The organism is Yersinia rochesterensis, from assembly GCF_003600645.1.
GTDB lineage: Bacteria > Pseudomonadota > Gammaproteobacteria > Enterobacterales > Enterobacteriaceae > Yersinia > Yersinia rochesterensis.
Map to the genome: position 1 here is coordinate 1 of NZ_CP032482.1, position 230,686 is coordinate 230,686.

A 230,686-nucleotide genomic window follows, 5' to 3' on the forward strand; every position below is an offset into this window, starting at 1 on the left:
GGTACTGCACCTCGCCGTTATGCGAATTTCTGTATTTGCCCTGGGGTGGGGGATTCTACTCAAGTTTAGACGATCGACCAAGCAGCTTAGGATCGCCTTTAATTAAAAGAAGATCTTTTTATTTAAAGATCTCTTTATTAGATCTCTTATTAGGATCATGATCCTCTGTGGATAAGTGATAATTCACATTAGATATCATAAGATTAAGGAGGATCTTTTGCTGTTAATGATCGGTGATCCTATTGCGTATAAGCTGGGATCTAAATGGCATGTTATACACAGGCACTTTCAGACACTAAGGTTGTTATGTGGATATGTACTGCTTATGCCCTGCTTTTAAGCTTACTTATCCACATTTGATCGCGTGATCTTTAAGCAAATTAGAGCAAATTAATCCAATTTTTAACCCAAATCTCTGCTGGGTCCTCAGGAATTTCATGTTGGATGACGTCAATTTCTAAAATATCACCCACACGCAATGCTCCCTGAGTGATCAATTGCTGATCCAATTTTCTGACTGCTCCACAGAAAGTGTCATATTCTGAACTGCCCAAACCGACGGCACCAAAGCGAACCTGCGAGAGATCCGGTTGCTGTTCTTCGATTTGTTCTAATAAAGGTTGAAGATTGTCTGGTAGATCGCCGGCACCATGGGTGGAAGTGATAATTAGCCACAAACCATCCAGAGTCAGCTCGTCTAATTCAGGGCCATGCAGTGTTTCTGTCGAGAAACCCGCCTCTTCTAATTTCTCAGCTAAATGTTCAGCAACGTATTCAGCACTGCCAAGCGTACTGCCACTGATCAAGGTAATGTCAGCCATAAAGAACCCAACCGAAGTAATGAACCGGTATTGTACGCTGTGAATCAGCTGGGATCTACCTGTGGATAATGTGGGTATAGTTATTTAGTGCTCAGGGCACGATGGTACGCATAATGGGGTTCTGCAGGGAAATAAGTGTCTCTGTCGACTGGATCTCATCAATCGTCTGGATCTTGTTGATAAGTACCTGTTGCAGTGCATCTATCGATTTACACATGACCTTAATAAAGATGCTGTAATGACCGGTGGTGTAATAGGCTTCAACAACTTCTTCTAAACTCTCCAGTTTTTTCAGTGCCGACGGGTAATCCTTGGCACTTTTCAAAATGATGCCGATAAAGCAGCACACGTCATAACCCAGCTGTTTTGGATTAACGTGAACACAGGCTGCGGTGATAATCCCCGCCTGTCGCATTTTCTCCACTCGGACATGAATTGTTCCTGGGCTGACACCAAAATTTTTTGCCAATTCTGCATAAGGTGTGCGCGCGTTTTCCATTAATGCGTTCAAGATGCCGCGATCGAGATTATCGATTTGATAAATTTCACTCATATTAACCCCGTTTTTTTATCGATTATATAATTATAGACCTATAAAAATGAATTATTAAAAGTGAAAAGGCAATATTTGTTGTTGTATATTGAATTTAACCCTCATTCTGTTGCTTAATCAATGACAAGCCAAACGGCATAATCAAACAATTTGCATAATCGACAGCAACGAATTGAGAAAACGACAATGAAAAAACAATTTATCCAAAAACAACAACAGATCAGCTTTGTAAAATCTTTCTTTTCCCGTCAATTAGAACAGCAACTGGGCCTGATTGAAGTTCAAGCCCCTATCCTGAGCCGTGTTGGCGATGGAACTCAAGATAACCTTTCTGGTTCCGAGAAAGCTGTTCAGGTAAAAGTAAAAGCTTTGCCAGATGCGACCTTTGAAGTTGTTCATTCATTAGCTAAATGGAAACGTAAGACTTTAGGCCGCTTTGATTTTGGTGCTGATCAAGGGATTTACACCCATATGAAAGCATTGCGCCCTGATGAAGATCGCCTGAGTGCTATTCATTCAGTGTATGTTGATCAGTGGGATTGGGAGCGCGTAATGGGTGATGGCGAGCGCAACCTGGCTTACCTGAAATCTACGGTTAACAAAATCTACACCGCGATTAAAGAAACTGAAGCGGCGATCAGTGCTGAATTTGGTATAAAACCTTTCTTGCCAGAACAGATTCATTTTATCCACAGTGAAAGCTTGCGTGCTAAATTCCCTGATCTGGATGCTAAAGGCCGCGAACGCGCCATTGCTAAAGAGTTGGGTGCGGTGTTCTTGATTGGTATTGGCGGAAAATTGGCTGATGGTCAATCTCATGATGTTCGTGCACCAGATTATGATGACTGGACCTCTCCAAGCGCGGAAGGTTTTGCTGGTCTGAACGGCGATATTATTGTTTGGAACCCAGTGCTGGAAGATGCTTTTGAAATTTCATCCATGGGAATCCGTGTAGATGCAGAAGCGTTGAAACGCCAGTTGGCACTGACATCAGATGAAGATCGTTTGAAATTGGAATGGCACCAATCACTGCTACAAGGCGAAATGCCGCAGACTATCGGCGGAGGTATTGGCCAGTCCCGTTTAGTGATGTTATTGCTACAACAACAACATATTGGTCAGGTTCAGTGCGGTGTGTGGGGGACAGAAATCAGCGAGAAAGTTGAAGGCCTGCTTTAATTCCCCCCTGATTATCTCTTTATTATTTCAACCCGTTATGGCTTATGCAGCTATAGCGGGTTCTTTCATCTATGCTGTAGGTGGCATAATACTAAGGTATCCACCTATAAGGTTGTTAACGTTATGGCCCGATTTAATCCCCTTAGACATTACTCACATGCTCGTCCAAGATTATTATTATCCGTTGGCGCTGGAATAATCACTTACTTTCTGTTGCCACCACATTTCACTGTATTACTGCGTCTGATGGTGAGTTGGAATATATTTGCGTGGCTCTATTTGTTGTTTTTATGGCTGCAATTATTGCGAAATGACCCGAAAAAAATCAGATTAATAGCCCGTGTGCAGGATGAAAGTGCCAGTATGGTGCTGAGTATTGTCAGCATGGCGTGTTTGGCAAGTATTCTGGTTATTCTGTTTGAGTTAAGCACGGCGAATCAGTTATCTGGGTCGGCTAAAGCATTCCATTTAGTGCTTACGGGAATGACGTTATTGGTATCGTGGTTATTATTGCCAACTGCTTTTACGATGCATTACGCCCATTTATTTTATCAGTCCCGTGATGAATCTGATGCTGTCCTGCCATTAATTTTCCCCAAAGAGGTTACTGAACCTTCCTATTGGGATTTTCTTTATTTTTCATTCACTATTGGTGTGGCTTCGCAAACTGCGGATGTCTCGACCGGCACCTCAGATATCCGCCGCGTAGTATTATTGCAGTCAGTATTGTCCTTTATTTTTAATATGACGATTTTAGGGCTGTCGATTAACGTTGGGGCGGGGTTGCTTAACTAAAGCTATTAATTAGCGCTTCCAGCGGCGCATTAAACGGCTTTTTAACCCTGTATCAAAGCGCCAGATATGATCGAAAATCCGCATGATACCGGGCTTGCCATAGGCGGACATCGCCACGGCATGGAACCTATGTTGATGGGCTTGCTGCTGGATTTTAATTTTTCTGATCAATTCCTCGGGTAAACGCTGGGCAATGAAATCGGAAATAATCACGGCATCCGCGTCATACCAGTCTCTCTCTTCCATTTTATTGAGGGTGCTGGCTAAGCAGGCCGCCAGATCGGTGCCGCCACGAAAATGTTGGCTAAGAAAACGTATTGCTTGCTCAATACCATTAGCTGATGAGAGTTCGTAGTGAATGATTTCCGTGGCGAATAGCATGATGTAGCAGCGGCGATTATCCGCTAGCGCAATACGCAGCAAAGCCAGACAAAATGCCTTGGCGCATTGCTCGTTAAATCCTCCCATCGAACCAGAAGTATCGACACAGACAATAAAGGGGCCACGAGGTTGTTCGTCATGGTTTTTAAGGCTTACCGGGCGCTGTAAAGTTTTTTCCTGCCAGTTATCCCCCTGTAAGCGATAAGTGAGCAAGCGCCTTTCCAATAAGCGGCGATAAAATTCAAATTCCAGCTCGCTCATCCCCAGCATTACTAACTCGGTCGGCAACAATCGCAAAATATCATTGCTCTGATGAATGCCACTGACTTCCTCTGGCACGGTATCAGGTTGGCGCACCATCACGGTGTAAGGTTCAAAGCGGGCATCGGGGGTGGGTTGTGCTTTAGCACTGCGGCTGCGGCCCAGTTGCTCTGCAAGCTGCTGTAATTCGGGCTGCTGTTGCAGAAAATCGCCATATTGCAGCAATAACTGATAATCACCGCGCTGCAAATGGCCCTGACTCATATCCCAAAGCCGCCCTGCTGCACTATCATTCGTCGCCAGGATCGGTTCCAAAGCACCACTGAGCGCCAGCCGCTGTTGTAACTCAGCTAAAAGCTGCTCCCGCTCTTGCTCAAGTAACTGATGATGGATAGTGATGGTTTGTAAGGTCAGGCTGATGCGCCAGCGCTGTAAAAAGAGAGTTTGAAAACTATCGCCGGTTTGGGGGTTTTTCTCTAAATCTGCAGTTTGTAGCAATGTTTTAGCTTGTGTGGCGAAAGGCGAATGCCACTGTTGCAATTGCGCCACAATCTCTGGGAGATGGTCATAAAATAGTGGGCTGGCCTCCAACAGACTCTGTTGATACAGGGCAAACTCATTTGCCAGCCCTGCGGGGACTTTTGCCTCCCGAATACGCTGTTGTAAGTTTTGCTTCCAGCCGGGGATATCCTTCATTAATGCCCGTTTAATGCGCGGGAATTTTTCAAAGAATAACGCTAACTGCGGTGATACCAATAACCCCACCACCATCTCTTCGATAAGCTCACTTTCGCTTATCGATAGCAGCAAATCCAATGTTGCCAGGCTGAGCATTGATTAATGACCGCGTAGTTTTTGTTGCAGCAGTTTCACTTGCTCTGCCACATTCAGCAAGCTGGCTTCTATTTTCGCCAACCAAGAGGACGGCGTGAATAAGCAAGGTTGATGCTGACTGAATAACCGCCGTTGTTCAGCCAGGCTATTTTCCAGCTCTGCCAACTCCAGCAGCAACTCAGGTGGCACAGTGGCGGTGGAAGCCCCAGGTTGTGACAATATTGATGGCTGGCGGCTTACATCCAGAAGCGTGATATGTAGCTGATCGTCAATCTCTGCATCAATAGATTGGGCATAACCGACACCATTTAATTTGGCGCGTAAAATCCCCCCTTATTAAGCCATTGAGTTAGCGCCTCTTTTTCTATTTGCAGATGATTGACCTGCATATCATGCAAACTGAGCGGTTTTTGCAGAAACAGGGTTAGGGTGCTGTCTGTGAGATGGTCCGGCAGAGAATATTGCGGTTTACGGCTGAACATTCCGCTTTGCTTGGTCACTGTCAGTGCTTGATGGTCACTTTGCTGTTGCTGGTGCTTCAACCATTGGCTATTAATATGCTGGAGCTTCATTAATAAGTTTTGCTGCTGGTATCCTTGCTCCGTTAGCAATTGTTCAAGTTGTTGTTGCAGCAATTTTAGCGAACTCAGGTCATGCCATAAGCAATCTTTCAGCAAGATTAAGTCGATGGGGGTTACTTCATCCCGACCACTGAAAAAGGCGCTGGCTTGCAGTAAGCGCAGGGCTTTTTTCCAACGTCGGTCAGAGACATACGGCGCTTTTTCTTGCGCACTGAGTTGTTGACGTAACTGAAAAATAAGCTCAAAACAGTTATCTGGTAGGGCCATTTTGTCTATCAATGGCTGCCACTGATAAAATTCTTCATCACTGATACTAAGATTTTCAGCCACCGGATTATGATTTTCATTCTGGCGGCTGAGTAGCAAAGAACGGAAGTTTTGTTTTTCTTGTACGCGATCCAGCCATAGGCGGATCAGCATTCGGTCATAAAGCGCTTCCAGACTGCTGTCTGCATCCGGCAACTCATTTGAAGCCGTCACCAACAAGCGCATAGGAATACTGTCTTCCCGATCACCATTACGAAAGCGCCGTTCATTAATGGCGGTCAGTAAAGTATTCAGAATAGCCGGGCCGGCTTTCCAAATTTCATCCAGAAAAACGATTTCAGCTTCCGGCAGATAACCTCCGGTCATGCGCTGATAGCGCCCTTCTTCTTTTAGCGCTTGAATAGACAGTGGGCCAAACACTTCTTCCGGCGTAGAAAAACGAGTCATCAGATATTCAAATGCCCGGGCATTGCGGAAAGCAAATTTTAGGCGGCGGGCAATCAGGCTTTTGGCTATCCCCGGTGGGCCAAGTAGGAATACACTCTCGCCACTGAGGGCGGCTAATAAACACAAGCGAATAGCCTCCTGTCTTTCATACAGGCCACTCTCAAGGGCACTGCTTAAACGGGAGATTCTTTCAGCTAATTGTGATGATTGCGCCATAATTGCTCTATATGTTCCGTTAGTTGATGAATTTTTACCTGATCAGTAGGAATAAATCCTCTTTTTCTTCATAAGATAGCTCATTGATTAGTAATATTTTTATATCATCGGCTATTTGTAGTCGATCTATTTCCGCTCTTTTCGTTGCTTGATTTAAGAGTAGGCAATCTATTGAAATGGTGCATACTGTGCGCCTTTTGGTGGGCGTCAAGGGACACAGAACCGATTATTTCGGTTCTCAAACGTACACATCAGGTTATGGATGTTCTAGCAAAAAGAAATCAATTATGAGCACAGAACATAAACAGTCTTTATCGGCGGTAACCCTGGCAGCAATAGGGGTCGTTTATGGTGATATTGGTACCAGCCCACTCTATACCTTGAGAGAGTGTTTTTCTGGTCATTACGGTTTTGATGTGCGTCCGGATGTGGTATTTGGTTTTTTATCACTGATTTTCTGGATGTTAATTCTGATTGTCTCGGTTAAATATCTGACCTATGTCATGCGCGCGGATAACGCCGGTGAGGGGGGTATTTTAACCTTGATGTCTTTGGCTGGGCGTAATACCTCTTCCAGAGCCACTTCAATTTTGGTGATCCTCGGTTTAATTGGCGGCAGTTTCTTTTATGGTGAGGTGGTCATCACCCCGGCAATATCGGTTATGTCAGCCATTGAAGGGCTGGAAATAGCCGCACCTGCACTTGATCCTTATATTGTCCCCTGCTCTATTGCCGTGTTAACCCTGTTATTTGTGATTCAAAAACACGGGACTGGTAGCGTCGGTAAATTGTTTGCCCCAGTGATGTTGGTTTGGTTCTTGACCTTGGCGTTGCTGGGTTTACGCAGCATTATCGCCAATCCGGAAGTGCTGGCTGCACTGAATCCTAAATGGGCAATAAGCTTCTTTACTGAGTATAAATCTGTTTCGTTCTTTGCTCTTGGCGCGGTAGTGCTGGCAATTACCGGGGTGGAAGCCTTATATGCGGATATGGGGCACTTTGGTAAATTTCCTATTCGGTTGGCTTGGTTTACCGTGGTGCTACCCTCATTGGTGCTGAATTATTTTGGCCAGGGCGCGTTATTACTGAAAAATCCAGAAGCCATCAAAAACCCCTTTTTCCTGCTCGCCCCTGACTGGGCATTGATTCCATTATTAATACTGGCAACATTGGCGACCGTCATTGCCTCGCAGGCTGTCATCTCTGGCGTATTTTCTCTGACCCGGCAAGCCGTTCGTTTAGGTTATTTACCGCCGATGCGCATTATTCATACCTCAGAAATGGAATCTGGTCAGATATATATCCCGGTGATTAACTGGACACTGTATCTGGCGGTGGTATTAGTGATTGTTGGCTTCGAGCGTTCCAGTAATTTGGCTGCCGCTTACGGCATCGCCGTGACCGGTACCATGGTCATCACCAGTATTCTATTCTGTATCGTGGCGCTGAAAAACTGGCACTGGAACCGCGTCTTTGTCGGCTGCTTGCTGGTGGTCTTATTGATTATTGATATTCCAATGTTTTCCGCCAATGCCCTGAAATTGTTCTCCGGCGGTTGGTTGCCACTGTTATTGGGCTTAGTGATGTTTATCATCATGACCACCTGGAAAAGTGAGCGTTTCAGTTTGTTGCGCCGTATGCATGAACACGGTAATTCACTGGAAGCGATGATTGCTTCATTGGAGAAGTCACCACCGGTACGTGTTCCCGGTACGGCGGTGTATATGTCGCGGGCGATGAATGTTATTCCATTCGCGTTGCTGCATAATCTTAAGCATAACAAAGTATTACATGATCGGGTGGTGTTGCTGACACTGCGAACTGAAGATGCGCCGTATGTCCATAATGTTAATCGCGTGACCATCGAGCAGCTCTCACCGACTTTTTGGCGCGTTGTCGCCAGCTATGGTTGGCGCGAAACCCCGAATGTGGAAGAGATTTTCCATCGCTGCGGTTTGGAAGGCTTACCTTGCCAAATGATGGAGACTTCATTCTTTATGTCGCACGAGTCGCTTATCCTAACCAAGCGGCCATGGTATCTGTTCTTGCGCGGCAAGCTGTTTATTGCCCTCAGCCGCAACGCGCTACGCGCCGCTGATCAGTTTGAAATCCCGCCGAATCGGGTGATTGAATTGGGCACACAGGTAGAGATTTAACGTAGAAGGCCGTTAATCATAACGGCCTGAAGTTAATGATAAAGTTTCTGATAGCTCAGTGATTGAAGGGGTGACCGCACCTAGGGGCACTTCGGTGGCTCACGCCACTACGACCCCAACGGCACGATTCCCCTTCATTTTATTTTGTCAGCCGTTTGGGCCGTTAAACATAACGGCCTTTTTCACATTCATCATTCCCGCTTTTCATTTGTTCAGCGAAACGTTTCGATGGCGATCACAATTTCACAAAATTGGGTTTGCCTTCTGCTGCCATTTTTCTAAACTCAGTATCAGCGAAACGTTTCGCTGCTGGAGTCGAAAATGAAAAAAGGCGCATTACTGAATTCTGATATTTCTGCTGTTATCTCCCGCCTGGGCCATACCGATCAGATTGTGATAGGTGATGCGGGGCTGCCAATACCGGCAACCACCACACGTATCGATTTGGCACTGACTCGAGGCGTTCCTGGGTTCCTCCAGGTTTTTGAGGTGGTAACACAAGAAATGCAGGTTGAGAGTGCCGTCTTGGCGGAGGAGATTATTAAAAATAACCCGCAACTCCATGAAACGTTGCTCGCACAACTATCACAACTTGAGCAACACCAGGGAAACCAAATTGTTTTGCACTATATCAGCCATGAGGCTTTTAAAGAGCAAACCAAACAAAGTCGGGCAGTGATTCGTAGCGGGGAATGTTCCCCCTTTGCTAACATCATTCTCTGCTCCGGCGTAACTTTCTGAGGCGTTTATGCAACCTTTGCTGCAACTGAAAGGGATTGATAAAGCCTTTCCCGGCGTCAAAGCACTTTCGGGTGCTGCGCTGAGTGTCTATCCCGGCAGGGTGATGGCATTGGTAGGCGAAAATGGGGCCGGAAAATCGACCATGATGAAAGTGTTGACGGGTATCTACCATAAAGATGCCGGCAGTCAGCATTTCTTGGGTAAAGAAGTGGTGTTTAATGGCCCGAAAGAGTCGCAGGAAGCGGGAATCGGCATTATTCATCAGGAACTTAACCTGATCCCACAATTAACTATCGCCGAAAATATCTTTTTAGGGCGCGAGTTTGTTAATCGTTTTGGCGGCATTGATTGGAAAAAAATGTATGCCGAAGCCGATTTACTGCTGGCGCGTCTGAATATCAGCTATAGCAGCCATCGGCTGGTGGGTGAGCTTTCCATTGGTGACCAGCAAATGGTGGAAATCGCCAAAGTGCTAAGCTTTGAATCCAAAGTTATCATCATGGATGAGCCAACCGATGCCCTGACTGACACCGAAACGGCCTCTTTATTTAATGTTATTAAAGAGTTGAAAGCAGAAGGCCGCGGTATTGTTTATATCTCCCATCGGCTAAAAGAAATCTTTGAGATTTGCGATGACGTCACGGTGTTCCGTGATGGGCAGTTTATTGCCGAAAAACCGGTTAACACGCTGACTGAAAACTCACTGATTGAAATGATGGTGGGCCGTAAGTTGGAAGAACAATATCCGCGCCTGAATTTACCTCGTGGTGAAAAACGCTTACAGGTCAAACAGCTATGTGGCCCCGGAGTGAAAAATGTCAATTTCACCCTCTACAGTGGTGAAATTCTGGGAGTGGCGGGTTTGATGGGCGCAGGCCGCACTGAGCTGATGAAAATCATCTATGGTGCGCTGCCGCGTAAATCCGGCTTTGTCATGTTGGATGGCCGTGAAGTCGTGACTCATTCACCGCAGGACGGTTTAGCCAACGGCATTGTTTATATTTCTGAAGACCGTAAACGCGACGGATTAGTGCTCGGTATGTCAGTTAAAGAAAATATGTCTTTGACTGCATTGCGTTATTTCAGCCGTTCAGGTGGCTCGCTCAAGCATGCGGATGAGCAGCTGGCGGTGGCGGATTTCATTCGTTTATTTAATATCAAAACGCCTTCCATGGAGCAGCCGATTGGTTTGTTATCCGGCGGTAACCAGCAAAAAGTAGCTATTGCCCGCGGTCTGATGACTCGGCCAAAAGTGTTGATTCTTGATGAACCTACCCGTGGGGTGGACGTCGGGGCCAAAAAAGAAATTTATCAGTTAATTAACCAATTCAAACAAGAAGGGCTGAGCATCATTCTGGTTTCCTCGGAAATGCCGGAAGTGCTGGGCATGAGCGACCGCATCATTGTGATGCATGAAGGCCAGTTAAGCGGCGAGTTCTCTATTGAACAGGCTACCCAAGAAGTGTTGATGGCCGCGGCCGTCGGCAAGCGCGATTTATTGGAAAAATAATTTATTTATACTCTAAATAATTCGAGTTGCAGGAAGCCAACGCACATGCGGCTTGAAATATGACGAGTAGAGCAGGAGAAATCAGATATGAGTTCCCAAACTATCAATACCAAGCGCTGGTTCAGTAAAGAATGGTTATTAGAACAAAAATCACTGATTGCGCTGCTGGTGCTGATTGCTGTGGTTTCGTCACTAAGCCCGAACTTTTTTACCCTTAATAATATGTTTAACATTCTCCAGCAGACTTCCGTCAACGCCATTATGGCTGTTGGGATGACGCTGGTTATCCTGACCTCAGGTATTGACCTGTCGGTGGGGTCATTATTGGCGCTGACTGGCGCGGTGGCGGCCTCCATTGTCGGGTTGGAAGTCAATGCGCTGGTTGCCGTGGGAGCCGCACTGGCTCTGGGGGCGTTTATCGGCGGCATCACTGGGGTGATTGTCGCTAAGGGCAAAGTACAGGCCTTTATTGCCACTTTGGTCATGATGCTGTTATTACGCGGTGTCACCATGGTTTATACCAATGGTAGCCCGATAAATACCGGATTTACTGATGTTGGCGATACTTTTGGTTGGTTCGGTATTGGCCGTCCATTTGGTGTGCCGACCCCTATCTGGTTAATGGCGATTGTCTTTATCGCGGCTTGGTACATGCTGCATCACACACGTCTGGGCCGCTATATCTATGCGCTGGGGGGGAATGAATCTGCAACTCGCCTCTCTGGTATCAGTGTTGATAAAGTTAAAATTATTGTTTATTCACTTTGTGGATTGTTAGCGGCATTGGCAGGAATTATCGAAGTTGCCCGCTTATCATCAGCACAACCTACCGCCGGTACCGGCTATGAACTGGATGCAATAGCAGCCGTAGTTCTGGGGGGGACTAGTCTCGCTGGGGGTAAAGGGCGGATTGTTGGCACCCTGATCGGTGCATTAATCCTCGGCTTTTTAAATAACGGTTTGAATTTATTGGGTGTCTCCTCTTACTACCAAATGATCGTCAAAGCAGTAGTTATCCTGCTTGCGGTGTTGGTAGACAATAAAAGCAGCAAATAACCTCTCTCCCTACAGGAATTGCGACCATGAAAATGAAGAAACTGGCTACTTTGATCTCTGTTGTTGCATTGAGCGCTACCGTAAGTGCTAACGCGCTGGCAAAAGACACCATTGCGTTGGTGGTTTCCACGCTGAATAACCCGTTCTTTGTTTCAATGAAAGACGGCGCACAAAAAGAAGCGGATAAACTGGGCTACAACTTAGTGATTTTGGATTCCCAAAACAACCCGGCTAAAGAATTGGCTAACGTGCAGGACTTAACTGTGCGCGGCACTAAATTGCTGTTGATCAACCCAACAGATTCCGATGCAGTGGGCAACGCGGTTAAAATGGCTAACCAGGCAAATATTCCCGTCATTACTCTCGACCGTTTGGCTAATGCCGGTACCGTGGTGAGTCACGTGGCTTCTGATAACCGTTTTGGCGGCAAAATGGCCGGTGACTTTATTGCGAAGAAAGTCGGTAGCGATGCCAAAGTGATTCAATTGGAAGGGATTGCTGGTGCATCTGCTGCTCGTGAGCGCGGCGAAGGCTTCAAGCAATCAATGGAAAAAAACAAATTCCAATTGTTGGCTAGCCAACCGGCTGATTTTGACCGGACGAAAGGTTTGAACGTCATGCAAAACTTGCTGACGGCTCACCCAGATGTTCAGGCGGTGTTTGCTCAGAATGACGAGATGGCGCTGGGCGCATTGCGTGCCTTGCAGACTGCGGGCAAAACTGATGTTCTAGTGGTTGGTTTTGATGGCACTGACGATGGTATTAAAGCTGTCGAGAGTGGCAAAATGGGCGCAACTATTGCTCAACGCCCAGACCAGATTGGTGTTATTGGTGTACAAACCGCGGATAAAGTATTGAAAGGCGAGAAAATACAGGCCGTTATCCCGGTTGACTTGAAGTTAGTCACCAAACAATAAAAAAGAAAAGCAGGGCACTACGCCACCGTCGCGGTAATCTGGGCGGTGGCGTCATCTACAAAGGAATAAATACGATGGAAACAGGTAAACTGGTGGTCTTGGGCAGCATCAATGCCGACCATATTCTGAATATTGAGCAGTTTCCACGTCCGGGTGAAACGGTGGTAGGGGAGCAGTATAAAGTTGCTTTCGGTGGCAAAGGGGCTAATCAGGCCGTTGCTGCTGGCCGTAGTGGGGCGAATATCGCGTTTATTGCCTGTGTGGGTGAAGATGATATTGGTGACCGGGTGCGCCAGCAGTTAGCCAGTGATAATATTGATACCAAACCCATCGAAGCTGTCGCGGGCAGCACTACCGGTGTGGCGCTGATCTTTGTGAATGGTGAGGGCGAGAATGTCATTGGTATTCATGCTGGTGCAAACTCGGCGGTAACTCCTGAATATCTTGGCCGCTACCAGCAGCAGGTTATCGGCGCAGATGCATTATTGATGCAACTGGAATCCCCACTTGAGACAGTTATCGCCGCCGCCAAATTGGCGAAACAGCATCAAACTCAGGTTATCCTCAATCCCGCCCCCGCCCGTGAACTGCCCGATGAGCTGTTAACGCTGGTGGATATGATTACCCCAAATGAAACTGAAGCTGAGCGCTTAACCGGTGTTCATATTGAGCAGGATGATGACGCAGCGAAAGCCGCGCAAATTTTGCATGATAAAGGTATCGCGACCGTCATTATTACTTTGGGCAGCCGTGGTGTGTGGCTCAGTGAGCGCGGTCAGGGTAAATTAGTTGCTGGGTTCAAAGTGAATGCCGTAGATACTATTGCCGCCGGTGATACATTCAATGGCGCATTACTGACAGCTTTATTGGAAGGCCAATCGATGGACGTAGCCGTCCGATTTGCGCATGCTGCGGCCGCTATTGCAGTGACGCGCCCTGGCGCACAACCTTCCATTCCATGGCGGGCCGAGATCGACAGTTTCTTACAAGACCGGGTATAACTTTGGCCACCATGAAAGATGTCGCCCGTTTAGCGGGCGTATCAACCTCAACTGTCTCGCATGTTATTAATAAAAATCGTTTTGTTAGCGATCCTATTCGCGACAAAGTGCTGGCTGTCATCAAGCAACTCAACTATGCCCCGTCTGCATTGGCGCGTAGTTTAAAACTCAATGAAACCCGGACTATCGGCATGTTGGTCACGGCCAGTAGCAACCCATTTTACGCCGAAGTGGTTCGTGGTGTGGAGCGCAGTTGCTATGAGCGCGGTTACAGTTTGATTTTGTGTAATACCGAGGGCGATATTGATCGCATGAGCCGCAGTATTGAAACTTTGATGCAAAAACGTGTCGATGGTTTGCTACTGATGTGCACCGAAAGTCACCGCCCGTCACAAGATATTCTGCGTTGTTATCCTTCCCTGCCAATCATTATGATGGACTGGGCCCCTTTCGAAGGGGTAAATGACGTCATTCAGGATAACTCTTTATTAGGCGGGGAAATGGCAACCTCGTATTTGATTGCCAGAGGATATGCTCGCATCGCCTGTATTGCTGGCCCACAAGATAAAACCCCCGCTAAAGAACGTTTGGAAGGATACCGCCAAGCTATGGAACGCGCGGGTCTGCCGGTGCTTCCAGGTTATGAAGTGGCGAGTGATTTTGAATTTGGCGGTGGTTTGGTGGCCATGAAACAGCTACTTGCATTACCGCAGCCCCCTGAAGCCGTTTTTACCAGTAATGATGCTATGGCGGTGGGGGTTTATCAGGCTTTGCATCAAGCCGGATTATCAATTCCGCAAGATATGGCGGTCATTGGTTATGATGATATTGAAATCGCACAATATATGACGCCACCTTTGACGACTATTCATCAGCCGAAAGATTCCCTCGGCGAGCTGGCCATTGATACACTTATTTATCGACTGAATAACCCGGAAACGGAACCACAAGTTCTGATTCTCACTCCCGAGCTGATAGAGCGCGGGTCAGTTGTAACCCACTAAACTTCACTCTCTGCGGGCTGCGTGACTTTTTTCACATTACGGCCCTGAATTAAATTATCGCCATCTTTAGGTTTGAGTAATAAGAACACCACGGATGACAGCAATGTCACCGCACCCATGGTAATAAAGGTGTAGTGGAAGTGATCAATATTATTCCCAACCGACAACCCATCATAAAACCGCAAAACAACTGCACTGATGGCAACGCCAAAGCTAATCGCCAGTTGCTGGGTTACCGCCAAAACACTGTTACCCGAGCTAGCATTGTTATCCGTTAAATCAGCCAAAGTAATCGTGTTCATCGCGGTGAATTGTGTCGACATCGCCATACCCAATACAAACAAGGGCAATATCATCATCCAAGGCGACATGCCCGGTGATTGAAATGCAAATAAAGCAATCAACACACCGATAATGGCTGTGACACCGACCAAAACCGTGCGGTAACCCAATGAACGTAAAACTTGAGTCACGGCTGATTTTGCCATCATCGAGCCAATGGCGGTTGGTGCCATCATGCAACCGGCAATAATAGCGGAATAACCAAATCCGACTTGCAACATCAGCGGCACCAAGAACGGAACACAGCCAGTCCCTAAACGTGAGGCTACGTTACCGGCAATCCCAACGGAGAAAGTTCGGGTTTTAAACAGTGGCAAACCAATCAGTGGATTTGGATGGCCTTTGGCATGGAATATATAGAAGAGCAGCATTAATAACCCACCCAATAGCGCCATGGCGGGTAGGTAGCTGGCAATATCGGGCCGCCCCATGATTTCCAAACTCACGGATATCAAGACTAAACTGCTACCGAACAGCAAGAAACCGATAATATCAAAGGCGCGTTTGGGCATGGTGAAGTCCGGCATATATTTACGGGCATAAAAGATACCCAACAAGCCGATAGGAATATTAAGAATAAAAATCCAATGCCATGTGGCGTAGGTCACCAGCAAACCACCTAATAATGGCCCTATTACCGGGCCAATTAATCCTGGGATAGTGACAAAGTTTAATACCGGTAGTAACTCACTGCGCGGATAAGCCCGAATAAGTGCCAACCGGGCGACGGGCATCATCATCGCGCCACCCACCCCTTGAATCACACGGGACGCCACTAAAAATGGCAAAGAGCCGGAAAGCGCGCACAGTAATGAACCCAGCGTAAATAATGAAACGGCCAAAATGAAAACTCGCCGAGTTCCGAAGCGATCTGCCAGCCAGCCACTCACCGGAATCAACATCGCTACTGTCAGGGTATAACTGATAATAGCCGACTGCATGGTGAGAGGTGAGCGGTTAAGGCTTTCAGCGATTGAAGGGAGTGCCGTATTCAGTATGGTGGCATCCAAAGCCTGCATAAAGAAAGCCATGGCGGCTATCCAAGGGAGGCCAGCCATGCTGCGCGCAGATTTTATCATTGTCCGTCCTGATTATATTGGGTGGGGGTAGCTACCCTCTCTATATATAGATATAAACAACATTTGGCCGTTAGTCTTTCTCTTTTAATAACACCTGACAAGCCAGTAACGCGCCTTGGCTATTTCCTGCCAGAATGGTATCGACAATATCTTGATGGTGTTGCAGCTTAATCACTTCATCGCCGGTAATCGAACGAAAGTAACTGTGATAAACCGAGCTAAACAAATTAGCGAAAGAGGTTAAAAATGGATTGCCACTGGCTTCATAAATAAGTTGATGAAACTGGGCATCCACTTGAATCCATCTCTCACGATTAAAATGGGCATGCAGCTCTCGCATTTCTGTCATTAATGATGCTAACAGGGCTTTTTGTTTTTCGCTGGCATTGATAGCAGCCAGAGAGCAAGCTTGAGGTTCGAGTGACCGCCTTAATATAAGGAAGTGTTGCATGACTTGATCGAAGTTCTCTTTGGTCATCCACCAGGTCAGTAATTCTTGGTCAAGGAAGTTCCAATTAGTTTGCGGCATAACTCTGGTGCCAATACGGGGGCGCGGTAATAGCATCCCTTTTGCGGCAAGCATCTTTACAGCTTCGCGGACTGCGGTACGGCTAACACCAAATTGCTCCCCCAACTCTATCTCGCCAGGCAATATACTGCCGGCTTCATATTCCCCAGCAAGAATACGCTGGCCAATTTTTTCAGCCAGCAGATACGAGAGATTGCGCTGAGCGGCCTGTTGTTGGGTATTTAGTTGCATGGTGTTTTGTCCTATTTGTCTTCTTATACTTCTATTTTACTCTACTGTTTAACTCGGGTACTGAATGTTTAGCTTAATAATTGTTTAAATTGTGGCCTTTTACCCCATTTTTGCTGAAAAAAAACACGGTTGAAAAGTTTTTTCAAATTAGGGGTTGCAGCCTGTCAGGAACTCCCTATAATGCGCCTCCACTGACCGGGAACAACGAAACACACTTCGCCGGGTCAGGAAGAGAAAAGAATGATTTTGACTTCGAAAGAAAACAAATAAATCCTTGACTCTTCAGCGGGAAAGCGTATTATCTGCCTCCCGCGTTACCGTAAGATTCGCCGAAAGGCAAACGGGTAACGAACGCTCTTTAACAATTTATCAGACAATCTGTGTGGGCACTCGCAAGACGATATCGAAGCCTGTTTCGGCAGGCAGAAGAAATATCAAAGTCTTGAAGAGTGACCAAAGCAGTACACATTTGAACTTCGGTTCGAATGCATATTTGCAGAAAGTAATCTTTGAGCATCGCTATGTTAACTCATAGCAAATCAAACAAATCTTAAATTGAAGAGTTTGATCATGGCTCAGATTGAACGCTGGCGGCAGGCCTAACACATGCAAGTCGAGCGGCAGCGGGAAGTAGTTTACTACTTTGCCGGCGAGCGGCGGACGGGTGAGTAATGTCTGGGAAACTGCCTGATGGAGGGGGATAACTACTGGAAACGGTAGCTAATACCGCATGACCTCGCAAGAGCAAAGTGGGGGACCTTCGGGCCTCACGCCATCGGATGTGCCCAGATGGGATTAGCTAGTAGGTGGGGTAATGGCTCACCTAGGCGACGATCCCTAGCTGGTCTGAGAGGATGACCAGCCACACTGGAACTGAGACACGGTCCAGACTCCTACGGGAGGCAGCAGTGGGGAATATTGCACAATGGGCGCAAGCCTGATGCAGCCATGCCGCGTGTGTGAAGAAGGCCTTCGGGTTGTAAAGCACTTTCAGCGAGGAGGAAGGCAGTCGTGTTAATAGCACGGTTGATTGACGTTACTCGCAGAAGAAGCACCGGCTAACTCCGTGCCAGCAGCCGCGGTAATACGGAGGGTGCAAGCGTTAATCGGAATTACTGGGCGTAAAGCGCACGCAGGCGGTTTGTTAAGTCAGATGTGAAATCCCCGCGCTTAACGTGGGAACTGCATTTGAAACTGGCAAGCTAGAGTCTTGTAGAGGGGGGTAGAATTCCAGGTGTAGCGGTGAAATGCGTAGAGATCTGGAGGAATACCGGTGGCGAAGGCGGCCCCCTGGACAAAGACTGACGCTCAGGTGCGAAAGCGTGGGGAGCAAACAGGATTAGATACCCTGGTAGTCCACGCTGTAAACGATGTCGACTTGGAGGTTGTGCCCTTGAGGCGTGGCTTCCGGAGCTAACGCGTTAAGTCGACCGCCTGGGGAGTACGGCCGCAAGGTTAAAACTCAAATGAATTGACGGGGGCCCGCACAAGCGGTGGAGCATGTGGTTTAATTCGATGCAACGCGAAGAACCTTACCTACTCTTGACATCCACAGAACTTAGCAGAGATGCTTCGGTGCCTTCGGGAACTGTGAGACAGGTGCTGCATGGCTGTCGTCAGCTCGTGTTGTGAAATGTTGGGTTAAGTCCCGCAACGAGCGCAACCCTTATCCTTTGTTGCCAGCACGTAATGGTGGGAACTCAAGGGAGACTGCCGGTGACAAACCGGAGGAAGGTGGGGATGACGTCAAGTCATCATGGCCCTTACGAGTAGGGCTACACACGTGCTACAATGGCAGATACAAAGTGAAGCGAACTCGCGAGAGCAAGCGGACCACATAAAGTCTGTCGTAGTCCGGATTGGAGTCTGCAACTCGACTCCATGAAGTCGGAATCGCTAGTAATCGTAGATCAGAATGCTACGGTGAATACGTTCCCGGGCCTTGTACACACCGCCCGTCACACCATGGGAGTGGGTTGCAAAAGAAGTAGGTAGCTTAACCTTCGGGAGGGCGCTTACCACTTTGTGATTCATGACTGGGGTGAAGTCGTAACAAGGTAACCGTAGGGGAACCTGCGGTTGGATCACCTCCTTACCTAACGATACGCATTGCGTAGTGTCCACACAGATTGTCTGATGAATGTAAATGAGCAAGAGCACCTGTTGATGTCGTGAGTTTCGACTCATGCTGATACGAAACGGTTAGATTTCGGTTTAATCGGAACTTCGTGTCCCCATCGTCTAGAGGCCTAGGACACTGCCCTTTCACGGCTGTAACAGGGGTTCGAATCCCCTTGGGGACGCCAATCCGATAATGTGTGAAAGACATTATCAACTGAATATCTTAAAGATGACTTTACCAAGTCGTGTTTAAGATATTGCTCTTTAACAATCTGGAACAAGCTGAAAATTGAAACAATACAGCTGAAACTTATCTCTCCGTAGATGTACTGAGGTAAGGATTAACCTGTATTAGAGTCTCTCAAATAATCGCAACGCAAGTTGTCTGCAAAGACACCTTCGGGTTGTGAGGTTAAGCGACTAAGCGTACACGGTGGATGCCTAGGCAGTCAGAGGCGATGAAGGGCGTGCTAATCTGCGAAAAGCGTCGGTAAGGTGATATGAACCGTTATAACCGACGATACCCGAATGGGGAAACCCAGTGCAATTCGTTGCACTATTGCATGGTGAATACATAGCCATGCAAGGCGAACCGGGGGAACTGAAACATCTAAGTACCCCGAGGAAAAGAAATCAACCGAGATTCCCCTAGTAGCGGCGAGCGAACGGGGAGGAGCCCAGAGTCTGAATCAGTTTGTGTGTTAGTGGAAGCGTCTGGAAAGTCGCAGGGTACAGGGTGATACTCCCGTACACAAAAACACACTTGCTGTGAACTCGATGAGTAGGGCGGGACACGTGACATCCTGTCTGAATATGGGGGGACCATCCTCCAAGGCTAAATACTCCTGACTGACCGATAGTGAACCAGTACCGTGAGGGAAAGGCGAAAAGAACCCCGGCGAGGGGAGTGAAATAGAACCTGAAACCGTGTACGTACAAGCAGTGGGAGCACCTTCGTGGTGTGACTGCGTACCTTTTGTATAATGGGTCAGCGACTTATATTTTGTAGCAAGGTTAACCGAATAGGGGAGCCGTAGGGAAACCGAGTCTTAACTGGGCGTCTAGTTGCAAGGTATAGACCCGAAACCCGGTGATCTAGCCATGGGCAGGTTGAAGGTTGGGTAACACTAACTGGAGGACCGAACCGACTAATGTTGAAAAATTAGCGGATGACTTGTGGCTGGGGGTGAAAGGCCAATCAAACCGGGAGATAGCTGGTTCTCCCCGAAAGCTATTTAGGTAGCGCCTCGTGAACTCATCTTCGGGGGTAGAGCACTGTTTCGGCTAGGGGGCCATCCCGGCTTACCAAACCGATGCAAACTCCGAATACCGAAGAATGTTATCACGGGAGACACACGGCGGGTGCTAACGTCCGTCGTGAAGAGGGAAACAACCCAGACCGCCAGCTAAGGTCCCAAAGTCATGGTTAAGTGGGAAACGATGTGGGAAGGCATAGACAGCCAGGATGTTGGCTTAGAAGCAGCCATCATTTAAAGAAAGCGTAATAGCTCACTGGTCGAGTCGGCCTGCGCGGAAGATGTAACGGGGCTAAACCATGCACCGAAGCTGCGGCAGCGACACTTAGGTGTTGTTGGGTAGGGGAGCGTTCTGTAAGCCGTTGAAGGTGACCTGTGAGGGTTGCTGGAGGTATCAGAAGTGCGAATGCTGACATAAGTAACGATAATGCGGGTGAAAAACCCGCACGCCGGAAGACCAAGGGTTCCTGTCCAACGTTAATCGGGGCAGGGTGAGTCGACCCCTAAGGCGAGGCTGAAAAGCGTAGTCGATGGGAAACAGGTTAATATTCCTGTACTTGGTGTTACTGCGAAGGGGGGACGGAGAAGGCTAGGCTAGCCGGGCGACGGTTGTCCCGGTTTAAGCATGTAGGCGGAGCGACTTGGTAAATCCGGTTGCTTATCAACGCTGAGGTGTGATGACGAGTCACTACGGTGATGAAGTAGTTGATGCCAAGCTTCCAGGAAAAGCCTCTAAGCATCAGGTAACATTAAATCGTACCCCAAACCGACACAGGTGGTCAGGTAGAGAATACTCAGGCGCTTGAGAGAACTCGGGTGAAGGAACTAGGCAAAATGGTGCCGTAACTTCGGGAGAAGGCACGCTGGCATTAGGTAATGGGACTTGCTCCCGGCGCCGAAGCCAGTCGCAGATACCAGCTGGCTGCAACTGTTTAATAAAAACACAGCACTGTGCAAACACGAAAGTGGACGTATACGGTGTGACGCCTGCCCGGTGCTGGAAGGTTAATTGATGGGGTCAGCCGCAAGGCGAAGCTCTTGATCGAAGCCCCAGTAAACGGCGGCCGTAACTATAACGGTCCTAAGGTAGCGAAATTCCTTGTCGGGTAAGTTCCGACCTGCACGAATGGCGTAATGATGGCCAGGCTGTCTCCACCCGAGACTCAGTGAAATTGAACTCGCTGTGAAGATGCAGTGTACCCGCGGCAAGACGGAAAGACCCCGTGAACCTTTACTATAGCTTGACACTGAACATTGAGCCTTGATGTGTAGGATAGGTGGGAGGCATTGAAGTGTGGACGCCAGTCTGCATGGAGCCAACCTTGAAATACCACCCTTTAATGTTTGATGTTCTAACTCGGCCCCGTAATCCGGGGTGAGGACAGTGTCTGGTGGGTAGTTTGACTGGGGCGGTCTCCTCCCAAAGAGTAACGGAGGAGCACGAAGGTTAGCTAATCACGGTCGGACATCGTGAGGTTAGTGCAAAGGCATAAGCTAGCTTGACTGCGAGAGTGACGGCTCGAGCAGGTACGAAAGTAGGTCTTAGTGATCCGGTGGTTCTGAATGGAAGGGCCATCGCTCAACGGATAAAAGGTACTCCGGGGATAACAGGCTGATACCGCCCAAGAGTTCATATCGACGGCGGTGTTTGGCACCTCGATGTCGGCTCATCACATCCTGGGGCTGAAGTAGGTCCCAAGGGTATGGCTGTTCGCCATTTAAAGTGGTACGCGAGCTGGGTTTAGAACGTCGTGAGACAGTTCGGTCCCTATCTGCCGTGGGCGTTGGAAGATTGAGAGGGGCTGCTCCTAGTACGAGAGGACCGGAGTGGACGAATCACTGGTGTTCGGGTTGTCATGCCAATGGCATTGCCCGGTAGCTAAATTCGGAAGAGATAACCGCTGAAAGCATCTAAGCGGGAAACTTGCCTCGAGATGAGTCTTCCCTGGGGCTTTAAGCCCCCTGAAGGAACGTTAAAGACTATGACGTTGATAGGCTGGGTGTGTAAGTGCAGCGATGCATTGAGCTAACCAGTACTAATGATCCGTGAGGCTTAACCTTACAACACCGAAGGTGTTTTGGTGATTTGAGAGAAATTAAGATTTTCAGCGAAGTTCCGAGATTGGATTGGCTGGCTGTGTGATATTGCATAGCGGGTTAATTAAAACAGAATTTGCCTGGCGGCCATAGCGCGGTGGACCCACCTGACTCCATGCCGAACTCAGAAGTGAAACGCCGTAGCGCCGATGGTAGTGTGGGGTCTCCCCATGCGAGAGTAGGACACTGCCAGGCATCAAATAAAGCCGAGACCCCATGCCAAAAGCGTGGGGTTTTTGCTATGTGGAAAATATGAAAACTGCTAAAAGATATGGCTATTTTGCAATGGAATTTGGCGTAGATTTTGTATTTGAAGTACCCAATAGACGAAAAGGCTACCCTGATGGGTGGCCTTTTTGCGTTTAGTTCGGATGAAACTTAATATGAGTAATAGTGCTGATTAAATACTTTCTTCAGTCTTTCTGGTTTTTTCTAACCAGCTACAAATAAAGTCTGCAATCTGTTCTGGCTGATTAATATCCAGTTGTGCGACATCAGTGGCAATCGGCTTATCACTTGCTAAAGCAATGACATATTCATCAATCAGGCTTGAGAACGGCTTGCCTACCGCCTCTCTATATAGAGCGATTTTATTGATTGATTCATGTTTAAAGCCTTCAACTAAGATTAAATCGATAGTTGAAGCATCCAACCTGCTAGCAAGATAGTGCAGATCCAATAGTTTTTGTTCTGGTGTTTCTGTCATTAACGCCCAGCGGCAATCACTGGCAACTAAGGTCTGATGTGCACCGGCCTTACGCAATTCATAACTATCCTTACCCGGTGTATCAATTTCCATATTGTGATGTGTATGCTTGATCAGACCAACCCGGATTTGGCGCTGCTGTAATAAAGGAATTAGGCTTTTGAGTAATGTTGTTTTTCCTGTACCACTGTATGCAGCAATCCCTAATAGTGGTGGTGTTTTCCGGCTCATAATTCCCCTCTTTTACTCTGTTCCCATAAATCACAGTCTGTGGGAGTATTCAGGTTACTGAATTGGTCTCTTTGCCCACTAAATATTATGGATTTAGCATTAACACTTTCCATAAATATCATTAGCTTACGATCACCTTTTGCCAAATACTCCGCAAGCAGTGATTTCAGACTAACATGCATGAGCGCTAATGTTGGGTGTGCTCGCTCGCCATCGTGGACATAAGCCGCAAGTGCTTGCTGCTTTCCTTGCCAAAGTTGAGACACTAAATTGCTTGGAAGCGCTGGGACGTCACAAGGAGCAAATACAACCCATTCCGTAGCTGAATAGCTCAACCCTGTGTGCATACCCGCCAACGGCCCCACAAAGCCAGTAATGATATCGTTAATGACCGGAATTCCACTTTGTTGGTAGAGTTCTTGATTACGATTTGCATTAATAAGGAGATCATTAACTTGGGGTTTTAATCTATCAATGACATGTTGAAACAACGGCTTATTGTGAAGAAGAATAAGTCCTTTATCATTGCCTCCCATTCGGGAAGAACGGCCTCCGGCAAGAATAACACCTGTAATATTGGGATTCATTTTTATCACTCCGCTGCATTCAACCGACGGATGAATTGTATCTTTAAATAGCACGGCGGGTCAGGATTTACTTTTATTGACAATAGGCTCTCTTTCCCTATGTGAATATCCCTGCTACTTTGTCAGCATACTTTTGAATAGGATAAATTTGCTATGAAATGCCATCGTGTTAATGAACTGATTGAGCTTTTACATCCAGCCTGGCAGCAAGAACCCGATTTAAATCTGGTGCAGTTTTTACAAAAACTATCAGATGAGGCCGGTTTTAAAGGTGGGCTTTCAGAACTCACGGACGATATTCTTATTTATCATCTAAAAATGCGTGGTTCAGCATCAACGGAAGTCATTCCTGGTCTGAAAAAAGATTACGAGGAAGACTTTAAAACTGCCATATTGCGTGCCCGTGGCATCATTAAAGATTAGTCATGCTCCTGTCTGCGGAGATAGGGACTTTTGATGATACTATTTATTATTCTCAGCGCGCTGCTGTCACTTATAAAGACTGAATGTTGTTATGAACAGCTCTGCTTTTAATTTTCAGACCTTGTCGCCTGACCTGATTATGGATGCCCTTGAAGGGGTAGGATTACGGGTGGATTCAGGGTTAACCGCGCTTAACAGCTATGAGAACCGCGTTTATCAGTTTATGGATGAAGATCGTAAACGGTACGTGGTGAAGTTTTATCGCCCTGAGCGCTGGAGCAGTGAGCAAATCATAGAAGAGCATCAATTCTCGCTTGATTTGGCTGAAGCGGAAATCCCGGTGATAGCCCCATTGCAGCTCAACGGGCGCACCTTGCATACTCACGGTGGCTTTTTCTTTACTGTTTTTCCGAGTGTTGGCGGGCGGCAGTATGAAATAGATAATCTTGACCAATTAGAGTGGGTTGGGCGTTATTTAGGCCGAATTCATCAGGTGGGTAGTGATGCTCTTTTTGTCGCTCGCTCAACAATAGGCATTGAGGAGTATCTAACAGAACCGCGTCAGTTACTGGCCAGTAGCGAGTTAGTGCCAGCAAAGCAGCGAGATAGATTTCTGGCGGCAACTGACCTACTGATTAGCACCATCAAGCAGTATTGGCATACAGATTGGCGGCCATTGCGGTTACATGGCGATTGTCACCCAGGGAATATTTTGTGGCGTGATGGGCCGATGTTTGTTGATTTGGATGATGCCCGAAATGGCCCTGCAGTTCAGGATCTTTGGATGTTGTTACACGGTGAACGCAGTGAGCAATTAATCCAACTGGATATTTTGCTTGAAGCCTATGGTGAGTTTGCTGATTTTGATCAGCGCGAGCTTGCACTCATTGAACCGTTACGCGCGATGCGGATGGTTTATTACCTTGCATGGGTCGCCAGGCGTTGGCAAGACCCTGCATTTCCTAAAAGTTTTCCGTGGATGGCGGAGTCTGATTTCTGGTTACAACAGACTGCCTCATTTACAGAACAGGTTAAGCTGTTGCAGGCACCCCCTCTGCAGCTAATGCCAATGTACTAAAGCTAAGATAATGGAGATTGTTATAGTATGAAAAATGTATGGTTAGCACTTGTTGGCATAGTGATGGCATTCAGTGCATCGGCAGCACAATTTACTGATGGCACCCAGTATCAGACGTTAAACAAACCATTAACCGGTGAGCCTCAGGTTTTAGAGTTTTTCTCTTTCTATTGCCCGCACTGCTACCAGTTTGAAGAGGTTTATCATGTTCCTCAGGCAGTCAAAAAAGCATTGCCAGAAGGGACTAAAATGACCCGTTACCATGTTGATTTCCTCGGTCCATTGGGCAAGGAACTGACTCAAGCATGGGCTGTCGCTATGGCGTTGGGTGTTGAGGAAAAAGTCACTCCATTGATGTTTGAAGGTGTACAGAAAACACAAACTGTACAAACACCTGGTGACATCCGTAATGTATTCATCAAAGCAGGTGTGAGTGGTGAAGACTATGACGCCGCATTAAACAGCTTTGTGGTTAAATCACTGGTTGTTCAGCAGCAAAAAGCCGCTGAAGATTTGCAATTACGTGGTGTGCCAGCAATGTTTGTTAATGGCAAATATATGATTAAGAATGATGGCATGGATACCAGCTCAATGGATATCTATGTTAAACAGTATGCGGATGTTGTTAAGTTCCTACTGACTCAAAAGTAATCGTATAAAAAAAGGGGCTGGATTTTATTAGCCCCTTTTTCACTTATCTTATATCCGTATATTTCAAGTTTGTTTCTCTCTTTGCCATGAAAATATTACCTTCTCTAATGTGATATTCATGCGATTGAGTGATGATTTTTATTTGTTTTGGTGTTGTTTTTAGTTAACCCATCTATTCCAGTGATAGGTAATGGACCATATTCACAGTGAAAAAAAGATAGAATGAGTTTGCATTGTGTAATAAAAAAATGGCGTCGATAACTTTCTTATAAGTAAAATTTACTGACCTTATGATGGTAACTAAATAAGTAATATCCACAATTTAGATAAATAAATTATGACAGTAAAGAAAAAAACAATAACTATAACTTTATGATTTTAATCATATTAAAATATAGCCCTAAAGAAACTGGTCGATAACTATAATCTACTCATATTTTTATTCACAAACTTATCCACAAGTTAGATCTTTAAGATCACAATGTGAAAATGCTCTCTTTCGCACAAGAATGGACGCTAAGATTCGTCTCTTGCTGCCAGCTATGGCATTCTTAGCGTCAGACCTTGCTGAATAAAGATGAAGAAACTCTATGGCCCAGATTGCAGAAAATCCATTGATCCTCGTTGACGGTTCCTCTTACCTCTATCGTGCTTACCATGCTTTCCCGCCGCTGACCAACGGCAGCGGTGAGCCAACGGGCGCGATGTATGGCGTGTTGAACATGTTGCGCAGTTTGTTGCTGCAATATCGTCCAAGCCATGTCGCTGTAGTTTTTGATGCTAAAGGTAAAACATTCCGCGATGAGCTTTTCGCTGAATATAAGTCTCACCGACCCCCTATGCCGGATGATTTACGCGCTCAAATTGAGCCACTTCACCAAATGGTTAAGGCTATGGGATTACCTTTATTGGTCGTTTCCGGCGTTGAGGCTGACGATGTTATTGGCACTTTGGCACAAGAAGCTGAAAAAGCAGGTCATGCTGTATTAATTAGTACTGGTGATAAAGATATGGCGCAATTAGTTACGCCGAATATCACTCTCATCAATACAATGAATAACGCTATTTTAGGGCCACAGGAGGTATGTGAGAAATATGGCGTTCCCCCTGAGCTGATTATTGATTTTCTCGCCCTGATGGGGGATTCCTCAGATAATATTCCTGGAGTGCCGGGTGTTGGTGAGAAAACTGCACAGGCTTTATTACAAGGTCTGGGTGGTCTGGATGCGCTATTCAGTAATTTGGATAAAATATCCTCGCTGACATTTCGTGGTGCAAAAACGATGTCGGCCAAATTGGAGCAGAATAAAGATGTTGCCTATCTCTCCTATAAATTAGCCACGATTAAAACGGATGTTGAACTGGATGTGACTTGTGATGAGCTGAAAGTCACGGCTCCTGATGATGATCAGCTACATCAATTATTTAGCCGCTATGAATTTAAGCGCTGGCTGGCGGATGTTGAAGCAGGGAAATGGCTGGAGGGTAAAAAAGATCGGCCAACAGGGCAGAGCAGCAATAAAGTTTTTGTCGCAGCAGAATCAGCTCCTGCGGTTGAAGTTACCGCGGTGCTCTCACAAGAAAATTATCAAACTATCTTGGATGAGAAATCTTTAAGCGACTGGATTGAACGGCTTAGAAACTCGGAGGTTTTTGCGTTTGATACTGAAACTGACGGCCTTGATACCCTTAGCAGTAATTTAATTGGTTTTTCTTTTGCCGTGGCACCGGGTGAAGCCGCTTATTTGCCTGTAGCTCATGATTATCTGGACGCCCCTACCCAGCTTGATAGAAATTGGGTTCTGGCCCAGCTTAAACCTTTACTGGAAGATGAAAAGGCCCTGAAAGTCGGGCAGAATCTTAAGTTTGACCAAAGCATGCTGGCGCGTTATGACATTGATCTGCGTGGTATTGCTTTCGATACCATGTTGGAATCTTATGTTTTAGACAGTGTTGCTGGCCGACATGATATGGATAGCTTGGCGGAGCGCTATCTCAATCATAAGACCATTACCTTTGAAGAAATTGCTGGCAAAGGCAAAAATCAGCTCACTTTTAACCAAATTGCGTTAGAGCAAGCTGGGCCTTATGCGGCAGAAGATGCTGATGTCACCTTACAGTTGCATTTAGTCTTGTGGCCAAAATTGCAGCAAAGTGAGGGGCTTAAGCGAGTATTCCAAGAAATTGAGATGCCGCTGTTACCAATATTGTCCCGCATTGAGCGGACTGGTGTATTGATTGACCAAAATATATTGGCGGCACACTCCAAAGAACTGACTATTCGCCTTGATGAATTGGAAAAACAAGCACATGAATTGGCTGAAGAGCCATTCAATCTCGCCTCACCGAAGCAGCTTCAGGCCATTTTGTATGAAAAACAAAAATTGCCGATCTTGAAGAAAACACCAGGAGGCGCGGCTTCAACCAATGAAGAGGTGCTGGCTGAGTTGGCACTGGATTACCCTCTGCCGAAGGTGATTCTTGAGTATCGCGGCTTGGCGAAACTGAAAAGCACTTATACCGATAAATTGCCGTTGATGATTAACCCGGTTTCTGGGCGAGTTCATACTTCTTATCATCAGGCTGTCACGGCGACTGGGCGTTTATCTTCCCGTGATCCTAACCTGCAAAACATTCCGGTGCGAAATGAAGAAGGGCGTCGTATACGTCAGGCTTTTATTGCGCCAAAGGGTTACCGCATCATGGCGGCTGACTACTCACAGATTGAGTTGCGCATCATGGCCCATTTGTCGCAAGACCAAGGATTACTGACTGCATTTGCTGCTGGGAAGGATATCCACCGCGCGACTGCGGCTGAAGTCTTTGGTTTGCCATTGGAAAAAGTCACAAACGACCAACGCCGCAGTGCTAAAGCCATTAACTTTGGTCTGATTTATGGCATGAGCGCATTCGGTTTAGCGCGACAGCTGAATATTCCTCGTGGGGAAGCGCAGCGCTATATGGATCTCTATTTTGAGCGCTACCCTGGTGTGCTGGAATATATGGAACGCACGCGCAAGCAAGCCGCTGAACAAGGTTATGTTACGACGCTGGATGGCCGCCGCCTCTATCTACCTGATATTCACTCACGCAATGCCACGCGCCGTAAGGCGGCCGAGCGTGAAGCTATCAATGCGCCGATGCAAGGCACTGCCGCTGATATTATTAAGCGCGCAATGATTGCAGTGGATGCTTGGTTGCAGCAAGAACCTGAGCCTTTGGTGCGGGTTATCATGCAAGTACACGATGAATTGGTGTTTGAGGTGCATGAAAGTGTATTGGAAAGCGCTGAGCAGAAAATTCGTGAGCTGATGGAACAGAGTATGCAATTGGCCGTGCCATTAAAAGTGGATGTCGGTGTGGGTGATAACTGGGATCAAGCGCACTAACTATTTATCTATGAAAGTAATCTATGCGGGTAAGTGGCGATAAATAAAGCACTTTATGTAATTAAGCTACATTTAGTGGTGATAATGCGGGGATGATGCAAGCTGAATCGTGCCAATTTGTGTAACTATACAACAAAAAATTCTTTTGCCCTGCGAAAAAATGATGTAGAGTTACAGATGTAGGGTACAGAGGTAAGATGTTCTATCTTTCAGACCTTTTACTTCACGTAATCGGATTTGGCTGTATATTAGCCGCCCCAGTCATTTATTGACTGGGGCGTTTTTTATTGGGTCTTTGTCAGAAAATAGGCCAGAAAATGGGCCAGCCACTGGCGGATAGAAAAGGGCTGTTGGCGGTTTTTATCAGAGAAACCTGAAGCGGAGATCGGAGCATCATCCCCTGAAGTAACAGCCCTTACGGGCTGCTTTTACCATCAATTACTCGCCTTCGTCGTCATACTCGTCAACCATCACTTCCGGCGGGATCTCACTAAACCAGGTATCCAGTTTTTCGCGTAACTTATCGACACCAATCTTTTTCAATGATGAGAAAACTTCAACCTGAATATCACCCATAAATGGAATGATAGCTTCCCGCACCATGTTCAATTGGGCTTTACGAGCGCCAGATGCCAGCTTATCTGCTTTGGTCAGCAACAACATCACTGGGGTACCGACGGCGACAGCCCACGTAATCATCTGTTGGTCTAAATCTTTCAACGGATGGCGGATATCCATCAGAACAACCAACCCTTTCAGACAGTTACGCTTCTGTAAGTATTCGCCCAGTGCGCGTTGCCACTTGAGTTTCATCTCTTCCGGGACTTCGGCATAACCATACCCCGGCAAGTCGACCAGACGGATACCATCAACCACTTCAAATAAGTTAATCAGTTGAGTACGGCCCGGTGTTTTACTGGTTCGGGCCAGGCTTTTCTGGTTGGTCAATGTATTGAGAGCGCTCGACTTTCCTGCATTTGAGCGGCCAGCGAATGCCACCTCAATACCTTCATCACGCGGCAGATGGCGAATATCCGGAGCACTGATGACGAAGTGAGTCATGTGATAGTTATAATTTCTGATAGTCAAAATTTGTCGTCTCCGTGAGAGATAGCTTACATGGAGCGATTATAACTGCATCGGGCCAAAAAAAGGGGGTTTATCTCATATAGCTTTTGTGCAGGGATCCGTGATGTCCATTAATCTGTTTTTTTTGATGAAATAACAGTTTTGTGAGTAGGTGGCCATTGTAGGGGCAATTAATTGTTTATCATTGAATGATTGTTAAGAAAAATTTTATTAAAAGTAGGCTACAATTGTCAGCAGTTAGTTTGTTTTTATCATTATTTTATGAATAAAAACAAATGACTACTTTTTGTAAACCATGGTTTTGAACAGTGCGGGATGTGCTGGCAAGGAGCATAAACACTCAGGGAGAGTGGCCTATGCTTAAGGAATGTAATGGATATACGGTGAGCCAGGGATGATCAAGGAGCTTATATACCCTAAATAATTTGAGTCGAAGTGTGACGGGTATAAAGGGATGTTCAGGGACACAGGCTGGAGCGCCGGGTGAGTCTCCTTCAGGGTTGGAGGGATGGCAAGGATAGCGAATTGCAGGAGGGAGAAACCGGGACGTTATGTAAGTGCAGGGAGTGCGCTGTAAGGATATCCTTCCGCAGAAGGTGCGAAAAAAGGCGACAGGTTAATCTGCCGCCTTTTTTCTTTCTCTTCTTTCTGCTAGATTCCGCCCAATCCTATACCTAATAAATTTCAAGATGCAGGAAAACGGCAAGTGAGAGCATCTGCAACTTGAAAGGTGACGGGTATATACTCAATCCGATCCCATATTCATTTAAGAGCACAGGTTATGAAACAACCCAATAAAGCACCACGCGCTGACCGTGCGGCCCCGAAAGGCACCGCAACACCAAAGCGTCATAAAAAAACCCGTGTAGAGCTTGATATTGAAGCCCGCGAGCGTAAACGTCAGAAAAGACACAGTGGCAATCGCTCAGGTGCGAGAACTAATGTCGAGGGCAGCAATAAGAAAGGTCAAACCGAGACTCAAGAGAAAGATCCACGTATTGGCAGCAAAGTGCCTGTGCCTCTGGTGGTGGACAGTAAGATAAAAGCTAAGCCAACCACTAAGCCGGTGGCGAAAGTCGAAGCCAAGCCACGCCTGACGCCGGAAGAAGAGCTGACTAAGCTGGAAAACGATGAGCGTCTGGATGCATTGCTGGATAGACTCGATAACGACGAAGTATTGAGCAAAGAAGACCAAGCTTATGTTGATCTGACGTTGGACCGTATTGATGTCCTGATGGAAAAACTGGGTATTGAACTGGGTGACGACGAAGAAGAAGAGAAAGAAGAAAAGCAGGAAGACATTCTAAAATTACTGAAGAGCGGTAATCCAAAAGACACATTTTAAATTATGGCGTGGGTGATCCCGATAATAGCCCTACTACTTACATGTTATCTATTGTGGTTATTGGGTAAACTATGGCGGCTGTCGCAACGAAGAAAGCGGTTGCGCAGCGCTACTGCGGCCAGACAACGAAAACATCTGCCCCCTAACCGGCCCGGTAAGCGAAAATATCGGAAGGAATGAACATGTCTGAAAACGCCATAGTTTGGGATCTGTCCCTGATTCAAAAATATAATTATTCAGGGCCGCGCTATACCTCGTACCCCACAGCCCTTGAATTTAGTGAAGATTATGATGAATCTGCTTTTGAGCAGGCGGTGAAACGCTACCCGCAGCGGCCTTTGTCGCTGTATGTGCATATCCCGTTTTGTCATAAACTTTGCTATTTCTGTGGCTGTAATAAGCTGGTGACACGTCAACAACATAAAGCTGATGAATATTTGGCGGTCTTAGAAAAAGAGATCCGCCAGCGCGCCGCGTTGTTTGCCGGGCGTCAGGTTAGCCAGATGCACTGGGGCGGTGGGACACCCACTTATCTAAATAAAACACAAATCACTCATTTGATGAATCTGTTGCGTGAAAACTTTGATTTTCTGCCCGGTGCTGAGCAGTCAATTGAAGTCGATCCACGTGAAATTGAGCTGGATGTGCTCGATCACCTGCGGGCTGAGGGGTTTAACCGCCTGAGCATGGGGGTGCAGGATTTCAATAAGGAAGTTCAACGGTTGGTTAACCGTGAGCAAGATGAAGACTTTATCTTCGCGCTGATTGCTCGCGCTAAAGCTCTTGGTTTTAACTCAACCAATATTGATTTGATTTATGGTTTGCCAAAACAGACGCCAGAAAGCTTTGCGTTTACCCTCAAGCGGGTGGCTGAACTTAGCCCCGGCCGCCTGAGTGTCTTCAATTATGCCCATCTGCCGAGCTTGTTTGCCGCACAGCGCAAAATTAAAGATGCTGATTTACCCACCGCCGAGCAGCGGCTGGATATCTTGCAGCATACCATCAGTTTCTTAACCGAATCCGGCTATCAGTTTATCGGGATGGATCACTTCGCCCGGCCAGATGATGAGTTAGCCGTTGCCCAGCGGGAAGGGAAATTACATCGTAATTTCCAAGGTTATACCACCCAAGGTGAGAGTGATTTACTCGGATTGGGGGTTTCTGCCATCAGTATGTTAGGTGACAGTTACGCGCAAAACGAAAAAGATTTGAAGACTTACTATGCCGTTGTCGAGCAACGAGGCAATGCATTGTGGCGTGGCCTGACCATGACTGAAGATGATTGCTTGCGCCGTGATGTGATTAAAACGCTGATTTGTAATTTCCAAATCAGTTATCAGCCAATTGAGCAGCATTATGGTATTCGTTTCGCGGATTATTTTGCCGAAGATTTTGAGCTATTGGCCCCCTTTGAACAAGACGGGCTGGTGGAGCGGGATGATGATGGCATTCGTGTGACACCGCGCGGGCGCTTACTCATTCGTAATATTTGTATGTGCTTTGATATCTATTTACGCAAACAAGCACGTCGGCAACAGTTTTCCCGAGTGATCTGATGATGTCACCCTCAGTGATGAGGGTGACTTTCAAATAAAATTTATTCCATTCCCAACTCTTTCAACTTACGCGTTAAGGTATTACGGCCCCAGCCCAACAGGCGCGCAGCTTCCTGTTTATGCCCTTGAGTGTGACGTAGTGCCGTGGTTAACAACGTGCGCTCCATTTCTGGCTGTGCTTCTGACAACAAATCCTGATGACCAGAACGTAATGCGCGATCAGCCCATTGCGCCAGCAGTGTTGACCAATTGTCCGGTGTGCGTTGACCAGAAGCATCCGGGGTGCTGGTTTCAAATAGCTCGGAAGGTAAATCCTGCACCAGCACTTCTTGCCCAGCCGCCATCACAGTCAGCCAACGACAGGTATTTTCCAGTTGGCGAACGTTACCCTGCCAGGGGAGGCGAGTTAGCGCGACTTCAGTTTCAGGATGCAGAATCTTGGCTTCCACCCCAAGCTCTTTAGCGGCCACTTGCAAGAAGTAGCGTGCCAGGCGCGGAATATCTTCACGGCGCTCACGCAGCGGCGGTAAATGCACTCGAATCACATTCAGACGATGGAATAAATCCTCACGGAATTTCCCTTCCTGAACCCGCAGTTCCAGATTTTGATGGGTCGCGGCAATGATGCGCACATCCACTTTGACCGGCGCGTAACCGCCAACCCGATAAAACTGGCCATCAGCCAAAACGCGCAATAGGCGAGTTTGTACATCCAGCGGCATATCACCGATTTCATCTAAAAACAGTGTGCCTCCATCAGCTTGTTCAAAACGGCCCTGGCGCACCTGATTAGCACCGGTAAAGGCCCCTTTTTCGTGTCCAAACAGCTCGGACTCAATTAAGTCTTTCGGGATCGCCGCCATATTCAGCGCGATGAAAGGCGCTTTAGCCCGAGGGCTATGGCGATGTAGTGCATGGGCCACTAACTCTTTACCGGTTCCCGATTCGCCGTTAATCAGCACGCTGATAGAGGAGCGGGATAAGCGCCCAATGATGCGGAAAACGTCCTGCATCGCCGGCGCTTCACCAATGATATCTGCGGTTGGGCCGCTTGCAGGCTGGCTACGGGGCGGTTGTTGCTGTTCTTGATAATGGCTAATCGCCCGTTCAACCAGCGCGACAGCTTCATCAATATCAAAGGGCTTGGGCAGGTAATCAAAAGCCCCTTGCTGATAGGCGCTGACTGCCGCATCTAAATCAGAATGTGCCGTCATTATGATGACCGGGAGCATTGGGTGGCGCTGTTTAATTTGTTTCAGCAGTGCCAATCCATCCATGCCGGGCATACGAATATCTGATAACAACACGTCCGGAGTTTGTGTCGCCAATGCATCCAACACCTGATTACCGGAATCAAATGTTACACAGTTCAGACCCGCTCCAGTCAGTGCGCGCTCAAGCACCCAGCGGATGGAGCTATCGTCATCGACGATCCAGACTATCCCTCGTTGCATAGAAACCTCACTGGCGAATAGGCAGGTAAACCGAGAATTCGGTGTGTCCCGGCCAACTGTTAAATTCAATTTTACCCGAATGTTGATCAATTAGACTGCGGGCAATCGACAGGCCAAGGCCGGTTCCTCCCTCGCGGCCACTGACCATCGGGTAGAAGACGGTATCTTGTAATTGCGTTGGTACACCTGGGCCATCATCTTCAATATCAATTCGCGCGGCCAAGCGATAGCGCACACCGTGCAGTGTTATCTGAAATGCAGTGCGAGTGCGCAGTGTAATGGTACCGCCAGCTTCACCTAAAGCTTGTAATGCATTGCGGGTGATATTCAGCAGCATTTGTTCAATTTGGTCGGGATCATGCGCCAGCTCCGGCAAACTGGGGTCATAGTCACGGATTAACGTCACGTTATCCGGTTTTTCTAGTGATACGAGTTGGCAAACCCGTTCAGCAACCTGATGGATGCTTTGTGTCACATGTTGACCGGGCCGCTGAGGGCCTAATAAGCGGTCAACCAGATTGCGTAAGCGATCCGCTTGCTCAATGATGACTTTGGTGTATTCCAGCAACGCCGGATCGGGCAGAGCTTTTGACAATAACTGCGCCGCACCGCGCAAGCCACCCAGTGGATTTTTAATCTCGTGTGCCAACCCACGAACCAAATCGCGTGCAGCGATTTGTTGTGCATGCTGTAGTTGCTCTTGGCTTAGCCGACGTTGGTTATCCATCGGTGCCATTTCCAGCAATATAAAACCTTCCGGTAATGACTGCGCGGTCAGCGATAAAATATGCGCACGGCCATCAACCACTAATGTCACTTCATTATCGGTAAAACCTTGCCCCGTATGTAGGCTTTCCCGCATCAAGTCGATATTGAGGGAAAAATAGCCTAATAAATCTGGCAAAGGTGTACCAAAAAGTTTACGGGAGCTTTGCGCCAGAAGTTGCTGGGCAGCGGGATTGGCATAATGGATAGCCAAATCATCATCTAATAGCAGGATGCTATTAATGAGAGAATTAAGGATCTGCCCAGCATCGGGCAGCGTGCCTGTTGCCATTACGCAGACTCCTAACCCGTCATACTTCAAGCCGCATGTGCGTTGGCTGCGTTCGTTACTCGGCCCATCCCTGGCCCTCGCCTCTGCGAGGCCGCTGCACGCAGCGTTCAAACCTGCTCCTGGCAGATTTGTCACCCGAATCACTTACCTATGTAAGCTCATCAGGACTCTCTCGCTTGCCGCCTTCTTGCAACTCGAATTATTTTGGGTTGTATTTTACTCCAGTTCAGTCACCACTGAGCCAGAGGTATGAAAACGAAAAGTGGAGAAAAAAGCCCATTATGAAATGGGCCAAAAGTTTCCACGGCAACAAAAAACTAAAAACAATTAAACGCTGTAGTACAGTTCGAACTCAACTGGGTGCGGAGTCATACGAACGCGGTCCATTTCTTCTTTACGCAGTTCGATGTAAGCATCGATAGCGTCGTCAGTGAACACGCCACCACGGGTCAAGAACTCGCGGTCTTCGTTCAGTGCAGCCATTGCTTCGTCCAGTGAGCCTGCAACTTTTGGAATTTCAGCTTCTTCTTCCGGTGGCAAGTCATACAGGTTTTTGTCCATCGCATCACCAGGGTGAATTTTGTTGATGATGCCATCAAGGCCAGCCATCAGCAGCGCTGCGAAGCACAGGTACGGGTTAGCCGCTGGGTCTGGGAAACGCGCTTCAATACGACGCGCTTTCGGGCTGGCAACCACAGGGATACGGATAGAAGCTGAACGGTTACGGGCAGAGTATGCCAGCATTACCGGTGCTTCGTAGCCTGGGACCAAACGCTTGTAGGAGTTTGTCGTTGGGTTAGCCAAGGCATTAATTGCTTTTGCGTGCTTGATGATACCGCCGATATAGAACAGCGCCATTTCAGACAGGCCCGCGTATTTGTCACCTGCGAACAAGTTAGTGCCGTTCTTGGACAAAGACATATGGCAGTGCATGCCGGAACCGTTATCACCGAACATAGGTTTTGGCATGAAAGTCGCGGTTTTACCAAACGCGTGTGCCACGTTGTGCACAACGTATTTGTAAATCTGAATTTCGTCAGCTTTCTTGGTCATGGTATTGAAGCGAGTAGCCACTTCGTTTTGACCGGCTGTTGCCACTTCATGGTGGTGTGCTTCAACAACCAGGCCCATTTCTTCCATGGTCAAACACATGGTAGAACGCAGATCCTGTGAAGAATCGACCGGAGGGACAGGGAAGTAACCGCCTTTTACTGCTGGACGGTGGCCTTTGTTGCCGCCTTCGTATTTGGTGCTGGAGTTCCATGCGCCTTCGATATCATCGATAGCGACGTGGGAGCCACGGATGCTGCTACCAAAACGAACGTCATCGAACAGGAAGAATTCTGGCTCAGGCCCAAACAACACGGTATCCGCGATACCAGAAGATTTCAGGAATTCTTCTGCGCGTTTGGAGATAGAACGCGGGTCGCGGTCATAACCTTGCAGGGTGCCTGGCTCGAGAATGTCACAACGGATAATCAGTGTGGAATCTTCGAAGAACGGGTCCATAACAGCGGTGCTGGCGTCTGGCATCAGTACCATGTCGGATTCGTTAATGCCTTTCCAGCCACCAATCGAGGAGCCATCAAACATTTTGCCTTCTTCGAAGAAGTCAGCGTTGACCTGATGAGCTGGAATAGTGATGTGCTGTTCTTTCCCTTTAGTATCGGTGAAGCGCAAATCAACAAATTTCACTTCGTGCTCATTCAGCATCGTCAAAACATGTTCAGCGGACATACTTATATCTCCTGGATTTGTCATAGTCGTCGTCGTGGAACGATTACCGTTAGGGTGTTCAGTTATCTTTTTATGCAGGCTAACGTCCATGCTGATTTTTCATGACCGTTATTCATGCTAAAATACATTGCGAAATCTATGCCAACTTTCCAAACCCCCCGTTTATGCCATATCATAGGGGTCTGCTGATATTCAGTATGCACCAGGATAGTTATATTGCACTATTTTGGTGCTTCATTTGCGCCATTGGGCACCGTATTGGTGCAAAAGTGGGCCGAGAGGCTGTTTTTGCACCGTGAAAGGGATCACAAACACACCGTCGTTAGGTTGTTTATAAGAGAAGTTTGTGATCTTGTTTAGTCCCTCGCCTAATACGTGTACAATAGCGCGCTATTTCTAAATGCCTGAGGCAAAAAAGCTGTGATCGAGAATCTGCGTAACATCGCCATTATTGCGCACGTTGACCATGGGAAAACTACCCTGGTTGATAAGTTGCTACAACAATCTGGTACTTTCGGTGAACGTACTGAAGCAACTGAACGTGTAATGGACTCCAACGATTTGGAGAAAGAGCGTGGGATAACTATCCTCGCAAAAAATACTGCCATTAAATGGAAAGACTACCGCATCAACATCGTGGATACTCCAGGACACGCCGATTTCGGTGGTGAAGTTGAGCGCGTAATGTCTATGGTTGACTCTGTGCTGTTGGTCGTCGACGCAATGGATGGCCCGATGCCGCAGACCCGTTTCGTGACCAAAAAAGCTTTTGCTAATGGTCTGAAACCAATCGTGGTAATCAACAAAGTTGACCGTCCTGGCGCGCGTCCTGACTGGGTTGTGGATCAGGTGTTTGACCTGTTCGTCAACCTGGATGCAACTGACGAACAACTGGACTTCCCTATCATTTATGCATCTGCATTGATGGGTATCGCGGGTGAAGACCACAATGATATGGCGGCAGATATGACTCCGTTGTATCAAGCTATCGTTGACCATGTATCTGCGCCACAAGTTGAGCTTGAAGCGCCGTTCCAGATGCAGATCTCTCAGCTGGATTACAACAACTATGTTGGTGTTATCGGCATCGGTCGTATCAAACGCGGTAAAGTTAAGCCAAACCAGCAAGTCACTATCATTGATAGCGAAGGCAAGACGCGTAACGGTAAAGTCGGTAAAGTTCTGACTCACATGGGTCTGGAGCGTATCGAAGCGACCGAGGCTGAAGCTGGCGACATCGTGGCTATCACCGGTCTGGGTGAGTTGAATATCTCCGACACTATCTGTGACGTTAATGCTGTTGAAGCATTGCCAGCACTGTCTGTTGATGAACCAACCGTTACCATGTATTTCTGCGTTAACACCTCTCCGTTCTGTGGTAAAGAAGGTAAGTACGTGACTTCACGTCAAATTCTTGACCGCCTGAACAAAGAGCTGATTCATAACGTAGCATTGCGTGTTGAAGAAACTGAAGATTCTGATGCGTTCCGCGTATCTGGCCGTGGTGAACTTCACCTGTCGGTTCTGATCGAAAACATGCGTCGCGAAGGTTTCGAACTGGCTGTATCTCGTCCTAAAGTTATCAACCGTGTTATCGACGGCCGCAATCAAGAACCATTTGAAAGCGTAACTTTGGATATCGAAGAACAGCACCAGGGCTCAGTGATGCAAGCCATGGGTGAACGTAAAGGCGATGTGAAGGACATGGTTCCGGACGGCAAAGGTCGTATTCGTCTGGATTATATGATCCCAAGCCGTGGCCTGATTGGCTTCCGTACTGAATTCATGACCATGACTTCAGGTACTGGCCTGCTGTACTCCACATTCAGTCATTATGATGATGTGCGTCCAGGCGAGATCGGCCAACGTCAAAACGGCGTACTGATTTCTAATGGTCAGGGTAAAGCTGTTGCGTTTGCATTGTTCAAACTGCAAGACCGCGGCAAACTGTTCATCGGTCACGGTACAGAAGTGTATGAAGGCCAAATCATCGGTATTCACTCACGTTCTAACGACCTGACTGTAAACTGTTTGACGGGTAAGCAGTTGACCAACATGCGTGCATCGGGTACTGACGAAGCAACCACTCTGGTTCCTTTCCTGAAGAAAACTCTGGAACAGGCTCTGGAATTCATTGATGACGATGAATTGGTTGAAGTTACCCCGCAATCAATCCGTATCCGTAAGCGTCATTTAACGGAAAACGATCGTAAGCGTGCAGGTCGTGGTCCTAAAGAAGGTTAATTCTTCTTAGTTTCACTGATACTTAGGGCGCTAGCAGCGCCCTGAGTTCTATCATCTGCTTCCTTGAAGCTGCAACTCCAACTCCAATGCCTTTGACGATACTTTTTGTTTTTTGTCATAACGGTAAAAATATTATTTTTCCTGACTGACCCCTCCTTTTTGCCACTCTCTCTATTCAGTTTTCTTTTTTCCCGTTACAGTAAAACTCACCATCTAATTGGGAGAGCGCCATGCTGTATATCTTTGATCTAGGGAATGTGATTGTTGATATCGACTTCAAACGTGTGTTGGGCGTTTGGAGTAAATTAAGCAGTGTCCCGTTGGCGACACTGAGCGAGCGCTTTACGATGGGAGAGGTCTTCCAGCAGCATGAGCGCGGTGAAATCAGCGATGAGGATTTTGCCCGCCAGCTGAGTGACGAGATGGGGCTATCATTGAGTTTTGAACAGTTTGCTGAGGGTTGGCAGGCGGTATTTGTGGCCTTACGTCCTGAAGTCATCACGATTATGCAAAAGTTGCGGGCAGAAGGGCACCGGGTAGTGGTGCTATCTAATACTAATCGCCTGCATTGCAATTACTGGCCACAGCACTACCCTGAAGTTGCCGCTGCTGCCGATCATCTGTATTTGTCCCAAGACTTGGGGATGCGCAAACCTGAAGCCAGGATTTATCAACATGTATTGAGCGCGGAAAATATCCCTGCGGAACAAGCTGTGTTTTTTGATGATGTTGAGGCGAATATTGTTGCAGCCAGAATTGAGGGCATTACCGGTATTCATGTCACTGACCGAAAGGTTATTCCTGCTTATTTTTCCTGATAAGTTCTTACTCGAGTGATTAATGGGTTAGCCTTAAGCTAGCCCATAACCGAGCTTAACTGTGTTGACTGAGAGATAAACATGGCGAATTTTCCGCGTTTTCGCTTATCTGCATCTTTAAAACCCAGTATTACATTCGGGCGAATGCTTTACACCCGAATTGATAAAGACGGGTTAACAATACTGGCTGGGCATTTGGCCTATGTATCATTGCTTTCTCTGGTGCCCTTGATAACTGTGATTTTTGCCCTGTTTGCGGCTTTTCCGATGTTTGCCGATATCAGCATAAAATTGAAAGCCTTCATATTTGCTAATTTTATGCCTGCCACTGGCGATATCATCCAAAGTTATCTTGAGCAATTTGTGGCGAACTCAAATCGCATGACGGTGGTGGGCACTTGCGGCTTGATTGTGACCGCGCTACTGCTGATTTACTCTGTCGACAGTGTGCTCAACACTATCTGGCGCAGTAAAGTTCACCGGTCACTGGTTTTTTCATTTGCTATTTATTGGATGGTACTGACGTTAGGGCCGATTCTCGTCGGGGCCAGCATGGTGATCAGCTCGTATCTGCTGTCATTGCAATGGCTGGCAAATGCCCAGGTAGACAGCATGATCGACGAAACACTGCGGTTATTTCCATTGCTGATTTCTTGGGTTTCGTTTTGGTTATTGTACAGTGTGGTGCCAACGGTACGGGTGCCAGCCCGAGATGCTGTGATTGGCGCGCTGATTGCCGCATTGCTTTTCGAGTTAGGTAAGAAAGGATTCACAATGTACATCACTCTGTTTCCGTCTTATCAGCTGATTTACGGGGTGCTGGCCGTCATCCCTATTTTATTCCTCTGGGTTTACTGGAGCTGGTGCATTGTGTTGCTGGGGGCGGAAATTACCGTCACCTTGGGGGAATATCGTGCTCAGCGAGATAAAACGAATATCGAGGAAAGCCAGAGTCAGGAGATGTAAGGCATTATGATTGCGTTGATTCAACGGGCGCTCAGCGCCAATGTCGTGGTTGATGGGACGGTTGTGGGTGAAATTGGCCCTGGCTTGTTGATATTACTTGGTGTCGAACAAGAGGATACCGAGCAAAAAGCACGGCGCTTATGTGAAAAGGTATTGGGTTACCGGGTTTTCGGTGATGAAGACGACAAAATGAATCTGAATGTCCAGCAAGCTGGGGGCAGTGTGCTGGTGGTTTCACAATTTACGTTAGTGGCTGATACGCAAAAAGGTATGAGACCGAGCTTTTCACGAGGTGCAGTTCCTGCAGAAGCTGACCGGCTTTATCAGTATTTTGTTGCTCAGTGCCGCGAGCGTGGTGTAAAAACTGAAACGGGAATATTTGCAGCGGATATGAAAGTTAGCTTGGTCAACGATGGCCCAGTGACTTTCTGGTTGCAAGTATAGAGACAGGATTTCACCCAAGATTGAGGAATCTAATATAGATTTTATTGATAATTTTAAAGAGAGAATGCTCCTATGTATCACTTGCGTGTGCCCACAACAGAACAAGAACTTAAAGATTATTATCAATTCCGTTGGGAAATGTTACGCAAGCCGCTACATCAACCGATAGGCTCTGAAAAAGATGCTTATGACGCGATGGCCCATCATCAAATGGTGGTGGATGAGCAAGGGAAGCCTGTTGCTATTGGCCGTTTATATATAAATGCTGATAATGAGGCCGCTATTCGCTTTCTGGCTGTGGACCCTTCAGTTCGTGCTAAGGGGTTAGGGACGTTAGTCGCGATGACGTTGGAGTCTGTGGCGCGCCAAGAAGGGGTAAAGCGGGTAGTGTGTAGTGCTCGTGAAGATGCGGTCGATTTCTTTGCCAAGTTAGGTTTTGTCAGCCAAGGGGAAATAACGGCCCCGCAGACCACACCCGTTCGTCACTTTTTAATGATTAAACCGGTGGCAACCATGGATGATATCCTGCATCGCCCAGATTGGTGCGGCCAGTTGCAGCAGGCTTGGTACGACCATATCCCACTCAGCGAAAAAATGGGTGTGCGCATCAGCCAATATACTGGCCAGCGGTTTGTGACCACGATGCCAGAGGCGGGCAATCAGAACCCTCATCATACTTTATTTGCCGGCAGCCTTTTTTCGTTAGCGACGTTAACGGGCTGGGGGTTGATTTGGTTATTACTGCGAGAACGTCATTTGGGCGGCACAATTATTCTTGCTGATGCTCATATTCGCTACAGTTCCCCCGTCACTGGACGACCACGAGCGGTTGCAGAGCTGAGTTCACTCAGTGGGGATCTGGATAGATTGGCGCGTGGCCGCCGTGCCAGAGTGCAGCTAGATGTGAACTTATTTGGCGATGAAGATGCTGGTGCCGTATTCTCAGGAACTTACATGGTTCTACCCGTCGAAGCAGGGAGTGATGGGGTTAACTAATTATTATCTTACCCGTTCATTGATAACTGATGAGCGGGTTGCGCGATAAATGATGGCAGTGAAGTGTGATTTAATGTTCTAACCTTTCATAATATTATCAAATATATTCTAGTTTTTAGTTCTACACTGTTTGTTTTGATTAATACAGTGGTGATAATTTTTTATTCCTATCGCTAGAAAATTTCATATTTATTTCTTAACCATTTCTCAATATTACCTAGCAGTAAATAGAGTAACTAATACACTAGACGATGCGTGGTAATCGTTATTTAATTACTCATCACCCGACGTTTTATTTTATTTTTTAATTTTTACCCTATCTTAGGTTGTTATTAATAAGCTAATTTGATTGTCGGATTATTAAGTTTATTGATGTTTTTAATTTTTATTAAAGAGGGAATTAAGATGAATAAGGACTGGCATAGACAAGAGATATTAGCCGCTATACGCAAAAAGAAAGGCTCTCTCTCAGCATTATCACGAGAGAGCGGGCTTTCCCCCGGAACACTGGCTAACGCACTGACACGCCCATGGCCAAAGGGCGAGATGATTATTGCAAACGCTATTGGTATTACTCCGCAAGAAATATGGCCTAGTCGATTTATCGATTATCGCGGATGTAGCATTATTCGAAGAATAAGAAAAATCTAGGAGGGTAAGACGATGGATAAATCGTTATTAGATTCAGTTAAAATGTTAATCCCATTTTGGAAAAATAGCTCAGAGGCTTGGGGAGTAAAGGATTGTAAATCAATATTCATCTATGCTAATAATAGATTTTGTGAGTTATTAGGGTTACCTGATAAATTTAATGTGGAAGGGCGGTTAGATGGGGAACTTCCTGCTCCTACAGCAGACTTTCAAGCTGAATTTCAAGAGCATGACCGGCAGGCTATATTATCGCAAGAGCGAGCGACAACCATCGAAATTCATGCATTTGAACGGCAAACTTATTTTCAGCCTTATTTTTGTGATAAATATCCATTAATAGATGAACACGGCATCGCTCAGGGCCTTATTTTTCACGCAAGGTCAGTGCCAAATCTCATTCTGATGCATTTAAATAAAATAAAAGTCCCAACGTCGCTTATATTTACTCCTCCATCAGAATCATTTTCGAAAAGAGAATGGGAAGTGTTGTTTTATGTTTTGCATGCTTTTTCAAGTAAAGAGATTGCTAAAAAACTCCATTTATCACCTAGGTCAGTCTGCAATATAATCCAAAGCATCTATAGCAAAGCTGGAGTTACCAGTAAAAATCAGGTCATAGATTATTGTTATGAAAATAAGATCAATAATTATGTCCCGCAAAGCTTCTTTGAATACTCAGGTTCTTTCCCATTAACATAAGGAAAGTTAAAATATAACTGGAGGTTATAATGGATGAAAACTTAAAGAATTCACTGGATGTACTAATAAGATTTTGGGAGCGAAGCTCAGAACCTTGGGCAGTAAAAGATAGTCAATCACGATATATTTATGGAAATAATAGGTTGCGTAAGTTATTAACCTTACCTGGTGGGTTTACTCTGGAAGGACGAACGGATGGAGATATTCCTGCACCAATATCAGAGTTTGAGGTTGAATTTCAAAAACATGATCGTCAGGTGGAATTGTCACAGGATCGTATAACAGCGGTTGAAATACATGCGTGGGATGGGCTTTCATATTTCACTCCTTATTTCGTTGATAAATATCCATTAATAGATAGTAATGGCGTGTCTCAAGGGGTTATTTGTCATGGTAGGCCGGTAGAAGATATAATATTAACCCATTTAAATAAAATAAAAGTACCCACGTCACTGTTATTTACACCACCATCAGAGTTGTTCACCAAAAGAGAATGGGAAGTGTTGTTTTATGTTTTGCATGCTTTTTCAAGTAAAGAGATTGCTAAAAAACTCCATTTATCATCTAGGTCAGTCTGCAATATAATCCAAAGCATCTATAGCAAAGCTGGAGTTACCAGTAAAAATCAGGTCATAGATTATTGTTATGAAAATAAGATCAATAATTATGTCCCGCAAAGCTTCTTTGAATATTCAGGTTCTTTCCCATTAACATAAGGAAAGTTAAAATATAATTGGAGGTTATAATGGATGAAAACTTAAAGAATTCACTGGATGTACTAATAAGATTTTGGGAACACAGTTCAGAACCATGGGAGGTAAAAGATAATCAATCAAGATATATTTATGCAAATCCTAAATTCAATGAATTTTTAGATTTGCCTAAAAAATATAATGTGGAAGGGCGGTTTGATGGTGAACTTCCTACTCCAGTCTCAGAGTTTGAAGTCGAATTTCAGAGGCAAGATAGGCAGGTGGAGTTAATACAGGATCGTGTTACATCGGTTGAAATACATCTACTTAATGGACTTTCTTATTTCACAGCTTATTTTTGTGATAAATATCCTTTAATCGATGAAAACGGCATTTCACAAGGGGTTATTTGCCATGCCAGGCCGGTGCAGGATCTCATATTAACTCATTTAAATAAGATAAAAGTACCCACATCTCTTGTATTCACTCCGCCATCAGAATTATTTACCAAAAAGGAATGGGAGGTTTTATTTTATATTTTACACTCATTCTCCAGTAAAGATATTGCGAAAAAGCTCCATTTATCATCCAGAACTGTCAGTAATATTACTCAGAAAATATATGATAAGGCTGGTGTTTCCAGTCGGCGGCAGATAGTGGATTATTGCTATGAAAATAATATCAATAATTATGTCCCGCAAAGCTTCTTTGAATATTCAGGTTCTTTCCCGCTTATACAGGGATAAGCCGCTGCGCCGATTACATGGGGTATTTAGCGTAATCGGCGGTTGTTACTCAATGGCAATCCGGTAAGACAGTATTAACCGCCCTTATTGCCCTGCTATGCCATGCACCTCGCCGTGCTGCATTGTTTGGTTAACTTGCTGCCCGTGGCTATCAGTGGCTTGCAGAGAGCCATTAAGGGTTGGTTTCAATGGCTTATCTGCTGCCAAGTTACCTTTTATCTGCAATTTCAAATTACCCAGCCCTTGCAGCGGTAGTCCTTGTCGCGATAATATTGGCCAGCCCCAATTTTGTAAAATGTTAAGGTCGACAGAGCGGCTAGTCAGCGCGAGTGAGAAGGTTCTGGCGGGTGTTTGGTCAATCGTGGCGCTGGCTTCCAGCAATCCCTCTGTAGTGAAAGCACTTAAATCACTCACTGTAATTTGTTGTTCATTAGCGCTCAGAGCTAATGATGGGCGGCGGACATCGTTTTTATTAAAAGTGGCATTTCCGGCATTCAACATTAATGAGCCAGACCACACTCCCCACTGATGATTTTTGGCGAGCTGTAAATTAGTCCCCGCCGCATCCAGTGAAGTCATTTGGAATGGGAAGTCTGGGCTGATATCAATCAACAAGTTACGGTTAGCACTTAACTTGTTGATATAGACCTCAGACAACCAGTTTGGCAGTGTTTGCTGCCATTGCTGCTTCCAGTCAGTGGGGAGGGTATAAACCAGAGCCACCAGTGTCAGCTCATCGAGTTGTAGGCGGTGAGTATCCCGTTCCCAGTTCCCCTTGGTTCTTAATAGGCCATCTTGCCAACGAGTGGAAAGCTGGTTAATTGCTACCCCTGCTGGCGATAATGCTAATGTCGCGATAGGGTCAATCAGATGAATATTACCTTTAATAATGTCACCGGCATTGAGAGATAATTCCCCATCATCACTTTGCCAATCACCTTGCTTAAACGTGATATTTTTAAGGGTGAGATCTAAATCATTAAACGCCCAATTTTTCCCTTCAACCCGCGCATCAATTAAATCAAAGCGTTTCAGCGTAATGGGAGGAAATTGTAAAAATGTATTCCAGACATCTTCTAATGCTACCGAGGTTTGCAGGCGAATATTACTCAAGCGCAAGCGATCGACCAGCCAACTTCCGTCAGCGGATTGACTGGCATTGCCAGTCAGCTCCCCTTGTGCGATATCAGCCCCGAAATTATTCAAAGTGAGAGTGTTTTTCTGTATTGAACCTTGCAGATACAGTTTTTCAGCGGTGATGCCATTGATGGTCAAAGAACCCGCGCTGAACTGAAATTGGGCATTTTCACCCAGACTATTACCGGATAGTGGCTGCCAAGGAATCAGCCCGCCATTGATTTGTTGCCCAACCACTTTCCACTGACCAGCCGCATTTTGCGGCTCAATAGTGGTATTCAGCGCCATATTGGTCAGCCGCAAAGTATCAGCCTGCAAAGGTAGCGGTGATGTGCTGTTATTGAGGGTTAAACTACCATTTTGCAAATTAAGGCTGAGAAAATGGCGAGGCTCGGTCAGTTGTTGCCAGCCCAGACCAAATACGGCCTGCTGAGCAATAAGAAATGGAGGTTGCTTGGCCCGCCCTAGCGTGACATCAGTAAAGCTGATTTGCCCAGGTTGTGACCATGAGTGGTCTATTTTCCCCAGAGAGAGGCGATATTCACTGTTATCACTGACCCAACGGCTTAACCAACCAGCAGTCCAGCTAGTTTGAAGCAGTACATAGCACAGCACTATAGACAGTACTAATAGCAGTAATAACGTTAGCAGCACTTTCCCGAGAAATTTCATCCGGTATTTCCACGCCAGTCTGTATACGGAACTCTGTTTATGCCGCAAATTGTTCATTAGCTCAATAGACAATCAGTTATCGGGGCATAAAAAAATGGCCGGTGTCTTTTCCGACTGGCCATTTCAGTGACGTATTAGCGTAAAGATTATTTTTCTTCTGGGAAGAGTAAGTTAAGTACGATGGCAGTAATACCGCCAGCGGCAATTCCGGAAGAAAGCAGAGTTTTGATCCAGTCAGGTGCAAATTGCAGAATCAGTGGTTGCTGTGCCACACCCATACCGACCGCCAATGACAACGCCATAATCATAATCGCACGGCGGTTAAGGGTTTCGCGAGAGACGATCCGCACACCGGAAGCGGCAATCGTGCCGAACATGACGAGAGTTGCGCCGCCCAGCACGGGTTCTGGAATATGCTGCACAAACCCAGCCACCGCAGGGAATAGGCCCAGAACAATCAGCATCAGTGCAACCACAAAACCGACATAGCGGCTGGCAACCCCGGTCAACTGGATAACTCCATTGTTTTGGCCAAAGCAGGAGTTCGGGAAAGTGTTAAACACGGCGGAAAGCATGGAGTTCAAACCATTTGCTAACACACCGCCCTTCAGGCGTTTCATGTACAACGGGCCACGAACCGGTTGCTCTGATACATCTGAGGTTGCGGTGATATCCCCGATGGTTTCAAGTGAGGTCACCATGAAGATAAGCATCAGCGGCACCAGCAGGTTCCAGTCAAAAGACAAACCATAGTACAGCGGCGTTGGGATGGTAATCAGGGCGGTGTCTACGACTGGGCGGCTTTCAGGCAACATACCTAGCGCCCACGCCAACAGATAACCCACTGCCATGGCGATAACCAAAGAGGCCACTCGTAGATACGGATTGCGCTGGCGGTTCAGTAAAATAATGACTAACAGCACGGAGCCGGCTAATAAGAGATTTTTAGGTGAGCCAAAAGTATGGTCGCTCATCGCACCATAACCGCCACCAATAGATGTCAGCCCAACTTGAATCAATGACAGGCCGATAATCATCACCACAATACCGGATACCAGAGGGGTGATAATGCGGCGCGCCAGATGCAAGAAACGGGAAAGTATAATTTCGGTACAGGACGCAACCATCAAGGTACCGAACAAGGCCGCCATCATGGTCGGGATATCAGCCCCACCATTTTTCAGCGCCAAACCGCCCATAATCAGCGGAGAAACAAAGTTAAAACTGGTGCCCTGAATGGATAACAGGCCAGAGCCCACCGGCCCCCAAGTTTTAATTTGCAGCAGCGACGCCAGGCCGGAGGCAAACAGTGACATGCTGATAATGCGCTGGGTATCTTCCGCTGGCAGCCCTAGCGCCTGACAAATTAGCAGGCCGGGGGTTATCACCGCGACAAACATAGCCAATAAATGTTGGCATGCGGCAAACAAAGTTTGGGTGAGTGGCGGGCGGTCTTCTAAACGATAAATGAGTTCGCTGGGGCGAGTTGTTGTTTGCTGCGGTGCATCAAGTTCGGCGGATTGCGTAGACATGGAGTGGCATTCCCGGATCGGCAAAGAGGGCATTTTAATGATCCGCCTCACAAAAGCAATCGGTTGCGCTGTGTTTTCTTAAATATTCTTGTTTGCCGCTAGTTCATGTTTTTCTTTTACTAAACTTGTAATCGAGAGGATTTTTTTTTCTAATCCTCTTCTTACTGCTTTGGCGTTTATTAAGGAACTGTCTAACGTCATATTTTTATTCGATATTTTAATCGCATGGAGTACCAAGATGTTTCATCTCGATACCTACGGCACGCTAGTCGCGGCCTGTCTGGTTTTATTGTTAGGCCGAAAACTCGTACAAACAGTCCCTTTTCTAAAAAAGTACACTATTCCAGAACCTGTTGCCGGTGGCCTGCTGGTGGCTTTCATGATGCTGCTGATGCAAAAGACCCTCGGTTGGGAAATCAGTTTTGATATGTCGCTGAAAGACCCCTTGATGCTGGCATTCTTTGCAACAATTGGCCTGAATGCTAACTTGGCGAGTTTACGCGCCGGTGGCAAGGCCTTGAGTGTGTTTGTCTTTGTGGTCGTTGGCTTGCTACTGATGCAGAACGCAATTGGCATCGCTCTCGCGAAGCTGATGGGTTTAGATCCGCTCATGGGCTTATTGGCTGGCTCAATTACATTATCCGGTGGGCACGGTACCGGCGCAGCATGGAGCAAAGTGTTTGTTGAACGCTATGGCTTTGAAAATGCAACTGAAGTGGCCATGGCTTGTGCAACATTTGGCCTTGTTTTGGGCGGGTTGATTGGTGGCCCAGTGGCTCGCTATCTGGTCAAACACTCTTCCACACCAGATGGCACCCCAGAAGACAGCGAAGTACCCTCCGCTTTTGAAAAGCCTTCGGCGGGCCGCATGATAACTTCATTGGTCTTGGTCGAAACCATCGCCATGATTGCGATTTGCCTGATGGCTGGCCAAGTGATTTCTAGTGCGTTACAGGGCACGATGTTTGAGTTACCGACCTTTGTCTGCGTGTTATTCGTCGGGGTTATTCTCAGTAACACACTCGCGGTAATCGGCTTCTATAAAGTCTTTGATCGCGCGGTTTCGGTGTTGGGGAATGTCAGTTTGTCACTGTTTCTGGCAATGGCCTTGATGAGCCTGAAACTGTGGGAACTGGCTTCACTGGCATTGCCGATGTTGGTTATCTTGTCGGTACAAGCATTGGCGATGGCGCTGTACGCTATCTTTGTTACTTATCGGTTGATGGGTAAAAACTATGATGCGGCCGTGTTAGCGGCGGGCCATTGTGGTTTTGGTTTAGGTGCGACACCGACGGCCATTGCGAATATGCAGGCCATTACTGACCGTTTCGGTCCATCACATTTAGCTTTCTTGGTGGTGCCGATGGTCGGTGCGTTCTTTATTGATATCGTCAATGTGATCGTGATTAAGCTTTATCTGTTGCTGCCAATCTTCCCGGCGGTAGTGGGATAATTTTGTTGTAAGGATAGTCTTAAGGGGCGGACAAAACCGCTCCTTAATCATCAAGCATTGGTATAACGCGTTCGCTCTGGTAGCCAGCGTTCTATTAATGCCTGTGCATGTTCGGGATATTGTTGATGTAGGTGGCGAGCCACTCTTTGCACTTCTGGAATCATGGCCTGATCGCGCAGTAAATCAGCCACTTTAAACTCGGCACTGCCGGTTTGGCGCGTCCCTAATAATTCGCCGGGGCCGCGAATCTCTAAATCCCGCTGGGCGATAACAAAACCGTCATTACTGTCGCGCAGCACTTGCAAACGCATCTGAGCCGTTTTACTCAGCGGTGTTTTGTACAGCAGAACACAGTGTGAAGCGACGGCCCCACGGCCCACGCGGCCACGTAACTGGTGCAATTGCGCTAACCCTAACCGCTCCGGATTATCGATAATCATCAAACTGGCATTCGGTACATCAACCCCAACTTCAATCACGGTGGTAGCAACCAGTAATTGCAATTCACCTTGTTTGAAAGCCAGCATAACTGCTTGTTTTTCTGGCCCTTTCATCCGGCCATGTACCAAACCGACTTTAATCTCCGGCAAGGCAATTTTCAGCTCCTCGCAGGTAACTTCAGCGGCTTGGGCTTCCAGCAGCTCAGATTCTTCAATCAAGGTGCAGACCCAATAAGCTTGTCGGCCCTCTTCCAAACAGGCATTTTTAACCCGTTGAATCACATCACTGCGGCGAGTGTCTGGAATCGCGACTGTCGTGACTGGGGTTCTGCCAGGGGGCAGTTCGTCAATGACCGAGGTATCGAGATCAGCATAGGCCGTCATAGCCAGCGTTCGGGGAATGGGGGTTGCTGTCATAATCAACTGGTGTGGATGGAAGCCTTGCTCCTCACCCTTTTCCCATAACGCGAGCCGCTGGTGAACACCAAAACGATGCTGCTCATCAATAATAACTAGTGCTAATCCAGAAAACTGCACTTGTTCCTGAAACATGGCGTGAGTACCCACGACCATGGCGACCTGACCACTGGCGACAGCTTCTTGTTGTGCCAGCCGTGCTTTGCCTTTTTGTTTCCCAGCCAGCCAGCCCACTTGTAAACCTAACGGTTCCAGCCATTGGCGGAAAGTATTGGCATGCTGTTCAGCCAATAACTCAGTGGGAGCCATCAACGCGACCTGCTTACCATGGGTAATAGCACGCAGTGCGGCCAGTGCGGCAACCAGTGTTTTTCCCGAGCCAACGTCCCCTTGAATCAGCCGCATCATCGGGAAATTATGTGTCATATCTTGCTCGATTTCCGCCACAACCCGCTGTTGGGCTTGGGTTGGCGTGAAAGGCAGTGCCGCAAGAAAACGTTGTTTAAGTTGTTCTTCGGGCAATAAGGATAGCGCCCGATAACTTTGTGCTCCCGCCCTGACTGCCAGCATGCTGAGGTTATGGGCCAGCAGTTCTTCCATTATCAGCCGCCGTTGAGCAGGATGCTTGCCTTGTTCTAACTCGGCTAGTTGAATGTCTGCTGGTGGACGATGCAAAGTATGAATCGCTTCTGGCAGGCTGATCAGCGAGCGGCTTAATTCAATCGGCAACAATTCAGCAATGACGCTGGAATCCAGCATCGCCAGAGCTTGATCAATAAGTTTACGCAAAGTTGCTTGGCGAATACCTTCCGTTGTGGGGTAAACGGGGGTCAATGACTCTTGTAATTCAACACCGATATTTTCGCCATGCACCCGATATTCTGGGTGAATGATTTCAGGGCCAGTATTTCCCCGTTTAGCCTCACCATAGGCAATTACATGCTTACCCGGCGATAAGCTGTTTTTCATTGCGGCATTAAAATTGAAAAAGCGCAGGGTGAGCACACCGCTACCGTCGCTGATTTGGCAGGTCATCATGCGGCGGCGGCCAAAACTGATATCAGAGCGGAGAACTTCACCTTCAACAGTGACGGAAAGGCCGGGCAACAGATCGCCAATTCGGTATAGTCGTGTGCGATCTTCGTAACGTAGCGGAAGGTGAAGCAGTAGGTCTTGAATGGTTTCCAGACCCATCTTAGCCAGTTTTCCGGCCTGACTCGCGCCAACACCGGAAAGTGTACTGAGGGGTACGGCATCCAGTAGGCGGCCTTTCATTTAAGACTCCGTGGATTGCATGGCTGACCACCATTGCACATCAGCGATAACCTGGCCTTGCTCATCAATATGAGGCCGGGGAAGCCCTTTGCGTTTAGCCACTTGCGCCAGCACCGGGTAGCCACCTTCAAATAATAGCCGCTGTTGCTCATCTTCTGACAAAACACTTTGTGTTCGGTGATACATACCGGCATTTTGCCGCTGCCGCTGGGCTTCATATAAAAGGAGTGCTGAAGCGACTGATACATTCAGGGATTGCACCATTCCGATCATCGGAATAATGATGTCTTTATCAGCCATTGCCAAAGCTTCTTTAGATATCCCCGTTTTTTCCTGCCCCATTAAAATACAAGTTGGACGAGTATAATCAATTTCACGAAAATCAACTGCTTTATCAGATAGATGCGTCGCAAGTATTTGCATACCTTGCGATTTTAAATGAGTTATAGCATCGGTAATATCAGAGTGTGTTTTTACCTGAACCCAGCTGTTGCTACCGGCAGCCGAAGAGAGCCGCGTGTACATTTCAGGGGTAGGCCAAATCGCGTGAATCTGATGAATGCCGACGGCATCAGCAGTGCGAATAATCGCGGAGACATTATGAGGTTTATGTACTTGCTCCAGACAAACCGTCAAATCCGGCTGCCTGGTAGCAAGCATTTCACAAATCCGCGCATAGCGTTGAGGATTCATAGGCGTTAATTACGGTTACGGCTGACTTTGACCACATCTGGCATGATACGAATCTTACGCATAATGTTAGCCAGATGGACTCGGTCACGAGTAGTCAGGCGAATAAAGGCGCTGTATACCCGGCCATCTTTCTCTTCAGTATTCAGGCTTTGAATATTTGATTCGGCCGCATTAATTGCCGCAGTCAGATTTGCCAAGGCACCTTGCTGGTTGAACATATCGACTTTAATTTCAGCAATAAATTCTTGTTCAGTCTCTTGGTCCCATTCAACCGCCATAAACTTCTCTGGCTCTTTTTGGTAGCCACGGATATTACGGCAGGACTCATGATGGATAACCAAACCTTTGCCGGGGCTGATATGGGCGATAATTGGGTCACCCGGAATTGGGCGGCAGCACTTGGCAAAGGTAATCAGGACGCCATCGGCACCTTTAATTGCCAGGTTACGGGTACCAGAAGTTGCCAGCGTGGATGGGTCACCCAAGAGGTTTTTCGCCACCACCACACTCATTGCATTACCCAGCCCAATCTCCGCCAGCAAATCATCCAGCGTTGCTAACTTCATACGATCCAATTCATGTTTGATATTTTCTTCAGAAATATCAGACAGTTTTCGGCCATTTCCTAAAGCATGATTCAGTAATCGGCGACCAAGGCTTACCGATTCATCACGTTTAAGGTTTTTCAGCAATTGACGAATTTTGGCGCGAGCTTTCGAGCTGACAACAAAATTCAGCCAAGCGGCATTTGGTCGCGCACCCGGAGCGGTAATTATCTCAACAGTTTGGCCACTGCTGAGTGACTGAGAAAGTGGATAGGGCTGACGATCAACGCGCGCGCCGACACAAGCATGGCCAATATCAGTATGCACGGCATAAGCAAAATCGACAGGTGTTGCACCGGCAGGCAATTCAACAATGCGCCCTTCTGGGGTGAAAACGTAAATCTCATCAGGGAACAAATCAGATTTTACGCTTTCAATAAATTCAAATGAGCTGCCCGCGCTTTGCTGTAATTCCAGCAAGCTTTGCATCCAGCGCTGAGCGCGGATCTGTGCGGTGGTGCCGGACTCACCTTGCTCTTTATAAGCCCAGTGTGCTGCAACCCCCATTTCGGCCATCTGATCCATATCTTCAGTACGGATTTGTACCTCTACCGGAACTCCATGAGGGCCGATTAATGAGGTATGCAACGATTGATAGCCGTTAGCCTTAGGAATAGCAATATAGTCTTTTACTCGGCTAGGGCGGGGTTTATACAGGCTATGAGCTTGCCCCAGCACGCGATAGCAAGTATCGACTTCTTTAACGATAACCCGAAAAGCATAGATATCCATGATGGAGTGAAAACGCTGCTCCTTCAGGTTCATCTTGCAATAGATTGAGTAGAGATGCTTTTCTCGACCACTGACGCGGCAAGGTATCCCAGCTTCCGTCAGACGCCCTTCAATTTCCGCCAAGATTTTTTGGATCATTTCTTTGCGGTTACCACGTGCGGCTTTCACCACTTCTTTAATCACGCGGTAGCGATTGGGATAAAGCGCTTCAAAACCCAGCTCTTCCAGCTCGGTTTTTAAATGGTGAATACCCAACCGGTGAGCCAGTGGGCTATATATTTCAAGGGTTTCGCGGGCAATACGGCGACGTTTATCCGGGCGCAAAGAGCCCAGCGTTCGCATGTTATGGGTGCGGTCAGCCAGTTTGATCAAAATGACGCGGATATCCTGCACCATCGCCATGATCATTTTGCGGAAGTTCTCCGCCTGGGCTTCTTTCTTATCGCGGAAGTTCAGTTTATCGAGTTTAGAAACGCCCTCGACCAGCTCGGCTACGCTTTTCCCAAACAACTGCTCCATATCTTGATAAGTAGCAGGGGTATCTTCAATGACGTCATGTAACAGCGCCGCCATTAAGGTTTCGTAATCGAGCCGCATCTCCGCAAGAATACAGGCCACAGCAACCGGGTGAGTGATATAGGGCTCACCACTGGAGCGTGTCTGACCCTCGTGAGCATCACGTGCGACAAGGTATGCCTGTTTGAGGCGCTTAATCTGCTCCTCTGGCAGGTAACGTAGAATCAGCAGATTCAGGCTTTCAAACAGGTACAAAGTAGACTCGCTGTCTAATTAACGACGACCTTCAGCAATCGCGGTTACCGCTTGGATCTCTGCGGCTTCCTGCTCTTGCTGTTCTTGGCGTTCACGTACATCGAGAATCTGATTTGTAATCAGGCCTTCTTCGATTTCGCGCAGCGCAATCACAGTGACTTTATCGTTTTCTTCTGGAACCAGTGCGTCTTTACCGCCGGACTGGATTTGACGTGCCCGACGAGCAGCGACCAACACCAGGTCAAAACGGTTACCAATTTTCTCTACAGCGTCTTGAACAGTTACGCGTGCCATAATTCTGCTACTCCACAGGTGACGAAATGACTGGGCATGATACTGAAACTCTGTTCAGTCTGCCAATAATTTGGTGATTAAAGCGTCATGCCGCTGTTTCTGGCGGCCTAAACGCAGTCGTTCAGCGCGAATAATGGTTTTCAGATCAGACAATGCCAGATTGAAATCATCATTCACGATTAAATAATCATATTCTGCGTAGTGGGTCATCTCCGCGACAGCTTGCGCCATTCGCTTTGCAATAACCTCCTCGCTATCCTGCCCACGGCCACGCAAGCGGCGATCCAATTCTTCTTTGGATGGAGGCAAAATAAAAATACTGCGCGCGGTCGGCATTTTTGCGCGAATTTGCTGCGCGCCTTGCCAGTCTATATCTAAAAACACGTCGACACCGGTTGCGAGAATCTGCTCAATCGCCAGACGTGAGGTGCCATAGTAATTTTCAAAAACTTTGGCATGCTCAAGAAAAGCATCGTCATCAATCATTTGGCAAAATTCTTCTTTAGAAACAAAGAAGTAATGTTCGCCGTGATTTTCCCCTGGACGTATATCACGTGTGGTATGAGAAACAGAAACCTGCGTGTCGTACAAAGGTTGTGTTTTTAACAAAGCCTGAATCAGACTTGATTTCCCTGCCCCACTAGGTGCAGAAACTATGTATAGCGTGCCTTGAACCATGATGACGTTTCAGTTGATTAGGTTGATATGTAGAAAGCAGAAGTGTGAATCTCCGCACAGTATACACGGCTGTAACGCGTCATGCAGCGTTACAACACATTTCACCTCAATGTTTCGCCCATAAACAGCACGTTTTTATGATTTTGCGGGGAGCATTGCGTAATTTCAGCTTGTTGCAGCAAGTGCAAAAGTATTATTCGGTCACTTACGCATTTAAGTTTTTTCCCCTTCGACGGACGAGCCATTTCAGGTTTTACTGCCCGCCAGCAAAGGGAGGTACTGATGAATGCGCAAAAAATTGAAAATACTAAGCCTACTGATTCTTGGTTTTATAAATTGGGGGGCCAGAGCGGAGTCTGTGTGCCCTGAATGGTCAGAAGAAAGAATGTCAGGCGAAATTGATCTTTTGGCGAAGCAGCTCTTTCAGTGGGATTTGGCATATCACCAGCAAGGTATTAGCCTGCTTTCTGATAATATTTACGATCAATTGCAGGACAAACTGCATGGGTGGCGATTATGTCATGGGCTACCGGATACGAAGAATAGCACGTTGATAGCGGGTAACGGGAAGAGTCCTCATCCTGTTGCTCACACCGGCTTAAAAAAGCTTAAAGATGAAACTGCACTTATTGACTGGATGGCGGGGCGGAAGAATCTCTGGGTGCAGCCCAAAATAGATGGCGTTGCGGTCACACTGGTTTATCAGTCAGGAAACCTGACTCAAATTTTGAGTCGAGGAAATGGCTTGAAAGGTCAGGACTGGACGGATAAAGCACCGCTTATTTCTGCTATTCCTCAATATATTACCGCAGCGCCCCCTTCGTTAACTCTACAGGGGGAATTATTCTTACAAATGGAGGGGCATCAACAAGTGCAGTCGGGAGGTGTCAATGCCCGAGCTTCTGTTGCAGGTGCACTGATGCGCAAGTCTGCAACTCCATTCCTGACCAAATTGGGTATTTTTATTTGGGCATGGCCGGATGGGCCAAAAAGTATGAAGGAAAAAACTGCATTATTAAAAAAAATGGGATTTCCTTTAACTGCTTATTACAGCGAACCCGTCTTTTCCAGTAGCGATGTTGCTCATTGGCGAAAGCTCTGGTTTCAAATGCCGCTACCTTTTGTGACTGATGGCGTGGTTATCCGTCAAGAAGATGAGCCCGCAGGGCGTCATTGGCATGCAACACCAGGAAACTGGTCTGTAGCATGGAAATATCCACCTCCCCAGCAAATAACTGAAATAAAAGATATCCATTTTACCGTTGGTCGCACTGGTAAAGTTACCGCTATTTTACAGGTAGCTCCGGTAAAAATTGATGACAAATGGATTCGTCGAGTAAATATTGGATCTATTGCCCGCTGGAAACAGTGGGATATTGTGCCGGGTGATCAAGTCACTATCACATTGGCTGGGCAGGGTATTCCACGATTGGATAATGTTATCTGGCGAGTAAGCCAGCGGCACGAAATCACCCCGCCTGCTGCAAATAAGTTCCATCAGTTAAGTTGTTTTCACCTTTTACCTCTTGAGTGCAAACCCCAGTTTCTATCTCGCTTAGCATGGCTTAGTGGTGCTAACGGGTTAGATATGCAGGGTGTGGGAAGTGGGCTCTGGCGAGAACTTGTCCACCATGGGCTTATTAATAGCTTGGTCGATTGGTTGTCACTGTCTGTAGAGCAGATTGCGGCCGTTCCTGGTATTGGGCAAGGTCGAGCAGAGAAGATTTATCTGCAATTTCAACGCGCCAGACAACAGCCTTTTCCTCAATGGTTACAGGCTTTGGGATTCCCGCAGGCAATACCTATTGATTCTCAGTGGCACTCTTTACAACAATGGAGTATTGCCGAATGGCGCTTGATATCAGGTATTGGGGCAGTGCGGGCAAAACAAATTAATCATTTTTTACATCACCCAGAAATCCAAACGATGGCTGATTTCTTATCGCAACAGGGAATTACAGGGTTTCGGCCCGAAGAGTAATCATCCGGGATGAGCTTAATGTTCTGAATGTTCATATTTGAATACGGGCAGGCCAAGGCGGAATCTCAGAGCCAGCAATCGTGCGCTTAGCCCAGTGACCAGTGTAATAATAATAACCCAGTTATGGGATAGCGGCGTGTATTGCTGTAGCGCTATGTAGATCCATGCAGCAGCAAATGATATACCGGCATAAATTTCTTTCTGAAACACCAATGGAATGCAGTTACAGAACATATCGCGCAGAACACCGCCAAATACGCCGGTAATCACAGCGGCTATGGCAGCAATAATTGTGCTGTGGCCCATATCGAGGGCGATTTGTGCGCCAATAATAGAAAAAACAATTAGTCCGATGGCATCAAGCACTAAAAACAAATGGCGCAAATGCTTCATTAACGGAGCCATCCAGGTTGTGACGATCGCAGCAACAGCGACAATAACAATGTATTCAGGGTGCTTAACCCACCCAAGCGGATAGTGGCCCAGCAATATATCTCTAACTGAGCCGCCACCGATAGCAGTTGCAGATGCAATGATAATGACGCCAAACATATCCATCTGACGGCGGCCTGCGGCCAGTGCACCGGTCATGGCTTCAGCGGTGATACCGATAATATAAAGAACACTGAGTAGCATATTGAATGTAATTTCTTAAGGGCAGTAAAGGGGGGCAGCTTAGTCACTAAGCAAAAACGTCGCGACTGAGATTTTCTAAACCGTGCGTTTCAAATTATTTAATCTAATTGAAATATTAATTATCTTATTGATATTTTTATATAAAAAAATAACTATTGGTTTGTTATTCATTAGTTGTTTTAGGGTGAAAATCAATTATTAAGATAGTGTGGGAGAGCTTAAAGGTCATGTGATGATTATTCTACTTGATTGCAGAGTAACTCATCGAGTGGTGGTTTTTATCTCTATTTTATCTTTTGTTTCAGTGGAGTTTTTCATGGGTAAGTGTGTTAATTAGCGCCAATATCGGGCTGTATTCTTGGCTGGTATGGTAGCTATCGGAGCATTGCTGGATGGTTGATTGATAGAACAGGTCAAGCCAATACAGCAACGGTGAAAGTAACGTCTCCGGCTGTATTAAAGGTGAACCGATGACACAAACGACCCTCTTTTTCGGTTTGAGCCGCCCTCATGACCTAGCTATTTCCACCACTGAATGACAGTCTTTTGTTGATAATGATGTCACCAGCCGCTTCAAGGATTGCCTGACAGTTATTGATGCTAAAGGGCAATGGTTGGGAAATGATGGGAATGTGGCTAAAGAAAATAGTAAGGCGTTAGTGCTTATCCATAAAAGATGACAAAGAGAATACAATAGAAGCGCTGCGCTCCCAGTATAAACAGCAGTTTGCGCAAGAGTCTGTTATGCGTGTTGATACTATTGTATATGTTGATTTCTAAAGGTAAATATTGAGTTTGAGCTTTATGGTCTTTTACCTCCCGATTGGAAGTAAAAGGCCTGTAATATCATTAACTTTATATGGATAAACCGTATTTTTGTTACAAGACCAGTCCGGCAATAGCAGCAGAAAGTAAGCTAACCAAAGTTGAACCATATACTAGTTTTAATCCGAATCGTGAAACTACATTACCTTGCTGCTCATTTAGCCCTTTAATGGCACCAGTAACAATTTCAATAGAGGCTAATTTAGCAAAAGAGACTAAAAATACAGAAAGAATACCCAAATCTCTCGGCAACATTTCGGCGGCAACTTTTTTCAGCTCAATCATGCAACGAACTCATTTGCCACCAGTTTAGTCGCCATAATACTCCCTGCATACAAAGCATCTTGAGCGGGGATGCCAATTAGTAGAGCTAGCGGATAAAATAGATATCCCAGTATGCCTTGGAAACTGATGTTGAATAAGGTGCTAAATAAAGCATTAGTGGCTGAAGTTATAGCAACAAACCTATTAACATTGCGGCTATAGTCATCGCAATTTTAAAGCCAGCCAAAATATATTCTCCAAGCATTTCAAAAAAATTTGATCTTCATGAAGCTTATTTAGCTTTAATTCAGGTTCTTCCGTGACCGGATAAGAGTTAATAATTGAAAGTATAATAAAAGCACTAAACATATTTAGTTTGAGCGCTGTTACTACAAATTTTTGATCGAGCATGGTCATATAAACACTGAAAATCGACATGGAGACAGTCGACATTGCAGTGGCCGCCATGGTGTACATTCTGCGCGACGAGCTATCGGCAGATTATTTTCATCATTTATCCATTGGGTGACTCACTATTTATCTGCCCGCTTAAATTGCCACCATTAAGGCAAATGTAGCACTTCCTCAAGAAGGCCGAGGCGATAGCACCATCTGTGTTTAACTCACCCATAGGATAGAATATGAACATGATTAATCTCCCTAGTTGCCGCGCTTTTACTGAGGCCGGCCATTTATCTCAAATATCGGCTTATTACGAAGAAGGTCGCAATACCATGTGGATGTTGCTGCGTGCTCATCCCCGCCCCTGTTTTAATCTGGAGTTAATTGAAAATATTATGACATTGGTACAGGCCGCTAAAGAATCAAAATTACCTATCGATTTTTGGGTAACTGGTTCGATGGTGCCTAATATGTTTAATGTAGGAGGGGATTTAAACTTTTTTGCCCAAATGATCAGAAATCGTAAGCGGGAAGCGCTAATGGCTTATGCTCGTGCTTGCGTAGATTGTGTTCATGCGGCTTCTCGTGGGTTTGATACTGGTGCTATCTCTATTGCAATGATTGAAGGGAGTGCACTGGGTGGGGGATTTGAAGCGGCATTAGCTCATCACTTTGTATTAGCACAAACGACCGCCAGAATGGGATTTCCGGAAATTGCATTTAATTTATTTCCGGGTATGGGGGGATATTCACTAGTTGCCAGAAAAGCGGGTATGAAAGTGGCAGAACAACTGATTTGGACAGGTGAACCCCATGCTGCGGAATGGTATGAGAGCCGTGGATTAATAGATAAGTTATTTCAGCCGGGGGATGCTTATCTTGCGACACGCACATTTATAGACACTATCAAGCCTAAATTAAATGCCATACGAGCTATGATTCGAGTGCGGCAGCGTGTTCTACAATTAACGCGTTCTGAATTAATGGATATTACAGAAGACTGGGTTGATTCTGCATTGTCTATTGAACCGAAAGATATCGCCTATATTGAACGGCTGGTTATGTTGCAAGACAGACATGCTTCAGGAATACCAAAAGCTATATAGTTTTTGCACCTAATCCAGTGAAAGGTGAGGGTGTTGTGTTATCAGCCAATGCTCCAGTTCATCTGCGGGCATTGGTTTAGCATAAAGAAATCCCTGTTTTTCATCAATGCCAATAGAATCCAGAAATTCTTCTTCCTCTTTAGTTTCTACCCCTTCGGCGATCACTTGCATTTTAAGTGCTTCGGCGACAACGATAATGGCTCGTACCAGAGATTGTGAAATAGGATTAGTATCAATATGGCGAACAAAACTTTGATCCAGCTTAATGGCATCAATAGGGATGCGCGCTAACTGAGAGAGTGAAGAATAACCAGTACCAAAATCATCTAAGTGAACTTGAGCACCTAAGTAGCGTAGCTGTTTAATTATATTGATAGCGGCGTCTTCATTATCAATTAAGCAACTTTCCGTTAATTCAACATCGACCAAGCTAGATTCCAGTTCGCTGGCTTCGAGAGATTCAATAAAGCTGGTAACGATAGCCTCATCTATCAATTGTCGAGCAGAAACATTGACGGCAACTCGTAGGTTAATCCCGCGTTTTCTCCAATCGACGGCTTGTTGCATCGATGTTTGCAGTACCCATTTACCCAGGGGCCTGATAAGTCCGGATTCTTCGGCATAGGAGATAAATTCCAGAGGAGCAATCAAACCTCGTTCAGGCGATAACCATCTGACGAGTGCTTCTACACTGTGCACTTTTCCTGTTTTGGTTGATATTTTTGGCTGGTAATAGACATGTAATTGGTGCTGTTCTAAACCCTTGCGTAAATTGGTATCGAGCCAAACATATTCGGATACTTTTTTATTCATTTGCTGCGAGAAAATTGAATAGGTCTGTTTTCCATGTTCTTTTGCGGTATACATAGCGGTATCTGCGCTGCGAATAATATTTTCCAATGTGTCGCCATGCTCAGGGCATAGTGCAAGACCAATTGAACAGCCGGTATATACCTCGATCAATCCAATCCGGAAAGGCGATTTCATACGGTTGAGAATTCTCTGTGCAGTTGTTTCAAGCAAGTTTATCGTAGCGTTTTCGACCAAAACAATAAACTCATCACCTCCTAACCGGGCAAGCATTTCGTTGTCACCCAGGCAACTTAAAATAGCCTGAGAAACATCCTTCAGTAACCGATCACCAAACATATGGCCGTAATGGTCATTCACTTTTTTGAAGTTATCGAGATCGAGATAAATAATACCTACAGAGGTGTCAACACGGGTTTGGATTGCGCTGTTTATGCGTTCATGAATAGCATGGCGATTAGGTAAACCAGTAATCATATCGGTATTGGCCAGAATCCTAAGGCGTTCTTGAGCGCGTCTCTCTTTGGTAATATCAGTGCCAGAGCAGATGAGATAGCGCTCATTTTTACCGCTACCACTATGAACAAACTTATTGCGGAATAAAAATAGGCGCTTTCCTTTAACGGTGTTAACCCAACGCTCTGCTTCATAAGATGCACCACGCTGAAAGAATCCCTCAATATTTTTCCGTGACGACGCCCCTTCCTTGGCTGTCATAAATAAGTCATAGACGTTTTTACCAATAACATCTTGCTCTTTCTTACCGGTATATTCTTCGCTAAGGTGGTTAAATCGTTGTACGCACCCATCTTTATCAAGAATAACAATCACTGAATTAGCTTCAGAAACGACCTGCTCTGCAAAGGAAAGACCTATGACCAAGTCACGAGCTACAGATTCAGTATCAGCATAGGCTGAGGCAGTACCTCCCCATTCTTTCTTATTAATCTTGCGGCCGACAAGATGTAGATGAAGGGGGTGACCATAAATTTCAATTTCAATATCTAAACTTGCAGTAATTCCGGTTAAGCTCCGGATTCTCATTGTTTGGACTAAATTAAGGGATATTGCGATATTTGTTGTCCCTTTAACTGCAGATAACTCTAAAGCTTGGCTATCAAAAGCAAGCCGCCAAAATGGGCTATGAGTACCAAAGTAAGCATTGAGGATCGACGTGTCTTGGTTTTCGAACATATGCGACCCCCTAAAAGTGTATATGAGTCTTTTACTTACCTTAGCCGGAAACTCAGAAGGCCCTATTCCTAACCCTCCCAGTGATGAATAATCATCCTGACCTGTAGAACATGACTCTATCCAGATCACCTACCGAATAAAGTATATGTGTAATTTATTCATACCAGATCGTAGATAGTAGTGATAATCATATTAAATGCTTTTTTTACTTTAAGGTTGTGATGAAAGTTAAGCATGAAAAAATAAAAGACACTATTTTTTATATTGTTACGTTCATTTAGGCTAAATCCTAAAATGAGAAAAGAAAGATGAGACATGGTTTATTGGAGTGTAGTGGGGATAGTATGGTTTTTAGTGAGTTAATGATGGAAGTATGTCAGTGGTAAGCAATCTGGGTATTCCATTTCGAAACAAGATGAGAATACCCGAGGTAAATCACGATTATGGTTTTTCTGCGATTCTTTTCAGATACTCATTATTTTTGAATACAATCATGATCATCTCAAAACCAATACGTGAACTAATGCCACCGCCGATGATGATGGCAATCCCTATGAAGAAACTACCAAACATCGCCAGTACGCCGGATACAATGATGCCAAACAGTGAGAGCCAATATAAAATAGTAAGAATTTTTGGTGTCAGCATTGAATCAAAATAAAGTACATTCTTAAGCATTACATAATCCTTCATCTTTAAATGTTCAAATTTCGGTAGTGATTATGTATTAATTTTAAGTTCGTGACCACACATTACTTATTGTGAAATATATATAATCCCCTTTCCGGATAATATTTTTACTTAAAGTCAAGTACCATTCCAACCCCGACCTCTTCTATATCAACCGCACCGGCTAATGCTATTTTAGCTTTTAGGTCAGTACAGTGACAGGGATACAGTGCTTGTGCGCTGAGCTGCTTGAAATAGTCTGATGTTCTGGTGAGGATGGATTTCTCTGTATTTAATAGATGAAAACCACCAATAACAGCCCGAACGCGCTTATCACCGGTCACTTTAATAGCATAATCAATAATATTGCAGATCCCAGAGTGAGAGCAGCCAGTAATAATTACAATGCCCTCTGGGCTGGTATAAACTATCACACTGTCGTCTATGACAAAGTCGTCAACTTCATGGCCACAACAATTGATAGTTTTCCCTATAGGATGCAGCCCTTCAAAATCATTACTACGTTCTATCTCACCTAAAAAAAGTAAATTATCCGTAATGTAATAAACACCGGACTGATCAATTCGTTTGAAAAAGGTGGAATAGCCATCAGCCGGAAAATGAGCACCTATTGATTTATCTTCGTAGTATTTAGGGGTAAATGCATTGGGGTGAGCCACAAGTTTTATTTTCTGCTCACTATAGTGATTTGTTCGGTCTAGATATTGTGCAAGATGGGTTAAGCCCCCGCTATGGTCGTTATGACCATGGGAGAAAATCACACTATCGATATTGCTGATATTAATACCCAGAATTGCCGCATTACATAGAAAAACGTCAGAGTAACCAGTATCAAAAAGAAAATTTTTTCCATTAATTTCAATATGATAACAAACCCCGGTTCGGCTATAAGATATTTGTCTATTAGGGTGTTGTTATCAACCAGCACAGTTAACTGCATATCCTTTTCCTTGTTTACTCACATTATTCCGACACTAGTTTTATTTGCGGCTATCGAAAAGTAATTTACACGCTAATCCGGTAAAGACTACGCTTAGCAAATAGTTTGGCCAGCGAGCTGAAAACTCCCCGGTTTTAAAGCGGTTACTCATATTACTGACCACTAAAATCAGGCTACCATTAATAATCAAGCCAATAGCATTCAGGATGGTTGCCAATAACAGCATTTGCACAATCACTGAACCTGACTGGGGGTGATAAATTGTGGGAATAGCGCCAGTACAAATAGAGCCATCTTGGGATTCAGCAATTTGGTGAATAATCCTTTCCGGAAGGCCTTATATACGGGAGCGGGTGATAACGCTGCTTTTATCGGGACACCGTGGGCTGAGGTGAGTATTTTCCATGCCAAATAGAGTAAATAGCATGCACCGAGTATCCGCACTGCATCGTAAGCTAGTGGTACCACTATAAAAAGTTGTGAAAGCCCTAATGCTGCCGCCAACGTGTGGTAATAAGTTCCTAACTGAATACCTGCAAGTGCTACACAAGCACCGGAAAACAGCAGTAAAGTTGTTGTGGCGATCATAACCTCTCCGCAGGAATTACTCGAAAATATGGGCACCTAGTTTTGTTTGTTCAACATACTTCATATAACGGGGGAAAAACAACGAATGTCCTATGTTGTTTAAAATTAGGTGCAGGTTTGTTTAAGCTTTCAATGGCTAGTGATAATTATCCTATACAGATGAGAGTTTGAGAAACTAATGATAATAAGAGCGATATCTGAGGACATTCCGCGTTTAGTTGAGATTTGGGAAAAAGCAGTAAGGGAATCGTATTTGTTTCTAACTGAGGCTGATATTCAATTTTATTTGCTTGGGCTAGAAGTTTGGTTATTTGAAAATAGCAGATAGGCAGTAGGGCTTATTGGCCTCGATGGTAATAAAGTGGAGGTGTTATTCATTGATCCCATCTATCACGGTAAAGGTTTTGGGAAAACGCTGTTGGCGCATGCTCAGCATTTAAAGGGAAAGCTCAGTGTGAATGAACAAAATCCCGCTGCGTTAGCTTTTTACTTGAAATCTGGATTTGTAAAAACTGGTCAGTTCAGAACTGGGCGGCGAGGGAAAGGCTTTTTCACTGCTTCACTTGGCGCAGGTAGAGTAATAAAAGCCCAAATTTCTCCGGGCTTTAGTAAAACGGATGAATAAAAGAAGTTACTCAATATTCTGAATCTGCTCGCGCATTTGCTCGATAAGCACTTTCAGCTCAATAGCTGAATTGGTAACTTCGGCATTGATAGATTTTGATGCTAGCGTATTCGACTCGCGGTTGAATTCTTGCATCATAAAATCAAGGCGGCGGCCAACGGCTTCTTTCTTCTTCAGAATATTGTGTGTTTCTTTGACATGCGCTTCAAGTCGATCCAACTCTTCAGCTACATCGACACGTTGTGCCATCAGCACTAATTCCTGCTCCAGGCGAGTATTTTCCAACTGAACCTGTGCTTCTTCCAGTTTGTTGAGCAAACGCTCACGCTGCCATTGCAAGATATTTGGCATATGCGCACGGACTTTAACCACTTCCGCACTAACGCCATCCAGCCGCTGTTCAATAAGCGCTTTTAGTGCTGCACCTTCAGTTTCGCGGGAAACGATAAAGTCATCCAACACAATATCCAGTGCCTGCATCAGCTCAGTGCTGATGGCATCCAGATCCTGTTCTTCTGCGGCCATAACACCCGGCCAGCGCAGAATATCCACTGGATTAATTTCGCCTTCATCACTTTGCATCTTGACCCACTGACCAGCTTCAACCAGTTGCTTTGCCAGTTTCTCATTAAGGATCAAAGAGCTTTGTGAGTTAGCATCCAGCTCGAAGCGCAAGCTGCACTCAATTTTGCCACGGGTCAGGCGGCCGCGGATACGTTCGCGAATAACCGGTTCCAGGCTACGGAACTGTTCAGGTAAGCGAATGTAAGTTTCTAAATAGCGTTGGTTAACGGAACGCAGCTCCCAGGCTGCGCTACCCCATTCACCCTTAATGTCACGTCGAGCGTAAGCGGTCATGCTGCGGATCATTGTTGCGTACCCGTTTTCAAGAAAAGATGCAGGGATTATAGCCTCCGAGGCGCAGGCAGGATAGGCATTACATCACTAAGGCCGTATAATGCGCGACCAATATCGATTTAAAGCCGGAGAAAGCCCCATGCGCCCAGCAGGCCGAGCAGCACAACAAGTCCGCCCATTGACCCTGACCCGTAATTACACGAAACACGCTGAAGGTTCCGTGTTGGTTGAGTTTGGCGATACCAAAGTATTGTGCACCGCCACGGTCGAAGAGGGTGTTCCGCGCTTTCTGAAAGGCCAAGGTCAGGGCTGGATAACCGCTGAATATGGCATGTTGCCACGTTCGACCCACAGCCGTAATGCGCGTGAAGCCGCAAAAGGCAAACAAGGTGGTCGCACTTTAGAAATTCAGCGCCTAATTGCTCGTTCTTTGCGTGCGGCAGTTGATTTGAAGAAATTGGGTGAGTTCACCATTACGTTAGACTGCGATGTGTTGCAGGCTGATGGTGGCACCCGTACAGCCTCAATCAGTGGCGCTTGTGTCGCTCTGGCTGATGCATTAAATAACTTAGTTGCCGCCGGTAAATTGAAAGCTAACCCGATGAAAGGGCTGGTAGCTGCGGTTTCTGTTGGTATCGTGAAAGGTGAAGCCCTTTGCGATCTGGAATATATAGAAGATTCTGCAGCAGAAACTGATATGAATGTGGTGATGATGGAAGATGGCCGGATGATTGAGGTGCAAGGCACCGCAGAAGGCGAGCCGTTCAGTCACGAAGAGTTACTGGCGTTGTTGGAACTGGCTCGGGGAGGGATAGAAACTATCTTCCTGGCGCAGAAGGCGGCGTTAGAACAATAATTGATAAAGGCGACTTGCTAGTCGCCTTTTTTTTCCTGCAATTTAGGCACCGAATCATTCAACAAAGTAATTAATGACAGTAGCCACAATCTAGAGGAGACGTACCAATGAAAGCCTATCAGCGCGATTTTATCGAGTTTGCGCTTAACAAGCAGGTGTTGAAGTTTGGCGAATTTACCCTGAAGTCTGGGCGGATTAGCCCCTATTTCTTTAATGCAGGGTTGTTTAATACCGGGCTTGATCTGGCAAAACTCGGGCGTTTCTACGCCGCGGCGTTAATGGATTGTGGTGTGGAGTTTGACCTTTTATTCGGGCCAGCATACAAGGGCATTCCTATTGCCACCACCGCCGCCGTAGCCTTGGCTGAGCATCATGGTCGTGATGTTCCTTACTGCTTTAACCGTAAAGAAGCCAAAAATCACGGTGAAGGTGGCAGCTTGGTGGGGAGCCCGTTAAAAGGCCGAGTCATGCTGGTGGATGATGTGATAACCGCTGGTACTGCGATTCGTGAATCAATGGAAATTATCAATGCGCAGGGCGCCACCCTAGCTGGTGTGATGATTTCATTAGATCGTCAAGAGCGTGGTCGTGGTGAAATCTCTGCGATTCAGGAAGTTGAACATGATTATCACTGTAAAGTCATCGCGATTGTGACGTTGAATGATGTGATCCGTTATTTGGAGGAGAAACCGGAGATGGCGGCTCATCTGACGGCGGTGCGCCAATATCGTGAGCAATATGGTGTTTAAGATTTCCTCATTATGAAAATACAAAAAAGGGCCGTTTGGCCCTTTTTATATGACTATCACAGCGACTTTGTGGCTTATTGCAACTGAGCCACAATCAAAGGCCAGCGGGAATCAAACTCTTGCGTCGGTCGGTAGCGAAATTCTGAGCGAACAAAACGTGAAAGCATCCCTTCACAAAATGCTAATAGCTGTGTTGCCAATAGCGCTTCATCATGGATAAAACCTTGCCCATCACGCAGTTTTTTCTCGCGTAGCACCTGACGTAGCTGTACTTCAATTCGTTCAAACAGCTGGTTAATTCGCCCTTGTAAGCGGTCTTGCTCGAACATCAGTGCATGCCCGGTCATGATGCGAGTTAGCCCTGGATTGCGCTCCGCAAAGCCTAATATCAGCAATAGGATCAGCCGGAGGCGATTAAACGTCTCTTTTTCATCTTGCAGAATCAAATTAATGCGGGACATCAGACTGTCTTCAATAAACTCGATCAGGCTATCAAACATCCGCGTTTTGCTGGGGAAATGACGATAAAGCGCGGCTTCCGAAACTCCCACATTCGCGGCGAGTTTGGCGGTAGTAATGCGTTGGCTGCCATCGCTGGATTCCAGCATTTGCGCTAAAGCCTGCAAAATTTCCTCGCGCCTATTCCTTTTCGTATTTTCTTTTTCTGCCATGTCCGAGTAGACCCTTGCTAAAAATGACTTAATAACAAAAACCCCAATACCGGCCGCACTGGATACCAAGTCCCGGCGGCTTATGTGATAGCTTTTTTACGGTATTAGGGTCTAGGGTAGGTTATTGGCGCCCAGAATGACCAAAACCACCGGTACCACGTTCAGTAAGGTCAAAATCTTCAACCAAATTGAATTCTGCTTGTACTACGGGAACAAATACCATTTGTGCGATACGTTCGCCGGGTTCGATGATGAACGGTTGTTGACCACGGTTCCAGACTGACACCATCAACTGACCTTGATAATCGGAATCAATCAGCCCGACCAAATTACCCAATACCACCCCGTGTTTATGTCCCAAACCTGAGCGCGGCAGAATGACCGCCGCCAGAGTGTTATCACCGATATGTATCGCTAAACCAGTGGGTAACAATGTAGTTTGCCCCGGCAGTAAATCAACTGCTTCGTCCAGACAAGCACGTAAATCCAGCCCAGCAGAACCTTCTGTAGCATACGTTGGTAAAGGAAATTCCTTGCCAACACGTGGGTCCAGAATTTTAATGTCGATTTTTTTCATCATAACGGCTGACAATCTCGTCTATTAAACGCTGACTGAGGAGGTGCTTATCGCTGAGCGGTAAACGTTTCTCTCCAGTCGGCCAAAAAAGGTGCAAGGCATTGGTATCACTGTTAAAACCATGCTCTGCGAGCGATACATCATTAGCGCAAATAAGATCCAGATTCTTCCGCGCTAGTTTTTGTCGCGCGTATTCTTCCACATTCTGGGTTTCGGCAGCAAATCCAACAACAAATGGACGTTTTTTAACCATCGAAGCCACCCCGGCGACAATATCCGGGTTTTTCACTAACTTAAGGGTAATTTCGTCACCCTGTTTTTTTATTTTCTCGTCAGAAACTTGCTCGGCGCGGTAATCCGCTACCGCAGCGCAAGAAATAAAAATATTCTGCTGGGCGGCTAAGTTCTGAACTGTTTGTTGCATCTCCAGCGCACTGACAACATCAATGCGATTCACCGCAGCAGGTGTGGGAAGGTTTACTGGCCCGGCAATTAGAGTGACTTTCGCCCCTCTGGCAGCGGCCGCTTGAGCGATCGCGAAGCCCATTTTCCCCGAACTTTGATTGCTGATAAAGCGCACGGGATCAAGCGCTTCACGCGTTGGCCCGGCGGTAATCATGACACTCAAATGTTTCAGGTCTTGTTTTTCTGCAAAATGTTCATGCGCCAGCGCGACAATTTCCAGAGGGTCCAGCATTCTACCTGGGCCAACATCACCACAAGCTTGACTGCCGCTATCAGGCCCCCACAATAGCATTCCACGACTGGCTAGGGTCTGTAGATTGGCTTGAGTAGCAGCTGCGCGGTACATCTGTTGATTCATGGCGGGCACTGCAGCAACAGGAGATGCGGTTGCCAGGCAAACTGTTGTTAGCAAGTCATTCGCCATGCCAGCGGCCACTCGCGCCAGTAAATCTGCTGTGGCGGGGGCCATTATCACTAAATCAGCCCATTTACCCAGCTCAATATGCCCCATTGCTGCTTCTGCCGCAGGGTCGAGTAAATCATCAGAGACGGGATAGCCCGAGACTGCCTGCAACGTGAGTGGTGTAATGAATGCTTTGGCCGCGTGGGTCATCACCACACGTACCTCTGCACCTCTGTCGCGTAAGCGGCGTACCAGCTCAGGAGATTTATATGCGGCAATACCCCCGCTAATCCCTAGCACAATCTTTTTACCAGAAAGATGTTCGCCGGAAAGTCCCGTCATCATGATTGTCCGAATGAAAGTCATAAGAGGCGATATTTTAGCATAACCGCCGGGTAGATTAGCTATCAGGGCATCTCCTGATGCCATCAATCATCAAATTTGCGAGGCGTTACGCATGCTGCTCACCATGGAGTCGCGGCTCATAAAGCCTTCTGTCATGCTGTTTGTGCTGTTCAGGGATAAACAGGAGCCAAGGAATGGATGAGTGGTATGGGCATATGGCCCCAAGAGAAAAGCTGCTGAAATACGGTGCTGCGGTACTGACTGATGCCGAATTGCTCGCTATTTTTCTGCGCACGGGCATCCCAGGCATGCATGTAATGAGAATGGCTGAATATTTGATTGATGAGTTTGGCTCGTTGCATGAGCTTATCTCGGCGGATTATCAGGTGTTATGTGCAAAAAAGGGGATTGGTATTTCGAAATATAGTCAGATTCAGGCTATCGCAGAACTGGCTGGTCGCTGCTTTTCATCTCATCTAATGCGGGAAAGTGCCCTGCTTAATGCCGACATTACACAAAAATTTCTACAAAATATCCTTTCTCATCGTGAAAGAGAGGTTTTTTTAGTGATGTTTTTGGATAACCAGCATCGTGTTATTCGCCATGAGGAGATGTTTACTGGTACCATCAGCAGTGTTGAAGTCCATCCGAGGGAAATTGTGCGTGAAGCGTTGAAGGTTAATGCCGCCGCGCTGATTCTGGCGCATAATCACCCTTCGGGTAAGGCTGAACCGAGCCAAGCTGACCGTTTGATGACTACGCAGGTGATAAAAGCCTGTTCATTATTAGATATTCGAGTGCTCGATCATTTGGTGGTTGGACGGGGTGAATGTGTCTCATTTGCCGAACGCGGATGGCTTTAGAGAAATAATAATTGATCCTTTCGGGATCTTTAGCTGTTCGGGACTTGAGCACTTACGCTTCAGAGCGTATACTACGCCACCTTTGAGAATCTTGGGTTTGGCGTGAAGAGCCTATCTCAACAGGTTTATAGCCTGGTGACAGGGGTTTCTGACCTGATGACAGTGAGTCTTCTCAGTGAATTTGCTGAGATGGGCTCTAAAGCCTGACGAGGCGGCCAAATCCTATACGAAGCTCGAGCTGATTTGATTTTTGGAGAATAGACATGTCCCGAGTCTGCCAAGTTACTGGCAAGCGCCCGGTGAGCGGTAACAACCGTTCCCACGCAATGAACGCGACCAAACGCCGTTTTCTGCCGAACCTTCACTCTCACCGTTTTTGGGTTGAGGGCGAGAAGCGCTTTGTAACTCTGCGTGTATCTGCTAAAGGTATGCGTGTTATTGATAAGAAGGGTATTGAAACGGTCTTGGCCGAAATTCGTGCCCGCGGTGAGAAGTATTAAGGAACTGAATCATGGCTAAAGGTGTTCGCGAGAAGATCAAGCTGGTTTCTTCTGCTGGTACTGGTCACTTCTATACCACCACGAAGAACAAGCGTACTAAGCCGGAAAAATTGGAATTGAAGAAATTCGATCCAGTTGTCCGTCAACACGTGATCTATAAAGAAGCTAAAATTAAGTAATTTTAATTTTGGTGGATTAAGAAAACCCGGCCTCGGCCGGGTTTTTTATTATATAAAGTCTAGTGAGACACGCTAAGGGGGTCGCATGCCTGAATTACCAGAAGTTGAAACCAGCCGACGCGGGATCGAACCTTATCTTGTCGGCCAAACAATTCTTTATGCTGTGGTCAGAAATGCCCGCTTACGTTGGCCAGTATCTGATGAAATCTTGGCACTCAGTGACCAACCGGTACTCAGTGTCCAACGCCGAGCTAAATATTTACTGATAGAGCTGAAAACAGGCTGGATTATCGTCCATCTAGGGATGTCAGGTAGCCTGCGTATTTTGTCGGAAGAAACCGAAGCGCAGAAACATGATCATGTTGATTTGGTTATCAGCAATGGCAAAATCCTGCGTTATACCGACCCGCGCCGCTTTGGTGCCTGGCTATGGGCAAAAGACCTTGCAACCAGTAGCGTACTCGCACACTTAGGGCCAGAACCTCTGAGTGATGAATTTACCGCTGGGTATCTGTTTGAAAAGTCACGTAACAAACGCACTGTAGTTAAGCAGTGGCTAATGGATAATAAAGTGGTGGTCGGGGTGGGCAACATCTATGCCAGCGAATCACTATTTACTGCGGGTATTCTGCCGGAACGCGCCGCTGGTTCATTAACCGAAGCCGAGGTCACACTGTTGGTGGCAACAATTAAAGCCGTGTTATTGCACTCTATTGAGCAGGGTGGCACTACATTGCGCGACTTTTTACAGTCAGATGGCAAACCGGGTTATTTTGCACAAGAGTTACAGGTATATGGGCGAGCGGGTGAGTTATGTCGGCGCTGTGGGAATGTGATTGAAATTGCGAAGCACGGGCAGCGTAGCACGTTTTTTTGCCGCCACTGCCAGCATTAATCTATCTCTTTCGTATTTGAAGCCATAGGGAGTGATCGCCTGTCTGCAACTCCAATTACGTGGGTATTGGTGTCAATAAAGAATCACGCCAACTTAGCCATCAGCGCTGCGGTTACGGGCGCAGGAAGGAATGGCGAGATGTCTCCACCATGGCGCGCCACTTCCTTCACTAATGACGAAGAGATAAATGACCACTTTTCTGATGGCATCAGAAAGACACTTTCCAGCTTTGGCATTAGATGGCGGTTCATATTGGCCAGTTGCCATTCATATTCGAAATCTGATACCGAGCGTAAACCCCGCACCAAAATATTCGCGTTATTTTTTTTGGCAAATTCCGCCATTAGCTCACTGAAACCCAAAACTTCCACATTCTTCAGTGATGCAGTCACTTGTTTTGCCAAGGCGACCCGCTCGTCTAGGGTAAACATCGGTTTTTTACTGGAACTGTCGGCGATTGCCAAGATGACATGACTAAACATTGCTGAGGCGCGGGTGACTAAGTCTAAATGCCCATTGGTAATAGGATCAAAGGTCCCCGGATAGATGGCTTTGGTGGTCATGAATTCTCGCTTTTCTGATATTGATGGCTCAATGCCCACAGAGCCGCATATTTGTTAAAAGTATATTGCGCGTTGACCACCGCCAGCAATAGCCCTTGTTTACCATCGAGGAAACCGGCACGTAATAGCCATGTTTTGCAGAATGCCCCAAGAGTATGGCTGAGAATTGAAAAATAGCTGCAGCTTTTGCCTTCTTGATGGCGCTGATGCGCCCAAGCCTGCGCATAGTTGAGTTGTTTTTGCTGAAAGGTGAAAAAGTCACGGCAAGTCAGGTGCAGTAAATCCCCAGCTAGCGGGATAACTTTAGCGGAGCCGCTATCAAGTGATTCATGGACTAAATTATCGTTGTAATGGTATTGATCGCGCGGATATAAGCGGGTCACTCTATCAGGATACCAACCGCTATGGCGCATAAAGCGGCCTAAAAACAGGTTCCGCCGTGCACAGCTATAAACCGCGCCTTCTTCTGGTGCCAATAACACGGCTTCAATCGCAGTTTTTAGCTCGGGAGTCACTCGCTCATCAGCATCGAGCATTAGAATATAATCGCCAGTGGCATATTGCTGGGCTAATTGTCGCTGTTTACCATAACCCGGCCATTCTGTGTTGCTGTAGACTTTTGCGCCATATTGCTTGGCCAAAGCGACGGTTTCATCTTCACTGCCTGAATCTAATACCACTATTTCATCAGCCCAGATAACGGATGCCAAACAATCCGCCAGCAGTGCGGCTTCATTTTTAGCAATCATCACCACTGACAGGCGTTTTTTGACACTCATTTAGTGGCTCCGTTGCGGTAGATAAGGCTCCAGCAAGTGCAATAGCCGTTGTAGCGCGCCCTGATTTTCATGCAATACATCAACCGCATGGCGGCCATAATAGAGGCGGCAATCTTCATCAGTCAGCAGCATGGTAATTTCTTTCACCAGTGACAGGGTATCAGTGACAGTAATCAACCCTTCAGCCTGCTCCAGCTTGGCACAAATGTCTTTAAAATTAAACGTATGTGGCCCCATCAACACAGGGATGGCATGCGCTGCTGCTTCCAATGGATTATGGCCGCCGCGCTCAACCAGGCTACCGCCAACAAAAGCTAAATCAGCAATGCCATACAGCAGCATTAGCTCACCCATGGTATCGCCGATCACCACTTGTGTGCTACTCGAAGGCACTTCGCCTTTGCTACGCAATGTATAACTTAGCCCGGCTTTTTGTGTTAATTCAATGGCTTTCGGGAATCGCTCTGGATGGCGCGGTACCAGAATCAGCAACAATGTCGGGAAGTGTTGTAATAATTGGCGATGAGCTTCCAACAAGATAGTTTCTTCGCCGTCATGGGTACTGGTCGCTATCCAGACAGGGCGATGTGGTGCCCATTGGCGGCGTAAGGTGATGGCTCTGGCGGCTAATTCGGGGGTTACCGAAATATCAAATTTCAGACTGCCGGTGACTGTAAGCTGTGAGCGCCGAAGGCCCAATTCAATAAAACGGTCGCCATCTTCTTGATTTTGCGCGGCAATTAGAGTGATCCGCTGCAGCATATTACGGATAAAACTACCGATTTTTTTATAGCCAGCGGCAGAGCGTGCCGAAAGGCGCGCATTGGCAATGACCAGCGGTATCTTGCGGCGATGCAGCGCATTGATGAGGTTCGGCCACAGTTCAGTTTCCATGATGATGACCAGCTTGGGATTCACCTGATCAAGAAAACGGTTCACAGAACCGGGAAGGTCGTAGGGCAGATAAACGTGGTGGACATCTTTGCCAAAAGCGGATTGAACACGCTCGGAGCCGGTAGGTGTCATGGTGGTCACGGTAATGGGCAATGATGGATAACGGTGGCGTAATGCTCGGACTAAAGGGATAGCGGCCAGTGTTTCACCGACTGAAACTGAATGCAGCATAATACCGCCAGCAACAACTTTACCGGCACAAAAACCATAGCGCTCCCCCCAGCGTTTGCGGTAAGCGGGGGCTTTACGGCTGCGTAACAGCAAACGCAGCCAAATCAGAGGTTGAATAAGGTAGAGTAATACCTGATATAAACGCAGTAACATTCTATCAATTTCATTTATATGGATTATTAAGAATAATACCATATTTGAGCAAGAAAGGCTCTTTTCCACTGGGGCTGCTTGATAACCCGAGCAGGGTCAGGCTATTTATAAAAAAGAATATAAACTTTCAACAAATGAGAGGGGGGGAAATTGATTTTTCTTGTTTAAGAGTGAGAATAATTTTCATTACGATGAGGTGTAATTAATGAGGTAGCTGTAGATATCATCAGCTTATTCAATGATGCTATTTTCAGCTAATAATACCTTGTTATTTAGTGGTTTATCACGCACTCAGGAAAATTAAGTTTTATTGGGATGGTATTGAGCCATTAATTAAGAACATAGAGAAATCAATGAGCTGTTATTAGCAAAAAGTGAATTAATGAGCTTCGTTAATAGCTTGAATAACAGATTAACAATGTTTAACTATCAGAATACTGACAACTATTAGTTCTGATAACAGCCAGCTCTGATAATTACCAGCGCTGACTGTTATTACACAGTAAATGCGGGCTTACGGATCTTTTAAGCGGGCATAACTGGCTAGAAATAATTGCTTATGAAATAAGCGGTTCCAATTGCGTCATAATGGTTTCAGCCGTAATGGTATCCATACTTTTTTGCTCGGAGATTACCGCAATCTGGTTTTTGCCGTAGCCACCAATCAAACCAGGGTCGGTTGGGCCGAACAAGGTAATATTGGGGCGATCCAGAGCGGCGGTCAGATGGCTGAGACCGGTATCAACGGAAACCACTGCTTTTGCACCCGCCAGCACCTCGGCCACTTGCTGGAGACTGAGTTTAGGTAAGACCTCAACATGAGAAAAATGCTCCGCTAACCGCAAAGCACGTTGATACTCATGTTCCGCCCCCCAGGGTAATTTTATTTTTAAACCCGTCGGAGCAACCAATTCAATCAGTTTTAGCCAATGGCTCTCCGGCCAGTGTTTGCTGTCGCGGGTGGTTGCATGCAAGAAAACCAGATATTGGCCAGCATCGGCAGGTAAGTGGTTTAAAAAACGCGGTGCGATAGCATAGTCACCATAACTTTCCGGCTTATCGTAGCCGAGGCTCTCCGCAAACAACTGGCGGATGCGTTCGACAGCATGTTGTTTGATATCAATCTGATGGCGGCAGTTGTAAAACCAGCTAGCAAAGGGTTCACGGGCACTTTTGCTGTCCGGCCCATGTTTTATTCCTTTAGCGATGCGGGTAATCAATGCGGCACTTTTAATTAGCCCCTGAGCATCAATCACCACATCATAGCTGCGCTGCTGCACCACACGTTTAAAATCACAGCGCTCTTGCCGGGTATCACTGCCGAACCAATTTTTCCGCCAACGGCGGATGGCAACCTGAATAACTTTATCCACCGCCGGGTGCCAACTGGGGATTTGGCTGAAACCCTCTTCTACCACCCAATCAAAGCGAATGCCGGGAATGGCATTCATGGCATCAGTCAGCGCGGGTAATGTATGTAAAACATCGCCCATTGAAGAGGTTTTAACGATCAATACATGCATTAATCGGCCTCTTTCGCTGAACAGGTGGGTGCCGAGAGCTGCTTCTCAAGGGCAGCCATCACTTGTTCAGGTTGGATATCAATCAAACTCTGATGATAACCCTGCGCACTGTCGCCTTTACGCACTTTGTGATAGCCGGTAATCAGGCGAATAACTGTGGCTTTGTCAGACAGTGGCGGAGTGAAGTCCGGGCTGCTTGGGCCATATAAAGCGACTAACGGCTTATTTAATGCGGCTGCAACATGCATCAAACCGGAGTCATTACTGACCACGGCGTTACAGGCGGCAATCATGACCACGGCTTGATCCAGCGAGGTCTGGCCTGCGAAATTGAGGCAATACTCGCGGGCGGGTTCATCCAGCGCTTGGCGGATTTCTTCACCAGCTTCATTATCTTTGGCTGACCCCAACAAGATGACTTGATAGCCTGTATCAATCAGTTTCTGGGCCAGCGCGGCATAGTGATAATGTGGCCAGCGCTTTGCCGGGCCAAACTCTGCACCAGGGCAGAAGCCAATAATTGGGCGGTTATCCGTTAGGTTGAATGATGCCGTAATCTCGGCAATTTCTTCATCCTGAACCTCTAATTGAGGCCGTAGCAAAGGCTGTGGTAAATCATCGGCTGAGTGAATACGCTCTTTATCGTAGGCCAATGCAACATAGCGCTGAACCATCATCGGGAAAGCTTGTTTATCCAGAATGCGCATATCATTGAGTAAGAAATAGCGCATTTCGCCACGCCAGCCTGTTCGCTGTTTAATCCCTGAAAAATAAGGTATTAGGGCCGATTTAAATGAGTTCGGTAATACATAAGCGCGATCATAACCTGTTTCACGTAAGGCCAGACCCAAGCGGCGGCGCTCCTCAAAAGCAAAAATCCCATGGCCTAATGGCATCGGGACGGCATGGCGAACTTCTGGCATTCTAGCTAAAAGCGGACGGCACCATGCGGGCGCCATCACATCAATTTCTGCTGCCGGATATTCGGCCTTCAGGGTGCGGTAAAGACTTTGCGACATCATCATATCGCCAACCCAAGAAGGGCCGATGACCAGTATTTTCATACCGTTTATCAATTCCTTGCAGCAAGTTATTTAGACTGAGCTATTGAGCCAGGCGAGGTATTCTTTGACGCCTTCGGCGACGGTTTTGAACGGCTTGTCATAACCGGCAGCGCGCAAATTAGTTAAATCAGCTTGCGTGTATGCCTGATAGCGACCTTTCAGTTTTTCTGGGAATTCAATGTATTCCACAGGCCCGCTTTGATGGAAATCCACCACCGCATCGGCAACCGCCTGGAAAGATTCTGCACGACCTGTACCGCAGTTGAAAATGCCGGATACGCCGTTTTGCCAGAACCACAGGTTAACGTCAGCAACATCGCCGACATAAATAAAGTCGCGTTTGAAGTTTTCACTGCCGGAGAACAATTTAGGGTTTTCGCCCGCATTGATCTGGTTATTCAGATGGAAAGCTACACTCGCCATGCTGCCTTTATGACCTTCACGTGGGCCATAAACATTGAAATAACGGAACCCGCAAATTTGTGAATCAGCTTCAGGCAAAATTTCGCGCACATACTGATCGAACAAGAATTTGGAGTAGCCATAAACATTAAGCGGTTGTTCGTACTGACGATCTTCAATGAAATTATCAGTACGCCCGCCGTAGGTGGCAGCGGAAGAGGCATACAGGAACGGAATACTGCGATCCAGACAGAAGTGCAGGATATCTTTAGAATACTGATAGTTGTTATCCATCATGTACTTGCCATCCCACTCGGTGGTGGAAGAACAGGCACCCTCGTGGAAAATCGCGTCGATATCACCCATATCATCACCGGCAACAATGCTGGCAACAAAATCTTCTTTATCCATGTAATCGGCGATATCGAGATCAACCAGATTGACGAATTTAGTGCCGTCTTTCAGGTTATCCACAACCAAAATATCTTTATAACCGATATTATTCAGTGCCTTAACGATATTGCTGCCAATGAAACCGGCGCCGCCAGTGACGATAATCATCAGGTTCACCCTTGTTAATCTTCTTGGTCGGGCACAATGCCCCACACTCTATTTGCCGTTATCATAACATTTCATAGGATAGCGCACAGCCGGAAGGGGCTAATCTCTCTGTTTCTATGCGGCTTTAGGAATGTTCACCGTGATATGTGCTGCATTTTTTATAATATAAGACAAGGTTTCTCGTCAGTTCATCCATCAGGCAGTAAAATGTAGGGTGAAAATGCTCATTCTGGAGATAACTGCATGTCCCTGCCTTGTGATAGAAATGCCTTTTATCAGCAATTAGAACAACAACTCAAAACAACCCGTGCTGAAGGGCTGTATAAAAATGAGCGGATAATTACTTCCGCGCAGCAAGCTGATATTGCTGTGGCGGATGGCCGCCATGTCATTAATTTCTGTGCCAACAACTATTTAGGGCTGGCAAACCACCCCCGGCTGATCGCGGCGGCTAAAAAAGGCATGGATACTCATGGCTTTGGTATGGCCTCGGTGCGGTTTATTTGCGGCACTCAAGATACCCATAAAGAGCTGGAACAGAAACTGGCCAGCTTCCTCGGTATGGAAGATGCCATTCTTTATTCCTCCTGTTTCGATGCCAACGGCGGTTTGTTTGAAACTCTGTTGGGGCCAGAGGATGCCATTATTTCCGATGCACTGAATCACGCTTCAATCATTGATGGAGTGCGGTTATGTAAAGCCAAGCGCTACCGCTATGCCAATAATGATATGAGCGAATTGAAAGCCCAGCTAGAACAAGCCAAAGCAGGCGGCGCGCGGCATATCATGATTGCCACCGACGGCGTGTTTTCCATGGACGGCGTGATTGCCAACCTGAAAGGAGTTTGCGACCTAGCGGATGAGTATCAGGCGCTAGTGATGGTCGACGACTCCCACGCAGTGGGCTTTGTGGGTGAAAATGGCCGTGGTACTCATGAATACTGCGAAGTAATGGATCGCGTGGATATTATCACCGGCACATTAGGCAAGGCGCTGGGTGGGGCATCAGGCGGTTATACCGCGGGTCGTAAAGAAGTGGTTGAGTGGTTGCGCCAGCGCTCACGGCCTTATTTGTTCTCAAATTCATTGGCTCCAGCAATAGTCGCGGCTTCTATTGAAGTGTTATCGCTATTGGAAGACGGCGCTGAGCTACGTGATCGCCTATGGGCGAATGCCCGTTTATTCCGCGAGAAAATGAGTGCCGCCGGTTTCACCTTGGCCGGTGCCGATCACGCCATTATTCCGGTGATGCTGGGCGACGCGACACTCGCGCAAGAATTTGCCAATGCATTGCTGAAAGAGGGTATTTACGTCACTGGTTTCTTCTATCCGGTAGTGCCGAAAGGTCAGGCGCGCATCCGCACTCAGATGTCGGCAGATCATACGCCAGAGCAGGTGGAGCGGGCTGTTGAAGCCTTCATCTGTATTGGCAAGCAGCTTAACGTTATTGCGTAAGGGATTTTGATGAAAGCATTGTCTACGGAAACATTGTCTATGAAAGCACTATCCAAACTAAAAGCAGAAGAAGGTATTTGGATGACCGATGTGCCGCAGCCGGAGCTGGGCCACAATGACATCATGATCAAAATTCGTAAAACGGCTATTTGTGGCACTGATGTGCATATCTATAACTGGGATGAATGGTCACAAAAAACTATTCCTGTCCCTATGGTGGTTGGTCACGAATATGTCGGTGAAGTGGTGGCTATCGGTCAGGAAGTTAAAGGCTTTAATATTGGTGACCGGGTGTCTGGCGAGGGGCATATTACCTGTGGACATTGTCGCAATTGCCGGGGTGGGCGCACCCACCTTTGCCGCAATACCGTGGGTGTCGGCGTAAACCGCCCTGGTTCTTTTGCCGAATATCTGGTGATTCCGGCCTTTAATGCTTTCAAAATTCCCGACAATATTTCTGATGAACTCGCGGCTATTTTTGATCCGTTCGGTAATGCTGTGCATACCGCGTTATCCTTTGATTTAGTTGGGGAAGATGTGCTGGTTTCCGGCGCTGGCCCGATTGGTATCATGGCCGCTGCGGTCTGTAAGCATGTCGGCGCTCGCCATGTTGTTATCACTGATGTGAATGAATACCGCCTGGATCTGGCGCGAAAAATGGGGGTAACCCGCGCAGTTAATGTCAGCAAAGAGAACCTGAATGATGTGATGGCTGAACTGGGCATGACTGAAGGGTTTGATGTCGGTCTGGAAATGTCCGGTGCGCCGCCTGCCTTCCGCACATTGCTTAACTCAATGAATCACGGTGGCCGTATTGCGATGCTGGGGATACCGCCATCGGATATGTCTATCGACTGGAATCAGGTGATTTTCAAGGGGCTGTTTATCAAAGGGATTTATGGCCGTGAGATGTTCGAAACCTGGTACAAAATGGCAGCTCTGATTCAATCCGGTTTAGACTTAACCCCGATTATCACCCACCGTTTCTCCATTGATGAGTTCCAGCAAGGTTTTGATGCTATGCGCTCGGGGAAATCAGGTAAGGTAATATTAAACTGGGATTGATCAGACTGCTGACAAACTCTAACGGCTCGATCTTGCAAGGTGAGGACAGGGAGAAGAGTAAAGCGTCCGCGCCAGGGATGGCGCGGCTCGAGCCCCCAGGGAAGGGTTTACGGCGTCTTTACGATCTGCCTGTTTTCACCGATACGGGCACTTTGTCATTAACCTCGGCCATCAGATGATGATGGCTTCGTTTTTATTAAGCAAATTACGGATTTTTAGCTTTAGATTCATCGACTGCCGGTTTATCAACCGGAGTCACTGGCGCGACTGGCGGGAAATATTGCTGCCAATGCTTCTTAACAAAGGTCACTGCTGGGCTTTGCATCAAGCTCTCACCTAAGACAATAAACATCTTATCGGCGTAGATTTTCTCCGGAACATAACTGGCTTTCGCGTTGCATTGCTTGATAGCTTTCAGGCGCTCGCCTTTGGCCGGGTCACGCGGTTTTGATTTGCCCGGTGAGACAGTGCCACTGCCGCTATTATTATGTTCAGTAATATTGCGCACTGGTTCATTCAGCAGCGCGCTAGGTCTGACCAAAACAATATCCGCAGGTAATTGAGGCAACATTTGTTGCAGCACTTTAATAGTGGCTGGATGCGGGTGCCCAATTGCAATGGCCGAACCATTACGACGGGCTAATTCTACTGCGCGGTTAAATTGTTGGCGAATCGCGGCTTCATTTTGTGAATCATCCAAAAAAACTTTGCGCTTAATCACTTTGACGCCAGTACCTTCGGCCGCTTTACTGGCCTGGCTGTTGCCAATAGTCACGCTATCAAGGAAATAGAGCTGGTAGTGCTCCAGTGCCTGCATCACTTTTTGCATGCCCGGCAAGCTGGAAGTCATCGCGCTGCCCATATGATTATTCATGCCGGTGGCGTAAGGAACATTATTCACCGCCTGGCGAATGATCCGCTGGACTTCTTCACTGCTCATTGATGGCTGTAATGTATCGCGCTCCAGCGGTTGCTTGCTCAGCGGGGCCATCGGCAGGTGAATCAGAATTTCGCGCCCTTGATTATGGGCTTTGATGGCCATCTCTTTGGCATAAGGGGCATTAGGTAGAATCGCCACTGAGATCGGCAGCGGCATCTGTAATACCTTGTTTTCGTTCTGAGGGCGATAACCAAAGTCATCAATAACGATTGAAAGTTTGCCCGCCTGCGCGGCGTTAGCAATGAGTAGGGTGCTTACTATGATAAACCGACGTGTATTGAAATAGCGCAATAGGTGTTCCCTAATGTTGTTCTCTATCTTCCTAACCAAGGCTGTGGGTTAACCGCTTGTCCTTGACGGCGGATTTCGAAATAGAGTGATGGCTCACCTTGACCGCCACTGGTGCCAACGAGCGCAATTGGCTGGCCAGCTTTTACCTGAGCGCCGACATTGACCAGCGCGCTTTGGTTGTAGCCATATAAACTCATATCCCCTTTGCCGTGTTCAACGACGACGACCAGTCCATAGCCCTGCAACCAGTCTGCCAGTAGCACTCGGCCATCCGCAATCGCTTTGACTTCGCTGCCTTCTGGCGCGGAAATAACCATGCCTTTCCAACGGAGTTCACCTTGCAAGGCCTCGCCAAAGCGGTGAGTCACATTCCCCCTAACGGGCCACATAGCTTGGCCGCCCGGGCGACCCAGCCCGCCAGTTCGCGCCATTAATGAGCGCTCACTTTCACTTGGTTTATAGCTGGAACCGGTTTTCTTGGCTTGCTGTTCTTTGACTTTTACTTGTTCGCGTACGCGGGCCGCTTCTTTAGCCTCCCGCTCTGCACGGGCTTTGGCTTCGCGCTCAGCTTTGGCGATTTGGTCGCGCAAACGGGATTCGTTGAGTTTCAGCTCCGCCAGACCCTGCTGATCTTTCTCCAGCGAGGCTTCCAACGAAGTTAGCGTTTTCTTGCGGGCAGTTCGCGCTTCTTCCAGCTTTTGCTGCTGAGTTTTCTGCTCATCCAATAAAGCTTTTTGCTGGTTTTTCTTTTGCTCCAGCACTTTTTTCTCAGCAGACAGGTTGGTGCGGGTCTGCTCCAGTGTTTCAATGGATTTCTGACGAGCTTCATTGAGATAACTGAAATACGCCAAAATGCGCTCACTGCGCTGGCTCTCTTCACCACTTAAAACAAGTTGTAAGCCACTGTGCTGACCTTGTTTAAAGGCCGCATCAAGCTGTTTTGACAGGATATCTTGTTGCTGAGATTGTTTACTTTGTAGTTTGCCAATCGAGGCGGTAAGGCTGGAGATTTCTTTATCCAGTTCACTCAGGGTACCTTGGGTTTCACGCAAGCTGCGGCTCGCCTGAGCAATGGTATTTTCCTGTTGTTTCAACTGGTCGAGCAAGGAACTGCGTTGTTGTTTTTGTTGCTGAACACTTTTTTCTTTCTCAGCGATATCTTGCTGAAGTGTTTTCAACTGACTTTTGTTTTCTGCTGTTTTTATCGTTGAAGGGGCATCAGCGGCATGGCTGGATAATGGAAACAGCAATACGCCAGCGCAAAAAACGCTGGCGTACAGTGCTGACCACGGGCGAGGCACCAACCTATTCGGCAATGCAGAGAAGCCCTCTGTATCGCCGCTGATGCTATCTTCCGTAACCATTGATATCGCGAATGACGCCTTTTCCTTCATAACGAAGGATTATTCCACGATGAACAGCGGCTTACCAGTCATCTCTTGCGGGATTTCCATTTCCATCAGTGACAGCATGGTCGGTGCGATGTCTGAAAGTTTGCCACCGGAGACGGCTTTAACCTCTTTATTACCGACATAAATCAGGGGAACCGGCAGGCTAGTATGGGCGGTGTGTGCCTGGCCAGTTGCCGGGTCACTCATCTGCTCAGCGTTGCCGTGGTCGGCGGTGATAAGCAATTGCCCATCAACTGCTTTCACCGCAGCAACGACTTGTTCAATGCAATTATCCAGAGTTTCTACTGCTTTCACGGCGGCATCATAATCACCGGTATGGCCGACCATATCGCCATTCGGATAGTTACAAATGATCACATCATATTTGCCGCTGGCGATAGCGCCGACCAATTTTTCAGTCAGTTCTGCGGAACTCATTTCCGGTTGCAGGTCATAGGTTGCCACTTTCGGTGAGTTAATCAGAATGCGATCTTCGCCTTTGAATGGCTCTTCCACGCCGCCGTTATAGAAGAAAGTCACATGAGCATATTTTTCAGTTTCAGAAATGCGCAACTGTGTTTTGTCATGCTTCATCAGCCATTCACCGAAAGTATTGCTCAGTGATGCCGGTGGGTAAGCACAAGCCGCTTTAATATCAGCCGCATATTCCGTCAGCATGATGAAATCGCCGAAGTTAACCACTTTATCGCGTTTGAAGCCGTCAAAGTCGGCATTCACAAAGGTGCGGGTGATTTGGCGAGCACGGTCTGCACGGAAATTCATGAAGATTAATGCATCACCATCATTCATGGCAGCATCAGCTTCGCCCGCGGCTTTAATCACGGTGGGTTTAACAAATTCGTCATTTTCATTACGGGCATAGGCCGCTTGCAGGCCAGCAACCGCGTTATCTGCGGTGAATTCGCCTTTTGCCTGAGTCAGTAAATCGTAGGCCAGTTGTACTCGATCCCAGCGATTATCGCGGTCCATAGCATAATAACGGCCAATAATAGACGCGATGCGGCCTTTGCCCAGCTCAGCAAACTTTTCAGTGAATCGTTTCAGTGAAGGTTCAGCACTGCGCGGCGGGGTATCACGTCCATCGAGGAATGCATGCAGATAAATGGTCGTCGCCCCTCGTTTGGCCGCCAGCTCAACCATCGCCAGAATGTGGTCTTCGTGGCTGTGGACACCACCAGCAGACAGCAGGCCCATGATATGCACTGCTTTGCCCGCTTTAACCGCGTTATCAATAGCTGTGGTCAGGGTTGGGTTGGTGAAAAAGTCACCCTCTTTGATTTCTTTGTCGAGGCGGGTTAAATCCTGATAAACAATACGGCCAGCCCCCAGATTGACGTGACCGACTTCAGAGTTACCCATTTGCCCATCGGGCAAACCAACATCCAGACCTGAAGCGGCAATTAATGTATGAGGTTGTTGTTGCCATAAACGGTCCATCACCGGAGTATTGGCATTCAGAATGGCATTATCTTGCTGTTCTTCGCGGTAGCCATAGCCATCCAGAATAGTCAGAACCAGCGGTTTTTTAGTGCTCGACATTGCAGAACCTCTTTCTTATTAGAAAGGCGGTAATTTACTACAGAACCGGTTAAAAATAGCCCAAAGAGATCAACATTGGTGTGGGGTTTTGCGTAAAAATCATCAAAGAGACGACAAAACTTCCAGAGATTGTTCGCAGTTTCTGCAATGGCACTTGCATATTGGCTGTATTTGCCGCAACGCGCAGGTATACTCTGTGGCCTTGAATATTATCCCCTAACTAACGGGAGTTTTTACCCCCATGTTGCAAGAAATTATGCAATTCATTAGCCAGCATCCGGTTTTGAGTTTGGCTTGGGTGGCGTTGTTCGTCGCCGTAATTTTCACCACTTTTAAAAGTTCTCTGTCAAAAGTGAAAGAAATCACTCGTGGTGAAGCGACGCGTCTGATTAACAAAGAAGATGCGGTGGTGGTTGATCTCCGCACACGTGATGATTATCGCAAGGGCCATATCGCCAGCTCTATTAATTTACTGCCAAGTGATATCAAAAGTGGCAGCCTGGCTGAATTGGAAAAACACAAAGCACAGCCTATTATAGTAGTTTGTGCCACAGGGACGACCTCCCGTGCCTCCGCTGAGCTACTGAATAAAGCCGGTTTTGAGCGAGTGTTTACCTTGAAAGACGGTATCTCTGGCTGGAGTGGTGAGAATCTGCCACTGGCGCGCGGCAAGTAATTGCTATAAAAATCGCTATATCAATAAAGTGTAAATTTGAGGTGTTTCCATGGCGAAGATTGAGATTTATACCAAAGCAACATGCCCGTTCTGCCATCGTGCTAAAGCACTGCTGAACAGCAAAGGTGCCGTTTTTCATGAAATCGCAATTGATAATGACCCTGCCAAACGTGAAGAGATGATTGCTCGTTGCGGGCGGACAACGGTGCCTCAGGTATTTATTGATGGGCAGCATATCGGCGGCTGTGATGATTTACATGCCCTGGATGCGCGCGGTGGGCTTGACCCGCTGCTTTAACTCGCCAGTGGGCCCCATGATTGTAATGGAAAGAGCCCGCGGCGGAAGTGTTGTTTAATAAGGACGTCTAACTTTAGGGTATCTATACACATGTCAGAACAAAATAACACCGAGATGGCTTTCCAGATCCAACGTATCTACACCAAAGATATCTCCTTCGAAGCACCTAATGCTCCGCAGGTTTTCCAGCAGGATTGGCAGCCAGAAGTTAAACTTGATCTTGATACTGCTTCCAGTCAGCTGGCTGAAGATGTGTATGAAGTGGTACTGCGTGTGACTGTCACGGCTTCTTTGGGCGAAGAAACTGCATTCCTGTGTGAAGTACAGCAGGGCGGCATCTTCTCCATCGCTGGTATTGATGGCACCCAACTGGCGCATTGCTTAGGTGCATACTGCCCGAACATTCTGTTCCCGTATGCGCGTGAATGCATCACCAGCTTGGTATCTCGCGGTACTTTCCCACAGCTGAATTTGGCACCGGTTAACTTTGATGCCCTGTTCATGAACTATCTGCAACAGCAGGCTGAAGGTGAAGTTGAAGGTGCTGAACAACGTCAGGATGCCTGATGAACACCACCCATGCTTCAATGACTGTAATCGGTGCCGGATCTTACGGCACCGCATTAGCCATTACGCTGGCGCGTAATGGCCATCAAGTTGTGTTATGGGGCCACGACCCTAAGCATATTCAAACTCTGCAACAAGACCGTTGTAACCAAGCTTTCCTGCCCGATGTCCCTTTCCCCGACACTCTGTTACTGGAAACCGACTTGGCACGTGCGCTGGCAGCTAGCCGTGATGTGCTGGTGGTGGTGCCCAGTCATGTTTTCGGTGCGGTATTAAATCAGCTCAAACCACACTTACGCCCAGATGCGCGTATTGTTTGGGCGACTAAAGGGCTTGAGGCAGAAACAGGCCGCTTGCTGGCGGATGTGGCGCGGGAAGTGCTGGGCGAGAGTATTCCGCTAGCAGTGGTCTCCGGCCCGACGTTTGCCAAAGAGCTGGCTGCCGGTTTACCCACCGCGATTGCACTGGCATCGACCGATATGCAATTTAGTGAAGACCTGCAACAACTGTTGCACTGTGGCAAAAGTTTCCGCGTGTACAGCAATCCTGATTTTATCGGGGTCCAACTCGGTGGTGCGGTTAAAAACGTAATTGCGATTGGTGCCGGGATGTCCGATGGTATTGGTTTTGGTGCCAATGCGCGAACCGCATTGATAACCCGTGGTTTGGCGGAAATGACCCGTTTGGGCGCGGCATTAGGCGCTGATCCCTCCACCTTTATGGGCATGGCGGGGTTAGGTGATTTGGTGCTAACCTGCACAGATAACCAATCTCGTAATCGCCGGTTTGGCATCATGCTTGGGCAGGGGCTAGGCGTACAAGAAGCACAGGATAAAATTGGTCAAGTGGTCGAAGGTTACCGCAATACCAAGGAAGTTCTGGCGCTGGCACAACGCTACGGTGTTGAAATGCCAATTACTGAACAAATTTATCAGGTGCTATACAGCCACAAGAATGCGCGTGAAGCGGCGCTGACCTTATTGGGTCGGACCAGAAAAGATGAAAAAAGCGGCATTTAGCTTGTTCAGCAGTAATAAAATAATAAATATATAGTGCCAATCCTTGGCGTTGGCATTGCCGCGTCAAGGAATTAGGGTGTCAGTGGCTTCGGTCGTTCCCCGAAGCCGCTTGTTTATGGGCAGGAGTACGCAATGTCGTCAGAAGAGTTAGAGCTGGTTTGGAGTAGCATTAAATCAGAAGCAAGAGCACTGGCCGAGTGTGAACCCATGCTGGCAAGTTTTTTTCACGCGACATTACTGAAGCATGAAAATTTAGGCAGTGCGCTGAGCTATATTCTGGCGAATAAGTTGGCTAATCCTATCATGCCCGCCATTGCCATCCGTGAGGTGGTTGAAGATGCTTATCGTGCTGATGAACAGATGATTATCTCTGCTGCCCGCGATATTCTGGCGGTACGTTTGCGCGACCCCGCAGTGGATAAATACTCTACGCCATTGCTGTACTTGAAAGGTTTTCATGCTTTACAAGCTTATCGTATTGGCCACTGGCTATGGGCGCAGGATCGTAAAGCACTGGCTATTTACCTGCAAAATCAAGTGTCTGTCGCTTTTGGTGTGGATATCCACCCAGCGGCAACCATTGGTTGCGGCATCATGCTAGACCATGCCACCGGAATTGTCATTGGTGAAACCGCTGTGGTTGAGAATGATGTTTCCATCCTGCAATCCGTCACTCTGGGCGGTACCGGGAAAACCAGTGGCGACCGTCATCCGAAGATTCGTGAAGGTGTAATGATTGGCGCGGGTGCAAAAATTCTGGGCAATATTGAAGTCGGGCGTGGTGCTAAAATTGGTGCCGGGTCAGTGGTGTTGCAGGCCGTGCCTCCCCATACGACAGCCGCAGGTGTCCCCGCTCGAATTGTCGGCAAGCCAGAGAGTGATAAACCCTCATTGGATATGGATCAGCATTTCAATGGCGTTAGTCACGGGTTTGAGTACGGCGACGGCATCTGATCCCCTGCGTCCTTGAAGCCGCAGGGGTGTTGGCTACGTTCGCTCACCCGAATCACTTACCTTATGTAAGCTCATCGGGACTCGTTCACTTGCCGCCTACCTGCAACTCCAATGCCTTTGGGGATCTATTTTATATTGGTAGACCCCAATCCCGGGCTACTATCTTGCTATTCTTTCAGTAATGCTCCCGGATAACCTAATTGCCGCCAGGCTTCATACACCACCACGGACACGGCATTTGACAGGTTCATGCTGCGGCTAGCGGCTAGCATTGGAATTCTGATTTTTTGCTGCGCGGGTAATGCATCCAGAACATTGGGCGGTAAGCCGCGAGTTTCTGGGCCAAACAGCAGATAATCATTTAGCTGATAATTGACGGCGCTGTGGGCGGGTGTCCCTTTGGTGGTCAGAGCAAATAAGCGGGCAACATTTGTTCCGGCAGATGGTGCACCAGTAGATTGTGCGCCATCCAGCTTTTCGCTGTCGAGGAATGCTTGATAATCATGGTGATGTTTGATGTTGGCAAACTCATGGTAATCAAGACCCGCACGGCGTAAGCGTTTGTCATCCCAAGTGAAACCTAAAGGTTTTATCAGATGGAGTTGGCAACCTGTATTCGCGCATAACCGGATAATATTGCCGGTATTCGGCGGGATTTCGGGTTCAAATAAAACGATATTAAGCATATGTCCCCCAATAATAAGGGGCGCAGGATATCAGAAACCCCCGCTCAGTGCAGCGGTTACCCATTTTTGTCGACCACCCCATCAGTTTGTAAAATAAATAGGATTTGTAAAATAAATAGGGGCGATAAAATAAAAATTTGAAAGCAAGGAGCGGAGAGCGCCAAATGTGGTGATTTTATATGCTGGTCGCCACAGTCAGTATTAATGGAGTATTCATCATGACATCAGTTCGGGGCGTAATAGACAGTTTGTCAGACCCACGCTGGGCCGCTATTGTTAATCGCGATAAAACCGCCGATGGTCAGTTTGTTTATGCGGTGAAAACCACCGGTGTGTATTGCCGGCCCTCATGTTCTTCCCGTCAGGCGAAAGCAGAAAACATTGAATTCTTTGCTGATAATGATGCCGCTGAACTTGCCGGTTTCCGGCCCTGTAAACGCTGCCGACCCACTCAGTTATCTCAAGCGCAACTGCATGCAGAAAAAATTAGCCAGGCATGCCGTTTAATTGAGCAAGCTGAAATACCGCTTAAACTCAGTGAGTTGGCAGCCGAGCTGAATCTCAGCACTTTTTATTTCCATCGATTATTTAAATTCATGACCGGATTAACGCCCAAGGCGTATGCCACCGCGACCCGCAGTGCACGAGTCCGCAGCCAATTGGCGGGCGAAGGCTCGGTGACTGACGCAATATTTGATGCTGGATACAACTCCAATGGCCGTTTTTATGAGCAATCCAATCAGTTATTGGGCATGACGCCGACCCGCTACCGGCAAGGTGGCCGCGATGTCACACTGCATTTTGCTGTGGGGGAAAGTTCTCTCGGGGCTATCTTGATGGCGAAAAGTGAATTGGGAATATGCGCCATTTTGTTGGGTGACTCACCGGCCCTGCTGGTGCAACAATTGCAGGATAAATTTCCACAGGCGGAGTTAATTGGCGGGGATGCCGAGTTTGAACAATGGTTCGCGCGGGTGGTGGGCTTGGTTGAGGCCCCTAAGCTTGGGCTAGATTTGCCCTTGGATATCCGCGGCACGGCATTCCAGCAGCGGGTTTGGCAGGCATTGCGGGAAATTCCGGTAGGCGAGACCGCCAGTTATGCCGATATTGCCGCTAAAATTGGTTCACCAAAAGCGGTGCGCGCGGTGGCGGGCGCCTGTGCTGCCAATATGCTGGCGGTCGCCATTCCCTGCCATCGAGTCATTCGTCAGGATGGCGCATTATCAGGCTATCGCTGGGGGATTGAGCGCAAAAAATATTTGCTGGAGAAAGAACGCCAGAAATAGGCTGCCCGATCCAATATGGTCGGGCAGCCGGTTTTATCATTTCATTAAGATTTAAGTGGATGCAGCGGCAACCAGATAATCAGCCGCAGACCCCCTAATGGGCTGTCTTCGGCCCGAACCCAACCACGATGCTGATTAACCGCAGTTTCTACAATCGCCAGCCCCAAACCTGTCCCGCCGGATTCGCGATCTCGCGCTTCATCAGTGCGGTAGAATGGCCGGAAGATCTGTTCACGGTCTTCCTCGCTGACACCGGGTCCGTCATCATCGACAGTGATAGTTATTCCCTGATTATCCGAGCTGAACGCCACGGCAATGTGATGATGGGAATAACGCAGCGCATTACGCACGATATTCTCCAACGCACTGTCGAGGGCCGCCGGGTTGCCAAATAAGGTCCATGGCCCCGGAGGTGCGGTCACTTCCAGTGTTTTCCCCATCTGGTCAGCTTCGAACTGCGCATCTTCCAGCACTTCAGACCAAAGTTCATTAGCCTTGATTGGCTCGCGGTGTAGCTCGTTTTTATGCTGACTGCGGGATAACACCAGCAAATCATTGATCATGCTATCTAATCGTTGCGCTTCCATTTCAATACGCTCCAGTTCTTTCCCCTCGCCATGGCGGCGGCGCATTAGCGCAGTGGCCAGTTGCAAGCGGGTCAGTGGAGTGCGTAGCTCATGGGAGATATCAGAAATCAGCCGTTGTTGGGCCACAACCATCCGGTCGAGCGCACTGATCATCTGGTTGAAACTCGCGCCGGTTGCCAAAAACTCTTGTGGGCCAGACTCCAACTCAGGGTGCTGTTTCAGGTTGCCACGCGCCACGTCATCAGCGGCATTTTTCAACTTACGTGCCGGTTTCGCCAAACTCCATGCTAGCCATAACAGCAGTGGCGCACTGATCAACATAGTTGCAATCAAGAGCAGCAGCGGCCGGTCAAACATCAAATTGATAAAATCGGATTGCGGGCTACTTGCTGGGCGCAGCAAATAGAGCTGATAGTTATCTTCGCCATCACGGATGGAGAAGGGGCCGACCATCTCAACGCGACCATATTTTTTCTTTTTCGGCTGGTCTGAGTTATCTGACTGGCCGATAAAATTACGCACCATTTGCATTTCGTGGCGCTGGGCACCAATAACGCGGCCCTCAGTGGTCACTAACACTAAATGCTGGCCGGGTGGTGCCCACTTTTCGATGGCGCGATAAAGTCTGCGCCACCACATGAGATCATTGGCCGGGTCACTGGCCAATTCAGCTTCAATATGTTGCTCCAGCATCGTTCCCTGACGCTGTTCGCTGTCGAGCAAGGTGGTCATTTGACGCGAGTCGAGTTTCGGCAACATCAGCACCAGCATCAATACCAGCGCCAAGGTAAACCAAAAAATCGCAAAAATTCGCGTCGTTAAACTGTTAATCATGTTTCAGAGACCATCAGATACCCGCGGCCGCGCAGAGTTTTAAACCAAGGTAGCCCGTCTTTGCGATCCGGCAACTTACGGCGCAGGTTTGAAATATGCATATCAATGGCGCGGTCAAAAGGTGTTAATCGTTTCCCCAACACTTCCTGGCTGAGATGTTCGCGCGAGACCACTTGGCCGAGGTGCTGAGCCAACAGGTAGAGTAAGGTAAATTCCGTGCCGGTTAATTCCAGCGACTGGCCCTCAAAGCTAGCTTCCTGGCGGCCTGGATTCAATTGCAGGCAATCAACGTCCAGTATTGGCGCGCCCTGGTCGACATTTTGCTGCTGCTCACTCCAGTTAGATCGACGTAAAATGGCTCGGATGCGCGCTACCAGCTCACGGTCATTAAAGGGCTTCGCCAGATAATCGTCCGCACCTAGCTCCAGGCCGAGTACCCGATCCAGCTCACTCCCCCGAGCCGTCAGCATAATCACCGGAGTTTGGTGGTGCTGGCGTAACTCTTTCAAGGTTTCGATACCGTTTTTGCGCGGCATCATAATATCCAATAATAACAAATCGATAGAATTATCCAGCAGGTTTAATGCTTGTTCACCATCGTGAGCAACGACAACATTAAAACCTTCCATTTCCAGTAATTCTTTCAACAGTAACGTCAGTTCACGATCATCATCAACTAATAGGATTTTATGCATGATTGTTTCTCCTCTTGACGCAAAATACGTTATCAACTGCCGGTATTCCATGACTTTACTTAGCTTTACATGCCCTGACTCCAGTTTTACATCCACTGACGCTAGTTTGCAGCCGGGCCAGTAGACTGCTCCTTATTGAATCGCAGGGCAATAAACCGCTTAGCAGATAGAACTTAGGAGTTAAATAATGCGCAAAGTAAATAAAGTAGTAACGTTAATAATGGCGTCAATGTTAGTTATCGGTTCTCAAGCCGCCTTCGCTGCTGATAAGTCCGGAGCCACTGATGGCTGGTGCCACGGTGACGGTGCGATGATGAACAAGAAAGATGGACGTGGTCACCATAACATGTTTGATGGCGTCAATCTGACAGAACAGCAACGCCAGCAAATGCGTGACCTGATGCGCCAGTCTCGCCAAGAGAAGCCGCGTGCCGATTTGGCTGAGCGCGAAACCATGCACAAGTTGGTCACTGCGGATAAATTCGACGAAGCCGCTGTAAGAGCGCAGGCCGAGAAAATGTCCAAAGACCAGATTGAACGTCAGGTCGAAATGGCCAAAGTACGCAACCAAATGTTTAACTTGCTCACTCCAGAGCAAAAAGCTGTCTTGAACCAAAAGCACCAGCAGCGCATTGAGAAAATGCAGCAGGCGCCAGCAGCACAACCCTCTTCTGCCCAGAAGTAAGTAGTACCCTGTAATACCCTGTTTTCCTTGCTATAGACACCATCCCTGTCTTTCGCCCTCCATGATGGAGGGCTTTTTTTTGTCTCTTTTCCGTTATACTCATAACCCCTGAATATTATTCGGAATGAGTTATGGATCCGCAATATGCGCGCTTGGTGAAAGCTGCTGCGCTCAGCGCCACTGTGCTGGCATCAATCTTACTGATAATTAAAATTTTTGCCTGGTGGCATACTGGATCGGTGAGCTTGTTGGCTGCGTTAGTTGACTCACTGGTGGATCTGGCCGCCTCTTTAACCAATCTTTTTGTGGTGCGCTACTCGCTGCAACCGGCTGATGAAGAACATACTTTTGGCCATGGTAAAGCGGAATCGCTGGCTGCGCTGGCGCAAAGCATGTTTATTTCCGGCTCGGCGTTATTCCTGTTCCTGACTGGTTTCCAACATTTAGCATCACCAACACCGCTGCAAGATCCTGGTATAGGTATCTGGGTAACATTAATTGCATTATTCAGTACAATGATATTAGTCACATTTCAGCGCTGGGTGGTACGAAAAACTCAGAGTCAGGCCATTCGTGCCGATATGTTGCACTATCAATCTGACGTCATGATGAATGGTGCTATTCTTATTGCATTAGCATTAAGTTGGTATGGTTTTCATCGTGCGGATGCATTGTTTGCCTTGGGGATTGGGGTTTATATTCTCTATAGCGCACTGCGTATGGGTTATGACGCGGTGCAAGCTTTGCTGGATCGCGCCTTGCCAGATGATGAGCGGCAGGAAATTATCAATATTGTGACGTCATGGCCGGGCGTGATTGGCGCTCATGATTTGCGTACTCGCCAGTCGGGGCCAACACGCTTTATTCAACTCCATCTTGAAATGGAGGATATGCTGCCATTGATGGAGGCGCATATTTTAGCTGATCAAGTGGAGCGGGCATTATTGCACCGTTTTCCTGGCGCAGATGTCCTTATCCATCAAGATCCTACTGCTGTGGTACCCAAAGAACGCCATGCGCATTGGGAGTTATAATTTATTCATCCGTTATTGCTACATTAACTATTGCTACATTAACTACAGGTAAACTGTGGTTACATAATGGTTCAGTCATGAAGAAAATACCGCCAAATGGCATGACTTGAATCAATTCAGCTTGGTGTTTTTGCTATAATATTCAATATTAAGCTCATCAAGCTGATTTTCTGTACTGTTCGCCTGTGCAAGACATAATCGGCAAATAAATAATTTTAAAAAATCGCATCTACAAGTTCAGAGGTAGTCATGGTCAAGAAAATCGGTGTACTAACAAGCGGCGGTGATGCGCCAGGTATGAATGCAGCCATTCGTGGGGTTGTTCGTGCAGCTTTGTCAGCAGGATTAGAAGTTTACGGTATTGAAGATGGCTACCTTGGCTTGTTTGAGAATCGTATGAGGAAGCTGGATCGCTATAGCGTGTCCGATATGATTAACCGTGGTGGTACCTTCTTGGGTTCTGCGCGCTTCCCTGAGTTTCGAGATCCGGAAAAGCGCAAAGTCGCGCTACAGAATATGAAAGACCGCGGCATTGATGGCCTGGTGGTTATCGGTGGTGACGGTTCTTATGCAGGTGCAGACTTACTCACCAAAGAAGGTGGGATTCACTGTATCGGCTTGCCGGGCACTATCGATAACGATGTCGCCGGGACTGACTATACCATCGGTTTCTTCACCGCATTGGGTACGGTGGTGGAAGCTATTGACCGCTTGCGTGATACTTCCTCTTCGCATCAGCGTATTTCCATCGTTGAAGTGATGGGCCGTTATTGTGGCGATTTGACTCTGGCGGCTGCTATTGCCGGGGGCTGCGAGTTTATTGCTATCCCTGAAGTTGAATTCAAACGTGAAGATTTGGTTGCTGAAATTAAAGCGGGCATCGAGAAAGGTAAAAAGCACGCGATCGTGGCAATTACTGAAAAACTAGACAATATCGACGAGCTGGCTAAATACATTGAGAAAGAAACCGGTCGCGAAACCCGTGGTACTGTCTTGGGCCATATCCAGCGCGGTGGGGCACCGGTTCCCTATGACCGCATTCTAGCTTCTCGTATGGGCGCTTATGCTGTTGATCTGCTGTTGGAAAATCATGATTATTCGCGCGGCGGCTTCTGCGTTGGGGTACAAAACGAGAAGATGGTGCATGAATTAATCTCCGTTTGTATCGCGCCAGAAAATAAGAAAAGTAAATTTAAAGAAGATTGGTACGATACTGCGAAGAAATTGTTCTAAAACAGCCATTTGCTCGATCGCTAAGCCCTCGCAATTGCGGGGGTTTTTTATTTCCAGTCACTCATATATTCCGTATTGATATAATCAAAACTTTTTTATTCTTTAATTGACCAGAAAGTTTCTGGCACGCTCAGTATCAGGCCAACCAATTGGGTTGATTAAGATTTCAGTTAATAACAATTACAGTTAATAACAATTTCAATTAATAACAAATCTGGGGAGCGGGTCAATGCGTAAATGGGGTGTAGGTCTTTCATTACTGCTGCTGGCATCAGGTGCCATGGCAAAAGATATCCAATTGCTGAATGTGTCATATGATCCGACACGTGAATTTTATCAAGATTATAACCAAGCGTTTAGCAAATATTGGCAAGAGAAAACCGGTGATAAGGTGACGGTGCGCCAATCACATGGCGGTTCTGGTAAGCAGGCGACCTCGGTTATTAATGGTATTGAGGCTGATGTCGTGACCCTGGCTCTGGCTTACGACGTAGATGCTATTGCTGAACGTGGTCGTATTGATAAAGACTGGATCAAGCGCCTGCCTGATAACTCCGCGCCTTACACTTCAACTATCGTCTTCCTGGTGCGTAAAGGGAATCCAAAACAGATTCATGATTGGTCAGATTTAGTGAAGCCGGGCATCTCGGTCATTACGCCGAATCCGAAAACCTCCGGCGGTGCGCGCTGGAACTACTTGGCTGCATGGGGTTATGCGTTAGAGCACAACAATAATGATCAGGCCAAGGCGCAAGAATTTGTCAAACAGCTGTATAAAAATGTGGAAGTTCTGGATTCTGGTGCGCGTGGGGCGACTAATACCTTCGTCGAGCGTGGGATTGGCGATGTATTGATTGCCTGGGAAAATGAAGCTCTGCTGGCGGTGAATGAAGTGGGCAAAGACCAGTTTGATATCATCACGCCGAGCGTTTCTATTTTGGCTGAGCCGACAGTCTCGGTGGTGGATAAAGTGGTTGATAAGCGCGGTACCCGTGAAGTGGCCGATGCTTACTTAAAATACCTGTATTCACCGGAAGGCCAGACTATTGCCGCTAAGAATTACTATCGTCCGCGTGATCCGGCTGTCGCCGCTAAGTTTGCTAATGAGTTCCCGAAACTGCAGTTGTTTACCATTGATGACGTCTTCGGTGGCTGGACTAAAGCCCAACAGGTGCATTTTGCGACTGGCGGCGTATTTGACGAAATCAGTAAGCGATAAAGTCTGTAAACAATGAAATAAGAAAAAATAACATAATGATTTGATAGCAGTAGTTGACTCAGCGCCTGTAAGTTAATGCTTACGGGCGCTTTGTTTTATTAGCCATTTTAACCCTCTGATTATTTTTATAATTCTTCTCTTTCTTACAGATAAAAACCGCCTAATTCGCCAGCGCGTGTCAAATGCGTTATTGAATCGTGGCGGAATAATAAAACTTAGTGAGTCAGGGGAAAAGATTATGAATATTAGTAGCATTTCTGGTACGGATTCAGGGGGCGGGCAAGTTTCGGGGGATTCACACACTCCGCCATTAAGATCTTTATCGCGCAGTGGTAGTTTTGAATCACTGCATAGTAACGCGTCAATTATATATGAAAATGATGAATGGGATATCGGTTCAGCAGGTATTACTGAGAGCTATACACCACCTAAAATAATAAACAGGCAAGTTGAAGACGCTTTAAGACCGAAAAGTTATCCTGTTGATAAAAATGGAGAATCACCCCTAAGTCTGGAAAATTACTTATCAGACTATTTATTAGATAAAGTGAATTGTGATGGTAAAGCACCTTTATGGCTACGGCCATTGGCCGCTTTGCTGGCGTTATTTGGTATCCATGGTTTTGGTCAAACTAACTGTGCTTCTTGTGCTACAGCGGTTATCGATACATTAGAGCAAAATAAGCTACATCTAGCATTGCCATATCTAAGGGGGGCTGATGTTAAAGGAAATATGGACCGGCTTATTTATGAAAAAAAATCGGTTACTCAGTTGGTGACTCAGCTACATAGCTATCAGCGTGATGAAGCCTTATATGGTGTTCTTGTGATTAAACGTCCAGCTTTATGGAGCATATTGCCATGGGTGACAGAAGGTCACGCCTGTAATGTGATTAAATTTGAAGGCAGTAATTTTATCCATTTTCTCGATACTCAGAAGAAGACATATATAAAATACGATCTCAGTCTTTATAAGGAGGAAGAGATTGCAGATTGTGAAGAACAAATAAGGCTGTCTAGTCAGATACGCCAGAAAGCTCAGATAAGTAAATTCTTTGGTTCGGTAGGAACGGATGGAATCGATTTATATGAGAAAATTTTTAAACAGCCAGATAATAAAAAAGCCGGAGCATCATCTGCCCCAGCTTAATCAGTTGCTTAGAACCTGAATTAGGCTTTTTTAGCTTTTGCAGCGGCTTTCACGATAACGGCGAATGCGTCCGCTTTCAGTGATGCACCGCCAACCAGCGCACCATCGATGTCTGGCTGGGTGAACAGTTCTGCTGCATTTTTATCATTCACGGAACCGCCGTACTGGATGATAACTTGTGCTGCAACCGCGGCATCAAGCTTGGCAATATGGTCACGGATAAATTTGTGAACCGCTTGAGCCTGTGCTGGAGTGGCTGACTTGCCGGTGCCGATAGCCCAGATTGGCTCATAAGCGATAACCGCGCCTTCGAATGCTTTCACACCCAAGGTATTCAGCACTGCATCCAGTTGTTTAGCGCAGACTGCTTCAGTTTGACCCGCTTCGTTTTCTGCTTCAGTTTCACCAATGCACAATACGGGGATCAGGCCGATTTCTTTCAGTACGCCAAATTTCTTCGCAATGAATTCATCACTTTCGTTGTGATAAGTGCGGCGCTCAGAGTGACCGATAATGATGTATTGAGCACCAACATCTTTCAGCATTTCAGCAGAAGTTTCGCCGGTGAATGCGCCAGACAGATTCACATCAACGTTTTGTGCGCCCAGCGCGATGCGGCTACCTGACAGTTCATGCTTAGCTTGATTCAGATAGATAGCAGGTGGGGCAATAGCAACGCCACAGCCGTCAACAGTGCTCAATTCTTTACGCAGGCCAGCGATAAGCTCGTTAACCATGTGAGTGCTACCGTTCAGCTTCCAGTTACCCATAACTAATGGATGACGCATGTTTCTTCCTCCAACAAGGGGACGCGAGGGTCAATAATAATGACTGCCCGACAGGCAGTTTACCTGTCCAACAGTATAGAGATGATTAGCGGCAATGGCTTTGCTTTTCGTCATTAATTGCGGCGAGATTATGCTTCAGATAGTGAAAGCTTAATCGGTTCAACAGAGAAAGTAAGCCCTTTTTCGCCATTATCTGCCACAACATAGCGAATTGCTCCGACAGGATGGACGAAGAAAGGTGAGCCTTTGCCTTGCGTCAGCAATTGTTGCACGTTGCTGACACTTTGTTCGAGTGTGAGTGTGGGTTCAAACTGGCGCATCAGGGCCGCCATATAATTTACCGCGATCAGCCGGGCCGCTTTCTCTTCGCTCCCTTTGATTGGCAAATAGGTAATTTGTAAGGTTTTAATTTTACCTGTGCCTTTTTCCAATGCGGTTGAAGCATAGAGATTTTCGTTAATTTTACTGGCAGCACGGGTCAGCGGCGGCACATCATCTTTTACGATGATGGCGTGAAACTCACTGATAGGCAGCGTCGGGTTGGCGTGATTATAACTTTCACGGAATTTAACCAGCGTTAAATCAAAGGTTGGCGCGCCGGAAAGCAGATAGGGAGCTGTTGGCTGAGTGTCTTCAGCCGGCCGTTCATCGCCAGCTTCGGGAGCGGCATGAGCGCGGCTAACTGTTGCTATTAGCAGCAGTATTGTCAGCATTGCGATTATTTCTTTTCTCATGACTTATGCCGTTGTTTGCAGTTTGTGTAGGGGATTAAAGCGGTAATTGGGGGTGATTGTCAAAATTCACTGCAAAGAGTATAGGTTAGTTACAGCGTTGAGTTACTCTATTGTCCATACCAACTTCACATTATATCAGTTAAATGGATCAGGTTATTGATGACAATACAGCAATGGTGTTTCTCGCTAAAAGGCCGTATCGGGCGGCGTGATTTTTGGATTTGGATTGGGCTGTGGTTACTGGCAATGCTGGTTATCTTTACGTTGGCCGGGCAGAATTGGCTTTCCACTCAGACCGCTGCTTTTGCTGTTGTTTTTCTACTGTGGCCCACAGCCACGGTGATCGTCAAGCGGCTACATGACCGCAATAAAGCCGGTTGGTGGGCGCTATTGGTGGTGTTGGCCTGGATGCTAATGGCGGGTAACTGGCAGATGCTAGCGCCCATCTGGCAATGGGGGGTTGGGCGGTTTGTTCCCACGCTAATTATTGTCATGATGTTTATTGATTGTGGTGCATTTCTCGGTACCGAGGGTGACAATCGTTTTGGCCCAGAAGCGGTACCGGTGAAGTTTCTGGCTGAAAAAACACCGCAGTAAATAGGGTTTTATAAGGTAAAAAAGGGCCATATGGCCCTTTACCCATACGGTTTATTACCAATACTGCTCGCTGGTCATATGCCCCGGTTTACGGCGCAAATGTTTACGCATTTCCCGCTGTTCTTTCAACAATTGCTGGGTATCTCGCACCATTTGCGGGTTACCGCACAGCATGACATGGCTGTCTTGCGCATCAATTTTTAAGCCGACAGCGGCTTCCAGCGCACCATTTTCAATCAGTGCCGGAACCCTGCCCGTCAATGACCCCGGTGACTCTTCGCGGCTGACAACTGTCTGAATCCGCAGTTTGCCGTTATAACGTTGCTCAAGCTGCTGCATCAATGGCAGGTAGCTGAGGTCGCGGGCAAAGCGTGCAGCATGAACCAGCACCAGATTTTTAAAGCGCTCTAAATCGCGACCTTCCTGCAAAATAGAGAGATACGGGCCAATCGCGGTGCCCGTTGCCAGCATCCATAGCGTGTCGCAATCCGGAATTTCTTCCAGCACAAAGAAGCCCGCCGCTTGCTTGGTCACCATCACTTCGCCACCCACCGGCAGTTGGTCAAGTCGCGGGCTGAGTTTCCCCTCTGGCACGGTGACCAGATAGAACTCCAGATTATCGTCACTTGGCGCATTGACGTAGGAATAGGCCCGCTGTACCCGCTCGCCGTTGATATCTAATGCCAGCTTGGCAAATTGACCGGCGGTAAAGGGATCAATTGGCGCATTGACCCGAATGCTGAACAACGAGTCAGTCCAGTGTTCAATGTGAGTAATTTTGCCACTAACCCATGCAGCCATAATTCTGATTCCCTTTATTCAAATACTTATCGAAAGTAGTACCTAAAGCGCTGGCGGTATTTTAGGGGATATTAGTAGAAAATATTATCGATTAAATGTTATCTCCTTGCGCCATGAGTGCCACTGTATTCTTTGGCGGCCGGAAACAAATATATGGACAGTTAACTTTACGCCAATGGTGTTTTTATCTGCCAGTCGCCCCTTTAGCAATATGTCGTGCTGGCTCGCTAAAAAATCTGAATTTGTTAGCTTATGCGCTAAGTGAGTTGTGTCACAAAAATAGTGGGGTGCTCGCAAAAAATGGCTTTTTACGGCCAGATGGGTGCGGCACAAGGTCCGGCTAACAATTTGTTCATAGTTAAGATAATGAGAAAAATAGAGAATTTCCACCTGCTGGTGATGTTGATTCTGTTGGTAGCTGTCGGTCAGATGGCGCAAACCATTTACGTCCCTGTTATTGCGGATATCGCCCGCGACTTTTCAGTGCGTACTGGTACGGTGCAGCGCGTCATGGCGGCCTATCTGTTGACTTATGGCTTCTCGCAACTGATTTATGGCCCACTGTCTGACCGGGTTGGACGTCGGCCGGTCATTCTGGTGGGCATGATGATATTTATGCTGGGCGCATTGGGGGCTTGGCTGGCAAATAGTTTGTCTATGCTGGTCGCGGCCAGTGCTTTGCAGGGCATGGGGACAGGGGTTGCGGGAGTGATGGCGCGAACCATGCCGCGAGATTTATATGCCGGCACGGCGCTGCGCTACGCCAACAGTATGTTGAACATGGGGATTTTGGTCAGCCCGCTCTTGGCCCCGATTATTGGTGGAGTGCTGGCGAGTCTGTTTGGCTGGCGCGCAAGCTACGCATTTCTGCTTTTTTTATGTGGCGGAGTGGCATTTTGCATGTTTCGCTGGTTACCGGAAACTCGGCCACAACAAACTGAAAAACGACGGATGCTGGCCAGTTTCCGCTTATTGTTCTCTGACCGCGCTTTTAGCTGTTATCTGGTGATGTTGATTGGTGCATTAGCGGGTATTGCGGTATTTGAAGCCAGTGCGGGCGTGTTGATGGGGGGCGTGCTGGGGCTAAGTGGGATGACGGTCAGTATTTTATTTATTCTACCTATTCCGGCAGCGTTTTTTGGCGCGTGGTATGCCGGTCGCGACAGTAAAACTTTCCATAACCTGATGTGGCACTCGGTGATCAGCTGTCTGCTGGCGGGTTTGATGATGTGGATACCCGGTTGGTTTGGCATTATGAATATTTGGACGCTGATTATACCGGCAGCGCTATTCTTCTTTGGGGCTGGGATGCTGTTTCCGCTGGCCACCACCGGGGCAATGGAGCCTTTCCCTTATCTGGCGGGTGCTGCGGGGGCTTTGATTGGTGGGTTGCAGAATGTCGGGTCAGGTCTGGCGACTTGGTTGTCAGCCATGCTGCCACAAACCGGGCAATTTAGCTTAGGGTTGTTGATGTTTGCCATGGCGGTATTGATTTTGCTGTGCTGGTGGCCTTTATCTCACCGGATGCAGCCGCAAGAACACCGTGTGTAGTCGGTTGAAAATACTGAACTAAAATGGGCGCGACGTGAATGTTGCGCCCATTATTGTTTATCGCGAATATTATTATCGTTAATGCTCTTCGTGAGCCGAATTACAGCAAGAATTCATGCAATGTTGGGTCTTTGCGGTCAAGGAAATGAGTCGAGCGGATACGGCGAATCGTGCGGGATTTACCGCGAATCAGCAGTGTCTCGGTGGTCGCCATGTTTCCTTTGCGATAAATACCTTCCAGCAGGTCACCTTTGGTAATCCCAGTGGCAGAGAAAATCACATTGTCATTGCGGGCCATATCCCCCAGTAACAGCACTTTACCGGCTTCGATGCCCATTGACTTGCAGCGCACCAGCTCTTGTTCGCCAATGCGGCGGTTGTCTTCATTATCGCCTTTGACTTGATGGCGCGCTAATAAACGGCCTTGCATATCGCCGTCCAATGCACGGATTACCGCAGCAGAAATCACCCCTTCAGGTGCGCCGCCGATGCAATACATCACATCCACTTCACTTTCTGGCATGCAGGTTAAAATAGAGGCCGCGACATCGCCATCGGGAATAGCAAACACTTTGACACCAAGTTGCTGCATTTCGGCGATGATGCCGTCATGACGCGGTTTGGCTAGCGTGATAACAGTTAAGTCAGTCAGTGGTTTATTCAACTTGATGGCAACATTGCGCAAGTTGAGTTCCAGCGGCAGGTTCAGGTCGATTGCTCCTTTAGCGCCAGGGCCAACCACCAGTTTTTCCATATACATATCGGGCGCATGTAAAAATGTGCCTTTATCTCCCACCGCCAGCACGGCCAGTGCATTGGCCTGGCCCATGGCAGTCATACGGGTACCTTCAATAGGGTCAACGGCAATATCAACGGCATCGCCTTGGCCAGTACCGACGTGCTCACCAATAAACAGCATTGGGGCTTCATCGATTTCACCTTCGCCGATAACAATTTGCCCATCAATATTGACCTGATTGAGCATAATACGCATGGCTTGAACAGCAGCGCCGTCGGCAGCATTTTTATCGCCCCGACCCAGCCACTTATAGCCTGCCAGCGCAGCTGCTTCGGTGACACGGGAAAACTCGATGGCTAATTCACGTTTCATGGTTAGACCTGTATCCCCGTCATACTTCAAGCTGCATGTGCGTTGGCTACACTCATCACCTCAGTCACTTACTTAATGTAAGCTCTTGGAGCGTCTCTTGCTTGCCGCCTTCCTGCAACTCGAATTATTTAGGGTAATAGAAGAAGAATGTAAGCAGGAATTCTATCATCTTTGTGATGTGAAGCCGTAGGGTGTCTTTGGGGGGATGATATTTTTCACAATAAAAAACGCGCCATCGGGGAATGATGGCGCATTATAGAGAGCTTAAAACAGGCCATATTTTACCGGCGGGCCGTTATTCTTCGTGATCTTCCCAAGCTTGAGCACGGGCCACTGCTTTCTTCCAGCCTTTATAGCGGAAATCGCGCTCGGTGGTTTCGATTCCTGGACGGAATTCGCGCTCAATGGTGGCTTTACTCTTAACTTCATCCAAATCATTCCAGAAGCCCGTCGCCAGACCCGCGAGGAATGCGGCACCCAGTGCTGTGCTTTCACGCACTGCCGGGCGCTCAACACGTGTGCCCAGAATGTCGGCTTGGAATTGCATCAGGAAGTTGTTTGCGACTGCACCGCCATCAACACGCAATGACTTCAGGCGTTCACCAGAATCAGCTTGCATCGCATCCAGTACATCGCGAGTTTGATAAGCAATGGACTCGAGGGTTGCGCGGATGATGTGGTTGCTGTTAACACCACGGGTCAGGCCGAAGATCGCACCACGGGCATACGGGTCCCAATAAGGAGCACCTAACCCAGTGAAAGCAGGCACCACATATACACCGTTGCTGTCTTTCACTTTGGTGGCGAAATACTCGGAGTCGGTGGCATCGCTGATCAGTTTCAGCTCATCACGCAGCCATTGGATGGATGCGCCGCCAATAAATACCGCGCCTTCCAGCGCATAGTTAACTTCGCCGCGTGGGCCGCAGGCAATTGTGGTCAGTAGTCCATGATTGGATTGAACGGCTTCTGTGCCGGTGTTCATCAGCAGGAAGCAGCCTGTTCCGTAAGTATTTTTTGCCATGCCCGGTTGTACACAAAGCTGGCCGAACAGTGCGGCTTGTTGGTCACCGGCGATACCGGCGATAGGAATACGCGTCCCGCCTTTACCACCAATGTTGGTCTGGCCGTAAATTTCTGAGGATGGGCGAACTTCTGGCAGCATGGCGCGCGGGATATTCAGCGCTTTCAGCATGCGTTCGTCCCACTCTTTGGTGCGAATATTAAACATCATAGTGCGTGATGCGTTGGTGTAATCCGTTACGTGTACACGGCCCTGTGTCATGTTCCACACCAGCCAAGTGTCTACGGTACCAAACAGCAATTCGCCGCGCTCAGCGCGGTCACGAGCGCCTTCTACGTTATCAAGGATCCATTTCACTTTGGTGCCGGAGAAGTAAGGGTCAACCACCAGCCCAGTGTTGTGGCGGATGTACTCTTCCAGACCTTCTTTTTTCAGTTTCTCGCAGATTTCAGCGGTACGGCGGCATTGCCAAACAATGGCGTTATACACCGGCTTACCGGTCGCTTTGTCCCAAACAATGGTGGTTTCACGTTGGTTGGTAATACCGATACCGGCAATTTCGTCAGAACTGATGCCGGCTTTGGCCAGCACTTCGACCAATGTGGAGCTTTGCGTGGCCCAGATTTCCATTGGGTCATGCTCAACCCAACCCGCTTTCGGGTAGATTTGGGTAAATTCACGCTGAGAAACACTCACGATATTAGCATCGTGGTCTAACACCACTGCTCTGGAACTGGTGGTTCCTTGATCAAGCGCGACAATGTATTTCTTTTGAGTAGTATTTTCAGTTGTCATAGTTAGCCTACTTTTTAAGTGACAGTATCTAATATTTACGCTTTGCGTTCTGTGGTCGTAACCGTGGTTTCTTCATCTTCAATGGCACACACGTCGCATGGCAAATGGCGACCAATCAGAGCACGATAACCGAATGCACCCACTAATGCGCCGACGATTGGCCCTAAGATAGGGACTAAGAAGTAAGGAATATCACGCCCGCCAGTGAAGGCGATTTCGCCCCAACCTGCAAAATAAGCAAATAGTTTTGGACCAAAGTCACGTGCCGGGTTTAATGCGAACCCAGTCAGTGGCCCCATTGAGCCGCCGATAACGGCAATCAAAATACCAATCAGCAGCGGTGCCAGTGGGCCGCGTGGAATACCGTTACCATCGTCAGTCAATGCCAGGATAAGACACATCAAAATAGCGGTAATGACCATTTCAACCAAGAAAGCTTGGAAAACAGAAATATGTGGATTTGGATAAGTAGAGAAAATACCAGCCAGATTCAGACTTTCAACACTGCCGCGTGCTATTTGATGAGTCTGTTCAAAATCGATGAATAGGTTGTAGTAGAGGCCGAACACTAAGGCCGCAGCACAAAATGCACCGGCAATCTGTGCCAAAATGTAGGGAATAACTTTACTGCGATCAAAGCAGGCAAATAGCCATAAGGCAATAGTCACTGCTGGATTAAGATGAGCACCTGAAATTGCTGCTGTGAGATAAATGGCCATAGCAACGCCCAGGCCCCAAATGATACTAATTTCCCACTGCCCAAAACTGGCACCTGCCAATTTTAATGCAGCGACACAGCCCACACCAAAAAAGATAAGTAGAGCAGTACCGAGAAACTCAGCGATACATTGGCCCTTCAAGGTCGAACTAGCGGTTTGGCTCATAGTAGATGTCCTAGAGACAGAGATTTATAGGGTGTTTCTTATTTTTGCCCCCCAAAGTATGGAGGGAGTGATGTAAATTTATCGTTAACGAGCACAAACGAGAAATAGCGAAATCAAAATGTGTGTGGTGTGTCATAAAAATGAGCGATTTCGCGTTATTCGCAGATGTTAAGGGACTTTGAAAGTGTGATCAGACCAGTGCTTTCTTCCCCAGTTGTTAAAGCTGTGTATAACTTAGCAAGATGGATGGTAGGCATTTTTCGGTTTTTGCTGATGCTTTTTCGGCTTTCACTGATGTTTTTTCGGTTTTCACTGATAGTTACTGACACGAAATTGCTACAGAGTGTGGTTTGTACCGGTGTGGCGCTAGACAGGGGGGGACTGGCTACATACAATCGCTCTACAAGGGCATCGCCTTATAAGACTATTGTTTTTATCATATTGCGTCGCCTGTGCGATGGGACGCCAAAAACATAGCGCTTGTTACACTAGTTTGATGGATATATAGCGCGATAAGTATTCACAGCAGTTTCATTCGCCGATAGTTACTGTGGTTTGCGCGGCAACTGAAGTTAGAAATGATAACTGCGACCAAAAGATGTACGCCTTGCGACTCATAAGGGGACCGAAGAATGTCATTTGAAGTATTTGAGAAATTGGAAGTTAAAGTTCAGCAGGCGATTGATACCATCACTCTGTTACAGATGGAAATTGAAGAGCTGAAAGAGAAGAATAACACCTTGTCCCAAGAAGTTCAGGAAGCGGCAGGTGGCCGTGAAGCGCTAGTGCGCGAAAATGAGCAATTGAAACAAGAACAGCATGTTTGGCAGGATCGTCTGCGTGCTCTGTTGGGAAAGATGGAAGAAGTCTGAGTACCAGTTGGCTTAAAGCATCATCAATATATTGCTGAAAGCCGCTAGTTACGCAGCTTCTTCGAGTACGAAAGGCAACAAGGGCGATATTGATATCGCCCTTTTTAGTTGATAAACCAGAGAGATATTATTCAATATCCAAAGGTTCTTCTGACAAGATTATCCCGGTGTTGTCTGCGTACAAATGGTCACCGGAGAAGAATGTGACACCGCCAAAGTTAACGCGGATATCACTCTCACCAATACCCTCATCTGCGGCACCGACCGGAATAGCGGCCATCGCCTGGATACCAATATCCAATTCGGCTAGTTCATCAACCTGACGGACAGCGCCGTAAACAACAATGCCTTCCCACTCATTTTTCAAAGCCAGATCAGCTAGTTCAGCATTGATTAATGCCCGGCGCACTGAGCCACCGCCATCGACGACTAAAACACGGCCAAGACCATTTTCTTCGAGCAGGTCAAACAACAAGCCGTTATCTTCGAAACATTTTACAGTAGTAATCTTGCCACCAAATGAAGTGCGCCCGCCAAAATTGGAGAACAGAGGTTCTACCACATTGACCTCTTCATGATAGATGTCACAGAGTTCGGAAGTATCATATTTCATAGGATTAACGTCTGGTTGCGGCTGGGATGTTAAGTATATCCCTTTCTGGCCGCTGTTGGCAAAATCATCAATTGTTAAATTTCTCCGGACAGGTTTATCGACTGTTGCCCGGAGAAAGAAACAGGCGGGGTTAACTGAGCACCAGGCCGATAGCAAACAGAATATTGGTCAACAACGCGGCTTTGACCATATGCTCGAGCATGGGGCGCATCCCCGCGGCGGTGGGTTCACGCAGCACAAATAGCGCGTGTTTGGCCAGTAAGGGAACCGCCAAAATAAAGAGCCAACCCGCCCAGTTATGCAGATACAGAATATTGAATAATGCCAGGCAGAAGATGGCGGCGGCGATCAGCAGGGCATGATAATAACGTGCGACCACCGGGCCTAAACGCACTGCCAGTGTGTTTTTGCCATTGGTTTTGTCATTTTCGATATCACGCAAATTATTAATATTTAAAACGGCTGTCGCCAGTAAACCACAGGCAGTGGCGGGTAGCATGACGATACTGTCAAAGTGCCCGGCTTGAAGATAGTAAGTCCCGGCGACACTCAGCCAGCCGAAGAAAACCAATACTGAAATATCACCTAAGCCCATATAACCATAGGGTTTACTACCCACGGTGTAGGTGATTGCGGCCACAATGGCCATCAGCCCAAGCAGTAAAAAGCCTAAAATGTCGCTGGGTTTTTCGCAGGCCACGGCAATGAGCGCGATACCTGAAATAACAGTCATACTAACAGTGATGATAAGCGCGACTTTCATTTGCTGACGAGTAATCATCCCTTTTTGCATGCCGCGCAATGGCCCGATACGTTCTTCGGTATCACTGCCCTTGATAGCATCGCCGTAATCATTGGCGAGATTGGACAAAATTTGCAACAGGCCGGCGGTTAATAAGGCGAGCAAGGCGACGGCGGGTTTAAAACTATCGAGCCAGACAGCCAGTGCTGAACCGGTAACGATAGAGGCAAAGGCCAGGGGCAGTGTTCTTGGCCGCAGGCTTTCCAGCCAAGCCTGGGTCTGGCTGGTGCTAGTTAAGCGGGTATTAGGTGATAGGCTCATTTTCTGCTTCATTTTATAGGAGTCTGGTCCGCCCATATCGGCGAGTTAATAAAAATAAGAGTGGGAGGCATCGCCTCCCACTCAATATTAATTTGGCGAACCATTTTATCCAGCAACGGCTTATAAAGCGAATTATAGGATAAAACGACTCAAATCTTCATCCGCTACCAGCTCATCCAGATGTTTACCCACATATGCCGCGTCAATAGTGATGGATTGACCATTACTTTCGCTTGCGTCATAAGAGATATCTTCCATCAGACGTTCCAGCACAGTATGCAAGCGGCGTGCGCCGATATTCTCGGTGCGCTCGTTAACCTGCCATGCCGCTTCAGCGATTTTACGGATACCTTCACGGGTAAACTCAACAGTCACCCCTTCAGTAGCCATCAGAGCTTTATATTGCTCAGTCAGCGAAGCACTCGGTTCAGTCAGGATGCGCTCGAAATCATCGGTGGTCAGCGCCTGTAATTCTACACGGATTGGCAAGCGACCTTGCAATTCCGGGATAAGATCTGACGGGCTGGAGACCTGGAATGCGCCGGAGGCAATAAACAGAATATGGTCTGTTTTCACCATGCCGTGTTTGGTTGATACGGTGCAGCCCTCAACCAATGGCAGCAAGTCACGTTGTACCCCTTCACGGGACACATCCGGGCCTGAAGTCTGGCCGCGTTTACAGATTTTATCGATTTCGTCGATGAACACGATGCCGTGTTGTTCAACCGCATCAATCGCCTGTTGCTTCAGCTCTTCTGGATTGACTAACTTCGCGCCTTCTTCCTCAATCAGCAGTTTAAATGCTTCTTTGATTTTGATTTTGCGCGGTTTTTGTTTCTGGCCAGCAATGTTCTGGAACATCGATTGCAGTTGGTTAGTCATCTCTTCCATGCCCGGAGGAGCCATGATTTCAACACCTACTGGTGATGCAGCCAGATCAATTTCAATCTCTTTGTCATCCAGTTGACCTTCGCGCAGTTTTTTGCGGAAAGCCTGGCGGGTCGCGGATGGCTCTTGAGTTTCATCCTGTTGGCCCCAGTTATTTTTGGCTGGTGGGATCAGCACATCCAGAATACGTTCTTCGGCCAATTCTTCCGCCCGATAACGCATTTTTTCAATGGATTGATGACGAACCATTTTCACCGCTGCATCGGTTAGATCGCGGATAATAGAATCAACTTCTTTACCCACATAGCCAACTTCGGTGAACTTGGTGGCTTCTACTTTGATAAACGGCGCATTGGCTAGTTTTGCCAGGCGGCGGGCAATTTCTGTTTTACCCACGCCGGTCGGGCCGATCATCAGAATATTTTTAGGAGTAACTTCGTGGCGCAGCTCTTCGTTAAGCTGCATCCGACGCCAGCGGTTACGCAGGGCAATGGCCACTGCACGTTTAGCTTTATCCTGGCCGATAATATAGCTATCAAGTTCGCTGACAATCTCGCGTGGGGTCATTTCAGACATGTCACTCTATCCTTACGCTTTATGTGTTGATAACGTTTCGTACGTTAATTCTTCAATGGTTTGGAAGCGGTTGGTGTAGATACAAATATCCCCCGCAATGCTCAGTGATTTTTCCACGATATCCCGCGCACCCAATTCAGTATTTTCTAGCAGCGCGCGCGCGGCAGACTGGGCATAAGGCCCACCGGAACCAATAGCAATCAGGTCATCTTCAGGCTGAACCACATCGCCATTACCGGTGATGATGAGTGATGCGGTTTCATCAGCAACAGCCAAAAGTGCTTCGAGTTTGCGTAACATGCGGTCAGTGCGCCAATCTTTGGCTAACTCAACCGCTGCTTTAGTCAGGTGGCCCTGGTGCATCTCCAGTTTGCGTTCAAATAGCTCAAATAGCGTAAAGGCATCGGCAGTACCGCCAGCAAAACCAGCAATGACTTTATTGTTATAAAGGCGGCGTACTTTCTTGGCGTTGCCTTTCATTACGGTATTGCCCAGAGTGACCTGGCCATCACCACCGATAACTACATGACCATTACGGCGTACACTTACAATTGTTGTCACGAGCGGATCCTCGTTGCGGACTGAATGAGTCCCCGTATTGCCTTTCAGCAAAACAATACGGGGTATATTGAGATTATAAATGGGGGAGGATTACTACTTTTCAACCCCCAACTGCGAGGGGAATGCATCCTGATTGGCCCGCACCTTTCAAACGCTGTAAAGCTTTATCCGCTGCAGCTTTGGTGCTGTAAGGGCCGAGCACCACGCGATTCCAGCCACCACCGGCGGTAATACGGCTTTCGATACCCTCGAATGCCAATTGGGCGCGAATAGATTCCGCCTGATCTGCGGCTTTGAATGAACCACATTGCACCATCCAGCGTTGCGCTTTTTCTTTCTCTTTTTCCGGTTTCGGCGGTGTCACTGCTGGCGCTACTGGAGTCACCGGTTGCTGAGTGCGCGGTGGTGTCGTGACCTGCGGCGGCACTTGTGTCTGCGGTGCTGGTACTGGCGCAACCGTCTGACGCGGTGGCGTTAATGGCTGCTGCTGTATATTGGTGACCGGGGGTTTGATGGTCACCGCAGAACGTGGCACCTGCATCCCTTCGTTATACGGCACCTCTGAAAGCTGGGTCGGCTGCTGCCGCATATCCGCCTGCATCTGTTCAAGCAATTGGCGCTGCTCATTGGTCAGTTGCGTTTTAGAATTAACTTCGCCACCGGCAGAGGGTTCTGTCGGTGTTGGGACGCCAATCTGACGGTTTTCCAACTCTTTAATATAACGCCAGCGTTCTTCGGGTTTCGGCGGCAAGCCATTGCCCGTGCGCGGATCATGGCTAGGCAGTAACGGAAGCTCGCCCGGCTTATTGTGGGTAATGAAATAAAGGCCACCAACAAATACCACTAATAGCGCGACGGCCAGTGCCATCACGGTTTTGGATACTGCTGGAGCACTGCGTTTTTTCCGGCTGGTGCTTTTGCGCCGCGCTCCTGAGCGCCCTCGGCTTACATAATCTCTTTGTGCCACTATCGTTTCGCTGCGTCGTGATGATGGAATAAGCCCGTCATGTTACTGAACCCCTGAATATTTGCCTAGTGTTTAGGCGCAGCAGTACTTTCCCTGACAATTAATTCGGTATTTAACAAGCGGGAGCCACTCTGTACTGGATGCCCTTGTAACTGTTCGAGTAATAGTAACATGGCTTGCCGACCAATTTCATAACGTGGTTGTGCCACGGTGGTCAAGGGAGGATCGCAATACTGTGACAATTTCAAGTCGTCGAAGCCGACGACAGAGACATCCTGTGGGATACGCAGGCCCATTTTCTTCGCCTGCCACATCGCGCCGATCGCCATGACATCATTGTGACAGAATATTGCGGTCGGGGGTTCCGGCAGCTCCATCAGCTTGATAAAGGTGTCAGCGCCCGCTTCATAGCTAAAATCGCCGCGTATAATATAGTTGCTGTCGACCTCGATACCATTACGGCGTAGCGCCTGGATATAGCCCTGTAGCCGATATTGACACAGCGGAAAGTTTTCAGGCCCGGCAACACAGGCAATGCGCTTGTGACCCAATCTAATCAGATATTCTACCGCTTCATAGGCTGCGGTGAGGTTATCAATGTGGACGGTGGGTAGCTCTAGCTCCGGGGCAAACTCGTTTGCCATTACCATCGGCGGTAAATTACGTTGTTCTTCTTTGCTGGCATCGAAAGGTAGATTGGAGCCTAACAGCAACATGCCATCAATTTGCTTGGTGATGATTAGGTTAACGAAGCTGCGCTCTTGCTGGGGTTGTTGTGCGCAATCACCAATTAATATCAGATAGCCTTGTTGGGCGGCGGCATGTTCAATGCCCTGGATGATGTCAGCAAAAAAGGGGTCGCTGATATCCGGCACAATAACCAGAATAGTGCGCGATTCGTTACGTTTGATATTGCGAGATAAAGCATGGGGAGAATAACCGACAGCCAGAACAGCTTGTTCCACTTTTTGCCGAGTTATTGTTGAAACTTTTTCCGGGTTCATCAATGCGCGCGATACCGTCGCAGTCGAAACACCGGCCATTTCGGCCACATCCTTCATGGTGGCCATCGTGAATTCTTTCTTATGTTCCAACGCCTTTCTCCTTGCTCTGACTCCGAGTCAGCACTAATGCTTAATGCAGGCTTTCCGTCATTCTATACAGATCGTGGGGGCAATTTGTTACCTAATTTGCATAAAAAGTGTGACATAAGTAGGTTTTTTCGAACTGACTCGCAGAAAATGGGGTAATCGATTGCTTTATGATGCGGTTTTACTCCAAGAATCATTGGCATTACCGCTAACATCAAGGTGACATCAGTCAATTAGCTGTCTATTGGGTCAACATCTAATGTCCACTTCACTTTCCGTGCTTGCGGCAAAGTATTGATAAGTGGCTGAGAGGTTTTAATCAGCCGTTGCAGGAATTGCCGTGAGGGGTGCTGCAACAGTAATTGCCAGCGGAAGCGCCCGCCGCGCTTAGCCTGTAACGCCGGAACCGGCCCCATAATCCATAATGCCTCGTCTTTCAGTGGGCTGGCTTCCAACAAATTGCGTAATTGCTGCAAAAACAGCGCTGATTGCTGATTATCATGGTCTTCACTGCGCACAATGATATGGCTGGTATAGGGCGGTAAAAATACGCTTTTTCGCTCCGCCAATGCTTGTTTGGCAAAGGCGTCGTAGCCTTGCTGTAGCAGAATTTGCAGCAGCGGGTGCTCAGGGTGGTGAGTTTGTAAAATGACTTCGCCTTGTTTACCCGCACGGCCTGCGCGGCCTGATACTTGAGTGTAAAGCTGCGCAAAGCGCTCCGCAGAACGGAAGTCGGCCGAGAACAACGCGCCATCGACATCCAGCAATGTCACCAGAGTGACATCCGGGAAGTGGTGGCCTTTCGCCAACATTTGGGTACCAATCAATATCCGCGCCCCCCCTTGATGCACATCAGCCAGGTGTTGTTCCAGCGAACCTTTTCGGCTGGTGGTATCGCGGTCAATGCGGGTGATCGGGGTCTCTGGGAATAAAGGCGCTAATTCGTTTTCCAACTGTTCGGTACCGACACCCACGGAGACCATATGGGTCGAGCCGCATTTCGGACATTGTTGTGGCACTGGGCGTTGGCTATCGCAATGATGGCAGCGTAATTGGCGGTGATTCTGATGCAGGGTGTAATAGTGGTCACAGCGCTGGCATTCCGCAATCCAACCACACTCATGGCACAGCAAAGCAGGTGCATAACCGCGGCGGTTGAGAAACAAAATCACTTGGTTGTCGGCTTGCAAATGGGCTTTCATGCGTTTTAGCAGCGGCTGAGAAAGGCCAACTTTTAATGGCAGCCCCTTGAGATCCAGTAAGTGCTGCACTGCTGGCTTGGCATTACCCGCCCGTTTTGACAGTGTTAGCTGGCGATATTTACCCATTTGAACATTATGTAAAGTTTCCAGCGCGGGAGTGGCTGTCCCCATCACAATAGGAATGCCTTCTTCACGGGCGCGGAACACCGCTAAATCTCGGGCGTGGTAGCGCCAACCTTCCTGCTGTTTATAGGAACTATCATGCTCTTCATCAATAATGATAACGCCCAGCCGGGAGAACGGGGTAAACAGCGCAGAGCGAGTCCCAATCACAATCGCGGCTTCGCCGTTTCGCGCCCGTAGCCAGACAGATAAGCGCTCGCTGTCGTTTAAACTGGAATGGAGCACCTCAACCGGCGCATTAAAACGCTCGCGAAAACGGGCAATGGTCTGCGGGGTTAGGCCAATTTCAGGGACTAAAACTAGCGCCTGGCGGCCCTGTGCCAGAATATTTTCCAGCACGCTGAGATAAACTTCAGTCTTGCCGGAGCCGGTCACCCCAGCCAGTAGCCAGGCGGCAAACTGGGTATCTTCACTGCGAATCGCCCCGACGGCGGTAGCTTGCTCGGTATTGAGCCGCAGACGTTCGCCCAGCACCGAAAACCCATTACGCCAGTCCGTGGTCGCCACTTCTTGCGCTCGCAGGTCAATCAACCCTTTGCTACGCAATGTTTGCAGCGCGCTTTCAGTTAATGCCATTTCATTTACTTGATGGCGATAAACCGGTTTTTGTAATAACGCCGCAAGAGCTTGTTGTTGTTTGGGCGCGCGTTTTAAGCTTTCCGGCGGCGTAGCGCGGCCTTGTTCTGTGGCAAACCATTGCCACAAAGGGGCGGATTTCGCGGGCTTTCCTTGGCGCAATAAGATGGGCAAAGCATGGAACAGCACTTCGCCGATCGGATAATGATAATATTCGGTTGCCCAACACAGAATGCGCCACAAGCTGGGTGGGAATAAGCTGTCACTGTCCAAAACCGTATCAATGGCTTTGAGTTGTTCAAGAGGGAATGCGCTGGTATCACTGATACCCACTACGATTCCAATGGCATTACGTTTACCAAATGGCACACTGACGCGGGCCCCAACTACCGGGCAGGCCATAGCACTGTCGAGGCGGTAATCAAAGGTGCGAGTTAGCGGTACGGGTAATGCCACTTGAACAACGGACATGTATTTTTATCCTGCTAAATAAAAGGGTATAAATAAAATGGTCTAAATAAAGATTGAACAGTTTACACTGCGTACCTCACAATGTGCGGATTCGATTGCGCGGCTTGGTCAAATTCTGTATTATTTGCCGCCTTTGATATAATTCGATATCAAATTCTGCTAACAACCGTTGTTTGTTTTATCAGCGATTGTTCGTTAGCAATCAACTATTCGTTAACGATAAATGATTATTTAACGACAAATGGTTATTTATCAATCGTGTGGTGTCTGGCGGAGTAGGGCTGGATAGCGACGCGGCCTAAATATAGAGGTTTTTCCATGAAAAAAGGTATCCACCCTAAATACGATTTAGTTACTGCTTCTTGTTCTTGCGGTAACGTTATCAAGATCAACTCAACTGTTGGTCATGACCTGAATCTGGACGTGTGCGGCGAATGCCACCCGTTCTACACTGGCAAGCAGCGTGATGTTGCGACCGGTGGCCGTGTTGACCGCTTTAACAAGCGTTTCAGCGTGCCGGGTGCGACTAAAGCATAATTGCCCGTCAGACGAAAAAGGCGCCTTAGGCGCCTTTTTTCATTTCTACAACCCAGTTCACATTATGAATAGAACTGAACTGCTGCGAGAAATCAATATTCCCAGGTATCGGGATCAACACCCAACTCACGCATTAAAATCTTTGCAGCTTCCGGGATTTCATCACTGCGCTCTTTACGCAGATCTTCGTCATTCGGCAGCGGCTGGCCGGTAAATGCATGCAAAAAAGCCTCACACAACAATTCACTGTTGGTGGCGTGGCGCAGGTTATTCACCTGACGGCGGGTCCGTTCATCGGTGAGGATTTTTAACACCTTCAGCGGAATGGATACCGTAATTTTTTTGACCTGTTCGCTTTTCTTACCGTGTTCAGCGTAAGGGCTGACATACTCGCCGTTCCACTCAGCCATGGGACACCTTAAATTTGTCGGAAAAATACTAAATTCTGAAAACCGGCTAATTATGCCCGATCTTCACTGTTCTCACTAAATAAATGTCGATTTTACTAGACTAATATCACTTAAATAACCTTTTTTGCTATTTATTGATAGCTATTACCTTTCTCTATCATCTTTGCGGTTATACCCGTTATTCTGCAAGCTGCATGTGCGTTGGCTGCGCTCTATAACCCGAATCACTTACGAGAGTAAGCTCACTCGTTTGCCGCCTTCCTGCAACTCGAATTATTTAGGGTATATATAAGGCACCATTGAAACCTGACTGACATCATGAGGATATCTAAAACCTCTATAATTTTAGCGGTTATTATCCCATTGCTCAATCTATACGCAAAGAAGTTTAGATGTCCAGATGTATTGACGTCCGTAATTTGTGAGTCTACTCTGACGTAACATTTTCTCGATATCCGGCTGGTGGAAATCCATATGACGCGTAAACAGGCAACAATAGCAGTCCGTAGCGGGTTGAACGATGACGAGCAATACGGCTGCGTTGTCCCCCCGATTCACCTCTCCAGTACCTATAATTTTATCGATTTTAATCAGCCTCGCGCCCATGACTATTCACGTCGCGGCAACCCGACGCGTGATGTCGTGCAGCGCGCATTAGCTGAGCTGGAAGGTGGTGCGGGTGCGGTAATGACCAGCAGCGGGATGTCGGCGATTCATTTGGTTTGCACCACTTTTCTTAAACCGGGTGATTTACTGCTGGCCCCCCACGATTGTTACGGCGGCAGCTACCGTCTATTCGATAGTTTAAGCAAGCGCGGTGCCTATCGGGTGCTATTTGTTGACCAGGGCGATGAAGTGGCGCTGAGCAAGGCACTGGCGGAAAAGCCCAAGCTGGTGTTGATTGAAACTCCGAGTAACCCGCTGTTACGGGTGGTGGATATTGCCGCTATCTGTAAAGCCGCTCATGCCGTCGGCGCATTAACCCTGTGCGATAACACTTTCCTTAGCCCCGCGTTGCAGCAGCCGCTTGCTTTAGGCGCGGATCTGGTGGTTCATTCCTGTACCAAATATCTGAATGGCCATTCAGATGTGGTTGCTGGCGCGGTCATTGCCAAAGATCCTGAACTCGCTGTCGAATTGGCATGGTGGGCGAACAATATTGGCGTGACTGGCGCTGCATTCGATAGCTACTTGTTATTACGCGGGTTACGCACATTATCCCCACGTATGGCTCAACAGCAGCGCAACGCAGATGAAATTGTTCGCTATTTACAGCAGCAGCCTTTAGTGAAAAAGCTGTATCATCCTTCTCTGCCACAACATCCCGGCCACGAAATTGCTTGCCGTCAGCAGTCTGGTTTTGGTGCGATGCTCAGTTTTGAGCTGGATGGTGATGAACAGGTATTGCGCCGTTTCCTCTCTGCCCTTGAATTGTTTACCTTGGCAGAATCCTTGGGGGGCGTTGAAAGCCTGATTTCCCATGCCGCCACCATGACCCATGCCGGTATGGCGCCAGAAGCGCGCACTGCCGCAGGTATTACTGATAGTTTATTGCGAATTTCCGTGGGTATCGAAGACAGCGAAGATTTGATTGCCGATTTGGACAATGCTTTCCGGTTGGCGAGAGACTGAGGTAAGTATGAATGCAACAGCGGTAGCAGCGGCGGTGACTGGCCGTCAACTGCATAAATTTGGTGGCAGTAGTCTTGCGGATGTGAAGTGTTACCTGCGGGTGGCCAATATTATGGCCAACTATAGCCATCCCGGCGATCTCATGGTGGTATCTGCGGCAGGTAGCACTACTAACCAATTGATTAGTTGGTTGAAACTCAGCCAAAGTGATCGTCTTTCTGCCCATCAGGTGCAGCAGAATTTGCGTCGTTACCAACATGACCTGATTAGCGGCTTATTATCGCCAGAAATGGCTGAGCCGCTGATTAGTGAGTTTATCCATGATTTGGAGCGCTTGGCGGGCTTGTTGGATAACAAAATCGACGAGGCAATTTATGCCGAAGTGGTCGGCCATGGTGAGATTTGGTCTGCTCGCTTGATGTCTGCGGTATTGAACAAACTCGACATGAAAGCTACCTGGCTTGATGCTCGCAGCTTTCTGCGTGCTGAACGTGCAGCGCAGCCACAAATCGACGAAGGTCGTTCTTATCCGTTGTTGCAACAATTGATAGCGCAGCATCCACATCAACGTCTGGTGGTCACTGGATTTATCTCACGCAATAACACCGGCGAAACCGTGTTGTTGGGGCGTAACGGCAGTGACTACTCGGCTACTCAGGTCGGGGCGCTGGCGGGAGTCGAACGCGTTACCATCTGGAGTGACGTGGCGGGGGTATACAGTGCGGACCCGCGCAAAGTGAAAGATGCCTGTTTACTGCCATTATTGCGCTTGGATGAAGCCAGTGAATTGGCCCGTTTGGCGGCTCCGGTGTTGCATACCCGCACACTACAGCCGGTTTCGGGCAGTGATATCGATTTGCAGTTGCGCTGTAGCTATCAGCCAGAACAAGGTTCAACCCGCATTGAGCGGGTACTGGCTTCAGGTTCGGGTGCCAAAATTGTCACCAGCCACGATGATGTTTGCCTGATCGAATTACAGATTGCCAGTCACCATGATTTCTCGCTGGCACAGAAAGAAATTGATTTACTGCTCAAACGCGCGCAAATCAAGCCGCTGGCGACCGGTATTCACCCTGACCGTAACTTATTGCAGCTTTGCTATACCTCAGAAGTGGTCGATAGTGCGCTAAGAGTGCTGGAAGATGCCACGCTGCCGGGGAAATTATCTCTGCGCGAGGGGCTGGCATTGGTTGCTCTGGTGGGGGCGGGGGTCAGTAAGAACCCACTGCACAGCCATCGTTTCTACCAACAACTGAAAGACCAGCCGGTCGAGTTTATCTGGCAAGCTGAAGATGGTATCAGCATGGTCGCCGTGCTGCGTCTAGGGCCGACTGAGCACCTGATTCAAGGTTTACATCAATCACTATTCCGCGCCGAAAAACGGATTGGCTTGATGCTGTTCGGTAAAGGCAATATTGGCGCTCGCTGGTTGGAGCTTTTCGCCCGTGAGCAAAAGAATATCTCGGCGCGCAGTGGTTTTGAGTTCGTGCTGGCCGGTGTTGTGGATAGCCGCCGCAGTCTATTGAGTTATGATGGGCTGGATGCCAGCCGGACGTTAGCATTTTATGATGACGAAGCTCAAGAGCAGGATGAAGAATCCTTGTTCTTGTGGATGCGCGCGCATCCATTTGATGATTTGGTGGTGTTGGATGTGACCGCCAGCGAATCACTGGCCGAGCAATATTTGGACTTCGCCAGCTACGGTTTCCACGTTATCAGCGCCAATAAATTAGCCGGAGCTTCCAGCAGCAATAACTACCGCCAAATTCGCGATGCTTTCTCCAAAACAGGCCGCCACTGGCTGTATAATGCCACGGTGGGGGCAGGTTTGCCGGTGAACCACACGGTGCGCGACCTGCGTGATAGCGGCGACAGTATTCTGGCGATCAGCGGTATTTTCTCCGGTACTTTATCTTGGTTATTCCTGCAATTTGATGGCACGGTGCCCTTTACCGAGCTGGTGGATCAAGCTTGGCAGCAGGGCCTGACAGAACCGGATCCGCGCGTGGATCTCTCCGGGCAAGACGTGATGCGCAAGCTGGTGATTTTGGCCCGTGAAGCCGGTTACGACATTGAACCAAATCAGGTGCGGGTGGAGTCGCTGGTACCTGCCGGTGCTGATGTTGGTTCCGTGGATCAATTCTTTGAAAATGGCGAGGCATTGAATCAGCAAATGATTCAGCGCTTAGAAGCTGCGAATGAAATGGGTCTGGTGTTACGTTACGTTGCACGCTTTGATGCTAATGGTAAGGCGCGGGTGGGCGTTGAAGCAGTACGTGCTGACCATCCATTGGCTTCTTTATTGCCGTGCGATAACGTTTTTGCCATTGAAAGCCGTTGGTATCGCGACAACCCGTTGGTCATCCGTGGCCCTGGCGCTGGGCGTGATGTCACCGCTGGCGCTATTCAATCTGATTTAAACCGCCTTTCTCAACTGCTGTAATTTGCCTTTATTCACCTCCTCTGCCCGCCGCAGGGGAGGCGAAACCGCCACATTTTCCCCTATATGAATTTTCCGCACATTGCGTGTGAATATTAATCATCGTTCTAAACTTATTTAAAAGTTGACTCTTTAGCCAACTTCGGTCATTTTCTATTTAGACGTCTAAACGTATAGACGCTTATAAAAAATGACAGATAACATAAGTCATCAAAATGATGACAACAGGCAATGGGGTAACAGGGTATGAGTTTTTTCCACGCAAACCAGCGGGAAGCGCTGAATCAAAGTTTGGCAGAGCTGCAAGGCCAGATTAATGTTTCTTTTGAATTTTTCCCGCCGCGTACCAGCGAGATGGAAGACACCCTGTGGAGCTCTATTGACCGTCTGAGCACTCTGAAACCGAAGTTTGTCTCAGTGACTTATGGTGCAAACTCCGGTGAGCGCGATCGTACCCACAGCATCATTAAGGGTATTAAAGAACGCACTGGCCTTGAAGCCGCGCCGCATCTGACTTGCATTGATGCTTCTCCGACTCAGCTACGTGAGATTGCCACGGATTATTGGAATAGTGGCATTCGCCATATTGTCGCCCTGCGGGGTGATTTACCGCCGGACAGTGGCAAGCCAGAAATGTATGCCTCTGACTTGGTTGGCTTACTGAAAGACGTGGGTGACTTTGATATTTCGGTTGCCGCCTATCCAGAAGTGCATCCAGAAGCCAAAAGTGCGCAGGCTGATTTGATTAACCTGAAACGCAAGATTGATGCTGGCGCTAACCGTGCTATTACGCAGTTCTTTTTTGATGTAGAAAGCTACCTGCGTTTTCGCGACCGCTGTGTTGCGACCGGTATTGATGTTGAAATCGTGCCGGGTATCCTGCCGGTGTCTAACTTTAAGCAGCTCCAGCGCTTTGCCACTATGACCAATGTGCGAGTGCCTCATTGGATGACACGTATTTTTGATGGGCTGGATAACGACCCAGAGACGCGCAAGATGGTCGGGGCATCAGTGGCGATGGATATGGTGAAAATTCTCAGCCGCGAAGGGGTGAAAGATTTCCATTTCTATACTCTGAATCGGGCAGAATTGAGTTATGCGATTTGCCATACCCTCGGGGTGAGGCCATAGTTTTTTAAAAAGGGGCGGTGGCCCCTTTTAATCCCCATTGGCTTTGATTAGTCAGCCAGTTTGATCGGATCTGATTTCGGTTGATATTCGCAGAGTGAATAGTTCGGTTGTTAAAGCACCTAGTTAGCTTAGCCACCGACGAACCAACCGCCAAAGGGTGCGGGCGCGCACCCTTGTGGAATCCCGCGCTTCGCACGTATCGCCTGCCCACTGCGTGGGTTCCCTTACTCATCGTTTCGGCTGACGGAACGGGCCGATTCACTCCTGTTCAAGCGGCCCTCGCTCGGCGTCCATACCTCGCGTCCTACCTCCACTCTTCACTCGGCGGCTCAAATGTGCTTTTTAAGATCAAAACCTAAAAACAGGGTTTTGAATGGGCTTTTGACCTTGAGCGCAATCAGGAATATTGCCGACAAGGATGGAGGGTAGAGTGAGCGGCCATGGACGGCCGCGAAAAGCGCGCTTGAGCAGGAGCAAATCGCGCTGGCTCGTCAGCCCGAAAGACGTAGGAGGTTTACCCGCAGGGCAATATTTCGCGCAAGCCGCAGGTGCAGGAGGGCCGGCTAGCCCTCCTGCTCGGTTGAGGCTACTGGGATTAAGTGGTCACTGAAATTCTAACAACCGAAATAATGGTCCGGTGCTCTATCAACCAAAAAAAGATAATCAGGGGAATTTCTTCCCCTTAAAATCAATGGCTAACCTGTATTGCGCATCCCTGCCGCCACACCGGCAATAGTCACCATCAATGCTTGCTCAACGCGGGCATCTGGGTGTTCTTGCTGGCGCGAGCGGTGCAGTAGCTCGGCTTGCAGCACGTTTAATGGGTCGGTGTAGACATTACGCAGCGCGATAGACTCCGCAATCCACGGTAGATCCGCCATCAAATGGTCATCGTTGGCAATCGCCAGCACCACTTTAATATCGGCTTCCAGTTGGTCGCGTAGTTGCTGACCTAACGGCCACAGCGATTTATCTACCAGACGTTGGTCATAATATTCTGCCAGCCACAAATCTGCTTTGGCGAACACCATTTCCAGCATACCAATCCGGGTTGAGAAGAACGGCCAGTCACGGCACATAGTGGCTAACTCTTCCCGTTTCCCGGCGTCGATCGCTTTCTGCAAACCGGCACCGGCACCCAGCCAGGCGGGTAACATCAGGCGGTTTTGCGTCCAGGCGAAAATCCACGGAATAGCCCGCAGGCTTTCTACTCCGCCGTTCGGACGGCGCTTGGCTGGGCGTGAACCCAATGGTAATTTGCCTAATTCCAGTTCTGGCGTCGCGGCACGGAAGTAAGGCACAAACTCAGGATTTTCACGCACATAGCCACGATACATATCGCAGGAAGCATCAGATAGAATATCCATCACCTCCACCCACTCTTTTTTCGGCTCTGGCGGCGGCAACAAATTAGCTTCCAGAATCGCACCGGCATAAAGCGCCAAACTGCTGATAGTGACTTCCGGTAAACCAAACTTAAAGCGAATCATCTCGCCTTGTTCAGTGACACGTAAGCCGCCTTTCAGGCTGCCAGGAGGCTGAGAAAGCAGTGCAGCATGCGCTGGCGCGCCACCACGGCCGATAGAACCGCCACGGCCATGGAACAGTGTCAGAGAGATGCCAGCTTTCTCGCAGGTTTTGATGAGAGCATCCTGCGCGCGATATTGCGCCCAAGACGCAGCCATCACGCCGGCATCTTTCGCTGAGTCAGAATAGCCAATCATCACCATTTGCTTGCCTTGGATCAGGCCGCGATACCAGTCGATATTCAGTAACTGGGTCATCACATCGTCAGCATTATTCAGGTCATCGAGAGTTTCGAACAATGGCGCGACTGGCAGAGTGAACGGGCAACCGGCTTCTTTCAGCAGTAAATGCACTGCCAGCACGTCCGATGGCACTTTGGCCATGGAAATCACGTAAGCAGCAATGGAACCCTGCGGTGCTTCGGCAATGACTCGGCAGGTTTCCAGCACTTCTTGAGTCTCGGCACTTGGCTCCCATTTCAGTGGAACTAATGGGCGCTTGGAGTTCAACTCACGGATCAGAAAGGCTTGTTTGTCCGCTTCAGACCAGCTTTCATAATCACCCAGACCTAAATAGCGGGTCAGTTCAGCAATGGCATCGGTATGACGGGTACTTTCCTGACGCACATCAATACGCACCAGCGGCACACCGAAACAGCGCACGCGACGCAGGGTATCCAGTAATTGGCCGTTGGCGATGATTTCCATGCCACAGGTTTTTAGCGATTGATAACAGGCGTATAGCGGGTCCCACAATTGGTCATTACTGACCAGCAAATCAGTCGGTGGCAATACACGCTCGCCTTTCAGGCGGCCTTCCAGATAGGTCTGGGTGTTCGTCAACTGGGTGCGCATGCGCTTCATCAGTTCACGATAAGGTTCGAGCACCTCTTCGCCACCCGCCAATTCACGCAATTCTGGCGTACATTCCGACATGGAAAGCTCTGATACCAAGACCTGAATATCACGCAGGAACAAATCAGTGGCTTTCCAGCGGCTCAGTAGCAGCACATGGCGAGTAATTTCGGCAGTAACATTAGGGTTACCATCGCGGTCGCCACCCATCCATGAAGTGAAGCGGATCGGCACGGCTTCTACCGGCAAGCGGTAATCGAGGGAGTTTTGCAACTGCTCGTTAAACTCACGCAGGAAAGCGGGCACGCCTTCCCATAGGCTGTTTTCAACCACAGCAAAGCCCCATTTGGCTTCATCAACCGGGGAAGGGCGAATTTTACGAATTTCGTCGGTATGCCATGATTGTGCGACTAACTGCCGCAAACGACGCATGATCTTGTTGCGTTCGTAATCGGCTAAATCATTGTGATCCAGCTGGCTCAGGCAGGTATTCACTTCGACCAGTTTATGAATCAAGGTACGGCGAGTAATTTCGGTTGGGTGAGCCGTCAACACCAGCTCAATAGACAACTCATCAACCGCGCTGCGCATGTCTTTTTCGCTCAGCTTTTTGTCTTTCAAACGGGTGAATAGCTGGGCCAGGGCTTCCGGATTACTTGCGGCTTCACCATGTGGCGAAATGCTGTGATATTGCTCCGCTGTGTTGGTCAAATTGAGAAATTGACTAAAAGCGCGGGCTACCGGCAGCAGCTCGTCATTGGATAAATTTTGCAGCGTTGTCAGCAGTTCCTGACGGCTCGCTTCATTACCAGCACGCGAAGATTTAGATAATTTACGGATGGTTTCTACTTTTTCAAGGATGTGTTCGCCGAGCGCTTCCTTGATGGTGTCCCCGAGTAGCGTGCCGAGCATACTGACGTTACTTCGCATTGCGGAATATTGTTCGTTCATATGATTTCTTTTAGTACCCTTCGTAACTTGATGAGTATGTAAATTAATTTCACCCAAAAGACTGAGATGGACAAATCCACTCGCCGCGTTCAATTCCATACCCCAATTGACACTATTTCTAGCAAAAAAACATCATTTTTAGGGATATTGCTGAAATTTAATTACTACAGCCAGATTATCAGTCTGGCTAATCGGTAATATTGATCCGCCTACCCCATACGAGTTATTTCTGCTGACAGAAATGGTCAACTAATTGGCCAATCAGCTCGCGAGTGGGTTCGATAAAGGCCATATCGATAAATTCATCCGGCTGGTGGGCTTGATTGATGGAACCTGGCCCCAGCACTAATGTTGGGCAAATTTGCTGAATAAATGGCGCTTCGGTGCAGTAGTTCACCACCGCCGTGCGCTCACCCAGCAATTTTTCGATAACCCCGACCATATGATGATCTGTTGGGCATTCATAGCCTGGAATCGGCGGATGCAGTTCATCAATACTCAAGCGGCCCGGCCAGCGCGTACTGACGGGGGCCAGTGCTTCAGTCATCAACTCATTCAAATCACTTAGTGTCAGACCCGGCAATGGGCGGATATCCATATGTAATTCACAGCAAGCACAGATACGGTTTGCAGCATCACCACCATTAATATGACCGAAATTCATGGTCGGGTATGGGATAGCAAATGCCGGATTGTTGTAGCGCTCTTGTAAGCTGGTGCGCAGCTTCATTAGCTCAGTAATGGATTCATGCATCAAATCAATAGCATTCACACCACGAGCGGGATCACTGGAATGGCCGGACTGGCCAGTAATGCGGATAGCATTGGAAATATGCCCTTTGTGCGCCCGTACGGGTTGCAGTGATGTTGGCTCACCAATAATGGCAAAGTCAGGGCGCAACTGGGTGGAGGCGGCAAAATAGCGCGCGCCCGCCATGGTGGTTTCTTCATCGGCAGTCGCCAAAATATACAGCGGCTTGCTCAATGTGCTGGCATCAATATCGCGCACTGCATCAAGAATAAAGGCAAAGAAGCCTTTCATGTCGGCAGTACCCAAACCATACAATTTATTGTCATGCTCGGTCAGAGTGAACGGATCGCGCGTCCAGCGCCCCTCATCATAAGGAACGGTGTCGGTATGACCCGCCAATAGCAACCCGCCGCTACCCTCTCCGCTGCTTTTTTCACCAATAGAGGCAAGCAGGTTAAATTTGTGGCGTGTGTCAGGTACTGGCTGGATTTCGACGCGAAAACCCAAATCTGCAAACCATCCGGCCAACAAGTTGATTAACGCCTCATTGCTTTGGTCGAGGGCGCTATCGGTTGCGCTGATCGATGGCATCGCGATTAACGCCCGATACAGCTCAATAAATGGAGGTAATTTCATCTTCACTGTTGACAGCCTTTGGTTAGGATAGTATCAATATTCATGCATTAATTATGAATAAAAATACAGTAAGCTTGAGCGTAAGGGAACCTAAAGACACCCTTAAATTGACGAAAAAGTCAATACTCAATCACGTGGGGGAACAGTAAGACCTTGCTGATAACCCAAATGCCGGTTTTGACTACTTATGTCTTTATACCGAATAACATTTTTATATCCAAAGTCATTGGAGTTGCAGGTAGGCAGCAAGCGAACGAATCCCGATGAGCTGACACTGGTCAGTGATTCGGGTGAATAAGCGTAGCTAACAACCCCGCAGCTTCAAGTACGAAGGGCAAGGTGAACTGAACCCATGTTGAATACGCTAATTGTAGGTGCCAGTGGCTACGCCGGAGCAGAACTTACGGCTTACCTGAATCGTCACCCACATATGAACATAACCGGTTTAACGGTTTCAGCGCAAAGTGCAGATGCAGGGAAATTACTTTCTGATCTGCATCCGCAGCTAAAAGGCATTATTGATCTTCCGCTACAACCCTTGGTGGATGTGGCTCTGGCGGCAAAAGGCGTTGATGTTGTCTTCCTCGCCACCGCCCATGAAGTCAGCCATGATTTAGCGCCACAATTCCTGGCGGCGGGTTGTGTCGTATTCGATCTCTCCGGTGCATTCCGGGTTCAGGATGCGGAGTTTTACAGTCAATATTACGGTTTTGAGCATCAACATGCCGATTGGCTGGACAAAGCAGTCTATGGATTAGCTGAATGGCAGGCTGAAAAAATTAAGCAGGCCCAATTGATCGCGGTACCAGGCTGCTATCCCACCGCATCCCAACTGGCGCTTAAGCCGTTGGTCGATGGCGATTTACTCAATGAGGCGCAGTGGCCAGTGATTAACGCCGTCAGTGGTGTCAGTGGCGCGGGGCGTAAAGCCAGCATTAGCAACAGTTTCTGTGAAGTGAGTTTGCAGCCGTATGGTTTGTTTAATCATCGTCATCAGCCAGAAATTGTCGCCCACCTTGGCACTCCGGTCATTTTTACTCCGCATTTGGGGAATTTCGCCCGCGGTATTTTGGCAACCATTACCTGCCGCCTGAAAGCGGGTGTGACGGCACAAGATATCGCCGAGGCATACCACAATGCTTACCAAGATAAGCCCCTGGTTCGGCTTTATAAGCAAGGTGTGCCAGCACTGAAAGCGGTGGTCGGTTTACCTTTCTGTGATATCGGTTTTTCTGTGCAGGGCGAGCATTTAATTATTGTCGCGACAGAAGATAACCTGCTGAAAGGGGCTGCGGCGCAGGCCGTGCAATGCATGAATATACGTTTTGGTTTTGTGGAAACCCAATCCCTGTTGTAGGTAACTGGAGGGTTGTAACAGAGTCGAAACTGACATTTTTATCCAATTATATTGAGGCGAAACATGATGAATCCGTTGGTCATTAAATTAGGTGGCGTGTTGCTGGACAGCGAAGAAGCGCTGGAGCGCCTGTTTACTGCATTGGTGACCTATCGCGAGAAGCATGAGCGCCCGCTGGTGATTATGCACGGCGGTGGTTGTCTGGTTGATGATTTGATGAAAAAACTCGCGTTGCCGGTGGTGAAGAAAAACGGCCTGCGTGTGACTCCAGCTGATCAAATTGACATTATTACGGGTGCATTAGCGGGTACTGCCAACAAAACATTGCTGGCTTGGGCGGTGAAGCATGACATCAATGCTGTTGGCTTATGCTTGGGCGATGGCCATACCGTGTCGGTCACTCCGCTGGAGGCAGAACTCGGTCATGTGGGTAAAGCCGAAGCTGGCTCACCGGCTTTAGTGCAAACCTTACTGGCCGCGAATTACATGCCAATCATCAGCTCTATTGGTATTACTGCTGATGGCAAATTGATGAATGTCAATGCCGATCAAGCTGCAACAGCTTTGGCCGCGACACTGGGAGCCGATTTGATTTTGCTGTCGGATGTCAGCGGGATTTTAGATGGCAAAGGCCAGCGTATTGCTGAAATGACGGCACAAAAAGCTGAGCAATTGATTGCTCAGGGCATCATTACTGATGGTATGGTGGTTAAAGTGAATGCAGCGCTTGATGCGGCTCGCTCATTGGGTCGTCCGGTGGATATCGCCAGTTGGCGTCATGCCGACCAACTACCAGCATTGTTTAATGGGGTGCCGATTGGCACGCGTATTTTGGCCTAATACTGTTTATTTTATTATAAATTTTTATAACCCAAAGTCATTGGAGTTACAGGTAGGCAGCCAGCAAACTCATCCCGATGAACTTACTCAAGTAAGTGATTCGGGTGAGCGAGCGCAGCTAACAACCCTGTAGCTTCAAAGGCGAAGGGGAGAACTTAAGGAAGTAAGACGATGGCATTATGGGGCGGGCGGTTCAGTCAGGCGGCAGATCAGCGTTTTAAGCAATTTAATGACTCTCTGCGGTTTGATTACCGGCTGGCAGAGCAGGATATTATCGGTTCTGTTGCCTGGTCTAAAGCACTGGTCACGGTTGGCGTTTTAACGGCGGCTGAACAGCAACAACTTGAGCAGGCGCTCTCTGTTTTATTAGAGGAAGTTCAGGCCGATCCACAGGCCATTTTAGCCAGTGATGCTGAAGATATTCACAGCTGGGTAGAAACCAAGCTGATTGATAAAGTGGGCGATTTAGGTAAGAAACTGCACACCGGGCGCAGCCGTAACGACCAAGTGGCGACTGACCTGAAGTTGTGGTGCAAATTCCAGATAACCGAATTAAAAACGGCTGTGCAACAGTTGCAGCAAGCGCTGGTTATGACTGCCGAAGCCAATCAGGATGCAGTGATGCCGGGTTATACCCATTTACAGCGTGCTCAACCAGTCACCTTTGCCCACTGGTGCTTGGCTTATGCTGAAATGTTAGCCCGTGATGAAAGTCGGCTGCAAGATACCCTAAAACGCCTTGATGTCAGCCCGTTAGGCAGTGGCGCATTGGCGGGTACCGCCTATGCTATCGATCGCGAACAATTGGCGGGCTGGTTAGGTTTTGCCTCGGCGACTCGCAATAGTCTGGACAGTGTTTCTGACCGTGACCATGTGTTGGAATTACTGTCTGACGCCAGCATTGGTATGGTGCATTTGTCGCGTTTTGCCGAAGATTTGATCTTCTTCAACAGCGGCGAAGCGGCTTTTGTCGATTTATCTGACCGCGTAACCTCAGGTTCCTCTCTGATGCCGCAAAAGAAAAACCCCGATGCGCTGGAATTAATCCGTGGGAAATGTGGCCGAGTACAAGGCGCATTGACCGGGATGATGATGACGCTGAAAGGCTTGCCTCTGGCTTATAACAAAGACATGCAGGAAGACAAAGAAGGCCTGTTTGATGCACTCGATACTTGGCTCGACTGCTTGCATATGGCGGCGCTGGTGTTGGATGGCATTCAGGTAAAACGCCCGCGCTGTAAAGAAGCGGCTGAGCAAGGTTATGCCAATGCCACTGAATTAGCGGATTATCTGGTCGCCAAAGGTGTACCTTTCCGTGAAGCGCACCATATTGTCGGTGAGGCCGTGGTTGAGGCGATTCGTCAGGGGAAAGCATTAGAGGCTTTATCGCTGAGCGATTTGCAAAAATTCAGTGCCGTCATTGGCGATGATGTTTATCCGATTTTGTCATTGCAATCTTGTTTAGATAAGCGGGTTGCTAAAGGCGGTGTTTCACCGCAGCAAGTGGCTTCAGCCATTGCAGAGGCTAAAACGCGACTGTTTTAGTTCGCCAAGTATTAATATTAGCAATGGGCCACTTTTATAGTGGCCCATTTTACATTATAGAAACTTAAATATATTTATTGTTATTACAGTAATGATTATTTCGTTATTCCTTATTCTGCCAAGAGCCTTAATTTTTAACTCGATGCTGCATTATTTTTAATGTACCGTTGAGTTCACACTCACAAATGGGTATGATAATCATTATCAAATCGTGGCGTTGTAGTAAAACTTCTACTAGTATTAAAAAATATTAAAGGAATTTAATGTGGAAACATAAACGGAAGTATTGACTCGATATATTACCCTGTTCACTAAAGAATAATATTAAGTTTTTTTAACGATTTATTTTATTAACTCCATTAACTTATTTGTTTTATATCAAGCCATAACATATCAATACCTCGGAGATTTATATTATTCGGGGTGATTTTCTATTACCCTATATTGGTTTTTATATAATTAAAGTGATGCTAAATAATTAATATATATATTAGTTTGTATTAATAAGGATGGAATCTCATAAATGGAAAGTATAGTTAGAGATAAAAAAGTGACAATAAATGCAATGAATAAGATTGCATTTGGGATATTGTTAGCGATCGCGGCACAAGGTTATTCAGAGCATGTCAAAGCTGATGATACCGTGCCATCATCGAAAGAAAATGACATGGTATTGGATAAGCTCAAAGTAGAGGGAGCCAGTAATGCGCAGGAGGGGGACTGGGTTTATGATGAACTCCATTCGGTCAGTGAAATCTCCCGCGAGCAATTAGATAACCGGCCCGCGCGCCATGCGGCAGATATATTAGAACAAACGCCGGGAGTCTATTCCAGTGTGAGTCAGCAAGACCCGGCGTTATCAGTGAATATCCGTGGCATGCAGGATTATGGTCGCGTCAATATGAATATTGACGGCATGCGTCAGAATTTTATGAAAAGTGGTCATGGTCAACGCAATGGCGTGATGTATATTGATCCAGAAATATTAAGTAATGTAGTGATTGAAAAGGGCGCTCCCAGCGGTGTTGGCGGAGCGGGAGTTATTGGTGGGGTTGCCACTTTTAATACTATTAATGCCAGTGATTTCCTCGAGTCGGGTAAAGAGATAGGCGGAAAAATCCGCGCTATGCACGGTGATAATGGCACTAATCTTATTGGCAGTGCCGTGTTGGCAATGGGTAATGAATATGGCGATCTATTAATCGCTGCCAGCGAGCGAAATTTAAGCGATTATTGGCCGGGCAATAAAGGAATTCTGGGCGATATTCGTTTTGGCACAGCCACAGAAAAATTAAGTTATGATATTAAAAATAATAAAGTGCCATTCACTAATTATAAAATGCACTCACAACTGGCCAAGTTGGGTTGGAATTTATCCGCCGACCAACGGTTAACATTCAGTTATCTGCAAACCCAAATACATAGCCCTAATGCCGGCTTTATGACCATGGTAAAAGAAGGGCCAGGAATAGGAAAGCATGGCTGGGTAAGCAGCAGTGTGAGTAACGTGGCGAATCGCAATATTGGGCTGGATTATAGCCTCAAGCCCGAGCATATCGCCTGGCTAGATCTAACGGCGAAAATCTATTACGTTGATACTGATGATAAAACTAATACTCATAATGCCAATGTTGTTTTCCGCGATAAATTCTGGACTCAAACCCGGCTGAGTACCCGGGGTTTACAACTGCAAAACACCAGTTTTTTTACCCTTGCTGACCACCACCAATTCCGCCTCAATTATGGTCTTGAGTGGTTTAGTGACCGTTCCTCTGGCAACTCCACTCATGAGTCGATGCTAGGCATCACCCCTCCGGGTAAGCGCGCCATTACCAGCACTTTTGCTCAGTTGAATTATGATTATGATAATTGGCTGCGGTTGGAGGGGGGGTTGCGTCACGACCAATTTAGGTTACAAGGAAATACCTGGATGCAGAGCGAAGATTTCCGAGCAGCTTATACCCGTGAAAACCGCTGTAACAAAAAGGTACATGAGCAACATGTTACCAACGAATGGAAGCGGTGTGTAATTACACCGATGAAAATGGCCTGGGAGGTCGATCGCCGTGAACAGCAACTGTCACCCACGGCAGCCATTGGTATCAAACCTGGCGTGCAATGGCTGGAGTTTTTTGGCAATTACGGTAAGTCCTGGCGGCCACCGGCGATTACCGAAGTGCTGGCCACCGGCAGCGCCCATGGTCACGGCTGGATTTTGCCCAATCCGCTGCTGGCAGCAGAGCATTCCAAAGCCTGGGAAACCGGCATTAATATCCAGCACAGTAATCTGTTTATTGAAGAAGATCGTCTGGTGGCCAAACTGGCCTACTTTGATACCCGTGTGACTAATTATGTCAATCTTGAGCTATCCAAAGAAAAGCCCTTGCATGGAGGGGGTAGCTTTGCTAATGCCACCTATATTAATAATTTACTGGCAACCCAATTTCGTGGTCTGGAATATCAATTAAGTTATGATATGGGTTTATTTTATACCAACCTTAATTATACCAGAATGATTGGTGTCAATAGTATTTGTTCAAAAAGGGCTTGGTTAGGGGGGGTGAAAAATCTTGCCGGCAATAATAGGTATGGGCATTATAGTGTTAATAATGATTATATAAATAATATTATTGACTGTCGGGAAGCAAGAAACTTATTTGGATCTTCTGCTTATTTACCGGGTGATCGCGGTAGTTTAACTTTAGGTGGTAGAATATTTGATAAAAAGCTGGATCTCGGCACCGTTATTCGTTATAACAAAGGACACCAAGATAGTTCAGTCATTGGTAATGACGGTAATGTAAATACCGCTTATGTTGCGGATTGGCCAAAATATACCATATTTGATCTTTATGCCAGTTATAAGTTAACTAATAATTTAATTTTGCGCAGCTCAATAGAAAATATAACCAATCGCGCTTATCTTGTTAGTTATGGTGATTCAATTTCTTTTTCCCCGAATCGGGGTCGAACTATTCAGGGTGGTTTTGAATATAAGTTTTAGTTTTTAATATAAAATTAAAACACAGATGATAGATATAAATATTGAATGTAAAGTCTTCAGATGAAGTGTTATTTTCATTTGTGGGTCGAAGTGGCTCAATGATGAGTCATGTATATGTTGTTTAATATAAGGGAATTATTATGACAGTAACTATTCAATATAATAGCGAATTTAAAGATTACACTCTCTCTTCTTATGCTCAACAGTGGGCCACTAAACATGGCGATATCAAAGACACTGGGGCCGAAGGATACTCCAAAGATTTTGGCCAATTTGCCGGTGGCGGATGGATTGATGGGACCCAATATTCAGTGAGTAGCTCTCATGGTACAGGTACCGCAATGATTGTTGACGGCGATTTGAAGTACTCCTTTATGCCTCAGTATACCTTCTACGGCAAAATGGAAGGCTTGGAGTTAGGCGAAACATTGGCTAATAATCAAAATGGTATCGGTAAGCAGCTTAACGATCTGCAACTGAAATTGTGCGATGTAGATATTACCGGTGAGTTTGACCCTGCCAAAACCATGGCAGAGAACCATCAGGGCGAAATGCATAAAGCCACTTATGGTTTGATGCGCGGCAATGCGGAACCGCTGCTGGAAATACTCGCTGCTAAAGGTATTGATGTGAATACGCCACTGAAAGATATGGCTATCGCCAGCCAATTCGATACCACAAGTGAAATGATGGCTGACGCGCCAATTATTGATACTATCGGTTCATATGATGGTGCTGAAATATTGATGGCTGCGTAATAAAGGCCGTCATAACATCATTTTTTGAGTTGTACAAATAAAATAAAACCACCGCGAGCTACTCTGGTTGGTTTGGCATATATTGCTGGCGGTGGTTACTGTAATTTTATCCCGTAGATATATATGACTCATTGATGGGATATAGATTCATTGTCAATTAAAAGGATATTATTATGACAGTAACTATTAAATATCACAGTCAATTCGCAGACCACACCATATCTTCTTATACCCAGCAGTGGGCTACTGCTTACGGTGACTTAGTTCAGGCCAGTAATATTGATGAGCTATATTATTTCTTTAGCGATATCGACGCTAATGATAATAATGAAATCGTTCTTGCTGGTTTTAAAAGCCCTTATCAGAGCGAAGCAATAATTATTGGTGGGACGCTCTTGGGTGATAATGGAAGAATGGGGATTGATAATTATATTCAATCCTTGGAGTTTGGTGAGTCATTAATTTCTAATACTGATAATACCGCTAAACAACTTGAACAAGTGCAGTTGAGATTCGATGGCTTAGAAATTGAAGGTGATTTTTATCATTCAGCCTGTTCATTATCTCGTGCGATACACGCTGAACCAGGCAAACCTTACCAAGATGGGGCCGATCAAGGCACATACAATTTGCTGAGAGGCAATGCCGACTCAATGTTGGAACTCCTCAAAGCCCAAGGTGTTGATATCAATACTCCACTGAAAGATATGGCGATTGCCAGCCAGTTGGATACCACAAGTGAAATGATGGCTGATGCGCCAATTATTGATACTATCGGTTCATATGATAGTGCCGAAATATTGATGGCAGCATAATAGTAATAAAGATCATGATAATATCATTTTTAGATAAATAAAACAAAACCACCGCGAGCGACTCTGGTTGGTTTGGCGTATACCGCTTGCGGTAGACATTGTAACTTTATTTTATTCCGTAGAGATATATAACTCAATGGCGAGTTATATATTATTAATGGTCAAATGAAAGGATACTATTATGACTGTGGAAATAAAGTATCAACCAAAAATTAAAAATGAAACAATTTCTTCCTATCTTCATCAATGGGCAACTAAATTTGATGATATGGTTTTGATTAAACCAGATATAGAATACAGTATTATCTCCTCCACTAAACCCTCCCCTCCAGTTTCCGGTAGAAAAATTGCTGCGGCCAGCTCCCATCTTTACGATCAGAAAAAAGCAGCAATAGTGACAGAGTTTGTAGCAACGATTAATATAGATATAGAGGATTTACTCGATCAGCACTTAATTCCAGATATTAGCGGGAGTTTAGAGTTAGGTGAAAATTTATTCCCTACATCTGATCTGAAAGGTATAGGATTTGAACAGTTGCAACTTCAGGAAGTGCAATTGGAGTTCAGCGGATTAGATATTGCAGATGATATAACTAATTCTATTTATACTTTATCTTATGTACTGAATGAGGATAAAAACTATCAAGGTGGAGAGGATCTTGGAATATACAACTTACTAAGAGGTAATGCAGAACCCATATTAATGAAGCTGGAAGCACAAGGCATTGATGTGCACACTCGGCTTAAAGATATGGCTATCGCCAGTCAGTTTGATATTGCCAGCGATATTATGGTCGATACATTAGATATTGAAACTGTCGGTGTGCCACAAGAATTATTAGCCGCATAATTAAAAGGATATTATTATGGCCGTTACTATCACATATGATAAAAAAATCAGTCATGAGTCTATTTCTTCATATACACGTAAATGGGCTAATTATTTCGGCGATATGACGCTAGCACCGTCTGATAACTCAGATGAAGATTATATTTTTCAGTTAGGGTCATACAGCCCAGCCGATTCAGGGAGTCTCTATGCATATGGAAGAATCAATCCTCAGCAGAATAATGTAGCGATAACCACTGGGTATGTAGCAACCACATCAATGGTAGGTGATGATCTATTTAATCAGCAAGTCACTGCGGGCATCAACGGAAGCTTGTATTTTGGTGAGAAAATATCGCCTCTTTCTAATATTGAGTTAAGTAAAGGCCAGCTCGACCATGAAATATATTATCGACTTAAGAATGAGAAGTTAAAATTTGACGGACTAGATATTGCAGATGATATAGAAAGTTCATTTTATATGTTGCTCCATTCCTACATTCATCATGACTGCCTAAGTGGTAAAGATCTCGGCGTATACAGTTTATTAAGAGGCGATGCCGAACCGATACTGAAAAAGCTGAAAGCGCAAGGTATTGACGTAGATACACCGCTTAAAGATATGGCTATTGCCAGTCAGTTTGAGGCCGCCAGCGAAGTTATCAATGACGCGCCAGTAATTGATACTGTCGGGACCGCCGCTAATGTTGAAATATTATTAGCTGCTTAATAAAGATTGTAAAAATTATTTTTTTGGTGAGTTGATAATATTACCGTCATACCTTGGATGATACTGGTTATATTTGTATCACTAAGGGTTTAAATTATTGTATTTGAGAAATAAAACAGCGCTAACTCAGACAGTAATCCTACTTTTAGTATGGGAATGGACGCCATGGAATCATATAAAATCCCAGAGACTTCCTCGGAGTCTCTGACTATCCTTTCTGTTTTAGCCCATCATAAGAAGAGTCTCTGGGGAATAGGGCTATTTACCGCAGTAATTAATCTTTTAATGTTGGCCCCCGCTATTTATATGCTGCAGGTTTATGATCGCGTTTTGGCGTCAGCGAATACCATGACATTATTGATGCTCACTATTTTGGTACTGGGAATATTTGTATTTATTGGCTTACTTGAATGGATTCGCAGCGCGATAGTTATTCGGCTTGGGACTCGGATTGATATGCAACTTAATCAACGGGTCTTTAACGCCGCGTTTTCATCTCAACTTGTGGGCCATAAAACACCGGCAGCACAAGCTTTAAATGATCTGACCTCTCTACGTCAGTTTGCGACGGGAAATGCCCTATTTGCCTTTTTTGATGCTCCTTGGTTCCCACTTTACTTATTGGTCATTTTTGTCCTCCATCCCTGGTTAGGTGTATTAGCCGCATCCGGTGCTTGTGTGTTGATTTTTTTAGCTTGGCTCAACCAGTGGGTGTGTAAAAAGTCATTAAAAGAAGCTTCCACAATAACTTCACAAGCAACACAGCAAGCCAATGCGAATTTGCGCAATGCAGATGCTATTGAAGCCATGGGAATGTTGGATGCATTACGCAGACGTTGGTTAGTCCAGCATTCACATTTTCTTTATCAGCAAAATATTGCCAGTGACAAAAGCAGTCAGGTGACTGCGGCATCTAAATCCAGTCGCCATGCTTTGCAATCAATGATGCTAGGGCTAGGTGCATTACTGGTCATTGACGGCGCAATTACGGCGGGAGTCATGATTGCTGGTTCAATTTTAATCGGCCGGGTATTAGGGCCTATTGACCAGTTAATTGCAGTTTGGAAACAATGGAGCCAGGCGCGGTTGTCTTATCAGCGTCTGGCTCATTTATTAGCAGAGCATCCACCTGTACCCGCAGGTATGGTTTTGTCTGCGCCAATAGGAAAACTCAGCGTAATACAGCTCACTGTTTGTAAGCCGGGCACACATATCCCAATTTTATATTCCATCAACTTTGAATTGCATCCCGGTAATATTTTGGGTGTTTTGGGGCCATCCGGCAGTGGCAAATCGACCTTGGCGAAACTGTTGGTCGCATGTAAACCGGCTTTCAGCGGTTCGGTGCGATTAGATAGCGCGAATATCTCTCAATGGGATAAAGCCCACCTAGGGCAATTTATTGGTTACCTGCCACAGGATATTCAGCTATTTCGAGGTTCGATTGCTGAAAATATTGCGCGCTTTGGCACGATTGACACAGTAAAAGTTATCGCGGCGGCTCAGATGGCGGGGGTTCACGATTTAATCTTACATCTGCCGTGCGGATATGACTCTCAACTAGGCGAGGGCGGTGAGGCATTATCTGGCGGCCAGCGCCAGCGCATTGCTTTAGCACGGGCAATGTATGGTGTACCACGGCTTATTGTGTTGGATGAGCCAAATGCCAATTTGGATAAAGAAGGTGAAAAAGCTTTATTAGAAAGCATTATCCGGCTCAAACAGCAGGGTTGCACCATTGTGATGATCACCCATAAGCCAGAGTTATTGTCAGATAGCGACTACCTATTGCTGCTCAATAAAGGGCGGGTGGAATTGTTCGATCGTACTGCAACCGTTTTACAGCAGATTAAAGGGCAGGAGAAGCCGCCGGTTAAAGATGAAGTCAAAGCACCAGCGAGTAAAAAGTCTTGGAATAGCGGTATCTCATATGGTGCTGTCCCAGCTCGCACGGCATCACAAAAATCATGATATTAAATATATCCACGGAAGGAGAAGTCACCGATGTTACCTGAATCTAGTCGTAGCTCGGCTAAGAATATGCATCAAAACCCACCGCCGCTTCAGACCAATAGCGGGAGATATCTTAGCCTTGGCGGGTTATTGGTTATAGGCGGTTTCATCGGTTCTTTGCTTTGGGCGGGGTTGGCACCCTTGGATAAAGGTATTGCTGTTATGGGGCATATTGTTGTCGCGGAAAATCGTAAGTTGGTTCAACCGTTGCAAGGAGGGCGTATTCAACAATTGCATATTGCCGAGGGTGAGGACGTCACAGAAGGGCAGTTACTTATCACGCTGGATGATACTGCAATGCGTAGTCATCGGGATAACTTACAGCATCAGTATTTGAACGCCCTCGCTCAGGAAGCCCGTCTCACTGCGGAACAACATGAATTGCCGACAATTACTTTTCCCCCGATGTTGCTCCAGCACCCCGCGCAGCCTTTAGTTGAACGCAATATTGTTTTGCAACAACAGCTTTTTCGTCATCGCCGCCAAGCTCAACTGAGTGAAATTGCTCGGTTATCTGCACAAATTACTCGTCACGAGAGTCAGTTGGATGGATTACAAACGATGCGAGGCCATAACCAGCAACAATTTGACTTGTTCCAGCAGCAATTACAGGGGGTTCAGTTATTAGCGAGAAATGGTCATGTTTCTCAAAGCCAACTGTTAGAGATGGAGCGACAGGCGATTTCACTGCGTGCCAATATAGAGAAAAATACCAGCGAAATCTTGGAGCTTCACAAGCAAATTGGTGAAACAGAGCAGCATATCTTACAACGGCGTGAACAGTATAAAAGTGAGAATCGCGAGCAACTGGCCAAAGCGCAGCAAAGCACTCAAGAGTTAGAGTTGCGTTTGGGGGTTGCGGAATATGAGTTAGATAACACGCGTATTTACGCGCCAGTCAGTGGCACGGTTATCGCGCTTGCTCAGCATACTGTTGGCGGCGTGGTCAGTACCGGGCAAACATTAATGGAGCTGGTTCCCAGTGGGCAGCCATTATTAGCGGAGGCTCAACTACCCGTGTCCTTAATTGATAAGGTGGTGATTGGGCTACCCGTAGATCTGAATTTCTCTGCCTTTAATCAAAGTAATACCCCACGATTACAAGGTTCTGTATTGCATGTTGGTGCGGATCGGATACAGCATCCTCAGACTTTAGAGCCTTATTATCCCTTAACTGTCGCTATTGATATTGAGCAAACTGAGCTAGAAATCCGGCCCGGTATGTCAGTTGATATTTTTATCCGCACAGGGGAACGGTCATTACTTAATTATTTGTTTAAACCGCTCACAGACCGCCTGCATGTCGCCTTTGCTGAAGAGTAATTCTTGAGAGGTAACGGATTAAAAATAAAGGAATATAGTGATTCAATTTATGAAAAAACGACAGGATAGCGGCAGTATCATGCTTTGGTGGGGAAGTATCTTATTTACCAGCGGCATCCATATCTCTCTGATATGGCTATTGAGTCACACATTTATGCTCCCGCCCTCAACAGAGGTCTCTCCTGTGGCAATGATGCTCGCCTTGTCGACAGAACCGGAATTTACCCAAAACTTAGAGCAAGATTCGGTGGTGGGGATCACCCAAAACACCAATGAGCCAATAGTCGAGCAGTTGGAAAACCAACCAGAAGATGTCAGCCAAGTGCTGACCGCTCCCGAGCACTCTAATGCTGCGTTGGTTGTTGAAAGAAAGGTAGACACCGATAAAAAAGAGCCGACCAAGGTAAAACGACCACAACAAAAAGTCATAACATCGCGCCAACCTATCAGCGAGCAATTACCTGAAAATCAAAGTAAACCTTCTACGCCCGCAGTGACAACCAGCACACTATTGTCTGGCGAAAGTCACCAGGTTGCGGCGGCCGCGAACAGTGATTCGGCGCATAATCAAAAGAGTAAAATGAATTGGAAAAGCCGCTTACAAGGGCATTTGGCGGGGTTTAAACGTTATCCTCTCCGCGCCAAAAAACAGCGCCAACAAGGAGACGCGATTATCCGTTTTGTGGTCAATAAAGAGGGATATGTGCTCTCCGTTAAACTCATTAAAAGCAGTGGAACAGCGGCTTTAGATCAAGAAGCATTGGCCGTGATTAAACGCGCCCAACCATTGCCTCCGCCGCCGGCCGGGTTGTTATCGAATGGGCAGGTAACATTGGCTATGCCCATTGGTTTTGAGCTGAAAAGTAAAAAATGGTGAATGGTGGCGGCCGTTTGAAACCGTTTAGAGCAATAACAAAGTTGATAAGCGGGGAAATGTGCTGAATGGGTCGTAGCGGCGTGTGCCGCGGGAGCGCCCATCGGTGCAGTCGCCTCGTCAATCACCGAGCTATAAAAAAGGTTTGTCAGTAACCTAAACCGGGCATAAAGCCCGGTTTAGTTAGCGAGAAAAGATTAGGTGGAAATATTATTCACCAGGGCAGCGCAGACAACGCTCCGCCTCGTCAGTGCCCAGTTTTAACTTGGACTGCAAATCACGTAATGCTGTACGCAAACCTTCCTCAATAACGGGATGGTAGAACGGCATATCCAGCATTTGATTGATGGTCATTTGCTGTTGATGTGCCCACGCTAATAGATGTGCAATATGCTCGGCGCTCGGCCCCATCATTTCAGCACCCAGGAAGCGACCTGTTCCCTGTTCGCCATAAACCCGCAAAATACCTTTGTTTTTCAGCATGACACGCGAGCGACCTTGGTTCTCAAAAGAGACTTCGCCGATTTCAAAACAACCGCATGCACTGAATTTTTGCGACAGCTCGCGGAAAGTAGAGCCAACCATTGCGATTTGTGGATCAGAAAACACCACTGAAATTACGCTGCGGCGTAAACCCGGCACTACTTCAGGGAATCCGGCAGCATTCACCCCGGCAATGCGGGCCTGATCACTGGCTTCATGCAACAATGGCAATTGGTTACTGGCATCCCCGGCGATAAAGATATGTGGCACGCTGGTCTGCATTGTCAGCCGATCGGCGGACGGTACACCGCGCTCATCAAGCTCCAGTGAGGTATTTTCCAGCCCCAGTTTATCAACATTTGGACGGCGACCAGTGGCCGCTAAAACATAATCCACCATAATTTCTTGTGGTGAACCGGCTTCATCCAAATAGCGGATAAAGACTTTATCCCCTTCGCGCTGCATCACTTCAACTTTCACATCTGGATTGAGATAGAATTCCTCACCCAGCGTTTTTGCTGCGTAATTACGCACAATACTGTCTGTCAGGGGGCCGACACCACCACCCACGCCGAACATTTTAACTTGAACACCAAGCCGATGCAGCGCCTGACCCAGCTCCAGCCCGATAACCCCAGGGCCGAAAACTGCGACTGATTCGGGTAAGTCATCCCAGTTGAAAACGTCATCATTGACGATAAGCCGGTCACCCAGCTCATTCCAGGCGGCAGGCCAAGTTGGGCGAGAGCCGGTAGCAATCACGATACGCTGCGCAATGATTTTTTGTGAAGAAAGGCCAATGTGATCATCTACTTGCAGTGTATTGTCATCAATAAAACGGGCGTACCCCTGAATTTTATCCTCTGCTGGAATATTATCGACACCTTCCAGCACAAAACCAACAAAACGGTCGCGTTCGCGCTTCACGCGATCCATCACTTTGCGGCCATTAATCAAGATATTACCTTGCGGATGGATACCAAAACCGGGCGCTTTTTCAATCTGATGCACAGCTTCAGCCGCGGCAATCAGTAGTTTGGATGGCATGCAACCGACGCGGGCACAGGTGGTGCCGTATTCGCCACCTTCAATCATCACCACATTTGGGGTCGACAGTTTGGCAGCGCGATAAGCGCCAAGCCCGGCAGTACCGCCGCCAATAACGGCGACATCAACGTTTAAGGTTTTCATGTCTATTCCTAACAGAAAAAAAGGGTAGGCCGAAGCCTACCAAGTATACCCTTCGTATTTGAAGCTACAGGGTTGTTAGCTACGCTTACCCACCCGAATCACTTACTTGAGTAAGCTCAACGGGATGAGTTCACTTGCCGCCGACCTGCAACTTCAATGACTTTGGGTATTCACGATATCTTTATTTTTATTAATGTCATTAAGCAGACAGATAACTTTCTAAATCATCACTGCCACCAATGTGGCGACCGCCGATAAATACCTGTGGCACAGTTCCGCGGCCAGTTACAGCTCTCAGACTGACCGTCGTTGCATCTTTACCCAGCACGATTTCTTCATACTGAATACCATGGTCTTGCAGCATTTGTTTTGCTTTGGCGCAGAATGGGCAGCCCGGCTTGGTAAAGACAGAAACAGATTCCTGTACTTTAAAATCAGGGGCCAGATATTTCAGCATAGTGTCAGCATCAGACACTTCAAACGGGTCGCCCGGTTTGTTTGGTTCGACAAACATTTTCTCAACCACACCGTTGCGCACCAGCATGGAGTAACGCCATGAACGCGGACCAAAGCCCAGATCCGCTTTCTCAACCAGCATATCCATGCCTTTGGTGAACTCGCCGTTACCATCAGGAATGAAAGTGATATTTTCAGCATGCTGATCGGCTTTCCAAGCATTCATCACGAAAGTATCATTGACTGACACACACAGAATGCTATCAACACCGTGCTGTTTAAACACACCGGCCAGTTCGTTATAACGCGGCAGATGGCTGGATGAACAGGTCGGGGTAAAGGCACCCGGCAGTGAAAACACGATGACAGTTTTATTGTTGAACAATTCATCGGTAGTGACATCAACCCACTGGTCGCCCTGACGGGTATGGAAAGTCACTTGTGGAATTTTTTTACCTTCTTGACTAGTGAACATCTGTAACTCCTTAATTAAAAAATAAAATATTTAAATTTTTCTAGGTATCTCTTCGTTGGGACACATTATTCATTTTATCACTTGATAGTTCTAATCACTGGTTGCTATCTTATCTATCGTCAATGGCTATCATAAAGCGGAGCACCGATGAATATTCGTGATTTAGAATACCTGGTGGCGCTGGCTGAATTCAGGCATTTCCGGCGCGCTGCCGACTCTTGTCATGTCAGTCAGCCCACATTAAGTGGTCAGATTCGTAAATTGGAAGATGAACTGGGCGTGATGTTGTTAGAACGCACCAGCCGGAAAGTGCTGTTTACGCAGGCTGGATTACTGCTGGTGGATCAAGCCAGAACAGTATTACGGGAAGTGAAAGTGCTCAAAGAAATGGCCAGTTTGCAGGGTGAGAGTATGTCTGGCCCGCTGCATATTGGGCTGATTCCTACTGTTGGGCCATATCTATTGCCGCAAATCATTCCTATGTTGCATCAAACATTCCCGAAACTGGAAATGTATCTGCACGAAGCGCAAACCCAAAATCTTCTGGCTCAGTTGGATAGCGGCAAACTCGATTGCGCTATTTTGGCATTGGTCAAAGAAACCGAGGCCTTTATTGAAGTTCCACTGTTTGATGAGCCGATGCAATTGGCGATTTATGCTGATCACCCGTGGGCCGATCGTGACAAAGTGCAGATGCATGAGCTGGCGGGTGAGAAATTACTGATGCTGGAAGATGGTCACTGTTTGCGTGATCAGGCGATGGGTTTTTGCTTCCAGGCGGGTGCTGATGAAGATACACATTTCCGCGCCACCAGTTTGGAAACATTGCGTAATATGGTTGCTGCGGGCAGCGGAATTACGCTATTGCCATCACTGGCAGTGCCGAATGAAAGAAAGCGCGACGGCGTTTGTTATCTGGAATGCTACAAACCCGTGCCAAAACGTACCATTGCGTTGGTGTACCGCCCCGGTTCCCCATTGCGTGGACGCTATGAGCAACTTGCCGAGGCGATACGTGAACACATGCAACCGCGCATGAGTTCAGAGGCTGTTAACCAAAAGTTAGAACAGGCGGTTTAATCCATTAAGCGCCGCCACTCGGTAGGCTTCCGCCATGGTCGGGTAGTTGAAGGTAGTATTAACGAAATATTCGATAGTATTGCCTTCTCCTTTTTGTTCCATGATGGCCTGCCCGATGTGGATAATTTCCGCCGCACGTTCACCAAAGCAATGAATGCCAAGGATCTGTTTGGTTTCGCGATGGAACAGAATCTTCAAACTACCGGTATCCATACCCACGATTTGCGCCCGCGCGAGGTGTTTAAATTGCGCCCGGCCGACCTCGTAGGGGACTTTCATTGCAGTCAAGTCCTGTTCAGTTTTACCTACCGAACTGATTTCCGGAATGGTGTAAATACCCGTCGGAATATCTTCAATCAGGTGAGTATTCGCCTCACCTTTGATCATTGCCTGCGCTGCAATTCGCCCTTGGTCATAAGCCGCCGAAGCCAGACTTGGGTAGCCAATCACATCACCCACCGCATACACATGGGGCAGCGCTGTTTGGTACATGCTGTTGACCTTCAACAAGCCACGGCTATCTGCTTCTAGCCCAATATTATCCAAGCCCAAACCACTGGTGTTACCGGTGCGGCCATTGGCATATAACAAGCAGTCGGCTTTGACTTTTTTGCCCGATTTTAAATGGACAATAACCCCATCAACCGTGCCTTCAATTTGCTCAAACTCTTCGTTGTGGCGAATAACCACGCCGTTATTCCAGAAGTGGTAAGAGAGGGCATCTGACATTTCCTGATCGAGGAAAGCCAAAAGGCGGTCGCGGGTATTGATTAAGTCGACTTTGACACTCAAACCACGGAAAATTGACGCATATTCACAGCCAATCACCCCCGCACCATAAATAATGACGTGCTGTGGTTCATGGCTGAGTTGTAAAATGGTATCACTGTCGTAAATACGTTCGTGGGTAAAATCCACGTTTGCTGGGCGATAAGGGCGTGAGCCCGTCGCTATCACGATATTATCGGCTCGCAGTGTATCGTTGGTGCCGTCGGCATAACGCACATTGATAGTATTGGCGTCTATGAAGCTGGCATCACCGGAGAACATTTGGCAGTGATTGCGATCATAAAAACCTTGGCGCATACGGGTTTGCTGGTTAATAACGCGATCCGCATGGTTTAAGATATCAGCAAAAGAAGAGCTGATGGTTCTGGCATTGTCACTGTAGAGTGGGTTTTGGTTGAACTCGATAATTCGGCTAACGGCGTGGCGCAAAGCTTTGGAAGGGATAGTGCCCCAATGGGTGCAGCCCCCGCCCACATTATTATACCGTTCAATCACGGCAATGCGGGCGCCTTGCTTGACCAGCCCCATAGCGGCGCCTTCACCGCCAGGACCCGAGCCAATAACAATGGCATCAAAATGGAAGTGCTGTTGCATGTAGGAGAGACCTGTTTTTATACAAAATTACAACGCCACATTAACATCATCCCAAGTATAACCCAATAAACAATGGGCAAATCACCGTGATGTATGCTGTAAAACGGCAATTCCGTATTGGGATGATACGTTTGTATAACGGTTGTTACTATAAAGTTTGGTATATTGCTGACTATATGTCTTAGATTGAGAAATTGGATATCCCTTGGGTACGATTATGGGCGTCAGAGCACAACAAAAAGAACGGACTCGTCGTTCCCTTATCGAAGCGGCATTCAGCCAACTGAGTGCTGAGCGGAGTTTTACCAGTCTGAGTTTGCGGGAAGTCTCCCGTGAGGCGGGTATTGCACCGACTTCTTTTTACCGGCATTTCCGTGATGTAGACGAGCTTGGGCTGACAATGGTCGATGAAAGCGGCCTGATGTTGCGCCAACTTATGCGGCAAGCGCGTCAGCGGATTGCTAAGGGCGGCAGCGTTATCCGCACTTCAGTTTCAACTTTTATGGAATTTATCGGTAATAACCCGAATGCATTCCGCTTATTGCTGCGGGAACGTTCTGGGACTTCCGCTGCATTTCGTGCGGCAGTTGCGCGTGAAATTCAGCATTTTATTGCTGAGTTGGCCGATTACCTCGAGCTGGAAAACCACATGCCGCGCAGCTTCACTGAAGCTCAAGCTGAGGCCATGGTCACAATAGTGTTCAGTGCGGGTGCAGAAGCGCTGGACGTGGATATTGAACAACGGCGACAGTTAGAAGAACGTTTGGTTTTACAACTGCGGATGATCTCCAAAGGCGCTTATTATTGGTATCGTCGTGAGCAGGAAAAGCTGGCGGTGTCCCACGTTTAATAAGGAAAAGGTAAGGAAAATGATGGAAGAATCGTGTTCTGAAAAACAGCCACACTCTGAAAAGCAACCCCACCGTGAAACGGGTACGCTGCTGCTGGCCTTGATTACGGGGTTGGCAATAAACGGCTCATTTAACGCGTTATTCAGTGGATTTGTTCCTTTTTCAATCTTTCCGCTGCTGGCATTATTTTTGGCGGTTTATTGTTTGCATCAGCGCTATCTCAATTTTGCCATGCCGCGAGGCCTGCCCGTGCTAGCGGGTGCGTGTTTCTTACTTGGTATTCTAGTGTATAGCGCGATTGTGCGGGTTGAGCATCCGGCGATCGGCTCTAACTTTGTTCCCTCTATTTTGAGTGTGGCGTTGGTGTTTTGGATTCTGTTCAAACTGAAAGCACGTAAATCGATGCAGACAGATATCAATACTGATAGCGGCACGGATACAGATAATCAGCAGCCGCAATAGCTTTTCTGTTCACCAATATCTCTAAATCGAAAGGGCAACATTGCGTTGCCCTTTTGTTTGTGTCCGATTCTTGCTTTTCGTCAGTCTCTTTTTTCCAACAAAACTCCACATTCCATATGATGGGTGTAAGGGAATTGATCAAATAGCGCTAATCGGCTGATTTTATGGGTATGTTGCAGCTGTTCCAAATTGGCGCACAGGGTCTCTGGATTACAAGAGATATAAAGGATGCGCGGATAAGCTTGTACTAACTTGACGGTTTCATCATCCAACCCACTGCGCGGTGGGTCGACAAAAATGGTTTCGCAGTTATAGCTAGTTAAATCAATATCTTTCAGTCGGTTGAATTCACGCACACCTTGCATGGCTTGGGTAAACTCTTCCGCGGACATACGGATAATTTGCACGTTGTCGATATGATTGGCGGCAATGTTGTATTGCGCCGCCGCCACTGACGGTTTGGCGATTTCAGTCGCTAATACGCGTTCAAAATTACGTGCCAATGCCAGCGAGAAATTACCGTTGCCGCAATATAGCTCCAATAAATCGCCGCTGGCATGTTGGGTGACATCAATCGCCCATTCCAGCATATGAATATTCACCGCAGCATTAGGTTGGGTGAAGCTATTCTCAACCTGACGATAAATCATCTCACGGCCGGCAACCGGCAGCACTTCGTCGATATAGTCGTGATCCAGCATGATTTTGGTTTTTGACGCCCGCCCAATCAGTTGCAGATCAAAGCCTTGCTCACGCAATTGGTCACGCAGTTCCCGCGCTTTCTGCTGCCATTCTTCATCTAATGGACGGTGATACAGCAAAGAGGCGATCAGCTTGCCGCTCAGAGTCGATAAGTAATCAATCTGGAACAGTTTGCGCCGTAAAATCGGCTCGGCTCTGATGGCAGTCATCAGCACGCTCATCAGACGATTAATTAACAAACTGGCGACCGGGAATTGCTCAACCCGAATCCGCTGCTTGGTTTGTTGGTCAAACATGATGTGGTACAAATCGTCTTCATCATGCCAAACGCGGAACTCGGCTCTCATGCGGTAATGCTGTGCGGGAGAACGAAATATTTGCGGTTCAGGGGCTTGAAACGGCGACATCATCGCCTGAAGACGGGCAGATTTTTCCGCCAATTGGTGCTCGTAGCCGTCAGTCGGCAGGATGTCAGGAGTCATGTTTCTTCTCGTCTGGACATGATAAAAGAGGTTTATTGCAGCGGATTGTAGGGAAAGTAGCTCTGATGTCCAGTTTTTGTCACTTAATTAATTTGTTACATGAATGGAAGTCTAGACATCCATTTAACTTAATAATAACATTGCCGTCCGGTCTCAAGCTGTTACTTAAACACTTAAGAGTTAAAAGGGAATCCGGTGTAAATCCGGAGCTGACGCGCAGCGGTAAGGGGATGTTACGGCGATAGGTTTCAACCAGACACTGTCCGAAAAGACGGGAAGTCATCGCCCGCTCTGTATAGTAGAGATCCCAAGCCCGAAGACCTGCCGGTATCACGTCGCAATATTCGTGGTCGTCGCGTAATACCGACCATGGCACTGCGGCATCCGCTATTTGAGTTTGGATGCTTTCCTAAATGATCATTAAAAATACAATGACAATAAAAAAATATACGCTGTTCACAGCCCTTTCTGTGACGGCGTTTTCTGGTTGGGCGCAGGACAACACAGCTAATAAAGATGAAATGGTGGTGACTGCCAATCGTTTTAAACAACCGGTTTCTACAGTATTGGCACCTACCGATGTGGTCACTCGCGATGATATCGAGCGCTGGCAGACAAAAAGTCTTAATGAAGTCATGCGCCGTTTGCCTGGTGTGGATATTGCCCAAATGGGAGGATTGGGTCAGGGTTCTTCTATGTATATCCGTGGTACGGAAGCGCGTCATGTGCTCATCTTGATTGATGGTATCCCACTGGCTCGCACCGGTATCGTTAATAGCGTCAATCTCGATCAAATCCCGATTTCCTTGGTGCAGCGGATTGAGTATATCCGTGGGCCGCGCTCTGCAGTCTATGGTTCGGGTGCAATTGGTGGCGTCATTAACGTGATTACGCAAACAGACCAGGAGGGCGCGCAGATTAATGCCGGTGTCGGTTCCAAGGGCTACCAGCAATATGATGGCAGTGTTCGCCAGCGTTTTGGCGATACCTTAGCCACATTAGCAGGGGGATATCAGACCACCAACGGCTATAACATCAAACCTAACTCACCCAATCCAATCGACAACGACCGCGATGGTTTTCGCAATAAAAACTTCTGGGCAGGGTTGGAACATCAGTTTAACCAAGAGATTTCCGGTTTTGTTAGAGGTTATGGTTATACCAACAATACTGATTACGATATTGGCAGTTTGTCGTCCCCTTCATACAGCGGCGATGAAGAGCGGCTATATAACCATACTTATGATGCAGGGTTGCGTTATGCATCGGGAGCTTATTCTTCCCAATTAGTCGGTAGCTATCAGAAATATAAGGATTATAACTTTAGCAGCCAATATGGCCGCTATGGTGTGGCTACCACACTGGATAATATGGATCAGCGTAATGTGCAATGGGGCAACACTTACAGCTTTGAAAGTGGAACACTGAGCGCGGGCCTGGACTGGCAACAGCAGCGCCTGACCTCATCTAACCAAAATATTTCAGATACTTATAAGCGGGATAACACCGGTTTATACCTCAGTGGGCAGCAGAAACTCGGCGATGTCACGTTGGAAGCTTCTGGCCGTGGGGATAAAGATGAGCAATTTGGCTGGCATGAAACATGGCAAACAGCGGTGGATTGGGAATTTGTTCCGGATTACCGCGTGACGTTATCTTACGGAACCGGCTTTCTTGCGCCTTCATTGGGTCAACAATATGGCTCGCAGCGCTTCAACATCATTTCAAACAGTGACCTTAAACCTGAAGAATCCCGCCAATGGGAAGCTGGGCTGGAAGGGGTAACTGGGCCGGTTGATTGGCGCTTGTCGGCTTATCACAATAAAATTGAAAACCTGATTGATTACTCCTTTGATAATTCAATCGTCAAGGGGCAATACTACAATGTCAATTCTGCGACCATCAAAGGCGTGGAATGGACGGGGAACATCACTACCGGCATATTTACGCATGCGGTTACCCTGCAATATATTGACCCGCGTAATGATCTAAATAATGAGGTATTAGCTCGCCGTTCTAAGCAACAGGCTAAGTATCAGTTAGATTGGACGATGTTCAATCTTGATATGGACGTCTCTTATCAATATTACGGTAAACGCTATGACAACATCACTTCGATTTATAACTCAACTCAGCGCGAATTATCGAGTTACAGCATAGTAGACGTTTCAGCTGGTTATCCGGTTACTTCTCATCTCACAGTTCGTGGTAGAATTGCTAACCTGTTTGATAAAGAATACGAAACGGCTTATGGCTATAAAACCGCTGGACGAGAGTATTACCTCACAGGAAGTTATAACTTCTAAGGCTGATACTGCTCCTCGCCCGACAGCACTGATTTTTGATTCCGGTGTTGGCGGGCTATCTGTTTATCAAGAGATTCGGCAATTACTGCCGGATCTCCACTATATATATGCTTTCGATAACGTCGCGTTCCCTTATGGGGAGAAGTCAGGTGAATTTATCGTTGAGCGCGTATTAGACATTGTCACTGCGGTACAACAGCGCCATCCGCTGGCGATTGTGGTTATCGCCTGTAACACGGCCAGCACGGTCTCTCTTCCTGCTTTACGCGAGCGTTTTGATTTCCCCGTCGTCGGTGTTGTTCCGGCGATTAAACCTGCGGTACGGCTCACGCGGAATGGTGTTGTCGGCCTACTGGCCACCCGTGGCACAGTTCATGCTTCTTATACCTTGGATTTGATTGAACGTTTTGCCACAGATTGCAAAATTGAGTTGTTGGGATCATCCGAGCTGGTGGAGCTGGCGGAAACCAAGCTGCATGGTGGTGCTGTGCCGCCGGAAGCATTAAAGAAAATCCTTCATCCGTGGCTCGCCATGCGTGAACCGCCAGATACCATTGTTTTAGGTTGCACCCATTTCCCTCTATTAACTGAAGAGTTAGCGCAAGTGCTACCAGAAGGTACCCGAATGGTCGATTCCGGTGCTGCAATTGCTCGCCGTACCGCCTGGCTTATCTCTTCTCAGGAAAATGTCGTTTCTTCTCAGTCGGAAAACATTGCGTATTGCATGGCATTGAATGCGGACACTGACGCTTTATTACCCGTTTTGCAGAGTTATGGCTTCCCAACGCTGGAAAAACTACCAATTTAACGGCGTTTTGACTAAAGATTCAGCGGTTGAAAAGTTTTTTCAAATTAGGGGTTGCAGCCTGTCAGGAACTCCCTATAATGCGCCTCCACTGACCGGGAACAACGAAACACACTTCGCCGGGTCAGGAAGAGAAAAGAATGATTTTGACTTCGAAAGAAAACAAATAAATCCTTGACTCTTCAGCGGGAAAGCGTATTATCTGCCTCCCGCGTTACCGTAAGATTCGCCGAAAGGCAAACGGGTAACGAACGCTCTTTAACAATTTATCAGACAATCTGTGTGGGCACTCGCAAGACGATATCGAAGCCTGTTTCGACAGGCAGAAGAAATATCAAAGTCTTGAAGAGTGACCAAAGCAGTACACATTTGAACTTCGGTTCGAATGCATATTTGCAGAAAGTAATCTTTGAGCATCGCTATGTTAACTCATAGCAAATCAAACAAATCTTAAATTGAAGAGTTTGATCATGGCTCAGATTGAACGCTGGCGGCAGGCCTAACACATGCAAGTCGAGCGGCAGCGGGAAGTAGTTTACTACTTTGCCGGCGAGCGGCGGACGGGTGAGTAATGTCTGGGAAACTGCCTGATGGAGGGGGATAACTACTGGAAACGGTAGCTAATACCGCATGACCTCGCAAGAGCAAAGTGGGGGACCTTCGGGCCTCACGCCATCGGATGTGCCCAGATGGGATTAGCTAGTAGGTGGGGTAATGGCTCACCTAGGCGACGATCCCTAGCTGGTCTGAGAGGATGACCAGCCACACTGGAACTGAGACACGGTCCAGACTCCTACGGGAGGCAGCAGTGGGGAATATTGCACAATGGGCGCAAGCCTGATGCAGCCATGCCGCGTGTGTGAAGAAGGCCTTCGGGTTGTAAAGCACTTTCAGCGAGGAGGAAGGCAGTCGTGTTAATAGCACGGTTGATTGACGTTACTCGCAGAAGAAGCACCGGCTAACTCCGTGCCAGCAGCCGCGGTAATACGGAGGGTGCAAGCGTTAATCGGAATTACTGGGCGTAAAGCGCACGCAGGCGGTTTGTTAAGTCAGATGTGAAATCCCCGCGCTTAACGTGGGAACTGCATTTGAAACTGGCAAGCTAGAGTCTTGTAGAGGGGGGTAGAATTCCAGGTGTAGCGGTGAAATGCGTAGAGATCTGGAGGAATACCGGTGGCGAAGGCGGCCCCCTGGACAAAGACTGACGCTCAGGTGCGAAAGCGTGGGGAGCAAACAGGATTAGATACCCTGGTAGTCCACGCTGTAAACGATGTCGACTTGGAGGTTGTGCCCTTGAGGCGTGGCTTCCGGAGCTAACGCGTTAAGTCGACCGCCTGGGGAGTACGGCCGCAAGGTTAAAACTCAAATGAATTGACGGGGGCCCGCACAAGCGGTGGAGCATGTGGTTTAATTCGATGCAACGCGAAGAACCTTACCTACTCTTGACATCCACAGAACTTAGCAGAGATGCTTCGGTGCCTTCGGGAACTGTGAGACAGGTGCTGCATGGCTGTCGTCAGCTCGTGTTGTGAAATGTTGGGTTAAGTCCCGCAACGAGCGCAACCCTTATCCTTTGTTGCCAGCACGTAATGGTGGGAACTCAAGGGAGACTGCCGGTGACAAACCGGAGGAAGGTGGGGATGACGTCAAGTCATCATGGCCCTTACGAGTAGGGCTACACACGTGCTACAATGGCAGATACAAAGTGAAGCGAACTCGCGAGAGCAAGCGGACCACATAAAGTCTGTCGTAGTCCGGATTGGAGTCTGCAACTCGACTCCATGAAGTCGGAATCGCTAGTAATCGTAGATCAGAATGCTACGGTGAATACGTTCCCGGGCCTTGTACACACCGCCCGTCACACCATGGGAGTGGGTTGCAAAAGAAGTAGGTAGCTTAACCTTCGGGAGGGCGCTTACCACTTTGTGATTCATGACTGGGGTGAAGTCGTAACAAGGTAACCGTAGGGGAACCTGCGGTTGGATCACCTCCTTACCTAACGATACGCATTGCGTAGTGTCCACACAGATTGTCTGATAGAAAGTAACGAGCAAATAAGGCCGGGCTGAGAAATTAGTCGGGCTTTAGTACCTTGTTGGGTCTGTAGCTCAGGTGGTTAGAGCGCACCCCTGATAAGGGTGAGGTCGGTGGTTCAAGTCCACTCAGACCCACCAACTCATCCTCATACTGCGTTACAGACACACTCGTTTATAACAATAAACGTCGCGTGACTGCGCCTTGTCTGAGAATGAGTTATGCCGATAAGGTATTTTGCTTTTTATATGGGGCTATAGCTCAGCTGGGAGAGCGCCTGCCTTGCACGCAGGAGGTCAGCGGTTCGATCCCGCTTAGCTCCACCATATAAAACTATTTCAAAACGTACTGCGGTCGCAAGACTCAGTGTGTTGTGAAATATTGCTCTTTAACAATCTGGAACAAGCTGAAAATTGAAACAATACAGCTGAAACTTATCTCTCCGTAGATGTACTGAGATAAGGATTAACCTGTATTAGAGTCTCTCAAATAATCGCAACGCAAGTTGTCTGCAAAGACACCTTCGGGTTGTGAGGTTAAGCGACTAAGCGTACACGGTGGATGCCTAGGCAGTCAGAGGCGATGAAGGGCGTGCTAATCTGCGAAAAGCGTCGGTAAGGTGATATGAACCGTTATAACCGACGATACCCGAATGGGGAAACCCAGTGCAATTCGTTGCACTATTGCATGGTGAATACATAGCCATGCAAGGCGAACCGGGGGAACTGAAACATCTAAGTACCCCGAGGAAAAGAAATCAACCGAGATTCCCCTAGTAGCGGCGAGCGAACGGGGAGGAGCCCAGAGTCTGAATCAGTTTGTGTGTTAGTGGAAGCGTCTGGAAAGTCGCAGGGTACAGGGTGATACTCCCGTACACAAAAACACACTTGCTGTGAACTCGATGAGTAGGGCGGGACACGTGACATCCTGTCTGAATATGGGGGGACCATCCTCCAAGGCTAAATACTCCTGACTGACCGATAGTGAACCAGTACCGTGAGGGAAAGGCGAAAAGAACCCCGGCGAGGGGAGTGAAATAGAACCTGAAACCGTGTACGTACAAGCAGTGGGAGCACCTTCGTGGTGTGACTGCGTACCTTTTGTATAATGGGTCAGCGACTTATATTTTGTAGCAAGGTTAACCGAATAGGGGAGCCGTAGGGAAACCGAGTCTTAACTGGGCGTCTAGTTGCAAGGTATAGACCCGAAACCCGGTGATCTAGCCATGGGCAGGTTGAAGGTTGGGTAACACTAACTGGAGGACCGAACCGACTAATGTTGAAAAATTAGCGGATGACTTGTGGCTGGGGGTGAAAGGCCAATCAAACCGGGAGATAGCTGGTTCTCCCCGAAAGCTATTTAGGTAGCGCCTCGTGAACTCATCTTCGGGGGTAGAGCACTGTTTCGGCTAGGGGGCCATCCCGGCTTACCAAACCGATGCAAACTCCGAATACCGAAGAATGTTATCACGGGAGACACACGGCGGGTGCTAACGTCCGTCGTGAAGAGGGAAACAACCCAGACCGCCAGCTAAGGTCCCAAAGTCATGGTTAAGTGGGAAACGATGTGGGAAGGCATAGACAGCCAGGATGTTGGCTTAGAAGCAGCCATCATTTAAAGAAAGCGTAATAGCTCACTGGTCGAGTCGGCCTGCGCGGAAGATGTAACGGGGCTAAACCATGCACCGAAGCTGCGGCAGCGACACTTAGGTGTTGTTGGGTAGGGGAGCGTTCTGTAAGCCGTTGAAGGTGACCTGTGAGGGTTGCTGGAGGTATCAGAAGTGCGAATGCTGACATAAGTAACGATAATGCGGGTGAAAAACCCGCACGCCGGAAGACCAAGGGTTCCTGTCCAACGTTAATCGGGGCAGGGTGAGTCGACCCCTAAGGCGAGGCTGAAAAGCGTAGTCGATGGGAAACAGGTTAATATTCCTGTACTTGGTGTTACTGCGAAGGGGGGACGGAGAAGGCTAGGCTAGCCGGGCGACGGTTGTCCCGGTTTAAGCATGTAGGCGGAGCGACTTGGTAAATCCGGTTGCTTATCAACGCTGAGGTGTGATGACGAGTCACTACGGTGATGAAGTAGTTGATGCCAAGCTTCCAGGAAAAGCCTCTAAGCATCAGGTAACATTAAATCGTACCCCAAACCGACACAGGTGGTCAGGTAGAGAATACTCAGGCGCTTGAGAGAACTCGGGTGAAGGAACTAGGCAAAATGGTGCCGTAACTTCGGGAGAAGGCACGCTGGCATTAGGTAATGGGACTTGCTCCCGGCGCCGAAGCCAGTCGCAGATACCAGCTGGCTGCAACTGTTTAATAAAAACACAGCACTGTGCAAACACGAAAGTGGACGTATACGGTGTGACGCCTGCCCGGTGCTGGAAGGTTAATTGATGGGGTCAGCCGCAAGGCGAAGCTCTTGATCGAAGCCCCAGTAAACGGCGGCCGTAACTATAACGGTCCTAAGGTAGCGAAATTCCTTGTCGGGTAAGTTCCGACCTGCACGAATGGCGTAATGATGGCCAGGCTGTCTCCACCCGAGACTCAGTGAAATTGAACTCGCTGTGAAGATGCAGTGTACCCGCGGCAAGACGGAAAGACCCCGTGAACCTTTACTATAGCTTGACACTGAACATTGAGCCTTGATGTGTAGGATAGGTGGGAGGCATTGAAGTGTGGACGCCAGTCTGCATGGAGCCAACCTTGAAATACCACCCTTTAATGTTTGATGTTCTAACTCGGCCCCGTAATCCGGGGTGAGGACAGTGTCTGGTGGGTAGTTTGACTGGGGCGGTCTCCTCCCAAAGAGTAACGGAGGAGCACGAAGGTTAGCTAATCACGGTCGGACATCGTGAGGTTAGTGCAAAGGCATAAGCTAGCTTGACTGCGAGAGTGACGGCTCGAGCAGGTACGAAAGTAGGTCTTAGTGATCCGGTGGTTCTGAATGGAAGGGCCATCGCTCAACGGATAAAAGGTACTCCGGGGATAACAGGCTGATACCGCCCAAGAGTTCATATCGACGGCGGTGTTTGGCACCTCGATGTCGGCTCATCACATCCTGGGGCTGAAGTAGGTCCCAAGGGTATGGCTGTTCGCCATTTAAAGTGGTACGCGAGCTGGGTTTAGAACGTCGTGAGACAGTTCGGTCCCTATCTGCCGTGGGCGTTGGAAGATTGAGAGGGGCTGCTCCTAGTACGAGAGGACCGGAGTGGACGAATCACTGGTGTTCGGGTTGTCATGCCAATGGCATTGCCCGGTAGCTAAATTCGGAAGAGATAACCGCTGAAAGCATCTAAGCGGGAAACTTGCCTCGAGATGAGTCTTCCCTGGGGCTTTAAGCCCCCTGAAGGAACGTTAAAGACTATGACGTTGATAGGCTGGGTGTGTAAGTGCAGCGATGCATTGAGCTAACCAGTACTAATGATCCGTGAGGCTTAACCTTACAACACCGAAGGTGTTTTGGTGATTTGAGAGAAATTAAGATTTTCAGCGAAGTTCCGAGATTGGATTGGCTGGCTGTGTGATATTGCATAGCGGGTTAATTGAAACAGAATTTGCCTGGCGGCCATAGCGCGGTGGACCCACCTGACTCCATGCCGAACTCAGAAGTGAAACGCCGTAGCGCCGATGGTAGTGTGGGGTCTCCCCATGCGAGAGTAGGACACTGCCAGGCATCAAACACGAGTTATCAGAATGACATCTGGTGACTAACAAAATCGCCAAAGGCGGTTTTGCACAGCGCGGAGCGCTGGCCCTGTAGAGGGTAAGTATCGGGAAGATACACGTAAAAGAATCGGTGGAGCGGTAGTTCAGTTGGTTAGAATACCTGCCTGTCACGCAGGGGGTCGCGGGTTCGAGCCCCGTCCGTTCCGCCACTTATTTAAATTATGCCTGCTTATCTTAGCAGGCATAATGTTAAGCATGATTTAGGGGCGTAGCTCAGTTGGTAGAGCACCGGTCTCCAAAACCGGGTGTCGCGAGTTCGAGTCTCTCCGCCCCTGCCATACAAATAGCCCTTCGCGAAAGCGAGGGGTTTTTTTATGTTAAAAATAATCATTTAGCTCGTTTTTTATACTGATTATGTGGTTCCTTTATGTATTTTCCCTCTTTTCTGGCGGCTGTCCCGATTTTTACATCAGGAATATCCATTTATTTTGCCGACATACAGCGCGTATTACCCCCATCAATAACTCTTATTGGTTATGTTTTTTATTAAAATAGCCATCACTCTTAGAAAGACAACATTCCCAATTCATGCTTACTTGGTTGAATTTATGTACAGAAAGTTGTTGTCTCTGCCCATTATTACTTCCACCAGATGAACTAAAGCTAATTAATATTTTAGTTAGCAGGGAAAAGATCTTTAGTTATTGATTCAGGAAATGTGGATTAGTAGCGTTTATCAAAAGCTCACTTTACTACCCAATATATCGGTTGTGGCAACTTTATTTATTGTCTGTGGCATGGGCTTTATTGTGCATGAATAGCCCATTTCTATTGATCACCACTTTATGATTTGCTGGCGATTTACGCTACACACTTTGATTAGGATCTAATACAGCGTTATATCACTTTTGATGACACTCTTTGCCCATGGTGGAAAATCTGTCATCAGAATTTTGCTATTTAGTTTTATTGCTATCCAGAGGGCGGTGAGTGCTTCTTATCGTGAACCACGAGGTTAAGCCTCAGTCGCCATCACTTAATCCTGTATGTCGCTTTGCGCGGCGTTATTCATAGGTGTTTTTAATAGCTGTCGAATTAATGTTTGTTGGTCACTGTTTTGCAACCAAACAGCATATAGTGGCCGCACGATAGGCGGTATATCAGTATTAATGGTCAGCTCTGGATATTCTTTTTGCCAATGTTCGGGCAAAAAGGCACAGCCACCGGTAGTATCCAACAGTTGCCGAGTTAAATGAGCCGACGTCGTGGTCAGCACGGGCATCTGTTCGTTGTTGAGTAAACGATTCTCTTGCTGATGGAAATCTGCTCCCCATTCCAGTTTGATATAGGGCGCTTCATTTGCATTTTTATGCTCAGTTTTATCGTCAATTATTTCTGATAGAGGGAGGGGACCTGATGAGAACAAACGCAATGAAAAATGTCCTAGAAGTTGACTTGCCAGTTCATCCATTTTAGGGGGTTCAGTTGTTATCAACAAATCCAGTTGCCGTTCGTGCAACTGCTTCACCAGTGATTGCCGTAGTGCAACACGGGCTTCAAGGCGTAATGCTTCTCGCTGTTTATATAACTGTTGCAACCAAGGGGTGAGGTAGGCCTCCCAAAGTGATGCGGTTGCACCAATAGACAACTCGGTGTGTTGTAGCGAATGTACAACCTCTTTTTTGGCTAGTTGCCAGGTACTCATCAATGTTTCGGCGTAAGGAACCAGCCGCTCACCCGCAGGGGTCAGACGAATATTATTGCGATGGCGAGTGAATAAATTTGCACCTAATTGATTTTCTAATTGACGGATACGAAAACTCACCGCCGACTGCGTTAAGTACAAAGATTCAGCTGCGCGACCAAAGTGGCGAGTTCTACTGACCTCCAAAAAGGTTTTCAGTAATTCGGTATCCACACCTATCTCCAATTTTTTTATCGTTAAGATTTAAATGTTTTGTTTTACACGATGTCAAGCCTATCTAATACTCCGCGCCATAAACAGCACGACCATGAGAGAATTAGGAGCGTGTCAGATGGCGGATAGCTTCATCACGACCAATCGTTTTTTTGATAATAAACATTATCCTCGCGGGTTCTCGCGTCACGGCGATTTCACCATTAAAGAGGCGCAATTACTAGAGCGCCACGGTTATGCTTTCAACGAGCTTGACCTCGGTAAACGCGAGCCTGCAACAGAAGAAGAACAGTTATTTGTTGCTGTTTGTCGCGGCGAGCGTGAGCCAGTCAGCGCCGAAGAAAAAGTCTGGTCTAAATATGTGACCCGGACCCGTCGGCCTAAACGTTTCCATACGCTGTCTGGCGGTAAACCGCAGATGGACGCAGTGGAAGATTATACTGATAGCGACGACTAATTCCCGTCGTCTTTGAAGCCGCAGGGATGTTAGCTACGCGACCTCCCCGAATCACTTACTTGGGTAAGCTCATCGGGATTAATGAGCCTCATTCTTAAGGCTCACCCTACGGGCTAGCATAAATGCTGTTCAAATCTGCTCCCGGCAAATTTGTCGGTTGCTTGCTAACTACCTGCGACTTCAATGACATTGGGCATAAGCATCTTGATTAAAAAGGGGCTTTTATTCCCTTTTTTATATTAAGCTTTTATGTAATTGCAAAAGCAATCGGTCCATACAACGATAGCTTAGCGCCTCTGAAAGATGATTTTTTTGAATATTATCTTCCTGAGCTAGATCGGCAATGGTTCGTGACACTTTCAATATATGGTGCCACGCACGGACTGACAGGCCGAGCTTCAGCAGAACTTGTTCCAGAAAAGCAGTGTTCTCAGGTGTTAAATAGCAATATTCAGCTATCTCCTGGCTGTTAAGTTGCGTGTTTATCTTCCCCGCTCTATCCAATTGCCTTTGCCTGGCCTGTAATACTCTCTGCCTGATGGTTTTGCTTGGCTCTCCTTGATGTCTTTGTGCTCCGAGCATTCCTGTCGGGAGTAGCGGGACTTCTATCGACAAATCAAATCTGTCCAAAAATGGGCCTGACAATTTTGCCAGATAGCGCAGGATTTGTTGTGGCGGCGCTCGGTTATGAACACCTTGATAATGCCCGCTAGGGCTAGGGTTCATTGCGGCGATAAGCTGTACTTTAGCCGGAAAACAAACTTTAGCCGCTGCACGGGAAATGGTAATTTCGCCTGATTCCAGTGGCTCGCGCAGTGAATCCAGTACTCTGCGTTCAAACTCCGGTAGCTCATCCAGAAAAAGTACCCCATTGTGTGCCAGTGATATTTCGCCGGGACGGGGAATTGACCCTCCGCCAATCAGAGCGGCCATTGATGCGCTGTGATGCGGTGCGCGAAAAGCCCGGCAGCGCCATTGGGCGGGCAGTTCATTACTGTGTAGCAGGCCATTAATGGCTGCGGTCTCCAGTGCTTCTTGCTCCGTCAGTGGCGGCAGTAGCCCAGTTAGCCGATTTGCTAGCATGGTTTTCCCCGTCCCCGGAGGCCCGAGCAATAGCAGGTTATGCCCACCAGCCGCTGTTATCTCCAGCACGCGTTTGGCTTGTGATTGGCCGATGATATCTTGTAGGTCGAGGCGGTTGTCCCAATCGACAACATCTTCAAGGCGTTGGCCCTGAGCTAGGGTATTCTCCTCTTGTAAAAAACCGCATACTGCGAGCAAGTTTTCTGCGACCCAGCTGTTACCTTGGGCTATCAATCCAATTTCGAGACTGTTCCCTGACGGCAAAATTAATTGTCGATGGACATGGCTGCTGGCGAGTGCGGCTGGAATTGCGCCGCTAACACGTCTTAGCGCCCCCGATAAGGCGAGTTCACCCAAGAACTCATAGTGCGCTAATTTATCCGCAGGAATCTGCTCTGACGCTGCTAATATCGCTAAAGCAATCGGCAGGTCATAACGGCCGCCTTCTTTGGGCAAATCTGCCGGTGCCAAGCTGACCGTGATTCGTTTAGCTGGAAAGATGAAGCCGCTGTTAATCAGCGCGCTGCGAACCCTATCCCGCGCCTCTTTCACAGTGGTTTCCGGTAATCCAACTAAAACGAATCCCGGTAACCCATTGCTAATATGAGCTTCAACTGTGATGGCGGGCGCCTGGATACCTAATGTGGCGCGGGTATGAATAGTTGCCAGTGACATGGTGCTTTCCTTTGCTGTCATGCGTCCTTAGTGTCGGGCGTTGTTACAGAGTGCCTCAGAATTTTTGTCAGTGTCTGGGAAAAGGGGGGTTTTGCGAAAGCTCGCGAAAAGTTTCGTTGCAATGAATGTATCAAAATCAAAAATTGCGATGTGGTACGCAGTAAAAAGGCCAAACTGTCGATATGGGTTTTACTGATTGATAAATAATATATTTATCCTGTTTTGTCTGTGTGCCCACAAAATAATAATTTAAATAAATATTGTCAGACAACTAATAACTGTGATAACTCTGTAGGTATTCGTTCGACACTAGACAGATGAACAACCTAATTATGAAAGCGATTTTCCAAGTGATTAACCTAGTCCTAATTAGCGTGGTGGTGATTATTATCCCACCGTGCGGGGCTGCACTTGGACGAAAAAAGGCATAAAAATCAAGCCTTAATCACAAGAAAACCCCCGCACCGAAAGGTTCGGGGGTTTTTTTATCATTACATTAAAGGACGCGAGGAACATAAAATGCACAACAGAATAAAATCCTGCTCACCTCGCGAACGGTCGGAGAAATAACTATGAATGGTGCTCAGTGGGTGGTTCAAGCGTTGCGTGCGCAGGGTGTTAGTACAGTATTCGGCTATCCGGGCGGGGCGATTATGCCGGTCTACGATGCTTTGTATGATGGCGGTGTCGAGCATCTGCTCTGCCGCCATGAGCAGGGCGCTGCCATTGCTGCTATTGGTTATGCGCGTGCAACCGGTAAAGTTGGGGTGTGTATTGCCACTTCCGGCCCCGGAGCCACTAATCTGATCACCGGTTTGGCGGATGCTTTACTGGATTCTGTGCCGGTTATTGCTATCACCGGCCAAGTCGGTTCTGCATTAATCGGCACTGATGCTTTTCAGGAAATTGATGTTTTAGGTCTGTCTCTGGCCTGTACCAAACACAGTTTTTTAGTTGAATCATTGGATGCGCTGCCGGGCATCATGGCGGAAGCATTTGCCATCGCGACCAGTGGCCGCCCCGGCCCCGTTTTAATTGATATCCCGAAAGATATTCAGTTGGCCGTGGGTGAGTTGACCCCACACCTGATGCCAGTTGAAGAGTATCTCGTTGATTCTGCGGCTGAATTACAACAAGCTTTAGATATGCTGGCGACGGCAAAAAAGCCGATGCTGTATGTTGGCGGCGGTGTTGGAATGGCGCAGGCGGTTCCGGCTTTACGCGAGTTTATCGAGGTGACGGGCATTCCTGCCGTGGCCACGCTGAAAGGATTAGGCGCACCGGACACCGAGCACCCTTGTTATCTGGGGATGTTGGGGATGCATGGTACTAAAGCGGCGAATTTCGCCGTGCAGGATTGTGATTTATTGATAGCGGTTGGCGCGCGTTTTGATGATCGGGTGACTGGCAAGTTGAATACATTTGCTGCGAAAGCCAAAGTTATCCATATGGATATCGACCCGGCCGAGCTGGGTAAATTGCGTCAGGCGCACGTCGCGTTGCAGGGCGATTTGAAAGTGTTGTTGCCTGCTTTGCAGCAACCGCTGAACATTCAGCCGTGGCGTGATGAGGTTATGGGCTTAAAACACCAGCATAGCTGGCGTTATGATCACCCTGGCCAGGCAATTTATGCTCCGTTATTGTTGAAGCAAATTTCTGAGCGCAAAGCTCCACAGACCGTGGTGACCACCGACGTGGGCCAGCACCAGATGTGGACGGCGCAGCATATGAACTTTACCCGCCCTGAGAATTTTATCACTTCCAGCGGCTTGGGCACGATGGGCTTTGGCGTACCCGCGGCTGTTGGCGCACAAATGGCCCGCCCGGATGATATGGTCATCTGTGTCTCCGGTGACGGCTCGTTTATGATGAATGTGCAGGAGCTGGGCACCATAAAACGAAAACAGTTGCCGCTGAAAATCGTTTTGTTGGATAACCAACGCTTGGGTATGGTAAGGCAATGGCAGCAACTGTTTTTTGATGGGCGTTACAGCGAAACCAATCTTTCTGACAACCCCGATTTTATCACTCTGGCCAGTGCTTTTAATATTCCTGGCCAACGAATCACCCGCAAAGACCAAGTCGACGCCGCTCTGGATGCGCTGTTTAACAGCGAAGGCCCTTATCTGCTCCAGGTTTCCATCGACGAACTCGAAAACGTTTGGCCGTTAGTGCCGCCAGGCGCAGGTAATGAAACCATGCTGGAGAAAATCTCATGATGCACCACCAACTCTCTATCCAACATCAAATCTCTATCCAAGCCCGCTTCCGCCCTGAAATGTTAGAGCGTGTATTGCGGGTTGTGCGGCACCGCGGCTTTCAGGTTTGTGCTATGAATATGTCGCCAATGATTAATGCTGAGAATGTTAATATTGAATTGACCGTTGCCAGCCAGCGCCCTGTCGATTTACTGTCTTCACAGCTGAGCAAGCTTATGGATGTCGCCTGCGTCGAGATCCTACAACCTAATACATTACAGATACGCGCCTGATGCGCCACAAGGAAAGAAAAGAATGACGAAGAAAGCTGATTTTATCTGGTTTAACGGCGAAATGGTTCCGTGGGCAGAGGCTAAAGTTCACGTGATGTCTCACGCGTTACACTACGGCACGTCAGTCTTCGAAGGTGTCCGTTGCTACAATTCCCATAAAGGGCCAGTAGTTTTTCGTCACCGCGAACACATGCAGCGCTTGCATGACTCAGCCAAAATTTACCGCATGCCAGTTTCCCAGACTGTTGATGAGCTGATGGAAGCTTGCCGCGAAACGTTGCGCAAAAATAACCTGACCAGCGCTTATATCCGGCCATTAGTGTTTATTGGTGATGTCGGCATGGGGGTAAACCCGCCAGATGGCTATAAGACTGACGTGATTATTGCTGCTTTCCCATGGGGCGCTTATCTGGGCGCAGAAGCGCTGGAGCAAGGTATTGATGCGATGGTTTCTTCATGGAACCGTGTGGCACCAAACACCATTCCAACCGCAGCCAAAGCGGGCGGTAACTACTTGTCTTCCTTGCTGGTGGGCAGCGAAGCACGCCGCCACGGTTATCAGGAAGGGATTGCGCTGGACATTCACGGCTTCCTGTCTGAAGGTGCGGGCGAAAACTTATTTGAAGTGAAAGATGGCATTCTGTTTACTCCGCCATTTACCTCTTCTGCTCTGCCGGGTATTACCCGCGATGCCATTATTAAACTGGCGAAAGACATGGGGCTGGAAGTGCGTGAACAAGTATTGTCGCGCGAATCTCTTTACTTGGCGGATGAAGTATTTATGTCCGGCACTGCGGCAGAAATCACCCCGGTGCGCAGTGTAGATGGCATCCAGGTTGGTATTGGTAAACGCGGCCCGATCACGGCAAAAATTCAACAAGCATTCTTCGGCCTGTTCACTGGTGAAACTGAAGATAAACACGGTTGGCTGGATCCGATCAATCCATAATAAATAAAAACTGACAGACAGGATCAGCAGGTGGTTCGTTCGCCACCTGCAACAGGTTATATCTGCAACAACAAATTGATTTGCAATACAAAAAACTGGAGTGAAGAGACAATGCCTAAGTACCGTTCCCATACCACCACCCATGGCCGCAATATGGCCGGCGCCCGCGCACTGTGGCGCGCTACCGGTATGACCGATGATGACTTCGGCAAACCGATTATTGCAGTTGTTAACTCATTTACCCAGTTTGTACCGGGCCACGTTCATTTGCGCGACTTAGGCAAGCTGGTAGCGGAGCAAATTGAAGCGTCTGGCGGTGTGGCGAAAGAGTTCAACACTATTGCAGTGGATGATGGGATCGCGATGGGCCATGGCGGTATGCTGTATTCTCTGCCTTCACGTGAATTGATTGCTGACTCCGTAGAGTACATGGTTAACGCCCACTGCGCGGATGCCATGGTGTGTATCTCTAACTGCGACAAAATTACCCCAGGGATGCTGATGGCGTCTCTGCGGCTGAATATCCCGGTTATCTTTGTTTCTGGCGGCCCGATGGAAGCCGGTAAAACCAAATTATCCGACAAAATTATTAAGCTGGATCTGGTCGATGCCATGATTCAGGGCGCAAACCCGAATGTCAGCGATGCTGTCAGTGATCAAATTGAGCGCTCAGCTTGCCCGACTTGCGGCTCTTGTTCCGGGATGTTTACGGCTAACTCAATGAACTGTCTGAATGAGGCGCTGGGTCTGGCGCTGCCGGGTAACGGCTCATTGCTGGCAACTCATGCTGACCGTAAACAACTGTTCCTCGATGCCGGCAAGCACATTGTGGCGCTGACCAAACGTTATTATGAACAAGACGATGAGAGCGCCTTGCCGCGTAACATTGCTAACAAAGCGGCATTTGAAAACGCCATGACGCTGGATATTGCCATGGGCGGTTCCACCAATACCGTGCTGCATTTGCTGGCGGCAGCGCAGGAAGGCGAAATTGATTTCGATATCAGCGATATCGACCGTCTGTCCCGTAAGGTTCCGCATTTGTGCAAAGTGGCACCGAGCACCCAGAAATACCATATGGAAGATGTGCACCGTGCCGGTGGTGTGGTGGGGATTTTGGGTGAGTTGGACCGGGCTGGCTTGCTGAATCGCGAAGTGAAAAACGTGTTGGGTCTGGACTTGCCACAAACGCTGGAAGCCTATGACGTGATGCTGACCAAAGACGAAGGGGTCAAGCAGATGTACTCCGCAGGCCCGGCTGGCATCCGCACCACGAAAGCATTCTCACAGGATTGCCGCTTCCCATCACTGGATACTGACCGCCAAGAGGGCTGCATCCGCACCCGCGAGCATGCTTACAGCCAAGACGGCGGTTTAGCGGTGCTGTATGGAAATCTGTCGGAAAATGGCTCAATTGTTAAAACCGCTGGGGTAGATAAAGACAGCTTAACTTTCCGCGGCCCGGCCAAAGTCTATGAGAGTCAGGATGACGCGGTTGCCGCTATTCTGGGCGGAAAAGTAGTGGCGGGTGATGTGGTTGTTATCCGCTACGAAGGGCCGAAAGGTGGGCCGGGGATGCAGGAAATGTTGTATCCGACCACTTATCTGAAATCCATGGGATTAGGCAAAAGCTGTGCATTGCTGACTGATGGCCGTTTCTCCGGTGGCACCTCCGGTTTATCTATTGGTCATGCTTCGCCAGAGGCTGCCAGCGGTGGGTTGATTGCTTTGGTGCAAGATGGCGACATCATTGATATTGATATTCCAAACCGTGCTATGAAGCTGGATGTCAGTGATGCTGAGCTGGCTGCGCGCCGCGAAGCAGAATTGGCGCGCGGTGATGCTGCATGGACACCGAAAGCACGCGAACGTCAGGTTTCTTATGCGCTGCGCGCTTATGCTTTACTGGCGACCAGTGCCGACAAAGGTGCAGTGCGCGACAAAAGTAAGTTGGGAGGCTAATACCCATGGCGGTATCACAACCCTTATCTGCTGCCCCCGATGGGGCAGAATATCTGCGGGCGATATTGCGCGCGCCGGTGTATGAGGTGGCGCAAGTCACCCCGCTGCAAGTGATGGAAAAGATTTCTTCTCGCCTGGCTAATACCATTTTGGTGAAGCGCGAAGACCGACAGCCGGTACACAGCTTTAAACTGCGCGGTGCTTACGCGATGCTGGCCGGCCTGACAGCAGAACAAAAAGCCTGTGGTGTGATAACGGCTTCTGCCGGTAATCATGCGCAGGGCGTGGCGCTCTCGGCCAGCAAGCTGGGTGTCAAAGCATTGATCGTGATGCCAGTGGCAACTGCTGACATCAAAGTGGACGCGGTGCGCGGTTTTGGTGGTGAGGTGCTGCTGTTCGGTGCCAATTTCGACGAAGCCAAAGGTAAAGCTATTGAGCTATCCCAATTACAGGGCTATACCTTTGTCCCGCCATTCGACCACCCGGCGGTGATTGCCGGGCAGGGGACACTGGCGATGGAGTTGCTCCAGCAAGACGCCCATCTTGACCGGATCTTTGTTCCTGTTGGCGGCGGTGGGCTAGTGGCCGGTGTGGCAGTGCTTATTAAACAACTGATGCCGCAGATTAAAGTCATTGGTGTTGAAGCGGAAGATTCCGCCTGTTTACGGGCTGCGTTGAATGCCGGTAAGCCAGTGGATTTGGCGCGTGTTGGGTTATTTGCCGAGGGCGTGGCGGTTAAGCGCATTGGCGAAGAGCCTTTCCGCTTGTGCCAGGAATATCTCGACGAAGTGATCACCGTCGATAGCGACGCCATTTGTGCGGCAGTCAAAGACATATTTGAAGATGTACGCGCCATTGCCGAGCCGTCAGGCGCTTTGGCGCTGGCGGGCCTAAAAAAATATGTGCAGCAGCATAATATTCAAGGTGAGCGTCTGGCCCATGTGCTCTCCGGCGCTAACGTTAATTTCCACGGTCTGCGCTATGTCTCAGAACGCTGTGAGCTAGGTGAGCAACGCGAAGCTTTGCTGGCCGTGACTATTCCTGAGCAAAAAGGCAGTTTCCTGCGTTTCTGTGAGCTGTTGGGTGGCCGGTCGGTGACGGAATTTAACTATCGTTATGCTGATGCCGAAAACGCCTGCATTTTCGTCGGGGTGCGTTTGACCCGTGGTCATATCGAGCGGGAAGAGATTTTGTCCGAGTTACGGGCGAAAGATTATCAGGTAGTGGATTTGTCCGATGACGAAATGGCTAAATTGCACGTGCGTTATATGGTCGGGGGGCGTCCTTCCAAGCCATTGCGCGAGCGTTTGTATAGCTTTGAGTTCCCGGAATCCCCAGGCGCATTGTTGAAATTCCTGCATACCTTAGGGACGCATTGGAATATTTCTTTGTTCCATTATCGTAGTCACGGTACTGATTTTGGTCGGGTATTGGCAGGGTTTGAGTTGTCAGATTCTGAGCCACAATTTGAACAGCATCTGACGGCACTGGGCTATGATTGCCACGATGAAACCAATAATCCGGCGTTTAAATTCTTTTTAGCGGGTTAATTGGCGTACTGCGAACGACAATCTACTTACGAACTACCTACGACCTACAGTAATCTCCAAAATGCTTCAATCAACGGCTCATTGAGCCGTTTTTTGGGCACGCAAACCCCCAATTCAAACGGTTCTACCAGCGAAATATCATCCAACAGAGAAATACGGTTGCGCACTGGTTCTGGGCTATTGTCTACCACCACTGACGGGATCAGCGCGACGCCACAACCCAAGGCCACCATCGACACAATAGCCTCATGACCGGAAACTGTTGCGTAAATCAGGGGGTTAGTAATGCGCTGGCGGCGGAACCACAAATCAATGCGTTTTCGCGATGGGCCGTGCTCCGGCAGAATAAAGGGAACATTGGCCCAATCAGGCTGGTCGACAGAGATTAACTCTCGCACCGCACAAGGGAGTGCCGGGGCAATTAACACCAGCGGTATCTCGCCAATCTGAGTAAATGCCACGCTGGTGGGCAGCACTTCAGGACGGCCCGCAATGCCGAGATCGGCTTCATTCGATTGGACTTTATCTACTGCGTCGGCCGCATCACCGGTGGTGAGTTTGATTTCAACCAGTGGATGGCGCGCGCGAAAGCGGTCCAAAATCGGCGGTAAATGGCTATAAGCGGCGGTAACCGAGCAAAATAACCGCAGCTCGCCACTTAGCGATGGCCCGTGTTGGCCCAAGGCATGGAGCAATTGTTGATATTGCAGCAGGGTTTGTTGCGCAAAAGCTTTCAACTGAGTCCCGGCATCAGTCAGTTGTACGGTGCGATTATCACGTAAAAACAGCGGCTGACCGATGGTCTCTTCCAAGCGCTGAATCTGGCGCGAGAGGGTGGACGGACTGACATGCATTGCTTTGGCGGTACGGCCAAAATGGCGGCTTTCAGCCAAATGAAGAAATAATTTCAGGTCGCGTAAATCCATCACAGACAGCCTCTTGGGGGAGAAGAGCCATTGTATTGCATAAGGAATAAAGAGTATTGCAGAATCTGCAATATCACATTGTTAATATATCAATTTCAGCAATGTGTTTCCTGTCATATAGTGATTCCAAGATAATCCCCGGCACAGACAGGGGATGTGAAAAAAAACAGTATAAGTACACAAACACCACATTCGTTTGCAGTCACTAAAAAAATAGCTGCACCCACAAAACAGAACCCGAACGGAGTAATACCATGGCTAACTATTTCAACACATTGAACCTGCGTCAGCAGTTGGCGCAATTAGGTAAGTGTCGCTTTATGGCACGTGACGAATTCGCCGATGAAGCAAATTACCTGAAAGGCAAAAAAGTGGTGATTGTCGGCTGTGGCGCACAAGGTTTGAACCAAGGTTTGAACATGCGCGATTCAGGTTTGGATGTGGCTTATGCCCTGCGTAAAGAAGCTATTGCTGAAAAGCGCGCCTCATGGCGTAAAGCGACTGAAAACGGCTTCAAAGTCGGCACTTACGAAGAGTTGATCCCACAGGCAGATTTAGTGGTTAACTTGACGCCAGACAAACAACATTCCGCCGTAGTTCAAGCCGTTCAGCCGTTGATGAAAGATGGCGCTGCGCTGGGATACTCCCACGGTTTCAACATTGTTGAAGTGGGCGAGCAAGTGCGTAAAGACATTACAGTAGTGATGGTAGCGCCGAAATGCCCAGGTACTGAAGTTCGTGAAGAATACAAACGTGGTTTTGGTGTGCCGACATTGATCGCGGTTCACCCAGAAAATGACCCTAAAGGCGAAGGCATGGCGATTGCCAAAGCTTGGGCAGCGGCTACTGGCGGCCATCGTGCTGGCGTGCTGGAATCCTCTTTTGTTGCAGAAGTTAAATCTGACCTGATGGGTGAGCAAACTATCCTGTGTGGTATGTTGCAGGCCGGTTCACTGTTGTGCTTCGACAAGCTGGTTTCTGAGGGCACTGATGCAGCTTATGCTGAAAAACTGATGCAGTTCGGCTGGGAAACTATCACCGAAGCGCTGAAACAAGGCGGGATTACGCTGATGATGGACCGCTTGTCCAACCCAGCTAAATTGCGTGCTTATGCGCTGTCTGAGCAATTGAAAGAGATTATGGCTCCATTATTCCAGAAGCATATGGACGACATTATTTCCGGTGCGTTCTCTAGCGGCATGATGGCAGACTGGGCAGAAGACGACGTTAAATTACTGAACTGGCGTGAAGAGACCGGCAAAACAGCCTTTGAGAATGCGCCACAGTTTGAAGGCAAAATCTCTGAGCAAGAATATTTCGACCACGGCGTATTGATGATTGCCATGGTGAAAGCCGGTGTTGAATTGGCATTCGAAACTATGGTTGATTCTGGCATTATCGAAGAATCTGCTTATTACGAATCTCTGCATGAATTACCGCTGATTGCGAACACCATTGCTCGTAAGCGCTTATATGAAATGAACGTGGTTATTTCTGATACCGCAGAATACGGTAACTATTTATTTGCCAATGCGGCTGTTCCGTTGCTGAAAGGCAAGTTTATGGATTCTCTGCAAGCCGGTGATTTGGGCAAAAGTGTTGCCGGGACTGCAGTAGATAATGCGCAACTGCGTGATGTAAATGAAGCTATTCGCAACCACCCAATTGAAGCGGTTGGTCATAAACTGCGTGGCTATATGACCGATATGAAACGTATTGCTGTTGCAGGCTAATGCCCCTTGCTCTTGACGCCGCCGTGTTGTTAGCGGCGTTTAAATCGACTTAAAACAGGCCGCTGCCATTATTTAATGGCAGCGGCTTTTTTCTATCTCAAATTCTGTGTATTTCGCGACAGAAAAATTTATTAAATTAATGCTATCACGGCCCGAAAAAAACCTTGTAAGGTGTTAATCGTGGTTAAGCACATCGCAGACAATATCAGTATTTAACGCTATCAATCACTCTATTCTTATCAAGAAAATAAAGCACCTCGCTAATTAGCGGGGTGTTTTTATTTATGGGTATTACACAGATGAATAATAAAACTAATGACATCTAAATAATATTAAGGAGGTGAATAGGACAAATAAATTTAGCCGTAAATATTCTCGTTAATTATGAAACTTAAATAAGGAAATAAGATATGGGAGAAGGACACAGTAATACAACCGGCCATGGTGCTCGTGGCCCCACCGGGGGCGTTAAAGGGGGGCCAACAGGATTTGGCACCGGAAATCCTAATCGGGGTAGTGGATGGGGAGTTTCACAGACTCCCTATGGCCCTCTTCACAATTACAATCCCAGCAAATTTGGGCATGGCAACCGACGCGGTGGTAATCGCGGTGGTCATGCAGGTCATCGTGGCAATACACCGAACCTGTCACAACGGCCAGAACTACAGGTTGCCATTGTTCCCGGCGTCGCGGTTCCCTTATCGCTGGTTGCCAGTGAATGGGGATTAACACTGTTTAAGCCAAAAATGGTTGCGGCTGCGCTCGACCTGGCACTGACCCGGCTGGGAATGTTTGTAATGGATGCGGCCCCTTATGTCGGGCGGTTCGCCGGGGTGGTTGGCATGTTGTTGGCACCCTCTGAAATCGCGAAAGATGATATGTCAGTGATCCGGCGTACCCTCGTCACCCTGCCAGCGGAGCGCATCACGAGTGTGCCATTTGCACAGTTACCCACTCAGCCCGCAGTAGTGGCTAACGCCCGCTTGCATGATGTGGTACAGGATGGTGTGCAGAAAATCGCCGTAGTGAAATCTAAACATGTGCCGATTATGGTGCCGGTGGTACAGGCCAAACCCACTGCCCGGCCGGGAGTATTCACCGTTCAGATACTTAATGGTATGCCCCCTATTCACATCCATGTTGAAAACAGTTCCCCACCCCCCGATACAGCACAACCAACGGGTGTCAGTGAAGTGAGAGATAGCCCTGTAACACCGGTATTTTCTCCACTGGGAAATAACAGCCATGACGCAATTGTCTACTTCCCCGCAGAAGCCAATACCGATCCAGTTTATATCTCAGTCACCACAGTATTGATGCCTGAACAGATTGAACGGGTGGAAGAAGAAAATCGCCAAAAACAGGCGAAATGGGCGGCCAGTTATCCGGTCGAAGCGGCGCAATACCAGCTAAGTCAGGCGGGTGACGCTTTAGTCAGAGAGCAGCACAACATTGAACCCTATCGGGCGGCATTGGAGGCGCTTAATGATACCTGGGAAGGACAGCTGTTAAGTGACCCAGACGAATATCCGCTTAGTTATGAGTTTGATGATTATGTCTATATGTGGGGTAACTATGGGTACCATTTTATGTTCGACATTGAGATCAAAAACCGCGAGGACCTGGATAATTTATTAAATCTTGGTGGTGAAGCTTTTGATCCTTTCCCTGATGGTCTGAGCCAAGAAGACCTTGAAAAGTACGGGGATTATGCCGGGTATATTATGCAGGAGTTGAAGATTGAGCAATACAATCTGTTGCGCGAACATCTGCTGGTTCATCAGGATAAAATTGATGCAGCTCAGTTGGCTTTAGATCCTTTTCAATATCAATTAGATATCGCTATAGATGCAGTCAATAACGCGGAGCAGCACTTAACTCAGGTCAGGGCACAGTTGGCTGAAGCTGAAAATGCCCGACTGGCGGCAGTAGCCGCAGAGCGGCAGCGGGTGGAAAACGCCCGGCTGGCGGCAATAGCCGCAGAGCGGAAACGAGTTGAAGATGCCCGGCTGGCGGCAGTAGCAGCAGAACGTCAGCGGGTGGAAAACGCCCGACTGGCGGCAGTAGCCGCAGAGCGGCAGCGGGTGGAAAATGCCCGACTGGTGGCTGAAGCCGCAGAGCGGCGGCGGGTTGAAAATGCCCGACTGGCGGCTGAAGCCGCAGAGCGGCAGCGGGTGGAAAATGCCCGACTGGCAGCAGAAGCCGCAGAGCGGCAGCGGGTGGAAAATGCCCGTCTGGCAGACGATCTCGCCAGACAGCAAGCAGTTATTCGTGATAATACCTTTTCCTTACCTGCTTATCCGATCGGGGGGATACATCCGCCCGGTTTGGCCGCCGCAGGAGTGGGGGCCACGGTGTTAAGCCCTCGGGTCGCTCGCGAATTTAGCGCCGCATTCCGGGTGGCATTGGCGAGATTAAGTACGATTGCGACCACTTCACTGGCAGGCCCGATGGCGGTGATCATCGGCGCTGGTTTCTACTCAAGCAACGAGGGAGAAGGATCAGATCGACCCCTGGGATGGGAAAAGCCAACACTGGTGGGCAGCTTCCCGGTGAGTGGAATGGGATTATCCCCTGCAACACCACTGCCGCAACAAGGTGAAATTGATCTTCCTATCAGAATGTTGATGGCGGATAAGGATGACTGGACGAGTGTCTATGCGGTCAAACCCGATGCTGTGCAGGTTGCCGCGAAGGTAAAAGTCGTCGCCGCGCAATTTGATCCATTGCACGGCGTTTATACTTTTACCACCGACAACCAGCCGCCACGTACTTTTACCTTCACACCGGCGCGGGCGCCCGGCATGGATATCGGCACGGCATTGCCACAACCGGCAGGTGCTCCGGACTTTCCGCAGCATACAGGAACGGATATCACTTTTCTGGCCACCAAGCCTGATATGGTATTTTTGGCGCTGGAAGAGGGAGATTTCCACGATTACATCATCTGGTTCCCGGCAGACTCGGGGCTGGAGCCGGTGTATGTTTATTTTAAGACACCCCGAGATGAGCCGGGGGTTGTTACAGGCCACGGGCAGCGGGTTTCAGGGGTTTGGCTGGCGGGGGCTGGCAAAGATTTGGGTGTGCCCATTCCCGCGCAAATTGCCGATAAATTACGTGGTAAACGGTTCAGTAATTTTGATAGATTTAGGGAAGCATTTTGGCAGGAGGTGGGGAATGATCCTGAATTGGCTGGGCAGTTTATCCCCAGAAATGTGACTCGAATGAAACATGGAAGATCCCCTAGAGCTAGATTTATTGATACTGTGGGAGGAAAACGCTCATTTGAAATACACCATGTAAAATATATCCGCGATAAAGGAGATGTTTATAATATAGATAATTTACATGTAATAACACCCAAAAGACATATAGAGATTCACTCAAAGAAAGGAGAATGAAATGGAGTTAAAATATAAGCTAGAAGAGTATAGGGAGTCTGAATTCATTGAGTTAATCTCAAAGATTATTTTAGATAAAGGCTTAGAGGATGAACTAGATTCTCTTTTAGAGAACTTTATAAACGTTAGTGAACACCCTAATGGTTCTGATTTGATTTATTACCCAGAAGAGGGTGCAGACGATAGCCCTGAGGGTATTTTAGCCGAAATAAAAAAATGGCGAGCCGAGAACGGTAAGCCCGGATTTAAGGAGTAAGCTATATAGTTAAGTAATAATATAAGCCGCCGCTCTGACGGTTTATATTTACTACATCATAAAAAGTATATATCTAACGGTGGAGGAATATATAATGTTGATAACATTAGTGCTACCACAGCTAAAGATATATAAATAATCACAAGGAGATATAATGAACATTAAAAATAATATTTCTGACTATACTGAACTTGAGTTCTTAAATTTTGTGAAAGATATTTACTATGATACATATTCATCTGAGGATGAACATGTTAAGGCCGTCTTACAATTTGAAACCTTGACAGAGCACCCAGATGGCTCTGATTTGATTTATTATCCTAATGATAATCGAGAGGACAACCCTGAAGGTATTGTAGCTGAGGTAAAAAAATGGCGAGCCGAGAATGGTAAGCCCGGATTTAAAGAGTGAATTATATAGTTAAGCAATAATATAAACCGCCGTTCTGGCAGTATATATCATCTTAGTTTATTGTTATATTAATAATTAATCCGTCATATGGCGGTTAACTGCTCGAAGTTCAGAAGAGGGTGTATTGACTTTCGTATCTGAATGCAGAGATGTAAAAATTATTAAATTAATGCTATCTCGGCCCGAAAAAACTCTTGTAAGGTGTTAGTAGTGGTTAATTATTTTACAGAAACATCTATTTCTTTTTAATCTTATTAATATAAAAAATTTTTCTTGTAAATAAATAGGCCTTGCTAATTAGTGAGGTCTTTTTTTTATAATTGATATTAATGAAGTAAATAAAAAGATATTAAAATATAAAAAGGAGATAACTAATGAGTGATATTCAAACTGTCTTGACCCGTTGGGGCGTATGGGCGAGAGAACATTCTCAGCTGGATTATCCCCATATCGCTAGTGGATTTAAGGGGGTGGAAACCAGAAACAAAATGGCTGAATCCTGCTGCGATAATGACGGATTAGCCATTGATAAAACAATCGGGAATTTACAACGAGCCTCGCGAGAAAAAGAATTAGAGCTTATCCTACGTCATTATGTTTATGGGCAATCGAAAGCTTCTATTGCTCGATTGAAGAAATGTAATGAACGGGAAATTAGACGTCAATTACAAATTGCTGAAAGTTTTATTGAAGGGTGTATAACACAATCTGATATTTCACTGGAAATGCAGGTGTAATGATTTATATATTTTGTAAATGTAATAACGTTTAATGGGGCAGGGCGAGGCTAAAGCTTATTGGGCAACCTTTTAGTTGTATCTAACCTCAGAGAAACAAGTTGCTATTAATAATAGGGTCAGATTTTAACCCTTAGAACTCTCAGAATTAATAGCTATTGGAGTAACTCCCGGTTAATGCAATTGCAGCTTATTTTAACTTCTTCGTAATCACCGTGGACATTGCCAAAATATGGGTAGGTAATGACTGCTTCTGCATAATTGTCTTGATCGAAAAACGAATAAGAGACCAAATGATTGCTGGTACCCCAGCGTAATAGAAGTCTTCCATTAGGTACTGACCGGAAGGTTTTAAGTTGGCCAAGAGGGGGTAAAATTGAGTTATTTATTGGCCTATCTTATGTTCAAGAAGATCTATTTTTATAACTTTAGTTAATGTATTTCCCCGAAATTAAATAAATGGCAAGGCTACAGAGCTGTAAATCGACTCTGTTTTTGGCTAACCCAGCAAACTGACATTCCCATCAGCGTACTTTATTTTAGATTGCTGCTAAAAGTCTTATTGTTACCTAATTCATCGACTAAGACAAAATCAACGGTTTTGCTGCCCACCAAGGGTGAACGATTGAGTGGAAAATTCAATTTAGAGAAGGGGGCTACCATATCCGGCAAGCTTTCAGCGCTACCTAATGTGAGGGCGGAGAGTGAGGCATAATAAGGTGTCGGGTTATCAACTCTTACCAAGGCGGTATCGCCGTTACGTTCTAAAGTAAAAGTTAATGCTTTGCTGACACTATCCGCTGGGGCGGGCAAGTTTTTAGGGCGATAAAACACTTTATACTGCATGCGCAAAGCCAGTGTAACGGAAGACTCATCATCGGCTTTAGGTGTTGCTTTTGGGGGGATTTCGTAAACGTTGAGCCAAAATGCAGACTCTCTATCCAGCGGTAATTTACTGGCACCCGATAAAATCAAACGTAAGCTGCGTTGGGCTTGTGGTTGTAAGCGAAACAATGGCGGTAACACTAGCACTGGCGAAATCGCTTTCTCCGGTGTTGCCATCAAATCACCATCATCCACCCACACCTGCACCGCCACCGGGTAGCTATTACTATTGACCAATTGCAGTGATTCTTCCGTGTTGCCCTCACTGAAGATAATACGTGTTCTTTCGGCCACTACACTAGCCATGGCCGGCACACTAGAGGCCATTATCAGTAATAATAGTAGCCCATTGATTCTGCGTTTAAAACACAGATTATTGAACACGGATAACCACTTGCGCATGTGCATTCACCGCTCCTGCCGTCACAGTTTGCCCGCTGATTTTACTTAACTCAGCCCGAAAATTCTCAGTGTAACTATTACCGCCACTCACTGTGCCGGTGATTTCTTGAGCGCCCTGGAAGATGCCATACCAGCCACCGTTATTACCGGTTTGAGTCACATTCTTTGATAGCAGATAAATCGGGGTGTTGTTGCGGTAGATACGGATCCCAACGCCATTGGCCATTCCGGCTGCGCCATAATTATCCGAAACCAAGTGACTAATACCACCGCTGCCATTTATTAACCCTAATGTTTGGGCTTTGGCGGCATTCGCCGCAGGTACCAGAAAGCCCATAGCCACCGCACCGGCATTGACGCCGGAGGTAATGCCGGTCTGGCACTGGAAATCCACATTAAATTCAGCCGAACTGCTCGCGCCATTATTCAATTCTGCCACAGAAATTCGGGGCAATATCACCGTCGGGGTAAAATTGGTCACCGCACAAATGGTGGTGCGGCGGAAAGTGACATAATTGTACAACCCGATAGAGGCAGGCCAAGTGCCATACCAACCAGGCCAGTTTGTTACTGAGTCAGTCCCCTCAACAGGGCCACTAATGCCAGGCCCTTTAAAGGCAATATAGGCATTCGGTTGAGTATAGGCGTAAGCATAAGAGGCCACATTATAAGCACCTGCACGGATATAATTAATGCGAAATAGTTCGGTATACAAATTACTGAAATTTTTTGCTTTGACCAGAATACGGCCGGTACTGTCGGTATCCAGCCCGGTTAGACGACGTCCTTTCCATAAGCGAGAGTAATACTCGCCAGTGGATAGATTTGTAAGGCGGATGACGACATTGGCGACAACAGTGGCAAAACCGGAGGGAACATTGCCGGCAATGAGACCATCTTCATTTTTGCCGCCATAGTCATTATCCCCGTTAGTGGCATACATCTCGAAGAGCTGATCAACATCAGCAGCAGCACAGCGGAACAGGACGCGCTCCGGGTCATAACCGGTATTCAAGGCGAAAGTGGTGAAGTCGGAGGTGGCCGCTGCCAACAATGTGCCATCGGGTTGAAAGTTTGCATTGGTACTGAGATCAATAAGGCCCGGTAAACCGAGTGACCCGTTATTATAATCAAGTGAACCTGCCCACGCACTGGCGGTGCCATCACCGGCAGCCAACTGGCTTTGTGCTGTGATTTTGGTACAAGCTGACCATGCAGAAGTGCTAAATAGCCCGATCAGCAGCATCGTTCCCGCCACAATATACGGGCGATGGAAATGAGTAGGCATTGTTGGCCGTGAGACTTCGCAAGATATTAACTGCTCTGTTGGTCTTAACATTATTTTTCTCATAATGGTTAACGGCGGCAACTGCCTGTTATATGGATAATATCTTGCTCAGTATCTTGGCTAGCAAAATTATAAGGTAGTTCACATTGTTCAGTGCTGTTTTCACCCCAGCGAACATAAAGTGAACCTTTGTTATCTTTCACTCGCACATAGATCTGATTCCCCTGGCCCACCATACCAACCAGTTCATCTTTGCTGTTAAAGACATCAGCGCCCAGAGGTAACCCTTCACCATCCGCTGTTTGGGTCTGAATTAATACCGCATAGCCAGTCAAAGTTTCGAATTTCACTTTCACAGCCGCCCCGGCATAAGGAACAACCCGCCCCTGATTCTCTTTCAGTTCAGTATTGCGATTAATGCCTTTGGTATCCAAACCGACCGTATTGTAATTATAAGGCGTTAATGACGGCACCAGAGCAAAACCATTATTATCAATTCTCGCCCCTTGTGCATTTCGCACTGTCGCACCTTGAGCACCATCGGCTTCAATTAGACCAAAGGTATCGCCTAAATAAGGCCCGAGTGTTATACCTTTACTGTGTATTACTGCCGCGCCGCGAGCGCCAGCACCATATTGAGTATAATTATTGCCACGAGAATAACTGCCATTGACGGTGGCGTTAGGGAATTGCTTTTGCACATTGGCTCCCCAGTTATTTGAACTGCCACTGGTATTACTGTCGTCATAACCGGCATTGACTGAATAATTAAAAGTTTTACGTTCTCCGGCGGTACCTGATAATGACGTCTGATAGTTATTACCACTTTTCGGATTGCGGTTGGCCGACAGGGATAAATATTGATTCCCCCCGCCAATATTCAGTGGAATAGACACTGTTAACGAGGCGATATTTTCGGTATTACCGTAGCGTGTTGTTGTCGCCGTCTGATCAGTATCATCGACATCCCAACCAAACTGGGTGGAAGTATAAATTGTGCGCTGACGGCTAATGGCCACATTGTAGCTGATATTGTTATAGCTATTTGAATAGTTTAGCTGTAACTGGGTATCTCTCTGGGTATCGTTATAATAATCACTGGTTGAAGCTGAGGCTGCTAATTGACCATATCCACCTAAAGTTTGGTTTATTGTGGTGGTAAATTGGCTGCGCTGCTTATAGGTCGATGAATCCCAAGTCCCGCCATTTTTTTGTACCGAACGCACGCCAAATACATCATTTAAATCACGATACCCTTTGGTTGAATAGCGATATCCCGCCAATGAGAATGTGGTGCCAGTTTCATTAAATGTCTGGCTATAAGTTGCCTGCATCCGCCAGCCATTCTGGGTTTGATCATCTTCAACTTTGGCGTGGGAATAGGTGGTATTAAGACCAAATGCGCCAATTGGTGTCCCTAATACCCCCCCCGCAAGTAATGCGGCATAATCTTGTGCTAAACGAAGCCCACTGTTGGCTGTTAATTGATTCGTCAGCCCACGCTCATAGGTAAAATCAGTGAAATAGCTATCAATATTAGTGAAATCACGTGATTCCCCAATGACCGCATTATAACGGCTCACGCCAGGGCGCATTGAATCCGGTACTGCACTGAAAGGTACAGTAAATGTCGAGCGGCTGCCATTAGCTTCTACCACTTCAACATTAAGGTCACCCTGACTGGTGGTACTGTACAAATCGTTAATAACAAATGGGCCGGGAGCGACGTTGGTTTCATATATTTCACGGCCATTCTGGCGAATAATCACCCGGGCATTACTGGTGGCAACACCACGAACTTCAGGAGCGAAGCCGCGCATTGATTGTGGCCACATGCGTTGGTCGGTTGCCATTTTTGCGCCACGAAATGACATGGTGCCGAATAAGGTGCTGTCGGTGAAAGTTTCACCCAGTGTCAATTGGCTATCTAATTGCTCGATAGGGCGCTGCACATAAGTGCGGATATTATTCCACTGGGTATCACTGTTATTGTTATTACTGGCATAGCGCACATTTGATTGCTGACGTAATTGCCACAATCCGAGATTGAGGCCACTTTTTAAGCCAACAAAACCGTAATCAGAAGTGCTATTTTGCTGGGATTGGGTCTCGCTACGATAAAAGTTAGCGCTGTAGTTAACGAATGCGAGTTTTTCGCCTTCTTCCCATTCAGTGCGCTCAATATAACCCCGAGGCCGTTTTTGTAATAATGATTGTGGGATAGAAAGCTCTAAGCGCAGTTTGGCCTGATCAAAATGAAAAGACGCTCCTTTTACTCGCTCTGATAAAGGCAGACATTGCCCTGTAGCCACAGAATCTGAAGGTGTTGCTTCTGCTTCTGATTCTACCTCAGCGGCATTAGGTTCTTTAGGCGTGGTGTTATTTTTATTGGATAGTTCAACGCCGGCAGCGGTTAAGAACTCATCATCCAGGCACGGGTAAGCCTCCGATGAATCAGCATTCTTAATAAACTTAATCGTCGTGCGCTTGAAGAGTTTGTTATTAACCAAGACATCTACAGCATCGTAGTTTCCGGGCGTAACAGAATTCTCTTTATTCAACTGATTCAGGCCCGACGCAAATTTTGTGCCTAAAAAGAGAGATTCATCAAATTCGAGATTTTGTGGGTCTTCCTGAGCCAAAACAGTATCGACATGTAAAATTAAAGTTATGCACAACGTTAATAATTTCTTGCGGCCAGAAAACTTCTTTTTTAGAACGACTTGTTTTGGTTCGACTTGTGCAAGCCCCATAAATATTCCTTCGCCGGAAAGTTACTACTGAATTTTATAACTACTGAATTTTATGACTATTGAATTTTGTAACTACCGGCATCTTGCCCGCCAAAATCATTCACTAACAGGAAATTAACCATAGCATTTGAAGGGGCAGATGAAGTTGGAATAATCCACTGAGCCTGAGACATTGGAGCAATCATCTCTGATTTCATTTTGAGTTTTTTACCACCGCCAACGACTTCACCACTGGCAATGGTGGCATAGAACCCGGTTGGATTTTTGCCTGTCACAACAACATTTTTACCTTGTTGGCGTACAGTAAAAGTCAGTGTGCTAGCAACTTGGTCAACACGGCCAGCAATATTTTCGGGCCGATAAAACACTTTAATGCGGTTACGCATCAACACTAACATTTTATTATTCTTTTCTGCTTTATTAACGGGGGGAACCTGTAAAAAATTAAGATAGAACACAGATTCTCTGTCCGTTGGCAAACCACTTCCGGTATATTTCAGCCGTAATGTTTGGCCTGCATTTGCTTCAATACGAAAGAACGGCGGGGTGACAATAAACGGAGCTTTACCCGTTTCTGGTGTTGATTGAGCATCACCACTGTCTAACCAGACCTGGACAGCATTAGGAAAATTATCTTTATTGGTTAATTGGACACTGTGCTCTTTTTCACCTGCCGAATATATAATACGGCTGCCGCTCATGACTACGCTGGCGTTAGCAAAAGATATACCCATAAGAATTAATAAAGGGATAAGCAGATAGCGGTAGCTATTTATATTAAACATGATGGGAATATCCTCTGAAAGGAACGGCCAAATAGTATTATACCCTGGGTACTCGAAGTTGCGGGGGGTTAGCTACACGTGCTACCCGCAACTCCAATTACAGAGAGTATAACTTATACTACAATAATGATATTACAGGTAAGAAACTGCGTATTGTACAGAGGCGATCACAGAACCAGGGCCAGCTTGACCGGTAGCATAATATTGAACAGCGAAATCATGTTCTGCTGATGTTGCGTTGGCTTTTAACACCATACCCTCTTGTGGTACACCACTATTCAGATCAATAGCTGTTGTTGTGACGGCATCTTTCAGTAATTGAAGCTCAACATTTGATGCTGTGCCGGTATTTTGTAAGTTACCATTAGTTGTAACTTGGTTGCCAACAAAAACTGTTTTTATATCAATATCATCAGTGCTTTCTGCACAGCCTGATACACCCAGAGTAAAGGTTGTCTTACCGGCGGTTTTACCCTGAGTATCTAAATCGCCGCTTGATACTGTTGGCAATAATACAGTTGGGTTTGCGTCCAGGCCGTTGACGGTAACAGCACAAGTTTGTGAAGTAACTTCACCTTGGAAAGTAATTGTATTATTGCTAGCTGCCATTGAAGCAGTTGTAGATGCTGCGAATAAAGCCATAGCCAAAGTAATCTTATTCATTTGAAACTCCAATGCGATAATTTAAATGGGTCAAATTTTCATTGCATCTAAATGCGAGTGAGAACTTAACTTAATAAAGGTGAAGTGGTTAATGACTATATGGCGAATGACATTCGATTATATTCGTCAGCTTTCCACAAGGTTTTCATTTAAAGTGACTCAGTGGTTTTATTCCCTCTGCATCCCTTACTTGATGACGACTATAATATAGAGTGTGACGATGATCGCACATAGGACAAACAAACCAACGTTTGTAGGAATTTTCCCAGTGAAATACATTTTTTATTAAACTAGATGTAACCTTTTGTTTTTAAGTGAATTAAATCTTATTTAAAAAGTCACTAATGAGATCTTTCTTGTTGTTTTATTGATAAATTACATTAACGATGATTTTTTTTAACATTTAAATGCAGTTTATTCGTATGATTTAATATATGTTTTGTAAAGTTAAGTGTGTGTTTTGTATAGATGTAACTGGTGAGGCGTGGAGGATTAATAATATCCATGTGACTTTCTGAAAATAATTATTTTTCAATGTACATTGTTCTGGAGGTAAATAGGAGTGTTAGCGATGTGTTATTTGCGCCGCCAGCAAGATGGCGCATGACTAATTTAATTACGATATAAAACTTTAATAATATGATAACCGAACTGGGTTTTGACTGGGCCATAGGGTTGCAGTAGTTCGCAGCTGAATACAGCTTTATCGAATGCCGGAACCATATCCCCTTTATTGAACTCACCCAGATCGCCGCCGTTACGTTTTGACGGGCAGTTAGAGAATTTTTTCGCTAACTCTTGGAAATTTGCACCGTTATTCAACTGTGCCAGAATATCGTTTGCCTGCTTTTCATCATCAACCAGAATGTGCAGTGCAGAAGCTTTGTTTGCCATAGTAACAATCACCACCAATTTATTGGGTAGGGTTATCTGAACGAAGATTATCTTCAAGGGAGCCTTGAAGCGCGCCAGTGTAACGTATTTTGGTCGTGATGGGGCCACCGTGCTCTACGTTTTACAAATCATGCGTTTTACACATCACGTGTTTCATAGGCCTTGAGTTTCATAGAGCAAAAAATAGTAGGTGGTTTTTTTTCAGCGGCCGCTTTCTGCTACAATCCTGTTCCCCCGTTTACCTACAGAGTTGCCGAGTGCTATGCGATTAAATCCCAGCCAACAACAAGCCGTCGAATTTGTCACTGGGCCTTGCCTGGTGTTGGCCGGTGCGGGTTCGGGCAAAACCCGAGTCATTACCAATAAGATTGCGCATCTGATCCGCCAATGTGGCTATCAGCCAAAGCATATTGCTGCGGTAACATTTACCAATAAAGCCGCGCGCGAGATGAAAGAGCGTGTGGCTCAGACTTTAGGGCGCAAAGAAGCGCGGGGTTTGATGATTGCGACATTCCATACTTTGGGGTTGGAAATCATCAAAAAAGAGTACAAAGCACTGGGAATGAAATCCAATTTCTCTTTGTTTGATGCGCAAGATCAATTGGGTTTATTGAAAGATTTGACCCAAAAATGGTTGGAAGACGATAAAACGTTGCTGCAACAGCTGATATCCCAGATCTCAAATTGGAAAAATGATCTTCTCGATCCTGCTGCCGCCGCAGCCTTGGCGCGATCCGAGCGCGATAAGTTATTCGTCCATTGTTATGGCTTATATGATGCTCATTTAAAAGCCTGCAATGTATTGGATTTTGACGACCTTATCTCGCTGCCAACGCTGTTGCTGCAAAACAATCTGGAAGTGCGCGAACGTTGGCAAAATCGGCTGCGTTACCTACTAGTAGATGAATACCAAGATACCAATACCAGCCAGTACCAAATGGTTAAATTGCTGGTGGGCAGTCGGGCGCGCTTTACCGTGGTGGGTGATGATGACCAATCCATCTATTCATGGCGCGGTGCACGGCCACAGAACTTAGTTTTGCTGAATGAAGATTTCCCCCAGTTGCAGGTGATCAAGCTGGAGCAGAACTACCGCTCTTCGGGCCGAATTCTGAAAGCGGCGAATATTTTGATTGCCAATAACCCGCATGTTTTTGAAAAAAAACTCTTTTCTAAATTGGACTATGGCGATGAGCTAACAGTCATTACCGCCAATAATGAAGATCATGAAGCTGAAAGAGTGGTCGGTGAACTTATTGCCCACCATTTTGTGAAAAAAACGCAATACAGCGACTATGCCATTTTGTATCGCGGCAACCATCAATCACGGTTGTTTGAAAAGCTGCTGATGCAAAACCGCATTCCTTACCGTATCTCCGGCGGCGATTCATTTTTCTCGCGCCCAGAAATCAAAGATTTACTGGCTTACTTGCGGGTATTGACCAATCAGGATGATGACAGCGCATTCTTACGCATCGTGAATACCCCAAAGCGTGAGATAGGTTCAGCGACGGTTCAAAAACTGGGTGAATGGGCCAATGTGCGTAATAAAAGCCTGTTTCGTGCCAGTTTTGATTTAGGGCTAGGTGAGCATTTGAAAGGTCGGGGGCTGGAATCATTACAGCGCTTTACGCATTGGATGGACGGCATTATTCGGTTAGTGGAACACGAGCCAGTGGCGGCAGTGCGGGATTTGATCCACGGCATTGATTATGAGAGTTGGCTGTTCGAAACTTCCCCTAGCCCGAAAGCCGCTGAGATGCGGATGAAAAACGTCAATTTATTATTCAGTTGGATGACAGAAATGCTGGAAGGGTCAGAATTGAATGAACCAATGACCCTGACTCAGGTTGTCACGCGCTTTACCCTGCGCGATATGATGGAGCGCGGGGAAAGTGATGAGGAGCTGGATCAAGTGCAATTGATGACCTTGCATGCTTCAAAAGGGCTGGAATTTCCGTATGTATTCTTGGTCGGCATGGAAGAGGGTTTACTGCCACACCAAAGCAGTATTGACGAAGATAATGTCGATGAAGAGCGGCGACTGGCCTATGTGGGAATCACCCGTGCTCAGCGCGAACTGTTTTTCACTTTGTGCAAAGAACGGCGGCAGTATGGCGAGCTGATTCGGCCAGAACCAAGCCGCTTTTTGATGGAATTGCCGCAGGATGATTTGAAATGGGAAAATGAGCGCAAAGTCGTGAGCCCGGAAGAGCGGATGCAAAAAGGCCAGAGTCACCTGGCCAATATTCGTGCGCAACTTGCGAATGCTAAAAAGCCACAGTAAAGCTGATGCGGCGCTGCTCAGTGACAAAGAATTTAGTCCAATTCTTCTAATAATAGCGGCCACTGAACATAGCTCTGCCAATGACTTTCTTGTTCTAATGCTTCTGCACGGTAAGGATGCTGTTGCAGCCAGCCCTGAGGTAACAGTACATAAAGCCCCTCACTATTGGCCCGTAGCCTAACCGCCGGTAGTGTGTCATCCCGGCGACGGCTGGAGAATATAATCGCCAGACGCAATAAACAACACAAATGCTGAGCCATCTCTACTGGCAATGCATTTTGTTGATTTAACAGCAAAAGATCGATCGTATTACTCTGATTTTGCAGCAAAGCCGCAAGTAGCAGTTTTTGAGCGGGAGTAAAACCAGGGAGATCCAGATTGCGTATCAGGTAAGCAGCATGTTGCGGAGCACGTTTAAAATCGATGCTTAGGCCAATTTCGTGCATCAAACAGGCATTTTGCAATAACTCGCGACATCGGCCATCAAGATGCCACTCTTTTTCCACCTGAAGTAAAAAGTTATCGGCCAATTTACTGACGCGTTTGGCTTGTTCAGTATCCAGTAAATAGCGGCGCTGTATATTTCTCACTGTTCGGCTGCGAACATCTTGTTCTACCGGCAAATGAAGCATGCCATAGACCAGCCCTTCACGTAGTGCGCCGCCCGCTAGCGTCATGCTTTCAATCGCCAACTCTTGGAATATTGCAATTAAGATAGACAGGCCACTGGGGAAAACCAGAGCGCGTTCCAGTGTTAAACCGGGGATTTCCAGTTCTTCCAGTTTGCCACATTGAATTGCTCTTTGTTTGAGCTGCTGCAATTTGGCTAAGGTGATCAGCTCGTCCATACCTTGAGCGACCATGATTTCTTGCAGGGCCTGAACCGTGCCAGAGGCACCGACACAGATTTGCCAGCCATGGTCACGAAAGCGCTGCGCGACAGGTTTTAGCATCTCACGAGCAGCTAATTCTGCACGATCAAAATTGTCTTTTGCCAGATTGCGGTCACTGAAGTAGCGCTCCAACCAGGTTACGCAACCCATTGATAAACTGACCAGAATATTTGCCTGAGCACCATTGCCGGTCACCAGCTCTGTGCTGCCACCGCCAATATCGACGACTAAACGCTGCTCTGGCCCACCGGTAGTATGGGCAACGCCCTGATAAATCAGACGCGCTTCTTCTTCACCACTGATCACTTGAATCGGACAACCGAGGATTTCAGCCGCCGTTTGCAGGAATTCTTCAGCATTTGAGGCCAGACGCAGGGTTGCTGTTGCGACCACACGAATCTGACTCAAAGGAATGTCCTGCAAGCGCTCTGAGAAAAGCTTCAAACATTGCCAGCCACGTTCCATCGCTTCTTGCGATAGGTGGTTTTGGCTATCCAGACCCGCCGCCAGACGGACTTTCCGCTTGATTCGGGCTAACGTCTGGATACTGCCAGCCACCTCACGTACCACCAACATATGAAAACTGTTGGAGCCAAGATCGATGGCAGCATAAAGTGAGGTGGAACTTAGCATCATTTATCAGCTCGGTCGCTTACGGTTATTCCGTGGTGCACCACTGCGACGTGGAGCAGAATTACGGCGTGGGCCATTCCCGGTGCGGGTACGGGCCAGACGTTTTGGTGCTGGTAAATCAGTTAATAGCGCATCGCTATTATATTTACTTACCGGAATGCTATGGCCAGTGTAGGTCTCAATAGCGGGTAAGTTTAACGCGTACTCTTCACATGCCAGGCTGATGGAATGACCACTTTCGCCAGCACGGCCAGTTCGGCCAATGCGGTGAACATAATCTTCACAGTCATCGGGTAAGTCATAGTTGAAGACATGGGTTACCAGTGGAATGTGTAGGCCACGGGCGGCAACATCAGTCGCAACCAAAATATCCAAATCACCTTTAGTGAAATCTTCCAGAATTCGCAGGCGTTTTTTCTGTGCCACATCACCGGTCAACAAACCGACACGATGACCATCAGCGGCTAAATGGCCCCAGATTTCTTCGCAACGATGTTTGGTATTGGCGAAAATAATGCAGCGATCTGGCCACTCTTCTTCAATTAACGTCTGAAGCAGACGCATTTTTTCTTCATTTGAAGGGTAGAATAGCTCTTCCTGAATGCGGTGGCCGGTTTTTTGCAACGGTTCCACTTCAACATATTCAGCGTTATTCATTTGCTCAAAGGCCAGTTCACGTACCCGGTACGATAGTGTGGCAGAGAACAGCATGTTTAAGCGCTTATCAACGGAAGGCATACGGCGGAACAGCCAGCGGATATCTTTAATAAAGCCTAAATCGTACATCCGATCAGCTTCATCCAAGACCACAACCTGAATCGCACCGAGGTTAATATAATTTTGTTTTGCGTAATCGATTAAACGACCAGTAGTACCGATCAGAATATCAACACCACTTTCCAGCACCTTAAGCTGTTTATCATAGCCATCGCCGCCATAAGCCAAGCCTAATTTCAGCCCGGTTATCTGGGAAAGTGATTCTGCATCAGAGTGAATTTGCACGGCTAACTCGCGCGTTGGTGCCATAATTAAAGCGCGCGGCTGATTAGTCTGGCGACCCTCTTCTGCGGGGTGAGAAAGCAAATAATGGAAAGTAGACGCTAAGAATGCCAGCGTCTTGCCGGTTCCTGTTTGCGCCTGACCCGCTACATCACGCCCCGAAAGGGTGAGTGGCAATGCTAACGCCTGTATCGGCGTGCAATACTGAAACCCTTTGTTTTCAAGGGCTTCAATAACTAGCGGGTGCAGGGCGAAGTCGGAAAACTTCTGTTCGGTCAAGTGTGTTTTGCTCATAGTGTGGTAGAATATCAGCTAACTATTGCTTTACGAAAGCGTATCCGGTGAAATAAAGTCATCCTACTGTTGGTTAATGCTACACCAACGAGGTAGACACAATCCTTTGGAGTAGAACATGAGCGATAAAATTATTCACCTGAGTGACGAAAGCTTCGGCACTAAAGTGCTGGAAGCCGATGGCCTGGTTCTGGTTGATTTCTGGGCTGAATGGTGTGGTCCGTGCAAGATGATTGCTCCGATTTTGGATGAAATTGCTGAAGAGTATGAAGGTAGGCTTACCATCACTAAATTGAATATTGATGATAACCAAGCCACTGCACCGAAATACGGTATCCGTGGTATCCCTACGCTGTTGTTATTCCGTGACGGTGAAGTAGTGGCAACCAAGGTAGGTGCTTTGTCTAAGGGTCAGCTTAAAGAATTCTTGGATGCTAATCTGTAAGCGGCGTTAGCCGTTAATACCGAAAGTCATTGGCGTTGCAGTAAGGCAGCAAACGAGCGACAGATTGGTTATAAACCATTTTGAACCGCGTGAGCGTTAGCCTCTAATGAAGCTCATAATCCCGATAAGCTGACTCAGGTCACTGATTCGGGTAAGTCAGAGTCGCACACCGCTGCAGCTTCAAGGCCGTAGGGTATGTTTAGCGGCAGTTGTGATTTCTCACACTGACCGCTAGACGCCCGCAAAGAAGCGTGTTAAGTTTACCCTACTGCATATAGAACATTCCTGTGTATTGAGTCCGGGTTTGTAGCATCTAGCTTATTCTTTAGTATCTAATAAACAGTCTGTAGCATCTAACTAAATAGTTTGAATCTAAAGTTTTACTCTATGTCGAAATAATTTGTGTTGAGAATATGTATGAACTCAATCGCTTTTTGACAGTCTAGTGTTTTACAAAATCAGTCTAAGGCACCTTCAATCTTTACACCGTTGAGTCGCGCAAGCTTGCGTAAGTCATTACTTGCGTAGTTTGGCCAAGGCCGGTGATTGAATGTCCCGTTAAACAGGCACGGATGACGCTGCCATACCATTCACGACCATAGTTCGAGACATACCCCGAGTTTAAGAACCCACCATTATGAATCTTACCGAATTAAAGAACACGCCGGTTTCTGATCTGATAACACTTGGCGAAAATATGGGGCTGGAAAACCTGGCCCGGATGCGTAAACAAGATATTATTTTCTCTATCCTTAAGCAGCACGCGAAAAGTGGAGAAGATATCTTCGGTGACGGTGTATTGGAGATATTGCAGGATGGATTTGGTTTCCTCCGTTCAGCAGACAGCTCCTACCTCGCCGGCCCCGACGACATCTATGTATCCCCAAGCCAAATTCGCCGTTTCAACCTTCGCACTGGTGATACCGTTGCCGGTAAGATTCGTCCACCAAAAGAAGGTGAGCGTTATTTTGCATTGTTGAAAGTTAACGAAGTTAACTACGACAAACCGGAAAATGCCCGTAACAAAATCCTGTTCGAAAACTTAACCCCATTACATGCCAATTCTCGTCTACGGATGGAACGTGGTAATGGTTCGACAGAAGATTTAACTGCCCGTGTACTTGATTTGGCTTCGCCGATCGGTCGTGGCCAGCGTGGGCTGATTGTTGCTCCGCCAAAAGCGGGTAAGACTATGCTGTTGCAGAATATTGCTACCAGCATTGCTTACAATCACCCTGATTGCGTATTAATGGTCTTGTTGATTGACGAGCGTCCGGAAGAAGTGACTGAGATGCAACGTCTGGTTAAAGGTGAAGTTATTGCTTCAACTTTCGATGAGCCTGCATCCCGTCACGTCCAAGTCGCTGAAATGGTTATCGAGAAAGCGAAACGTCTGGTTGAGCATAAAAAAGACGTTATCATCTTACTGGATTCGATTACTCGTTTGGCCCGTGCATACAACACCGTCGTACCTGCTTCTGGTAAAGTTCTGACTGGTGGTGTGGATGCTAACGCCTTACATCGTCCTAAGCGTTTCTTTGGTGCTGCACGTAATGTTGAAGAGGGCGGTAGCCTGACCATCATTGCCACCGCGTTGGTTGATACCGGTTCTAAAATGGATGAAGTTATCTATGAAGAATTTAAAGGTACCGGCAACATGGAATTGCATCTTTCTCGCAAAATTGCAGAGAAACGCGTGTTCCCAGCTATTGATTTCAACCGCTCTGGTACGCGTAAAGAAGAGTTGCTGACAACGACTGAAGAGCTACAAAAAATGTGGATTTTACGTCGAATTCTTCATCCAATGGGTGAGATCGATGCAATGGAATTCCTCATCAGTAAACTGGCAACAGCGAAAACCAACGATCAGTTCTTCGATAACATGAGACGTTCATAAGTTTAGCTAAATTAATCAAAACGCCACGCTCAGACGTGGCGTTTTTTGCATTTGGGCTATACGATAGTCGGGATTGTTATCTACCTAGTGAATGATGCAATCAAACCAATGTCTATTTTCTATACTTATTCTTCTTATATATCCAAAGAGTTTTGAGTGGCAGGTCGACAATAAATAAGCCAATCCCGATGAGAACGTGCAGTGCCCCTGCGGCTTCAAATATGAAAGGGATAACGAGAAAATAGTAAAAATAGAGTTGGGAATAGTAAGTAAGGCTGTCATCATATTCAGAAATAACTGAAAGCATAGGGAAGGCATAGGGAAGGCGTGGTATACGCCAAGCCACATGCTAAGCTGTCGTATCTTTTTGCAGAGAGCGGTTAAACGTGAATTTACTCACTATGAGTACTGAAATATTTGTTATTTTTCTGTTTTCTCTGGCATTTTTATTTGTAGCTCGCAAAGTTGCCAAGAAAATTGGATTAGTTGATAAACCTAACTATCGCAAACGTCACCAAGGATTGATCCCATTAGTGGGCGGAATATCCGTGTTTGCGGGTATTTGTTTTACTTTCCTGATAACTAACCAACAGATCCCACATTTCCACTTATATCTGGGGTGTGCTGGTTTATTGGTGTTCGTTGGTGCTTTAGATGATCGCTTCGATATCAGTGTAAAAATCCGAGCTTTTGTACAAGCATTAGTCGGTATTGCCATGATGGCAGCCGCAGGGCTTTATTTACGCAGCTTGGGGCATGTATTTGGCCCGTGGGAGATGGTATTAGGGCCGTTCGGTTATGTTGTCACACTGTTCGCAGTATGGGCGGCGATAAACGCTTTCAATATGGTCGATGGCATTGATGGTTTACTGGGAGGGCTGTCTTGTGTCTCTTTCGGTGCCATGGGTCTTTTACTGTATCAAAGCGGACAAATGGCATTAGCGCTATGGTGTTTTGCGATGATCGCCGCCATCTTGCCTTATATTTTGCTTAACCTTGGGTTGCTGGGTCGCCGCTATAAAGTCTTTATGGGCGATGCGGGTAGTACGCTGATTGGTTTCACCGCAATTTGGATACTATTGCAAAGCACACAGGGGAATTCCCATCCCATTAACCCGGTCACCGCATTGTGGATTATTGCAATTCCATTGATGGATATGATTGCCATCATGTATCGGCGTTTGCGTAAAGGAATGAGTCCTTTCTCCCCCGACCGCCAACATATCCATCACTTAATCATGCGCGCCGGTTTTACTTCACGACAGGCATTTGTCTTAATCACTCTAGCTGCGGCATTGTTAGCGGGAGTGGGCGTTATCGGCGAACGGCTAACATTTATCCCTGAATGGGTCATGTTGGCATTATTCTTGCTTGCATTTCTGTTGTATGGCTACTGCATAAAACGGGCATGGCGAGTGGCGCGTTTTATCAAACGTATCAAGCGTCGGATGCGCCGTGCATCGCAAAATAAGCATGAATCTTAACCAGAGGCTTTTAGGCAGTGATGAAACCAGAATCTATGTCGACTGATAAAACAGGATCTACCCATAACGAGCCAGTTATGGATAACGAGTTAGATATCCGCAGCCTGTGCCGTACTCTTTGGCGCGGTAAAGTGTGGATTATCGGTATGGCAATTCTTTTTGCTGCAATAGCGCTGGGTGTTTCCTACTTGGTAAAACAGCAGTGGAGTGCGACAGCCATTACAGACAGGCCAACTGTCAATAATTTGGGCGGTTATTACTCTCAGCAGCAATTTTTGCGCAACCTTGATAGCCGTAGCAATAGTGGTGTTGCCAGTGAGCAACCCGGTATTTCTGACGAAGCGTACAGCGAATTTATTACTCAGTTAGCCGCTTACGATACGCGCCGTGATTTTTGGCTACAAACTGATTATTACAAACAGCGGTTAGAGGGTGATGCTAAGGCGGATGCGGCATTACTCGATGAGCTGGTGAATAATATTGTTTTCACCCCGCGTGATGACAAAAAAATACTGAATGACAGCATTAAATTGACGGCAGAAACCGCCACCGATTCCAATAAAATGCTGCGCAGTTATATTGATTTTGCTAGCCAACGTGCTGCCAGTCACTTGAATGATGAGATTGAAGGCGCATGGGCTGCTCGCACTCAGTCAATGAAAGCGCAGGTTAAACGGCAAGAAGCCGTTGCTCAAGCGGTGTACGATCGTGAAATTTCTGCGGTTAAGCAAGCTTTAAAAGTGGCCAGCCAGCAAGGAATTAATCGCAGTCAAACCGATACGCCGGCTGAACAATTACCCGATTCTAAAATGTTTATGTTAGGTAAACCAATGCTCGAAGCCCGGCTAGAGACATTGCAGGCTACCGGCCCAAGTTTTGATATTGATTATGATCAGAACCGAGCAATGTTGGCAACATTGAATGTCGGCCCGACGCTGGATAAAACCTTCCAGGCTTACCGTTACTTACGAACACCAGAAGATCCCGTTACCCGTGATAGCCCGCGTCGCGTATTCCTGTTGATTATGTGGGGCGCGATTGGCGCATTGGTTGGCGCGGGAGTGGTGTTGGTTCGCCGTACCAGTACGCAAGCATAACCCGTACTGTAAGTGCTAAGTATTCTTGATCAGTAACATATTGATCAGTAAAAGATTGACCAGTAATGGGCGCATTGTGCGCCCAACTTGCAGGCATTGTCTGCGGCTAACTGACCTTAAAGAGATTCACTGTGAAAGTGTTGACTGTTTTTGGCACCCGGCCTGAAGCCATTAAAATGGCTCCTCTGGTGCATGCTTTGGCTCAGGATGAAGCCTTTGAATCAAGAGTCTGCGTCACGGCTCAACATCGTGAGATGCTGGACCAAGTGCTGCGTTTATTTGAGATTCAGCCGGACTATGATTTGAATATCATGAAGCCGGGACAGGGATTAACGGAAATAACCTGCCGTATTCTGGAAGGGCTAAAGCCCGTTCTGGAGGAGTTTAAGCCGGATGTAATCTTAGTGCATGGCGATACCACAACGACGTTATCGACCAGTCTTGCCGCATTCTATCAACGTATTCCTGTTGGTCATGTTGAAGCGGGCTTACGCACCGGGGATCTCTATTCACCGTGGCCAGAAGAAGCTAACCGCCAACTGACCGGCCACCTTGCTATGTATCATTTTGCTCCGACAGAGAACTCGCGGCAAAACTTGCTACGCGAGATGGTGCCAGACAACCGCATTTTCGTGACCGGCAATACCGTGATTGATGCGCTGTTCTGGGTCCGTGATCGGGTGATGAACAACCCAGAATTACGCGATAGTTTGGCGGAGCGTTATCCATTCATCGATACCAATAAGAAGATGATTCTGGTGACGGGCCATCGTCGTGAGAGTTTTGGTGGCGGTTTTGAGCGGATTTGTAGTGCATTAGCTGAAATTGCGCTTAAACATCCTGAGGTACAGGTGGTTTATCCGGTGCATCTCAACCCTAACGTCAGTGAGCCGGTCAACCGCATCTTGAAAGGGATTGATAATATCATCCTGATCGACCCGCAAGATTACCTGCCATTCGTTTACCTGATGAATCACGCCTACCTGATCCTGACGGATTCCGGTGGTATTCAGGAAGAAGCGCCTTCATTAGGGAAGCCGGTATTAGTGATGCGGGACACCACTGAGCGCCCGGAAGCCGTCGATTCTGGTACAGTTTTGTTGGTGGGCACTAATATTAATAAAATTGTCGATGCAGTGACCCGCTTGCTGACTGATGAAACTGCCTATCATCAAATGTCACGGGCGCATAATCCTTACGGTGACGGGCATGCCTGTCAACGCATCCTTGAAGCTTTAAAGAATCATCAGGTGACGCTATGAGTTTTGACACTATTTCTGTTATCGGTCTTGGGTATATTGGTCTGCCAACTGCTGCTGCTTTCGCGTCGCGCAAGAAGAAAGTGATTGGCGTGGACGTCAACGCCCATGCGGTTGAAACCATTAATCGCGGTGCAATCCATATCGTGGAGCCGGATTTAGATAAAGTGGTGAAGATTGCTGTCGAAGGCGGTTACTTGCAAGCCGTAACCAAACCGCTGGCTGCCGATGCGTTTCTTATTGCCGTGCCAACACCTTTTAAAGGCGATCATGAGCCGGATATGGTGTATGTAGAATCCGCCGCTAAATCTATTGCCCCTGTTTTGAAAAAAGGTGATTTGGTCATTTTGGAGTCCACTTCTCCGGTGGGAGCCACAGAGCAAATGGCCCAATGGCTGGCTGAAGCTCGCCCTGATTTGAGCTTCCCACAGAACGCGGGTGAAGAGGCAGACATTAACATCGCTTATTGCCCAGAGCGCGTATTGCCGGGCCAGGTGATGGTTGAACTGATTCAAAATGACCGTGTTATCGGCGGTATGACGCCGAAATGTTCTGCCCGCGCCAGTGAGTTGTACAAAATCTTCCTGGAAGGCGAATGTGTGGTGACCAACTCCCGCACCGCAGAAATGTGCAAGCTGACTGAAAACAGCTTCCGCGACGTTAACATTGCTTTCGCCAATGAACTGTCACTGATTTGTGATGAGCAGGGAATCAATGTGTGGGAGCTGATTCGCCTGGCGAACCGCCATCCGCGCGTGAATATCTTGCAGCCAGGCCCTGGTGTTGGCGGCCACTGTATTGCTGTTGACCCATGGTTTATTGTTTCTCAAAATCCACAATTGGCCCGGCTGATTCATACTGCGCGTCTGGTTAATGACGGTAAACCGCTGTGGGTGGTTGACCGCGTTAAAGCGGCAGTTGCTGATTGTCTGGCGGCCACTGACAAACGTGCATCTGAAGTAAAAATTGCCTGCTTCGGTTTGGCATTTAAACCCAATATTGATGACCTGCGCGAAAGTCCGGCGGTTGAAATCGCCCATTTGATCGCACAATGGCACACCGGTGAAACGCTGGTGGTTGAGCCGAATGTTGAGCAATTGCCGAAGTCACTGGCGGGACACGTTACTCTGAAAGATACCGCAACTGCCTTGCAGCAAGCAGATGTGCTGGTGATGCTGGTAGATCACAGCCAATTCAAAGCCATCAAACCAGAAGATGTGAAGCAATCATGGATTGTGGACACTAAAGGAGTATGGCGTTGAGACGTATTCTAGTCACAGGTGGGGCCGGTTTTATCGGCTCTGCCGTGGTAAGACATATTATCGATGGCACCTCAGATAGCGTAGTGGTGGTGGATAAGCTGACCTACGCGGGCAATTTGGAGTCACTGGCAGTGGTTGCTCACAGCGAGCGCTACGCTTTTGAACAGGTTGATATCTGTGACCGCGCTGAGCTGGATCGGGTTTTTGCACAGTATCGACCGGATGTGGTGATGCATTTGGCAGCAGAAAGCCATGTTGACCGCTCTATTGATGGCCCAGCGGCCTTTATCGAGACCAATGTCGTGGGCACTTACCAGATGTTGGAAGCGGCGCGTCATTACTGGCAGCAACTGAGTGCAGAGGAAAAACTGGCGTTTCGCTTCCATCATATCTCCACTGATGAAGTGTATGGCGACCTACACGGCACCGATGATTTATTCACCGAAACCACGCCTTATGCGCCAAGTAGCCCTTATTCTGCATCTAAAGCCTCTAGCGACCATTTAGTTCGCGCGTGGTTGCGAACCTATGGTTTACCGACTTTGGTGACCAATTGTTCCAATAATTATGGCCCATATCATTTTCCTGAGAAATTGATCCCACTGGTCATTCTGAATGCGCTCGCGGGTAAACCGCTGCCAGTGTATGGCAATGGCGCACAGGTTCGTGATTGGCTGTATGTTGAAGATCACGCCCGGGCCTTGTATCAAGTGGTGACCGAGGGTGTGGTGGGCGAAACTTACAATATTGGCGGTCATAACGAGCGCAAGAATATTGAAGTGGTTGAGACTATCTGCACACTTTTGGATGAATTGGTTCCAGAAAAACCGGCAGGAATTGCTCACTATTGTGACCTGATTACCTACGTCAAAGACCGCCCAGGCCATGATATGCGCTATGCCATCGATGCCAGCAAAATTGAGCGGGAACTGGGCTGGCGACCGCAGGAGACTTTCGAAAGTGGTATTCGCAAAACCGTATTATGGTATTTGAATAATGAATCTTGGTGGCGTCGTGTTCAGGACGGTTCTTACGCTGGTGAGCGTCTGGGCTTGAGTGACTGATTTCACCAACACATCTAAAAGTCACTGCAAAGGTATCTAACGTGCTGCTTCAGTTTTGAACAGCACGTTGTTTCAGGTCAAATCAGGAGATCGAATGAAAGGCATAATTCTGGCTGGCGGTTCCGGCACGAGGTTGCACCCCATCACCCGTGGTGTCTCTAAGCAACTGCTTCCTGTTTATGATAAGCCGATGATTTACTATCCGCTGTCAGTGCTGATGCTGGCGGGGATCCGCGACATTCTGATTATTTCCACTCCAGAAGATTTACCGTCATTCCAGCGCTTGCTGGGTAATGGTGAAGAGTTTGGTATCAATCTGAGTTATGCCGCGCAACCTAGCCCCGATGGGCTGGCACAAGCATTTATCATCGGCGAAGAGTTTATCGGCCATGAACCTTGCTGTCTGGTACTCGGCGATAATATCTATTTCGGTCAGGGCTTTAGCCCGAAATTGAAATCTGTCGCGGCGCGTGAGCACGGGGCAACTGTCTTCGGCTATCAAGTCATGGACCCAGAGCGTTTTGGCGTGGTGGAGTTTGATGACAACTTCCGCGCATTGTCGATTGAAGAGAAACCGAGTCAACCGAAGTCCAATTGGGCGGTGACCGGGCTTTATTTCTATGACAATCAAGTGGTTGATTTTGCTAAACAAGTTAAGCCATCGGAACGCGGTGAGCTGGAAATAACCAGCATCAACCAAATGTATTTAGAGCGCGGCGAACTGACGGTAGAATTATTAGGCCGTGGTTTTGCCTGGCTTGATACTGGCACCCATGACAGCTTGATTGAAGCCAGTACCTTTGTGCAAACCGTTGAAAAACGTCAAGGTTTCAAAATTGCCTGTCTGGAAGAAATCTCCTGGCGCAATGGCTGGTTGGATGACGATGGCGTTAAGCGCGCAGCCACGGCGTTAGCCAAAACCGGTTATGGCAAATATCTGTTGGACTTGCTCCATGCCCGTCCACGCCAATATTGAGCCGCTGGCCTGGGAAAGTGAATTTTTCCAGCGCCGGAGTGCAAAACTGATTTTCTCCGACTCAGCCCCGCAACTTAACCCGGCTGAGTTGGATGCTTTTACCCTAATCCAAGCCAAAGTTCCTACCCACCGTCTTGATCTCATTGATTCTCTTGGTCAACTTGACTTCAAGTTAGTCGAAGGCGAAGTTGATTTGTCGCTGCCCGTTGAGGAAAACGATGCGGTTGGCACGGAAAATGCTATATCTCAGGCAGATACCGGAACCTATCAACAGCGGATCGCCACAACCGCGGATATCCCGCTATTGCGCAGTGTTGCTGCCCGTGCTTTTGCATTAAGCCGCTTTCGCGCCCCGTGGTATGACCCACAGGACAGCGGGCGATTTTATGCATTATGGGCGGAGAAGGCCGTACTGGGCACTTTCGACCATCAATGTTTGCTGGTAATGGATACATCGGGGCAACCTGCGGGGTTTGTGACATTACGTGATTTGCAAGATGGCAGTGCGCGTATTGGTCTGTTGGCGGTGTTCCCTGAAGCTCAGGGGAAAGGTATTGGTTCATCATTAATGTCGGCGGCAAAGCAATGGTGCCACAATCATGGGTTACACCGATTACGGGTAGCTACACAGATGAGTAACATTGCTGCTTTACGCCTTTATATTCGCAGCGGGGCCTCGATTGAGAGCACCGCGTATTGGTTATGCAGGGGATGAGATGATTCCATTTAACGCTCCACCGGTAGTCGGCACCGAATTGGGTTATATGCAAGCCGCAATGAGTAGCGGTAAATTATGCGGTGATGGTGGTTTTACCCGTCGTTGCCAGCAGTGGATGGAGAAACGTTTCGATTGCCCGAAAGTGTTACTGACTCCCTCTTGCACAGCCTCATTGGAAATGGCCGCGTTGCTGCTGGATATCAAACCCGGCGATGAAGTCATTATGCCAAGCTTTACCTTCGTTTCGACGGCCAACGCCTTTGTATTGCGTGGCGCGAAAGTGGTGTTTGTGGATATCCGCCCAGACACCATGAATATTGATGAAACCAAGATTGAAGCGGCTATTACCGACAAAACTCGCGTTATCGTGCCGGTTCATTATGCAGGCGTGGCCTGTGAGATGGACACCATCATGGCGCTGGCGAAAAAGCATAATTTGTTTGTGGTAGAAGATGCTGCGCAGGGCGTGATGTCGACTTATAAAGGCAAAGCACTGGGCACTATCGGCCATATTGGTTGCTTTAGCTTCCATGAGACTAAAAACTACACAGCGGGTGGTGAAGGTGGTGCGACGCTAATCAATGACAAATCACTGATTGACCGCGCTGAAGTTATCCGTGAGAAAGGGACTAACCGTAGCCAGTTCTTCCGTGGGCTGGTCGACAAATATACCTGGCGTGATATTGGCTCCAGTTATTTGATGTCTGATTTGCAGGCCGCATATCTATGGGGTCAGTTGGAAGCAGCAGAGCAAATCAATGAACGCCGCCTGGGGCTGTGGCATACTTACTATAATGCTTTCAAACCCTTGGCTGATGCTGGGTGCATTGATTTACCGGTGATCCCTGACAATCTGGAACAGAACGCGCACATGTTTTATATCAAACTGCGTGATATTGAAGAGCGTTCTGCGTTCATCAGCTACTTAAAAGAAGCTGAGATCATGGCGGTATTCCACTACATTCCATTGCATGCTTGTCCGGCAGGTGAGGAATTTGGGCGTATGGACGGTGAAGACCGCTTTACCACCCAAGAAAGTGAGCGTCTGGTGCGCTTGCCGATCTTCTATAACCTGACTGATGTGAATCAGAGCACGGTCATTAATACTGTTCTGAGTTTCTTCGCCTGATATGTCTCTGGCAAAAGCATCGATTTGGACTGCTGGCTCTACGCTGATTAAAATCGGCGTAGGGTTGTTAGTGGTAAAACTGCTGGCGGTGACCTTTGGCCCCAGTGGTGTTGGGCAGGCGGGTAACTTCCGCCAGTTAATTACGGTATTAGGCGTGCTCTCCGGCGCGGGTATCTTTAACGGTATTACTAAATATGTTGCTGAATATCATCAGCAACCTGAACGTTTGCGAGCCGTTGTGGGGACGTCATCAGCGATTGTGCTGGGGTTTTCAACGCTGCTGGCATTGGTTTTCCTGTTGGCGGCTAAACCGGTCAGTATTGCGTTATTCGGCCATGCTGATTACCAGAATGTGGTGCGAGCGGTGGCGTTTATCCAAATGGGGATTGCCTACGCCAACCTGTTTTTAGCCATTCTCAAAGGCTATCGCGATGCGATGGGTAATGCGCTGGCGGTGATCGGCGGCAGCCTGATTGGCGTAGTCGCGTACTATATTTGCTTCCGGATCGGCGGTTATCCTGGCGCGCTATTGGGCTTGGCATTAGTCCCCGCGCTGGTGGTTATTCCTGCTGTCGCCATGTTGATTCGGCGCAAGACTATTCCGCTCAGCTATCTTAAACTTAGCTGGGACAAAGCATTAGCCAGCCATTTGGGTAAATTTACCATTATGGCGTTGATTACCTCGGTAACCTTGCCGGTTGCCTATGTGATGATGCGTAACTTGCTGGCTGACCGCTATGGCTGGGATGCTGTCGGGATTTGGCAAGGGGTAAGCAGTATTTCAGATGCTTATCTACAATTTATCACAGCGTCATTTACCGTCTATTTACTGCCGACACTCTCAAGGCTCAAAGCTAAAGCAGATATTTCCCGTGAAATTCTGCGCTCATTGAAATTTGTGTTACCGGCTGTAGCGACCGCCAGTTTGATGGTCTGGTTATTACGTGATTTTGCTATTTGGCTGTTGTTTTCTCATCAGTTTACGGCCATGCGCGACCTCTTCGCTTGGCAGTTGGTCGGTGATGTATTGAAGGTCGGGTCTTACGTGTTCGGCTATCTGGTGATTGCCAAAGCGTCTTTACGTTTTTATATTCTGACGGAAGTCAGCCAGTTCTTACTGTTGACCGGGTTTGCCCATTGGTTAATCCCAATGAATGGCTCTTTGGGCGCGGCACAGGCTTATATGGCCACTTATATCGTCTATTTTGCGCTCTGTAGCTGCGTATTCCTTATGTATCGTAGACATTCATCACCGTAAACACTCTTTACAGTAGAAAAAAATGACAACCCTGATTCATGTACTGGGATCTGATATCCCGCACCATAATCTAACTGTATTGCGCTTCTTCAATGATGTGCTGACAACCCGCGTGCCCGCCGATCAGGCGCGGCATTTTATGGTGGCGGCAAAAGAAACGGCTCCTTTCTCATCATTCCCGCAGTTGGATATTGAAACGCACAGTGATAAAAAAAGCTTGGCCGAGGCAGTCATTGCCCGCGCACAGGCTTCCCGCGAGACGCGCTTCTTCTGGCATGGGCAGTTTAATGCCACTTTGTGGCTGGCATTACTGAGTGGGAAAATCAAACCGCACCAGGTTTATTGGCATATTTGGGGCGCGGATTTATATGAAGATGCCAAGAGCTTGAAATTCCGCCTGTTTTACCTGCTGCGCCGTATTGCTCAAGGGCGGGTAGGGCACGTTTTTGCAACTCGGGGCGATTTAATTTATTTCCAACAGCGCCATCCTCGGGTTCCGGCGTCATTGCTCTATTTCCCAACCCGTATGGACCCAGCATTAACTGGCGTCAATATTGAGAAGCCGCTAGCGGGGCCAATGACGATTCTGGTGGGGAATTCGGGTGATACCACCAACCGCCATATTGAGGCGCTAAAATCTATTCATCAACAATTTGGCCCTGATGCCCGAGTCATTCTACCGATGGGGTATCCGGCGAATAATGAGCTGTATATTGAACGAGTTAGGCAAGCGGGTTTGGCGCTGTTTGCGCAAGATAACCTGCGCATTCTGACGGAACAGATCCCGTTTGATGACTATCTGAATATCCTGCGTGAGTGCGATTTGGGCTATTTCATTTTTAATCGCCAGCAAGGCATCGGCACCCTGTGTTTATTGACCCAGTTTGGCGTGCCCTTTGTGTTAAGCCGTAAAAATCCATTCTGGCAAGATTTAGCTGAGCAGCATATTCCGGTGCTTTTCTATGGCGATGCTTTGGATGAACCATTGATTCGCGAGGCGCAGCGCCAGCTAGCGGGGTTGGATAAGCAATCTATCGCATTCTTTAACCCTAACTATATCGAGGGTTGGCAACAGGCGCTGGCTCTTGCCGCAGGAGAACACCCATGACGCTGGGGCAATTTGGCGGTCTTTTCAGTGTCTATCTGCTCGCTGTTATCTTCATCTTGATATTGACCTATCAGGAGTTTCGGCGGGTGCGCTTTAACTTCAATGTGCTGTTTTCAATGCTCTATTTGCTGACATTCTATTTCGGCTTCCCATTGACCTGCATGTTGGTGTTCCAGTTTGGTGTGGCGGTGGTGCCAGTTGAGTATTTACTGTACGCCATGCTGTCCGCCACGGCGTTTTATGGCATTTACTATGTCAGTTATAAAACCCGCCTGAGCAAGCCGCGTAGCCAACCGCGCGCGCCGATATTCACCATGAATCGGGTTGAAACCAATTTGACCTGGATCCTGCTGGCGCTGGTGGCTATCGGCACTGTCGGCCTGTTCTTTATGCAGAATGGTTTCCTGCTATTCAAGCTGGATTCTTACAGTAAGATTTTCTCCAGCGATGTTTCCGGTGTGGCGCTGAAGCGCTTTTTCTACTTCTTTATCCCGGCGATGTTGGTGGTCTATTTCCTCAAACAGGATATGCGCGCCTGGTTTTTCTTCCTGGCAAGCACCGTGGCATTTGGCATCCTGACCTATGTTATCGTCGGCGGCACCCGCGCTAATATCATTATCGCGTTCTCATTATTCCTGTTTATTGGCATTGTTCGCGGCTGGATAACCTTGTGGATGCTGGCGGCAGCCGGGGTCTTCGGCATTGTCGGCATGTTCTGGTTGGCCCTGAAACGTTATGGTCTGGATGTGAGCGGCTCAGAAGCGTTTTACACTTTCCTGTATCTGACGCGCGATACTTTCTCGCCGTGGGAAAACCTCGGATTACTGCTACAAAACTACGACAAAATAGATTTTCAGGGATTAGCGCCGATTATCCGCGATTTCTATGTGTTTATTCCAAGTTCCTTGTGGCCAGCCCGCCCTGATTTGGTCTTGAATACCGCCAATTACTTTACCTGGGATGTGCTCGATAACCACTCTGGACTGGCTATTTCCCCCACTCTGATTGGGTCTTTGGTGGTGATGGGCGGGGTGCTGTTTATCCCACTGGGGGCCATTGTGGTGGGGTTAATCATTAAATGGTTCGATTGGTTGTATGAGCAAGGTAAAGCAGAGAAGAATCGCTACAAAGCCGCCATCCTGCAAAGTTTCTGTTTTGGGGCGGTATTTAACATTATTGTGTTGGCGCGCGAAGGGTTAGATTCCTTTGTCTCGCGAGTGGTCTTTTTCTGTGTGATTTTTGGTGCCTGTTTGATACTGGCGAAATTGTTGTATTGGTTATTCGATACGGCGGGTTTGATAAAGCAACGGGTACAGCGTCGTGCGGGTAAGTCGACGCCGCTATCCGCGCCCCAAGCAAGCAGCCAACAGTAAGGATCGTGATGGAACAGAATACTGATATTCCCAAAGCTATTGATACTCCAAAAGCCAGTGATATTCCAAAATACAGTGTCCGTGGCTTCGACATTTGGGGCTTTCGTGACATGGAACAGGTGCTCAATCATCTGCTGAGCAGTGGCCCGGTGAAAACCGGCACGCTGGTGGCAATGAATGCAGAGAAACTGCTGAAAGCCGAGGATGATGCCGCTCTGCGTGACCTGATTAGTGACGCTGAATACCTGTATGCCGATGGCATCAGCATGGTGCGTGCTATCCGCCGTAAATATCCGCAAGCGCAACTGTCGCGAGTGGCGGGGGCCGACTTGTGGGAAGCGATAATGCAACGCGCGGGTCAGCAAGGGACGCCGGTATTTTTGGTCGGCGGCAAGCCAGATATTCTCGCCGAAACCGAAGCCAAGTTGCGTGCGCAATGGAATGTGAATCTGGTGGGCAGTCAGGACGGTTATTTCACTCCAGAACAGCGCGAAGCGCTATTTGCCCGGATTGCGGCCAGTGGCGCGGCAATCGTCACGGTTGCCATGGGGTCGCCTAAACAGGAAATATTTATGCGTGATTGCCGTAAAGCATACCCTGATGCGCTCTATATGGGGGTTGGCGGCACTTACGACGTCTTTACCGGCCATGTTAAGCGAGCGCCCAAAATATGGCAAAATATGGGGCTGGAGTGGCTATATCGTCTGTTGGCGCAACCCAGCCGTATCCGTCGTCAATTCAAGTTACTCAAGTTTGTTGGTTATTATTACAGCGGTCGCTTGTAATAACCTTTTTGGCTTCAGGGTCAAGTTTGGCCCTGAGGTTATAAACCCTCCTATATTCATTTCCCTAATTAATACTGCCAGTGATTAATTCCATTATGGAATTAATTTCAGTATTTTTATTCCATAAAGTTTTAGTTTCTTATTTGCTTATCTGACCCAGATACGGAACGATACCGGCCGATCAGGTCTTTTCGGTCATTCAAGGGCCGTTTTTCTATTATTTAATCTGTATTAATAATTAAGCTAAATGTTTCATTTGGTCGTTAATTTTATATTGAATAATAAAAACAACCGGGGAATCCGGAGCAGACACATCAGTTGGTTATAGAGGATATATGGCAGACAACGAAGAGAAAAAAGGATTACACCGTGGGCTGGAGGCCCGACATATCGAACTGATAGCGTTGGGCGGTACCATTGGAGTTGGGCTATTTATGGGGTCCGCCAGCACATTAAAATGGGCGGGGCCATCGGTCTTACTGGCTTATATTATTGCGGGCTTATTTGTATTCTTCATTATGCGGTCAATGGGCGAAATGCTCTATCTGGAGCCGGTTGCCGGCTCTTTTGCCGTGTATGCACATAAATATCTCAGCCCCTATTTCGGCTATCTAACAGCTTGGGGTTATTGGTTTATGTGGATAGCGGTGGGGATATCTGAAATTACCGCGATTGGCGTGTATGTTCAGTTTTGGTTCCCAGAAATGCCGCAATGGTTACCCGCTATTGCGGGGGTGGCAATAGTGGCGCTGGCTAATCTCGCGGCGGTCAGACTGTATGGTGAGCTGGAGTTCTGGTTTGCGATGATCAAAGTCACCACCATCATTGTGATGATTCTGGTGGGGTTAGGGGTTATTTTCTTCGGTTTTGGTAATCACGGCCAGGCCATTGGTTTTGATAACCTGACAGCCCACGGCGGCTTCTTCGCTGGGGGGTGGAAAGGCTTCATGTTTGCGCTGTGTATTGTGGTGGCATCCTATCAGGGGGTTGAACTGGTGGGGATTACGGCGGGTGAGGCGAGGAATCCGCAAGTCACATTAAAGCGAGCTATCAATAACATCCTCTGGCGCATCCTAATTTTCTATGTCGGCGCGATTTTCGTGATTGTCACTATCTTCCCGTGGGACGGCATTGGGACGGGGGGCAGCCCGTTTGTACTGACTTTTGCCAAGATAGGGATAGTTTCAGCCGCGGGTATTATCAACTTTGTGGTGCTCACCGCCGCGCTGTCGGGGTGTAATAGTGGCATGTATAGTGGCGGGCGCATGTTGTATGCGCTGGCGAAGAACCGCCAGTTGCCGGCTGTCCTGACTAAACTGTCTGCCAGCGGTGTTCCGGTTTACTGTATTGCCGTCACGATTTTGTGTTTGCTGGCGGGGTCGAGCCTCAATTACATCATTCCTAATCCACAGCAGGTGTTTGTGTATGTTTACAGCGCCAGCGTGTTGCCGGGCATGGTGCCGTGGTTCGTGGTCTTAGTCAGCCAATTGCGTTTCCGACAGGTACACAAAGAGGCATTGAAGCAACATCCGTTTAAATCCATCATGTTCCCCTATGTAAACTATCTCACCATCGCTTTCCTGATTTGTGTGTTAGTGGGGATGGGCATTAACCCAGATACTCGGTTATCTTTGTTGGTTGGGGTGATTTTCCTTGGCTTGGTGACGGCCTGCTATTTTAGCTTGGGAATGCATAAACAGAAGGTAGCTGACACAAAGCGGCTATAAAACCAGCGAATAGGGCGGAGTGAGGGCTAGCAATAGCTGACTTTTGCGGCAGAGTGTGCAAAGCGTAAGCAAACACACCATTTCTTCTAAAAAAGCACTAGACAGCCAAGTATTAAAACCGTAGTATCCTCACCCGCAACGGCGCTAAGCGCCCGTAGCTCAGCTGGATAGAGCGCTGCCCTCCGGAGGCAGAGGTCTCAGGTTCGAATCCTGTCGGGCGCACCATTAATTTTGTGTGCAAGAGCTGCGGTGGTAAGATTGCCGCGTACGACGAAGTCGAAGTAAGCTGTAAGTAGTAGGAAGTTATGGTGGCTATAGCTCAGTTGGTAGAGCCCTGGATTGTGATTCCAGTTGTCGTGGGTTCGAGCCCCATTAGCCACCCCAAATTTTGTGGAACATGCGATGGTGGCGGAATTGGTAGACGCGCTAGCTTCAGGTGTTAGTGTCCTTACGGACGTGAGGGTTCAAGTCCCTCCCTTCGCACCACACAAAACATGTAGATTTTATTAAGATTTACATGGACATAGGTCGAAAGACCATGTAGAGTAAGCAGTAAGAAATCGGCGAGTAGCGCAGCTTGGTAGCGCAACTGGTTTGGGACCAGTGGGTCGGAGGTTCGAATCCTCTCTCGCCGACCAATTTCAGAAGAAACCCCGCAATGCGGGGTTTTTTTTCGCCTGTATTTTGTCTCAGTCTTATTTTTTTCAAGTCTACTTCCCCTGTTACTCATCTCCCTTATCATCTCATCCTACTATCCGTAGCTGTGTTCATTCCTCTGGCATAAGAAACTGCTGTCGGCCCTTTTTGATCAAATACAGCATGTAGCCTGGCCAGAACCTCTCTTTATTGAGTAAGAAGTGAAGTTATCTGGTGAGAAGTGAAGTGTTGGTTTTTTGCGACAAAAGCCAGATGCTTTGTCTCTAAACAGAGACACATAATTAACTGATAAATATAAAGAAAAAAAATGTCAGTTTATAACGTCGTTTTGTAGCGACAGATCACTTTGATAGGATGAATCTCAGTATGATGGGATGGGTGTATTACAGGATGAGTGAGTATAAAAATAAAATAATTAATTATCATATAATTACGGGATTTTTATTGAGAGCGTGAGTAAAAAACCCGCCAAGTTTTACGACTTGGCACGCTAAGTGCATTATCTACCCTGTAGATGCTCATCCCACTTATTATGATAGCTTGGTTTTATAACCAATATAGCTTCATAAACCCAGGGATGACGCAGAGCCGATTTTAGGGTGCCTATTGTCCATGTAAACGATGTTGCATATCTTCATCACATACCGGGCATAACGTTGAGTGAGGCACCGACATTGTTGTCTGTAGACCTGAAAATTTCAGACGCTTGCCTTTTTGGGCAAGCGTTTTTTTTGCATACCCTTCGTCCTTGAAGCCGCAGGGTTGTTAGCTGCGCGCACTTACCCGAATCACTTACTTGAGTAAGCTCAGCGGGATGCGTTTGTTGGCTGCCTACCTGCAACTCCAATGACTTTGGGTACTCTTTGCTACTTGAAGCCGCAGGGTTGTTAGCTGCGCGCACTTACCCGAATCACTTACTTGAGTAAGCTCAGCGGGATGCGTTTGTTGGCTGCCTACCTGCAACTCCAATGACTTTGGGTACTCTTTGCTACTTGAAGCCGCAGGGTTGTTAGCTGCGCGGCACTTACCCGAATCAGGGGTAAAGAAAAGGCCCCCGAAGGAGCCTCAGACTGCTGACAAAACCAAATGAAGGGGAATCGTACCGTTGGGGTCACTTTTAGTTTCAAACACAAGTACGTGAGCCACCGAAGTACTCCTAGGTGCGGTAAACCCTTCACTCACTGAGCTACTCGCGTGCTATCAAAGTGATTCGCCATTCTGCCGCAGAGTGAGCAATAGCCCCTCGCGGCGTGCCTGTGCGGCATCCTCAGGGCGGTGTAGTTTATCCAGGGCATCTGCCAGCCATGCATAATCATACCCGTCTGGGCGCTGTGCAAGCGCGGCTTTAAAGGCCTCACTGGCTTTTTCCCATTCCCCATGTTTCAGCATTAACTGGCCCAAAGTGCTATTGAGCAAGGGTGTGGCTCCGTGCTGTTTGATGTGCTGGCGTAATGATTTCTCCAGTGGCTCCGGATTGCCAGATTTCAACCGTGGGATCAATAACACCAACCGCTCATCATACTGGCGCTTCAGACCATCCAGAATGATTTGCTGGGCGACATCACTGTCATCACATTCAATCAGATGTTCCGCTAAGGCGACTTGCAGTGGGATCTCATTGCGCACTTTGCGGCTTTGATCTTTCCACCAGCGTTTCAGGCCATCGCTGCCTTCTTCTGCCATACATTGATTCATTATGCCAATATAAGCTTGCTGCTCCAGCGCGGCGATTTCCTCAGCGGTATGCACCTGGGCTTTGTTCATTGCCGGTAAAATTTCCAATAATGAACTGTAAGCACCCGAACGCAGATAAGCAAGTTCGGCCAAACGCAGCACTTCCGGATGACGTGGGGCTTGATCCAAGAGCCGGTCAACGCCATGACGAGCGGCATGCACATGCCCTTGCGCCAACTGAATGCGTACCCGAGTGATATCGACCGGCAATTGCTCGGTATCAGCCACTTCTGCTGCTCGCTCAAGATATTGATTGGTACGGAATTCATCACCGCGTTGCTGGGCCGCTTCCGCCGCCAGTAGATAATTTACCATCGGCTGTTCAGCATGATCGGCATTGCGCGTCAGTAGCTTCTCAACTTGTTTGAAATCACCTTCAGCCAGTTTGATCAGTGCCGCCTTGGTTTGCTTGCGGGCGCGGGTGCGTTTGCGGCCCAAGAACCAGCCTCGGGTGCGGGCGCCGGTGCGGAAAATACGGCGCAATATCCATTCCACTATCAGGAATGCGACCAACACCAAGACCAACATAATGACCAAACCGGTGACGCTGGTTTCGACGTTATAGTTGTCAGTCTGGATTAATACATAGCCCTGATGACCTGCCAGCATAGGGCCAAGGACGATCCCGGCAGTCAGAATGAGGAATAACAGTAAGACTCGCAGCATACTTATTCCCCCTGAGTGGCGACTGGCGTCTGTGCCAGTAAGTTACGAACCCGGGTTTGCATCAATTTTTCCAGCATCGGCTGGCTTTTCAATTGATCAGGTACATCCATTGAAATTGATTGCTGACTTAGGTTCTCCAATTCATCCAGAAACGCCTTAGTGTTCGGGTCATTCACATCAAAATAAGCACGCACCCAAGTGGAAATCGTCTCTAGCGATTGTTTATACACTTCATCCTGATGTCGAGGCACGGCCTGAGCGGCTACCAGCAAGCGGGAGCGGATATTTTCACGTAAATAAACATCCTGATTGGGTGCTAACAGTGGCTCAGCGCTACTATCACGGCGGCGAATAGTAATGAAGTCAGACATAAAGCTATGCCAACTTTTAGTCAGATTCTGACGCCATTCAGCTAACGAGCTGGACAGCTCATCGCTATTGGCATCCATCGGCGAATCATCAATATTATTATCGGCGAGACGCAGGTTATCGACTTGATTAGACAATTGATTCAGTTTGAGAATGATGCCGTCGAAATCGACTTGAGAAACCGCCGACAGGGCGCTGATATCTTCCGTTAATGCACGGCGCACGTCGATAAGGCTCGGGTCATTCATATCTGCCAGGCTGGCATCGGCACTTTTCAGTAAGGTCGCCGCGGTGGTGACGTCTTGATCACTCCACAGTTTGCGCCCAGCCATTTTCACCAGAAAATCAGCTTGTGCTAGTAACCAGGTTTTGGCATCGCTTCCTGAAATCGTGGCGACTTTTTCCTGCAACTCATTCAACTGACGCGTCAGCGATGTTTGTTGGCGGTCAGCCGCTTCCAGCGCCTTGCTTTGCTGCTGCAATAATGACTCAAGTTGCTGTTTTTCCTGCAACTGACTCTGTTTTAATTCAGTTAGCTGTTGTTGTAGCGCGATATTGGCCGCTGCTTGTAACTGAGCCTGCTGCTGTCCGTGATAATAAAGCCCGGCACCTAGCGCGATGACCAGTGCAATAGCAATGGCTCCCAGAATTGGCCCGGTTTTTTTCTCCTGGCGGACTTCTGGTTCTGGCTGTTGGTGCCTCTCAGCCGCAGTGGTTGTCTCTTCCACTGGCGCGGATGGGGTATTTTGTTCCGTCATATTGGGCATCCCATAGTCAGGTTTCAGGTTTATTGAAAATCTTGTAGTGCGCGGATCAGCGCATCATTATCAGCATTGTCCGCTACCCGGATATGGCTCCAGCCCATTTGGGCCGCTAAGGTAGCGAGGCGGTCACTCACCACCACTAATCGGCAGCGGAGCAGCCAGGACAAACGATAATAATCAGGAACCAAAGTATAGATCTGTTGCAACATTTCGCCGCTGGTCACCACCAGAATATCGACTCCGGCACGTTGCCAGTGCGCACTTTGTTCACTGCCATCATAAAATATCGGGCTGCGTTGATAACATTCGCAAAAAGTTACCGTGGCTCCCCGCTCAGTCAAGCTTTCACCGAGCAGCTCGCGCCCGCCATTACCGCGTAATAACAGCGCTTTCTTGCCCGCCAAATTTTGCAAGTCGGGCAATGATAACAGCATCTCGCTGGTCTCTCCCGTGGGGGGGAAAGTGACGTGCAAACGGCTGACGGTATGCAATGCTAATGCTGTGTTACGACCAATAGCATAATAAGATAACTGTGCAGGCCATGACAGGTTATTTCTTTTTAACAGCGGGCTAGCGTAGCGCACCGCATTCTGCGACAAAGCAAAAACCAAGTCACCGGCTTGCATATCTTGCAGTAATGCGGGCAGTTTTGGCAGGTCTTCGCCGGGAGAAAAATCAATCAATGGCGCGTGATAGGCAACCCGGCCCAGCGCACGCAGGCGGCTGACTAACTGCTCCCCGGCAGGGGATGGACGGGTTACCAGAATTGTCATAGTGGTGGATTATCCCGATAAACTTCAGCCAGAATTTCGCGCGCGCCCCTAGCTAGCAACTCATCGGCCAGCTCAACACCCATTTGCTCTGCATTTTCAGCCGGCCCACGGCGCTCACCGCGAATAATCTCGCTGCCATCGGGTGCGCCAACCAGTGCGCGGAGCCACAGTGTGTCGCCATCCAATTCTGCATAACTGCCAATAGGGACCTGACAGCCTCCTTCAAGGCGAGTATTCATGGCGCGTTCTGCACATACGCGCAATTCAGTGTCGCGATGATTCAGTGGTGCCAACAGTTTGCGGGTAAAATCATCGTCCAGACGGCATTCAATGCCGACCGCGCCTTGGCCAACCGCAGGTAAGGATTCCTCCGCCGGCATGGCATAGCGAATTCGTGTTTCCAGCCCGAGGCGCTTCAGGCCTGCAACCGCCAAAATAATGGCGTGATATTCACCTTTATCTAACTTGGCAAGACGAGTGCCGACGTTACCGCGCAGATCACGGATAATCAGATCCGGGCGGCGTTCGCGCAATTGGCACTGGCGGCGCAAGCTTGAGGTGCCCACGATGCTGCCAGCAGGCAGGTCATCCAAATGGGCATAATTCATTGATACGAAAGCATCACGAGGGTCATCTCGCTCACAAATCGTTACCAGACCCAACCCGTCGGGGAAAGCGATCGGCACATCTTTCATCGAATGAACGGCAATATCGGCACGGCCGTCCAGCATCGCCAACTCTAATTCTTTGACGAACAAACCTTTACCACCGACTTTGGCCAGCGGCGTGTCCAGAATGATGTCCCCACGGGTCACCATTGGCACTAATTCGACTTGCAGACCGGGATGATTGGTTTGCAGTAAATGTTGAACATAATGTGCTTGCCATAAGGCGAGCGGGCTTTGTCGGGTGGCAATTCGAATAATTTTGTCTAACATTTCTTGTTACCGTTTTTATATTTTACGGCCCATCCTACCATTGACCGGTGAAAACTGTCAGTGCGGTAGCCACATCAACCGGGCGGATAAGAGCATAGGAAAGCCACTATTCTAACAAATACTTGTCTGGATAAGGGGTTTATAGCTTTGTTACTGACAAAGTGGTGTTCGCTGCGTGTTTCTGCGGGTGTATTTGCCCAAGAGTGGCGGGGGTCGCTAATGACCTTGGCAATAAATAGACGTTATAATTGTGGAGATAGCTTTACTTTCTTTACGGTCAATCGGCAAGGTGTTAGATTGATCACGTTTCCAGCAATAATTCGTTAATTGTTATTCAAACAAAATGTCTTCAAACAAAATGTTTTTTGGTCAGTTCAACAAAAAGTACATTTTGGGCGAAAGTCAAAAAAAGTCATAAACGAATCTGGAACACGGGTTTCTTTCTAAGCACCGGAACAATTCTAAGCACCGGAATAACCAGGCGAGACGTCTTGTACCTCTACATCGAGACACTGAAACAGCGACTGGATGCGATCAACCAATTACGAGTCGATCGCGCCTTGGCGGCCATGGGGCCAGCCTTCCAAAAGGTCTACAGTCTGCTACCGACCCTATTACATTGCCATCACCCACTGATGCCAGGTTACCTTGATGGTAACGTTCCCCATGGCATCTGCCTTTTCACGCCCAATGAAACGCAACAGGATTATCTCTCTGAGGTTGAAGCCAAATGGGGCCAGCCTTTGCAGCAGAATGTGGGCGGTGAACTGCCGATTACCGGCCTCTACTCAATGGGAAGCACGTCATCTATTGGTCAGTGTCATACATCCGATCTCGATATCTGGGTGTGTCACCAAGCCTGGCTTGATACCGAAGAACGCAACCGCCTGCAAAAGAAATGTAGCCTATTGGAAAAATGGGCCGCATCAATGGGTGTTGAAGTCAGCTTCTTCCTGATAGATGAAAACCGTTTCCGCCATAACGCCAGTGGCAGTCTGGGTGGTGAAGATTGCGGCTCCACTCAACATATTTTATTGCTGGATGAGTTTTACCGCAGTGCGGTTCGTCTGGCTGGGAAACGTATTCTGTGGAATATGGTTCCGGTTGAAGAAGAAAATAATTACGATGATTACGTGCTGTCGCTGTATGCGCAGGGCGTACTGACGCCGAATGAATGGTTGGATTTGGGCGGTTTGAGCACCCTGTCAGCGGAAGAGTATTTCGGGGCCAGTTTATGGCAATTGTATAAGAGTATTGATTCGCCTTATAAAGCGGTGCTGAAAACTGTCCTGCTTGAAGCCTATTCGTGGGAATACCCTAACTCCCAATTATTGGCGATGGAAATCAAGCAGCGGCTGCATGCCGGTGAAATTGTGGCGTTTGGCCTTGATGCTTATTGCATGATGCTCGATCGCGTCACTCGCTATCTGACCCAAATCAATGACACCACCCGCTTGAATCTGGTGCGCCGTTGTTTCTATCTCAAAGTGTGTGAGAAATTATCTCGCACGCCCGCTAGCGCTGGCTGGCGGCGTGAGATTCTCAGCCAATTAGTCAGTGAATGGGGCTGGAGTGACGAGAACCTGGCGGTGCTGGATAACCGCGCGAATTGGAAAATTGAACGGGTGCGTGAGGCGCATAACGAGCTGTTGGACGCCATGATGCAAAGCTATCGCAATTTGATTCGCTTTGCGCGGCGCAATAACTTGAGTGTCAGCGCCAGCCCGCAGGATATCGGGGTTCTGACCCGTAAATTGTATGCGGCATTTGAAGCTTTGCCGGGCAAAGTGACACTGGTTAACCCGCAAATTTCACCGGATCTTTCAGAAGAGCATCTGACCTTTATTCATGTCCCTGCGGGCCGTGCTAACCGCCCGGGTTGGTATCTGTATAATCAAGCGCCGTCAATGGATGCTATCGTCAGCCATCAGCCGCTGGAATATAATCGTTATCTGAATAAATTGGTGTCATGGGCCTATTTTAACGGCCTGTTGACGTGCAAAACACGGCTGCATATTAAAAGTGCCAATCTGTGCGATACCGTGAAACTGCAAGAGTTGGTGACAGATATCTCTCACCATTTCCCACTGCGCCTGCCCGCACCAACACCTAAAGCGCTGTATAGCCCGTGTGAGATTCGCCACTTGGCGATTATCGTCAATCTGGAACATGACCCTACTGCGGCTTTCCGTAATCAGGTGGTTCATTTTGATTTCCGTAAACTGGATGTTTTCAGTTTTGGCGAGCAGCAGCAATGCCTGGTCGGGAGCATCGATTTGCTGTACCGCAACTCATGGAATGAAGTGCGAACCCTGCATTTCAGTGGTGAGCAGGCGGTATTGGAAGCCCTGAAAACTATTTTAGGCAAAATGCATCAGGATGCAGCACCGCCAGAATCCGTGGATGTGTTCTGCTATAGCCAACACTTACGCGGCCTAATTCGTACCCGTATCCAACAATTGGTTTCTGAATGCATTGAGCTGCGCTTGTCCAGCACTCGTCAGGAACCGGGCCGTTTCAAAGCGGTGCGGGTTTCTGGGCAGACTTGGGGGCTATTCTTTGAGCGCTTAAGTGTCTCGGTGCAGAAATTGGAAAATGCCGTCGAATTCTACGGGGCGATTTCCAATAATAAGCTGCATGGGTTATCGATTCAGGTCGAAGCCGATCAAATTCATCTGCCGCCGGTAGTCGATGGTTTTGCTAGCGAAGGGATCATTCAGTTCTTCTTCGAAGGCACCGCAGATGAGAAAGGCTTTAATATTTATATTTTGGATGAGTCAAACCGCGTTGAGGTTTATCACCATTGCGAGGGCAGTAAAGAGGAGTTGGTGCGGGATGTCAGCCGTTTCTATTCATCTTCCCACGACCGTTTTACCTACGGCTCCAGCTTTATCAACTTCAACTTGCCGCAATTCTACCAAATTGTGCAGTTAGATGGCCGGACTCAGGTGATTCCTTTCCGCAGCAATACGCTGTCTCACCTGCATATTGCTGATAAAGAAACCTCCGCGCCAGCCCAGCAGTTTCAGCTACATTAACTTGAACAGTAAAAAGACACGCCAAAGTGTGTCCTTTTCGCAGATTACTGACCACGCTAAATGAAGGGGAATCGTGCCGTTGGGGCCGTAACGGCGTGAGCCGTCGGAGTGGCCCTAGGTGCGGTTAACCCTTCATTCACTGAACTCTCAAATAAGTTCGGTTAGCCAAAACTCACATTTTCCCCGGCTTGGGCGGTCACGGCTTCAGACAATTTAGTAAAGAATTCTTCGCCGCTACGAGAGCAATACCAATGCCCTTCGCGGTAATCAAAATGGTAACCGCCTGCTTTAGTCGCCAGCCATATCTGATGTAATGGCTCTTGGCGGTTGATAATAATCTTACTGCCATTTTCGAAAGTCAGGGTCATCACCCCACCATTGGTTTCATAATCAATATCGCTATCGCCGCTAAAACCGTCCAGTGTCTCTTCAATGTAAAGTGTCAATTGATCGGCTAACTGATGAAACTCGCTGTCGTTCATATTCAATTCCTATTGCTTTTCATGATCCACCTGCGATTATAGAGACCTTAGACGCGTGATTCACAGGCATTAATACATTTACCGGCGTCAAAACAATTTACAGGCGTTAAAAAATGAAGAAAAAATTATATTGGTCACTTACCGCGCTGATGGTGTTAGCACTTGCCGGTTGCGGCCTGAAAGGCCCGTTATACTTCCCACCGTCAGATAAGCCCAAGGTGGAAACGGCACAACAAGACAGCGGCCAGGTCGATAAGAATCAGCAGGGTATGCCGGGTGAATCGAAACCGACCCAGAGTATCGCTGGGCCACAGTGACCCTCCCTAGCGCAGCCAGATTGAGCCAATACCGAAAATTTAGCCGGTAAATAAAAGTCAGCGGAGTATGAAATGCAGTTCTCCAAAATGCACGGTCTTGGCAACGACTTTATGGTTGTCGATGCAGTTACCCAAAATGTTTACTTTTCGCCGGAGTTAATCCGCCGATTAGCAGACCGGCACACTGGCGTGGGCTTTGATCAGATGTTGGTGGTTGAGCCGCCCTATGATCCCGAGCTGGATTTTCACTACCGCATTTTTAATGCCGATGGCAGCGAAGTCTCTCAGTGTGGCAATGGCGCGCGCTGTTTCGCCCGTTTTGTACGGCTGAAGGGGCTGACCAACAAACGCGATATCAGTGTCAGCACCCAAACGGGCCGCATGATATTGAGCGTGACTGAGGATGAACTGGTTTGCGTCAATATGGGCGAGCCCAATTTTGATCCGCAATCCGTCCCTTTCCGGGCGACTAAAGCGGAGAAAACCTACATTTTTCGCGCCGCTGAGCACACGGTATTATGTGGCGTCGTCTCGATGGGCAACCCTCACTGTGTGATGCAGGTTGACGATGTTTCGGTGGCCAATGTTGCCTTGCTCGGCCCAGTATTAGAAAGCCATGAGCGCTTCCCCGAACGGGCCAATATCGGTTTTATGCAGGTGGTGAGCCGTGAACATATCCGCTTGCGGGTGTATGAGCGCGGAGCCGGTGAGACTCAAGCCTGTGGCAGTGGGGCTTGTGCGGCAGTGGCGGTTGGCATTCAGCAAGAATTGTTGGGTGAAGAGGTTCATGTCGAATTGCCGGGTGGCAGCTTGCATATCAGTTGGAAAGGGCCGGGTCACCCGCTGTATATGACCGGGCCGGCGACACATGTTTATGACGGCTTCATTCATCTATAGTATACCCGTCATACTTCAAGCTGCATGTGTGTTGGCCGCCTTCGTTCACCCCAGTCACTTACTTATGTAAGCTCCTGGGGACTCGCTCAGTTGCCGCCTTCATGCAACTCGAATTATTTAGGGTATAAATATTCATTATGACGGGTGTGACATGAAAAGTTCTGAGGAGCAGGCGCTAGCGGGTATCGAGTTAGACGACGATGCCGTGATGCAGTATTTATTGCAAAATCCCGACTTCTTTATCCGCAATGCTCGTTTGGTTGAACAGATGCATATTCCTCACCCGGTAAGAGGCTCAGTCTCGCTGGTGGAATGGCAACTGGGGCGTCAGCGTAATCAGATAGGTCAGTTGGAAGAAGAGATTACGTTACTGATGGAGCAGGCGGGTCTGAATGAAGTGTTATTCAACCGGTTACTGCAACTGCAAGGTAATCTTGCCGCCGCCAGTAGCTTGCAAGATATGCTCAATCGCTTGCAGCGCTGGGCCAGAGATTTCGGGCTGGCTGGGGCAAATGTCAGGTTATTCACTGACCGCTGGCAAACTGGCGCGCCCTCTGATTTCACCCATTTGGGGCTGCCTCGCCATGCTTTTGAGCCGATGCGCATTCAGCGGTTGGGTAATGAACGCCATTATCTTGGCGGCTTAAACGGGCCGGAATTGCTGCTGCTATTGCCTCAAGCTAAGCAAGTTGGGTCGGTGGCGTTATCATTGTTGGGCAAAGACGGCGATCTGGGGGTAATTATCTTCAGCAGCCGCGATACACAACATTATCAGCAGGGCATGGGCACGGTGATGCTGAATCAGTTATCTACATTACTGCCGAGCTTGCTGGAGCGCTGGATAGAGCCAGTATGACCGAATTTAGTGCTTCGCTTGCCCCGCAGGTCGAGGCTTTCTTGCGTTACCTCAAAGTTGAGCGCCAACTCAGCCCGCTGACTATCACCAGTTATCGACGCCAGTTGCAGGCGCTCATGGCAATAGGCGAGCAAATGGGCCTGGCGCACTGGCAGCGGCTTGATGCTGCTCAGGTGCGTTCCTTAGTTTCCCGCAGTAAACGCGCCGGTTTACACTCATCCAGCTTGGCTTTACGGCTCTCGGCTTTGCGCAGTTTCCTCAACTGGCTGGTCAGTCAGGGTGTTATGTCAGTCAATCCCGCCAAAGGGGTCAGTACCCCGCGCTCTGGCCGCCATCTACCGAAAAATATTGATGTCGATGAAGTCGATAAACTGTTGGATATCGACTTAAATGACCCACTGGCCGTGCGCGACCGGGCGATGCTGGAAGTGATGTATGGCGCGGGTTTGCGTTTATCGGAGCTGGTCGGCATGAACTGCAAACATGTGGATCTGGCGAGCGGCGAAGTGTGGGTAATGGGCAAGGGTAGCAAAGAGCGCAAAGTCCCCATCGGCAAGACGGCGGTCAAGTGGCTAAAGCATTGGTTGGAACTGCGTGAATTGTTTGAACCGCAGGATGATGCCATCTTTTTGGCCAATACCGGTAAGCGAATTTCCGCGCGAAATGTACAAAAACGCTTTGCTGAATGGGGCGTAAAACAAGGGGTTAGTAGCCATATTCACCCTCATAAACTGCGGCATTCTTTCGCCACCCATATGCTGGAATCCAGCGGCGACCTGCGCGCAGTACAAGAATTACTGGGCCACGCCAATCTGACCACCACACAAATTTATACTCATCTCGACTTTCAACATCTGGCAACAGTGTATGATGCTGCTCATCCACGGGCCAAACGAGGCAAATCCTGATGCATTTTTATCGTCCACTTGAGCGTATCTCCGCCATTACTTTCGATTTGGATGACACCCTGTATGACAATCGGCCGGTGATATCCCGTACAGAACAAGAATCTGTGGCATTTCTACAGCAATACCATCCCAATTTGGCGCAGTTACAAGCCGCAGATTTGCATGGTTTTCGCAGTGAATTACTGGCGCAAGACCCGGATATTTACCACGATGTCACTCAGTGGCGCTGGCATGCTATCGAGCTGGGTCTGATTCGCCATGGCTTGAGTAAGTCAGAAGCGCAGTGTGGGGCTGATGCGGCGATGGAAAACTTTGCCCTATGGCGTAGCCGCATTTATGTGCCGCCAGCCACTCATGACACTCTGAGCGCGTTGGCGGAGCATTACCCGCTGGTGGCCATCACCAATGGCAATGCGGATCCCAAAGCTTGCGGGCTGGACAATTATTTCCAGTTTGTTTTGCGCTCCGGCCCCCATGGCCGCGCCAAGCCTTTCCGCGATATGTATCATAAGGCGGCGAATCATCTGGATATTCCGCTGAAACATATCTTGCATGTTGGTGACGACCTGACCACGGATGTTGCTGGTTCGCTACGTTGTGGCATGCAAGCTTGCTGGATTAATGATCGTCAACAAAACCTGATGGCGGCCAGTGATAGCCGATTATTGCCACATATTGAAATTTCACAGTTGGCTTCCCTGACAGCATTGCTATAATCCTCTGCAATAACTCTGTATAAATTCACAGTGGAATGATGTTAAAATCGCCGGAAAACCGGCGATTTGGCTATTTTCCCTTACCCGATAAACGGTGCCTATGGACGTTTCTGATCTGCTCGACAGCCTGAATGAAAAACAACGCGAAGCCGTGGCCGCGCCACGCTGCAACCTGTTGGTACTGGCCGGTGCGGGCAGTGGTAAAACCCGGGTGCTGGTGCATCGCATTGCCTGGCTGTTGTCAGTAGAAAATGCCTCTCCGTACTCCATTATCGCGGTCACCTTTACCAATAAAGCGGCGGCTGAAATGCGCCACCGTATTGAGCATTTGATTGGCACCAGTCAGGGCGGGATGTGGATTGGGACTTTCCACGGTCTGGCGCACCGGTTGCTACGTGCTCACCATATGGATGCCAATCTGCCGCAGGATTTCCAAATCCTCGACAGTGACGACCAACTGCGCTTATTGAAACGCTTGGTTAAAGCATTGAATTTAGATGAAAAACAATGGCCACCACGGCAAGCAATGTGGTACATCAACGGCAAAAAAGATGAAGGGCTACGTCCACAGCATATTGAGAGCTACGGCAACCCGGTCGAAGCCACGTGGCTGCGTATCTATCAAGCCTATCAAGAAGCTTGTGACCGCGCGGGTCTGGTGGATTTTGCCGAGCTATTATTGCGTGCGCACGAGCTGTGGCTGAATAAGCCGCATATTCTGAATCATTATCGCGAGCGCTTTACCAACATTCTGGTGGATGAGTTCCAAGATACTAACAACATCCAATATGCTTGGATCCGCCTGCTGGCGGGGGATCGCTCCAATGTGATGATTGTCGGCGACGACGACCAATCAATTTATGGCTGGCGCGGGGCGCAGGTGGAGAATATCCAGCGCTTCCTGAAAGATTTTCCCGGCGCTGAAACTATCCGATTGGAGCAAAATTACCGTTCAACCAGCAATATTCTGACGGCAGCGAATGCCCTGATTGCCAATAATGACGGCCGCATGGGGAAAAATCTGTGGACTGAAGGCGCTGAGGGCGAGCCAATCTCGCTCTATTGCGCCTTTAATGAGCTGGATGAAGCCCGTTTTGTGGTGAACCGCATTAGAGCCTGGCGCGACAATGGCGGTGCGCTGAATGATTGTGCCATTTTGTATCGCAGCAACGCCCAATCGCGTGTTTTGGAAGAAGCTTTATTGCAGACGGCCACGCCATACCGTATTTATGGCGGTCAGCGTTTCTTCGAACGTCAAGAAATCAAAGATGCATTGGCTTATCTGCGCCTGATGTCCAATCGCAATGATGACGCGGCCTTTGAGCGGGTGGTGAATACACCAACCCGTGGTATTGGAGACCGCACCTTAGATGTGGTGCGCCAGACTGCCCGTGATCGCCAGCTAACGTTGTGGCAATCCACCCGCGCCATGTTGCAGGAAAAAGTGCTGGCAGGCCGTGCGGCTTCTGCGCTGCAGCGTTTTGTCGAGCTGGTGGATTCACTGGCGCATGAAACCGCAGATATGCCGTTGCATGTCCAAACTGACCGAGTGATGCGCGATTCTGGTTTGTGGTCGATGTATGAGCAGGAAAAGGGCGAAAAAGGCCAGGCGCGTATTGAAAACCTTGAAGAACTGGTCAACGCGACCCGTCAATATAGCTATCAGGATGAAGATCAGGATTTGATGCCATTGCAGGCATTTCTCTCACATGCGGCGCTGGAAGCGGGAGAGGGCCAGGCGGATGCTTATCAGGATGCCGTGCAGTTGATGACTCTCCATTCAGCGAAAGGGCTGGAGTTCCCGCAGGTATTCATCGTGGGTATGGAAGAGGGCATGTTCCCCAGCCAGATGGCACTGGATGAAAGTGGGCGGCTGGAAGAGGAACGGCGGTTGGCCTATGTGGGGGTCACCCGCGCGATGCAAAAACTGACACTCTGTTATGCCGAGAGCCGCCGTCTGTATGGTAAAGAAGTGAATCATCGGCCATCACGTTTTATCGGCGAACTGCCGCAGGAGTGTGTTGAAGAAGTGCGGCTGCGCGCGACAGTTTCCCGCCCGGTCAACCACCGCAGCATGGGGACGCCGATGAACGAAAATGACAGTGGCTTCTCACTAGGCCAGCGGGTGCGCCATCCTAAGTTTGGCGAGGGCACCATCGTCAACCTGGAAGGCAGCGGTGAGCATAGTCGGTTGCAAGTGGCTTTCCCCGGCGAAGGTATTAAGTGGCTGGTGGCGGCTTATGCCCGATTAGAAGCTGTCTAAGTTTACCCTGCAATATCAATAGGTTTGGGTAAACCCTGTGACTCAATGCCGCAGCGGTATTAGCGGCTCTCGCTCCCATCCTGAGCCGCCAGTTTTGCATCGGTTTCTGCTTGTAGCAGAATGGCTTTGCCCATCCACTGGGTAACATCCTGAATCCCAGCATCATCTAAATGCCAAATATCTTTCAGCACCATAAACACCTCTGATCCATAAATTAACGAAAATGCATGAATCACCCGTTGCAGTGCTTCTGGTGTTAATTTCCCTTCCAATGGCTCAACCGCCAGCTTTAACAACCGCTTACGGTTACCACGGACTAACTTCTCTTCATTGTTTGGATTGCTGCGGCTATCGGCCCATTGTTGCAAAGACAAGTGCAGCGCGGCTCGCAGCACGCCCTCATGTTGCAACATACGCGGATAAGCAAAAGACAGTAATTCAGCAATACGCTGGTGGGCATCGGGTTGAGTAGGCTGCCATTCCAATATTGGCCCAAGACTCTCATCGACCATGGCAGAAACCAAGGCACTTTGTGTCGGGAAATAGCGGTAAGCCGTGGCACGGGAAAGCTGGGCGGCATTGGCGACTTCAGTTATTGATGGAAATGCGCCTTGTTCATACATTGACATCGCGGTGTCAATAAGTAGCCGCCGGGTTCTAGCCCTGATGGTGGTTAGCGATGGAGGGGCGCGTTCTGGTTTATCTTGATAACTCACGGTCACTCCATGATCTAGAGATCGTATTTTTGCTCACTATAACAAACCGTTCGCACAAATCGCCATGAATGCTCTCCATATTCAGATTATTTTTGAGACTGTAGTCTCATATTTAAGTTATATGCTTTGCGAAAATGATACTACAGTCTCAATATGCTTCTATCTTAACCAACTCGCTTCATTTCTTGTGACATTCCGCATTCATAGAAGGATGTTCAGATGCCCCGTCATATTTTTATCGCGACCACGACAGATACCAAAGGCGATGAGCTGACTTATGTCAGTGAATTGATTAAAGCAACCGGCCTGACGACGGTCACGGTTGATTTATCGACCAAAGCAGGTCAGCACGCTGGCGGCGCTGATATCACGGCCGAAACGGTGGCGAGCCATCATCCTGATGGGCGTCAGGCCGTCTTCTGTGGTGATAGAGGGCGGGCGATAAGTGCGATGGCGGTGGCTTTTGAGCGTTTTATTGCCAGCCGTGATGACGTGGCTGCGCTGTTAGGCTTGGGCGGCTCCGGCGGCACGGCACTGATAACCCCTGCGATGCAAAGTTTACCTATCGGTATTCCTAAGCTGATGGTGTCAACCATGGCTTCTGCTGATGTTTCCGGCTACATCGGTGCCAGTGATATCGCCATGATGTATTCGGTCACTGATATTGCCGGGCTTAATCGTATTTCCCGCCGTGTGCTGAGCAATGCGGCCCATCAAATTGCCGGTGCGGTTTATTTTGCGCAAAAAGAAGAAATCGCGACCAATGATAAACCGGCGCTGGGTTTGACCATGTTTGGTGTGACAACCCCCTGTATTCAAGCGGTTAGCGCGGCATTATCGGCAGAATATGATTGTTTAGTGTTCCATGCGACCGGCAGCGGCAGCAAAGCGATGGAAAAATTGGCCGAAAGCGGCTTACTGGCAGGGGCGCTGGATTTGACCACCACCGAGGTCTGCGACCTGTTATTTGGTGGGGTATTAGCATGCGGCCCAGAAAGGTTTGATGCTATTGCTCACAGCCAAATTCCTTACGTCGGCTCTTGCGGTGCATTAGATATGGTTAATTTTGGTAACCCCGCCACCATTCCGACGAAATATGCCGACCGCTTGTTCTATGAGCACAATGCGCAAGTCACATTGATGCGTACCTCCGAGCAAGAAAACATTGAGATGGCGCGCTGGATTGGCGAGAAGCTTAACCGCTGCGAAGGCGAGGTGCGTTTCTTAATTCCACTGGGCGGATTTTCAGCGCTAGACGCACCGGGCCAACCTTTCTGGGATGAAAAAGCACTGAAAGCTTTTATCCACACGCTGGAAGAAACCGTGATTCAAACTGAAAAACGCCGTCTGGTGCACTATCCATTCAATATTAATGACCCACAGTTTGCCCAAGCTGCGGTAGAAAACTTTAAAGAAATAGCAAAGAGCCGATCCCATTAGGGCCATTACTGCTCACTGTAAACTTCGTGGAGAAGCATATGCCAAAATTTCAACGCCAGGCCATATTGGCTAAATTCCGGGAAATGATTGCCCGCCGTGAGCCGATTATCGGCGGCGGTGCGGGTACAGGTTTGTCGGCCAAATGTGAAGAAGCCGGCGGTATTGATCTTATCGTCATCTATAACTCGGGCCGTTATCGCATGGCCGGTCGCGGTTCGCTGGCCGGTCTGCTGGCCTACGGCAATGCCAATGAAATTGTGGTCGACATGGCAAAAGAAGTGTTGCCAGTGGTCAAGAACACGCCGGTGCTAGCGGGGGTCAATGGTACTGACCCGTTCTGTCAGTTTGACCACTTCTTGGATCAACTGAAAGCATTGGGCTTTTCTGGTGTGCAGAATTTCCCAACAGTGGGTTTAATTGACGGGAATTTCCGCGCTAACCTTGAAGAAACTGGCATGGGCTATGGTCTGGAAGTGGACATGATTCGTCTGGCTCACGAGAAAGATTTACTCACCACGCCGTATATTTTCAGTGCCGAAGATGCTGTCGCCATGACTCAAGCGGGGGCCGATATTATTGTTCCTCATATGGGGCTGACCACCGGCGGCAATATTGGTGCTGACACCGCGTTGAAGCTGGCTGACTGTGTGCCTCTGATTAATGAATGGGCCGCTGCCGCAAAAGCGGTGCGCGAAGATGTGATTGTGTTGTGTCACGGCGGGCCGATTTCTACCCCAGAAGATGCTCAATACATCTTGGATAATTGTCCGCAATGTGATGGTTTCTACGGTGCCAGCTCCATGGAGCGGTTACCAACAGAAGTTGCACTGACGGATACCACTAAGCAGTTTAAAAATATAAAACGTTGATTGTTTTGCCAATACCAAGGGAAAGCCTGTTCGTGATTTTTGCTGGATTATCAGCTAAATAAAGATGCAGGATACACAAAACCGAAGTCGAAGCTGGCTTCGGTTTTTTACTGATATTATTACTGATAGCGCGCGCCAATATCAGCCGTCGCATACCACGCCAATAGGTTGCTGACTTTCGCTTCACCCTCGGCGGGTGACCAACTGGCGAAGTATTCGGCAGTAATGGGCTGGTAAGGGCCGTGTTTAACTTCAAAAATAACCGCCCCTTCTTCCAGTGAGAGCACGGCGTGCCACACATTAGCGGGGATCTCCAGAATAGCGGTTTCCTGGCCCAATAGCGCACGGTGGGTGACTTTTCCTGCATCATCAAACAGCAGCACAATAAAGCTGCCGTGTAATGCTGTCAGTAATTCCCAAGTGTGAGGGTGGCGATGAGGGCGAACATAAGTCTCTGGCTCCATCGCAATCGCCAGGCGCTGTATGGGGTCGTCGAGCTGTGGGTGGAAGTTAAGATTGGCTCTCTGACGCGGTGACTGCTGGGCTTGCTGGCTCAACTGCACCAGAGTTTGTTGGGTGATTTGCTTCATTTTGGTCAAATATCCTTAAGAGTGGCTGACTGTAATCTAGCGTAAACAGAGCGATGTTATACCTGTCATACTTCAAGCTGCATATGTGTTGGCTGCTTTCACTACTCGGCCCGTCCATGGGCCTCGCCTCTGCTAGGCCGCTGCAAGCAGCGTTCAAATCTGCTCCCCGCAGATTTGTCACCCCAGTCACTTACTTGTGTAAGTTCTTGGGGATTAATGAGCCTCATCCTTGAGGCTCACCCTGCGGGCTAGCATAAATGCTGTTCAAATCGGTTCCCGACCGATTTGTCACTCACTTGCCGCCTTTCTGCAACTCGAATTATTTAAGGTATATAGCTGCGTGCTGTTGGATAATAAATCTTGCCGCTCAGAACTAAAAATTGTGCTCATGAATTAACACCTTTTAACCGGTTGACAGCCTTTTTCTTCTCGGCGTAACATGCGCGCACTATTCTTGATGAGGACATTCGCCTTGGACACACCCAGTAGATACTGGCTCAATAACCTGTTCATAGGGTGCAACTTCTAAGGCTATCCTCATATTTGCTGATAGCCTTCGTGGTTGTCAGCGGCCCCGCTAAACCGCCGCTGTGAGTCAGATCTCCTTATGGTCTGAAACAAAGGGTATTTCAATACTGACCTGTTTCTGTGCTTCAATGCGTTTTCCCTATCCATCACCGCAAGGGAGTTTTGGCACATGCTGAGCGCATTTAAATTAAGTAACAATCGCTTATCCCGTTTGGAGCTGGATGAATCAGATGACCTGACTTCCTCACTTTGGGTCGATTTAGTCGAGCCAGAAGAGGGTGAGCGGGAACGCGTCCAGAATGAGTTAGGGCAAAGCCTGGCCACGCGGCCAGAGTTGGACGACATCGAGGCCTCCGCGCGATTCTTTGAAGACGAAGATGGCCTGCATATCCACTCCTTCTTCTATTATGAAGATGCTGACGACCACGCCGGTAACTCAACTGTGGCATTTACTATTCGTGATGGCCGCCTGTATACCCTGCGCGAACGCGAATTACCGGCATTCCGCTTGTATCGCATGCGCGCGCGCAACCAAACACTGGTTGACGGCAACGCCTATGAATTGCTGCTAGATTTGTTTGAAACTAAAATTGAGCAGCTGGCAGATGAAATCGAGAATATTTACAGCGACTTGGAAGCCTTGAGCCGCGTCATCATGGAAGGCCAGCAGGGCGATGAATATGATGCTGCGCTCTCCACACTGGCAGAACAGGAAGATATCGGCTGGAAAGTCCGGTTGTGTCTAATGGATACCCAGCGGGCGCTGAATTTCTTGGTGCGTAAGGCCCGTTTACCCAGTGGCCAGTTGGAACAGGCCCGTGAGGTACTGCGCGATATCGAATCTCTGTTGCCGCACAATGAATCTTTGTTCCAGAAAGTTAACTTCTTAATGCAAGCGGCGATGGGTTTTATCAACATCGAGCAGAACCGCATTATCAAGATCTTCTCGGTGGTGTCGGTGGTGTTCCTGCCGCCCACCTTGGTGGCGTCCAGCTACGGGATGAACTTTGAATTTATGCCGGAATTGCGCTGGTCGTTTGGTTACCCAGGGGCAATCAGTTTGATGATTATTGCCGGGTTAGCGCCATATCTCTATTTCAAACGCAAGAACTGGCTTTAACCTTCGCCCTTGAAGTTGCAGGGGTGTTAGCTGCGTTCACGCACCCGAATCACTTACTTGTGTAAGCTCATCGGGATGAGTTCGCTTGCTGCCTACCTGCAACGTCAAGTTCTTTGGTTATCAATTCATCGCTCAATGAGTAACCGGCATTTTTGTAGGCTTGATAACTAGGCACGCAGCTTGCGTTGGGTGTAAAGTGCATCCAACGTGAACAGTAACAGCGCCGCCCAGATAAAGACGAAAGTGACCATCTTATCGTTGCCGATAGTCTCGCCATAGAAAGTGACCGCCAGAATAAACATCAGCGTCGGCCCCAGATATTGGAAGAAGCCCAGTGTCGAAAGGCGCAAGCGGGTGGCGGCGGCGGTGAAGAACAGCAGCGGAATAGTGGTAATCACCCCCGCAGCAGCTAACAGAATATTCAGCGACCAGGCATTGGCCCCCATGTGGCTGGTCGGGCTGTCGGCAATAAAGAACAGGTAAACTGCCGCAATCGGCAATAGCCACATTGTTTCAACCAACATGCCGGTTTGGGCATCAATCCCCAGTTTTTTGCGAATTAAGCCATATAACGCAAAGGTAATCGCCAGGCCCAAACCAATCACGGGCAGTGAACCAAATTGCCACAGCTGAATGAGCACCCCGCCGAACGCCAGTGCCACCGCAACCCATTGCATGCGACGAAAACGCTCGCCGAGAAATAGCATGCCAAATAACACGTTGACCAACGGGTTAATAAAGTAACCCAGACTGGCTTCCAGCATGTGGTTGTGGTTGACCGCCCAAATGAATAATAGCCAGTTACTGGCGATTAGTACGGCGGTAACAGCCAGTAATAACAAACGTTTACGGTTTTTAATGGCGCGGCGAACTTGGGGCCAATTGCGGCTGACAGTCAGTAAAATCAGCATAAAGAAAAATGACCAAATAATCCGATGAGTCAAAATTTCATCAGCCGGCACCTGTTGGATGAGCTTGAAATAAGCAGGGGCAATACCCCAAATAAAATAGGCAGCCAGCGCAAAAAAAATGCCCTGACGGGTTCGTTGTTTATCCATGGTGTGGCTCAGAACAAGAAAGGAGATGCGGTGAGTGTACTTAACTTCACGTTATTATTCATCACCGCAATAGGTCGCATCAGCCAACCAAATAGGTCGCAGTTGCGCTGGCGATATGCATTTGGTTTTCATTATGCAATTCAACTCTGGCAACAGACACCTTGTTACCACTGCGTAAGATGCTGCTGCTGGCAGTAAAGTGCTCACCACGGCCAGGGCGCAAATAGTCGACGCGCAGGTCGATGGTGCCCATTTTCGCCAGCTTCATTTGCAGTTGTTCCTGAATCAGTGGTTCATGGCGAACCAGACTATTCCCAACACATACCAGACCAGCGGCAACATCTAACACTGCGGCAATAACACCGCCGTGCAATATCCGCTGCGCAATATTACCGACCAGCTTGTCATTATTATCAAAAGTAATTTCGGCGTAATCTTGCTCGAAACGAGTTAATTTTAATCCCAATTCGCGGTTAAATGGCATGTGATAAACAAAAATTTCACCAATAAGGCTACGGGCACTTTCCAGTGTTAAAGGTGTTACAGGCATTATTTTTCTCTTAAAAGATAATTTCTCATGTTATTAGTTTGTTTATTTTATGCTCCTATTTTGTTGTTTTCCAGTCGTTAAATCATAAATATAAACAACACTAATCTCAGATAACATTTGTGTGTAGAATGAGCTGTTTTCATTACAAATAGAAATAATTCGTAAAACGATGAGGGAATTATGGGTAGATTTTGGCAGGTTTTAATCGCGTTATTACTGGTGCCAACATTGGCGCAAGCAGAAGAAGCAACGGTTGAGAAAATTCATGACGCACCGACAGTGCGTGGCAGCATTATCGCGGCGATGTTGCAGGATCACGACAATCCGTTCTTACTTTATCCGTATGAAACAAACTATTTGTTATACACCTATACCAGCGATATCAATAAAGATGCGATAAGCTCTTATGATTGGGCGCAGAATGCCAATAAGGATGAAGTTAAATTCCAACTGAGTTTAGGCTTCCCTATCTGGCGCGGTATTGCCGGTGATAACTCGTTGCTGGGTGCGTCTTATACTCAACGTTCCTGGTGGCAAGCATCGAACAAAGATGAATCTTCACCTTTCCGTGAAACCAACTACGAACCGCAAGTGTTCCTGGCATGGGCCACAGATTATGAGCTGGCGGGCTGGACATTCCGTGAAGTAGAGTTTGGTTATAATCACCAATCTAACGGCAAAGCCGATCCAACCTCACGTAGCTGGGATCGCGTTTATACCCGCTTCATGGCACAACGCGGCAACTTGGAAATTGACCTGAAACCTTGGTATCGTTTGCCCGAAAATGATGCCAAAGATGACAACCCGGATATCAATAAATACATGGGTTATTACCGCCTGAAAGTGGGCTATGCTCTGGGTGAAAGTGTGTTTAGTCTGGATGGTCGCTATAACTGGAATACGGGTTACGGCGGTGCTGAAATGGGCTGGAGCTACCCGATTACCAAGCATGTTCGTTTCTATACCCAAGTGTTCAGTGGCTATGGTGAGTCAATGATT

The 230,686-nt window shown here is 47.8% G+C and carries 187 protein-coding genes, 9 tRNA genes, 6 rRNA genes, 6 pseudogenes and 1 riboswitch (1 of these 209 cut by a window edge); of the genes and pseudogenes, 127 read left to right on the top strand and 81 right to left on the bottom strand.

The genetic code is table 11. The features are described 5' to 3' along the window. Nucleotides 1-380: 380 nt before the first annotated feature. Nucleotides 381-821: an FMN-binding protein MioC gene (gene mioC, locus DXZ79_RS00010; protein WP_038637758.1), complete on the bottom strand. Its 441-nt coding sequence runs from the start codon at nt 819-821 to the stop codon at nt 381-383. A 91-nt stretch (nt 822-912) separates the two neighbouring features. After that, nucleotides 913-1,374, bottom strand: coding sequence for a transcriptional regulator AsnC (gene asnC, locus DXZ79_RS00015; RefSeq protein WP_005161192.1), 462 nt, complete (start codon nt 1,372-1,374; stop codon nt 913-915). Between the two features lie 186 nt (nt 1,375-1,560). On the opposite strand from asnC, the gene asnA reads away from it, so the two are divergent. Both asnA and DXZ79_RS00025 read left to right on the top strand, forming a co-directional pair. Further along, nucleotides 1,561-2,553 (top strand): aspartate--ammonia ligase, encoded by a 993-nt coding sequence (gene asnA / locus DXZ79_RS00020; RefSeq protein ID WP_038637761.1) that lies wholly within the window; start codon nt 1,561-1,563, stop codon nt 2,551-2,553. A 123-nt stretch (nt 2,554-2,676) separates the two neighbouring features. Beyond that, nucleotides 2,677-3,348 carry a DUF1345 domain-containing protein gene (locus DXZ79_RS00025; protein ID WP_120010972.1) on the top strand — a complete coding sequence of 224 codons (672 nt, stop codon included), beginning with the start codon at nt 2,677-2,679 and terminating at the stop codon, nt 3,346-3,348. 9 nt (nt 3,349-3,357) lie between these two features. Here the strand turns inward: DXZ79_RS00025 and viaA are convergent, their stop codons facing one another. Both viaA and ravA read right to left on the bottom strand, forming a co-directional pair. Next, nucleotides 3,358-4,824: an ATPase RavA stimulator ViaA gene (gene viaA / locus DXZ79_RS00030; RefSeq protein WP_120010973.1), complete on the bottom strand. Its 1,467-nt coding sequence runs from the start codon at nt 4,822-4,824 to the stop codon at nt 3,358-3,360. 3 nt (nt 4,825-4,827) lie between these two features. After that, nucleotides 4,828-6,335: pseudogene (ravA, locus tag DXZ79_RS00035) on the bottom strand (ATPase RavA). Between the two features lie 287 nt (nt 6,336-6,622). Here ravA and kup point away from each other — a divergent pair. From kup to rbsR, 7 genes are all read left to right on the top strand, one after another. Next, a complete protein-coding gene (gene kup / locus DXZ79_RS00040; RefSeq protein ID WP_120010974.1) occupies nt 6,623-8,491 on the top strand; it encodes a low affinity potassium transporter Kup in 1,869 nt (622 codons plus the stop codon). A 321-nt stretch (nt 8,492-8,812) separates the two neighbouring features. Continuing rightward, a complete protein-coding gene (gene rbsD / locus DXZ79_RS00050; protein ID WP_038637775.1) occupies nt 8,813-9,232 on the top strand; it encodes a D-ribose pyranase in 420 nt (139 codons plus the stop codon). Between the two features lie 7 nt (nt 9,233-9,239). Continuing rightward, nucleotides 9,240-10,742 carry a ribose ABC transporter ATP-binding protein RbsA gene (gene rbsA / locus DXZ79_RS00055; protein ID WP_038637778.1) on the top strand — a complete coding sequence of 501 codons (1,503 nt, stop codon included), beginning with the start codon at nt 9,240-9,242 and terminating at the stop codon, nt 10,740-10,742. A gap of 87 nt (nt 10,743-10,829) precedes the next feature. Beyond that, entirely contained in the window at nt 10,830-11,798 is a 969-nt protein-coding gene (rbsC, locus tag DXZ79_RS00060) for a ribose ABC transporter permease (protein ID WP_004393072.1), read from the top strand. A gap of 26 nt (nt 11,799-11,824) precedes the next feature. Next, nucleotides 11,825-12,715: a ribose ABC transporter substrate-binding protein RbsB gene (gene rbsB, locus DXZ79_RS00065; RefSeq protein WP_038637781.1), complete on the top strand. Its 891-nt coding sequence runs from the start codon at nt 11,825-11,827 to the stop codon at nt 12,713-12,715. A gap of 74 nt (nt 12,716-12,789) precedes the next feature. Beyond that, on the top strand, nt 12,790-13,716 hold the full coding sequence (gene rbsK / locus DXZ79_RS00070) for a ribokinase (RefSeq protein WP_038637783.1): 927 nt from the start codon (nt 12,790-12,792) through the stop codon (nt 13,714-13,716). A gap of 2 nt (nt 13,717-13,718) precedes the next feature. After that, nucleotides 13,719-14,720, top strand: a complete 1,002-nt coding sequence (rbsR, locus tag DXZ79_RS00075; protein ID WP_038637785.1) for a ribose operon transcriptional repressor RbsR — start codon at nt 13,719-13,721, stop codon at nt 14,718-14,720. On the opposite strand, the gene mdtD is transcribed toward rbsR, so the two are convergent. Then, the gene (gene mdtD, locus DXZ79_RS00080) at nt 14,717-16,141 is read right to left on the bottom strand and encodes a multidrug transporter subunit MdtD (protein WP_038637787.1); all 1,425 of its coding nucleotides are present in this window, start codon (nt 16,139-16,141) and stop codon (nt 14,717-14,719) included. The two genes, rbsR and mdtD, sit on opposite strands and share 4 nt — an antisense overlap. 70 nt (nt 16,142-16,211) lie before the next feature. Then, nucleotides 16,212-16,901, bottom strand: coding sequence for a FadR/GntR family transcriptional regulator (locus tag DXZ79_RS00085; RefSeq protein ID WP_038637790.1), 690 nt, complete (start codon nt 16,899-16,901; stop codon nt 16,212-16,214). A gap of 552 nt (nt 16,902-17,453) precedes the next feature. On the opposite strand from DXZ79_RS00085, the gene DXZ79_RS00095 reads away from it, so the two are divergent. From DXZ79_RS00095 to rrf (DXZ79_RS00110), 4 genes are all read left to right on the top strand, one after another. Further along, nucleotides 17,454-18,996, top strand: a 16S ribosomal RNA gene (locus DXZ79_RS00095). A 135-nt stretch (nt 18,997-19,131) separates the two neighbouring features. Next, nucleotides 19,132-19,207: transfer RNA gene (locus DXZ79_RS00100), tRNA-Glu, on the top strand. 225 nt (nt 19,208-19,432) lie between these two features. Then, a 23S ribosomal RNA gene (locus DXZ79_RS00105) occupies nt 19,433-22,339 on the top strand. A gap of 115 nt (nt 22,340-22,454) precedes the next feature. Continuing rightward, nucleotides 22,455-22,570 (top strand): 5S ribosomal RNA (gene rrf / locus DXZ79_RS00110). Together the 16S, 23S and 5S rRNA genes with 1 tRNA gene alongside form the textbook arrangement of a ribosomal RNA operon. Nucleotides 22,571-22,775: 205 nt before the next feature. Here rrf (DXZ79_RS00110) and mobB read toward each other — a convergent pair. Together mobB and mobA are read right to left on the bottom strand one after the other, a co-directional pair. Continuing rightward, the gene (gene mobB, locus DXZ79_RS00115; RefSeq protein ID WP_038637792.1) at nt 22,776-23,312 is read right to left on the bottom strand and encodes a molybdopterin-guanine dinucleotide biosynthesis protein MobB; all 537 of its coding nucleotides are present in this window, start codon (nt 23,310-23,312) and stop codon (nt 22,776-22,778) included. Continuing rightward, nucleotides 23,309-23,899 carry a molybdenum cofactor guanylyltransferase MobA gene (mobA, locus tag DXZ79_RS00120; protein WP_038637794.1) on the bottom strand — a complete coding sequence of 197 codons (591 nt, stop codon included), beginning with the start codon at nt 23,897-23,899 and terminating at the stop codon, nt 23,309-23,311. Before mobA ends, mobB begins: the two co-directional genes overlap by 4 nt. Before the next feature lie 153 nt (nt 23,900-24,052). On the opposite strand from mobA, the gene DXZ79_RS00125 reads away from it, so the two are divergent. The 5 genes and pseudogenes from DXZ79_RS00125 to spfP form a co-directional block, all read left to right on the top strand. Beyond that, a complete protein-coding gene (locus DXZ79_RS00125) occupies nt 24,053-24,322 on the top strand; it encodes a YihD family protein (RefSeq protein WP_038637796.1) in 270 nt (89 codons plus the stop codon). 91 nt (nt 24,323-24,413) lie between these two features. Next, complete coding sequence (locus tag DXZ79_RS00130) at nt 24,414-25,400, top strand: serine/threonine protein kinase (RefSeq protein ID WP_038637798.1); 987 nt, start codon at nt 24,414-24,416, stop codon at nt 25,398-25,400. A gap of 27 nt (nt 25,401-25,427) precedes the next feature. Then, entirely contained in the window at nt 25,428-26,051 is a 624-nt protein-coding gene (dsbA, locus tag DXZ79_RS00135) for a thiol:disulfide interchange protein DsbA (RefSeq protein ID WP_038637801.1), read from the top strand. A 590-nt stretch (nt 26,052-26,641) separates the two neighbouring features. After that, nucleotides 26,642-29,440: a DNA polymerase I gene (gene polA / locus DXZ79_RS00140; protein ID WP_038637803.1), complete on the top strand. Its 2,799-nt coding sequence runs from the start codon at nt 26,642-26,644 to the stop codon at nt 29,438-29,440. A gap of 197 nt (nt 29,441-29,637) precedes the next feature. Next, nucleotides 29,638-29,682: pseudogene (gene spfP, locus DXZ79_RS21355) on the top strand (small protein SpfP); the annotation flags it as partial. Nucleotides 29,683-29,878: 196 nt separating this feature from the next. On the opposite strand, the gene yihA reads toward spfP, so the two are convergent. Next, nucleotides 29,879-30,529: a ribosome biogenesis GTP-binding protein YihA/YsxC gene (yihA, locus tag DXZ79_RS00145; protein ID WP_038637806.1), complete on the bottom strand. Its 651-nt coding sequence runs from the start codon at nt 30,527-30,529 to the stop codon at nt 29,879-29,881. 781 nt (nt 30,530-31,310) lie between these two features. Here yihA and yihI point away from each other — a divergent pair. Beyond that, on the top strand, nt 31,311-31,874 hold the full coding sequence (yihI, locus tag DXZ79_RS00155; protein ID WP_038637808.1) for a Der GTPase-activating protein YihI: 564 nt from the start codon (nt 31,311-31,313) through the stop codon (nt 31,872-31,874). Between the two features lie 182 nt (nt 31,875-32,056). Next, entirely contained in the window at nt 32,057-33,430 is a 1,374-nt protein-coding gene (hemN, locus tag DXZ79_RS00165; protein WP_038637810.1) for an oxygen-independent coproporphyrinogen III oxidase, read from the top strand. A gap of 41 nt (nt 33,431-33,471) precedes the next feature. Here hemN and glnG read toward each other — a convergent pair whose 3' ends face one another. From glnG to glnA, 3 genes are all read right to left on the bottom strand, one after another. Then, nucleotides 33,472-34,884: a nitrogen regulation protein NR(I) gene (gene glnG, locus DXZ79_RS00170; protein ID WP_038637813.1), complete on the bottom strand. Its 1,413-nt coding sequence runs from the start codon at nt 34,882-34,884 to the stop codon at nt 33,472-33,474. Between the two features lie 7 nt (nt 34,885-34,891). Beyond that, nucleotides 34,892-35,941: a nitrogen regulation protein NR(II) gene (glnL, locus tag DXZ79_RS00175; protein ID WP_050292171.1), complete on the bottom strand. Its 1,050-nt coding sequence runs from the start codon at nt 35,939-35,941 to the stop codon at nt 34,892-34,894. A 327-nt stretch (nt 35,942-36,268) separates the two neighbouring features. Continuing rightward, entirely contained in the window at nt 36,269-37,678 is a 1,410-nt protein-coding gene (glnA, locus tag DXZ79_RS00185) for a glutamate--ammonia ligase (RefSeq protein WP_004392048.1), read from the bottom strand. A gap of 420 nt (nt 37,679-38,098) precedes the next feature. Here glnA and typA point away from each other — a divergent pair, with 420 nt between their 5' ends. The 9 genes from typA (at nt 38,099) to DXZ79_RS00230 (ending at nt 45,934) form a co-directional block, all read left to right on the top strand. Beyond that, the gene (gene typA / locus DXZ79_RS00190) at nt 38,099-39,922 is read left to right on the top strand and encodes a ribosome-dependent GTPase TypA (protein ID WP_004392049.1); all 1,824 of its coding nucleotides are present in this window, start codon (nt 38,099-38,101) and stop codon (nt 39,920-39,922) included. Nucleotides 39,923-40,152: 230 nt separating this feature from the next. Next, nucleotides 40,153-40,740: a glucose-1-phosphatase gene (yihX, locus tag DXZ79_RS00195; RefSeq protein ID WP_038637821.1), complete on the top strand. Its 588-nt coding sequence runs from the start codon at nt 40,153-40,155 to the stop codon at nt 40,738-40,740. Between the two features lie 81 nt (nt 40,741-40,821). Next, nucleotides 40,822-41,706, top strand: a complete 885-nt coding sequence (locus tag DXZ79_RS00200; protein ID WP_038637824.1) for a virulence factor BrkB family protein — start codon at nt 40,822-40,824, stop codon at nt 41,704-41,706. Between the two features lie 6 nt (nt 41,707-41,712). Continuing rightward, nucleotides 41,713-42,150 carry a D-aminoacyl-tRNA deacylase gene (gene dtd, locus DXZ79_RS00205; RefSeq protein ID WP_038637827.1) on the top strand — a complete coding sequence of 146 codons (438 nt, stop codon included), beginning with the start codon at nt 41,713-41,715 and terminating at the stop codon, nt 42,148-42,150. 72 nt (nt 42,151-42,222) lie between these two features. After that, the gene (gene fabY / locus DXZ79_RS00210; protein ID WP_038637829.1) at nt 42,223-43,146 is read left to right on the top strand and encodes a fatty acid biosynthesis protein FabY; all 924 of its coding nucleotides are present in this window, start codon (nt 42,223-42,225) and stop codon (nt 43,144-43,146) included. Nucleotides 43,147-43,551: 405 nt separating this feature from the next. Continuing rightward, nucleotides 43,552-43,797, top strand: a complete 246-nt coding sequence (locus DXZ79_RS00215) for a helix-turn-helix domain-containing protein (RefSeq protein WP_038637833.1) — start codon at nt 43,552-43,554, stop codon at nt 43,795-43,797. A 12-nt stretch (nt 43,798-43,809) separates the two neighbouring features. Beyond that, nucleotides 43,810-44,496, top strand: a complete 687-nt coding sequence (locus tag DXZ79_RS00220) for a helix-turn-helix transcriptional regulator (RefSeq protein WP_050292165.1) — start codon at nt 43,810-43,812, stop codon at nt 44,494-44,496. Between the two features lie 29 nt (nt 44,497-44,525). Further along, nucleotides 44,526-45,212 carry a helix-turn-helix transcriptional regulator gene (locus tag DXZ79_RS00225; protein WP_120010977.1) on the top strand — a complete coding sequence of 229 codons (687 nt, stop codon included), beginning with the start codon at nt 44,526-44,528 and terminating at the stop codon, nt 45,210-45,212. 29 nt (nt 45,213-45,241) lie between these two features. Next, complete coding sequence (locus DXZ79_RS00230; RefSeq protein WP_050292164.1) at nt 45,242-45,934, top strand: helix-turn-helix transcriptional regulator; 693 nt, start codon at nt 45,242-45,244, stop codon at nt 45,932-45,934. An 84-nt stretch (nt 45,935-46,018) separates the two neighbouring features. Here the strand turns inward: DXZ79_RS00230 and DXZ79_RS00235 are convergent, their stop codons facing one another. Together DXZ79_RS00235 and DXZ79_RS00240 are read right to left on the bottom strand one after the other, a co-directional pair. Beyond that, on the bottom strand, nt 46,019-47,743 hold the full coding sequence (locus DXZ79_RS00235; protein ID WP_120010978.1) for an AsmA family protein: 1,725 nt from the start codon (nt 47,741-47,743) through the stop codon (nt 46,019-46,021). 146 nt (nt 47,744-47,889) lie between these two features. Next, nucleotides 47,890-49,275, bottom strand: a complete 1,386-nt coding sequence (locus tag DXZ79_RS00240; RefSeq protein WP_038637845.1) for a uracil-xanthine permease family protein — start codon at nt 49,273-49,275, stop codon at nt 47,890-47,892. Nucleotides 49,276-49,513: 238 nt separating this feature from the next. Here DXZ79_RS00240 and gltS point away from each other — a divergent pair, with 238 nt between their 5' ends. Next, on the top strand, nt 49,514-50,728 hold the full coding sequence (gene gltS, locus DXZ79_RS00245) for a sodium/glutamate symporter (protein WP_038637848.1): 1,215 nt from the start codon (nt 49,514-49,516) through the stop codon (nt 50,726-50,728). A 50-nt stretch (nt 50,729-50,778) separates the two neighbouring features. Here gltS and recG read toward each other — a convergent pair whose 3' ends face one another. Genes recG through gmk form a run of 5 tightly spaced genes read right to left on the bottom strand, consistent with a single transcriptional unit; the run spans nt 50,779 to nt 56,633 of the window. Further along, nucleotides 50,779-52,860 (bottom strand): ATP-dependent DNA helicase RecG, encoded by a 2,082-nt coding sequence (gene recG / locus DXZ79_RS00250; protein WP_038637849.1) that lies wholly within the window; start codon nt 52,858-52,860, stop codon nt 50,779-50,781. After that, on the bottom strand, nt 52,861-53,553 hold the full coding sequence (gene trmH / locus DXZ79_RS00255) for a tRNA (guanosine(18)-2'-O)-methyltransferase TrmH (protein ID WP_038637852.1): 693 nt from the start codon (nt 53,551-53,553) through the stop codon (nt 52,861-52,863). 5 nt (nt 53,554-53,558) lie between these two features. Next, nucleotides 53,559-55,661, bottom strand: coding sequence for a bifunctional GTP diphosphokinase/guanosine-3',5'-bis pyrophosphate 3'-pyrophosphohydrolase (spoT, locus tag DXZ79_RS00260; protein ID WP_120010979.1), 2,103 nt, complete (start codon nt 55,659-55,661; stop codon nt 53,559-53,561). A gap of 18 nt (nt 55,662-55,679) precedes the next feature. After that, the gene (gene rpoZ, locus DXZ79_RS00265) at nt 55,680-55,955 is read right to left on the bottom strand and encodes a DNA-directed RNA polymerase subunit omega (protein WP_004392061.1); all 276 of its coding nucleotides are present in this window, start codon (nt 55,953-55,955) and stop codon (nt 55,680-55,682) included. Between the two features lie 54 nt (nt 55,956-56,009). Next, nucleotides 56,010-56,633 carry a guanylate kinase gene (gmk, locus tag DXZ79_RS00270; RefSeq protein ID WP_038637858.1) on the bottom strand — a complete coding sequence of 208 codons (624 nt, stop codon included), beginning with the start codon at nt 56,631-56,633 and terminating at the stop codon, nt 56,010-56,012. A 286-nt stretch (nt 56,634-56,919) separates the two neighbouring features. Between gmk and ligB the strand changes: the two genes are divergently transcribed. Continuing rightward, a complete protein-coding gene (gene ligB / locus DXZ79_RS00275) occupies nt 56,920-58,614 on the top strand; it encodes an NAD-dependent DNA ligase LigB (RefSeq protein ID WP_120010980.1) in 1,695 nt (564 codons plus the stop codon). A 15-nt stretch (nt 58,615-58,629) separates the two neighbouring features. On the opposite strand, the gene DXZ79_RS00280 is transcribed toward ligB, so the two are convergent. Then, complete coding sequence (locus DXZ79_RS00280) at nt 58,630-59,250, bottom strand: trimeric intracellular cation channel family protein (protein ID WP_038637865.1); 621 nt, start codon at nt 59,248-59,250, stop codon at nt 58,630-58,632. Nucleotides 59,251-59,617: 367 nt separating this feature from the next. Here DXZ79_RS00280 and DXZ79_RS00285 point away from each other — a divergent pair. After that, nucleotides 59,618-60,030 (top strand): annotated as a pseudogene (locus DXZ79_RS00285) (DUF3574 domain-containing protein). A gap of 99 nt (nt 60,031-60,129) precedes the next feature. Here DXZ79_RS00285 and DXZ79_RS00290 read toward each other — a convergent pair. Then, nucleotides 60,130-60,828: pseudogene (locus DXZ79_RS00290) on the bottom strand (nucleoside transporter C-terminal domain-containing protein); the annotation flags it as partial. A 152-nt stretch (nt 60,829-60,980) separates the two neighbouring features. Between DXZ79_RS00290 and DXZ79_RS00295 the strand changes: the two are divergent. Next, nucleotides 60,981-61,847: a crotonase/enoyl-CoA hydratase family protein gene (locus DXZ79_RS00295; RefSeq protein ID WP_038637867.1), complete on the top strand. Its 867-nt coding sequence runs from the start codon at nt 60,981-60,983 to the stop codon at nt 61,845-61,847. Nucleotides 61,848-61,856: 9 nt separating this feature from the next. On the opposite strand, the gene pdeR is transcribed toward DXZ79_RS00295, so the two are convergent. The 4 genes and pseudogenes from pdeR to DXZ79_RS21160 all read right to left on the bottom strand — a co-directional run bounded on the left by pdeR (nt 61,857) and on the right by DXZ79_RS21160 (nt 66,069). Further along, nucleotides 61,857-63,851, bottom strand: a complete 1,995-nt coding sequence (pdeR, locus tag DXZ79_RS00300; RefSeq protein ID WP_038637870.1) for a cyclic di-GMP phosphodiesterase — start codon at nt 63,849-63,851, stop codon at nt 61,857-61,859. Nucleotides 63,852-64,292: 441 nt separating this feature from the next. Then, nucleotides 64,293-64,529: a DUF4282 domain-containing protein gene (locus DXZ79_RS00305; protein WP_038637873.1), complete on the bottom strand. Its 237-nt coding sequence runs from the start codon at nt 64,527-64,529 to the stop codon at nt 64,293-64,295. Between the two features lie 119 nt (nt 64,530-64,648). After that, a pseudogene (locus tag DXZ79_RS00310) lies at nt 64,649-65,481 on the bottom strand (MBL fold metallo-hydrolase). A 40-nt stretch (nt 65,482-65,521) separates the two neighbouring features. Beyond that, a pseudogene (locus DXZ79_RS21160) lies at nt 65,522-66,069 on the bottom strand (LysE family translocator). Between the two features lie 367 nt (nt 66,070-66,436). Between DXZ79_RS21160 and DXZ79_RS20855 the strand changes: the two are divergent. Next, a complete protein-coding gene (locus DXZ79_RS20855; RefSeq protein ID WP_244942306.1) occupies nt 66,437-66,694 on the top strand; it encodes a GNAT family N-acetyltransferase in 258 nt (85 codons plus the stop codon). 6 nt (nt 66,695-66,700) lie between these two features. Here DXZ79_RS20855 and DXZ79_RS00325 read toward each other — a convergent pair whose 3' ends face one another. Further along, the gene (locus tag DXZ79_RS00325; protein ID WP_038637879.1) at nt 66,701-67,564 is read right to left on the bottom strand and encodes a YicC/YloC family endoribonuclease; all 864 of its coding nucleotides are present in this window, start codon (nt 67,562-67,564) and stop codon (nt 66,701-66,703) included. Between the two features lie 127 nt (nt 67,565-67,691). Here DXZ79_RS00325 and rph point away from each other — a divergent pair, with 127 nt between their 5' ends. Together rph and pyrE are read left to right on the top strand one after the other, a co-directional pair. Continuing rightward, nucleotides 67,692-68,408 carry a ribonuclease PH gene (gene rph, locus DXZ79_RS00330; RefSeq protein ID WP_038637882.1) on the top strand — a complete coding sequence of 239 codons (717 nt, stop codon included), beginning with the start codon at nt 67,692-67,694 and terminating at the stop codon, nt 68,406-68,408. 107 nt (nt 68,409-68,515) lie between these two features. Beyond that, on the top strand, nt 68,516-69,157 hold the full coding sequence (gene pyrE / locus DXZ79_RS00335; RefSeq protein WP_038637885.1) for an orotate phosphoribosyltransferase: 642 nt from the start codon (nt 68,516-68,518) through the stop codon (nt 69,155-69,157). A gap of 74 nt (nt 69,158-69,231) precedes the next feature. Here the strand turns inward: pyrE and slmA are convergent, their stop codons facing one another. The 3 genes from slmA to coaBC all read right to left on the bottom strand — a co-directional run bounded on the left by slmA (nt 69,232) and on the right by coaBC (nt 71,618). Next, nucleotides 69,232-69,828 (bottom strand): nucleoid occlusion factor SlmA, encoded by a 597-nt coding sequence (slmA, locus tag DXZ79_RS00340; RefSeq protein ID WP_004392079.1) that lies wholly within the window; start codon nt 69,826-69,828, stop codon nt 69,232-69,234. Nucleotides 69,829-69,949: 121 nt separating this feature from the next. After that, entirely contained in the window at nt 69,950-70,408 is a 459-nt protein-coding gene (gene dut, locus DXZ79_RS00345; RefSeq protein ID WP_038637890.1) for a dUTP diphosphatase, read from the bottom strand. Beyond that, on the bottom strand, nt 70,386-71,618 hold the full coding sequence (gene coaBC / locus DXZ79_RS00350) for a bifunctional phosphopantothenoylcysteine decarboxylase/phosphopantothenate--cysteine ligase CoaBC (protein ID WP_162928708.1): 1,233 nt from the start codon (nt 71,616-71,618) through the stop codon (nt 70,386-70,388). Before coaBC ends, dut begins: the two co-directional genes overlap by 23 nt. A 194-nt stretch (nt 71,619-71,812) precedes the next feature. Here coaBC and radC point away from each other — a divergent pair, with 194 nt between their 5' ends. From radC to mutM, 4 genes are all read left to right on the top strand, one after another. Beyond that, the gene (radC, locus tag DXZ79_RS00355) at nt 71,813-72,481 is read left to right on the top strand and encodes a RadC family protein (protein WP_038637895.1); all 669 of its coding nucleotides are present in this window, start codon (nt 71,813-71,815) and stop codon (nt 72,479-72,481) included. Nucleotides 72,482-72,744: 263 nt separating this feature from the next. Further along, entirely contained in the window at nt 72,745-72,981 is a 237-nt protein-coding gene (rpmB, locus tag DXZ79_RS00365; protein WP_005164747.1) for a 50S ribosomal protein L28, read from the top strand. 11 nt (nt 72,982-72,992) lie between these two features. Beyond that, a complete protein-coding gene (rpmG, locus tag DXZ79_RS00370) occupies nt 72,993-73,160 on the top strand; it encodes a 50S ribosomal protein L33 (protein ID WP_004392084.1) in 168 nt (55 codons plus the stop codon). Between the two features lie 85 nt (nt 73,161-73,245). Beyond that, nucleotides 73,246-74,055, top strand: coding sequence for a bifunctional DNA-formamidopyrimidine glycosylase/DNA-(apurinic or apyrimidinic site) lyase (gene mutM / locus DXZ79_RS00375; protein WP_038637899.1), 810 nt, complete (start codon nt 73,246-73,248; stop codon nt 74,053-74,055). An 83-nt stretch (nt 74,056-74,138) separates the two neighbouring features. Here mutM and coaD read toward each other — a convergent pair whose 3' ends face one another. From coaD to rfaD, 6 genes are all read right to left on the bottom strand, one after another. Then, nucleotides 74,139-74,618 carry a pantetheine-phosphate adenylyltransferase gene (gene coaD, locus DXZ79_RS00380; protein WP_038637901.1) on the bottom strand — a complete coding sequence of 160 codons (480 nt, stop codon included), beginning with the start codon at nt 74,616-74,618 and terminating at the stop codon, nt 74,139-74,141. After that, nucleotides 74,615-75,397 carry a glycosyltransferase family 2 protein gene (locus DXZ79_RS00385; RefSeq protein ID WP_050292160.1) on the bottom strand — a complete coding sequence of 261 codons (783 nt, stop codon included), beginning with the start codon at nt 75,395-75,397 and terminating at the stop codon, nt 74,615-74,617. The genes coaD and DXZ79_RS00385 overlap by 4 nt, the downstream gene beginning before the upstream one ends. Further along, nucleotides 75,398-76,675 (bottom strand): lipid IV(A) 3-deoxy-D-manno-octulosonic acid transferase, encoded by a 1,278-nt coding sequence (gene waaA / locus DXZ79_RS00390; RefSeq protein ID WP_038637908.1) that lies wholly within the window; start codon nt 76,673-76,675, stop codon nt 75,398-75,400. A gap of 557 nt (nt 76,676-77,232) precedes the next feature. Continuing rightward, nucleotides 77,233-78,198: a lipopolysaccharide heptosyltransferase RfaC gene (gene rfaC, locus DXZ79_RS00395; RefSeq protein ID WP_038637911.1), complete on the bottom strand. Its 966-nt coding sequence runs from the start codon at nt 78,196-78,198 to the stop codon at nt 77,233-77,235. Then, nucleotides 78,198-79,262 carry an ADP-heptose--LPS heptosyltransferase RfaF gene (rfaF, locus tag DXZ79_RS00400; RefSeq protein WP_120010984.1) on the bottom strand — a complete coding sequence of 355 codons (1,065 nt, stop codon included), beginning with the start codon at nt 79,260-79,262 and terminating at the stop codon, nt 78,198-78,200. The genes rfaC and rfaF overlap by 1 nt, the downstream gene beginning before the upstream one ends. A gap of 30 nt (nt 79,263-79,292) precedes the next feature. Then, a complete protein-coding gene (gene rfaD, locus DXZ79_RS00405) occupies nt 79,293-80,225 on the bottom strand; it encodes an ADP-glyceromanno-heptose 6-epimerase (protein WP_038637918.1) in 933 nt (310 codons plus the stop codon). A 243-nt stretch (nt 80,226-80,468) separates the two neighbouring features. Between rfaD and kbl the strand changes: the two genes are divergently transcribed. Beyond that, complete coding sequence (gene kbl, locus DXZ79_RS00410) at nt 80,469-81,680, top strand: glycine C-acetyltransferase (RefSeq protein WP_050292158.1); 1,212 nt, start codon at nt 80,469-80,471, stop codon at nt 81,678-81,680. Between the two features lie 39 nt (nt 81,681-81,719). Continuing rightward, a complete protein-coding gene (gene tdh, locus DXZ79_RS00415; protein WP_038639959.1) occupies nt 81,720-82,745 on the top strand; it encodes an L-threonine 3-dehydrogenase in 1,026 nt (341 codons plus the stop codon). 205 nt (nt 82,746-82,950) lie between these two features. Here the strand turns inward: tdh and DXZ79_RS00420 are convergent, their stop codons facing one another. Genes DXZ79_RS00420 through gpmM form a run of 3 tightly spaced genes read right to left on the bottom strand, consistent with a single transcriptional unit; the run spans nt 82,951 to nt 86,927 of the window. Next, nucleotides 82,951-83,976 carry a divergent polysaccharide deacetylase family protein gene (locus DXZ79_RS00420; protein ID WP_038637927.1) on the bottom strand — a complete coding sequence of 342 codons (1,026 nt, stop codon included), beginning with the start codon at nt 83,974-83,976 and terminating at the stop codon, nt 82,951-82,953. A 23-nt stretch (nt 83,977-83,999) separates the two neighbouring features. Then, nucleotides 84,000-85,370, bottom strand: coding sequence for a murein hydrolase activator EnvC (envC, locus tag DXZ79_RS00425; RefSeq protein WP_038637930.1), 1,371 nt, complete (start codon nt 85,368-85,370; stop codon nt 84,000-84,002). Between the two features lie 9 nt (nt 85,371-85,379). Then, complete coding sequence (gene gpmM, locus DXZ79_RS00430; protein ID WP_038637933.1) at nt 85,380-86,927, bottom strand: 2,3-bisphosphoglycerate-independent phosphoglycerate mutase; 1,548 nt, start codon at nt 86,925-86,927, stop codon at nt 85,380-85,382. A gap of 241 nt (nt 86,928-87,168) precedes the next feature. Between gpmM and DXZ79_RS00435 the strand changes: the two genes are divergently transcribed. The 5 genes from DXZ79_RS00435 (at nt 87,169) to cysE (ending at nt 90,441) form a co-directional block, all read left to right on the top strand. Then, nucleotides 87,169-87,603, top strand: a complete 435-nt coding sequence (locus DXZ79_RS00435) for a rhodanese-like domain-containing protein (RefSeq protein WP_038637936.1) — start codon at nt 87,169-87,171, stop codon at nt 87,601-87,603. 49 nt (nt 87,604-87,652) lie between these two features. Further along, nucleotides 87,653-87,901, top strand: a complete 249-nt coding sequence (grxC, locus tag DXZ79_RS00440) for a glutaredoxin 3 (protein ID WP_038637938.1) — start codon at nt 87,653-87,655, stop codon at nt 87,899-87,901. 90 nt (nt 87,902-87,991) lie between these two features. Further along, on the top strand, nt 87,992-88,468 hold the full coding sequence (gene secB, locus DXZ79_RS00445) for a protein-export chaperone SecB (RefSeq protein WP_032820633.1): 477 nt from the start codon (nt 87,992-87,994) through the stop codon (nt 88,466-88,468). After that, the gene (gpsA, locus tag DXZ79_RS00450; RefSeq protein WP_120010985.1) at nt 88,468-89,487 is read left to right on the top strand and encodes an NAD(P)H-dependent glycerol-3-phosphate dehydrogenase; all 1,020 of its coding nucleotides are present in this window, start codon (nt 88,468-88,470) and stop codon (nt 89,485-89,487) included. The genes secB and gpsA overlap by 1 nt, the downstream gene beginning before the upstream one ends. Nucleotides 89,488-89,619: 132 nt before the next feature. Continuing rightward, nucleotides 89,620-90,441: a serine O-acetyltransferase gene (gene cysE / locus DXZ79_RS00455; RefSeq protein ID WP_004392219.1), complete on the top strand. Its 822-nt coding sequence runs from the start codon at nt 89,620-89,622 to the stop codon at nt 90,439-90,441. A gap of 167 nt (nt 90,442-90,608) precedes the next feature. On the opposite strand, the gene trmL is transcribed toward cysE, so the two are convergent. Continuing rightward, complete coding sequence (trmL, locus tag DXZ79_RS00465; RefSeq protein ID WP_038637947.1) at nt 90,609-91,127, bottom strand: tRNA (uridine(34)/cytosine(34)/5-carboxymethylaminomethyluridine(34)-2'-O)-methyltransferase TrmL; 519 nt, start codon at nt 91,125-91,127, stop codon at nt 90,609-90,611. 218 nt (nt 91,128-91,345) lie between these two features. Here trmL and ada point away from each other — a divergent pair, with 218 nt between their 5' ends. Next, a complete protein-coding gene (ada, locus tag DXZ79_RS00470) occupies nt 91,346-92,413 on the top strand; it encodes a bifunctional DNA-binding transcriptional regulator/O6-methylguanine-DNA methyltransferase Ada (RefSeq protein ID WP_072089214.1) in 1,068 nt (355 codons plus the stop codon). Between the two features lie 44 nt (nt 92,414-92,457). Here ada and cpxA read toward each other — a convergent pair whose 3' ends face one another. Both cpxA and cpxR read right to left on the bottom strand, forming a co-directional pair. Continuing rightward, nucleotides 92,458-93,834 carry an envelope stress sensor histidine kinase CpxA gene (gene cpxA, locus DXZ79_RS00475; protein ID WP_038637953.1) on the bottom strand — a complete coding sequence of 459 codons (1,377 nt, stop codon included), beginning with the start codon at nt 93,832-93,834 and terminating at the stop codon, nt 92,458-92,460. After that, a complete protein-coding gene (cpxR, locus tag DXZ79_RS00480) occupies nt 93,831-94,529 on the bottom strand; it encodes an envelope stress response regulator transcription factor CpxR (RefSeq protein WP_038637957.1) in 699 nt (232 codons plus the stop codon). The genes cpxA and cpxR overlap by 4 nt, the downstream gene beginning before the upstream one ends. Before the next feature lie 187 nt (nt 94,530-94,716). On the opposite strand from cpxR, the gene cpxP reads away from it, so the two are divergent. The 5 genes from cpxP to DXZ79_RS00505 all read left to right on the top strand — a co-directional run bounded on the left by cpxP (nt 94,717) and on the right by DXZ79_RS00505 (nt 99,850). Then, the gene (cpxP, locus tag DXZ79_RS00485) at nt 94,717-95,214 is read left to right on the top strand and encodes a cell-envelope stress modulator CpxP (protein ID WP_038637960.1); all 498 of its coding nucleotides are present in this window, start codon (nt 94,717-94,719) and stop codon (nt 95,212-95,214) included. A 131-nt stretch (nt 95,215-95,345) separates the two neighbouring features. Beyond that, entirely contained in the window at nt 95,346-96,248 is a 903-nt protein-coding gene (gene fieF, locus DXZ79_RS00490) for a CDF family cation-efflux transporter FieF (protein WP_038637963.1), read from the top strand. A 249-nt stretch (nt 96,249-96,497) separates the two neighbouring features. After that, entirely contained in the window at nt 96,498-97,481 is a 984-nt protein-coding gene (pfkA, locus tag DXZ79_RS00495) for a 6-phosphofructokinase (protein WP_038637966.1), read from the top strand. A 229-nt stretch (nt 97,482-97,710) separates the two neighbouring features. Then, nucleotides 97,711-98,700, top strand: coding sequence for a sulfate ABC transporter substrate-binding protein (locus DXZ79_RS00500; RefSeq protein ID WP_038637969.1), 990 nt, complete (start codon nt 97,711-97,713; stop codon nt 98,698-98,700). A 238-nt stretch (nt 98,701-98,938) separates the two neighbouring features. Continuing rightward, on the top strand, nt 98,939-99,850 hold the full coding sequence (locus DXZ79_RS00505) for a toxin glutamine deamidase domain-containing protein (RefSeq protein ID WP_050292155.1): 912 nt from the start codon (nt 98,939-98,941) through the stop codon (nt 99,848-99,850). Between the two features lie 20 nt (nt 99,851-99,870). On the opposite strand, the gene tpiA is transcribed toward DXZ79_RS00505, so the two are convergent. Together tpiA and DXZ79_RS00515 are read right to left on the bottom strand one after the other, a co-directional pair. Beyond that, nucleotides 99,871-100,638, bottom strand: coding sequence for a triose-phosphate isomerase (tpiA, locus tag DXZ79_RS00510; RefSeq protein ID WP_004392229.1), 768 nt, complete (start codon nt 100,636-100,638; stop codon nt 99,871-99,873). Nucleotides 100,639-100,766: 128 nt separating this feature from the next. Next, on the bottom strand, nt 100,767-101,372 hold the full coding sequence (locus tag DXZ79_RS00515; protein ID WP_038637973.1) for a DUF1454 family protein: 606 nt from the start codon (nt 101,370-101,372) through the stop codon (nt 100,767-100,769). 159 nt (nt 101,373-101,531) lie between these two features. Between DXZ79_RS00515 and DXZ79_RS00520 the strand changes: the two genes are divergently transcribed. Beyond that, nucleotides 101,532-101,969 (top strand): DUF805 domain-containing protein, encoded by a 438-nt coding sequence (locus DXZ79_RS00520; protein ID WP_050292144.1) that lies wholly within the window; start codon nt 101,532-101,534, stop codon nt 101,967-101,969. A 54-nt stretch (nt 101,970-102,023) separates the two neighbouring features. Here the strand turns inward: DXZ79_RS00520 and fpr are convergent, their stop codons facing one another. Further along, nucleotides 102,024-102,770: a ferredoxin--NADP(+) reductase gene (gene fpr, locus DXZ79_RS00525; RefSeq protein WP_038637979.1), complete on the bottom strand. Its 747-nt coding sequence runs from the start codon at nt 102,768-102,770 to the stop codon at nt 102,024-102,026. 366 nt (nt 102,771-103,136) lie between these two features. Between fpr and emrD the strand changes: the two genes are divergently transcribed. Further along, nucleotides 103,137-104,321 (top strand): multidrug efflux MFS transporter EmrD, encoded by a 1,185-nt coding sequence (emrD, locus tag DXZ79_RS00530; RefSeq protein WP_050292173.1) that lies wholly within the window; start codon nt 103,137-103,139, stop codon nt 104,319-104,321. Nucleotides 104,322-104,421: 100 nt separating this feature from the next. On the opposite strand, the gene glpX is transcribed toward emrD, so the two are convergent. From glpX to DXZ79_RS00545, 3 genes are all read right to left on the bottom strand, one after another. Next, the gene (gene glpX, locus DXZ79_RS00535) at nt 104,422-105,432 is read right to left on the bottom strand and encodes a class II fructose-bisphosphatase (RefSeq protein WP_038637982.1); all 1,011 of its coding nucleotides are present in this window, start codon (nt 105,430-105,432) and stop codon (nt 104,422-104,424) included. 295 nt (nt 105,433-105,727) lie between these two features. Next, entirely contained in the window at nt 105,728-107,251 is a 1,524-nt protein-coding gene (gene glpK, locus DXZ79_RS00540) for a glycerol kinase GlpK (RefSeq protein ID WP_038637985.1), read from the bottom strand. 35 nt (nt 107,252-107,286) lie between these two features. Beyond that, entirely contained in the window at nt 107,287-108,135 is an 849-nt protein-coding gene (locus tag DXZ79_RS00545) for an MIP/aquaporin family protein (protein ID WP_038637988.1), read from the bottom strand. 632 nt (nt 108,136-108,767) lie between these two features. Between DXZ79_RS00545 and zapB the strand changes: the two genes are divergently transcribed. Continuing rightward, nucleotides 108,768-109,007 carry a septal ring assembly protein ZapB gene (zapB, locus tag DXZ79_RS00560; protein WP_004392238.1) on the top strand — a complete coding sequence of 80 codons (240 nt, stop codon included), beginning with the start codon at nt 108,768-108,770 and terminating at the stop codon, nt 109,005-109,007. 127 nt (nt 109,008-109,134) lie between these two features. On the opposite strand, the gene rraA is transcribed toward zapB, so the two are convergent. From rraA to priA, 7 genes are all read right to left on the bottom strand, one after another. Further along, nucleotides 109,135-109,620, bottom strand: a complete 486-nt coding sequence (gene rraA, locus DXZ79_RS00565) for a ribonuclease E activity regulator RraA (RefSeq protein ID WP_038637991.1) — start codon at nt 109,618-109,620, stop codon at nt 109,135-109,137. 130 nt (nt 109,621-109,750) lie between these two features. Continuing rightward, nucleotides 109,751-110,683, bottom strand: coding sequence for a 1,4-dihydroxy-2-naphthoate polyprenyltransferase (locus DXZ79_RS00570; protein ID WP_038637994.1), 933 nt, complete (start codon nt 110,681-110,683; stop codon nt 109,751-109,753). A 132-nt stretch (nt 110,684-110,815) separates the two neighbouring features. Next, entirely contained in the window at nt 110,816-112,147 is a 1,332-nt protein-coding gene (hslU, locus tag DXZ79_RS00575; RefSeq protein WP_050292138.1) for an ATP-dependent protease ATPase subunit HslU, read from the bottom strand. Between the two features lie 12 nt (nt 112,148-112,159). Further along, entirely contained in the window at nt 112,160-112,708 is a 549-nt protein-coding gene (hslV, locus tag DXZ79_RS00580) for an ATP-dependent protease subunit HslV (RefSeq protein ID WP_038638000.1), read from the bottom strand. A 100-nt stretch (nt 112,709-112,808) separates the two neighbouring features. Further along, nucleotides 112,809-113,675, bottom strand: coding sequence for a cell division protein FtsN (ftsN, locus tag DXZ79_RS00585; RefSeq protein WP_038638004.1), 867 nt, complete (start codon nt 113,673-113,675; stop codon nt 112,809-112,811). A gap of 65 nt (nt 113,676-113,740) precedes the next feature. Beyond that, nucleotides 113,741-114,769: a DNA-binding transcriptional regulator CytR gene (gene cytR, locus DXZ79_RS00590; protein WP_038638007.1), complete on the bottom strand. Its 1,029-nt coding sequence runs from the start codon at nt 114,767-114,769 to the stop codon at nt 113,741-113,743. Between the two features lie 230 nt (nt 114,770-114,999). Further along, on the bottom strand, nt 115,000-117,198 hold the full coding sequence (gene priA / locus DXZ79_RS00600; protein ID WP_120010986.1) for a primosomal protein N': 2,199 nt from the start codon (nt 117,196-117,198) through the stop codon (nt 115,000-115,002). 318 nt (nt 117,199-117,516) lie between these two features. On the opposite strand from priA, the gene rpmE reads away from it, so the two are divergent. Further along, the gene (rpmE, locus tag DXZ79_RS00605; RefSeq protein WP_038638012.1) at nt 117,517-117,735 is read left to right on the top strand and encodes a 50S ribosomal protein L31; all 219 of its coding nucleotides are present in this window, start codon (nt 117,517-117,519) and stop codon (nt 117,733-117,735) included. A gap of 92 nt (nt 117,736-117,827) precedes the next feature. Here rpmE and metJ read toward each other — a convergent pair whose 3' ends face one another. Continuing rightward, nucleotides 117,828-118,145: a met regulon transcriptional regulator MetJ gene (gene metJ / locus DXZ79_RS00610; protein WP_004392248.1), complete on the bottom strand. Its 318-nt coding sequence runs from the start codon at nt 118,143-118,145 to the stop codon at nt 117,828-117,830. A 474-nt stretch (nt 118,146-118,619) separates the two neighbouring features. Between metJ and metB the strand changes: the two genes are divergently transcribed. The 3 genes from metB (at nt 118,620) to metF (ending at nt 123,348) form a co-directional block, all read left to right on the top strand. After that, nucleotides 118,620-119,777 (top strand): cystathionine gamma-synthase, encoded by a 1,158-nt coding sequence (gene metB / locus DXZ79_RS00615; protein WP_038638016.1) that lies wholly within the window; start codon nt 118,620-118,622, stop codon nt 119,775-119,777. A gap of 7 nt (nt 119,778-119,784) precedes the next feature. Further along, the gene (locus DXZ79_RS00620) at nt 119,785-122,220 is read left to right on the top strand and encodes a bifunctional aspartate kinase/homoserine dehydrogenase II (RefSeq protein WP_038638020.1); all 2,436 of its coding nucleotides are present in this window, start codon (nt 119,785-119,787) and stop codon (nt 122,218-122,220) included. Nucleotides 122,221-122,463: 243 nt separating this feature from the next. Beyond that, complete coding sequence (gene metF / locus DXZ79_RS00625; protein WP_038638022.1) at nt 122,464-123,348, top strand: methylenetetrahydrofolate reductase; 885 nt, start codon at nt 122,464-122,466, stop codon at nt 123,346-123,348. A gap of 695 nt (nt 123,349-124,043) precedes the next feature. Here metF and ppc read toward each other — a convergent pair. Beyond that, nucleotides 124,044-126,680, bottom strand: a complete 2,637-nt coding sequence (ppc, locus tag DXZ79_RS00630) for a phosphoenolpyruvate carboxylase (RefSeq protein WP_038638024.1) — start codon at nt 126,678-126,680, stop codon at nt 124,044-124,046. A gap of 223 nt (nt 126,681-126,903) precedes the next feature. Then, nucleotides 126,904-128,067, bottom strand: coding sequence for an acetylornithine deacetylase (argE, locus tag DXZ79_RS00635; protein WP_038638027.1), 1,164 nt, complete (start codon nt 128,065-128,067; stop codon nt 126,904-126,906). Nucleotides 128,068-128,419: 352 nt separating this feature from the next. Between argE and argC the strand changes: the two genes are divergently transcribed. From argC to DXZ79_RS00690, 11 genes are all read left to right on the top strand, one after another. Next, nucleotides 128,420-129,424, top strand: a complete 1,005-nt coding sequence (gene argC / locus DXZ79_RS00640; protein WP_038638030.1) for an N-acetyl-gamma-glutamyl-phosphate reductase — start codon at nt 128,420-128,422, stop codon at nt 129,422-129,424. Nucleotides 129,425-129,490: 66 nt separating this feature from the next. Further along, nucleotides 129,491-130,264 carry an acetylglutamate kinase gene (argB, locus tag DXZ79_RS00645; protein ID WP_038638033.1) on the top strand — a complete coding sequence of 258 codons (774 nt, stop codon included), beginning with the start codon at nt 129,491-129,493 and terminating at the stop codon, nt 130,262-130,264. A 171-nt stretch (nt 130,265-130,435) separates the two neighbouring features. Beyond that, complete coding sequence (argH, locus tag DXZ79_RS00650) at nt 130,436-131,809, top strand: argininosuccinate lyase (RefSeq protein ID WP_038638036.1); 1,374 nt, start codon at nt 130,436-130,438, stop codon at nt 131,807-131,809. Nucleotides 131,810-132,332: 523 nt separating this feature from the next. Further along, the gene (locus tag DXZ79_RS00655) at nt 132,333-134,813 is read left to right on the top strand and encodes a TonB-dependent hemoglobin/transferrin/lactoferrin family receptor (protein ID WP_038638038.1); all 2,481 of its coding nucleotides are present in this window, start codon (nt 132,333-132,335) and stop codon (nt 134,811-134,813) included. Nucleotides 134,814-134,953: 140 nt separating this feature from the next. Further along, entirely contained in the window at nt 134,954-135,571 is a 618-nt protein-coding gene (locus tag DXZ79_RS00660; protein WP_050292133.1) for a heme acquisition protein HasA, read from the top strand. Nucleotides 135,572-135,744: 173 nt separating this feature from the next. Continuing rightward, nucleotides 135,745-136,386 (top strand): heme acquisition protein HasA, encoded by a 642-nt coding sequence (locus DXZ79_RS00665; protein ID WP_038638045.1) that lies wholly within the window; start codon nt 135,745-135,747, stop codon nt 136,384-136,386. Between the two features lie 181 nt (nt 136,387-136,567). After that, nucleotides 136,568-137,236 (top strand): heme acquisition protein HasA, encoded by a 669-nt coding sequence (locus DXZ79_RS00670; RefSeq protein WP_038638048.1) that lies wholly within the window; start codon nt 136,568-136,570, stop codon nt 137,234-137,236. Between the two features lie 16 nt (nt 137,237-137,252). Beyond that, nucleotides 137,253-137,945: a heme acquisition protein HasA gene (locus tag DXZ79_RS00675; RefSeq protein ID WP_038638051.1), complete on the top strand. Its 693-nt coding sequence runs from the start codon at nt 137,253-137,255 to the stop codon at nt 137,943-137,945. A gap of 165 nt (nt 137,946-138,110) precedes the next feature. Further along, nucleotides 138,111-139,916, top strand: a complete 1,806-nt coding sequence (locus tag DXZ79_RS00680) for a type I secretion system permease/ATPase (RefSeq protein WP_038638054.1) — start codon at nt 138,111-138,113, stop codon at nt 139,914-139,916. A gap of 33 nt (nt 139,917-139,949) precedes the next feature. After that, nucleotides 139,950-141,281, top strand: a complete 1,332-nt coding sequence (locus tag DXZ79_RS00685; RefSeq protein ID WP_038638057.1) for an HlyD family type I secretion periplasmic adaptor subunit — start codon at nt 139,950-139,952, stop codon at nt 141,279-141,281. A gap of 49 nt (nt 141,282-141,330) precedes the next feature. After that, the gene (locus tag DXZ79_RS00690; protein ID WP_162928709.1) at nt 141,331-142,158 is read left to right on the top strand and encodes an energy transducer TonB; all 828 of its coding nucleotides are present in this window, start codon (nt 141,331-141,333) and stop codon (nt 142,156-142,158) included. A 207-nt stretch (nt 142,159-142,365) separates the two neighbouring features. Here the strand turns inward: DXZ79_RS00690 and DXZ79_RS00695 are convergent, their stop codons facing one another. After that, nucleotides 142,366-143,829, bottom strand: coding sequence for a dihydrolipoyl dehydrogenase (locus tag DXZ79_RS00695; RefSeq protein WP_120010987.1), 1,464 nt, complete (start codon nt 143,827-143,829; stop codon nt 142,366-142,368). Nucleotides 143,830-144,028: 199 nt separating this feature from the next. Continuing rightward, on the bottom strand, nt 144,029-144,760 hold the full coding sequence (locus DXZ79_RS00700; RefSeq protein WP_038638063.1) for a glutathione peroxidase: 732 nt from the start codon (nt 144,758-144,760) through the stop codon (nt 144,029-144,031). A gap of 147 nt (nt 144,761-144,907) precedes the next feature. On the opposite strand from DXZ79_RS00700, the gene oxyR reads away from it, so the two are divergent. After that, entirely contained in the window at nt 144,908-145,840 is a 933-nt protein-coding gene (gene oxyR, locus DXZ79_RS00705; RefSeq protein WP_038638066.1) for a DNA-binding transcriptional regulator OxyR, read from the top strand. On the opposite strand, the gene sthA is transcribed toward oxyR, so the two are convergent. Then, entirely contained in the window at nt 145,823-147,223 is a 1,401-nt protein-coding gene (gene sthA / locus DXZ79_RS00710; protein WP_038638069.1) for a Si-specific NAD(P)(+) transhydrogenase, read from the bottom strand. The two genes, oxyR and sthA, sit on opposite strands and share 18 nt — an antisense overlap. Before the next feature lie 217 nt (nt 147,224-147,440). Here sthA and fabR point away from each other — a divergent pair, with 217 nt between their 5' ends. Beyond that, on the top strand, nt 147,441-148,073 hold the full coding sequence (fabR, locus tag DXZ79_RS00715) for an HTH-type transcriptional repressor FabR (RefSeq protein ID WP_038638072.1): 633 nt from the start codon (nt 147,441-147,443) through the stop codon (nt 148,071-148,073). A 19-nt stretch (nt 148,074-148,092) separates the two neighbouring features. Then, nucleotides 148,093-148,536 carry a YijD family membrane protein gene (locus tag DXZ79_RS00720; protein ID WP_072089203.1) on the top strand — a complete coding sequence of 148 codons (444 nt, stop codon included), beginning with the start codon at nt 148,093-148,095 and terminating at the stop codon, nt 148,534-148,536. An 80-nt stretch (nt 148,537-148,616) separates the two neighbouring features. Here DXZ79_RS00720 and trmA read toward each other — a convergent pair whose 3' ends face one another. Continuing rightward, nucleotides 148,617-149,720 carry a tRNA (uridine(54)-C5)-methyltransferase TrmA gene (gene trmA, locus DXZ79_RS00725; protein ID WP_038638075.1) on the bottom strand — a complete coding sequence of 368 codons (1,104 nt, stop codon included), beginning with the start codon at nt 149,718-149,720 and terminating at the stop codon, nt 148,617-148,619. Nucleotides 149,721-149,851: 131 nt separating this feature from the next. Then, a riboswitch (cobalamin riboswitch) is annotated at nt 149,852-150,063 on the top strand. A gap of 70 nt (nt 150,064-150,133) precedes the next feature. Here trmA and btuB point away from each other — a divergent pair. The 9 genes from btuB to DXZ79_RS00775 all read left to right on the top strand — a co-directional run bounded on the left by btuB (nt 150,134) and on the right by DXZ79_RS00775 (nt 158,868). Continuing rightward, nucleotides 150,134-152,026, top strand: coding sequence for a TonB-dependent vitamin B12 receptor BtuB (gene btuB / locus DXZ79_RS00730; protein ID WP_072089202.1), 1,893 nt, complete (start codon nt 150,134-150,136; stop codon nt 152,024-152,026). Next, nucleotides 151,971-152,834 (top strand): glutamate racemase, encoded by an 864-nt coding sequence (gene murI, locus DXZ79_RS00735; protein WP_120010988.1) that lies wholly within the window; start codon nt 151,971-151,973, stop codon nt 152,832-152,834. The genes btuB and murI overlap by 56 nt, the downstream gene beginning before the upstream one ends. A gap of 449 nt (nt 152,835-153,283) precedes the next feature. Further along, nucleotides 153,284-154,826 (top strand): 16S ribosomal RNA (locus tag DXZ79_RS00745). A gap of 102 nt (nt 154,827-154,928) precedes the next feature. Continuing rightward, nucleotides 154,929-155,005 (top strand) — tRNA-Ile (locus DXZ79_RS00750). Nucleotides 155,006-155,115: 110 nt separating this feature from the next. Next, nucleotides 155,116-155,191: transfer RNA gene (locus DXZ79_RS00755), tRNA-Ala, on the top strand. Between the two features lie 208 nt (nt 155,192-155,399). Beyond that, a 23S ribosomal RNA gene (locus DXZ79_RS00760) occupies nt 155,400-158,306 on the top strand. A gap of 115 nt (nt 158,307-158,421) precedes the next feature. Beyond that, nucleotides 158,422-158,537, top strand: a 5S ribosomal RNA gene (rrf, locus tag DXZ79_RS00765). A 125-nt stretch (nt 158,538-158,662) separates the two neighbouring features. Further along, nucleotides 158,663-158,739: transfer RNA gene (locus DXZ79_RS00770), tRNA-Asp, on the top strand. Nucleotides 158,740-158,792: 53 nt separating this feature from the next. Beyond that, a tRNA-Trp gene (locus DXZ79_RS00775) sits at nt 158,793-158,868 on the top strand. 698 nt (nt 158,869-159,566) lie between these two features. Here the strand turns inward: DXZ79_RS00775 and hdfR are convergent. Beyond that, nucleotides 159,567-160,448 (bottom strand): HTH-type transcriptional regulator HdfR, encoded by an 882-nt coding sequence (gene hdfR / locus DXZ79_RS00780; RefSeq protein WP_038638081.1) that lies wholly within the window; start codon nt 160,446-160,448, stop codon nt 159,567-159,569. 118 nt (nt 160,449-160,566) lie between these two features. Between hdfR and DXZ79_RS00785 the strand changes: the two genes are divergently transcribed. Continuing rightward, on the top strand, nt 160,567-160,905 hold the full coding sequence (locus DXZ79_RS00785; protein ID WP_042562488.1) for a MaoP family protein: 339 nt from the start codon (nt 160,567-160,569) through the stop codon (nt 160,903-160,905). A 234-nt stretch (nt 160,906-161,139) separates the two neighbouring features. Here the strand turns inward: DXZ79_RS00785 and DXZ79_RS00790 are convergent, their stop codons facing one another. Continuing rightward, on the bottom strand, nt 161,140-162,663 hold the full coding sequence (locus tag DXZ79_RS00790; RefSeq protein WP_120010989.1) for a YifB family Mg chelatase-like AAA ATPase: 1,524 nt from the start codon (nt 162,661-162,663) through the stop codon (nt 161,140-161,142). Nucleotides 162,664-162,995: 332 nt separating this feature from the next. Here DXZ79_RS00790 and ilvL point away from each other — a divergent pair, with 332 nt between their 5' ends. From ilvL to ilvA, 6 genes are all read left to right on the top strand, one after another. Further along, nucleotides 162,996-163,094, top strand: coding sequence for an ilv operon leader peptide (ilvL, locus tag DXZ79_RS00800; protein WP_071841758.1), 99 nt, complete (start codon nt 162,996-162,998; stop codon nt 163,092-163,094). A 141-nt stretch (nt 163,095-163,235) separates the two neighbouring features. Continuing rightward, entirely contained in the window at nt 163,236-164,882 is a 1,647-nt protein-coding gene (ilvG, locus tag DXZ79_RS00805) for an acetolactate synthase 2 catalytic subunit (protein ID WP_038638088.1), read from the top strand. Next, complete coding sequence (gene ilvM, locus DXZ79_RS00810) at nt 164,882-165,154, top strand: acetolactate synthase 2 small subunit (protein ID WP_038639976.1); 273 nt, start codon at nt 164,882-164,884, stop codon at nt 165,152-165,154. The genes ilvG and ilvM overlap by 1 nt, the downstream gene beginning before the upstream one ends. A gap of 22 nt (nt 165,155-165,176) precedes the next feature. Beyond that, nucleotides 165,177-166,103, top strand: coding sequence for a branched-chain amino acid transaminase (locus DXZ79_RS00815; protein WP_038638091.1), 927 nt, complete (start codon nt 165,177-165,179; stop codon nt 166,101-166,103). A gap of 111 nt (nt 166,104-166,214) precedes the next feature. Continuing rightward, nucleotides 166,215-168,065: a dihydroxy-acid dehydratase gene (gene ilvD / locus DXZ79_RS00820; RefSeq protein WP_038638092.1), complete on the top strand. Its 1,851-nt coding sequence runs from the start codon at nt 166,215-166,217 to the stop codon at nt 168,063-168,065. A 5-nt stretch (nt 168,066-168,070) separates the two neighbouring features. Then, nucleotides 168,071-169,615, top strand: a complete 1,545-nt coding sequence (gene ilvA / locus DXZ79_RS00825) for a threonine ammonia-lyase, biosynthetic (RefSeq protein ID WP_038638095.1) — start codon at nt 168,071-168,073, stop codon at nt 169,613-169,615. A gap of 44 nt (nt 169,616-169,659) precedes the next feature. Here ilvA and ilvY read toward each other — a convergent pair whose 3' ends face one another. Then, nucleotides 169,660-170,541 (bottom strand): HTH-type transcriptional activator IlvY, encoded by an 882-nt coding sequence (gene ilvY / locus DXZ79_RS00830; protein WP_038638098.1) that lies wholly within the window; start codon nt 170,539-170,541, stop codon nt 169,660-169,662. Between the two features lie 254 nt (nt 170,542-170,795). On the opposite strand from ilvY, the gene ilvC reads away from it, so the two are divergent. The 6 genes from ilvC to DXZ79_RS00855 all read left to right on the top strand — a co-directional run bounded on the left by ilvC (nt 170,796) and on the right by DXZ79_RS00855 (nt 177,080). Then, a complete protein-coding gene (ilvC, locus tag DXZ79_RS00835) occupies nt 170,796-172,274 on the top strand; it encodes a ketol-acid reductoisomerase (protein ID WP_038638101.1) in 1,479 nt (492 codons plus the stop codon). 410 nt (nt 172,275-172,684) lie between these two features. Beyond that, nucleotides 172,685-175,675, top strand: coding sequence for a colicin-like bacteriocin tRNase domain-containing protein (locus DXZ79_RS00840; RefSeq protein ID WP_120010990.1), 2,991 nt, complete (start codon nt 172,685-172,687; stop codon nt 175,673-175,675). A gap of 1 nt (nt 175,676) precedes the next feature. Further along, entirely contained in the window at nt 175,677-175,931 is a 255-nt protein-coding gene (locus DXZ79_RS00845) for a bacteriocin immunity protein (RefSeq protein ID WP_038638109.1), read from the top strand. 69 nt (nt 175,932-176,000) lie between these two features. Further along, nucleotides 176,001-176,066, top strand: a complete 66-nt coding sequence (locus DXZ79_RS21260) for a hypothetical protein (protein ID WP_410176796.1) — start codon at nt 176,001-176,003, stop codon at nt 176,064-176,066. Between the two features lie 19 nt (nt 176,067-176,085). Beyond that, nucleotides 176,086-176,343: a bacteriocin immunity protein gene (locus tag DXZ79_RS00850; protein ID WP_404273932.1), complete on the top strand. Its 258-nt coding sequence runs from the start codon at nt 176,086-176,088 to the stop codon at nt 176,341-176,343. A 374-nt stretch (nt 176,344-176,717) separates the two neighbouring features. Then, nucleotides 176,718-177,080 carry an antiterminator Q family protein gene (locus DXZ79_RS00855; RefSeq protein WP_038638112.1) on the top strand — a complete coding sequence of 121 codons (363 nt, stop codon included), beginning with the start codon at nt 176,718-176,720 and terminating at the stop codon, nt 177,078-177,080. 534 nt (nt 177,081-177,614) lie between these two features. Here DXZ79_RS00855 and DXZ79_RS00865 read toward each other — a convergent pair. From DXZ79_RS00865 to ppiC, 6 genes are all read right to left on the bottom strand, one after another. Continuing rightward, nucleotides 177,615-178,373, bottom strand: coding sequence for a fimbrial biogenesis chaperone (locus DXZ79_RS00865; RefSeq protein ID WP_038638115.1), 759 nt, complete (start codon nt 178,371-178,373; stop codon nt 177,615-177,617). Continuing rightward, the gene (gene stbD / locus DXZ79_RS00870; RefSeq protein ID WP_172667630.1) at nt 178,339-179,655 is read right to left on the bottom strand and encodes a fimbrial usher protein StbD; all 1,317 of its coding nucleotides are present in this window, start codon (nt 179,653-179,655) and stop codon (nt 178,339-178,341) included. Before stbD ends, DXZ79_RS00865 begins: the two co-directional genes overlap by 35 nt. 68 nt (nt 179,656-179,723) lie before the next feature. Continuing rightward, on the bottom strand, nt 179,724-182,408 hold the full coding sequence (locus DXZ79_RS00875) for a fimbria/pilus outer membrane usher protein (protein ID WP_038638124.1): 2,685 nt from the start codon (nt 182,406-182,408) through the stop codon (nt 179,724-179,726). A gap of 56 nt (nt 182,409-182,464) precedes the next feature. After that, nucleotides 182,465-183,193, bottom strand: a complete 729-nt coding sequence (locus tag DXZ79_RS00880; RefSeq protein WP_050292413.1) for a fimbrial biogenesis chaperone — start codon at nt 183,191-183,193, stop codon at nt 182,465-182,467. Nucleotides 183,194-183,325: 132 nt separating this feature from the next. Then, the gene (locus tag DXZ79_RS00885) at nt 183,326-183,856 is read right to left on the bottom strand and encodes a fimbrial protein (RefSeq protein ID WP_038638129.1); all 531 of its coding nucleotides are present in this window, start codon (nt 183,854-183,856) and stop codon (nt 183,326-183,328) included. Between the two features lie 612 nt (nt 183,857-184,468). Then, on the bottom strand, nt 184,469-184,750 hold the full coding sequence (ppiC, locus tag DXZ79_RS00890) for a peptidylprolyl isomerase PpiC (RefSeq protein ID WP_004704164.1): 282 nt from the start codon (nt 184,748-184,750) through the stop codon (nt 184,469-184,471). A 262-nt stretch (nt 184,751-185,012) separates the two neighbouring features. On the opposite strand from ppiC, the gene rep reads away from it, so the two are divergent. Continuing rightward, complete coding sequence (gene rep / locus DXZ79_RS00895; RefSeq protein WP_038638132.1) at nt 185,013-187,037, top strand: DNA helicase Rep; 2,025 nt, start codon at nt 185,013-185,015, stop codon at nt 187,035-187,037. A gap of 32 nt (nt 187,038-187,069) precedes the next feature. Here the strand turns inward: rep and ppx are convergent, their stop codons facing one another. After that, nucleotides 187,070-188,563 carry an exopolyphosphatase gene (ppx, locus tag DXZ79_RS00900; protein ID WP_162928767.1) on the bottom strand — a complete coding sequence of 498 codons (1,494 nt, stop codon included), beginning with the start codon at nt 188,561-188,563 and terminating at the stop codon, nt 187,070-187,072. Between the two features lie 6 nt (nt 188,564-188,569). Beyond that, the gene (gene rhlB / locus DXZ79_RS00905) at nt 188,570-189,856 is read right to left on the bottom strand and encodes an ATP-dependent RNA helicase RhlB (protein WP_004393131.1); all 1,287 of its coding nucleotides are present in this window, start codon (nt 189,854-189,856) and stop codon (nt 188,570-188,572) included. A gap of 118 nt (nt 189,857-189,974) precedes the next feature. Between rhlB and trxA the strand changes: the two genes are divergently transcribed. From trxA to DXZ79_RS01005, 19 genes are all read left to right on the top strand, one after another. Continuing rightward, nucleotides 189,975-190,301 (top strand): thioredoxin TrxA, encoded by a 327-nt coding sequence (gene trxA, locus DXZ79_RS00910; protein WP_004393133.1) that lies wholly within the window; start codon nt 189,975-189,977, stop codon nt 190,299-190,301. Nucleotides 190,302-190,938: 637 nt separating this feature from the next. Next, complete coding sequence (gene rho, locus DXZ79_RS00915) at nt 190,939-192,198, top strand: transcription termination factor Rho (RefSeq protein WP_004704159.1); 1,260 nt, start codon at nt 190,939-190,941, stop codon at nt 192,196-192,198. 386 nt (nt 192,199-192,584) lie between these two features. Then, entirely contained in the window at nt 192,585-193,682 is a 1,098-nt protein-coding gene (gene wecA, locus DXZ79_RS00925; protein ID WP_072089248.1) for a UDP-N-acetylglucosamine--undecaprenyl-phosphate N-acetylglucosaminephosphotransferase, read from the top strand. Between the two features lie 20 nt (nt 193,683-193,702). Beyond that, nucleotides 193,703-194,779: an ECA polysaccharide chain length modulation protein gene (gene wzzE, locus DXZ79_RS00930; RefSeq protein ID WP_071841760.1), complete on the top strand. Its 1,077-nt coding sequence runs from the start codon at nt 193,703-193,705 to the stop codon at nt 194,777-194,779. Between the two features lie 131 nt (nt 194,780-194,910). Then, on the top strand, nt 194,911-196,041 hold the full coding sequence (gene wecB, locus DXZ79_RS00935; RefSeq protein WP_038638142.1) for a non-hydrolyzing UDP-N-acetylglucosamine 2-epimerase: 1,131 nt from the start codon (nt 194,911-194,913) through the stop codon (nt 196,039-196,041). After that, nucleotides 196,038-197,300, top strand: coding sequence for a UDP-N-acetyl-D-mannosamine dehydrogenase (gene wecC, locus DXZ79_RS00940; protein ID WP_038638146.1), 1,263 nt, complete (start codon nt 196,038-196,040; stop codon nt 197,298-197,300). Before wecB ends, wecC begins: the two co-directional genes overlap by 4 nt. Further along, entirely contained in the window at nt 197,291-198,364 is a 1,074-nt protein-coding gene (rffG, locus tag DXZ79_RS00945) for a dTDP-glucose 4,6-dehydratase (protein ID WP_172667628.1), read from the top strand. The genes wecC and rffG overlap by 10 nt, the downstream gene beginning before the upstream one ends. Nucleotides 198,365-198,458: 94 nt before the next feature. Beyond that, entirely contained in the window at nt 198,459-199,340 is an 882-nt protein-coding gene (gene rfbA, locus DXZ79_RS00950) for a glucose-1-phosphate thymidylyltransferase RfbA (protein ID WP_038638148.1), read from the top strand. Beyond that, nucleotides 199,318-200,055 (top strand): dTDP-4-amino-4,6-dideoxy-D-galactose acyltransferase, encoded by a 738-nt coding sequence (rffC, locus tag DXZ79_RS00955; protein ID WP_038638151.1) that lies wholly within the window; start codon nt 199,318-199,320, stop codon nt 200,053-200,055. Before rfbA ends, rffC begins: the two co-directional genes overlap by 23 nt. A gap of 1 nt (nt 200,056) precedes the next feature. Continuing rightward, the gene (gene rffA, locus DXZ79_RS00960) at nt 200,057-201,187 is read left to right on the top strand and encodes a dTDP-4-amino-4,6-dideoxygalactose transaminase (protein ID WP_038638154.1); all 1,131 of its coding nucleotides are present in this window, start codon (nt 200,057-200,059) and stop codon (nt 201,185-201,187) included. Nucleotide 201,188: 1 nt separating this feature from the next. Next, nucleotides 201,189-202,445, top strand: a complete 1,257-nt coding sequence (gene wzxE, locus DXZ79_RS00965; protein ID WP_038638157.1) for a lipid III flippase WzxE — start codon at nt 201,189-201,191, stop codon at nt 202,443-202,445. Nucleotides 202,446-202,467: 22 nt separating this feature from the next. After that, nucleotides 202,468-203,553, top strand: coding sequence for a TDP-N-acetylfucosamine:lipid II N-acetylfucosaminyltransferase (locus DXZ79_RS00970; protein WP_038638160.1), 1,086 nt, complete (start codon nt 202,468-202,470; stop codon nt 203,551-203,553). Then, nucleotides 203,550-204,926: an ECA oligosaccharide polymerase gene (wzyE, locus tag DXZ79_RS00975; RefSeq protein ID WP_038638162.1), complete on the top strand. Its 1,377-nt coding sequence runs from the start codon at nt 203,550-203,552 to the stop codon at nt 204,924-204,926. Before DXZ79_RS00970 ends, wzyE begins: the two co-directional genes overlap by 4 nt. 8 nt (nt 204,927-204,934) lie before the next feature. Next, nucleotides 204,935-205,711 carry a lipopolysaccharide N-acetylmannosaminouronosyltransferase gene (wecG, locus tag DXZ79_RS00980; RefSeq protein WP_038638164.1) on the top strand — a complete coding sequence of 259 codons (777 nt, stop codon included), beginning with the start codon at nt 204,935-204,937 and terminating at the stop codon, nt 205,709-205,711. 335 nt (nt 205,712-206,046) lie between these two features. Continuing rightward, nucleotides 206,047-207,438 (top strand): bifunctional threonine/serine APC transporter ThrP, encoded by a 1,392-nt coding sequence (gene thrP / locus DXZ79_RS00985; protein ID WP_038638167.1) that lies wholly within the window; start codon nt 206,047-206,049, stop codon nt 207,436-207,438. Nucleotides 207,439-207,586: 148 nt separating this feature from the next. After that, nucleotides 207,587-207,663: transfer RNA gene (locus DXZ79_RS00990), tRNA-Arg, on the top strand. A gap of 83 nt (nt 207,664-207,746) precedes the next feature. Then, a tRNA-His gene (locus DXZ79_RS00995) sits at nt 207,747-207,822 on the top strand. Between the two features lie 15 nt (nt 207,823-207,837). After that, nucleotides 207,838-207,924 (top strand) — tRNA-Leu (locus tag DXZ79_RS01000). 75 nt (nt 207,925-207,999) lie between these two features. After that, a tRNA-Pro gene (locus tag DXZ79_RS01005) sits at nt 208,000-208,076 on the top strand. 1,219 nt (nt 208,077-209,295) lie between these two features. Here DXZ79_RS01005 and hemY read toward each other — a convergent pair. The 4 genes from hemY to hemC are packed head-to-tail and all read right to left on the bottom strand — an operon-like array spanning nt 209,296 to nt 213,339. Next, nucleotides 209,296-210,495, bottom strand: a complete 1,200-nt coding sequence (hemY, locus tag DXZ79_RS01015; RefSeq protein WP_038638170.1) for a protoheme IX biogenesis protein HemY — start codon at nt 210,493-210,495, stop codon at nt 209,296-209,298. A 2-nt stretch (nt 210,496-210,497) separates the two neighbouring features. Then, nucleotides 210,498-211,622 (bottom strand): uroporphyrinogen-III C-methyltransferase, encoded by a 1,125-nt coding sequence (hemX, locus tag DXZ79_RS01020; protein WP_038638173.1) that lies wholly within the window; start codon nt 211,620-211,622, stop codon nt 210,498-210,500. A gap of 29 nt (nt 211,623-211,651) precedes the next feature. After that, nucleotides 211,652-212,401 carry a uroporphyrinogen-III synthase gene (hemD, locus tag DXZ79_RS01025; protein ID WP_038638175.1) on the bottom strand — a complete coding sequence of 250 codons (750 nt, stop codon included), beginning with the start codon at nt 212,399-212,401 and terminating at the stop codon, nt 211,652-211,654. Then, complete coding sequence (gene hemC / locus DXZ79_RS01030) at nt 212,398-213,339, bottom strand: hydroxymethylbilane synthase (RefSeq protein WP_038638178.1); 942 nt, start codon at nt 213,337-213,339, stop codon at nt 212,398-212,400. Before hemC ends, hemD begins: the two co-directional genes overlap by 4 nt. Before the next feature lie 491 nt (nt 213,340-213,830). Between hemC and DXZ79_RS01035 the strand changes: the two genes are divergently transcribed. After that, on the top strand, nt 213,831-216,377 hold the full coding sequence (locus tag DXZ79_RS01035; RefSeq protein ID WP_038638181.1) for a class I adenylate cyclase: 2,547 nt from the start codon (nt 213,831-213,833) through the stop codon (nt 216,375-216,377). Nucleotides 216,378-216,538: 161 nt separating this feature from the next. Here DXZ79_RS01035 and cyaY read toward each other — a convergent pair whose 3' ends face one another. Continuing rightward, the gene (gene cyaY / locus DXZ79_RS01040; RefSeq protein WP_038638184.1) at nt 216,539-216,859 is read right to left on the bottom strand and encodes an iron donor protein CyaY; all 321 of its coding nucleotides are present in this window, start codon (nt 216,857-216,859) and stop codon (nt 216,539-216,541) included. A 113-nt stretch (nt 216,860-216,972) separates the two neighbouring features. Here cyaY and lptM point away from each other — a divergent pair, with 113 nt between their 5' ends. From lptM to uvrD, 6 genes are all read left to right on the top strand, one after another. Next, entirely contained in the window at nt 216,973-217,176 is a 204-nt protein-coding gene (lptM, locus tag DXZ79_RS01045; RefSeq protein WP_120010993.1) for an LPS translocon maturation chaperone LptM, read from the top strand. Nucleotides 217,177-217,248: 72 nt separating this feature from the next. Then, a complete protein-coding gene (gene dapF, locus DXZ79_RS01050; protein ID WP_038638189.1) occupies nt 217,249-218,073 on the top strand; it encodes a diaminopimelate epimerase in 825 nt (274 codons plus the stop codon). A 151-nt stretch (nt 218,074-218,224) separates the two neighbouring features. Further along, on the top strand, nt 218,225-218,929 hold the full coding sequence (locus DXZ79_RS01055; protein WP_038638192.1) for a DUF484 domain-containing protein: 705 nt from the start codon (nt 218,225-218,227) through the stop codon (nt 218,927-218,929). Further along, complete coding sequence (xerC, locus tag DXZ79_RS01060; RefSeq protein WP_072089229.1) at nt 218,926-219,837, top strand: tyrosine recombinase XerC; 912 nt, start codon at nt 218,926-218,928, stop codon at nt 219,835-219,837. The genes DXZ79_RS01055 and xerC overlap by 4 nt, the downstream gene beginning before the upstream one ends. Next, nucleotides 219,837-220,553 carry a 5-amino-6-(5-phospho-D-ribitylamino)uracil phosphatase YigB gene (yigB, locus tag DXZ79_RS01065; RefSeq protein WP_038638195.1) on the top strand — a complete coding sequence of 239 codons (717 nt, stop codon included), beginning with the start codon at nt 219,837-219,839 and terminating at the stop codon, nt 220,551-220,553. Before xerC ends, yigB begins: the two co-directional genes overlap by 1 nt. Nucleotides 220,554-220,653: 100 nt before the next feature. Next, nucleotides 220,654-222,816 (top strand): DNA helicase II, encoded by a 2,163-nt coding sequence (uvrD, locus tag DXZ79_RS01070; protein WP_038638198.1) that lies wholly within the window; start codon nt 220,654-220,656, stop codon nt 222,814-222,816. Nucleotides 222,817-222,875: 59 nt separating this feature from the next. On the opposite strand, the gene DXZ79_RS01075 is transcribed toward uvrD, so the two are convergent. After that, nucleotides 222,876-223,532, bottom strand: coding sequence for a TetR/AcrR family transcriptional regulator (locus tag DXZ79_RS01075; protein ID WP_038638201.1), 657 nt, complete (start codon nt 223,530-223,532; stop codon nt 222,876-222,878). Between the two features lie 219 nt (nt 223,533-223,751). Here DXZ79_RS01075 and DXZ79_RS01080 point away from each other — a divergent pair, with 219 nt between their 5' ends. Next, a complete protein-coding gene (locus DXZ79_RS01080) occupies nt 223,752-224,972 on the top strand; it encodes a Tm-1-like ATP-binding domain-containing protein (protein WP_120010994.1) in 1,221 nt (406 codons plus the stop codon). Nucleotides 224,973-225,010: 38 nt separating this feature from the next. Then, nucleotides 225,011-225,841, top strand: coding sequence for a phosphoenolpyruvate hydrolase family protein (locus tag DXZ79_RS01085; RefSeq protein WP_120010995.1), 831 nt, complete (start codon nt 225,011-225,013; stop codon nt 225,839-225,841). 119 nt (nt 225,842-225,960) lie between these two features. Here DXZ79_RS01085 and DXZ79_RS01090 read toward each other — a convergent pair whose 3' ends face one another. Beyond that, nucleotides 225,961-226,431 carry a WbuC family cupin fold metalloprotein gene (locus tag DXZ79_RS01090; protein ID WP_038638210.1) on the bottom strand — a complete coding sequence of 157 codons (471 nt, stop codon included), beginning with the start codon at nt 226,429-226,431 and terminating at the stop codon, nt 225,961-225,963. A 697-nt stretch (nt 226,432-227,128) separates the two neighbouring features. Between DXZ79_RS01090 and corA the strand changes: the two genes are divergently transcribed. Further along, nucleotides 227,129-228,079: a magnesium/cobalt transporter CorA gene (gene corA, locus DXZ79_RS01100; RefSeq protein ID WP_004704595.1), complete on the top strand. Its 951-nt coding sequence runs from the start codon at nt 227,129-227,131 to the stop codon at nt 228,077-228,079. A 167-nt stretch (nt 228,080-228,246) separates the two neighbouring features. Here the strand turns inward: corA and rarD are convergent, their stop codons facing one another. After that, nucleotides 228,247-229,137, bottom strand: coding sequence for an EamA family transporter RarD (rarD, locus tag DXZ79_RS01105; protein WP_038638212.1), 891 nt, complete (start codon nt 229,135-229,137; stop codon nt 228,247-228,249). Between the two features lie 79 nt (nt 229,138-229,216). Beyond that, on the bottom strand, nt 229,217-229,687 hold the full coding sequence (locus DXZ79_RS01110; RefSeq protein WP_038638214.1) for a thioesterase family protein: 471 nt from the start codon (nt 229,685-229,687) through the stop codon (nt 229,217-229,219). Nucleotides 229,688-229,867: 180 nt separating this feature from the next. Between DXZ79_RS01110 and pldA the strand changes: the two genes are divergently transcribed. Beyond that, nucleotides 229,868-230,686: the 5' portion of a phospholipase A gene (gene pldA / locus DXZ79_RS01115; protein WP_038638216.1), read on the top strand. The gene runs 60 nt beyond the window's last position; 819 of the gene's 879 nt are visible here — the first part of the coding sequence; the start codon lies at nt 229,868-229,870; the stop codon falls past the right edge of the window.

Excerpts from the sequence above, each read along its gene's own strand:
- DXZ79_RS00865 (WP_038638115.1), bottom strand. The coding sequence starts at position 178,373 with ATGCACATGCGCAAGTGGTTATCCGTGTTCAATAATCTGTGTTTTAAA.
- DXZ79_RS00515 (WP_038637973.1), bottom strand. The coding sequence starts at position 101,372 with ATGAGAAAAGAAATAATCGCAATGCTGACAATACTGCTGCTAATAGCA.
- kbl (WP_050292158.1), top strand. The coding sequence starts at position 80,469 with ATGTCCCTGCCTTGTGATAGAAATGCCTTTTATCAGCAATTAGAACAA.
- DXZ79_RS00695 (WP_120010987.1), bottom strand. The coding sequence starts at position 143,829 with ATGAAAACCTTAAACGTTGATGTCGCCGTTATTGGCGGCGGTACTGCC.
- glpK (WP_038637985.1), bottom strand. The coding sequence starts at position 107,251 with ATGACAACTGAAAATACTACTCAAAAGAAATACATTGTCGCGCTTGAT.
- rbsC (WP_004393072.1), top strand. The coding sequence starts at position 10,830 with ATGAGTTCCCAAACTATCAATACCAAGCGCTGGTTCAGTAAAGAATGG.
- DXZ79_RS00325 (WP_038637879.1), bottom strand. The coding sequence starts at position 67,564 with ATGATCCGCAGCATGACCGCTTACGCTCGACGTGACATTAAGGGTGAA.
- glnA (WP_004392048.1), bottom strand. The coding sequence starts at position 37,678 with ATGTCCGCTGAACATGTTTTGACGATGCTGAATGAGCACGAAGTGAAA.
- DXZ79_RS00700 (WP_038638063.1), bottom strand. The coding sequence starts at position 144,760 with ATGTTCACTAGTCAAGAAGGTAAAAAAATTCCACAAGTGACTTTCCAT.
- ilvL (WP_071841758.1), top strand. The coding sequence starts at position 162,996 with ATGAAAGCGATTTTCCAAGTGATTAACCTAGTCCTAATTAGCGTGGTG.
- xerC (WP_072089229.1), top strand. The coding sequence starts at position 218,926 with ATGACCGAATTTAGTGCTTCGCTTGCCCCGCAGGTCGAGGCTTTCTTG.
- kup (WP_120010974.1), top strand. The coding sequence starts at position 6,623 with ATGAGCACAGAACATAAACAGTCTTTATCGGCGGTAACCCTGGCAGCA.
- rpoZ (WP_004392061.1), bottom strand. The coding sequence starts at position 55,955 with ATGGCACGCGTAACTGTTCAAGACGCTGTAGAGAAAATTGGTAACCGT.
- yihI (WP_038637808.1), top strand. The coding sequence starts at position 31,311 with ATGAAACAACCCAATAAAGCACCACGCGCTGACCGTGCGGCCCCGAAA.
- rfaC (WP_038637911.1), bottom strand. The coding sequence starts at position 78,198 with ATGCATGTATTGATCGTTAAAACCTCTTCAATGGGCGATGTTTTACAT.
- glnL (WP_050292171.1), bottom strand. The coding sequence starts at position 35,941 with ATGGCAACAGGCACGCTGCCCGATGCTGGGCAGATCCTTAATTCTCTC.
- fieF (WP_038637963.1), top strand. The coding sequence starts at position 95,346 with ATGGATCCGCAATATGCGCGCTTGGTGAAAGCTGCTGCGCTCAGCGCC.
- ilvY (WP_038638098.1), bottom strand. The coding sequence starts at position 170,541 with ATGGATTTACGCGACCTGAAATTATTTCTTCATTTGGCTGAAAGCCGC.
- DXZ79_RS00675 (WP_038638051.1), top strand. The coding sequence starts at position 137,253 with ATGGCCGTTACTATCACATATGATAAAAAAATCAGTCATGAGTCTATT.
- hemX (WP_038638173.1), bottom strand. The coding sequence starts at position 211,622 with ATGACGGAACAAAATACCCCATCCGCGCCAGTGGAAGAGACAACCACT.
- hemN (WP_038637810.1), top strand. The coding sequence starts at position 32,057 with ATGTCTGAAAACGCCATAGTTTGGGATCTGTCCCTGATTCAAAAATAT.
- coaD (WP_038637901.1), bottom strand. The coding sequence starts at position 74,618 with ATGACCACCAAAGCCATCTATCCGGGGACCTTTGATCCTATTACCAAT.
- grxC (WP_038637938.1), top strand. The coding sequence starts at position 87,653 with ATGGCGAAGATTGAGATTTATACCAAAGCAACATGCCCGTTCTGCCAT.
- rfaD (WP_038637918.1), bottom strand. The coding sequence starts at position 80,225 with ATGATTATCGTCACTGGCGGCGCCGGTTTCATTGGCAGCAATATCGTT.
- mutM (WP_038637899.1), top strand. The coding sequence starts at position 73,246 with ATGCCTGAATTACCAGAAGTTGAAACCAGCCGACGCGGGATCGAACCT.
- trmL (WP_038637947.1), bottom strand. The coding sequence starts at position 91,127 with ATGCTTAATATCGTTTTATTTGAACCCGAAATCCCGCCGAATACCGGC.
- corA (WP_004704595.1), top strand. The coding sequence starts at position 227,129 with ATGCTGAGCGCATTTAAATTAAGTAACAATCGCTTATCCCGTTTGGAG.
- hemC (WP_038638178.1), bottom strand. The coding sequence starts at position 213,339 with ATGTTAGACAAAATTATTCGAATTGCCACCCGACAAAGCCCGCTCGCC.
- zapB (WP_004392238.1), top strand. The coding sequence starts at position 108,768 with ATGTCATTTGAAGTATTTGAGAAATTGGAAGTTAAAGTTCAGCAGGCG.
- ilvA (WP_038638095.1), top strand. The coding sequence starts at position 168,071 with ATGGCGGTATCACAACCCTTATCTGCTGCCCCCGATGGGGCAGAATAT.
- ada (WP_072089214.1), top strand. The coding sequence starts at position 91,346 with ATGACATCAGTTCGGGGCGTAATAGACAGTTTGTCAGACCCACGCTGG.
- dapF (WP_038638189.1), top strand. The coding sequence starts at position 217,249 with ATGCAGTTCTCCAAAATGCACGGTCTTGGCAACGACTTTATGGTTGTC.
- rhlB (WP_004393131.1), bottom strand. The coding sequence starts at position 189,856 with ATGAGCAAAACACACTTGACCGAACAGAAGTTTTCCGACTTCGCCCTG.
- DXZ79_RS00840 (WP_120010990.1), top strand. The coding sequence starts at position 172,685 with ATGGGAGAAGGACACAGTAATACAACCGGCCATGGTGCTCGTGGCCCC.
- ilvD (WP_038638092.1), top strand. The coding sequence starts at position 166,215 with ATGCCTAAGTACCGTTCCCATACCACCACCCATGGCCGCAATATGGCC.
- DXZ79_RS00670 (WP_038638048.1), top strand. The coding sequence starts at position 136,568 with ATGACTGTGGAAATAAAGTATCAACCAAAAATTAAAAATGAAACAATT.
- thrP (WP_038638167.1), top strand. The coding sequence starts at position 206,047 with ATGGCAGACAACGAAGAGAAAAAAGGATTACACCGTGGGCTGGAGGCC.
- DXZ79_RS00220 (WP_050292165.1), top strand. The coding sequence starts at position 43,810 with ATGGATAAATCGTTATTAGATTCAGTTAAAATGTTAATCCCATTTTGG.
- recG (WP_038637849.1), bottom strand. The coding sequence starts at position 52,860 with ATGAAAGGCCGCCTACTGGATGCCGTACCCCTCAGTACACTTTCCGGT.
- tdh (WP_038639959.1), top strand. The coding sequence starts at position 81,720 with ATGAAAGCACTATCCAAACTAAAAGCAGAAGAAGGTATTTGGATGACC.
- ilvM (WP_038639976.1), top strand. The coding sequence starts at position 164,882 with ATGCACCACCAACTCTCTATCCAACATCAAATCTCTATCCAAGCCCGC.
- rbsA (WP_038637778.1), top strand. The coding sequence starts at position 9,240 with ATGCAACCTTTGCTGCAACTGAAAGGGATTGATAAAGCCTTTCCCGGC.
- dsbA (WP_038637801.1), top strand. The coding sequence starts at position 25,428 with ATGAAAAATGTATGGTTAGCACTTGTTGGCATAGTGATGGCATTCAGT.
- hemD (WP_038638175.1), bottom strand. The coding sequence starts at position 212,401 with ATGACAATTCTGGTAACCCGTCCATCCCCTGCCGGGGAGCAGTTAGTC.
- DXZ79_RS00850 (WP_404273932.1), top strand. The coding sequence starts at position 176,086 with ATGAACATTAAAAATAATATTTCTGACTATACTGAACTTGAGTTCTTA.
- hslU (WP_050292138.1), bottom strand. The coding sequence starts at position 112,147 with ATGTCTGAAATGACCCCACGCGAGATTGTCAGCGAACTTGATAGCTAT.
- asnC (WP_005161192.1), bottom strand. The coding sequence starts at position 1,374 with ATGAGTGAAATTTATCAAATCGATAATCTCGATCGCGGCATCTTGAAC.
- DXZ79_RS00545 (WP_038637988.1), bottom strand. The coding sequence starts at position 108,135 with ATGAGCCAAACCGCTAGTTCGACCTTGAAGGGCCAATGTATCGCTGAG.
- rbsD (WP_038637775.1), top strand. The coding sequence starts at position 8,813 with ATGAAAAAAGGCGCATTACTGAATTCTGATATTTCTGCTGTTATCTCC.
- oxyR (WP_038638066.1), top strand. The coding sequence starts at position 144,908 with ATGAATATTCGTGATTTAGAATACCTGGTGGCGCTGGCTGAATTCAGG.
- emrD (WP_050292173.1), top strand. The coding sequence starts at position 103,137 with ATGAGAAAAATAGAGAATTTCCACCTGCTGGTGATGTTGATTCTGTTG.
- DXZ79_RS00200 (WP_038637824.1), top strand. The coding sequence starts at position 40,822 with ATGGCGAATTTTCCGCGTTTTCGCTTATCTGCATCTTTAAAACCCAGT.
- DXZ79_RS00690 (WP_162928709.1), top strand. The coding sequence starts at position 141,331 with ATGAAAAAACGACAGGATAGCGGCAGTATCATGCTTTGGTGGGGAAGT.
- trxA (WP_004393133.1), top strand. The coding sequence starts at position 189,975 with ATGAGCGATAAAATTATTCACCTGAGTGACGAAAGCTTCGGCACTAAA.
- priA (WP_120010986.1), bottom strand. The coding sequence starts at position 117,198 with ATGTCCGTTGTTCAAGTGGCATTACCCGTACCGCTAACTCGCACCTTT.
- gpmM (WP_038637933.1), bottom strand. The coding sequence starts at position 86,927 with ATGTCGAGCACTAAAAAACCGCTGGTTCTGACTATTCTGGATGGCTAT.
- DXZ79_RS01090 (WP_038638210.1), bottom strand. The coding sequence starts at position 226,431 with ATGAAGCAAATCACCCAACAAACTCTGGTGCAGTTGAGCCAGCAAGCC.
- ilvG (WP_038638088.1), top strand. The coding sequence starts at position 163,236 with ATGAATGGTGCTCAGTGGGTGGTTCAAGCGTTGCGTGCGCAGGGTGTT.
- ppiC (WP_004704164.1), bottom strand. The coding sequence starts at position 184,750 with ATGGCAAACAAAGCTTCTGCACTGCACATTCTGGTTGATGATGAAAAG.
- DXZ79_RS00500 (WP_038637969.1), top strand. The coding sequence starts at position 97,711 with ATGCGTAAATGGGGTGTAGGTCTTTCATTACTGCTGCTGGCATCAGGT.
- DXZ79_RS00215 (WP_038637833.1), top strand. The coding sequence starts at position 43,552 with ATGAATAAGGACTGGCATAGACAAGAGATATTAGCCGCTATACGCAAA.
- metJ (WP_004392248.1), bottom strand. The coding sequence starts at position 118,145 with ATGGCTGAGTGGAACGGCGAGTATGTCAGCCCTTACGCTGAACACGGT.
- cpxA (WP_038637953.1), bottom strand. The coding sequence starts at position 93,834 with ATGATTAACAGTTTAACGACGCGAATTTTTGCGATTTTTTGGTTTACC.
- wecC (WP_038638146.1), top strand. The coding sequence starts at position 196,038 with ATGAGTTTTGACACTATTTCTGTTATCGGTCTTGGGTATATTGGTCTG.
- gltS (WP_038637848.1), top strand. The coding sequence starts at position 49,514 with ATGTTTCATCTCGATACCTACGGCACGCTAGTCGCGGCCTGTCTGGTT.
- DXZ79_RS00680 (WP_038638054.1), top strand. The coding sequence starts at position 138,111 with ATGGAATCATATAAAATCCCAGAGACTTCCTCGGAGTCTCTGACTATC.
- DXZ79_RS00295 (WP_038637867.1), top strand. The coding sequence starts at position 60,981 with ATGAACATGATTAATCTCCCTAGTTGCCGCGCTTTTACTGAGGCCGGC.
- DXZ79_RS00230 (WP_050292164.1), top strand. The coding sequence starts at position 45,242 with ATGGATGAAAACTTAAAGAATTCACTGGATGTACTAATAAGATTTTGG.
- mdtD (WP_038637787.1), bottom strand. The coding sequence starts at position 16,141 with ATGATAAAATCTGCGCGCAGCATGGCTGGCCTCCCTTGGATAGCCGCC.
- DXZ79_RS00125 (WP_038637796.1), top strand. The coding sequence starts at position 24,053 with ATGAAATGCCATCGTGTTAATGAACTGATTGAGCTTTTACATCCAGCC.
- ppx (WP_162928767.1), bottom strand. The coding sequence starts at position 188,563 with ATGCTAAGTTCCACCTCACTTTATGCTGCCATCGATCTTGGCTCCAAC.
- btuB (WP_072089202.1), top strand. The coding sequence starts at position 150,134 with ATGATCATTAAAAATACAATGACAATAAAAAAATATACGCTGTTCACA.
- DXZ79_RS00305 (WP_038637873.1), bottom strand. The coding sequence starts at position 64,529 with ATGCTTAAGAATGTACTTTATTTTGATTCAATGCTGACACCAAAAATT.
- DXZ79_RS01080 (WP_120010994.1), top strand. The coding sequence starts at position 223,752 with ATGCCCCGTCATATTTTTATCGCGACCACGACAGATACCAAAGGCGAT.
- lptM (WP_120010993.1), top strand. The coding sequence starts at position 216,973 with ATGAAGAAAAAATTATATTGGTCACTTACCGCGCTGATGGTGTTAGCA.
- DXZ79_RS00130 (WP_038637798.1), top strand. The coding sequence starts at position 24,414 with ATGAACAGCTCTGCTTTTAATTTTCAGACCTTGTCGCCTGACCTGATT.
- DXZ79_RS00655 (WP_038638038.1), top strand. The coding sequence starts at position 132,333 with ATGGAAAGTATAGTTAGAGATAAAAAAGTGACAATAAATGCAATGAAT.
- DXZ79_RS00235 (WP_120010978.1), bottom strand. The coding sequence starts at position 47,743 with ATGAAATTTCTCGGGAAAGTGCTGCTAACGTTATTACTGCTATTAGTA.
- rpmB (WP_005164747.1), top strand. The coding sequence starts at position 72,745 with ATGTCCCGAGTCTGCCAAGTTACTGGCAAGCGCCCGGTGAGCGGTAAC.
- envC (WP_038637930.1), bottom strand. The coding sequence starts at position 85,370 with ATGAAGGAAAAGGCGTCATTCGCGATATCAATGGTTACGGAAGATAGC.
- radC (WP_038637895.1), top strand. The coding sequence starts at position 71,813 with ATGGATGAGTGGTATGGGCATATGGCCCCAAGAGAAAAGCTGCTGAAA.
- DXZ79_RS00240 (WP_038637845.1), bottom strand. The coding sequence starts at position 49,275 with ATGTCTACGCAATCCGCCGAACTTGATGCACCGCAGCAAACAACAACT.
- DXZ79_RS00225 (WP_120010977.1), top strand. The coding sequence starts at position 44,526 with ATGGATGAAAACTTAAAGAATTCACTGGATGTACTAATAAGATTTTGG.
- DXZ79_RS00875 (WP_038638124.1), bottom strand. The coding sequence starts at position 182,408 with ATGGGGCTTGCACAAGTCGAACCAAAACAAGTCGTTCTAAAAAAGAAG.
- rfbA (WP_038638148.1), top strand. The coding sequence starts at position 198,459 with ATGAAAGGCATAATTCTGGCTGGCGGTTCCGGCACGAGGTTGCACCCC.
- mioC (WP_038637758.1), bottom strand. The coding sequence starts at position 821 with ATGGCTGACATTACCTTGATCAGTGGCAGTACGCTTGGCAGTGCTGAA.
- argC (WP_038638030.1), top strand. The coding sequence starts at position 128,420 with ATGTTGAATACGCTAATTGTAGGTGCCAGTGGCTACGCCGGAGCAGAA.
- asnA (WP_038637761.1), top strand. The coding sequence starts at position 1,561 with ATGAAAAAACAATTTATCCAAAAACAACAACAGATCAGCTTTGTAAAA.
- polA (WP_038637803.1), top strand. The coding sequence starts at position 26,642 with ATGGCCCAGATTGCAGAAAATCCATTGATCCTCGTTGACGGTTCCTCT.
- metB (WP_038638016.1), top strand. The coding sequence starts at position 118,620 with ATGACGCGTAAACAGGCAACAATAGCAGTCCGTAGCGGGTTGAACGAT.
- slmA (WP_004392079.1), bottom strand. The coding sequence starts at position 69,828 with ATGGCAGAAAAAGAAAATACGAAAAGGAATAGGCGCGAGGAAATTTTG.
- cpxR (WP_038637957.1), bottom strand. The coding sequence starts at position 94,529 with ATGCATAAAATCCTATTAGTTGATGATGATCGTGAACTGACGTTACTG.
- rraA (WP_038637991.1), bottom strand. The coding sequence starts at position 109,620 with ATGAAATATGATACTTCCGAACTCTGTGACATCTATCATGAAGAGGTC.
- fpr (WP_038637979.1), bottom strand. The coding sequence starts at position 102,770 with ATGGCTGCATGGGTTAGTGGCAAAATTACTCACATTGAACACTGGACT.
- waaA (WP_038637908.1), bottom strand. The coding sequence starts at position 76,675 with ATGTTACTGCGTTTATATCAGGTATTACTCTACCTTATTCAACCTCTG.
- rffG (WP_172667628.1), top strand. The coding sequence starts at position 197,291 with ATGGCGTTGAGACGTATTCTAGTCACAGGTGGGGCCGGTTTTATCGGC.
- cysE (WP_004392219.1), top strand. The coding sequence starts at position 89,620 with ATGTCGTCAGAAGAGTTAGAGCTGGTTTGGAGTAGCATTAAATCAGAA.
- hemY (WP_038638170.1), bottom strand. The coding sequence starts at position 210,495 with ATGCTGCGAGTCTTACTGTTATTCCTCATTCTGACTGCCGGGATCGTC.
- DXZ79_RS00855 (WP_038638112.1), top strand. The coding sequence starts at position 176,718 with ATGAGTGATATTCAAACTGTCTTGACCCGTTGGGGCGTATGGGCGAGA.
- DXZ79_RS01085 (WP_120010995.1), top strand. The coding sequence starts at position 225,011 with ATGCCAAAATTTCAACGCCAGGCCATATTGGCTAAATTCCGGGAAATG.
- DXZ79_RS00970 (WP_038638160.1), top strand. The coding sequence starts at position 202,468 with ATGACAACCCTGATTCATGTACTGGGATCTGATATCCCGCACCATAAT.
- DXZ79_RS00520 (WP_050292144.1), top strand. The coding sequence starts at position 101,532 with ATGACAATACAGCAATGGTGTTTCTCGCTAAAAGGCCGTATCGGGCGG.
- viaA (WP_120010973.1), bottom strand. The coding sequence starts at position 4,824 with ATGCTCAGCCTGGCAACATTGGATTTGCTGCTATCGATAAGCGAAAGT.
- cpxP (WP_038637960.1), top strand. The coding sequence starts at position 94,717 with ATGCGCAAAGTAAATAAAGTAGTAACGTTAATAATGGCGTCAATGTTA.
- metF (WP_038638022.1), top strand. The coding sequence starts at position 122,464 with ATGAGTTTTTTCCACGCAAACCAGCGGGAAGCGCTGAATCAAAGTTTG.
- DXZ79_RS00505 (WP_050292155.1), top strand. The coding sequence starts at position 98,939 with ATGAATATTAGTAGCATTTCTGGTACGGATTCAGGGGGCGGGCAAGTT.
- DXZ79_RS00815 (WP_038638091.1), top strand. The coding sequence starts at position 165,177 with ATGACGAAGAAAGCTGATTTTATCTGGTTTAACGGCGAAATGGTTCCG.
- DXZ79_RS00785 (WP_042562488.1), top strand. The coding sequence starts at position 160,567 with ATGGCGGATAGCTTCATCACGACCAATCGTTTTTTTGATAATAAACAT.
- DXZ79_RS00885 (WP_038638129.1), bottom strand. The coding sequence starts at position 183,856 with ATGAATAAGATTACTTTGGCTATGGCTTTATTCGCAGCATCTACAACT.
- yihX (WP_038637821.1), top strand. The coding sequence starts at position 40,153 with ATGCTGTATATCTTTGATCTAGGGAATGTGATTGTTGATATCGACTTC.
- wzzE (WP_071841760.1), top strand. The coding sequence starts at position 193,703 with ATGAAACCAGAATCTATGTCGACTGATAAAACAGGATCTACCCATAAC.
- yigB (WP_038638195.1), top strand. The coding sequence starts at position 219,837 with ATGCATTTTTATCGTCCACTTGAGCGTATCTCCGCCATTACTTTCGAT.
- DXZ79_RS00085 (WP_038637790.1), bottom strand. The coding sequence starts at position 16,901 with ATGCAACTAAATACCCAACAACAGGCCGCTCAGCGCAATCTCTCGTAT.
- rfaF (WP_120010984.1), bottom strand. The coding sequence starts at position 79,262 with ATGAAAATACTGGTCATCGGCCCTTCTTGGGTTGGCGATATGATGATG.
- wzyE (WP_038638162.1), top strand. The coding sequence starts at position 203,550 with ATGACGCTGGGGCAATTTGGCGGTCTTTTCAGTGTCTATCTGCTCGCT.
- DXZ79_RS00685 (WP_038638057.1), top strand. The coding sequence starts at position 139,950 with ATGTTACCTGAATCTAGTCGTAGCTCGGCTAAGAATATGCATCAAAAC.
- gmk (WP_038637858.1), bottom strand. The coding sequence starts at position 56,633 with ATGGTTCAAGGCACGCTATACATAGTTTCTGCACCTAGTGGGGCAGGG.
- rph (WP_038637882.1), top strand. The coding sequence starts at position 67,692 with ATGCGCCCAGCAGGCCGAGCAGCACAACAAGTCCGCCCATTGACCCTG.
- rho (WP_004704159.1), top strand. The coding sequence starts at position 190,939 with ATGAATCTTACCGAATTAAAGAACACGCCGGTTTCTGATCTGATAACA.
- rep (WP_038638132.1), top strand. The coding sequence starts at position 185,013 with ATGCGATTAAATCCCAGCCAACAACAAGCCGTCGAATTTGTCACTGGG.
- argB (WP_038638033.1), top strand. The coding sequence starts at position 129,491 with ATGAATCCGTTGGTCATTAAATTAGGTGGCGTGTTGCTGGACAGCGAA.
- cyaY (WP_038638184.1), bottom strand. The coding sequence starts at position 216,859 with ATGAACGACAGCGAGTTTCATCAGTTAGCCGATCAATTGACACTTTAC.
- pyrE (WP_038637885.1), top strand. The coding sequence starts at position 68,516 with ATGAAAGCCTATCAGCGCGATTTTATCGAGTTTGCGCTTAACAAGCAG.
- glnG (WP_038637813.1), bottom strand. The coding sequence starts at position 34,884 with ATGCAACGAGGGATAGTCTGGATCGTCGATGACGATAGCTCCATCCGC.
- DXZ79_RS00385 (WP_050292160.1), bottom strand. The coding sequence starts at position 75,397 with ATGAGTGTCAAAAAACGCCTGTCAGTGGTGATGATTGCTAAAAATGAA.
- mobB (WP_038637792.1), bottom strand. The coding sequence starts at position 23,312 with ATGAGCCGGAAAACACCACCACTATTAGGGATTGCTGCATACAGTGGT.
- DXZ79_RS00790 (WP_120010989.1), bottom strand. The coding sequence starts at position 162,663 with ATGTCACTGGCAACTATTCATACCCGCGCCACATTAGGTATCCAGGCG.
- DXZ79_RS00720 (WP_072089203.1), top strand. The coding sequence starts at position 148,093 with ATGATGGAAGAATCGTGTTCTGAAAAACAGCCACACTCTGAAAAGCAA.
- dut (WP_038637890.1), bottom strand. The coding sequence starts at position 70,408 with ATGATGAAAAAAATCGACATTAAAATTCTGGACCCACGTGTTGGCAAG.
- mobA (WP_038637794.1), bottom strand. The coding sequence starts at position 23,899 with ATGAATCCCAATATTACAGGTGTTATTCTTGCCGGAGGCCGTTCTTCC.
- dtd (WP_038637827.1), top strand. The coding sequence starts at position 41,713 with ATGATTGCGTTGATTCAACGGGCGCTCAGCGCCAATGTCGTGGTTGAT.
- DXZ79_RS00660 (WP_050292133.1), top strand. The coding sequence starts at position 134,954 with ATGACAGTAACTATTCAATATAATAGCGAATTTAAAGATTACACTCTC.
- ilvC (WP_038638101.1), top strand. The coding sequence starts at position 170,796 with ATGGCTAACTATTTCAACACATTGAACCTGCGTCAGCAGTTGGCGCAA.
- fabR (WP_038638072.1), top strand. The coding sequence starts at position 147,441 with ATGGGCGTCAGAGCACAACAAAAAGAACGGACTCGTCGTTCCCTTATC.
- ligB (WP_120010980.1), top strand. The coding sequence starts at position 56,920 with ATGCGCAAAAAATTGAAAATACTAAGCCTACTGATTCTTGGTTTTATA.
- pfkA (WP_038637966.1), top strand. The coding sequence starts at position 96,498 with ATGGTCAAGAAAATCGGTGTACTAACAAGCGGCGGTGATGCGCCAGGT.
- ppc (WP_038638024.1), bottom strand. The coding sequence starts at position 126,680 with ATGAACGAACAATATTCCGCAATGCGAAGTAACGTCAGTATGCTCGGC.
- rffA (WP_038638154.1), top strand. The coding sequence starts at position 200,057 with ATGATTCCATTTAACGCTCCACCGGTAGTCGGCACCGAATTGGGTTAT.
- wzxE (WP_038638157.1), top strand. The coding sequence starts at position 201,189 with ATGTCTCTGGCAAAAGCATCGATTTGGACTGCTGGCTCTACGCTGATT.
- sthA (WP_038638069.1), bottom strand. The coding sequence starts at position 147,223 with ATGCAACAGCACTTCCATTTTGATGCCATTGTTATTGGCTCGGGTCCT.
- glpX (WP_038637982.1), bottom strand. The coding sequence starts at position 105,432 with ATGAAACGTGAATTAGCCATCGAGTTTTCCCGTGTCACCGAAGCAGCT.
- gpsA (WP_120010985.1), top strand. The coding sequence starts at position 88,468 with ATGAACACCACCCATGCTTCAATGACTGTAATCGGTGCCGGATCTTAC.
- DXZ79_RS00620 (WP_038638020.1), top strand. The coding sequence starts at position 119,785 with ATGAATGCAACAGCGGTAGCAGCGGCGGTGACTGGCCGTCAACTGCAT.
- tpiA (WP_004392229.1), bottom strand. The coding sequence starts at position 100,638 with ATGCGTCATCCATTAGTTATGGGTAACTGGAAGCTGAACGGTAGCACT.
- rbsB (WP_038637781.1), top strand. The coding sequence starts at position 11,825 with ATGAAAATGAAGAAACTGGCTACTTTGATCTCTGTTGTTGCATTGAGC.
- fabY (WP_038637829.1), top strand. The coding sequence starts at position 42,223 with ATGTATCACTTGCGTGTGCCCACAACAGAACAAGAACTTAAAGATTAT.
- secB (WP_032820633.1), top strand. The coding sequence starts at position 87,992 with ATGTCAGAACAAAATAACACCGAGATGGCTTTCCAGATCCAACGTATC.
- trmA (WP_038638075.1), bottom strand. The coding sequence starts at position 149,720 with ATGACTCCTGACATCCTGCCGACTGACGGCTACGAGCACCAATTGGCG.
- pdeR (WP_038637870.1), bottom strand. The coding sequence starts at position 63,851 with ATGTTCGAAAACCAAGACACGTCGATCCTCAATGCTTACTTTGGTACT.
- DXZ79_RS00880 (WP_050292413.1), bottom strand. The coding sequence starts at position 183,193 with ATGTTTAATATAAATAGCTACCGCTATCTGCTTATCCCTTTATTAATT.
- rbsK (WP_038637783.1), top strand. The coding sequence starts at position 12,790 with ATGGAAACAGGTAAACTGGTGGTCTTGGGCAGCATCAATGCCGACCAT.
- DXZ79_RS00025 (WP_120010972.1), top strand. The coding sequence starts at position 2,677 with ATGGCCCGATTTAATCCCCTTAGACATTACTCACATGCTCGTCCAAGA.
- DXZ79_RS00280 (WP_038637865.1), bottom strand. The coding sequence starts at position 59,250 with ATGCTACTCAGTGTTCTTTATATTATCGGTATCACCGCTGAAGCCATG.
- DXZ79_RS00845 (WP_038638109.1), top strand. The coding sequence starts at position 175,677 with ATGGAGTTAAAATATAAGCTAGAAGAGTATAGGGAGTCTGAATTCATT.
- DXZ79_RS00435 (WP_038637936.1), top strand. The coding sequence starts at position 87,169 with ATGTTGCAAGAAATTATGCAATTCATTAGCCAGCATCCGGTTTTGAGT.
- DXZ79_RS01110 (WP_038638214.1), bottom strand. The coding sequence starts at position 229,687 with ATGCCTGTAACACCTTTAACACTGGAAAGTGCCCGTAGCCTTATTGGT.
- uvrD (WP_038638198.1), top strand. The coding sequence starts at position 220,654 with ATGGACGTTTCTGATCTGCTCGACAGCCTGAATGAAAAACAACGCGAA.
- wecG (WP_038638164.1), top strand. The coding sequence starts at position 204,935 with ATGGAACAGAATACTGATATTCCCAAAGCTATTGATACTCCAAAAGCC.
- rarD (WP_038638212.1), bottom strand. The coding sequence starts at position 229,137 with ATGGATAAACAACGAACCCGTCAGGGCATTTTTTTTGCGCTGGCTGCC.
- DXZ79_RS00665 (WP_038638045.1), top strand. The coding sequence starts at position 135,745 with ATGACAGTAACTATTAAATATCACAGTCAATTCGCAGACCACACCATA.
- DXZ79_RS00570 (WP_038637994.1), bottom strand. The coding sequence starts at position 110,683 with ATGAGCCTATCACCTAATACCCGCTTAACTAGCACCAGCCAGACCCAG.
- argH (WP_038638036.1), top strand. The coding sequence starts at position 130,436 with ATGGCATTATGGGGCGGGCGGTTCAGTCAGGCGGCAGATCAGCGTTTT.
- coaBC (WP_162928708.1), bottom strand. The coding sequence starts at position 71,618 with ATGATGACGGGACTTTCCGGCGAACATCTTTCTGGTAAAAAGATTGTG.
- murI (WP_120010988.1), top strand. The coding sequence starts at position 151,971 with ATGGCTATAAAACCGCTGGACGAGAGTATTACCTCACAGGAAGTTATA.
- DXZ79_RS01055 (WP_038638192.1), top strand. The coding sequence starts at position 218,225 with ATGAAAAGTTCTGAGGAGCAGGCGCTAGCGGGTATCGAGTTAGACGAC.
- stbD (WP_172667630.1), bottom strand. The coding sequence starts at position 179,655 with ATGCCTACTCATTTCCATCGCCCGTATATTGTGGCGGGAACGATGCTG.
- rpmE (WP_038638012.1), top strand. The coding sequence starts at position 117,517 with ATGAAAAAAGGTATCCACCCTAAATACGATTTAGTTACTGCTTCTTGT.
- rffC (WP_038638151.1), top strand. The coding sequence starts at position 199,318 with ATGCCCGTCCACGCCAATATTGAGCCGCTGGCCTGGGAAAGTGAATTT.
- argE (WP_038638027.1), bottom strand. The coding sequence starts at position 128,067 with ATGAAATTACCTCCATTTATTGAGCTGTATCGGGCGTTAATCGCGATG.
- trmH (WP_038637852.1), bottom strand. The coding sequence starts at position 53,553 with ATGAATCCTCAACGCTATGCGCGGATTTGTGAAATGCTTGCTACCAGG.
- rpmG (WP_004392084.1), top strand. The coding sequence starts at position 72,993 with ATGGCTAAAGGTGTTCGCGAGAAGATCAAGCTGGTTTCTTCTGCTGGT.